Origin of the sequence: Sphingobacterium sp. JB170, from assembly GCF_900163865.1 — a bacterium.
In the GTDB taxonomy this organism is placed as follows: domain Bacteria; phylum Bacteroidota; class Bacteroidia; order Sphingobacteriales; family Sphingobacteriaceae; genus Sphingobacterium.
Genome location: NZ_FUKU01000013.1, coordinates 115,344 through 346,029 on the forward strand (window position 1 = coordinate 115,344; position 230,686 = coordinate 346,029).

At 44.6% G+C, this 230,686-nt stretch carries 199 protein-coding genes, 1 tRNA gene and 3 pseudogenes (2 of these 203 only partly in view); 85 read left to right on the forward strand and 118 right to left on the reverse strand.

The window, feature by feature from the left end; genetic code table 11:
* From FM107_RS01865 to FM107_RS01910, 10 genes are all read right to left on the reverse strand, one after another.
* A protein-coding gene (locus tag FM107_RS01865) for a PepSY domain-containing protein (RefSeq protein WP_086947186.1) crosses the window boundary here: on the reverse strand, nucleotides 1–1,623 show its 5' portion. Its footprint begins 66 nt before the window's first position; the window shows 1,623 of its 1,689 coding nt (coding positions 1–1,623); its start codon is at nucleotides 1,621–1,623; its stop codon lies beyond the left edge, outside the window.
* An 11-nt stretch (nucleotides 1,624–1,634) separates the two neighbouring features.
* Complete coding sequence (locus tag FM107_RS01870) at nucleotides 1,635–1,910, reverse strand: hypothetical protein (RefSeq protein WP_086946817.1); 276 nt, start codon at nucleotides 1,908–1,910, stop codon at nucleotides 1,635–1,637.
* Nucleotides 1,911–1,918: 8 nt separating this feature from the next.
* Nucleotides 1,919–2,260, reverse strand: coding sequence for a hypothetical protein (locus FM107_RS01875; RefSeq protein WP_086946818.1), 342 nt, complete (start codon nucleotides 2,258–2,260; stop codon nucleotides 1,919–1,921).
* Between the two features lie 88 nt (nucleotides 2,261–2,348).
* Nucleotides 2,349–3,581 (reverse strand): DUF4374 domain-containing protein, encoded by a 1,233-nt coding sequence (locus FM107_RS01880; protein ID WP_086947187.1) that lies wholly within the window; start codon nucleotides 3,579–3,581, stop codon nucleotides 2,349–2,351.
* A 13-nt stretch (nucleotides 3,582–3,594) separates the two neighbouring features.
* On the reverse strand, nucleotides 3,595–5,928 hold the full coding sequence (locus FM107_RS01885) for a TonB-dependent receptor plug domain-containing protein (protein WP_086946819.1): 2,334 nt from the start codon (nucleotides 5,926–5,928) through the stop codon (nucleotides 3,595–3,597).
* Nucleotides 5,929–5,957: 29 nt separating this feature from the next.
* On the reverse strand, nucleotides 5,958–6,662 hold the full coding sequence (locus tag FM107_RS01890) for a hypothetical protein (RefSeq protein ID WP_086946820.1): 705 nt from the start codon (nucleotides 6,660–6,662) through the stop codon (nucleotides 5,958–5,960).
* Nucleotides 6,663–7,441: 779 nt separating this feature from the next.
* On the reverse strand, nucleotides 7,442–8,077 hold the full coding sequence (locus FM107_RS01895) for a hypothetical protein (protein ID WP_086946821.1): 636 nt from the start codon (nucleotides 8,075–8,077) through the stop codon (nucleotides 7,442–7,444).
* Nucleotides 8,078–8,093: 16 nt separating this feature from the next.
* Complete coding sequence (locus tag FM107_RS01900; RefSeq protein WP_086946822.1) at nucleotides 8,094–8,417, reverse strand: hypothetical protein; 324 nt, start codon at nucleotides 8,415–8,417, stop codon at nucleotides 8,094–8,096.
* A 612-nt stretch (nucleotides 8,418–9,029) separates the two neighbouring features.
* A complete protein-coding gene (locus FM107_RS01905; RefSeq protein WP_086946823.1) occupies nucleotides 9,030–10,136 on the reverse strand; it encodes a hypothetical protein in 1,107 nt (368 codons plus the stop codon).
* A gap of 36 nt (nucleotides 10,137–10,172) precedes the next feature.
* Nucleotides 10,173–10,541 (reverse strand): hypothetical protein, encoded by a 369-nt coding sequence (locus tag FM107_RS01910; RefSeq protein ID WP_086946824.1) that lies wholly within the window; start codon nucleotides 10,539–10,541, stop codon nucleotides 10,173–10,175.
* 530 nt (nucleotides 10,542–11,071) lie between these two features.
* On the opposite strand from FM107_RS01910, the gene FM107_RS01915 reads away from it, so the two are divergent.
* Both FM107_RS01915 and lipB read left to right on the forward strand, forming a co-directional pair.
* A complete protein-coding gene (locus FM107_RS01915; RefSeq protein WP_086946825.1) occupies nucleotides 11,072–12,199 on the forward strand; it encodes a metallophosphoesterase in 1,128 nt (375 codons plus the stop codon).
* Nucleotides 12,200–12,312: 113 nt separating this feature from the next.
* Nucleotides 12,313–13,011 (forward strand): lipoyl(octanoyl) transferase LipB, encoded by a 699-nt coding sequence (gene lipB, locus FM107_RS01920; protein WP_086946826.1) that lies wholly within the window; start codon nucleotides 12,313–12,315, stop codon nucleotides 13,009–13,011.
* 114 nt (nucleotides 13,012–13,125) lie between these two features.
* Here lipB and FM107_RS01925 read toward each other — a convergent pair whose 3' ends face one another.
* The 3 genes from FM107_RS01925 to FM107_RS01935 all read right to left on the reverse strand — a co-directional run bounded on the left by FM107_RS01925 (nucleotide 13,126) and on the right by FM107_RS01935 (nucleotide 18,909).
* The gene (locus tag FM107_RS01925; protein ID WP_179204377.1) at nucleotides 13,126–14,622 is read right to left on the reverse strand and encodes a RagB/SusD family nutrient uptake outer membrane protein; all 1,497 of its coding nucleotides are present in this window, start codon (nucleotides 14,620–14,622) and stop codon (nucleotides 13,126–13,128) included.
* A gap of 10 nt (nucleotides 14,623–14,632) precedes the next feature.
* Nucleotides 14,633–17,773 (reverse strand): TonB-dependent receptor, encoded by a 3,141-nt coding sequence (locus FM107_RS01930; RefSeq protein ID WP_086946828.1) that lies wholly within the window; start codon nucleotides 17,771–17,773, stop codon nucleotides 14,633–14,635.
* A 65-nt stretch (nucleotides 17,774–17,838) separates the two neighbouring features.
* Entirely contained in the window at nucleotides 17,839–18,909 is a 1,071-nt protein-coding gene (locus tag FM107_RS01935) for a FecR family protein (protein ID WP_086946829.1), read from the reverse strand.
* A 190-nt stretch (nucleotides 18,910–19,099) separates the two neighbouring features.
* Between FM107_RS01935 and FM107_RS01940 the strand changes: the two genes are divergently transcribed.
* A complete protein-coding gene (locus FM107_RS01940; protein WP_086946830.1) occupies nucleotides 19,100–19,702 on the forward strand; it encodes a sigma-70 family RNA polymerase sigma factor in 603 nt (200 codons plus the stop codon).
* Between the two features lie 98 nt (nucleotides 19,703–19,800).
* Here the strand turns inward: FM107_RS01940 and FM107_RS01945 are convergent, their stop codons facing one another.
* Both FM107_RS01945 and FM107_RS01950 read right to left on the reverse strand, forming a co-directional pair.
* Nucleotides 19,801–20,805 carry a nucleoside hydrolase gene (locus FM107_RS01945; protein WP_086947188.1) on the reverse strand — a complete coding sequence of 335 codons (1,005 nt, stop codon included), beginning with the start codon at nucleotides 20,803–20,805 and terminating at the stop codon, nucleotides 19,801–19,803.
* Nucleotides 20,806–21,325: 520 nt separating this feature from the next.
* On the reverse strand, nucleotides 21,326–22,867 hold the full coding sequence (locus FM107_RS01950) for a hypothetical protein (RefSeq protein WP_086946831.1): 1,542 nt from the start codon (nucleotides 22,865–22,867) through the stop codon (nucleotides 21,326–21,328).
* A 654-nt stretch (nucleotides 22,868–23,521) separates the two neighbouring features.
* Here FM107_RS01950 and FM107_RS01955 point away from each other — a divergent pair.
* Nucleotides 23,522–23,830 carry a helix-turn-helix domain-containing protein gene (locus tag FM107_RS01955; RefSeq protein ID WP_179204378.1) on the forward strand — a complete coding sequence of 103 codons (309 nt, stop codon included), beginning with the start codon at nucleotides 23,522–23,524 and terminating at the stop codon, nucleotides 23,828–23,830.
* Nucleotides 23,827–25,056 carry a type II toxin-antitoxin system HipA family toxin gene (locus FM107_RS01960; RefSeq protein WP_086946832.1) on the forward strand — a complete coding sequence of 410 codons (1,230 nt, stop codon included), beginning with the start codon at nucleotides 23,827–23,829 and terminating at the stop codon, nucleotides 25,054–25,056. Before FM107_RS01955 ends, FM107_RS01960 begins: the two co-directional genes overlap by 4 nt.
* 424 nt (nucleotides 25,057–25,480) lie before the next feature.
* On the opposite strand, the gene FM107_RS01965 is transcribed toward FM107_RS01960, so the two are convergent.
* Nucleotides 25,481–26,095: a hypothetical protein gene (locus FM107_RS01965; protein WP_086946833.1), complete on the reverse strand. Its 615-nt coding sequence runs from the start codon at nucleotides 26,093–26,095 to the stop codon at nucleotides 25,481–25,483.
* Between the two features lie 165 nt (nucleotides 26,096–26,260).
* Between FM107_RS01965 and FM107_RS01970 the strand changes: the two genes are divergently transcribed.
* The 3 genes from FM107_RS01970 to FM107_RS01980 all read left to right on the forward strand — a co-directional run bounded on the left by FM107_RS01970 (nucleotide 26,261) and on the right by FM107_RS01980 (nucleotide 30,247).
* On the forward strand, nucleotides 26,261–28,390 hold the full coding sequence (locus tag FM107_RS01970) for a catalase (RefSeq protein ID WP_086946834.1): 2,130 nt from the start codon (nucleotides 26,261–26,263) through the stop codon (nucleotides 28,388–28,390).
* 442 nt (nucleotides 28,391–28,832) lie between these two features.
* Complete coding sequence (locus FM107_RS01975) at nucleotides 28,833–29,351, forward strand: ferritin-like domain-containing protein (RefSeq protein ID WP_086946835.1); 519 nt, start codon at nucleotides 28,833–28,835, stop codon at nucleotides 29,349–29,351.
* 203 nt (nucleotides 29,352–29,554) lie between these two features.
* Nucleotides 29,555–30,247 (forward strand): DUF421 domain-containing protein, encoded by a 693-nt coding sequence (locus tag FM107_RS01980; protein ID WP_086946836.1) that lies wholly within the window; start codon nucleotides 29,555–29,557, stop codon nucleotides 30,245–30,247.
* 195 nt (nucleotides 30,248–30,442) lie between these two features.
* Here FM107_RS01980 and FM107_RS01985 read toward each other — a convergent pair whose 3' ends face one another.
* From FM107_RS01985 to FM107_RS02000, 4 genes are all read right to left on the reverse strand, one after another.
* On the reverse strand, nucleotides 30,443–31,297 hold the full coding sequence (locus FM107_RS01985) for an MBL fold metallo-hydrolase (RefSeq protein ID WP_086946837.1): 855 nt from the start codon (nucleotides 31,295–31,297) through the stop codon (nucleotides 30,443–30,445).
* 1 nt (nucleotide 31,298) lies between these two features.
* Nucleotides 31,299–32,726: an L-serine ammonia-lyase gene (locus FM107_RS01990; protein WP_086946838.1), complete on the reverse strand. Its 1,428-nt coding sequence runs from the start codon at nucleotides 32,724–32,726 to the stop codon at nucleotides 31,299–31,301.
* Between the two features lie 189 nt (nucleotides 32,727–32,915).
* Nucleotides 32,916–34,619 (reverse strand): glycoside hydrolase family 3 protein, encoded by a 1,704-nt coding sequence (locus FM107_RS01995; RefSeq protein WP_086946839.1) that lies wholly within the window; start codon nucleotides 34,617–34,619, stop codon nucleotides 32,916–32,918.
* Between the two features lie 93 nt (nucleotides 34,620–34,712).
* Entirely contained in the window at nucleotides 34,713–35,255 is a 543-nt protein-coding gene (locus tag FM107_RS02000; protein ID WP_086946840.1) for a TetR/AcrR family transcriptional regulator, read from the reverse strand.
* Between the two features lie 124 nt (nucleotides 35,256–35,379).
* Between FM107_RS02000 and FM107_RS02005 the strand changes: the two genes are divergently transcribed.
* A complete protein-coding gene (locus FM107_RS02005) occupies nucleotides 35,380–38,163 on the forward strand; it encodes an outer membrane beta-barrel protein (RefSeq protein ID WP_086946841.1) in 2,784 nt (927 codons plus the stop codon).
* A gap of 48 nt (nucleotides 38,164–38,211) precedes the next feature.
* Here FM107_RS02005 and pncA read toward each other — a convergent pair whose 3' ends face one another.
* The 4 genes from pncA to FM107_RS02025 all read right to left on the reverse strand — a co-directional run bounded on the left by pncA (nucleotide 38,212) and on the right by FM107_RS02025 (nucleotide 41,465).
* Entirely contained in the window at nucleotides 38,212–38,805 is a 594-nt protein-coding gene (pncA, locus tag FM107_RS02010; RefSeq protein ID WP_086946842.1) for a bifunctional nicotinamidase/pyrazinamidase, read from the reverse strand.
* 126 nt (nucleotides 38,806–38,931) lie between these two features.
* Nucleotides 38,932–39,339, reverse strand: coding sequence for a putative quinol monooxygenase (locus FM107_RS02015; RefSeq protein WP_218778899.1), 408 nt, complete (start codon nucleotides 39,337–39,339; stop codon nucleotides 38,932–38,934).
* 24 nt (nucleotides 39,340–39,363) lie between these two features.
* Nucleotides 39,364–40,044: a response regulator transcription factor gene (locus FM107_RS02020; protein WP_086946843.1), complete on the reverse strand. Its 681-nt coding sequence runs from the start codon at nucleotides 40,042–40,044 to the stop codon at nucleotides 39,364–39,366.
* On the reverse strand, nucleotides 40,041–41,465 hold the full coding sequence (locus FM107_RS02025) for a cell wall metabolism sensor histidine kinase WalK (RefSeq protein ID WP_086946844.1): 1,425 nt from the start codon (nucleotides 41,463–41,465) through the stop codon (nucleotides 40,041–40,043). The genes FM107_RS02020 and FM107_RS02025 overlap by 4 nt, the downstream gene beginning before the upstream one ends.
* 117 nt (nucleotides 41,466–41,582) lie before the next feature.
* Here FM107_RS02025 and FM107_RS02030 point away from each other — a divergent pair, with 117 nt between their 5' ends.
* Both FM107_RS02030 and FM107_RS02035 read left to right on the forward strand, forming a co-directional pair.
* Complete coding sequence (locus FM107_RS02030; protein WP_086946845.1) at nucleotides 41,583–42,953, forward strand: DUF4270 family protein; 1,371 nt, start codon at nucleotides 41,583–41,585, stop codon at nucleotides 42,951–42,953.
* 4 nt (nucleotides 42,954–42,957) lie between these two features.
* On the forward strand, nucleotides 42,958–43,950 hold the full coding sequence (locus FM107_RS02035; protein WP_086946846.1) for a hypothetical protein: 993 nt from the start codon (nucleotides 42,958–42,960) through the stop codon (nucleotides 43,948–43,950).
* A 257-nt stretch (nucleotides 43,951–44,207) separates the two neighbouring features.
* On the opposite strand, the gene FM107_RS02045 is transcribed toward FM107_RS02035, so the two are convergent.
* A complete protein-coding gene (locus FM107_RS02045) occupies nucleotides 44,208–45,197 on the reverse strand; it encodes an aspartate-semialdehyde dehydrogenase (RefSeq protein ID WP_086946848.1) in 990 nt (329 codons plus the stop codon).
* Nucleotides 45,198–46,064: 867 nt separating this feature from the next.
* On the opposite strand from FM107_RS02045, the gene FM107_RS02050 reads away from it, so the two are divergent.
* From FM107_RS02050 to FM107_RS02080, 6 genes are all read left to right on the forward strand, one after another.
* Nucleotides 46,065–47,003, forward strand: coding sequence for an NAD-dependent epimerase/dehydratase family protein (locus FM107_RS02050; protein ID WP_086946849.1), 939 nt, complete (start codon nucleotides 46,065–46,067; stop codon nucleotides 47,001–47,003).
* An 11-nt stretch (nucleotides 47,004–47,014) separates the two neighbouring features.
* Nucleotides 47,015–47,740 (forward strand): YebC/PmpR family DNA-binding transcriptional regulator, encoded by a 726-nt coding sequence (locus tag FM107_RS02055; protein ID WP_086946850.1) that lies wholly within the window; start codon nucleotides 47,015–47,017, stop codon nucleotides 47,738–47,740.
* A gap of 230 nt (nucleotides 47,741–47,970) precedes the next feature.
* The gene (locus FM107_RS02060; RefSeq protein WP_086946851.1) at nucleotides 47,971–48,888 is read left to right on the forward strand and encodes a hypothetical protein; all 918 of its coding nucleotides are present in this window, start codon (nucleotides 47,971–47,973) and stop codon (nucleotides 48,886–48,888) included.
* A gap of 32 nt (nucleotides 48,889–48,920) precedes the next feature.
* Nucleotides 48,921–49,664, forward strand: a complete 744-nt coding sequence (locus tag FM107_RS02065) for a DeoR/GlpR family DNA-binding transcription regulator (protein WP_086946852.1) — start codon at nucleotides 48,921–48,923, stop codon at nucleotides 49,662–49,664.
* A gap of 627 nt (nucleotides 49,665–50,291) precedes the next feature.
* A complete protein-coding gene (locus FM107_RS02075; protein ID WP_086946854.1) occupies nucleotides 50,292–51,137 on the forward strand; it encodes a hypothetical protein in 846 nt (281 codons plus the stop codon).
* A gap of 16 nt (nucleotides 51,138–51,153) precedes the next feature.
* On the forward strand, nucleotides 51,154–51,870 hold the full coding sequence (locus FM107_RS02080; protein WP_143559401.1) for a hypothetical protein: 717 nt from the start codon (nucleotides 51,154–51,156) through the stop codon (nucleotides 51,868–51,870).
* Between the two features lie 117 nt (nucleotides 51,871–51,987).
* On the opposite strand, the gene FM107_RS19855 is transcribed toward FM107_RS02080, so the two are convergent.
* Nucleotides 51,988–52,188, reverse strand: coding sequence for a hypothetical protein (locus FM107_RS19855; protein ID WP_256959289.1), 201 nt, complete (start codon nucleotides 52,186–52,188; stop codon nucleotides 51,988–51,990).
* Between FM107_RS19855 and FM107_RS20140 the strand changes: the two genes are divergently transcribed.
* Nucleotides 52,154–52,255: a hypothetical protein gene (locus FM107_RS20140; RefSeq protein WP_373407985.1), complete on the forward strand. Its 102-nt coding sequence runs from the start codon at nucleotides 52,154–52,156 to the stop codon at nucleotides 52,253–52,255. The genes FM107_RS19855 and FM107_RS20140 overlap by 35 nt on opposite strands.
* A gap of 44 nt (nucleotides 52,256–52,299) precedes the next feature.
* Here the strand turns inward: FM107_RS20140 and FM107_RS02090 are convergent, their stop codons facing one another.
* From FM107_RS02090 to FM107_RS02125, 8 genes and pseudogenes are all read right to left on the reverse strand, one after another.
* Nucleotides 52,300–52,656 carry a helix-turn-helix domain-containing protein gene (locus FM107_RS02090; RefSeq protein WP_086946857.1) on the reverse strand — a complete coding sequence of 119 codons (357 nt, stop codon included), beginning with the start codon at nucleotides 52,654–52,656 and terminating at the stop codon, nucleotides 52,300–52,302.
* 230 nt (nucleotides 52,657–52,886) lie between these two features.
* Nucleotides 52,887–54,296: a S9 family peptidase gene (locus FM107_RS02095; RefSeq protein WP_086946858.1), complete on the reverse strand. Its 1,410-nt coding sequence runs from the start codon at nucleotides 54,294–54,296 to the stop codon at nucleotides 52,887–52,889.
* Nucleotides 54,297–55,533: 1,237 nt separating this feature from the next.
* The gene (locus FM107_RS02100) at nucleotides 55,534–55,848 is read right to left on the reverse strand and encodes an antibiotic biosynthesis monooxygenase (protein WP_179204379.1); all 315 of its coding nucleotides are present in this window, start codon (nucleotides 55,846–55,848) and stop codon (nucleotides 55,534–55,536) included.
* 247 nt (nucleotides 55,849–56,095) lie between these two features.
* A pseudogene (locus FM107_RS20145) lies at nucleotides 56,096–56,236 on the reverse strand (transposase); the annotation flags it as partial.
* 199 nt (nucleotides 56,237–56,435) lie between these two features.
* Nucleotides 56,436–56,629 (reverse strand): annotated as a pseudogene (locus tag FM107_RS02110) (IS66 family transposase); the annotation flags it as partial.
* A 28-nt stretch (nucleotides 56,630–56,657) separates the two neighbouring features.
* The gene (locus tag FM107_RS02115; RefSeq protein ID WP_086946860.1) at nucleotides 56,658–57,761 is read right to left on the reverse strand and encodes a CapA family protein; all 1,104 of its coding nucleotides are present in this window, start codon (nucleotides 57,759–57,761) and stop codon (nucleotides 56,658–56,660) included.
* Nucleotides 57,751–59,112 carry an asparagine synthase-related protein gene (locus FM107_RS02120; RefSeq protein ID WP_086946861.1) on the reverse strand — a complete coding sequence of 454 codons (1,362 nt, stop codon included), beginning with the start codon at nucleotides 59,110–59,112 and terminating at the stop codon, nucleotides 57,751–57,753. The genes FM107_RS02115 and FM107_RS02120 overlap by 11 nt, the downstream gene beginning before the upstream one ends.
* A 2-nt stretch (nucleotides 59,113–59,114) precedes the next feature.
* The gene (locus FM107_RS02125; RefSeq protein ID WP_179204380.1) at nucleotides 59,115–60,566 is read right to left on the reverse strand and encodes a lipopolysaccharide biosynthesis protein; all 1,452 of its coding nucleotides are present in this window, start codon (nucleotides 60,564–60,566) and stop codon (nucleotides 59,115–59,117) included.
* 177 nt (nucleotides 60,567–60,743) lie between these two features.
* On the opposite strand from FM107_RS02125, the gene FM107_RS02130 reads away from it, so the two are divergent.
* From FM107_RS02130 to FM107_RS02145, 4 genes are all read left to right on the forward strand, one after another.
* Nucleotides 60,744–61,589 carry a sugar transferase gene (locus FM107_RS02130; protein WP_373407984.1) on the forward strand — a complete coding sequence of 282 codons (846 nt, stop codon included), beginning with the start codon at nucleotides 60,744–60,746 and terminating at the stop codon, nucleotides 61,587–61,589.
* A gap of 107 nt (nucleotides 61,590–61,696) precedes the next feature.
* Nucleotides 61,697–62,455 carry a glycosyltransferase family 2 protein gene (locus FM107_RS02135; protein WP_086946864.1) on the forward strand — a complete coding sequence of 253 codons (759 nt, stop codon included), beginning with the start codon at nucleotides 61,697–61,699 and terminating at the stop codon, nucleotides 62,453–62,455.
* Nucleotides 62,436–62,672, forward strand: coding sequence for a DUF3820 family protein (locus FM107_RS02140; protein ID WP_086946865.1), 237 nt, complete (start codon nucleotides 62,436–62,438; stop codon nucleotides 62,670–62,672). Before FM107_RS02135 ends, FM107_RS02140 begins: the two co-directional genes overlap by 20 nt.
* A 95-nt stretch (nucleotides 62,673–62,767) precedes the next feature.
* Nucleotides 62,768–63,754 (forward strand): rhodanese-related sulfurtransferase, encoded by a 987-nt coding sequence (locus FM107_RS02145; protein WP_086947192.1) that lies wholly within the window; start codon nucleotides 62,768–62,770, stop codon nucleotides 63,752–63,754.
* A gap of 80 nt (nucleotides 63,755–63,834) precedes the next feature.
* Here the strand turns inward: FM107_RS02145 and FM107_RS02150 are convergent, their stop codons facing one another.
* The 8 genes from FM107_RS02150 to FM107_RS02185 form a co-directional block, all read right to left on the reverse strand.
* A complete protein-coding gene (locus tag FM107_RS02150) occupies nucleotides 63,835–64,863 on the reverse strand; it encodes a ThuA domain-containing protein (RefSeq protein ID WP_218778901.1) in 1,029 nt (342 codons plus the stop codon).
* 41 nt (nucleotides 64,864–64,904) lie between these two features.
* A complete protein-coding gene (locus FM107_RS02155; RefSeq protein ID WP_086946867.1) occupies nucleotides 64,905–66,152 on the reverse strand; it encodes a sugar MFS transporter in 1,248 nt (415 codons plus the stop codon).
* Between the two features lie 30 nt (nucleotides 66,153–66,182).
* Nucleotides 66,183–67,028 carry a sugar phosphate isomerase/epimerase gene (locus FM107_RS02160; protein WP_086946868.1) on the reverse strand — a complete coding sequence of 282 codons (846 nt, stop codon included), beginning with the start codon at nucleotides 67,026–67,028 and terminating at the stop codon, nucleotides 66,183–66,185.
* A 27-nt stretch (nucleotides 67,029–67,055) separates the two neighbouring features.
* Complete coding sequence (locus tag FM107_RS02165) at nucleotides 67,056–68,573, reverse strand: RagB/SusD family nutrient uptake outer membrane protein (protein ID WP_086946869.1); 1,518 nt, start codon at nucleotides 68,571–68,573, stop codon at nucleotides 67,056–67,058.
* Nucleotides 68,574–68,589: 16 nt separating this feature from the next.
* Nucleotides 68,590–71,667: a TonB-dependent receptor gene (locus FM107_RS02170; protein ID WP_086946870.1), complete on the reverse strand. Its 3,078-nt coding sequence runs from the start codon at nucleotides 71,665–71,667 to the stop codon at nucleotides 68,590–68,592.
* 341 nt (nucleotides 71,668–72,008) lie between these two features.
* Nucleotides 72,009–75,164, reverse strand: coding sequence for a PVC-type heme-binding CxxCH protein (locus FM107_RS02175; protein WP_086946871.1), 3,156 nt, complete (start codon nucleotides 75,162–75,164; stop codon nucleotides 72,009–72,011).
* Nucleotides 75,165–75,558: 394 nt separating this feature from the next.
* A complete protein-coding gene (locus FM107_RS02180; RefSeq protein WP_086946872.1) occupies nucleotides 75,559–78,426 on the reverse strand; it encodes an alpha-L-rhamnosidase in 2,868 nt (955 codons plus the stop codon).
* Between the two features lie 31 nt (nucleotides 78,427–78,457).
* Nucleotides 78,458–80,191 carry an alpha-L-rhamnosidase C-terminal domain-containing protein gene (locus FM107_RS02185; protein WP_086946873.1) on the reverse strand — a complete coding sequence of 578 codons (1,734 nt, stop codon included), beginning with the start codon at nucleotides 80,189–80,191 and terminating at the stop codon, nucleotides 78,458–78,460.
* Between the two features lie 732 nt (nucleotides 80,192–80,923).
* Between FM107_RS02185 and FM107_RS02190 the strand changes: the two genes are divergently transcribed.
* The 15 genes from FM107_RS02190 (at nucleotide 80,924) to FM107_RS02260 (ending at nucleotide 101,562) form a co-directional block, all read left to right on the forward strand.
* Nucleotides 80,924–84,136 (forward strand): TonB-dependent receptor, encoded by a 3,213-nt coding sequence (locus tag FM107_RS02190; protein WP_218778902.1) that lies wholly within the window; start codon nucleotides 80,924–80,926, stop codon nucleotides 84,134–84,136.
* Nucleotides 84,137–84,147: 11 nt separating this feature from the next.
* Complete coding sequence (locus FM107_RS02195) at nucleotides 84,148–85,629, forward strand: RagB/SusD family nutrient uptake outer membrane protein (RefSeq protein ID WP_086946875.1); 1,482 nt, start codon at nucleotides 84,148–84,150, stop codon at nucleotides 85,627–85,629.
* A gap of 46 nt (nucleotides 85,630–85,675) precedes the next feature.
* Entirely contained in the window at nucleotides 85,676–88,372 is a 2,697-nt protein-coding gene (locus FM107_RS02200) for a c-type cytochrome (protein ID WP_086946876.1), read from the forward strand.
* Nucleotides 88,338–89,447 carry an aldose 1-epimerase family protein gene (locus FM107_RS02205; protein WP_086946877.1) on the forward strand — a complete coding sequence of 370 codons (1,110 nt, stop codon included), beginning with the start codon at nucleotides 88,338–88,340 and terminating at the stop codon, nucleotides 89,445–89,447. Before FM107_RS02200 ends, FM107_RS02205 begins: the two co-directional genes overlap by 35 nt.
* Before the next feature lie 11 nt (nucleotides 89,448–89,458).
* Nucleotides 89,459–90,670 (forward strand): hypothetical protein, encoded by a 1,212-nt coding sequence (locus tag FM107_RS02210; protein ID WP_086946878.1) that lies wholly within the window; start codon nucleotides 89,459–89,461, stop codon nucleotides 90,668–90,670.
* 26 nt (nucleotides 90,671–90,696) lie between these two features.
* The gene (locus FM107_RS02215; protein WP_086946879.1) at nucleotides 90,697–91,734 is read left to right on the forward strand and encodes a sugar phosphate isomerase/epimerase; all 1,038 of its coding nucleotides are present in this window, start codon (nucleotides 90,697–90,699) and stop codon (nucleotides 91,732–91,734) included.
* A gap of 20 nt (nucleotides 91,735–91,754) precedes the next feature.
* Nucleotides 91,755–92,912, forward strand: coding sequence for a Gfo/Idh/MocA family protein (locus FM107_RS02220; RefSeq protein ID WP_218778903.1), 1,158 nt, complete (start codon nucleotides 91,755–91,757; stop codon nucleotides 92,910–92,912).
* A gap of 21 nt (nucleotides 92,913–92,933) precedes the next feature.
* On the forward strand, nucleotides 92,934–93,737 hold the full coding sequence (locus tag FM107_RS02225) for a DUF1080 domain-containing protein (RefSeq protein ID WP_086946881.1): 804 nt from the start codon (nucleotides 92,934–92,936) through the stop codon (nucleotides 93,735–93,737).
* 29 nt (nucleotides 93,738–93,766) lie between these two features.
* Entirely contained in the window at nucleotides 93,767–94,594 is an 828-nt protein-coding gene (locus tag FM107_RS02230) for an EboA domain-containing protein (protein WP_086946882.1), read from the forward strand.
* 3 nt (nucleotides 94,595–94,597) lie between these two features.
* Complete coding sequence (locus FM107_RS02235) at nucleotides 94,598–95,578, forward strand: TatD family hydrolase (protein WP_086946883.1); 981 nt, start codon at nucleotides 94,598–94,600, stop codon at nucleotides 95,576–95,578.
* Between the two features lie 12 nt (nucleotides 95,579–95,590).
* Nucleotides 95,591–96,463: a UbiA-like protein EboC gene (gene eboC, locus FM107_RS02240; protein ID WP_086946884.1), complete on the forward strand. Its 873-nt coding sequence runs from the start codon at nucleotides 95,591–95,593 to the stop codon at nucleotides 96,461–96,463.
* A gap of 11 nt (nucleotides 96,464–96,474) precedes the next feature.
* Nucleotides 96,475–97,656 (forward strand): 3-dehydroquinate synthase, encoded by a 1,182-nt coding sequence (locus FM107_RS02245; protein WP_086946885.1) that lies wholly within the window; start codon nucleotides 96,475–96,477, stop codon nucleotides 97,654–97,656.
* The gene (gene eboE / locus FM107_RS02250; RefSeq protein WP_086946886.1) at nucleotides 97,643–98,863 is read left to right on the forward strand and encodes a metabolite traffic protein EboE; all 1,221 of its coding nucleotides are present in this window, start codon (nucleotides 97,643–97,645) and stop codon (nucleotides 98,861–98,863) included. The genes FM107_RS02245 and eboE overlap by 14 nt, the downstream gene beginning before the upstream one ends.
* Entirely contained in the window at nucleotides 98,860–100,242 is a 1,383-nt protein-coding gene (locus FM107_RS02255; protein ID WP_086946887.1) for an alkaline phosphatase family protein, read from the forward strand. Before eboE ends, FM107_RS02255 begins: the two co-directional genes overlap by 4 nt.
* A 267-nt stretch (nucleotides 100,243–100,509) precedes the next feature.
* Nucleotides 100,510–101,562 (forward strand): L-dopachrome tautomerase-related protein, encoded by a 1,053-nt coding sequence (locus tag FM107_RS02260; protein WP_218778904.1) that lies wholly within the window; start codon nucleotides 100,510–100,512, stop codon nucleotides 101,560–101,562.
* A 194-nt stretch (nucleotides 101,563–101,756) separates the two neighbouring features.
* Here the strand turns inward: FM107_RS02260 and FM107_RS02265 are convergent, their stop codons facing one another.
* Nucleotides 101,757–102,770: an AraC family transcriptional regulator gene (locus FM107_RS02265; RefSeq protein WP_086946889.1), complete on the reverse strand. Its 1,014-nt coding sequence runs from the start codon at nucleotides 102,768–102,770 to the stop codon at nucleotides 101,757–101,759.
* A gap of 147 nt (nucleotides 102,771–102,917) precedes the next feature.
* On the opposite strand from FM107_RS02265, the gene FM107_RS02270 reads away from it, so the two are divergent.
* Together FM107_RS02270 and FM107_RS02275 are read left to right on the forward strand one after the other, a co-directional pair.
* Nucleotides 102,918–103,265 (forward strand): hypothetical protein, encoded by a 348-nt coding sequence (locus FM107_RS02270; RefSeq protein ID WP_143559403.1) that lies wholly within the window; start codon nucleotides 102,918–102,920, stop codon nucleotides 103,263–103,265.
* Nucleotides 103,266–103,273: 8 nt separating this feature from the next.
* Complete coding sequence (locus tag FM107_RS02275; RefSeq protein WP_179204381.1) at nucleotides 103,274–103,666, forward strand: nuclear transport factor 2 family protein; 393 nt, start codon at nucleotides 103,274–103,276, stop codon at nucleotides 103,664–103,666.
* 235 nt (nucleotides 103,667–103,901) lie between these two features.
* Here FM107_RS02275 and fabD read toward each other — a convergent pair whose 3' ends face one another.
* From fabD to FM107_RS02295, 4 genes are all read right to left on the reverse strand, one after another.
* Entirely contained in the window at nucleotides 103,902–104,792 is an 891-nt protein-coding gene (gene fabD, locus FM107_RS02280; RefSeq protein WP_086946892.1) for an ACP S-malonyltransferase, read from the reverse strand.
* A gap of 75 nt (nucleotides 104,793–104,867) precedes the next feature.
* Nucleotides 104,868–106,103, reverse strand: coding sequence for a pitrilysin family protein (locus FM107_RS02285; protein ID WP_086946893.1), 1,236 nt, complete (start codon nucleotides 106,101–106,103; stop codon nucleotides 104,868–104,870).
* Between the two features lie 237 nt (nucleotides 106,104–106,340).
* The gene (locus FM107_RS02290; RefSeq protein ID WP_086946894.1) at nucleotides 106,341–109,151 is read right to left on the reverse strand and encodes a TonB-dependent receptor; all 2,811 of its coding nucleotides are present in this window, start codon (nucleotides 109,149–109,151) and stop codon (nucleotides 106,341–106,343) included.
* A gap of 20 nt (nucleotides 109,152–109,171) precedes the next feature.
* A complete protein-coding gene (locus tag FM107_RS02295; protein WP_086946895.1) occupies nucleotides 109,172–109,966 on the reverse strand; it encodes a hypothetical protein in 795 nt (264 codons plus the stop codon).
* Between the two features lie 123 nt (nucleotides 109,967–110,089).
* On the opposite strand from FM107_RS02295, the gene FM107_RS02300 reads away from it, so the two are divergent.
* Complete coding sequence (locus tag FM107_RS02300; RefSeq protein ID WP_086946896.1) at nucleotides 110,090–110,686, forward strand: ribonuclease HII; 597 nt, start codon at nucleotides 110,090–110,092, stop codon at nucleotides 110,684–110,686.
* A gap of 172 nt (nucleotides 110,687–110,858) precedes the next feature.
* Entirely contained in the window at nucleotides 110,859–113,342 is a 2,484-nt protein-coding gene (locus FM107_RS02305) for a YfhO family protein (protein WP_086946897.1), read from the forward strand.
* 93 nt (nucleotides 113,343–113,435) lie between these two features.
* Here the strand turns inward: FM107_RS02305 and FM107_RS02310 are convergent, their stop codons facing one another.
* From FM107_RS02310 to FM107_RS02355, 12 genes are all read right to left on the reverse strand, one after another.
* Nucleotides 113,436–114,122 carry a TrkA family potassium uptake protein gene (locus FM107_RS02310; protein ID WP_086946898.1) on the reverse strand — a complete coding sequence of 229 codons (687 nt, stop codon included), beginning with the start codon at nucleotides 114,120–114,122 and terminating at the stop codon, nucleotides 113,436–113,438.
* Nucleotides 114,123–114,124: 2 nt separating this feature from the next.
* Nucleotides 114,125–115,903 carry a TrkH family potassium uptake protein gene (locus FM107_RS02315; protein WP_256959291.1) on the reverse strand — a complete coding sequence of 593 codons (1,779 nt, stop codon included), beginning with the start codon at nucleotides 115,901–115,903 and terminating at the stop codon, nucleotides 114,125–114,127.
* A gap of 57 nt (nucleotides 115,904–115,960) precedes the next feature.
* The gene (locus FM107_RS02320) at nucleotides 115,961–117,742 is read right to left on the reverse strand and encodes a hypothetical protein (RefSeq protein WP_086946899.1); all 1,782 of its coding nucleotides are present in this window, start codon (nucleotides 117,740–117,742) and stop codon (nucleotides 115,961–115,963) included.
* A 231-nt stretch (nucleotides 117,743–117,973) separates the two neighbouring features.
* Nucleotides 117,974–118,558 carry an acyl-CoA thioesterase gene (locus FM107_RS02325; protein WP_086946900.1) on the reverse strand — a complete coding sequence of 195 codons (585 nt, stop codon included), beginning with the start codon at nucleotides 118,556–118,558 and terminating at the stop codon, nucleotides 117,974–117,976.
* Between the two features lie 13 nt (nucleotides 118,559–118,571).
* On the reverse strand, nucleotides 118,572–119,102 hold the full coding sequence (locus FM107_RS02330) for a YceI family protein (RefSeq protein ID WP_086946901.1): 531 nt from the start codon (nucleotides 119,100–119,102) through the stop codon (nucleotides 118,572–118,574).
* Nucleotides 119,103–119,488: 386 nt separating this feature from the next.
* A complete protein-coding gene (locus tag FM107_RS19860; protein WP_256959292.1) occupies nucleotides 119,489–119,623 on the reverse strand; it encodes a hypothetical protein in 135 nt (44 codons plus the stop codon).
* A 190-nt stretch (nucleotides 119,624–119,813) separates the two neighbouring features.
* Entirely contained in the window at nucleotides 119,814–119,948 is a 135-nt protein-coding gene (locus FM107_RS19865; RefSeq protein ID WP_256959293.1) for a hypothetical protein, read from the reverse strand.
* Between the two features lie 45 nt (nucleotides 119,949–119,993).
* Nucleotides 119,994–120,959 (reverse strand): SRPBCC domain-containing protein, encoded by a 966-nt coding sequence (locus FM107_RS20085; protein ID WP_086946902.1) that lies wholly within the window; start codon nucleotides 120,957–120,959, stop codon nucleotides 119,994–119,996.
* Complete coding sequence (locus tag FM107_RS02340; RefSeq protein WP_086947194.1) at nucleotides 120,956–121,276, reverse strand: helix-turn-helix transcriptional regulator; 321 nt, start codon at nucleotides 121,274–121,276, stop codon at nucleotides 120,956–120,958. The genes FM107_RS20085 and FM107_RS02340 overlap by 4 nt, the downstream gene beginning before the upstream one ends.
* A gap of 740 nt (nucleotides 121,277–122,016) precedes the next feature.
* Nucleotides 122,017–122,529: a MepB family protein gene (locus tag FM107_RS02345; RefSeq protein ID WP_086946903.1), complete on the reverse strand. Its 513-nt coding sequence runs from the start codon at nucleotides 122,527–122,529 to the stop codon at nucleotides 122,017–122,019.
* Nucleotides 122,526–123,335, reverse strand: coding sequence for an alpha/beta fold hydrolase (locus FM107_RS02350; RefSeq protein ID WP_086946904.1), 810 nt, complete (start codon nucleotides 123,333–123,335; stop codon nucleotides 122,526–122,528). Before FM107_RS02350 ends, FM107_RS02345 begins: the two co-directional genes overlap by 4 nt.
* Nucleotides 123,336–123,695: 360 nt before the next feature.
* Nucleotides 123,696–124,121, reverse strand: a complete 426-nt coding sequence (locus tag FM107_RS02355) for an SRPBCC domain-containing protein (protein WP_086946905.1) — start codon at nucleotides 124,119–124,121, stop codon at nucleotides 123,696–123,698.
* 95 nt (nucleotides 124,122–124,216) lie between these two features.
* Between FM107_RS02355 and FM107_RS02360 the strand changes: the two genes are divergently transcribed.
* Nucleotides 124,217–125,497, forward strand: coding sequence for a GDSL-type esterase/lipase family protein (locus tag FM107_RS02360; protein WP_086946906.1), 1,281 nt, complete (start codon nucleotides 124,217–124,219; stop codon nucleotides 125,495–125,497).
* 87 nt (nucleotides 125,498–125,584) lie between these two features.
* On the opposite strand, the gene proB is transcribed toward FM107_RS02360, so the two are convergent.
* The 5 genes from proB to FM107_RS02385 all read right to left on the reverse strand — a co-directional run bounded on the left by proB (nucleotide 125,585) and on the right by FM107_RS02385 (nucleotide 129,304).
* Entirely contained in the window at nucleotides 125,585–126,382 is a 798-nt protein-coding gene (gene proB / locus FM107_RS02365) for a glutamate 5-kinase (protein ID WP_218778905.1), read from the reverse strand.
* On the reverse strand, nucleotides 126,375–127,205 hold the full coding sequence (gene proC, locus FM107_RS02370) for a pyrroline-5-carboxylate reductase (RefSeq protein ID WP_086946908.1): 831 nt from the start codon (nucleotides 127,203–127,205) through the stop codon (nucleotides 126,375–126,377). The genes proB and proC overlap by 8 nt, the downstream gene beginning before the upstream one ends.
* 575 nt (nucleotides 127,206–127,780) lie before the next feature.
* A complete protein-coding gene (locus FM107_RS02375; protein WP_086946909.1) occupies nucleotides 127,781–128,302 on the reverse strand; it encodes a GNAT family N-acetyltransferase in 522 nt (173 codons plus the stop codon).
* A 12-nt stretch (nucleotides 128,303–128,314) separates the two neighbouring features.
* Entirely contained in the window at nucleotides 128,315–128,644 is a 330-nt protein-coding gene (locus FM107_RS02380; protein ID WP_086946910.1) for a multidrug efflux SMR transporter, read from the reverse strand.
* Nucleotides 128,645–128,719: 75 nt separating this feature from the next.
* Nucleotides 128,720–129,304, reverse strand: coding sequence for a Crp/Fnr family transcriptional regulator (locus FM107_RS02385; protein WP_256959295.1), 585 nt, complete (start codon nucleotides 129,302–129,304; stop codon nucleotides 128,720–128,722).
* A gap of 576 nt (nucleotides 129,305–129,880) precedes the next feature.
* Here FM107_RS02385 and FM107_RS02390 point away from each other — a divergent pair.
* From FM107_RS02390 to FM107_RS20155, 4 genes and pseudogenes are all read left to right on the forward strand, one after another.
* Complete coding sequence (locus tag FM107_RS02390; RefSeq protein ID WP_179204382.1) at nucleotides 129,881–130,309, forward strand: universal stress protein; 429 nt, start codon at nucleotides 129,881–129,883, stop codon at nucleotides 130,307–130,309.
* A gap of 3 nt (nucleotides 130,310–130,312) precedes the next feature.
* Nucleotides 130,313–131,275 (forward strand): NAD(P)-dependent alcohol dehydrogenase, encoded by a 963-nt coding sequence (locus FM107_RS02395; RefSeq protein ID WP_086946912.1) that lies wholly within the window; start codon nucleotides 130,313–130,315, stop codon nucleotides 131,273–131,275.
* A 685-nt stretch (nucleotides 131,276–131,960) separates the two neighbouring features.
* Entirely contained in the window at nucleotides 131,961–132,221 is a 261-nt protein-coding gene (locus FM107_RS20150) for an IS3 family transposase (protein WP_086946914.1), read from the forward strand.
* Nucleotides 132,215–132,328 (forward strand): annotated as a pseudogene (locus FM107_RS20155) (hypothetical protein); the annotation flags it as partial. The gene FM107_RS20150 and the pseudogene FM107_RS20155, both read left to right, overlap by 7 nt.
* A 708-nt stretch (nucleotides 132,329–133,036) precedes the next feature.
* Here the strand turns inward: FM107_RS20155 and FM107_RS02425 are convergent.
* The 7 genes from FM107_RS02425 to purD form a co-directional block, all read right to left on the reverse strand.
* Nucleotides 133,037–134,242, reverse strand: coding sequence for an ATP-binding protein (locus FM107_RS02425; protein ID WP_086946917.1), 1,206 nt, complete (start codon nucleotides 134,240–134,242; stop codon nucleotides 133,037–133,039).
* A 270-nt stretch (nucleotides 134,243–134,512) separates the two neighbouring features.
* Nucleotides 134,513–134,731 (reverse strand): hypothetical protein, encoded by a 219-nt coding sequence (locus tag FM107_RS02430; protein WP_086946918.1) that lies wholly within the window; start codon nucleotides 134,729–134,731, stop codon nucleotides 134,513–134,515.
* Nucleotides 134,732–134,835: 104 nt separating this feature from the next.
* Complete coding sequence (locus tag FM107_RS02435; protein ID WP_086946919.1) at nucleotides 134,836–135,189, reverse strand: hypothetical protein; 354 nt, start codon at nucleotides 135,187–135,189, stop codon at nucleotides 134,836–134,838.
* Nucleotides 135,190–135,316: 127 nt separating this feature from the next.
* The gene (rhuM, locus tag FM107_RS02440) at nucleotides 135,317–136,303 is read right to left on the reverse strand and encodes a virulence protein RhuM/Fic/DOC family protein (RefSeq protein WP_086946920.1); all 987 of its coding nucleotides are present in this window, start codon (nucleotides 136,301–136,303) and stop codon (nucleotides 135,317–135,319) included.
* A 75-nt stretch (nucleotides 136,304–136,378) separates the two neighbouring features.
* A complete protein-coding gene (locus FM107_RS02445; protein ID WP_086946921.1) occupies nucleotides 136,379–137,596 on the reverse strand; it encodes a site-specific integrase in 1,218 nt (405 codons plus the stop codon).
* A gap of 251 nt (nucleotides 137,597–137,847) precedes the next feature.
* A tRNA-Glu gene (locus tag FM107_RS02450) sits at nucleotides 137,848–137,919 on the reverse strand.
* A gap of 98 nt (nucleotides 137,920–138,017) precedes the next feature.
* Nucleotides 138,018–139,292: a phosphoribosylamine--glycine ligase gene (gene purD, locus FM107_RS02455; protein WP_086946922.1), complete on the reverse strand. Its 1,275-nt coding sequence runs from the start codon at nucleotides 139,290–139,292 to the stop codon at nucleotides 138,018–138,020.
* Nucleotides 139,293–139,444: 152 nt separating this feature from the next.
* On the opposite strand from purD, the gene FM107_RS02460 reads away from it, so the two are divergent.
* From FM107_RS02460 to FM107_RS02490, 7 genes are all read left to right on the forward strand, one after another.
* A complete protein-coding gene (locus tag FM107_RS02460; RefSeq protein WP_086946923.1) occupies nucleotides 139,445–142,099 on the forward strand; it encodes a TonB-dependent receptor plug domain-containing protein in 2,655 nt (884 codons plus the stop codon).
* A gap of 165 nt (nucleotides 142,100–142,264) precedes the next feature.
* Complete coding sequence (locus tag FM107_RS02465; RefSeq protein ID WP_086946924.1) at nucleotides 142,265–143,035, forward strand: enoyl-CoA hydratase/isomerase family protein; 771 nt, start codon at nucleotides 142,265–142,267, stop codon at nucleotides 143,033–143,035.
* Between the two features lie 3 nt (nucleotides 143,036–143,038).
* Nucleotides 143,039–143,911 (forward strand): SDR family oxidoreductase, encoded by an 873-nt coding sequence (locus FM107_RS02470; RefSeq protein WP_086946925.1) that lies wholly within the window; start codon nucleotides 143,039–143,041, stop codon nucleotides 143,909–143,911.
* Nucleotides 143,908–144,540: a hypothetical protein gene (locus FM107_RS02475; protein WP_086946926.1), complete on the forward strand. Its 633-nt coding sequence runs from the start codon at nucleotides 143,908–143,910 to the stop codon at nucleotides 144,538–144,540. The genes FM107_RS02470 and FM107_RS02475 overlap by 4 nt, the downstream gene beginning before the upstream one ends.
* A 94-nt stretch (nucleotides 144,541–144,634) precedes the next feature.
* Nucleotides 144,635–146,371, forward strand: coding sequence for a phospho-sugar mutase (locus FM107_RS02480; protein ID WP_086946927.1), 1,737 nt, complete (start codon nucleotides 144,635–144,637; stop codon nucleotides 146,369–146,371).
* 5 nt (nucleotides 146,372–146,376) lie between these two features.
* On the forward strand, nucleotides 146,377–146,919 hold the full coding sequence (locus FM107_RS02485; protein WP_086946928.1) for an NUDIX hydrolase: 543 nt from the start codon (nucleotides 146,377–146,379) through the stop codon (nucleotides 146,917–146,919).
* A 70-nt stretch (nucleotides 146,920–146,989) separates the two neighbouring features.
* A complete protein-coding gene (locus FM107_RS02490; RefSeq protein WP_086946929.1) occupies nucleotides 146,990–148,303 on the forward strand; it encodes a nicotinamide mononucleotide adenylyltransferase in 1,314 nt (437 codons plus the stop codon).
* Between the two features lie 95 nt (nucleotides 148,304–148,398).
* Here the strand turns inward: FM107_RS02490 and FM107_RS02495 are convergent, their stop codons facing one another.
* The 3 genes from FM107_RS02495 to gcvP all read right to left on the reverse strand — a co-directional run bounded on the left by FM107_RS02495 (nucleotide 148,399) and on the right by gcvP (nucleotide 153,000).
* Nucleotides 148,399–149,226, reverse strand: a complete 828-nt coding sequence (locus tag FM107_RS02495) for an N-acetylmuramoyl-L-alanine amidase (RefSeq protein WP_086946930.1) — start codon at nucleotides 149,224–149,226, stop codon at nucleotides 148,399–148,401.
* A 74-nt stretch (nucleotides 149,227–149,300) separates the two neighbouring features.
* On the reverse strand, nucleotides 149,301–150,050 hold the full coding sequence (locus tag FM107_RS02500) for a DUF1080 domain-containing protein (protein ID WP_256959296.1): 750 nt from the start codon (nucleotides 150,048–150,050) through the stop codon (nucleotides 149,301–149,303).
* 76 nt (nucleotides 150,051–150,126) lie between these two features.
* Nucleotides 150,127–153,000, reverse strand: coding sequence for an aminomethyl-transferring glycine dehydrogenase (gene gcvP / locus FM107_RS02505; RefSeq protein ID WP_086946932.1), 2,874 nt, complete (start codon nucleotides 152,998–153,000; stop codon nucleotides 150,127–150,129).
* Between the two features lie 315 nt (nucleotides 153,001–153,315).
* Here gcvP and FM107_RS02510 point away from each other — a divergent pair, with 315 nt between their 5' ends.
* The gene (locus tag FM107_RS02510; RefSeq protein ID WP_086946933.1) at nucleotides 153,316–154,230 is read left to right on the forward strand and encodes a dimethylarginine dimethylaminohydrolase family protein; all 915 of its coding nucleotides are present in this window, start codon (nucleotides 153,316–153,318) and stop codon (nucleotides 154,228–154,230) included.
* 3 nt (nucleotides 154,231–154,233) lie between these two features.
* Complete coding sequence (gene ctlX / locus FM107_RS02515; RefSeq protein WP_086946934.1) at nucleotides 154,234–155,160, forward strand: citrulline utilization hydrolase CtlX; 927 nt, start codon at nucleotides 154,234–154,236, stop codon at nucleotides 155,158–155,160.
* Between the two features lies 1 nt (nucleotide 155,161).
* Here the strand turns inward: ctlX and FM107_RS02520 are convergent, their stop codons facing one another.
* The 7 genes from FM107_RS02520 to rpmB form a co-directional block, all read right to left on the reverse strand.
* Nucleotides 155,162–155,785 (reverse strand): Crp/Fnr family transcriptional regulator, encoded by a 624-nt coding sequence (locus FM107_RS02520; protein WP_179204385.1) that lies wholly within the window; start codon nucleotides 155,783–155,785, stop codon nucleotides 155,162–155,164.
* Nucleotides 155,785–157,374, reverse strand: coding sequence for a bacillithiol biosynthesis cysteine-adding enzyme BshC (bshC, locus tag FM107_RS02525; protein ID WP_086946936.1), 1,590 nt, complete (start codon nucleotides 157,372–157,374; stop codon nucleotides 155,785–155,787). Before bshC ends, FM107_RS02520 begins: the two co-directional genes overlap by 1 nt.
* 255 nt (nucleotides 157,375–157,629) lie before the next feature.
* The gene (gene rimO / locus FM107_RS02530; RefSeq protein ID WP_086946937.1) at nucleotides 157,630–158,973 is read right to left on the reverse strand and encodes a 30S ribosomal protein S12 methylthiotransferase RimO; all 1,344 of its coding nucleotides are present in this window, start codon (nucleotides 158,971–158,973) and stop codon (nucleotides 157,630–157,632) included.
* A gap of 133 nt (nucleotides 158,974–159,106) precedes the next feature.
* Complete coding sequence (gene ftsY / locus FM107_RS02535) at nucleotides 159,107–160,069, reverse strand: signal recognition particle-docking protein FtsY (protein WP_086946938.1); 963 nt, start codon at nucleotides 160,067–160,069, stop codon at nucleotides 159,107–159,109.
* 148 nt (nucleotides 160,070–160,217) lie between these two features.
* Nucleotides 160,218–160,379 carry a DUF4295 domain-containing protein gene (locus FM107_RS02540; protein ID WP_086946939.1) on the reverse strand — a complete coding sequence of 54 codons (162 nt, stop codon included), beginning with the start codon at nucleotides 160,377–160,379 and terminating at the stop codon, nucleotides 160,218–160,220.
* A 41-nt stretch (nucleotides 160,380–160,420) separates the two neighbouring features.
* Nucleotides 160,421–160,603 carry a 50S ribosomal protein L33 gene (gene rpmG, locus FM107_RS02545; RefSeq protein WP_002998409.1) on the reverse strand — a complete coding sequence of 61 codons (183 nt, stop codon included), beginning with the start codon at nucleotides 160,601–160,603 and terminating at the stop codon, nucleotides 160,421–160,423.
* Between the two features lie 65 nt (nucleotides 160,604–160,668).
* Nucleotides 160,669–160,902, reverse strand: a complete 234-nt coding sequence (gene rpmB / locus FM107_RS02550) for a 50S ribosomal protein L28 (protein ID WP_086946940.1) — start codon at nucleotides 160,900–160,902, stop codon at nucleotides 160,669–160,671.
* A gap of 262 nt (nucleotides 160,903–161,164) precedes the next feature.
* Between rpmB and recO the strand changes: the two genes are divergently transcribed.
* Together recO and FM107_RS02560 are read left to right on the forward strand one after the other, a co-directional pair.
* On the forward strand, nucleotides 161,165–161,890 hold the full coding sequence (gene recO / locus FM107_RS02555; RefSeq protein ID WP_086946941.1) for a DNA repair protein RecO: 726 nt from the start codon (nucleotides 161,165–161,167) through the stop codon (nucleotides 161,888–161,890).
* 77 nt (nucleotides 161,891–161,967) lie between these two features.
* Nucleotides 161,968–162,399, forward strand: coding sequence for a DUF805 domain-containing protein (locus FM107_RS02560; protein ID WP_086946942.1), 432 nt, complete (start codon nucleotides 161,968–161,970; stop codon nucleotides 162,397–162,399).
* 70 nt (nucleotides 162,400–162,469) lie between these two features.
* On the opposite strand, the gene FM107_RS02565 is transcribed toward FM107_RS02560, so the two are convergent.
* The gene (locus FM107_RS02565; protein ID WP_086947196.1) at nucleotides 162,470–162,661 is read right to left on the reverse strand and encodes a cold-shock protein; all 192 of its coding nucleotides are present in this window, start codon (nucleotides 162,659–162,661) and stop codon (nucleotides 162,470–162,472) included.
* Nucleotides 162,662–162,809: 148 nt separating this feature from the next.
* Here FM107_RS02565 and FM107_RS02570 point away from each other — a divergent pair, with 148 nt between their 5' ends.
* The 5 genes from FM107_RS02570 (at nucleotide 162,810) to gcvT (ending at nucleotide 166,356) form a co-directional block, all read left to right on the forward strand.
* Nucleotides 162,810–163,529, forward strand: coding sequence for an SIMPL domain-containing protein (locus FM107_RS02570; RefSeq protein ID WP_086946943.1), 720 nt, complete (start codon nucleotides 162,810–162,812; stop codon nucleotides 163,527–163,529).
* Nucleotides 163,529–164,020 (forward strand): DUF4112 domain-containing protein, encoded by a 492-nt coding sequence (locus FM107_RS02575; RefSeq protein ID WP_086946944.1) that lies wholly within the window; start codon nucleotides 163,529–163,531, stop codon nucleotides 164,018–164,020. Before FM107_RS02570 ends, FM107_RS02575 begins: the two co-directional genes overlap by 1 nt.
* A 27-nt stretch (nucleotides 164,021–164,047) precedes the next feature.
* Nucleotides 164,048–164,416 carry a DUF4359 domain-containing protein gene (locus FM107_RS02580; protein ID WP_086946945.1) on the forward strand — a complete coding sequence of 123 codons (369 nt, stop codon included), beginning with the start codon at nucleotides 164,048–164,050 and terminating at the stop codon, nucleotides 164,414–164,416.
* 4 nt (nucleotides 164,417–164,420) lie between these two features.
* On the forward strand, nucleotides 164,421–165,146 hold the full coding sequence (locus FM107_RS02585) for a pseudouridine synthase (RefSeq protein WP_086946946.1): 726 nt from the start codon (nucleotides 164,421–164,423) through the stop codon (nucleotides 165,144–165,146).
* 130 nt (nucleotides 165,147–165,276) lie between these two features.
* Nucleotides 165,277–166,356, forward strand: coding sequence for a glycine cleavage system aminomethyltransferase GcvT (gene gcvT, locus FM107_RS02590; protein ID WP_179204394.1), 1,080 nt, complete (start codon nucleotides 165,277–165,279; stop codon nucleotides 166,354–166,356).
* Nucleotides 166,357–166,448: 92 nt separating this feature from the next.
* Here the strand turns inward: gcvT and FM107_RS02595 are convergent, their stop codons facing one another.
* The 4 genes from FM107_RS02595 to FM107_RS02610 form a co-directional block, all read right to left on the reverse strand.
* Nucleotides 166,449–166,676, reverse strand: a complete 228-nt coding sequence (locus FM107_RS02595) for a DUF6358 family protein (protein WP_086946948.1) — start codon at nucleotides 166,674–166,676, stop codon at nucleotides 166,449–166,451.
* Between the two features lie 2 nt (nucleotides 166,677–166,678).
* A complete protein-coding gene (locus FM107_RS02600) occupies nucleotides 166,679–166,978 on the reverse strand; it encodes a hypothetical protein (protein ID WP_086946949.1) in 300 nt (99 codons plus the stop codon).
* A gap of 72 nt (nucleotides 166,979–167,050) precedes the next feature.
* Nucleotides 167,051–168,475 carry a Glu/Leu/Phe/Val dehydrogenase gene (locus tag FM107_RS02605; protein ID WP_086946950.1) on the reverse strand — a complete coding sequence of 475 codons (1,425 nt, stop codon included), beginning with the start codon at nucleotides 168,473–168,475 and terminating at the stop codon, nucleotides 167,051–167,053.
* A 483-nt stretch (nucleotides 168,476–168,958) separates the two neighbouring features.
* Entirely contained in the window at nucleotides 168,959–169,273 is a 315-nt protein-coding gene (locus FM107_RS02610) for a rhodanese-like domain-containing protein (RefSeq protein WP_086946951.1), read from the reverse strand.
* 102 nt (nucleotides 169,274–169,375) lie between these two features.
* On the opposite strand from FM107_RS02610, the gene FM107_RS02615 reads away from it, so the two are divergent.
* The gene (locus FM107_RS02615) at nucleotides 169,376–170,686 is read left to right on the forward strand and encodes a M20/M25/M40 family metallo-hydrolase (protein WP_086946952.1); all 1,311 of its coding nucleotides are present in this window, start codon (nucleotides 169,376–169,378) and stop codon (nucleotides 170,684–170,686) included.
* A gap of 46 nt (nucleotides 170,687–170,732) precedes the next feature.
* Here the strand turns inward: FM107_RS02615 and FM107_RS02620 are convergent, their stop codons facing one another.
* From FM107_RS02620 to FM107_RS02660, 9 genes are all read right to left on the reverse strand, one after another.
* A complete protein-coding gene (locus FM107_RS02620) occupies nucleotides 170,733–171,221 on the reverse strand; it encodes a GNAT family N-acetyltransferase (RefSeq protein ID WP_086946953.1) in 489 nt (162 codons plus the stop codon).
* A complete protein-coding gene (locus FM107_RS02625; RefSeq protein ID WP_086946954.1) occupies nucleotides 171,218–171,784 on the reverse strand; it encodes a hypothetical protein in 567 nt (188 codons plus the stop codon). The genes FM107_RS02620 and FM107_RS02625 overlap by 4 nt, the downstream gene beginning before the upstream one ends.
* 62 nt (nucleotides 171,785–171,846) lie before the next feature.
* Entirely contained in the window at nucleotides 171,847–173,034 is a 1,188-nt protein-coding gene (locus FM107_RS02630) for a M20 family metallopeptidase (RefSeq protein ID WP_086946955.1), read from the reverse strand.
* 9 nt (nucleotides 173,035–173,043) lie between these two features.
* Complete coding sequence (locus tag FM107_RS02635; protein ID WP_086946956.1) at nucleotides 173,044–173,496, reverse strand: SPOR domain-containing protein; 453 nt, start codon at nucleotides 173,494–173,496, stop codon at nucleotides 173,044–173,046.
* Nucleotides 173,497–173,511: 15 nt separating this feature from the next.
* Nucleotides 173,512–176,814: a preprotein translocase subunit SecA gene (gene secA / locus FM107_RS02640; protein WP_086946957.1), complete on the reverse strand. Its 3,303-nt coding sequence runs from the start codon at nucleotides 176,812–176,814 to the stop codon at nucleotides 173,512–173,514.
* 203 nt (nucleotides 176,815–177,017) lie between these two features.
* Nucleotides 177,018–177,917: a 1,4-dihydroxy-6-naphthoate synthase gene (locus FM107_RS02645; protein WP_086946958.1), complete on the reverse strand. Its 900-nt coding sequence runs from the start codon at nucleotides 177,915–177,917 to the stop codon at nucleotides 177,018–177,020.
* Between the two features lie 53 nt (nucleotides 177,918–177,970).
* Nucleotides 177,971–178,237 (reverse strand): hypothetical protein, encoded by a 267-nt coding sequence (locus FM107_RS02650; protein ID WP_086946959.1) that lies wholly within the window; start codon nucleotides 178,235–178,237, stop codon nucleotides 177,971–177,973.
* Nucleotides 178,227–179,012 (reverse strand): 5'/3'-nucleotidase SurE, encoded by a 786-nt coding sequence (gene surE / locus FM107_RS02655; RefSeq protein ID WP_086946960.1) that lies wholly within the window; start codon nucleotides 179,010–179,012, stop codon nucleotides 178,227–178,229. The genes FM107_RS02650 and surE overlap by 11 nt, the downstream gene beginning before the upstream one ends.
* A gap of 145 nt (nucleotides 179,013–179,157) precedes the next feature.
* Nucleotides 179,158–179,346: a CsbD family protein gene (locus FM107_RS02660; RefSeq protein ID WP_086946961.1), complete on the reverse strand. Its 189-nt coding sequence runs from the start codon at nucleotides 179,344–179,346 to the stop codon at nucleotides 179,158–179,160.
* Between the two features lie 182 nt (nucleotides 179,347–179,528).
* On the opposite strand from FM107_RS02660, the gene kduI reads away from it, so the two are divergent.
* Both kduI and FM107_RS02670 read left to right on the forward strand, forming a co-directional pair.
* On the forward strand, nucleotides 179,529–180,377 hold the full coding sequence (kduI, locus tag FM107_RS02665; protein WP_086946962.1) for a 5-dehydro-4-deoxy-D-glucuronate isomerase: 849 nt from the start codon (nucleotides 179,529–179,531) through the stop codon (nucleotides 180,375–180,377).
* A 68-nt stretch (nucleotides 180,378–180,445) separates the two neighbouring features.
* On the forward strand, nucleotides 180,446–181,216 hold the full coding sequence (locus FM107_RS02670) for an SDR family oxidoreductase (protein ID WP_086946963.1): 771 nt from the start codon (nucleotides 180,446–180,448) through the stop codon (nucleotides 181,214–181,216).
* 77 nt (nucleotides 181,217–181,293) lie between these two features.
* Here FM107_RS02670 and FM107_RS02675 read toward each other — a convergent pair whose 3' ends face one another.
* The 7 genes from FM107_RS02675 to dnaN all read right to left on the reverse strand — a co-directional run bounded on the left by FM107_RS02675 (nucleotide 181,294) and on the right by dnaN (nucleotide 188,921).
* Nucleotides 181,294–183,768, reverse strand: a complete 2,475-nt coding sequence (locus FM107_RS02675) for a phosphocholine-specific phospholipase C (RefSeq protein ID WP_086946964.1) — start codon at nucleotides 183,766–183,768, stop codon at nucleotides 181,294–181,296.
* 140 nt (nucleotides 183,769–183,908) lie between these two features.
* Nucleotides 183,909–184,487: a nicotinate (nicotinamide) nucleotide adenylyltransferase gene (nadD, locus tag FM107_RS02680; RefSeq protein ID WP_086946965.1), complete on the reverse strand. Its 579-nt coding sequence runs from the start codon at nucleotides 184,485–184,487 to the stop codon at nucleotides 183,909–183,911.
* 5 nt (nucleotides 184,488–184,492) lie between these two features.
* Nucleotides 184,493–185,062 (reverse strand): guanylate kinase, encoded by a 570-nt coding sequence (gmk, locus tag FM107_RS02685; RefSeq protein WP_086946966.1) that lies wholly within the window; start codon nucleotides 185,060–185,062, stop codon nucleotides 184,493–184,495.
* 2 nt (nucleotides 185,063–185,064) lie between these two features.
* Nucleotides 185,065–185,940: a YicC/YloC family endoribonuclease gene (locus tag FM107_RS02690; RefSeq protein ID WP_086946967.1), complete on the reverse strand. Its 876-nt coding sequence runs from the start codon at nucleotides 185,938–185,940 to the stop codon at nucleotides 185,065–185,067.
* 485 nt (nucleotides 185,941–186,425) lie between these two features.
* Nucleotides 186,426–187,010, reverse strand: coding sequence for a CAP domain-containing protein (locus tag FM107_RS02695; RefSeq protein ID WP_086947197.1), 585 nt, complete (start codon nucleotides 187,008–187,010; stop codon nucleotides 186,426–186,428).
* A 128-nt stretch (nucleotides 187,011–187,138) separates the two neighbouring features.
* Nucleotides 187,139–187,789 carry a DedA family protein gene (locus FM107_RS02700; RefSeq protein WP_086946968.1) on the reverse strand — a complete coding sequence of 217 codons (651 nt, stop codon included), beginning with the start codon at nucleotides 187,787–187,789 and terminating at the stop codon, nucleotides 187,139–187,141.
* A 10-nt stretch (nucleotides 187,790–187,799) separates the two neighbouring features.
* Nucleotides 187,800–188,921 carry a DNA polymerase III subunit beta gene (gene dnaN / locus FM107_RS02705; protein ID WP_086946969.1) on the reverse strand — a complete coding sequence of 374 codons (1,122 nt, stop codon included), beginning with the start codon at nucleotides 188,919–188,921 and terminating at the stop codon, nucleotides 187,800–187,802.
* A 115-nt stretch (nucleotides 188,922–189,036) separates the two neighbouring features.
* Here dnaN and FM107_RS02710 point away from each other — a divergent pair, with 115 nt between their 5' ends.
* The 5 genes from FM107_RS02710 (at nucleotide 189,037) to FM107_RS02730 (ending at nucleotide 193,873) form a co-directional block, all read left to right on the forward strand.
* Nucleotides 189,037–190,182, forward strand: coding sequence for a DNA polymerase III subunit delta' (locus FM107_RS02710; protein ID WP_086946970.1), 1,146 nt, complete (start codon nucleotides 189,037–189,039; stop codon nucleotides 190,180–190,182).
* A gap of 6 nt (nucleotides 190,183–190,188) precedes the next feature.
* Nucleotides 190,189–191,595, forward strand: a complete 1,407-nt coding sequence (locus FM107_RS02715) for a regulatory iron-sulfur-containing complex subunit RicT (RefSeq protein WP_179204386.1) — start codon at nucleotides 190,189–190,191, stop codon at nucleotides 191,593–191,595.
* Nucleotides 191,596–191,667: 72 nt separating this feature from the next.
* Entirely contained in the window at nucleotides 191,668–192,126 is a 459-nt protein-coding gene (locus FM107_RS02720) for a gliding motility lipoprotein GldH (RefSeq protein ID WP_086946972.1), read from the forward strand.
* On the forward strand, nucleotides 192,126–193,163 hold the full coding sequence (gene lpxK / locus FM107_RS02725; protein WP_086946973.1) for a tetraacyldisaccharide 4'-kinase: 1,038 nt from the start codon (nucleotides 192,126–192,128) through the stop codon (nucleotides 193,161–193,163). Before FM107_RS02720 ends, lpxK begins: the two co-directional genes overlap by 1 nt.
* Before the next feature lie 266 nt (nucleotides 193,164–193,429).
* A complete protein-coding gene (locus tag FM107_RS02730) occupies nucleotides 193,430–193,873 on the forward strand; it encodes a hypothetical protein (RefSeq protein ID WP_086946974.1) in 444 nt (147 codons plus the stop codon).
* 339 nt (nucleotides 193,874–194,212) lie between these two features.
* Here FM107_RS02730 and dnaA read toward each other — a convergent pair whose 3' ends face one another.
* Nucleotides 194,213–195,640, reverse strand: a complete 1,428-nt coding sequence (dnaA, locus tag FM107_RS02735; RefSeq protein ID WP_086946975.1) for a chromosomal replication initiator protein DnaA — start codon at nucleotides 195,638–195,640, stop codon at nucleotides 194,213–194,215.
* A 370-nt stretch (nucleotides 195,641–196,010) separates the two neighbouring features.
* A complete protein-coding gene (dxs, locus tag FM107_RS02740) occupies nucleotides 196,011–197,939 on the reverse strand; it encodes a 1-deoxy-D-xylulose-5-phosphate synthase (RefSeq protein WP_086947198.1) in 1,929 nt (642 codons plus the stop codon).
* A gap of 148 nt (nucleotides 197,940–198,087) precedes the next feature.
* Between dxs and FM107_RS02745 the strand changes: the two genes are divergently transcribed.
* Complete coding sequence (locus FM107_RS02745) at nucleotides 198,088–198,840, forward strand: ScpA family protein (protein ID WP_086946976.1); 753 nt, start codon at nucleotides 198,088–198,090, stop codon at nucleotides 198,838–198,840.
* On the opposite strand, the gene FM107_RS02750 is transcribed toward FM107_RS02745, so the two are convergent.
* From FM107_RS02750 to FM107_RS02760, 3 genes are read right to left on the reverse strand one after another with little or no spacing between them, the layout of a single operon-like run.
* Nucleotides 198,833–199,558 (reverse strand): enoyl-CoA hydratase/isomerase family protein, encoded by a 726-nt coding sequence (locus tag FM107_RS02750; RefSeq protein WP_086946977.1) that lies wholly within the window; start codon nucleotides 199,556–199,558, stop codon nucleotides 198,833–198,835. The two genes, FM107_RS02745 and FM107_RS02750, sit on opposite strands and share 8 nt — an antisense overlap.
* Nucleotides 199,548–200,405, reverse strand: a complete 858-nt coding sequence (locus FM107_RS02755; protein ID WP_086946978.1) for a hypothetical protein — start codon at nucleotides 200,403–200,405, stop codon at nucleotides 199,548–199,550. Before FM107_RS02755 ends, FM107_RS02750 begins: the two co-directional genes overlap by 11 nt.
* Complete coding sequence (locus tag FM107_RS02760) at nucleotides 200,395–201,546, reverse strand: acyl-CoA dehydrogenase family protein (RefSeq protein WP_086946979.1); 1,152 nt, start codon at nucleotides 201,544–201,546, stop codon at nucleotides 200,395–200,397. The genes FM107_RS02755 and FM107_RS02760 overlap by 11 nt, the downstream gene beginning before the upstream one ends.
* Before the next feature lie 123 nt (nucleotides 201,547–201,669).
* On the opposite strand from FM107_RS02760, the gene FM107_RS02765 reads away from it, so the two are divergent.
* Nucleotides 201,670–203,277 carry an acyl-CoA carboxylase subunit beta gene (locus FM107_RS02765; RefSeq protein ID WP_086946980.1) on the forward strand — a complete coding sequence of 536 codons (1,608 nt, stop codon included), beginning with the start codon at nucleotides 201,670–201,672 and terminating at the stop codon, nucleotides 203,275–203,277.
* On the opposite strand, the gene FM107_RS02770 is transcribed toward FM107_RS02765, so the two are convergent.
* The 3 genes from FM107_RS02770 to nadA form a co-directional block, all read right to left on the reverse strand.
* The gene (locus FM107_RS02770) at nucleotides 203,274–205,193 is read right to left on the reverse strand and encodes an acetoacetate--CoA ligase (RefSeq protein WP_086946981.1); all 1,920 of its coding nucleotides are present in this window, start codon (nucleotides 205,191–205,193) and stop codon (nucleotides 203,274–203,276) included. The genes FM107_RS02765 and FM107_RS02770 overlap by 4 nt on opposite strands.
* 238 nt (nucleotides 205,194–205,431) lie before the next feature.
* Nucleotides 205,432–206,478: a thiamine-phosphate kinase gene (gene thiL, locus FM107_RS02775; protein ID WP_086946982.1), complete on the reverse strand. Its 1,047-nt coding sequence runs from the start codon at nucleotides 206,476–206,478 to the stop codon at nucleotides 205,432–205,434.
* A 12-nt stretch (nucleotides 206,479–206,490) separates the two neighbouring features.
* Nucleotides 206,491–207,489 carry a quinolinate synthase NadA gene (nadA, locus tag FM107_RS02780; protein WP_086946983.1) on the reverse strand — a complete coding sequence of 333 codons (999 nt, stop codon included), beginning with the start codon at nucleotides 207,487–207,489 and terminating at the stop codon, nucleotides 206,491–206,493.
* Nucleotides 207,490–208,355: 866 nt separating this feature from the next.
* Between nadA and nadB the strand changes: the two genes are divergently transcribed.
* Entirely contained in the window at nucleotides 208,356–209,948 is a 1,593-nt protein-coding gene (gene nadB, locus FM107_RS02785) for an L-aspartate oxidase (protein WP_086946984.1), read from the forward strand.
* Nucleotide 209,949: 1 nt separating this feature from the next.
* Nucleotides 209,950–210,471 carry a gamma carbonic anhydrase family protein gene (locus tag FM107_RS02790; protein WP_086946985.1) on the forward strand — a complete coding sequence of 174 codons (522 nt, stop codon included), beginning with the start codon at nucleotides 209,950–209,952 and terminating at the stop codon, nucleotides 210,469–210,471.
* Nucleotides 210,472–210,480: 9 nt separating this feature from the next.
* On the opposite strand, the gene FM107_RS02795 is transcribed toward FM107_RS02790, so the two are convergent.
* The 4 genes from FM107_RS02795 to apaG form a co-directional block, all read right to left on the reverse strand.
* The gene (locus FM107_RS02795; protein WP_086946986.1) at nucleotides 210,481–212,172 is read right to left on the reverse strand and encodes an Ig-like domain-containing protein; all 1,692 of its coding nucleotides are present in this window, start codon (nucleotides 212,170–212,172) and stop codon (nucleotides 210,481–210,483) included.
* Between the two features lie 77 nt (nucleotides 212,173–212,249).
* Entirely contained in the window at nucleotides 212,250–214,109 is a 1,860-nt protein-coding gene (gene mnmG, locus FM107_RS02800; RefSeq protein ID WP_086946987.1) for a tRNA uridine-5-carboxymethylaminomethyl(34) synthesis enzyme MnmG, read from the reverse strand.
* Between the two features lie 58 nt (nucleotides 214,110–214,167).
* Nucleotides 214,168–216,036, reverse strand: coding sequence for an ABC-F family ATP-binding cassette domain-containing protein (locus FM107_RS02805; RefSeq protein ID WP_086946988.1), 1,869 nt, complete (start codon nucleotides 216,034–216,036; stop codon nucleotides 214,168–214,170).
* Nucleotides 216,037–216,267: 231 nt separating this feature from the next.
* The gene (gene apaG, locus FM107_RS02810) at nucleotides 216,268–216,654 is read right to left on the reverse strand and encodes a Co2+/Mg2+ efflux protein ApaG (protein WP_086946989.1); all 387 of its coding nucleotides are present in this window, start codon (nucleotides 216,652–216,654) and stop codon (nucleotides 216,268–216,270) included.
* Nucleotides 216,655–216,773: 119 nt separating this feature from the next.
* Here apaG and FM107_RS02815 point away from each other — a divergent pair, with 119 nt between their 5' ends.
* The 9 genes from FM107_RS02815 (at nucleotide 216,774) to FM107_RS02855 (ending at nucleotide 225,893) form a co-directional block, all read left to right on the forward strand.
* Nucleotides 216,774–217,493 carry an SAM-dependent methyltransferase gene (locus FM107_RS02815; protein ID WP_086946990.1) on the forward strand — a complete coding sequence of 240 codons (720 nt, stop codon included), beginning with the start codon at nucleotides 216,774–216,776 and terminating at the stop codon, nucleotides 217,491–217,493.
* A 10-nt stretch (nucleotides 217,494–217,503) separates the two neighbouring features.
* Nucleotides 217,504–217,992: a hypothetical protein gene (locus FM107_RS02820; RefSeq protein WP_086946991.1), complete on the forward strand. Its 489-nt coding sequence runs from the start codon at nucleotides 217,504–217,506 to the stop codon at nucleotides 217,990–217,992.
* Complete coding sequence (locus FM107_RS02825; RefSeq protein ID WP_086946992.1) at nucleotides 217,982–219,079, forward strand: Nif3-like dinuclear metal center hexameric protein; 1,098 nt, start codon at nucleotides 217,982–217,984, stop codon at nucleotides 219,077–219,079. Before FM107_RS02820 ends, FM107_RS02825 begins: the two co-directional genes overlap by 11 nt.
* Entirely contained in the window at nucleotides 219,079–219,816 is a 738-nt protein-coding gene (locus tag FM107_RS02830; protein WP_086946993.1) for a zinc ribbon domain-containing protein, read from the forward strand. Before FM107_RS02825 ends, FM107_RS02830 begins: the two co-directional genes overlap by 1 nt.
* 126 nt (nucleotides 219,817–219,942) lie before the next feature.
* Nucleotides 219,943–223,239: a S41 family peptidase gene (locus FM107_RS02835; protein WP_086946994.1), complete on the forward strand. Its 3,297-nt coding sequence runs from the start codon at nucleotides 219,943–219,945 to the stop codon at nucleotides 223,237–223,239.
* A gap of 70 nt (nucleotides 223,240–223,309) precedes the next feature.
* Nucleotides 223,310–224,227, forward strand: a complete 918-nt coding sequence (locus FM107_RS02840) for a CPBP family intramembrane glutamic endopeptidase (RefSeq protein ID WP_086946995.1) — start codon at nucleotides 223,310–223,312, stop codon at nucleotides 224,225–224,227.
* Nucleotides 224,220–224,441, forward strand: a complete 222-nt coding sequence (locus FM107_RS02845; protein WP_086946996.1) for a DUF2007 domain-containing protein — start codon at nucleotides 224,220–224,222, stop codon at nucleotides 224,439–224,441. The genes FM107_RS02840 and FM107_RS02845 overlap by 8 nt, the downstream gene beginning before the upstream one ends.
* Nucleotides 224,431–225,231, forward strand: a complete 801-nt coding sequence (locus FM107_RS02850) for a phosphatidate cytidylyltransferase (protein ID WP_086946997.1) — start codon at nucleotides 224,431–224,433, stop codon at nucleotides 225,229–225,231. Before FM107_RS02845 ends, FM107_RS02850 begins: the two co-directional genes overlap by 11 nt.
* Nucleotides 225,231–225,893, forward strand: coding sequence for a DUF2461 domain-containing protein (locus FM107_RS02855; RefSeq protein ID WP_086946998.1), 663 nt, complete (start codon nucleotides 225,231–225,233; stop codon nucleotides 225,891–225,893). Before FM107_RS02850 ends, FM107_RS02855 begins: the two co-directional genes overlap by 1 nt.
* On the opposite strand, the gene FM107_RS02860 is transcribed toward FM107_RS02855, so the two are convergent.
* Complete coding sequence (locus FM107_RS02860; RefSeq protein WP_256959299.1) at nucleotides 225,887–227,038, reverse strand: anhydro-N-acetylmuramic acid kinase; 1,152 nt, start codon at nucleotides 227,036–227,038, stop codon at nucleotides 225,887–225,889. The genes FM107_RS02855 and FM107_RS02860 overlap by 7 nt on opposite strands.
* 161 nt (nucleotides 227,039–227,199) lie before the next feature.
* Here FM107_RS02860 and gcvH point away from each other — a divergent pair, with 161 nt between their 5' ends.
* Nucleotides 227,200–227,580 (forward strand): glycine cleavage system protein GcvH, encoded by a 381-nt coding sequence (gene gcvH / locus FM107_RS02865; RefSeq protein WP_086947000.1) that lies wholly within the window; start codon nucleotides 227,200–227,202, stop codon nucleotides 227,578–227,580.
* A 125-nt stretch (nucleotides 227,581–227,705) separates the two neighbouring features.
* Here the strand turns inward: gcvH and FM107_RS02870 are convergent, their stop codons facing one another.
* The 3 genes from FM107_RS02870 to mqnB all read right to left on the reverse strand — a co-directional run bounded on the left by FM107_RS02870 (nucleotide 227,706) and on the right by mqnB (nucleotide 230,369).
* The gene (locus tag FM107_RS02870; protein WP_086947001.1) at nucleotides 227,706–228,461 is read right to left on the reverse strand and encodes a hypothetical protein; all 756 of its coding nucleotides are present in this window, start codon (nucleotides 228,459–228,461) and stop codon (nucleotides 227,706–227,708) included.
* A 171-nt stretch (nucleotides 228,462–228,632) separates the two neighbouring features.
* Nucleotides 228,633–229,619 (reverse strand): pyruvate dehydrogenase complex E1 component subunit beta, encoded by a 987-nt coding sequence (locus FM107_RS02875; RefSeq protein ID WP_086947002.1) that lies wholly within the window; start codon nucleotides 229,617–229,619, stop codon nucleotides 228,633–228,635.
* Nucleotides 229,620–229,754: 135 nt separating this feature from the next.
* Nucleotides 229,755–230,369, reverse strand: a complete 615-nt coding sequence (gene mqnB / locus FM107_RS02880; protein ID WP_086947003.1) for a futalosine hydrolase — start codon at nucleotides 230,367–230,369, stop codon at nucleotides 229,755–229,757.
* Nucleotides 230,370–230,435: 66 nt separating this feature from the next.
* Between mqnB and FM107_RS02885 the strand changes: the two genes are divergently transcribed.
* Nucleotides 230,436–230,686, forward strand: the 5' portion of a protein-coding gene (locus FM107_RS02885) for a 6-carboxytetrahydropterin synthase (RefSeq protein WP_086947004.1). It continues 163 nt past the right edge of the window; only the first 251 of its 414 coding nucleotides appear in the window; the start codon lies at nucleotides 230,436–230,438; the stop codon falls past the right edge of the window.

Below are 230,686 nucleotides of genomic sequence, written 5' to 3' on the forward strand. Positions count from 1 at the left end.
TTCCTTCAGGCGGCCGAGTACCAGAAAGCTAATGACACCCAAAACCAGCCAGACAAAATCTACCACAAATAGATCCCAGCTCCCGTCCATAGCAGTCACCCATAGCCAATTTCCCGTTACCAGCCCGTTTGCTATGGGCACCAGTAGCGAGAAGATACCTCCCAGCAGTAAGGTCTCCCTATTTGTGCGGTTCAAATTCCGGCGAATGATGTAATAGAGTGAAAGAATCCACCACAGGTGAAAGAACACGCGGTAAATAAATTGCTGATTGACATCGGGATTTACCTTTATCGCTATAAAGGTGATTGCCGTCACGGGGAGCATCGTCAAACAGATCGCTAGAAACACATTTGCCACCCAAAAATTAAATTTCCGTTTTCTGGGGATAACATTATTTTTATCGCGTGCAACCAGCCATATCAAAATACCCGAAATGATCACTAGACACCCCATCACTCCAAGCACAAAATAAATAGTTTTCACAGGGTAACCCCCAAAATCTCCAAAATGAAGCCTGTAGATCAAGCTTCTGACCTGGTCGACATAGCTCACATCGGTGAATGGCGATTTCTCGCCGAGGATCCTGCCGTCTTTTACCGCGACAGCTAAAATTCCCTTTCCAGCAAAACTTTTATCATAGCCTGCCTCGGACTGGATAACCACATACATATTCTGATCGCCATAATTCATTATATTCACGCGTTTAAGAGCGCTTCCTGGCCACCTTTGCGCCGCCATATCCAAATAATTACCGAGCTCAAAACCACCTTGTAGAGGCTGGTAGCTATATGCTAGCTGGTAGTCCGGGGTCTGCTCAAGTTCCTCGTACACTTTATTCTTGTCCCCATCGTATAACATCGTTCCAAACGGAACAACAAGCACGGTATTAATAATCAAGATAATCCCCGTTACCGCAAAGATAAACTGGTAGGGAAAACCAATCACCCCCAGAGCCGTGTGCATATCCGTCCACACCGTTTTCCACTTGCTAAATGGCCGAAAGACAAAGAAATTAGAAACGATTTTATCCCAGTGCAGTAACAGTCCGGTAATAAGGGCAAATAGAAACAAAAAAGACGTAATACCAGCAACCATATACCCGAACGGCGCGAAGCCTAAACGGATAGGCACCTCGTTGAGTTGGGCAAGAAAATGTAAGCGGTATAAAAACTCACCCATATCGTAATTCGATGCATAATCGCCCGACTCCATTCGCACAAAGTCGTGACTGAAATATTTTGTATCACCGCCGCCACGGCGTCCCCGCCCTCGACGGCTGCCATCCGCCGCAGACTCCATCGCAGCCATGTTCGCTTTATGGACAATCGTATCTTGAGAAGCGCTAAAATTAACATAGCCCTTAAGCCCGCCCTGCTGCAAATAGAATATAATATCGCGCCCCTGTAAGTTATAGCCGCCGCGGGAAATCGAATCGAGTAGATAAGTATAATTCGCCGTGTTCACCTCCTGCTGGTGATAGCTCGTATTGTTTTGCCATGCGGTGATTTCTTTTTTGAAAAAGGAAAAGGAGCCGGCAAAAAATATCACGTACAACAATGCGCAAATAATGATGCCGCTAATCGTGTGGGTATTAAAGTATATATTGTAATTTCTGAGATTCATAATTAGACGGCTTAACGAATTAGGAATGGCAAGTAACATACAAAAGCTAGCAGCAGATATACGCCCCAGACCTTCCACCCGTTTTTAGCGAGGAAGGCGAGTAATAGTAGTACCGCCCAAAGGATATAACCGGTAAATCCGGCGGTCACAATAACATTTCTGTTTTCAAAAAAAAGCGTCATCAGCAGATGAAAAGTAATCATCACCAGATAACCACCAATGAATCCGGCCGTAATCTTCAAAAAACGCTGGAAAGGAGTGCTTAAATATTTTTTGTTCGCTGGCATATCAAACGTTATTTATAGAAGGTGTACAACAGTTCAAGAAGTCCGCTTATCACAAAAATTACCGCGATATGCTTCGCTTTAAGAAAATTATATGGACCGATCAAAACCAATAGGCAGAGCATGCCCATCACGTAAACGATCCATCCGAAAATTCCTGCGCCGACACCGTGCATAACGCAGCAGGCAACCAGCGTAATAAAAAGAAGCCCTAACCCAGCGCTGCGCAGCTTCTTCGGCCTTTCTTTGAAGCGCTCCAGCCATACAGGACGGCTTTTAAACTTCACCCGGGTACTAGACTGGTAGAATAAATAAGAAGCAATCAAAATAGTCCCTAATAACAGTGTATACATATCTTTGAGAAGTAAACAGCGCTTCTAGGCGCTTAGGGGTAGAATTCCCAAGCAGCCTAAATGCCTGTCTATAATAAACGATAGATAATTAATCAAGATGCTCAATAGCCGTAAGGGTACCTCCTTCGATTTTCAGACCCCTAGTCGCGGTTGCAGCATTCGCATCAATTTTATACACATAGTTAACACCTGTGGTTAGGTTCACGCCGATGTAACCTGTGTTTCCGTCGGCTGGAGTGTAATTATTTTGTGTAATCGCCTTAATATCTTTTAACTCGGGCATACCGCTCACCTTCGTATAACTTTGTGTTGTCACATCCAGAATTCCTACGATATTTCCTGTAGAAAAAAGGTTTTTCTCTGCTTCGGTGTTCGAGAATACGACAAATTTATTGTTTCCAAGATATAACCAGTCGGTGATATTAAGGCCGCCTGAAAGTTCCTCGAAATTAATAAGGAACGACTGATCAAACTCGGTCGTGCCAGCATTAATACGGGTCACCGAGGAGGGTTTAGTGGTGTTAAAATCTTGCGCACCGTCCGAGGTCGCGATCGCCGAAGAATAAGCATAAACATCTCCATTTTCCGTAACGCTAAGCCCATCTGTAAAGTAACGACCAATGAAACTAGTACGGTCATCGTGGATAACTTTTTCTAGGGTCATATCCGGATAATTGTACACCGCGACCCACGCCTGATCCGGATAGTCGGTTCCAAAGCCAGCCTCACAGCATGCTTTTATCGAGAAAAATGGCGCATAAACTTTATTACCCACCTGCGTCAGCCAGCTATAGAATGCCAGTTCACCATTATCAGCAAGTTCCGCGGTATTGACATTTCCTTGTCCAGCGATCGTAAGTGAATTGGTGTTAAAACGGTACCAGGTGGAGGTTGGATCGGTGATATTACGAGAGATCTTCATCATTAAGATATCATCGTTCACCGGTGCAAATGCCTGCACAGTTTCTGTTACTGTATTGGCAAGTTTGTTTAACGAGCCGTCCTGAATGTCATACACCGTTACAGCGCCGGGGTTCCCTTGACCGTACAACATGCTAAAAAACTTATTGTTGTGCGTAACGTAATAACGGTATGTGCCATCCTGCTCTACGCCGTTTCCCTGCGTGGTTATCGAGCCTTCCTCAAGACTGCCGGTCGTAAGCAGGTAATCGGCCACATCTGTCGCAGCAGTAGGTGTCACCGTAAGGATGAAGTTTCCTTTGTTTACTGGATTTGTGCCCGCGTCCCCGTCGGAATTTTTGTCGCACGCAGTCAAAGAAACGACAACAGCAGCGGAAAGTAATAATTTTCTAATATTCATGATATTTTTTGTTTTATTTTTTGTTGAGATAATAACGTAGGTTGAGATAAAACGCACGGCCTGGTCGTTCCATACTAAAATTATCGTATAACCGTTGATTTGTAATGTTTCGAGCTTCTAAACCAATATTGTAGCGGCCATCAGCCACAGAAAAAAGAGCATTAATGTCATGACTCAACTGTCCTGGAATATTCTTTTTATCAATTAGCCCCTGACTTGGCCAGTATAAGTAAAACTCATGTACATACTGCAAATTATAACCGACGCTCAAGGCGTTCCCTTTCCCGGAAAAATCATCAAATCGAACCTGTACGTCGGAATTTCCAAAGAAATACGGAATATTCGGCATCTGATCTTTGTATACAGGACTAACATTCGTAAAGCCTTCGTCAAACTCTTGCATGTTTTGAAGGTATTGATAGGTCCAACTTGTTCCCGCACTCAACCAACGCCCGTAGTGGTAACGCAGTTCGATATCACCACCGAATGTTCGCACACCGTCTCGATTGTCAGCAACATAGCGCCCTTGATTTGCCTCTAAACGCTGGTAGATAAAATCTTTGGCATATCGGTAAATTGCCCCCGCGGTCAGATCGAACTCATGCCCTTGCCCGGCAGAAAAGTTGTAATTAATCCCTACGTTAAAGTTGTTGCTAGTTTCCGGCCTTAGACCTGGATTAGCTGACTGATTTTCAACATCTCCGAACATCTCGTAAGGGGTTGCCATGCGATTTGTTAATTCGTAGGACCCTTTCAGTTGCAACGCATCGGAAACAAAATAGGTTCCAGCAGTTCCCCAGCCCAATTTTTTGGCACTGCTGCTTGCGTCATCCCCATTTAAATTATTCTGTACAATATATTTACCAAACACGGAAATGCTCCACAAGTCGGAAACCTGATATTGATACCCTAAGCCCAGCACATTCTTACGAGTTGTTTTGGCCAATTCGTACTCATTATTAAGTGGGTTCAAGGGATCCTCACCCTTACGATCAAAATTATTAAACACATTATTAACCGTGATGGTCTGCTTTTCACCAATTGAATAGTTAAAATTTGCGGTTACTAACGCTTCATTATTACGGTATTTATACATCGACTGGGCCCCGCGTTCTCCAGAAGTTTCCGGTAACCTTGCCCCCGTGTCGCCGAACCAGTCATACCTGCGGTTGACGGTGTCAATGTTTCGCTCACTACCGAGGTTCAAATTCGCATTAAGCACGACATCAAGCCCCTTAATAAGGTCGTTCTTACTGTACTTCAGTGAAGGCATCACTAGATTACCTCGGCGGTGCCAGGCTCCAAAGACCGATTCCATACGAGCCCCCGTCTGGATTTCCTTATAACTCTTGCCAAGGTTTATCCCTAATAACAATCGATCGGCATAGGGTTTATCGACAACCCCGAGGCTCGCAATGACCGTCTCGTTATGGTACGTATCGTGAAACCGTTCTACCTCAGCCGGTTTACTATAACCTTCGGGTCTATTGTTATGGGCTTCAAGATGCACCTTGTAATTATTATCTGAATAGTTTTGATAAGCACTCAATTGGAAGGTTAATCCTTTTTTCGTGGTTGTAGCAGCGTTAATAACCGTGCGGTGCGTGTTGAATGACCCGTACGAATAAGATACGTCAACGTAATTACGGGCTTTATTCCCCGTCACGATATTTATCGCTCCTCCCAAGGCATCCGAGCCTAGCCAAATGGGTACAACTCCTTTGTACACCTCGATACGCTCGGCAAGGTTTACCGGCATGTTATTGATTTGGAACGTGCTCCCCATGTTATCCATCGGGATACCATCGATAAAAAAACGAACGTGATTCCCCGAGAACCCATTAAGCGAAAGATTCATGCTCGAACCGAGACCTCCCGTCTCACGAACCCGCACACCGGAGACCCGATCTAATGCATCGGAAAGACTAAGCGTCGTGTTGTGTAGCTTTGTTGCGTCTATTGCACTCACCGTAAAAGCCTGCCTATTGATTTCTTGCACTTTAGTAAGTCCGGTCACCTCCACCTGTTCGATGTTCTTTTGCCGCTGCACTAAGCGAATATCAAGCGTGTTCTCTCCCGGATGCAGGGTCACCTCGCGGCTGTACGGATCGTATCCGATTTGCTCCACACGCACCTGAACCGTCGATTTTTCAATTTTATCTCGCCGGAATAGCCCCTGCTCACTGGCAAAGATCGGCTGCCCGTCGATCTGAACGGCTGCAGATTCCACCGGTTTATTATCCGCACCACGGACCGTTCCTTTTAGTACATACTGCTGCGCGTACCCGCTTAGGCTGGTGGCAAGCAGAAGCATTAAGGGTAGAATACGTTTTAAAATATTAAACATGGTAAGATTATATGTTATTGCTTCTCAGATTAGTTTACGTAGATGACCGTTGTTACTCCGCGCCACACATTTTCGATATTCTTTCCAAACGTGTCATCATCATGTTTATCGGTCTTTGCAACTTCGATCACATATTTTCCTTCTGCCGGAGCAGTAAAAGCAATCTTACCTTGTGCGTCTGTTTTAAGGCTCTTTGTCCAGCCTGCGGGAGCCGCAACTTCTACAGCCGCGTCCCGGAGTGGAATCCCGCCCTGAGAAATAACTGCCTGCACCTTGCCTTGCGTCTTGTAGCTCCCCCGCGCATCCGTTTGGATCATGATGGGAACCTCCAGCACCTGATCACTTGGTTTTCCTACGATCACTTGCGCAATCGACGAGAATTCAAACGCCGTGGTTTCATAGGGTTCTTTTGCAGGGTGGACGACAAGCAATGCGTACGTGCCATCGCCCTGGGGGATAAATTCACTCGAAAAATGGTCGTTATGTGCGGTTTTGGTTAACTCCGTGGTCGCACCACTTGGAGAGACCAGAATCAATTTAAAGTCCTTGACGTCGGAATACCACTTGTCAACAGGATCAATAAGCCCTTGCGCGTATTCGCCATAGTAGACCCGTACTTGTTGGCTTTGGCCCTTTTTCCCGGTAGTCGGCGCTTCTATCCAAAGGGCGTGAGAGAATCCAAATTTAACGCATACAAGCGCCGTCAATAACAAAATAGTTCTGATAGTTTTCATTAAAAAAATAGATTAAATAATTTCTTGTAATAGAAGAATATCAGTTGAAACCGACCTGGCACCAGATGAGGAGCTCTCCAAACGGATACGGATATTAACGCGCAGCCATCAGGATAATTACAGTTGATTCGCTTCATTCTTCTTCTAATTCTTTTGACCGTTCAAACAAGTTGAACAGCGAACGGAAGGACTAGAAGAAGTAAAAAAGGACAAATGGAGTATGCCCTATTTTTGCTAACTTGCGTGTCCTTCCGTACTTGCAGTGCCGAAGGATCCTGGCGAATTTTTCGCCAAGATGATCTGAAAGCAGTTACCGCTGATTTCAGATTTGCGTCGTGCGAAGTTTCCCGCTTCTGCACGGCGCTCTTTTTTTATGGGTTTTTGAGGCCCGATTAGTTTATTGTTTTATTTAGACTAATTACAAACTAAGGCAAATGTAAGGATAATCCGATAACGTCAAAATTTTTTTTGACATTTTTTTCCTTTCTCGCAGCATTGCCCGAACCCATAGCCGAAACTCGCCGCAGACATCTCAAAAAAAAGAAGGACCGATACAACTATGCACCGGCCCGTTCTATTAAAAACTTAAAGACTAAATTAATAGCCGATTAAATCAATCTCCCCCAGATGGGTCGAGGCTTGACCTTTAAAATTATCTTTCATCACCACGCGTATCTTTTTTAAGTATTGCGGCTCGATACCAAAGACTTGCATTACAAAAAAACCCGGCGTTAATACCAGGCTCCCTATTTCAAATAATATTTAGAAATTTCACATGTTTAGTTCTCCCCAACATGAGTCCAAATATTACGCGAAGTATTTTTAAATTTCCCGCCTTTGAAACTATAAATATCGGGACCTTCGGTGCGTGTCCCTTGCCCGCGGTCGTAAGCGAAAAGTTCATAATCTACGGACACGCTATCGCCATAATCTCGAATAGTTAGATAAGCAAATTCAGTGAACGAGGAGGCTCCGCTCGGGCGCAGGTAGCAATTTTGAGCAAGCACCGTCTCGGCCACTTTATCTGCGGGAAAATAATCCCGAATGAGCGCTTGTTGGTCGGAAGACCCTTGTTTTCCCAGCTCCAGTGCGGAAGTAAGTCCACAATACTCGCCATCACAATCACTCCCGCCCATCGCGGCATAAAATGCAGCCAGCGCCTTGATATGTGCCGGTAGATGAGTTGCCAGGGAGTCATCAATTGTTCCTGGAATTTGCGTGGCGGGCAAGATTAATGGGTAGCTCGTAATAGCAGGGCTTTCGGGCACCGTATCGGACGCCGCCACATCGACAGGCACCTGCACGCTATCGGCCGTATTCGAAGATTTACTTTCACCATTATTACAGGCGCTAATACTAACGAGAGCGACTAATCCCAGGATACTCCCTAATATATTATTCGTTTTTACATTCATAATCCGTTGGGTGAAATTAAATAATTTGAATTTTAATGTTTTTAATGTTTCTCTCCGATAGAAACTTGCTCATATCCTGGATCAAAGTAACGGCAGATATTTTGGACAGCATTCTTGTTTTGAACCCGCAAAATGCTTTGGCATAATTCCCGTTGATCATGAACCGTTCAATCAGGTTTGGAATATCGACATTGCTTACCTGCCTGAACAGGCCATTCTCGCCATCTATCGACATAAATTCAGCCCTCAGGCTGCGTATTAAGACCTCTATACTAGCCTTTTTAGACTTTCTTCCAATGCTGATTGGAGAAAAAGAATCGATATTTAATGCGTTGATCACTTCTAAAACTTTTAAATAGCTATTGCGTCAATTTGACATTGATATTGAGCTGTTTGGTGACATCAAGGTACTGAAATTCGGAATCTTAACCAATTTCATTCTTGTTTTATTTTAACATTATTTATCAGATTTATTTGATTTGCTAAGATTTGGTTTAGTATATATAGTCTTAAGGTTCATAATCCTATATAACCTGCGCATACGTTTTTCACTAATAGCGTATCCGAGATCTTTCCGCAAATATGCCGCCAGACTGCTCTTTCCTGGAATTCGCTACCTAGATGATGGCCAAAGCTGCCCTTGGGACAACATAAAACAAAAAAGCAGGCCCCCACCTGCTCTAATCCCTTAATCCCATCTTACCAGAACCCCATAATCCGAAAATCCAACCGGTTTCGTTCGACAGCGATTTCATTGTTTTTCCTTCGGATGCAACGAAAACTTCGCTATTACCAGCAGTATTTAGCCTTTGTTGAGTTAATCGGTCAATTTTTGTTAATCTAATAATCTTGACTTCAGAAAATTAAAAAATTGATTTTTCCTGTCAAGAATTAAGTTCTAACGCTAAGTAACTTCCCCGAAATAACGTTGATGCCGGCTGCCACATGCAAATTAGCTCACTACATTCTGAGCAATTAATTTCACATTGATCGTATACTCCACATCATCAAATCCCGAAGAATAATTGTCGGTGCTGTTGTAGGTTTTGGTATTATCTAGCGTGAGTTCGGAAAGGTTAATGCTAAAAGTACCTACCACGTCATTGCCACTTGTGCCATCATCGTCGTAAACGGTGACTTGGACATTAGAATTAAACCAAACAGAGCGGCCACATTCCCAGACATCCTTTTCTTTCATGGAAAAATAACTGTATGGTGGGTTGCGGTATAAGACCACACCTTCTCCGCCACCATCCGCCTGAAAAGTAAAATAGATTTCATTTTCATCTCCTGCTCCGTCACTTGACGGGTGCACGCAGGTTAAACTTTCAATAATTAAAAAGTTATTTTTTCTTGGCTGGTAAACAGGTTCTAAATAAGGGTTCTCTCCTTGGGTACCTAGAATAAACGTAAAGCTTTCAACTTCAGCAAAACCTTCATCGAGCCCGGCTCCAATTGTCATAGTCACCCCTAACAATTTTTCGGATTTCGAATAAAGAACGCACCCGCTAGCCTCTACCTCAAAACCGAGCGCTACTTCGGTACCCCATGCATATCCGCCAAGATCAGCAGGAGCGCTATCCCATAACCCAAATTGCACACCAACAAGTGCTCCTAACTCAATCCCTTCCATAATCCACACAGATAAGAACTCTGAAGAAGAGACTCCTTTATCACCTCCGATTCCGATGGCAAAGCCCAACGTACCTGCAATGCCTAATATAAACTCCGCTTCGAAACTTATTCCTATTGAAAAGCTACTTGCACGAAGGTCCAACGAATTAAGCAAGCTTTTCAATTTATCAAATTCCGGATTATCGAGTATTTTGGCTACGCCTGACTGCGCAGTCGGTAAATCCATATGCTGCAATTCCGTCAAGAATTTTTTTCCAGCGACGGAATTGCTATAATTTATCCAAGCTTTCTCTGCTTCGGCAAAAATCTTTCTTTCATTATCAGATATAGCCGGTTTTGAAACTGGTTTTGCCGGCACTGGAAAATCCATTGCCTTGCAGGCTCCCACGTAATTCGCGAATTGTATTTCAAATTTATTGTCCATAACTATTATATTTTATTATTGGTAGAACACAGGGTATCAGTCTATGTAAGTGAAATTAATTGTATATTCTGCCCCGTCCAAATTTTTCAACGGCTTGGTAGATCCTGAACCACTCCCGGCCACAAAATCATGACTTTGCAGGTAGTTTGCTGTATTCGGGTCAAATGGTAGGTCGTGATCCCAAAGTGTAACCAGCACCTCATAATCAAAGCCAAGCACCAGATCCAGTTCCCATGTTTTACCTTTCTGCATGGAATACGACTTATTAAAACCCGCGGGAACCCGGACAGGAATTCCAGCATCTGATTGGCATACTAAGTAAAGTTCATCACTACTCGTCCCTTTATCTCCAGATGTACCTCCGCAATAAATAGACTTGATTCGAATTGAATGTTGTTTGCTCATAATTGTTTAAATTTATTTATATAGATCGTTTGAATTGGAAATTTCAGTTGAAAAGAAATATTTTATTCTCATTACACATTCTTACCCCCTAGTAATCAATGGGTTTGAATACTTAAAATTAAACTATTAATAATAAAAATTATTCAACATGGATACACATACACGTAAAATGACATAAATATGATAGAAAACAACAGGCGAACGGCCGCCTTATCAGTTCGTTGAAAATCGCCAACCAACCCCTTGATGAATTGAACAAAGCCGTAGCGAATAAACCTCTATATATCCCATATGCCTATAATATAAGGGCATAAACACACAGGTATTTAGCAATCTATCATCCTAGTGATTGGAGAGAAGGAGTTATTCTATGTCGAGCAAATCGAATTTAGCACCTTTAGCAAAAGTAACACCGCTGTTCGGGTTTGATTAGACGAACTAAATCATTTAGAAAGTAGCCTGCGACCTTTAAGCACATTCTGATCGTACATCTTAACCTCAATTTAATCTTTGTTTGGTAGGTTTGTAGTATGAACGATGCAAAATACAGATTTCCGGTTATCTTAAGACAAGTAACGGATGACTCCGCTAATTTCAAACCCCTTCCTAAACCTACTGGTGCTTACCCTTACCGGCTCAACATCGACAATGTCCCAGGGCTGAACGCTGAGGATTTTCGCGACCGGATGGCATTTCACATGGTAGGCGATACGGGAAGCGCACGTCAGTCTTTTTTTCAGGAACCGATTGCCTCGGCTTTATCACGCCAGTTAGACGACACCGAGCGGGCGACACCGGCGTTTCTGTACCATCTAGGAGATATCGTATACAACCATGGCGAAGCCAAGGAATATCCTGCGCAGTTTCTAGGGCCCTACCGGAACTACCATGCGCCTATTTTTGCAATTCCCGGAAATCACGACGGCGATATTAACCCCGAATCCGCGGACCCCTACGAAAGTCTCGACGCTTTCCTTGAAGTGTTCTGTGACAGCCAAAGTAGGCCAATCAGCTTTGCCGTTGAAAACCCCAGAATGAGCATGACCCAACCAAACGTGTATTGGACACTCCTCACACCACTAGCGCGGTTTATCGGGCTTTATGCAAATGTTACCAAATTTGGCACGATCACCGATGAGCAGCGGACATGGTTTATTGAAGAGCTCATCGAAGCGGGCCGCCATGCGCAAGCTATCATCGTTTGTGTACATCATGCGCCATACTCAGCCGATACGAACCATGGATCAAGTCAGCAAACGATCGACCTTCTTGATGCAGCATTTGAAATTACAGGTGTGTATCCCGATCTTGTCTGTAGCGGACATGTGCATAATTATCAACGGTTTTCAAAACAATACAGCAATGATATCCAGGTGCCTTATATCGTTGCGGGCGCCGGCGGATACGCGGATCTGCACAGCGTTGCCCTTGAAAATGCTCCGGACGTTAGCCCATTAACGGGTGATGATTCAGTCGCCTTAGCGGCTTACTGCGACGACCGATTTGGCTTTCTTAAGATGAATATACAAAAGATCGGCGCGGAAATACAGATCGCCGGCGAGTACTATACGCTTCAAGATGAAGACAATTTCCAGCCCGTACTATATGATAGATTTGAGATTCCATGCCGCCGATCGGCGCAGCTTAACCTTGATTAACGACTGAATTGGTAGCGAATCATCGTGGGGAACCCAAATTTTTACGCCCCGCTCATAAACAGGTTCTAACATTTCTATTTAATTGCATAAATTTGCATAGAAGAGAATTATACATGCAAAACAAAAAAGTAACTTTCGCAGATTGGGGACTACTTGATTATCAAAGGGCATGGGATAAACAAGAAGAAGTGTTTGCCAAAACAATTGAAGTGAAACACGACAACCGGGTTAATGGCACCCAAAATCCAACACCCAATCATCTTATATTCACCGAACACCCCCACGTATATACGCTAGGGAAAAGTGGGCACCAAGAGTACCTTTTGCTCGACGAGGAAGGTTTAGCGGAAAAAGAAGCTTCCTTCTATAAAATAAATCGGGGCGGAGATATTACCTACCATGGGCCTGGACAAATTGTAGGGTATCCGATTTTAGATCTGGATAACTTTTTTACGGACATCCACCTTTACCTGCGTACGCTTGAAGAAGCCGTCATCCGCACTTGCGCCGAATATGGCATTCTTGCGGGCCGTTACGACGGGTATACCGGTGTCTGGATTGATGCAGACAATGATAAAGCCCGTAAAATATGTGCCCTGGGTGTACGGGCCTCCCGCTGGGTCACGATGCACGGTTTTGCTTTTAACGTAAACTCTGACCTTAGTTATTTTGGAAACATCGTCCCCTGTGGAATCGACGATAAGGATGTAACGTCCTTGGAAAGAGAGCTTGGGCGAAAGCTCGATATGCCAGACGTTAAACAAAAACTAAAGAAAAATATTGCCGATCTGTTCGAAATGGAACTCCGCTAGCCCAGCAGGCCCCCGGAACCATACCGCAAACAAATTAAAAAAGGCATTAAGCCTTTGCACCTAATATCCGTACAAAGGCTTAATGCCTTCCAGCATCCTGCATCTGCCCAAACGCTAGTTATAGCCTTCGTTCTGACTCAGATTTCTGTTTTTAACAATTTCATCGTATGGAATAGGGAACAACACGTGATGAGGCTTCACATTTTTTATGCCCGCAGCGTTATCACCTTGCACATTACGCATCGCATCGGTGAGCTTATTCCAGCGGCTCAAATCCCATTTACGCTGAAACTCCCCCACAAACTCCCGTGCACGCTCTTCCATGATCTCCTCGCGCAATTGTGGCTGGCTTAAGCTCGCGCTCGCTAGATCTGCTTTCACTCGTTGGCGAATCATGTTTAGATAGGTAACCGCCTCGCCCGTATTCCCCAATTCATTAGCGGCTTCGGCCAAAATCATGATCACGTCCGCATAGCGCAGAAAATAAAAATTCTTCTCGCTAGCCGTCCGGTTAGCAGTAAGATCCCAGAACTTAGGGCCAAACCACGGGCGTGAATTCTCCTTTGATCCACGGTTAAAGTTTTGTCCATTATATCCCCAGGATAGCGAAACCTCACGGCGCTCATCCTGTAACGCATATAAGGATATAAGATGATTAGACGGGTAATACTGCGGATAGGATTGCAAAAGAATGGTACCGAAATCGACACCTGCGTACGTGCCTCCCGAAGCGTCGCCCGTAGGAAAAAACCAGGAATAAAATGAGTTTACTATAAAATTTTGGTTGGTCTCTGCATTTCGCGCATATTGAATCTCGAAAATAGACTCCTGATTATTCTTGCTTTTGTTACTCGGATCAAACAATTCTGCATAGCTCGGTAACAATATATATTCACCGTCTTTTACTTGCAGCGCGGTGTCGTATGCCTGCTGCCAGTTTTTATCGAACAAATAGATTTTCGCTAATAATGTAAGGGCGGCACCTTTGGTTACACGTCCCGTGTTGCTGCTGTCATAATTCGCTGGCAAACTAGCGATAGCCTCCTGCAAATCAAGAATCATCTGTCCGCGGACCTCGGCGATAGGGCTGCGAGGCAGCTGCGCGACCTCATCCATGTTTAGCTCTTCAGTCCATACGGGCACATCACCAAACGTATTGGTAAGGATATAATAGTACATCGCGCGAAGAAATTTACTCTCTCCGAGCAGCTCGTTTTTCACCTCCTCATCAATTTCTGAAGCCGATATTCTGCTGATCACGAAATTTGCGTCCTTAATCGCCGCATAACAAACGCGCCACACGGCATGGCTATTTTCCTCGGTCGCTGAGGAGAAATTATAATCTTGGATAGCTCGGATCGTTGTGGTCCCCCCCTGATTCATGAAAAGATCGGTACCCGCCATCGTAACGGCCCAAAATCCCTTTTGGTTAAAAAGACCCGGCAGGTGGCTATAGACCCCATTTGTTGCTTGCCGGCATTGATCTACCGTTTTGAAAAAAGCATCTGGAGCAATGATACTCTGCGGATCTTCGTTAAGTGTCTTTTCACAGCTCACCAGTGAAAACATGACACAGAATAGAGGTATAATGATTTTTTTGCTAATTGACATAACACTAGTATTAAAAATTAAAGTTTGCACCAATGGAGAACGTCCGGCTATTCGGATATGCCCCATTATCTTTTGAACGGATCGTGGAACTGGATCCTGCCGAATTTACTTCCGGATCGTATCCGTTGTAATCGGTTAACAAAAACAAGTTTGTTCCGGAAAAAAATACGTTCAGCTTGTAGTCGGACTGTTTGAATATAGCCGAGCTCAAGTCATAGTTCAAGGTCAGTGACTTCAAACGTAGAAACGATGAGTTCTGTAAGAAATACGTGCTGGGTATATTATCCCTTGAGTTCACTGCTGGAATATCCGAAGTCGGATTGTCTTCGGTCCACCGGTCTTTCATGTAACTCATCTGATTGGTTAAATAAAGACCTACACCTGTAAAATATTCCATGGAATTCCACATGGTGCTGCCGTGCTGAAACTGCAGGAACATGTCTAAGGAAAGATTTTTGTACCGGAAATTGTTGCCCCAGCCACCAAAAATTGGTGGGTTTGGTGTTCCTAAATAATGGTAATCGTCGATATTTAATTCACCATCACGTTTGTGATCGTAGTATTTCTGCTTACCGGGCTCATAGAAATTTGAGATAGAAACATACGTTCTGTCTTCCAGTGGTTTTGCAAGCTCTGCGTCGATTTCCTCTTGACTATGCCAAACACCGGCATAATCTAATCCAAAGTTTGCTCCCACCGGTACGCCTTCTTTAAGATAATTTGTAGTCGCTCCATAACCCGTGTTATCCAAAGCGACCATCACTAGTGGACCAAGGTCGGTAACCTCTTGATCGTTGGTACTAAAACTCAGCGAGGTTGACCAGCCAAAGTTCTTTTTGTCAATCACCGTACTGCTAATACCCAGTTCAAAACCCGAAGATACCGTCTTACCAACGTTGATCAAACGACTGCTATATCCCGTTTGCGTAGGTGTCTGAACGGTTAGCAACAGGTTTTTAGTGTGCATATTATAATAATTTGTGGTAACGTCTACCCGTCCGTTGAATAACTGAAAGTCTACCCCGGCATTTAACTGGCTCGAAGTTTCCCACGACAAATCATCATTAGTAATATTACCCTGTTTGTATCCCAATGTTGGGGTGCCACCGAATACGTAACCATTGACGTCCGCCGACAAAGTAGGCAAAGACTGGTAATTGCTAATACCTTGGTTGCCCGAAAGTCCGTAGCTCAAACGCACTGATAAGTCGTTCAGGATGGATTCGGAGATCGACATATTCTTGAAAAAATCTTCTTCGGCAATCCGCCATTTGATCGCTGAGGAAGGGAAATAGCCCCACTTTTTATTCAACGCGAAATTAGAGGCCCCATCGTAGCGATTGGTAACGGTCAAATAGTATTTATTAGCGTAGTTATACTGCACGCGTCCGATAAAAGAAACTTGCTTATTGAGGCTATTCGCAGAACTGATATTACGCTGATCTTGCGGAATGCTTCCAAAACTATTCCACCGAACGATATCGTTCGTTAACCCTCCGCCACCAACATCAACAGCGTTGCTTTCGGTAGTTTGGTAGGTAAAGCCCCCTAGGAGGTTTAAGTTATGGTCTCCGAAACTTTTGTCATACGTTAAAGTATTCTCGTTCAAAAGATAATCTTTGAACCGAATATCCGTGCTGGCGACCCCAAATTCAGCACCACTCGCTACATAAGAAGGCATATACGATGGTACGTAGTCATGATAAACACTGTTTGCTAAGTTCACCCCTAATGAAGTTTTGAAACGTAACCCATCTAATAGCTCATATTGCGCATAAACACTTCCCAGTAGATCATTATACGTCGTGTGCGCGGTAATCATCTCTGCCGAAGCAAGCGATGTATTTACCGTACCGCCGCCGAAATAAGCAATCGGATTAAAGCTCGATGGCGACCCGTCAGGATTCCGGGCAGCCATCGTTGGAGGCAGTGTTAACATGGAGCTCTTCCACCCCGCCGTTGTACCTAAATTTACGCTCGAGCTCGGCTCACGCTTATACCTAGCGATATTCATATTCAGGCCCATCGTAAAACGTTCACCGACTTTTTTTGTTAAATTTAAATTTGCCTGGTAACGTTTGTAAGAGGAATTTAATATCACCCCCTTTTGGTCGACAAGGTTTCCCGACACTCTGTAGGTGAAACTTTCACTTCCACCGGACATAGCCATGTTAAAATCCGAGTAAGCCCCCGTTTGAAAAATCTCTTCCTGCCAATTCGTTCCCACATCACCGGTAATAGCTAAAATAGAATCTACATTAGGATACAGAGGCGCTTGACCTTCGTCCACATACGCCTCATTGACGAACGAAACGAAATCTTTGGCTTCCATCATATCCACTAGTTTGGGAACATTGGATATACCGTGCGTCGCAGAGAACGAAAATCTATCTTTTCCAACCTTACCTTGCTTTGTGGTTATAATAATAACCCCGTTAGAGGCCCGCGAACCGTAAATGGCCGCCGAAGAAGCATCCTTAAGAACATCAATACTTTGGATATCTGCCGGATTGATCGTATTCAAGTCGCCCGCACCAACAATTCCATCGATAACATAGAGCGGCTCGTTGGAAGCACTCACCGAGCGACTTCCGCGAATCCGGATCGTGGTTCCCGCTCCCGGAGCGCCCGTAGTCGAGGTCACCTGCACGCCCGGGGCACGCCCTTGGAGCATCTGATCAACGCGCGGAACAGGAATATTTTTTAAATCATCGCCGTTGACAGAAGAAACTGCCCCGGTTAGATCTTTCTTTTTCACCTGACCGTAACCAACAACAACTACTGCATCCAGATCCTCCGATGCAGGTGCTAAACGAATAAGTATCGAGTTGGCACCCGTTGGCTTGATGGTAACAGTATGGGGCGAAGAGCGTCTAAACCCAAGCATCGTTGCCTCGACCCTGTAGGTTACCCCACGCTTAAGGTTCTCAAAAGAAAAGGCGCCTTTCTCGTCAGACGAACGACTCGACACACGCGTACTACTATCGGTATACAACTCGACCGTAGCGCCACTAATTTCACCACCTAATTCACTAATAACCACTCCTTTTAGCTGTCCGTTATTTTGCGCATGCGCTGGCAAGACAAATAACAGAGGAAGCACGAGCACCGCGATTGTTCGCCAATGCTTAAACAACATTTTTGTATTCATTTCAATTTTAAAAGATCAGTTTTAATCAACTTATTAATTTAGTTTCATTACTTATTCGTCCATTTTTACTGCCCTCGCGCACGACGGATTTTCACCGAATCATCGCTCCGTATTTCATACTGCACACCATTGGTCACACTGATAATATCCAGAATGGTTTTTAGGTCATCTTGTGCAGAAAACTCCCCCGTGAAATAAAGGTCCCTGACCTTGACGCCCGCTACGTCAAACTTTGTCCCTCTTTTCGCCGAAATTCGTCGGAGTACTTCGTCCAACGATGCCTCCTCGAAATGCAGACTTCCTTCCTCTTCGCTGGCCGTTGCTTTGGCCACCGATCCCTTAACCTTCGGTGTTTTGTTCTCAAAAGTGCTTTTCTTTAATTCCGATTGGTGTAGTTGTATGGCCAGCTCGTCTCCAGGAAATAAGTTTTGATCCGCGATGGCATACCGCGCTTGGGGCGTAGATTTCACGACTACCTTACCGGTCAATAGACGAACCGTTATCCTTTCGGCGCCCCGCGCGTTAACGATAAATGAGGTTCCGAGCGCTGTTGTCGTATAACCGTGCGCTTTCACCACGAATGGCTGCAGCGAATCATGCGCCACACTGAACGCAGCCTCACCACTTAGCGCGAGATGACGTCCCTGCTTCCCGTAACGCTCATCATAAGCGATATAACTTCCTGCACGCAATGTCACGACCGAACCATCCATCAGTTTAAACTCTTTTTTCTCTTGGCCTTCGTTACGCAGATATAGGGTATCGTACAAAACTCCAGGATCGGGCGTACTAGAAACAACCCGTTTCTCGCCCGCCTTCTCCGGCATGAGCAGGTAGGTAAGCCCCGCCACAAAGACCAAACATACCGCGACGGCACATTTTTGCCACCAGGGCGTAATATGCCGAACTACAACTTCCGTTTGTCCTGTTTGCTCAAGAATACTACGCCAGTAACGCTCGTAATCCTCGTCACGATGGAGCTCTTCATCGTTCTGAATTTCACCAAAGCCCTGCTGCATTTCTTCGCGTAGTTTGCTCCTATTCGCGTTTAGCTCCGAGAGCAGGTCCCTGCGCGCTTTCTTGGAGAGCTTCCCTTGCCAAAATAACCGGATCAATCTACTTAAGGTCTCATTCATCGTAATTAAATACGCGGAGCCTGCCGATATCGCCCTAGTTTTTATATTAACAAATTGTAAATAAATTATAACCAGACAAAGCGGGTTTGATCATAATTTGTTAATGTTAATTTACCCCTAACCACCACTTTAATTCAATAATTTTGTTGCGTTTTATTCGTCTCAAACACGAACGTACCACAGGTGCATTATGGAGAACTTTGAAAAAGAAATAGTAGCTATAAAGGGGTTAAAAGATGGAGACACCCGTGCCTTCAACCGTCTATATCAGCATTATCACAAGATGGTCCATGCTAACATTTTAAAAATAGTGAAGGCACCCGAACCGTCCGCAGAGATCCTTCAGGATGTATTCACTTCGCTATGGCAAAATAGGAATAAGATGAGTATTGAAAAACCTTTGGGTGGATGGCTCTTTGTCGTTAGTTACCATATGTCGTTGAATTTTATCCGTAAAAAGCTAAAGGAATCGCTTATTTTGGTGGAAGAATACCCTTTCGATCTATGCAGCAATAATGAGGACAATTCCGAAGAGACCATCTTCGATCTGCAGATGCAGCTCCTCGATCAAGCTGTTTCCGAACTTCCCAGACGTAAACGAGAAGTATTCCGAATGTGCCGCTTCGAGGGACACAGCAAAAAAGATGTAGCCGAAAATTTGGGACTGAGCCTTCGCACGGTAGAAAACTATCTGAAAGATGCGAACAGAACAGTTAAAGAATATGTTGTGCAAAAGTACCCTAACCAGATGGGAATAATCACGATTTCTCTGTTGATACCGTACCTTCAGTAGCACCGTTCAAACCCCAAATAATCGCTCTATAGAACCAAGGGGGGGTGTTTGAAAAAAATATCACGAATCGAAGGCTTGCCCGATAAAGTAAAACCTACCTATTTTTTCACCGGCTGATGCATCATATATTTTTCAATTAACAAGGCTATTTGCTCGTCCGGCATTTTTTTAACAAGATAGGCGTGTCTACCCTGGTCATTTTGTATCCAACTGTTGGCGCCCGTTGTTTGATCGACTATCAGTGTACCCCGCAAGGCAGTATAATACGGCTCGTACCCTTTGATGGCAACGAGCACAGCCGTCTGATCCCAGCTGTTGCGGCCGTAAGGGTTATCTTGGGCAAGACTTAACTTATACGTTTCTTTAATTGGGCTATTACTTACAGGCATCTCCGAAGTAGGCTTCCCAGTTAAAATATCTTTTCCGATCTCAAAACCGCTCAGCAGAATTTCTGTCGGCCAGTGTTCAGCAACGTAGGAAGCCGAGACCGCATCCTGTTTTATATTGAATTCTCCTTTTTTACTCTGCGGAAATTCGCCTGCCATACTTACAAGAAGATTTACTTTTTTGGCAACCAACTCCTGCCCACTAAGATTGCTGTACTGGTCTGCGCCCGATTCAAGTAGGTTCCGCAAGTTTGTCATAAAACCAATAGAGCAAATGGTTAGGCTATTATCAGCCGCTAGGCTGAGGATCTTCCGATACACCGCTACCGCATCCGGCGCATCCGAGGTTTTATCCGTGGCGTATTTGTATTTTTCTGTTAACACGACCGGCCATTTTTGTTCCTTATGCCACGTAGTAAGCGATACGCCGCTGCCTTTGGTGGCGCCGACTGGGATATCAGGCCTATTAAAATAATTATTGATTACCTCGATACACGGAACGGCATGCTCATCCATATTGGATGAGATCGTTGCAATAATATTTGCTTCTCCACTATCGGCCAAAGCATGCATCACGGCCATCGCCCCCACATCATCATAATCGGGCCCAATATCGGTATCCAAAATAAGGTTAACCCTAGCCACCTCATTGTTTTGATTGGTGGCCTGGCAGCTTATAAACAAGACCGATATCAGTAGCAGTAGTATTCCTTTCATCGTTGCGTTTCTCATAGACAAACAATTCGTTCAACAAGTTAAGAAAAAAAATACACAACACTCTTGACCAACCAAACATTTCAACGGCCATCGATTTTCATTCAAGTTAAGATATTCTTCAGAAGTATGCACAGTGGTAAGGCTGGCTGGAAGCTTTTGATACACCATAAAGCTTCGCCGGCACTTAGTGCTTGGGAAAGGCTATCACACCCCAAGGATTTAATAAAGACAGTAACCGCGCAATCTTGAATTCCCTGAAAGGAAAAGGCGCCTTTCACATCCGTAGCCGTGGATAGTTTTAGACTAGCAGATCGTAGACCGATCAATGCACCGGGAGTAGGGGCGCCCCCGTTGAATGGGCTACTATTCCTTTCAATTGCCCGCCTGTGTAACGAGGCTAAAGGACGCCTATAATTATGAAATATTTAAAATGATTTTCTCATACCTTGGGATTGGTTTAAAATGTCCCCAGAGAGTTCAACACTCTTTGGGGACACTGCAGCGCAATTGCCTTCGTGCACTAACTGATGGTGTCGAGGTTATTACCTAAGTTACGGTAATCGATTTTCTCTTTTGGATTTGTTCCGTTCAGGTATTCCTCCACATTGGTATAGCCATCGCCATCGGCGTCCTTGGCGCCATCTGTAGGGTCATTCGGGTTCAATCCGTGTTTCACTTCCCATTCGTCCGGCATACCGTCGCCGTCAGTATCGACAGGTACCTTCGCTTCCTCGTAAGTCAACTCTGGATAACCGCCCACTTCCTCAATGGACTTGATAATACCAGTTTCGGTTGTAGGCTTTCCTGTGCGCACCATCTCCACCACACGAGTATCTACCGCATCTCTTTTTGGTAAAGTTGCTCCGGCATTCGCCAATACCGCTTCGAAGGCTTCTTCCGCAGTATGGTGCGGCGCTACCGGCCAACCTACGAAGGGTGTATTTACGCCCGCGATGGTTTTGGCTTGTTCTGCGGTAGAGCCGTCGTCCTTGATACGCATACCTGCCCAATTATTCTGGGTTAACTCCGCATTATCGTGCATGATGTTCCCTGCTACATACCATTTACCGGGACGGTTCTCCTCTTTCTGATACCAATCTCCTTCTTTCCATGCATTACCAGGAGAGTACATACTACGCTGCTCAATACGGGCGAACACGTTGCGTATATTGTCATTCGTCGCCGGTCCTGGCTTATAATAGTTATTAATAACGTTGATTTGAGATGTCTCATCGCCCCCATCCATAGAACGGTGCCCCCAGTTGAAGATCACGTTATTTCGAAAATCGAATGGTCCTGACATCCCTATAGAAGGATTCCGGGCCGTGTTGCTGGCAAAAAGATTGTGGTGGAACGTAGAAGGATTCCCTCCCCAAGTACCGCCAAACGCGTGCCCCCTCGCATTCAACGCTTCACTAGAGATGGTCCATTGAATAGTGATGTTCTCCGCTGGATCTTTAATTTGCGTGCTTCCGTCTAGCGATGGTCTCATGTGGCGGTAAAGGGAGATATTCTCGTCCATTCCCCAGCTGGTAGAACAATGGTCGATAATAATGTCGCGGTCTGGGTTACCACCGATATTGTCATCGCCTTGCCCTCCGACAGGTACACCTCGACGCACGCGCAGGTGGCGGATTATAACATTATTGGTATTTATGTTCAGTGTACTGGCAATGCAGATTCCATCACCGGGAGCAGATTGCCCTGCAATGGTGATGTCTGGATTATCAATATTAAGATCACCCTTCACTTTTATCGTGCCCGCGACGCGAAACACAACAATACGCGGACCCTTTGCGCCAAGAGCGGCACGTAAGCTACCCTCACCGCTATCGTTGAGATTCGTCACGGGGATTACTCTTCCTCCGCGGCCACCTGTCGTAAACATCCCCCCGCCCCAAGCTCCGGGAAATGCCGGAATAACCTCTTCGGGCATCCTTGGCGGATGTGGAGGGATTTGTCCGCGTTCGGGTTGCTGGGCACTTATGTCTACTCCAGCTGATAAAAGCCCTACTAAAAGTAAACTTTTTAGCGAATTCTCACGGAATGTTTTCTTTTTCATTTTTTTAGTTTTAAATATTATTGTTCATACAATAGAAGCGTCCGGAATAAACATCGTATCTTTTTTCTTGTTGGTCGTGCTTTCATATTGTAAATAACAAACATAATCAAAACAACATCAGTACGTTTATAGCTTTTTTTCCAGCTCCTGTATTATGTTGCCTGTTACTTCGCGCCGCGGACTCTAACTGGCTCTTCAGATTTTGTCCGTATTGCCGCGGATTTGCAGGTAACATTCATAAAAGACGACAGAACCCGGGGAGAGGGATATGTTGCTCTTGCATAATAATTATTTTGTAGTGAAATAATAAACTTTAAAAGGTAGCGGAAAATACACAGAGGAAACAAAGAGTGCATTTTACTTGGATCTGTGAACTATACGAGACGCGGGGACTACCATACATAGGTTTAATACCAAAACGATTTTTCACTAAATATCATTTAAAAATAACTAATACTATGATAGTAGTTATCACAATTTTTATTATTAAATACCACTATAGTGTTACTATAACATATATCGCACCTGCCTAAAACACCATTTGTGGAATGTCCGCTCTATATCCAACTTTTCGACGCGATAATTCAGTTAAAATCTTTACTTTTATACCACCATAGTATTAGTTAAATGCAAAATTAACACTTAAAGAACAATATGATATCACTTATAACTCCATTAAAAGCTCAAAAAAAAATAGCCCAATACGTGCGTGAGCGGAGACTTATACGCGATTTAACTCAACAAGGATTATCGCAACGCTCCGGCGTCCCCCTTGCCACATTACGGAAATTCGAACAAAAGGGGGCTATTTCGTTAGCGTCGCTTTTAAAGCTATTAGCGGTCGTCGGTGGATTAGAGGAGATAGCAGATGCCTTAAAACCAAGCGCACCTAAATTCCGATCTATTGATGAGGTTTTGAATGAAAATACCGCTCAAATAAAGAAACGAGGAAACAAAACATGATTCAACACGTAAAAGAAGTAATCGTTAGCCTTGACTTTGGCAACCAAGTCCAGCAAGTAGGAAGACTTGCCATACGCGAAAATACAATTTACTTCCAGTACGATGAAGCATTCGTAGAATCTGGAATCGATATATCGCCTCTTAGGCTACCTCTTCAGGCTGGATTAATCGTGCTACCTAAACGTCCGTTCGAAGGGTTGGCGGGTGTCTTCAACGATAGCCTCCCTGACGGTTGGGGTCGGCTATTATTTGACCGGCTATTAACCGCACACGCCGTGCAACCCAAAAGCATATCCCCCCTTGACAGGTTAACCCACGTCGGCCGTGAGGGTATGGGCGCACTAATTTACGAACCAGACCGAAGCACGCCTACCACAGCTACCGGCCAAATCAGCCTTGACCAATTAGCACAAGATGCCATGGAAATTATAAGTGGCGGCAGTGAAGAGGTTCTAAAAGAACTATTTATGCTAAATGGTTCTTCTGCCGGAGCACGCCCCAAGGTACTCATCGCTGTAAATAAAGAAAAAAAGGATCTTATATATGGAACAAATGAGTTCAACGAAGATTTCGAGCCCTGGCTTATAAAATTTCCAAATACGCAAGATGGGTCCGATGCAGGGGCCCTCGAATATGTTTATGCGCTCATGGCAAAACTGGCCGGGGTAGAAATGCCCGAAGTACACCTTTTTGCCTCTGGAAATGGGCCCGGATTTTTCGGAGTAAAAAGATTCGATCGCGATGGCAATAAAAGGAAGCATATGCATACTGCTAGCGGCATCTTGCATAGTGATTTTAGAAGCCCTACTTTAGACTATTTAGATCTAACAGAACTAACAATGGCACTTACTAAGGATGTTCAGGAAGTCGAAAAAATATACCGCTTAGCAGTATTTAACGTGCTCGCGCACAACAGAGACGACCATGCAAAGAACTTTAGTTTTCTGATGGACAGCTCTGGCCAATGGACGCTCTCACCGGCCTACGATCTAACATTCTCGAGCGGACCAGGCGGAGAACAAAGTACCATGGTCGCCGGTGAAGGTAAAAGTCCGCAGACAAAAGATTTAATCAAGCTAGGAGAAAACAGCGGAATAAGGCGCTCAGAGGTACGCCACATAATCGTTCAAACTAAAAGTGCACTCGAGCGCTGGCAAGAGCTAGCCACGACATATGGCGTCTCAAAAGCACAGATCAGCGCCGTGAAGGCAAAAATCTGTAAATAGGCGAGTTAACGAAAGGAGAAATATTTTCGCTTTCCCCAGCAATTCCGATTTTAACAAGTGTGGATGCAATAAGTATATTACCGGTAAAAATTATCTTCGCGCTAATCACATTTGAGTCAAAGCAGTCTGATTGTTAAAAAAGAATCTCGCTTTTTTACACCCCTGAAAATGCACCATGCACGAATGACAATCTAAACGTTCCTTTCCCAGCTGGCGACCTCTCTTTTCTGTATACGATCCTCCCCATCGGGACGAAGCCATGCTGCACGCGAGATCGGCCCGAGTTTAACAAGCAGGAAACAAATTAGACATACCGGAGACAGAGATGATACGATTGGCTTTTGTTTCAATTTAATGCAGAATGAGATTGGCTTATTTTCTACGAGCATGAAAAACATACTGTTAGCGCGGATCGCGCAAGATGCTAATCGAACTGGTTTTCAGACTTTTCTAATAATCCAGATAAAAAAGCCTTCCACTGCGGGTAGGAGAAGCCTATTTTAGCGCCCATGCCCACTAGTCCGTTACGCACGTTATCAATGGCGTTGTCACTCGCAAGGTTGACTTCTTCATTACGCCCATAATAATATACATGAACGTCTGGCCCATCCTTCTTCACGACAAAGCTAGAGCTCGCAAAATCCTTAAAGAAATGAGATGCCTGATATCGATCCTCACTCATCGGTGCGGAACAGGGGTGAACAGTAAGCTGAAAGAATCCTTCATGCGGCTGGTCATCGATCTCGGTAATACGTACCCAGTCAAAGCCCTCACCACTAATGGTTCCAGGCCCAGGAATATCGATCTTTATGAAATCCCCCTCCCTGGGGGTCTGTTCGATCGCCTCCCCCATATAGTTTGTGTGAATGAACTGTGCAGAGGCTACGCCGGCGACTTCATCCCAACGGTTAATATCCATCAGCATCATTCTGATGCGTAAAAATGCTTTTTCCGCTTCCTGTTGGGAAACAAAACCTCTTGCCTCTTGAATATCCAACTGCTTGCCGCGATATTGTTCTGGTATATTTCCTTCTTCCATAACGCTTTTTATTAATAGAATACCCCAGCTTAGCAAATAGTTTTTCTATTAACACAAAAATCACATAAAGCCGCTCACAAAAAAGTATAGAAATCGGGCACCAAAAAAACTTTAAGCGTGCTGCCTTGTTCTTACCACACCTATAAACACACAACTAAACATAAAATGATGGAAAAGAAACCAATATCTAAAAAAATTCAGGACTTGGCTGTCAATCACGCCAAAAGTGATGGCCGCGCCGCCACGACAGATCAAGGTTTAAAAATAAGTCATGATTCAAATTCTTTGCGAGCAGGCTCACGGGGCCCCTCCCTATTAGAAGATTTTATTCTTCGTGAAAAAATAACGCATTTCGACCACGAGCGTATTCCTGAACGCATCGTACACGCCAGAGGAAGCGCAGCTCACGGCTATTTCGAACTATACGAAGACATGAGTAAGTACACCAAGGCGGGAATATTGACAGATACCGCTCGCACCACCCCCGTTTTCGTCCGCTTCTCCACGGTAGCTGGCAGCAGGGGCTCTGGTGACCTGGCGCGGGATATACGCGGATTCGCCGTCAAATTTTACACTGAAGAAGGTATTTTCGATTTAGTGGGTAATAATACGCCTGTATTTTTCATACAAGATGCCATGAGTTTTCCGGACCTCGTACATTCGGTAAAACCAGAACCCAACAATGAAATCCCACAAGCAGCGTCTGCCCACGACACATTTTACGATTTCATTTCCCTAGCCACCGAATGTCTCCACAACCATATGTGGGCAATGAGTGATCGCGGGATTCCACGAAGCTTACGCATGATGGAAGGTTTCGGAATTCATACATTCCGCTTAATTAATTCCAAAGGGAAAGTACATTTTGCACGCTTTCATTGGAAACCCCAACTAGGTGTTCATTCGGTAACTTGGGACGAAGCTGTTAAAATAAATGGAGCGGATCCTGACTTCCACCGTCGAGATTTGTGGGATTCGATTGAGAAAGGACAGTATCCCTCTTGGGAACTTGGCCTTCAACTTATTCCTGAAGCGGACGAACATAAATTTGATTTTGACCTTCTAGATGCGACAAAACTCATCCCCGAAGAACTTGTCCCAGTCAAACGCATAGGAAAAATGACCCTTAACAGAAACCCTGAGAACTTCTTTGCCGAAACCGAACAAGTTGCCTTCCACCCTGGGCATCTAGTTCCAGGTATCGATTTCACAAACGATCCTTTACTGCAAGGCAGGCTATTTTCTTATACCGACACGCAGCTATCACGCCTAGGAACACCAAATTTTCATGAGCTGCCGATTAATAGACCGCTAAGCCCTGTTGAAAACAACCAACGTGACGCCCAGATGCGGATGACCATCAACAAAGGGCGCTCGAGTTATTTTCCGAACACTTTGGGTGGCGGATGCCCCTACTTATCCAAAATTGCTGAAGGAGGCTTCGATAGTCACGCAGAGCGCCTTGAGGGCACTAAAATAAGGGAACGGTCCGAAAGCTTCAGCGATCATTTTTCCCAACCAGCAATGTTCTTTCGCAGCTTGAAACCATGGGAGCAGCAGCACATGATCGACGCATATACATTTGAGCTCGGGAAATGCATCACAGAAGCGATAAAACTTCGGATGCTGTGGCTGATGAATCAGATGAGTGGTGAGCTGGCACAACAAGTTGCAGAAGGACTTGGACTGGCCATACCGACGGACATTGACGAACCAATAAACCGTAACGTGGGAGCGGACGCAGATCCGAAGAGCCAACAGCCTGGTCCGGCCAAAAACTATCTCGATAAATCGTTCGCGCTTAGTCAAACATTTCTTAAGAGCGAAACTATTGCCACCCGCCAAATCGCTGTTTTGCTCGCCGATGGCTTCAGCCAAAAAGATTTAATGAAAAAGAAAGAAGCATGGGAAGCGGAGCATGCTTTCGTAAAATTAATTGCGCCACATGGTGGCTCGGTCCGCTCGTATACCGGTCAGGAGCACCCCGTTACCGCTTCTATAGTGACGACCGAAAGTGTGCTGTTTGACGCTCTTTATATTCCTGGGGGTGAACAGAGCATTGCCGCCCTAAAGGATCAAGGAAAAGTGTTTAAGTTCATTAACGAAATGATTAAGCACTGCAAGACAATCGCTTTTGATGGGGACGCCACGATGTTGCACGAAATGTCTGCCGCCAAGCAGTTTCCTGCAGACAAAGCCATATTTATTAACGCGTCTGCGGCGGACATTGCTCGGTCCATTGCGCACCATAGAAACTGGAAACGAGAACCGCTAACATCGCAGATCGCTGTCTAACCAATGAGATAGTGCGCGTGCGCGTCATAACGGACGCTCGATACGAAAACACATCCTCCATAAACGCCGCTGGGCGGACCACGTTCATGGAGGATGTTCCTATATCTGCTTAACCCAATCCACCATCCGCTAACTCTTGGTTGAGCACTTTACAACCAGTGTACGACTGGGCAAATAGAGTTACTACAAATAAGACAATAAAGACCACCGAACGGCTGTTTCGATAGATCCACGAGTATTTATTTCTTCCTCATTCATAACGTTGGTATAGCTAATGAGCTTATCGAACAACATGTCCTTAGCTACGATCGTCGATCATACTCATTCCTAAAATCAACCAACTCTTGAGCAGAACTAACTTTCTCCCTGCCGTTAAAAAATAACTTTTTATAAAACCTTTCTTTCTGTACATCGTTCATTAAGTATACAAGAAAGACAAGTTATGGCTACTAATAAACAAACACAACAAGACATGCCGAACGCGCATTTACATGAATTATTCATTGACGAATTACGAGATGTCTTAGGCGCCGAGAGACAGTTACTTAAAGGTTTAAAAAAACTATCTTCTAGCGCCAAAAGTGAGAAGTTGAAAAATGCTTTTCAAGCACATTATGGTCAGACCGAGAGTCACATTGACCGCCTAAAACAAGCTTTCGAGTCGTTGGGGCTTGCAGCGCGAGGTAAGAAATGTAAGGCGATGGAAGGACTGCTAAAAGAAGCGGAGGAAATCATAGAAAGTTTCGAGAGTGATCCGGCAGCAGATGCCGCGTTAATTGCTGCAGCTCAAAAGGTCGAACACTACGAAATTGCGAGCTATGGCTGTTTAGTGACCTATGCGAAACTAATGGAGCATACCCAAGCAGAGGAGCTACTTTCTGCAACCTTAGCGGAAGAAAAAGAAACCGATGTTCTGTTGACACAAATAGCGATGAAAGAATCAAATGTTAACGGGGCATAACGTAAATATTTATTTCTTGCTGCCTTTGTAAAGGACAAGGGTTTGAAGCACACCGATATGACAGTATACCGGTAGCACATAAAACGAAACGTCCACATGTTAGCACGCAAGATTTTAAATCTTCAGCTCGCAATACAGAACCATAAAGGGACTTACGCGAGCTGAAGTATTTTCTAGCTTTCTTTACCCCTAAACCTTCATCAATGGAAATCGAGTGGCATAGAATATTTTTTAACGATCATCCCTACAGCTTCTTCCTCGAGATACTCATCAGGACACCGCTGATGTTTTTAGCAGTCGTATTAGTATTGCGCTTATCAGGAAAACGGGGAGTGCAGCAGTTATCGATCTTTGAAATGGTCATGATTATCACCCTGGGATCGTCTGCAGGAGACGCCATGTTTTACGAGGACGTGGGTGTGGCGCATGCTTTGGCTGTGTTAACTATTGTCGTTATACTCTATCGCGTAATCGTTATCGCAGTCGCGCGAAGTGAAAAGGTGGAAGATGCCCTAGAAGGTGAGCCTATATATTTGTTGCGGGAGGGAAAAATGTGTTTAAATGAAATAGGAGGTGATTATTTGGGTGCAGATGAGTTTTTCGGCGTACTTCGAACGCAACACATTGAACATTTAGGTCAACTCCGTTACGTTATTCTAGAAGATACTGGCGAATTGAGTGTCTATTTTTATTCCGAGTCCGAAGTTAAACCGGGGCTTCCGATATTACCCGATGATTTTAATAAAAAAAAGAAGGAGATTGAAATTGCTGGTCTTTACGCGTGCGCGCATTGTGGCAATGTCGAACATTTATATGCAGGAATTAGCGAAATAGCATGCCGCGCATGCAAGAAAACCGAGTGGGTATTAACGATCGATCGGGTGCGAATTACCTGAGCAAGGCAAAACAAGTAGATAATAGAAGACGCTAGGCTAGCATCAGCACCACAACAGAAATTCGAAAAACATAACGAAATTTATAGAACATTGTGGGCCATGATGAGCTCGAACCATCACCATAAGATTTACGAGCCGTCTATTTTGCCTCAGAGCAGAAAGCACCCACGGCATCTTTTTAGTGTGCTGATACGCTCACTCGCGAACCTCCGGAAATAGAATCTCAGCCTGTGTGCCGGAATTCATGGAAACCGATTCCGAACTGCGTGTTATCCCTGATGTATAAACAACTTCCTCGGTATGGAAAAGCGCGGTCTCCTTATACCGCGTCGCTACAGATAACCGGAATCCATCACAATGGGCGGCGAAAGTGCGTTCTACAATTTCCACTGTATTATTTTCCCCTGATAGATGCGTTAAGATAAGATGTCTAAGTTTTACCGAACGACACTCAAGAAATACCTTTAAAGCTGCTTTGTTGGATATATGCCCAAGGCCCCCGGAAATGCGACTTTTCAAATAGTAAGAATAACGTCCATTCATCAGCAGGTCTTCATCATAATTGGACTCTAACATCAATATGTCCGCATCGGCAATAGCCTGTTTTACATTTTCACAGACACAGCCTAGGTCCGTTAATACCGCAATGTTTATCCCGCCGGAACTGACCATAAAGCTACACGGTTCGTGCGCATCGTGCGTCTTAGGAATTCCTTGAATACGAAGGCTCCCCACTTCTACAAGCTGATCGGGCGTAATGATATTCACCAAATGTTCCGGTAAATGAAGCCGCGTTCCGCGATAGGATCCTGCGGTTATATAAATCGGTATTTGGAAACGTTTACAAAACACGGAGAGTCCCCTAATATGATCCGTATGCTCATGGGTGATAAATATTGCTTTTATGGAACACGGATCGATACCCAAATTACCCATACGGAGCAACACATGTTTCGTATTGATTCCTATATCGACTAGAACAGCGTCATCCCCATTACTGATATAATAACAATTACCGTTACTCCCCGAAGCGATCGCTGCGTATTTCATATTAACATTCAGGTAAACTTAGCGGCACCTTGATCGCTAGCCCGCCGTCCGCCGTTTCTTTATATTTTACATTCATATCTTGCGCCGTCTCCCACATCGTGCTCACCACGGCGTCTAAACTCACTCGCGCTTTGTCTGGGTTGGATCCCAACGCCAGTTGTGCCGCTGTGATAGCCTTTACAGCGCCCATCGTGTTACGCTCGATACAGGGCACTTGCACGAGGCCACCAATTGGGTCGCAAGTCAGTCCTAAGTGATGCTCCATCGCTATTTCTGCCGCCATCAATGCTTGCCGCTGCGAGCCTCCCAAGCATTCCGTTAACGCCGCCGCGGCCATCGCCGAGGACACGCCTATTTCAGCCTGACAGCCGCCCATGGCCGCCGATATAGTGGCTCCTTTTTTGAAGATCGACCCGATCTCCGAGGCGGCCGTGATAAACTGAATGATTTTTTCCTCCTGGTAGGCATTATGAAAAGTAATATAGTACTGCAAAACAGCGGGAATAACTCCCGAAGCACCGTTCGTTGGCGCAGTCACCACCCGGCCAAAGGAAGCATTTTCCTCGTTCACCGAGAGCGCAAAGCAACTCACCCAGTCCAATATATAATTAAAATCGTTCCCGCCTGCGCGGATAGCCTCCAGCCAAGAGTCGAAATCATGGTAGCTGCGTCCCTTTAAAAGGCGATTGTTGATCTTGCTTGCGCGGCGCTCCACATTCAATCCCCCCGGAAGCACTCCTGGCGTATGGCAACCTTTATAAATACACTCGCACAGGACCTTAAAAATCTCCATAATGCCAGCCTTGGTCTGCTCCTCTTTACGCCACACGAGCTCATTTTCCAAGACCAATTCCGAAATTTTCAATCCCGTGCGCATGCACCAAACCATAAGCTCTTGGGCAGTATCCACCGGAAATGGCAAATCGACCTCGCTGAGCACACTTTCAGTATCATTCTCCTGGACCACAAACCCACCGCCAATCGAGAAATAGGTTTCCGACACCGCCGTCCCATCAGCTAAGAAAGCTTGTAGGCTCATCCCATTTGGATGAAAAGGCAGGCTCTGCTGATATAAAAACATGAGATCTTGGCTATACGAAAAATCAATCTTGTAGTTGCCGCTAAGCATCAACTGCCCGCTATCTTTAATATGCTGCACCCGAGGTGTTACTTGATCCACATCAAAGGTAACCGGATCGCATCCGCTCAATCCAAGCAGCACCGCTATATCTGTCCCATGTCCCACGCCCGTCTTGGCAAGCGATCCGTACAACAGAATATTTACGCCCGTTACTTTATCGAGTACGTTTCTCGTGCGGAGTGACTCAACAAACCGCTGGGCAGCACGCCAGGGCCCCAAGGTATGCGAACTTGAAGGTCCGATACCTATCTTAAACATGTCAAAAACAGAGATTTGTTCCTTTACCATATTGCATTACTGTACACTACAAAAGTATCGTTTAAACTGCAATATGTAGAATCTTCATCAAAATAATTATAGGTGCCAGCGTTCTACGGACGCACAAAAAAAATAGACCACTATACTTTTCCGAAAACTTCCGAATGCATAGTGGTCTACTCTCCCAGCAGTACTTAGGGAACGCTAAAACTTGCCTTTTTAAAAACCGTCGCCGTTTTCGAAACGCTTGTTAATATTCACCGGCAGTTTACCTTGGGCGTGAATTTGGCCCAAAACAACCTTAATGGCAGCTTTCTGCATAAAACTATCGTTTTGATAGGCCATAACAATGGCGCTACTGCGATCAACCGACAGGTCGTCCAATGCGTAGGCATTGGTAAACAATACTGAAATTGTTCTACGTCCAGCAAGCTTGCTGACGAACGCGCGGGTATCCTCGCCCAAATCAGAAGTACTACGTGGACGGGCACGGTTGTCGTGCACGGCCATAACGATCTGACGATGATCGCGGATTTCCTTCAGCAGATCTTTCAACTCATCCTCGGATTCTTTTCCGGTAATCACGAACACTTTGTATTCGCTAAGCTGCTTGGAAAGCCCTTTTTCAAAGTCTTGTGCTGCAGGAACGCCTACCGCGACAACGGCCGTTTGCTCGCGCTTGTCAAAGGACTTTATTTTTTTATCTGATTTAAGCACCGTGACGGCAGCGTCGGCCAAGCGCTGCACAAGCGATTGCGATGATGGACTGTTTAAATCTTTGATTAGCCCCGCCGTGTTTACCGGTCTATAGTTATTTAACCCCAACCAATATTTCGCGGCAAGCACCTTTTTAACGCGCTTGTCGATATCCGATTGTTTAATTCGTCCGGAAACGACTGCCTTTTCAATTAGCGCAATAGCACGCCCACTGTTCTCTGATACTTCCAGCAAGTCCACACCGGCCTCGATAGCCATCACATCGGCCTCGCCATTAGGAAAGAATTTCTTCACCCCTTTCATATCCATCGCATCGGTCACCGTAAGGCCACTAAAGCCAAGCTCCTTTTGAAGTAGGTTGGTGACCACCTTTTTTGAAATTGAGGAAGGAATATTAGGCGTATTATCTAAGGCAGGAATATGCATATGAGCAACCATCACTGCTGGAGCGCCCTCTTTGATAAGCTCGCGAAAAGGATACATCTCTAGGGTATCTAACCGCTCGCGGGTAAAGTTTAGCTGCGGAAGGTCGTAATGGGAATCCACGTCGGTGTCCCCATGACCGGGAAAATGTTTCAACGAAGCGATAATACCCCCGGAAACCATACCGTCCATATAAGCTTTCGCTTTCAGGGTTACGTTATACTTGTCGTCACCAAAAGAACGGAAATTGATAACGGGATTTTTCGGGTTGTTATTAATATCGACAACTGGTGCAAAGTTGAAGTGCATACCCATGCGCAAAAAATCCTTTGCAACCTGGCGGCCCATGTCATAAATAAGCTGACCGCTTTGAACCGCGCCTAGGGTCATCTGATATGGGAAAGAAACGGTAGAATCTGGAAGGCGCATACCCAATCCCCACTCTCCATCGAAGGTGATTAGCAGCGGTACTTTTGCTTTTTTTTGGTAGTTGTTAAACATATCCGCATGCCGTACCGGCCCGCCTTGAAAGACTACCAGTCCTCCAAGCTGCTCCTTTTCGATAACCTTCCCTACCGAGTCGATATAGGCTTGTCCTAAGTTAGTATGCGCACGAACCAGAAACAATTGCGCAATGCGCTCTTTAGGGGTCAATGCTTTATAAACAGAGTCCACCCAAGCGTGTTGATTGTTAATAAAAGACACGAAATCTAGCTTTCTTTGCGCTGTAACCGTAGATATAGTCACAAATAATAACGCGACGGACAAGAGTTTTTTAATCATATTTCAGTTGTATTCTAATATTCGAAGTACGGAAAAAAAAGACAAACATCAAAATTATTGCATGTTTGATACAAAACACGCAAGATGTCGCACCTAAGCCAAGTCGTACTTCCGCTCGAGCAACAGCGCTAAATCCAATCCATTAACAACGTCACCATTGGCTTCGCGTTTCCACAACATATCAATGATAAGTAATAGGAACTGTGTTTCCAGCGCCGGGCTCTCATAACCGAGCTCCGAAAATGCATTCACCAAGATCGGTTGCACCGGTTTCATAAATTGTTCGTGCTGCTGCTTGGAGAAGCTATTATGCCAAAGGCGTTCCTGCAATTTCCAAAATAGGGGTTCTTCAGCTACCAATTTACTTGGTAAAAAGATCATGTTGCGCAAAAAATCTTTGGGCTCTTTATACACCATCATCCCGCGATGATGAGAGAGCACGCGCCGGTAACCGGACTTTATAATATGGGCTAAAAGCGAATCTTTATTACCAAAATGCTTAAATATAAGCGCCTCGGAAACACCCGCTTCAATCGATATTTCTTTTGTCGACGTATCTACATAGCCCTTATTAGCAAATAATGAAAGCGCAACCTTCATTATCTTTTCTTTACGGCTTATCGTCGTTTCCTTCATCTATAAAAAACTTATTTGCACAAAGATACATTTTTCCGCAAAATAACGGCTTTGCAAAATTTCTGTCACAAAGGTGGAAATACCCCACAGCGGCTTATCTTTGAATTGAATTAGGGCCTAAGCAATGTTTAAACAGTTACCAGCAAAAAATAGTAGATACCTTATTGTCGTCTTTTTATGTATGCTCACCACACTTGCATATAGCCAGAAGTCGATTGAAGGGAAGGTGCAAGATAAGGTAACTTCGAGTCTTCTTGCTGGTGCTACCGTACAGCTGCTTGCCGCCAAAGACTCCGTCATCCGGGCGGGTACGGCTAATCGGGCCGGTGAATTCATATTTGCAAATATCCCTTCGGGAACCTATAAAGTTCGCGCGACCTTACTGGGGTACCATTCCCGCATACAGGTAGTACAGCTATCCGAAGCGGACCTGAAGACCACACTATCCTTAGAACCCTCAGAAATAGCCCTCGAAGAGATCGAGATAACCGCGACGCCAGCCGTAGCAATCCGGGGCGACACGACGGAATATGACGCCACCAAATTCTCCACGCGTGAGCTCGCTGACGCTGATGAGCTCGTAGCCCAAATTCCTGGCGTAGAGATCGATGAGGAGGGGAACATTAAAGCACACGGCGAGAATGTCACGAAAATTATTGTTGATGGCAAAGAGTTCTTCAGCTCTGATCCCCGTATTGCACTAAAAACCCTGCCCGCCGAGATAATAGCAAAGATCCAGCTCATCGACGATAAATCCGAACAAGCGAAATTCTCCGGCTTTGACGATGGCCAGCGGAGCAAGGTCATTAACATTGTCACTAAGCCCGATAAACGAAAAGGCACCTTCGGTAAAGGATATGCCGGCTATGATGCGGACGACAAATACGCTATTAACGGCTCTATAAACCGCTTTGAGGGGGATAACAAAATTGCCATAAACGTACTGGCAAACAATGTGAATGAAACGAACTTCGCAGAACAAGGGCGCGGTGGTCGCCGGCGCGGCAATAGCAACACCGAACGCGGGCTATCGGACACCTATGCCGGAGCCATCAACTACAACAATACCGTTCTCGATGACAACATGGACATCAGTGCGGATTATAATTTCCGCTCGAGCGGCACCGATGTGCATACCGACTCCCGCACCGAGTATATCTTAGGGAATCGCCAAAATCAGTTACAAGAGCGTATTTCAAGCAGCACCAACGAACAAACGGAACATAAAGCGAATGCTCGCGTAAGGTGGAAAATAGACACCACACAGCGCTTAGACTTCCGCCCGCGATTCTCATACAGCAAGTCCAGCAACCGAAGTAGCTCCTCCAGTACCACATTTATCAATTCAAGCGATCTTTTAAACTCCTCGGTTCGCCTTAATGACAACGAGAATAAAAATATCAATTTTGGTGGCGAGCTGACCTACATGTATCGTTTCAAGAAACCCGGCCGTACCGCATCGCTCGCCCTTTCAGGGAATAAAAGTTCCAACGACGCGCTCGGGGAGAACCTAGCACTCACCGAGTATTACGAAGATGCGCTTCTATCGCGCATCGACACCAACAACAATCGCAGCGTGGCCGACGGCTACGGCACAGGCTACAACGGTAGGTTATCATTAACCGAAAGCCTCTCGCGCTTAAGCCGCCTGCAAGCAAACTATAGCCTGCGCACCACGCAAAACTATTCGGATCGCAAAACCTTCGAATGGCTCGCAGAAAGTGGACAGCTCGGCGAGCTACGTGACCGACTATCCAACGAATTTCGAAATGACTATATCTACCACCAAGCCGGACTTTCCTATTCATTCAACAAACGCGATTCCCTGCGAATACAGGTCGGTTTAAACTACCAGCACGGCGTGCGGAACAACGACCGTATGTTCCCGATCGACCTAACAACCAAAGCGGACTTCGGCAGCTTCCAGCCGGAACTGACAATGACCTACAACTTTAACAAAGAACGGCGACTGGAGCTAAACTACAACACGGCAACACGGACACCAAGTATCGACCAGCTGCAGGACTATATAAACAACCAGAATGAGCTGCGCATTACCAACGGAAATCCGAACCTGAACCAAGAGTACAACCACAGCGTGCGCCTGCAATATCGGGACGTCAAGCGCACAACGGGGCAAAACTTCAATTCGAGCTTCAACCTGGATTATACCAATGACAAAATAATAAACTCGGTGCTATTAACCGACACAGCAGTGACCTTGTTTGATGACGTTGTGCTCGGGGCTGGGGGCCAGTACATCGTACCTATCAACGTCGACGGTGCGTGGTCCGTGCGCTGGAATAATAGTGTCGGTCTGCCCATCAAAAAATGGAAACTGAACCTAAACCTAAGCAATAACCTATTTTACCGCTCAAATTTCGGGATGTTAAACCAAGAGTTTCTTAATGGGTACAACTATGGATTCAATCAACGTGTGTCTGTATACACGAACATCAATAGGAATTTCGTGTCGGGAATTAATTATAGGATCAATATGACCTTCACCAAAAACCCGATTGCCGAGACCTCAACCTATAATATTTATTCGCAGACACTGGGGCACACACTTGCTTACGAATTTTTAGGACGCATGGTTTTTAACTCCGACCTGCTGTACATTTATAATAGTGGGGTACTCGATGGCCCTTCGACCACGACAACGTTGTGGAACGCTTCAATTGGCGTCAAGATCTTAAAACGAAAAAATGCGCGCATCGAAATTAAAGGGTTTGATATCTTCAATCAGGCGCAGAATATTAACCGCCAAGTAACCGATATTGCTATCACTGATGTGACATCAAATACGCTTACGCGTTACTTCATGCTGTCCTTCCGCTATGACTTGCGCAGCTTCGGGGGTGGCCGTTCACGAGACGGTGCGCGGGGCCGGCGCACAGGCAGATAAACCGCAGGATTAACGAGCGCCGTCGTAAAACGGTACTTCATTCGCGTCTTAGCTTAAAGCGCCACCAGCGCTCAGGAACTGCTTTTGCTTTTGGACAAAATCCTGATCATCGATTGCCCGTGTTCCCTCGAGCAGAATCCGCGTTTTAAAGCCCTGTTCAAGCGCATCCATCGCTGTAAAGAAAACACAGTAATCAGCCGCCAGTCCGCATACGTCGACTTGGGTGGCACCCTTTTCCGTCAGATACCCGCCAAGGCCAGTGGAGGCTTGGCGCCTGTTATCAAAGAAACCCGAATAGCTGTCAATCTCTTTGTTCACTCCTTTACGAAAAATTGCATGAATAGCCTCCTGCGCTAAACTGCCCGGTAGCTGCGCTCCCAGGCTCCCCTGCACGCAGTGATCAGGCCACAGTATCTGCGTTTGACCACCCTCAAGATTCAGCACGTCAAAAACTTCGCGTCCAGGATGTCCAGAGATAAAGCTAAAATGATCACTCGGGTGCCAGTCCTGGGTGGCCACCACGAGATCATAATCTCCCTGAATGCCGTTAATATATGGAATTACCTGATCGCCCCCAGGAACAGCTAATGCGCCGCCCGGCAAGAAATCATTTTGAATATCAACAATTATTAAAACCTTCATAAAAAACTTATTGAATAACTAATTTCAACGCGGCATAAGCCGCAGCATACTCATACTAACGTTATGCTCCCTGTAGATGTTTTGCCGAGCGAATACATTTTTGCGTTTATCTAGATAGAATGGGGCTTATTTGCCTATTTTTTGAAAAATCCGAGACATCGATTCGGAATCTATTGCCTGCATATCCAACAACTTAAGGTTTTTGACCATCTTCAGCGTCCCTTTTTTATACTTTAAAAAATGAGCTGTTTTTAAATGTAACTGGTAGGCCTCCTGGTTGGCGTATATCTCCACAATTCGCAGCAGAGCAGGATTATCCTGCAGACGCATTGGAAAAATAGCGAACACCCCCCGCTCCAGACGAACAGACGCCTCGGCCTCTTCTCGCAGTAATGCGTTATATTCCTCAATATACCCGGGGAAGACTTCAATTTCTGCAATCCGAATCATCATCTCTTTTTGCTGAGCCAACAGAAATGAGAACGGGAACGACAGCAGTGCGATCAACAAAGTGGTTTTAAACAATCTATTCATTATACGTTATTTTTGTTCGAATATTTAATGTGAGTCGACCGTGAGCATATAACCGATCCCTCGAATATTAGTTACTTTAATGCGCTCATCACCCGACAAATACTTGCGAATCCGGCTGATAAATACATCTAAACTCCTACCCGTGAAATAGGTCTCGTCACTCCAATACGCCCTGATAATATCTTCCCGTGGAACCACTTCATCGATATGCTTAATAAGCGTCAAGAGCAGTTGCGATTCCCGAAAAGATAATTTTTCTTGACTTCCTTCAAAGGATAGCGTCGATTTTAAGGTATCCAGCTGATAGCGCCCAACCTCCATAAATCGAGGTTGCTGGGATGCAGGGGTCTTCTTGGTAAGCGCATCGATGCGCACAATTAATTCCTCAATCTTAAAAGGTTTTCGCACATAGTCATTTCCCCCCAAATGAAACCCTTTGACAACATCCTCACTTTGGGTCATCGCTGTCAAAAACAGAATCGGTATCCGTGTGTCGTACCGACGGATCTCCGCCGCCAGGGTAAACCCATCCATCAGGGGCATCATCACATCGAGCACCACAATATCAGGCTTCTGCCGCTTGAAGGCAGCTAAAGCGTCTTGCCCATTTTCTTTATGCCGTACTTTAAAGCCATGTGTCTCTAAACTGTCGGCTACGATTAGTGCCAAGCTCAGCTCGTCTTCTACATATAATACGTCTATCATCCGTTGGCCATTTTAGGGATACTCACCACAAAAATACTCCCTTTACCCAGCTCACTGCTCACGCTTACCTTGCCGCCGTGCTGAAGGGTGACCTGACGCACATAAGCTAGACCTAATCCAAAACCTTTCACCTCATGCAGATTACCTTCAGGGACCCGGAAAAACATATCAAAAATCAGACTTATATGGGCTTTGGCAATGCCTTTACCAAAATCTTGGACCTTGATTTCTACCTCATCACCATTGTCATAAATGCCCACCTTGATCTCCACCGGATCCGCCGAATATTTAATCGCGTTATCCAGCAAATTGTTGACAACATTTTTAAGGTGCCCTTGATCTGCATGCACGATCAGCGAATCCATCCCGTGCTCTAGCGTTACATCGACCGTCTTTTTAGTCCCTACTTTTATCGTATCAACACAATTACGTACGAGTGTCAACAGATCAAATGGTTGACGCAGCAGTTGAATACCTTTATTTTCATCCACGTCAAGCTGCAACACACGTTCAATCATATTATGAAGATGTTCCAGTTCTCCTTTGGAGAGGTCCAAATACTTATTCATGCGCGCTTTATCGTCGCTATTGACGAATCGCTGTATTGCCTCAACCGCGGCCATAACCGTCGAAACGGGAGTCTTAAGCTCGTGGGTCATATTATTAACGAAGGCTTTACGCTGCTCGGCGAGCTGATTCTGCTTGCGGATCGTTTTAAAAAGATACACGAAAGTACCGACCAAAGCGCTCAGCAGTATCAGCGAAATAAGCGCCTGTCCCCACAATCGTCGAACAACCTGCCCCCAGGGCTTGTCGAAACGAGCGTATAAAAATTGATCCTTATCGGGATTAACTAAGATTGGCCGGGTGAGGATGGCGCCGTCCTTACGATTCGCCCGAAAGTATGCCTGCCATTCTTCACCTTTCATCTGCTGAGAAAAAAGCTCAAACTTAATAGTAATTCCGGCCGTAACGAGCGTGGCCTCGAGCTGCTCTTCGAGTTGAGTGAGTACCGTGTCATTAAAATCGATTTTCTCCAGCAAATACAGTGGTAGCACCTCATTGGCGATCTTTCCTTGCCCCCTGCGGTTACGAATTCTATTCTTTTTCCGATTCTCCAAATGTATACTATCGAGCGTCCTTCGCATAGGCTCCAGGTCCAAAGAAGGATAGACACCCGACACAAAAGAAAGTAGCCATCCTTTTCGATGATCTGTATCCGACGTATCGGCTTTCGCCTGTTCCTCGGACTGCTTCTGGTGGTAGTTCTGCAGCACATTGAACAGCGAACGTTCGGCCGTACCTACCAATTGCTCTCGTTCCGATCGATAGCTCCCGTAGAGCCATACGGCCAGAATAAGTGCTATGCCAGTGGCGGTTAGTGCTACAATTAGTAGCAGGATTTTATACTTTTTTAACATTATTAATACAAATTTAAATTAGTAGATTTGCATCGCATAAGTAACGAGCCAGTTTTAACAAAATATAACACTGATTAACAGTTCGATTTAACTACTTTTGCCTGTCAAATATTGAATATGAATCAACTTTTTAAGAGAAATATTACCTTTTTTGCCGTACCACTTTTAATCCTTTTTCTTGCCAGTGCATGCGATAAAGATATGAGCGTAGTATTGGACAACTCCACCACAGGTGATGTTAACGTAGCGCTCCTAGACTCTTTTTCGGTGAGCACGGCTACCGTACAAATGGGCGATCTACCTTCATCAGGCTCAGGTACGCTGCTAATCGGTAAAGCGACTCAAGATACATTAGGAACGGTAAAATCATCCGCATATTTTCGTTTAGGTCTGATTTCCTTCGCCCAGGATATACCAGAAGCTGCCGTATTCGATTCTATAAATATACGCTTACCTGCGTCAAAACCCGTATATACTTACGGCGATACCACAAAAGCACAAACAATTCGCGTTTATAAATTAACGGAAGACATCGAACTTAAAACGTTGTCCGGTGGAATTCAGAACGACGCGTTACCTTTCTTTGTTACCGGCCCGTCACTTTTCTCCGATCAAAAGTTTGCTCACGAGCCTGCAGAAATAGGCGCGGCGACATTTCAGCCATACATGAATCTCCTTGACACCTTGAAGATCCCAATAAACAAGAATGTGGGTCAGGAGATTTTTGACCTTTTAAAAGCGGGCGATCAAAAAGTTGTCTCCAATGAAAACTTTTACGACTACTTCAAAGGGTTAGCGCTCATTCCTGACGAGAACAATACGGCCGTACTGCGTTTCAGCGATACCGTAAACGTAGAACTAAGCTACTCTTATATAGCAACCGACGGGACGAGCAAAACAGGCGCAAAAACGCTGTCTATTGTCGATAAATCTTTTGCATCAAACAACGTCGAGTACGACCGCTCGCAAACAGACTTCAAGGGCCTTACGCCAGAAAACAGCATTGCTACTTCGGCCACCGGCGGGTTAACTTATATCCAAGCCGGAACGGGGGTTGTAGCGAAATTGTCTTTCCCTTCGTTAAAAGAGTTCCTGCGGGATGAGAATATTTCGATTAATAAAGCGGAGCTTGTGGTTGAAACGGCGCCTCGTTCATTGAATCAAATATTTCCCAACAGCGTTTCGGCCTCGCTGCTTGTAGCCGATTTCACGGGTGTGCCTGTTTCTTATTTAACAGACCCTTATATTGGCAGTATACAACAAGTGCCGCACATCCCTGGAACGCAAACCGGGAGCAACGGTAAGTTTATCTTCAACCTGATTCAGTACTTGAAGAATGTAAAATCAAACAGTGCCTATGATGAAAGTTCGCTATATCTAACAACCAATATGACGGAGCTTTCGAATAGCTTTAATACCACTTTCCTGGCAACAGTAAATGGTAAACCACAAATTAAATTGAATATATTGTACACTAAATTTAAGTAATCTTATGAATAAGAAGAATTGGCTATTGTTAATCCTAGTCAGCGCAATTGCTTTTACCTCGTTCAGTTCATGTAGTAAAGACGACGATGACGAAGAAACGCAAGTAGGCACAGAATGGACTCGTTCGATTGTATACAAGAATGATCCTAGAAATGGGGCTGCTGGCTTCACACTCGATGATAAAGGCTACGTCATCGGCGGATATGTAAAGAATGTAGGTGTAGTAAACGATGGTGCTGCATTTGATGGAGAAACATGGGCTGACATTCCAGACTTTCCAGGCGCGGCACGCCAAATGGCTGTCGGCTTTGCGATCGACGGAAATGGATTCGTGGGAACAGGCTCAACTGGAACAGAGGATCTTCAAGATTTTTACAAATATAACGCTTCATCAAAACAGTGGACAAAGATTGCTGACTTCCCAGGTAATGCACGCTACGGCGCGGTAGCATTTGCTGTAGGCGGTTACGGATATGTAGGTCTTGGTTCCACAAAAACAGACGCTAAGTTTAGTGACTTTTACCGTTACGACCCAAGCTCTGACACATGGACAGAAATTAATGTACCTTTTAAATACAAAAAAGCATTCGCTTTTTCATTCATAATCGACGGTAAAGCTTATGTCGGTGGTGGTTACTCGAACAGCTCATCACTTCCAGAGGATTTCTACTCTTTTGATGGAACAGAATGGAGAACATTAGCCGATCTAGATCGCGACGACGACAGCTATACGTATGACGCTAGAAAATACAACGCAGCAACATTCGTATTAGGAAACAAAGGTTATGTCGTGAGCGGAAGATCAGGATCAGCAATTTCAAGCTCTGTATTCGAATACGATCCAGCATCGGACACATGGAATGACGAACGCGATCCGCTTTCAACAGACGCACGTGAAAAAGGTGTTGGTTTTGCGCTTAACGGAGTAGGTTACATCACGACTGGTGTGAACTCTTCAATGATCTTCGATAGCACGTTTGCTTTCCGTCCTGAATAGTAAGCAGACAAAAATATAGGTTTCCAAAGGGGCGATCCAAAATCAGGGATCGCCCCTTTGTTTTGATGGCATTGTCGCTCGAACGCGCCTTGCCCCAGGTCGGAAATAACCGGCTGGCTTCCAATTTCGAGCGTTTCCGCTCATACGCAAGTGAGCAAAACCTTAAAAAGAAAAGCAGAACTCTCAAAGAATCCTGCTCTCTATATACACAAAATACAAGGACGGACGCCCCTAATTCTGATGGTAGTTAGTCAAACTTATAAAAGCCCCTTTTTATTTAAAAGCTCCGCAATTTGGACAGCGTTGGTTGCAGCGCCCTTACGAAGGTTGTCTGCTACTACCCATAGATTTAATGTTTTATCTTGTGATTCATCGCGGCGAATCCGTCCTACCAGCACCTCGTCCTTCCCGTGCGCATCTTTAGGCATCGGGTATTTTAGATTTGCCGGATCGTCAACAACGATGACACCTTCCTGCTCCGCTAATATAGCGCGCACCTCATTTAAATCGAAATCATTCTCAAACTCGATATTCACAGCTTCCGAATGTCCGCCCATCACGGGAATACGCACGGTAGTTGCAGTCACGCGAATAGAATCATCACCCAAAATCTTGTTGGTCTCTAGAATCATCTTCATTTCCTCTTTCGTGTATCCATTATCCTGGAATACGTCAATATGCGGAATGACATTAAGATCGATTTCATAAGGGTATGCTTTCTCTCCCTGCTTACCGGCACGCTCATCCATAAGCTGCGTTACCGCCTTCACGCCTGTTCCGGTTACAGACTGATAGGTAGAAACAACCACACGCTTAATTTTATATTTATCATGCAGCGGCTTTAAAACAACAACCATCTGAATAGTCGAACAGTTCGGGTTGGCAATGATCTTATCCTCGGACGAGAGTTCCAGACCGTTCACTTCTGGAACAATGAGCTTCTTAGACGGGTCCATGCGCCACGCCGAAGAGTTGTCTACAACAGTAATTCCGGCCTGGGCAAATAACGGAGCAAACTCCGTAGAGGTTTCACCGCCAGCAGAAAATAGGGCGACTTGCGGTTTAAGTGCAATAGCTTCATTTGGCGTTACAACCTTATACTTTTTACCCTTGAACTCGATTTCCTTACCCTTACTTCTTTCGGAAGCAACGGGAATTAATTCTGTTACGGGGAAATTACGTTCCGCTAATACGGTCAAGATTTCTGACCCTACAAGGCCTGTTGCGCCTACTACTGCAACTTTCATAGCTAATTTGTTAATATGTTATATAAAATGATTTTAAAACTTAACGACTTAAATCCTAAAGAGCCAAACATACAAAATAAACCGAACATTATATGACACGGGAGCAAAAAACAATCCACCAACTAAGTAGATAATATAAAAATTAATCTAAAAACTACGTATATTAATAACAAATAATCAATAATCGGCAATATTCATTCACACATTCATAATACGAGCGACACTCAGGCCTTCAGGGCTATCCGACGCCGCGGCAGATATTAACCTGAATTCGCCAAAAGACTCCCGCGAGAAAATATAATACGGACACAACAACATTCAGCCGCTCATTTGGGCAGTCAATAACGATAATTGTCGAACGTTACATATGCCCGAGCGCATAAATTATATGCCCCAACGCAACAAAAATAAACGCCTAGTGCGGCAAAATTCACTAATATAAACAGCAAAAATGGGAGGAAAACATTAATTTTCCACTATAATTTGTTCCAAAAAGCCTTCTGCGAAAAAAAAAATACATTTTTTTTCTGACCAAATTTTCTTCGTCATAACCGCATTTTTATCACGCAAATTAGCACCTCAATTTCTACTATCTTCACTATAATTTCGCCCACAAGAAGCGTGGCTTTCTTCGGTGCTTACCAATAGTCAACCGATTGAATAAAGCTATAAAGGCCTTCCTCGATAAAAAACAGCACCACCACGTTGTTATTTCCCGCAGAAAAACGATGAGAAAAAAGGACATTTCCGGCATCGATTGCGCGCGTCAAAAACAGGCGCTATTGCATGAAAAACAGCCCCTTTACTCATACCTTCTCACCCACCAAGACTTGACAAAAAGGTAAAAAATGAGCTATATTTGAGGCGATGAAAGAGTGTATAATTATGATTGGCGCAAACGGTCAGATCGGTACCGAACTAGCTGTTGCCCTTCGCCAGAAATTTGGCAGTGAAAACGTTATTACCTCCGACCTTCGCGAACCAAGGAGCCCGAAGGAAGGTGAGATTTTCGAAATTATCAATGTTTTAGATAAGCCGGCCTTAAAAGCGCTATTTGAAAAATATAAACCTACACAGGTATACCTATTAGCAGCGATGCTTTCTGCAACTGGTGAGCAGTATCCGATGAAAGCGTGGGACCTCAATATGAACGGTCTGCTAAATGTCTTAGATCTTGCTTTGGAGCTCGGCATCAAAAAGATATTCTGGCCCAGTTCTATTGCGGTGTTCGGCCCGCACTCGCCAAAACAGAACACCCCACAATACTGTATCATGGACCCCAATAGTATTTACGGTATATCCAAACTTGCCGGCGAGCGCCTTTGCGAATACTACCATAAAAAATATGGCCTAGATATCCGTAGCCTTCGTTATCCAGGTATCATATCTTGGAAAACAGCCCCAGGAGGTGGAACAACAGACTACGCTGTGGATATTTTCTTTGAGGCTTTAAAATCTGGAAAATACAGCTGCTTCCTTTCTGCGGACACAGCTCTACCCATGCTCTATATGGAAGACGCCGTCGCTGGAACTATAGCTTTAATGGATGCCGCGCAAGAGCAGCTAACAGTACGTTCGAGCTACAACCTAGGCGGAATCTCCTTCACACCGGCGGAGATTGCAGAAGAAATTACAAAAATTCTTCCTAATTTTGAGATGTCTTACGTTGAAAATGATCCTCGTCAAGCGATAGCAGACTCCTGGCCGGCAAGCATCGAAGATACCGTCGCGCAAGAAGACTGGAACTGGAAACCGACGTTTGATTTACAGGCCATGACGAAAGACATGATTGAGAATCTAAAATAAAACAAACGAAAATGGGTAGAGCCTTTGAATTTAGGAAAGAAAGAAAATTTAAACGCTGGGCTAAAATGGCCGTGCAGTTTACACGTTTAGGAAAAGAAATCGCCATAGCGGTTAAAGAAAACGGACCTCACCCAGAAAACAACTCTCGCCTACGCACGGCGATGCAAAACGCAAAGGCGGTAAACATGCCTAAGGACCGCGTAGAGGCGGCGATCAAACGCGCTTCAGAGAAAGATGCTAAAGGATACGAGGAATATGTTTACGAAGGCTACGGACCTCATGGCGTACCGGTTTTAATAGAAACAGCAACAGATAACACCAACCGCACCGTCGCAAACATTCGTAGTTACTTCACCAAGGCGGGTGGATCGTTAGGTAAAACCGGATCATTAGACTTTATTTTCCAGCGTAAATCAATATTTCGCTTTTTAGCCGACGATGACACGGATATCGAAGAGTTAGAACTCGAATTAATCGACGGAGGTCTGGAAGAACTATACGTAGAGGCTGACGAAGAGGGTAACGACGTAGTTGTGTTACAAACATCCTTCGAAGATTTTGGAAATATGCAAAGCCTTATGGAAGAAAAAGGCATCGAAGTGAAAGAAGCAAAACTAGAACGCATCGCCTTGTCGCATAGTTCGCTACCTGAGGACCAAGTAGCCGACGTGCTCAAGATGATCGATAAGCTCGAAGAAGATGACGATATTCAAGCGGTCTACCATAACATGGATTAAAATATACTACGGGGCGGGCGAAATAGCATTCGCCTGCTCTTTTTTGCATTGATACGAATCCCACTAAACCATTGGCTCACTCTTAGCCGCGCATCAAAACCAAACCCCATACTTCCTAGTCCCACAAAGCAAATACACACAGGCCAAATTCCTTAAAAAAAAATGCGCGCGATTCTTTGGCAATAAAGTCATGCGGTTATTAGTTATATTTCCTAAATTTATAGCCTATAATGCAAACGTTCGAAGAATTTTTTAATAAAAAGAAAATAGACCTTTCTTTGCTCCAAAAAGCCGACCGACCTCTTTACGAAGAGTTTAGGAATCACTATGCCCAAATGGGAGAAAAAAGTTTTGACCATACCAAGAAGTTTTGGTTCAATTCACTTCGAAAAAAATACCACCTGAACATTGCACCAGCAGTAAAAACAGCGGTAAAAACCGAAGCACCAACCGTACAGAGCCCAGATGCAAAAGAAACGAGTCCTGCACCAGCGCGTTTCAAGTCCCGCTCTAAAGCTACAGCTGCGGCCGGTCCGACAGAACAGTCCCTAGCAGCTGAAGCAGCCGAAAGCAAACCCGCTGGATTTAAGCCACGCTTCAAGCCGGGAACAACTAAACCTGCATTGGAACAGCCGGGCAAAGAGACAAAGGAGGTGCCCGAAGTTCCGGAACAAGCTGCTGAGTTACCAACTTCCAGCAGGCCTACCGGGTTCAAGCCACGTTTTAAAGCAGGATTAACAAAGCCAGCAGCGGAGCCAGATAAGGAAACAAAAGAAGTGTCGGAGGTTCCTGAAGAACCGACAGAACAACCCCCAGTTAGTAAACCAGCCGGGTTCAAACCACGCTTTAAAGCGGGCGTAACAAAGCCAGCAGCGGAGCCAGACAAGGAAACAAAAGAAGTGTCGGAGGTTCCTGAAGAACCGACAGGACAACCCCCAGCTAGTAAACCAGCCGGGTTCAAACCACGTTTTAAAGCACGCGTAACAAAGCCAGCAACGGAGCCAGACATGGAAACAAAAGAAGTGTCGGAGATTCCTGAAGAACCGACAGAAACACCAATAGCTAGTAAGCCAGCGGGATTCAAACCGCGTTTTAAAGCACGAGTAACAAAGCAAGAGCTAAAAGGGGACGAAGAAGACTCCAATTAAATAAGAATTATAATCTACTAATCACTAGACTTATGTTAAAGGAAGAAAGACAAGCCTATATCATTCACCAGATAAACTTACACAACAAAGTGTTGTCTTCGGACCTTAGCGTACAGCTAAATGTTTCCGAAGATACGATACGCCGCGATCTAAATGAACTTGCAGAAAATGGTCAAGTATTAAAGGTGTACGGTGGAGCGCTTTCCAAATCATTCCAATTTCCTTTTCAAGAAGGAAACGTATACGCCAAAGAATCCAAAAAAGAAATTGCCAAAAAGGCGATGTCGTTGATTCAAACAGGCATGACCGTACTCGTCGGTGGCGGAACGACCATGATTGAACTTGCCCGACTGGTACCGAGCGATATTCAGTGCACCTTTTTCACCATTAGCCCCCTCGTGGCTCTCGAGCTAGCAGAAAAAGAAAATATAGACGTTATCCTTATTGGCGGCAAGCTATCACGCAACACGAATATTGTGACCGGATCTCAGGTTATAAATGAACTCTCCGACTTACGCGTTGACCTGTGCCTACTTGGAACAAACAGCCTCTCGTTAGATGAAGGGATCACAGACTCCGATTGGGAAGTTGTTCAAATTAAGCGCGCAATGATTAAAAGCTCGAAAACTCTCGCGATCTTATCAATCACCGAGAAGCTAAACTCCAACCAAAAAATGCGTGTCGCCCCTCTTCGTGACGTCACCTACCTGGTAACGGATTTAGATGCGGCTCATCCTAAACTGAAAGAATTTGCGAACTTCGTAAAGATTATCTAGTCGCGAACCACATTAAAGTTAGGCAACTGTACGTTCAATTTCTGGAAACGATCGTGGATCATTTCCAGAAATTGAACGTAACCAAAAAGGCCTTCCCGTTTTGATGAAAAGATAAAGTAATCTGTTGATACAGTGCTACAAGTTCAGGCAATGTTTTGGTTTGAACTTTTAACTCCCTACCGACTGCGAATCTCCTCTTAAAGAGATTATTACCATTACTATCTACCACTTCCTTGGTTGCAAACGCAACCTCCTCCGTGTATGACATTGATACGCTTTGTATAAAAAACCCAATCCTTCACAAACTAACGATCCACAAATGGTTGGTCGGTAATGCCAAGCATCCGTAACAACAAAACGTATTACGAACGAAATGCCTTGACAGGGAAAAGGTATATATGATTTTTCACCGTCCACTTCTTCCATGCGCCATTGCAATCAAGACCTCCTCCCGTAATGATCAAATGGGGGGTTCTTCAAGAATCCATTTACCCATAATACTAGTACCAATCTAAAAGCCGAAAGCCTATGTTAATTAATCGGAGCCTAACAAAAAAAGTTACTTAAACATAATAATAAAACAACTGGAGTTTAACATGCCTTATGTATTTTTAAAAAAAAATAACTATGAAAATAACCATGAAGACCAAAATCTATTTAATAGTGTTATTTGCTCTTTTTTCTGCTTGTAAAAAAGATGAAAACACGGCTTATCCAGAGTCAAAAAATAAACTCGTCTCAGCCACAGGAACTTCAACAAGATACAATTACAATGCTATCGTTGAATTAAGAAACGCTTTATCCGAGGAAACTGATGTAAATTATAAATATCTTCTTCAAAAAAGAATTAACGATATAGGGTCATTACTAGACAGCCCAAAAGCCGTTAACTCACATCAAAATATTAATATCATAGGTACTAACAAAAAATCTATAAAAAAACTATCTGATATAACTTATTTATCTCCACAAGATAAAAAGGAACTTGAAGATTACTATATAGATTTATATGGAGAACGTCAAGCCGCTGATCTATTTAATTCAACTATAGGTGGTAGTTTTCCACACCTTTCTCTGTCCGGAGTACCTAATAGTTCTTTCCGATCAAATTTTAAAATAGTAGAAAATGTGCTTGGTTTATGGCGTGTTGAAGGAATTTTTACGGTTCGAAAATCTGATCAGATAATTATAACTGTTACCGATCAAACAACAAACATTTATGCTGAAATAGAAAGTATTGACGCTATATCTTCAAGATTGACAGGAATAAACTCCTTATTGGGGCAAACTATTTCATGGGAGCATACATCTGGATCCTCAGAAAACCATGGACGATATGCTGATCTATACATAGATGGTGTACTTTCAAACTCTAATCCTGCTCTTGGTTTTTCAAATCCATATTATACTAGTACTTCCGTTTATGTTAATTATATGACCGAGGCTGAAAAAGAACAACATGGTTACCAATAAAATTTTGATAAATAATATGATACACACAACAATATTTATATCATTTCTATTATGCTGTTCATTTTTTAAAAAAAACGAACAGCATAATAGAAATGAATGGTCTTACGTACATTACTCTACATTAAATGATTTATTAAAAGAATCTCCAGACACTACATATCAAATGAATAATTTTTTATTGAAAATTATAAAAAGGAGAAACCATTTTCTTCAAATTGACAGCTCTGGAAATCGAACAGAGCATAAATTTGAAAGCGTTTATTCTCATGAATTGATAAACACGGAGACAGACTCTATATACACATTCAAGATCAACAATAAAGATACTGTTCTATCTAACAGAAAACTTTATTTATCAGAAGAAAGCCATTTGGGTTTTGACGTTTTACAGTTTAGAAATATTCATAATAAAATTTATTCAAATGGTTTTATCATGGAATCAAAAAAAGATAAAGTACAAAATCTATACACCATTAAACTATCAAATGACACACACAAAATGACTTTACAAATTGATTGTAAAATAAAATCTCCCTTCAATGTTTCAATAAAAAATGAAAATAATGATCAAATATCAGGCGCATTAATAGAGTTGCAAAACAATAGCAGTGGCAATGGAACATTTAAACAAAATTTCAAGTATATACCCCATGTTCCAAAAGAAAAAAAACACCTTTTCAAAAGATTAATCGATATCTCCCTCGCTAGTAATAACTCTCTGCGAGAAAATTGAGACAAACACGCACATTAACGAAATAGAGTGTCCTGGACAATGAACAGGACTCAAGCACGTGAGGATCTATTGAAATGACATCTGTATCTAGCACAAAAGTGATCAGATAGAGATTATCTACCCCTGGGGCATTTGACTGAAAGTATCTAAGGATCTTTCTCTGATATCGCAGCGTATCCGCTTGTAGCTCGGTATTTTCACTGCGCCACTCACATTGGTTCTATCCTTACGATGGCCACTGCGTAAAAGTTTTGACGGGCTTTGTGGTATGGTGGTTTCGGTGATGCAGCGTCTGCCTACCAGTGTTGAAATGTTCATGTTCCTGAACCGTAGCCATACCCATATCAAATTTCTGCACTGGGAACCTGGCGGCTTAAAAAAATAAAATTATTACTAGTCTCATTTATTAGATGGATAGGACATTGGCCATTAGCTCCGCTTGCCCGTAATCACCTTGCGGTGCTCTAAGCCCCACTCTGTAAGGCTATTTATGATTTTTTTAAGTGACAAGCCATACGTTGTTAATTCATATTGGACCGTAACAGGGTGAGTATTCAATACAGTTCTGGTAACGAGTTTGTTAATTTCCAATTCTTTCAGTTCCTTGCTTAACATTTTGTTCGATATCCCATTAACATCGTTTAAGATGTCGGAAAATCTTCTTTTGTTATAATAGCAGATAGAAGATAAGATAGATATTTTCCATTTACCATTTAACACGTCCATCGAATCATGGACTGCCATAATCTCTTTTTTGTGTCCGTCCATGCAATTGTTTTCAATCATAAGTTATTAAATTACCAAGCGCTACTGTTACCTCTTGTTACAAAGTTACCAAAATAAATTGAGTGATAATAAATTTGCACCAATAGTAATATGCAAGGTTATCACGAATTTTTAATACTAAAAACATCGTTAATCGTGACGAGAACCTAGATGTATTATTTTAAAATGCTGGAATTGGAGCATTCGAACCCTTCGCTCAGGTTGCTTTAACTTCGTTTTGATATGCTTGCCTATAAATCCTTTATCCAGTTTTCCATGATACTTAAAACCTCAGGAGAAATAGTCTCTTCAATGGTGGCATATTCACTCATATCCCCGGTTTCTGCATGCTGAAAAAAGTGATTTAAATTAGGTAAAGCCATTGTTTTGAAATTCTTATTTCCCGCTTTCGTAAGTAATTTATTGAAACCGGCAAGATTCTCTTTAGCGGACACTTGAGTGTCTTTTTCTCCATTTAGGGCCAATACAGGTATCTTAATTTTCCCTAGCGTAGTAGACGGATCATATTTCAAAAAGAAACGCATCCATGGCATGAAAAAACGGCCCGCCATTTGATCTATATTTTTATCTGCATTAGGACCTTTATAACCAAGCTTAACCAGAAGCGGTTCTGGTTGATTATCTAACCATTCCTGCATGCTTTTTGCAAATGCGGCCTGTAATTGCTTTTTATCAGTGTACCGGTCAGAAAGATCAATGATCATGCGGACTAATGTATCTACCTTATTGATCTCCTCAGCATTCAGTCCGAGCTGCACATTTCCTTGATGAATTTGCTTCTGCATCAATTCCATCCCTTTAACTCCTACGCCTGCCAAACTTATTATAAAAGCAATGTCTTCAGACTTCATGGCAGCCAAAGGAGCAATCACCCCCCCTTCACTATGACCTATTAAACCTATCTTCTTAATATTAATTCCTTTGTGTGCTTTTAGATATTCTATGCCTACCAAAACATCATCTGCAAAATCCATTGACGTAGCGCTCATTACCTCGCCCGTCGTTTCGCCGACTCCCCGATCATCTACCCGCAACACCGCGATACCATTTCTGCTTAGATAATCGGCAATTACCCAGAAAGGCTTATGTCCAAACAAAGTCTCATCTCTATCTTGTTGACCAGATCCGCTAATTAAAATAACAGCTGCCGTGCTCTGGTTTGTATCAGGAAACGTTAATGTAGCACCGTATTGAATAGACTTGTCGTGGTTGTGGTAAATTACTTTCTCTTCTTGATAAGGAAATGGTGCCTTTGGCGTTTGTGGTCTTTTAACTTCAATCTCCTTTTCGACCCTTTTAAGTACTAATGGCATTGTTCCTCCTTGCTTCCACTCCCCTACGAGCTCTGTTCTATCGGCATTAAAAGCACCGAAGAAACCACCACCTATTTGAGCTGATAACGCAATCACACTATCCTTTGTAATCGTTAGATCGGAAACTTGCAAACCCATTGCTCCTTGATCAGGACTATCGAACACAGCTGTATTTTGATTCGTTATGCTATCATTAGATATTTTTAGGACCAGTCGAATATTGTTTAGCTTCCCCTGCCAAATGGTTTCCTTCGAAAAATCTTGTGCTGACAATTGAGAGAAGGAAGCAATCAAAAGCGACGTCGAAATGAATAATTTAATGTTCATAAAATAAGTTAATAGTTATTTTGCTAATATAATTATTTCATATGGTTTATACTAAATTTGGTACTGCCTTAACTAAAACGAGCAAATATATGCGAACTTTAGATAGCAGGAGAAATTTACTTTAAAAGTAAGCGTACAGTGAATATCCTCAAAAAGGGAGTTAGATATTGTTTCCCGCGATCTGACATCAAATCGCTATAGGAACCTTCAAAATCGGGGTCATTAATTTTATAATGATATCAGCGTTATGCCATTTACAGGTTTCAAATTGAAAAAATCATTATCGCATTCTGAGTTGTTTGGTGGGTATCAGTGAAGCGGCTGTTCCTGTGAGAGAGTCTAATTGGTTTTTTTGCATTTTCGACTAGATTATCCAAAAGTTTGGACAATGCCATTGAAAGGTTAGGGAGAAGTGTAAAATATGAGGCTATATATCTGCGAAGATACCGTAATGGACTAGAGTTATTTCACGGGCTTAAAATATATTTCAAATTTTACAATACCGAACGTTTTCATGAATGATTAAATTAGGAAACACCTGATCAAAACTATAAAAAGCCAATAGCCGCATAACTGTAATATTAGCTTCTTTCATCATTCGGATGTCCAGAACTAATCTTTCTGAGGGCATATATTCATAGCAATAGGCAACTCCATACAAAACATTATCGAGCTTGGTAGGCCGAGCTGAAAGCTAGTTAATAAAGAGCATGACGAGGATAAAGAAAGTCCTAGTAGAGTAACGTATCGTATCGGTTTTTGTAAATTCGGTTGTTAAGACGTTGGAACTAAAAATGTGAATGAATCTCCGTTGGAAGTCACTGAATTTTATACAAAAAAAAGTTAAAGAAATTTATTCACTTAACAATGTCACGAGAAGAAAAAGAGTAGACTGTGAGCCCCACGTAAAATCAGACCACTCAAAAGTAGAAATTTGGCTAACTAACATATAATGAATACAAACATCTAATTATTAACGATTCATATTCACTTCAACCGAAGTATGTTAACTCCTGTCGGAATGGAGAATCCTCCCGTTGTCAATCTCTCGAAATTGTTGAGGCTGATGGAGCATCAGTGATATTTACATCCCCTCGACAGTCGCAACAGCTACTAATGCAGGGACGAGTATATAAACTATCTGCTTAAAAATCAGGTTAGACAAAAAAGCAAATAACCACCAAGAGCTATTTGCTTTTACTATTCCGCCTTACGTAGGCTATGGATTATTAGTCAATTATTCTGCTGTTCCAAATCTCCCTATAGGAGTATAAACTATAGGTTCACGCTTTATATCCATTTCCACGAGTAATTTTTCCCATTCTAGTACGAACGGTTTCTTCATGTGGACGTTTAAAAAATGATCAATATTATCGTTCCAAATCTCATACACCATATACTCTTCTTCTTTCTGTATATTCTGGTGTAAAATCGAACTAACAAAATTTGCTTCACCTTTGATAATACTGAATAATTTTAAAAGTTCTTCTTTAAATTGTTCATGATTTTCCTTAGTGGCTGTAAACTTAATCATTAATGTGAATTGTTCCATTGTTTCTTTGTTTTGGGTCCTAAACATTCATATACAGTACATGTTGAACGGACATTCTTACTTTTCTAATTAAGACAAAGCTACGTATACAAAGTTTATTATATAAACATTGTATACAAAAGTAACAGTAACTTTTGGTAAACTAAGTTACTTTCGAAAAATGTGGCGAACAATCTGATAAGTGAATAGACAAAGCAGGGATGTTCTCCTGTGCCAGCTCTTTTTCCATTTCCCCGAGCAGCTTGAGTCAGGAAATCTCCATGCCGGAGTAAGTGCTCTTCCATGAATAGAATGTCCCCTGGCAGATACCATAATCGCGACAGATATCGGAAACCGATTGTCCCGCCTCCTGCTGTAATAAAATCTTGATGACCTGTGATTCGCTAAACTTGGTTTTTTTTCATTGTCCCTAAATTATAAGACTACATGAATATTCGTAGTTGTTTTAAGGGAAGATTACAGTCGTAATTTTGTGCTCAAATCACTTCCTTTTATATTTCAAATTTGATTTGCCAGTTCTGATATCATTTAACACCAACGAAACGTATGCGTCCTACGAACTACATAATTGATTTGTCGCGAATTTGTTAATCGTTCTGGGGATAGAGGTCTTGGAATTTTTTGTGATTTATGGAGGATATGTTGAGCAAAGTATGCTTTAGCCATTTGGAAGGGGTGGCCTCATGCTTTTTGCAGATCTCGAAGAACGAATATATGATTGCCGACCGCTGTGCGCTTCATGACTGCCGGCGAACAAATAGTTTTTGCGTCCGAGTGCTACTGATGGCACGCCGGAAAAACCGTCCGCTTTAACGATCGCGGTATATTTTTCTAATCGCACGCTGAACAATCCAAAAATTACTCTCGATCAGCATATTGTGCCACAACATATTGTAATCTACCCCTCGATTAAATACCAATCGCTTAAAATGCTTGGCAATTGCCTTGAGCTTATACCTGACAAGTCCGTTAACGCCCTTTTGGTAATAATTTACGTGATGGGCGTGCCACTGCTGCTGCGCGATGTCATCGACATACCTTAGATAGGCGGCCTGATCGCCCAATTTCGAATTCAAGACCTCAAAGAGCCGCTCAGCCTGCTCTTGCGGCATCAACGATACCAGCGTACCCTCCTTTTCAATGATATGCATCGTAAAACTAACAAGCTTTCCAGCATCCACCTGCAGCTCCAGCGCGCCGCCCACCATCCAGTCCTTACGCTGTGAGAAACCATCAAAGTAGAAATTACCTAAGCTGTAGAAAATAGGTTTTCCTTGGTGGAATTCCATCCCTTGTAATACGTGCGGATGATGTGCCAAAACCACGTCAGCGCCCTGATCTACTAGCGCCCGGTATCGCTCGCGCCACTCGGGAATAGGTACATCGACCATCTCCACCCCCGCGTGCACTTGCACGATAAGTAGGTCCACCTGCTTTTTATAAGTTTTAATATCTTGATCTACCCGTTTACTATTTACCCAGGCATAACCCACAGCCTTATCATCACTCAGTGCTCCATAACCATTCTCGGCGTAGGCGAGAAAACCATATTTTACACCTTCAATTTCTCTAATGCGCATCCCATAAGCATCCTCCGCCGTACCTGCGCCTACCGTGTTCTTTGCACCGAGAGCTTGGCGGGTCGACATAAGTGCCTCAGGGCCGTAGTCCATAATATGATTGTTCGCTAAAGCAAACAAATCAAACCCCAATTCTTTTAAAATTGTCGGGGCCTGCGCCGATTGGTTGACCAATGGTCCCGTCTTTTCCAATGCCGCGCCTAGTCCCTGCAGGGGGGCCTCGAAATTACAGCACCGCAGCTGCTGAATCTCAAACAACTCCCGCAGGGCAGGAGAAAATTCAGGCTTGGACGCCAGAACAACATCACCGGTAAAAAGTAACTTATGAGGCATTTCGTTTCTCTAATAGTATCTCAATGGGTTTAATCGTAATATACGCAAAATATGCTGATATCAGTTTATTCTTAAACCCGGCAAGCTTCAGTACCTCTTTTACCTTTGGGGTATGCATTAAACGCTGGAAGACGCGCTCACCCATGCCCATATCGCTAAGCTCCCGATTTATCCAGTGTATATATTCCTCGTGGAACACTTCACGCAAAAGCGAAACATTTAGCGGAGGCAACACCTCGTGACGAAGCGCATCGTAATTCAGTGAGTTCTGGTACGTGTAGTCGTGTTTCTGTTCCTCAAAGAGCAGTCCTCGATTGGAAAAAAAATCGCGTTGCCACTTTCTGCCCTGCCGCTGCTCGGCCGGTAAGTTGAGCGTGGCGAGTGAAATATCTTCGTCAAGGAATGGCGAGAAGCCCGCGAACCCTTCGCCCTCAGGCACCGTGATAAGATACTGTAGCAACATCATCTTGGTACGCATGGCGGTAATAATACGAAACTCAGGAATAGCAAGGTGTTCTCTGTTCCGCTCATAGGCCTGCTCAGCGAGGGTATTGTAGTTTGTATTGATCGCCCGGGAAGCATCAGCGCTCATGCCATGCGTATAGCCCAAGCGTACATACTCCGCTGGACTCTGCACCGGCGGAACGTCTACCGCACCAGCCCAGGCGTCACCAATTATACCACTGAGTAGCCCCAGCTTGCGTCCCTGTTCATTCTGCTTGATTTTCTTATAAAACTCCATATGATAGGTTCCCGATGCCGCAACGGCCGGACCAAACTGATCATACCACGTTGGAAGATATTGGTTAAAGCGGCCTAGGTCAATACGCTTCCAGTACGTACCCAGCTTCTTTGATAGCTGCTGAGCGTATACCGCTTCGCGCGATTTATTTTGATGGTAGGAAGTTCCATATGTGTATGAACGGATACGCTGCTTATCGTGGATGAGCACATTCAAGAGCCTGGAGTCGAAACCGCCGCTGGTAGGAATCAATATGTCTTCACTAAAAGAGCCTGCCCATTTGTTTACACTACGCTCAAGCATGCCCAGTACTTCATCCACGTTAGCGGGCATTCCGAGCTTACCGACCGTGGCATCGGGATGCTGCGCGAGCACAAGATTCCCCTGCTGCAGCAAGAGCGATTCTCCAGGCAACAAGTAGTGTACATCTTTCACAGCCGTGCGTCCAAACACCGCATAGCCAAAGTCCAAATAGGCAGCAAGTCCCTCCCGGTCAATTTCTAAATTGCGGTAATCGATAACCTCACCGATATTATTGGAATACGTCCCCGACTTCAAATTATAAAACACCGTTTGGTATCCTACCCAATTTCCACGCGCAATTTCCATATCTATTTTTTACCTATCTTCGTTTTCGCCAGCGCCAAAAGCTCTAGCCATATCTCATTTTTAAACAAATGGCTTCCTCCAATATATACGACTACAAAAAGCAATCCCTGCATCAATACAGTAGGCAAATTCCCCATGTCAGGAAATAGACGTACTACAGCCGCGGCCACCAGAAAAGCCGCAGCGCTAAGCAGAAAAGCAGGAAAGATATCTCGCAACTGCAGTCCGGTCGTCAAACCATACACGCGCCCACTCAAAAAGCCGCTGAGGAAGAAAAATACCAGCCGAATACCCAGCTGCCCATATACAATATAAATGACCCCCTGTTTGTAAGTCAACCACAGTACCAAGGCGGCCAGCGCAATCTTGAATACCTCCAGCCACAAGGTAAGTTTCGAGCGCCCCTTAATGTTCAGAAAGTTCACGTTCATATCCGCTAGGGAGATAAAAATTCCCGCAAAGCATAATATCTGAAAGTAGATTACCGAGCTATGCCACTTCTGTCCAAGGAAAAAAACAAAAGCCGGTTCGGCCACCGCAACTGCGCAGATACTCACCGGAAACAGCACAAATGCTAATGATCGGATCGACTTTCGACAAGCGTTCAAAAAACGAGGAAAATCGTGCTGAATAGGTGCAAGGGTGGAAAGTGTCGTCCCCTGTACAATGCTCGATAGCAGCAAGTTGGGTGTCTCCCCCCATTTGTTCGCCTGATAGTAAAGGCCTGTTAAATCAGTTGTAAAATGCTTACCGATAAATGAATAATACATCGGTGAGAAAACCTTGCTGAGCATACTGCCCACCATGAAGGATAGCGAGAAAGAAAGGTGCCTGTCGAACGATCTTTTAGAAAATCGCAGATCCAGATGCCAGTTTCCCCACACCCACAGTAGCACCGTACGCGATAGCGAATACAAGACGGGTTGTAGTAGGAGCGCCCATACACCAAAGCCTGTCACAGCCAAGCTAACCACAACGATACCCGAAAAGATGATGGCAAACACGTTGATACGCGCAGTTGCTTTAAACGAGAAGCTCTTTAATAATTTCACGTATTGAACAATACCAAAAGCGTGCACGATGAGCTGCAGAAACATCACCCTGGCGTACAGCGCAAGCCCTGGAATCTCGTTGAAACGCTCGATCGCGGGAGCCGCTAGAAACAAAATGCCGTACAGCACGCACGAAACCACCAGATTGAACACAAACATGGTCGAGTAGTCTCTTTCTTGTACCTGCGGCGCCCGCACCAGTGACGTAGCGAGGCCACTGTCAACAAACGCTGTCGAAATGGTCGAAAAAATCAAAAGTACCCCCACCACACCAAAATCACTCGGATCAAGGACCCTTGCGGTGATGATGCCAACGATAGTGGTAACAAGCTGATTCCCAAAACGGTCTACAGCGTTCCAAAACAAACCTTTAAGGGTATGTTGTTTGGCGTTTTCGCTCATTAATATTGATTCAAATCTAAGGGAACAAAGATAATGATACCCGCACGAGAAAACCAAAGGAAAACAGGTCATTAGCAGAATTAATCCTATATTTGCTTCTACGAGGAAACATATATGGAGTTAGCACCGATCGTCTTATTTGTATATAATCGCCCCAAGCACACGCGCAAGGTTCTCATGGCACTAGAAAAAAATCTGTTGGCTTCCAAATCCTTACTCTACATCGTGTCCGATGGCCCCAAAAATGCGGATGCTGTAGAGCCGGTAAACGCCGTACGTTCAACCATCCGTGAGCCATGGGCTTTCAAGCATATTACCATCATCGAGCGCAAACACAATCTAGGGCTGGCCGAAAATGTTATCGATGGTGTGAGCAAGGTTGTGGCTAAACATGGTCGTGTCATCGTTTTAGAGGACGACTTGGAAACCTCTCGATGGGCTCTTACTTATTTCAACGATGCCCTAGAGCGCTACGAGCACAACGAGCAAGTGATGGAAGTAAGTGGTTACATGTATCCCATACAACACCCCAAACGCCTGCCAAAATCCTTTTTCTTTCGCGTGGCAAACTCCTGGGGATGGGCAACATGGCAATCCGCCTGGGAGAAGTTCAACCCCGATATTCACGAGCTCACCAAAGATTTTAAGCGTAAAGACAAAAAACGCTTTAGTATCGATGGAACGGAAAACTTCTGGAAGCAGGTAAAACAATACAAGGCCGGCAAAATAAACTCTTGGGCGATTCGCTGGTACCTCTCGGTCTTTAATAACGATGGACTCGTGCTCTACCCTCGGTACTCGATGGTCCAAAATTTAGGCACCGACGGCAGCGGGACACATTCTGACCTGGATGACGCCTACCGCGTGGAGCTTGCACAAGCACGTGTGAAATACTTCCCCGTGGAGATCGAAGAAAATCAAAAAGCATACAACGCCATCAAGCATTTTTTTGCAACTCGAAAAGGACCTTTTATCGAACGTTTGGTGCGCTACGTGATAAAGAAATGGCGTAAAAAACGGTAACCTCTGTCCAAATACCCCCTTCGATTCAAAGCGCGCCCAAATTATCGTAAAAACGATGGCCACGGTGCGCAATTCTCGCCTTGTTATTCGTACTTTTGTGCAGCGTCATGCAAAAAGAATTTCCTAAAATATCCATCATCACCATCGTGTTCAATAACGTGCACGAAATAGGTTATACGATCGCTTCTGTCGCCTGTCAGCGCTATAGAAACATCGAGTATATTGTAATCGACGGTTTATCCACCGACGGCACGATCGCTGTTATTAATGACAGCGCACAGCATATCGATATCCTTGTTAGCGAAAAGGACAATGGCATATACGACGCTATGAATAAGGGCCTGGCGCGCGCCACGGGTGATTACGTGCTTTTTCTAAACTCCGGGGATGAACTTTTTGACGCCAGCACGCTGGAAGATATATTCAACGCAGAAGCTAACGCAGATATCTACTATGGCAAGACCAAACTCATCGACAGCAAGCGCGCGATTATCGGTGATCGGCGGCATAAAGCGCCGGCGAGCTTCAACTGGAAATCGTTTCGCTACGGCATGAACATCTGCCATCAGGCAATATATGTCAAACGCGCGATCGCTGAACCCTACGACACACAGTATCAGCTTAGCGCCGATATCGACTGGGTAATACGCGCGGCGAAAAAAGCATCCAAAATCGTGTACGTCGATAAATATGTGGCTAAGTACCTTGTCGGCGGAATGTCGCAACAGCGCCATCGTCAAAGCCTTCAGGAGCGGTACAACATATTTAAAAAATACTACGGCACGTTACCCAACCTATTCAATCACGGCGTAATCGCGCTGCGTCTGGCACTATATAGACTCAAACATGGAAAAACAAGAGACTAACGACGTCCAAAACCAGATGCTCGTGGAGCTGGCGAATGCAAAAATGCCGTTTGGCAAATACCAAGGGTGGCTTCTGGTAAGCCTACCCGAGCCCTACCTGGTATGGTACCACCGCAAAGGTTTTCCAGCAGGTAAATTGGGCATGCAGCTCGCAACACTCTATGAGATAAAGCTTAATGGACTAGAATACTTGCTACGTCCGCTTACCAAAAAGTAATTTCCAGCAATTACAGAGTTCATTTTTTTATGTAACTTTGCACCATTATTTTAATTTTAATGCATTAAACGCCGTTTGCAGCGGTATCAATGAATATGAATACATACCAAACATTGCTGTATTATTGCTACAGCCCAATCCATAATGCCGAACAGTTTGCGCAGCAGCACCTTGATTTTTGTAAATCCCTGAACCTCGTAGGCCGAATCATCGTAGCCGAAGAAGGCCTTAATGGAACGGTTTCAGGAACAAAAGAGGCCTGCGCACAATATATGGCCGCCGTGCATGCTGATCCGCGATTTGCGAAAACAGATTTCAAAATTGATGAGGTGCCCGAACCCTCTTTCATCAAGATGCACTGCCGATACAAATCGGAAATCGTACACTCGGGTCTTCGTGACCCCCAAATAATTGATCCCAATAAACAAACAGGAAAACATCTTGAACCTACCGAATTCATGCAGATGAAGGACAGTGAGGATGTCGTTATCCTAGACGTGCGCTCCAACTATGAACACAACGTCGGGCACTTCAAGAATGCACTGACCTTAGATATAGAGAACTTCCGGGAGTTTCCAGAAAAGTTAAAAGAACTCGAGCAGTACAAGGGTAAAAAAATATTAACCTACTGCACCGGTGGTATCAAGTGCGAAAAAGCATCGGCACTGCTCCTAAAAGAAGGCTTTCAGGATGTGTACCAGCTACATGGCGGGATTATCAAATACGGAAAAGAGGCCGGCGGTAAAGACTTTGAAGGCGAATGTTACGTATTCGACAACAGGGTAAGTGTCCCCGTGAACTCGGTTAACCCCTCCATCGTATCGACCTGCCGCAACTGTGGAACGGTTACCGCTAAGATGATAAACTGTGCAAACCCAGTATGTAACGAGCACTTTACCCAATGTGATGCCTGTGGCGAGAAGCTTGAAGGCTGCTGCTCGACAACATGCATGGAGCACCCACGTAAACGCCATTATGATGGTACGGGCTATTACGTTAAAATACCCCAGCCTGTTAATACAGAAAAGATAAGTAAACGTAAGCACAAGAATTTTCCATCCAAACTGGAAGAAACGCATTAAATATTAAAATCCCCGGCAGAGACGCCGGGGATTTTAATATTATTCAAAAAGCAGCCACAGTACCCTGAATCGGTCGCGAGCTATTGATAATCTTTCGGGTACATTCCCTTTTTATGCTTTCCGAACCCAAACATGCTCGGGTTAAACTCCCCAACAAAACTAACGTTTAACGCTGGGGTAATCTGGTCTTGAAAGCCTAATGCCTGATACACCTCATTAACAAGTAAGCGTCGCAGGTCCGTACTTGCCAGATCCACCGACGCGCCCATGGTTGTGGTATAGGCGCGTCCCTTTTTCCCACCCAAGAGCTGATAATCCTTGATCCACGCAACGGGCATCAACGACTTATCGGTATTCGAACGGGAGCTCGCCTGCATGCCGCGCGTGGGCTGACCAAAGAGCAGGATCGTGCTTCCTTTCATTGGACCAGAAATACCGTATACATCGGAGGGAACCCAAATGTCCCCTACGCCCTGCAGTACTGGATTCTTGGCCTGCATACCGTTTATCAGCGCGCGCGTGCCTTCTTTTGCGTGATCGCCATGATGATTTATCCAGGTTTCCCCCAGAACGACGCGCCCAAAACCACCTTCCCAACCTTTACTTTGCGCATTGTAAGCGTAGTGCTTGTAGGCACTGCTAGACTCCTTGGGAAAGTTGAAACCATGTGTCGCCGTACGTAGACCTATTACAGGCTTACCCTGTTTGAGGTAGTCATCGATATACTTCATCTGCTCCTCGGGAAGCTCCCGAAAGCGTGTCGCGATAATCACTAGATCTGCATCTTGGAGCTGCCCCAGCCCCGGTATATTCTGGGTGTACTCAGGATCTATCTGGCCACTTTTGGGATCAATAGCAAAAAGCACAACCGCCTCAAAACCATGGTGAGTACTGAGAATCTTAGCGAGCATAGGCAGACTTTCCTCCGAGCGGTACTCCTCGTCACCAGAAATAAGCACAATTTTTTTACCCTTCTTATTTGCCCCTTGTGGTTTATATTCAAGCCACTGCAACGGCTCTTGGGCGCAGCTATTGAGCACCAGAACCAGCATACAACAAACCACGCAAAACGAACGAAGCAAATTGCGCTTATCACCTGTATATTTCATTATCACTTGTTTATGTTTATAATTTTATTTCTTATCCTATATTACGAGACCGCCGGAGCGTTCACGTCTTCTGGCTTCATCTTTCCTTTCGAGCGGTTTTGCAAAAGTAAAAAAATGGCAAACACGACTATTAGAATCCCCGGAAGAATAGCAAGCTTGGCTAGCGTCGCCTGCCCCACAGCAAGATCAACATTAGCTACCTCAACCCCACTTTGCGAGACCGCCTCTTTCGATTGATCGATCCAACGCCCGATGATCGGCTGGAAGATCGAGGTCGAGAACATACCGACCCCACCAATTACCGACATCCCTAAAGCGCCACTAAGCGGCACTCGGCGTGCTGTTGTCCCGATCATCGTCGGCCAGAAGAAACACACGCCAACAGCAAATACAAGCGCCGCTACGTAAGCCATCGGTCCAGTAACGACGCTGAACATATAAACGCCGATGGTCGCAAAGATTGCCGAGAAGAGCAGCACACCAGTTTGACCTAAAGCCGATATTATCGGGCCACCAAAATACCGACCGACTGCCATCACGCCTGTTACCAAAGCAAGAATTAGCATCGGACTAGCACCACTCTCGGCCATAATAATACCCACCCACTGCTGCGGACCGAATTCGGAGATCGCAGTTAAAGCCATACAGAGAAACAAAAAGATGAATGTAGGCGTAAACATCGCTTTAATGTTTATAGCAAGCGAAGTGATCTCGTCTTGTTTTGGACGAGGAAAGGCCTTGCCAAAGAAAAGGATCGCATAAATTACCGTCGGGATCATGATAACCCACATCTGCGACTGCCAGCTCCACCCCCAATCGGTCATGAACTTGGAAGCTAAACTTCCAATAACGATACCTCCGGGAAACCACATGTGGAACCTGTTGAGCATCTTATCCATCCTCTTACCTGAATAAAGATCAGCAATAAGCGGGTTACAAGCGGCCTCGGTACAACCGTTTCCAAATCCGATGAACAGCGTTGATACCAACAACAGACCGTAGCCTTGGGAGAATATGGTAAGAAGAATTCCCAAAACGTGCGATACAAAAGCGATCCGCATAATATTTGCTGGACCAACCTTATAATAAAATAAGCCCCCTAAAACCATCGAGATCGGAAAACCTAAAAACCACATGGAATTTATGAATCCCAACTGCTCGGCAGACAAATTAAAGTTCTCTCCTAACTGCGGGAGTATGCCCGCACGTATCGAAAACGTCAGGCCCGTCGTGATCAGCGCCAGACAGCTCCCTAAAAATAAAGCACTACTGTTTACATTCTTACTCATAATATTGGTGTTAAGTTTATAATTTATCGTTTACCTGGTTATATGCGAATTTATAAAAGCATAGCCTTTCTCGGCAATTTCCCACGGGTCCGAAAACTCGCGCCATACGTTAATTGCGTTCGCAAAATCTGGATCATCGCGAGAGAACGCCTCAATGGTATACCATCCGCGGTAATTCATCTGCTCAAGCGCTGAAAAAACCTCATCCCAGTGCACAAGACCAATCCCCGGCGTACCGCGATCGTTTTCACTAATATGTACGTGCGCTAGATAAGGACTGATGTGTTCGATCGGCTGCTTTATCTGCTTTTCTTCAATATGCGCATGGTGCGTATCGTACATCGCCCGCACGTTTGAATGGTCAGAAAGCTTAATAAGCTCGGAAAGCTTCTCCATGGTATTGCATAAATAAGTTTCAAACCTGTTCACCGCCTCCAAGGCCAGTACAACTCCGGCACCTTTCGCATATTCACCCGCCTGATGGAGCACTTCTGCTGCCCATTTAAACTCCTCTTTTGAAGGAGCATGCGCAGCAAACACCCCGTGGGCAGAATGAAACGGTCCACACATCACCGTAGCGCCCATATCGTGCGCACGATCGATCGCCCACTTTATTCGCGCCAGCGCGGCCGCTCGAATGGAAGCATCCGCAGAAATTGGATTCTCCTGCTCGCCTACAACCAGCACGGTATTCACGTCCAAGGACAACTGGCTAGCTTGCCGGCCTAAATCGCTGTACTCGTTCACATTTGGCGAGCCAATCAAAACTTCAACACCATCATAGCCGATTGTTTTCAAGCGCTCCATCAAAGGATATACCGCAGGAGAAACTCCCGCCGACCAAGCCAATAGGTTAAATCCAATCTTATTTTCCATACTAATATATTTATTTTTTGTCGGCTATCAATAGCCTATATTTTGTTTTAAATTTTCATTGTTGCGGACTTCGGAAGTGGGAATAGGGAACAACAACTCACGTTCAGTCAGTACAGGCCCATAAGAAAACTTATGCCCTACAAAATCCTCGAATTTATTCGTCTTAACGTTAAATGCCTTGCGCAGCCTAACCATATCGAACCATGTTATATTTTCGAAACATAATTCATGCCACCGCTCCTTCCAAATTAACTCGCGCAGCTGATCTTTGCTAAGCCCGCCTGCCGGAGCGAGTTTCGCGCGCGCGCGAATCGTATTAAGGGCTGAATACACGTCCGTAGACGGGCCAGTAACCTCATTTGCCGCCTCAGCATACATCAACAAAACATCCGCATAGCGCAATAATGGCCAGTTTAAATCGCTATTGGCGGAATTCACCTGTGCATCCGTGTCAAAGTGCTTATAAAGAAAATACCCCCCTAGATCAACGGTTTTAGATCGATCAGACTCATGCGTAAACTGTGTGAAGAAAAACTGCTTTTCTTCCGCACGAAGGTCACCAGCTTCATAAGAATCGACGAAATCCTTTGTAGCATAGATTCCTCCCGTTTCATCAGAATACTTGGAGATATTCTTATTATAAGGTATGATCGCAACTTGCCAGTTGGACGGAAGAACCTGTGTCTTAAACTGAATGCTAAAAATATTCTCCTGCCCATTCTTTTTTCTAGGGTCATGCAAGTCACCATAGCTGGTAAACAACGAGTATGCCCCGCTACTAATAACTTCTTGCGCCTTGTCGGCAGCGAGCTGAAAATAAGACGTACCTAACTGCAGTGGATACCCCGCCATCGTCAAATATACTTTAGCCAACAAGGACTTCACCGCACCCAAGGTCACCTTCCCACTTTGATCGGCCAAAGGTAAACCCGCTTCTTCAGCGGTTTTCAAATCCGAAATAATGAGCTCATATACCGCCTGCGCATCAGACGGTATGGGCTTAAGTTGCTCGGATTGTAAATTTATAGGCTCCGTAACCAAAGGAATATTCCCAAACATCCGAACGAGATGAAAATAGTAAAATGCCCGCATAAAATAGGCTTCTCCCAGGAGAAGCTTTTTCTCCTGTTCGTCCATAACAATTCCGGGAATTTTCTGAATCGATAAATTTGCGTTGCCTATCCCTCGATAATAATCGCCCCAATACGCTAACCCATAGCTGTTATCCGAGGTATTTCGAAGGTCCTTCACATAGTAACTATCAACCGCTTGACCTAAGTCTGTTCCAGCCAGGCCTGTTGCAAATTCCGTCATCATCCAACTTCCACCGTTAAAACCACTATTCATTGTTGGGCTGAGTGACGCGTAAATAGCATTTACCGAACTTCGTGCATGCTCAGGTTTGGTGAAATAATTTTCTACCGTGAAGTTGCTTGGGTCCGATTCATCCAAAAAATCCGAACAAGCGCCAAGGAGGCCCAAAACGAGACTTGCTCCAAACAACAAAGAGCATTTATATATGTTTTTATTTTTTAAATATTTCATGATCACTGTCTATTAATTATAAACCTACATTAACTCCTAAAGTGAAAACCCGTGGTCTGGGATAATCGTAAAGCCCTAATCCTTGGTCAAACGGAGACCCTGAATTAGAAACCTCCGGATCATAGCCGTCATATTTTGTCAAGACAAAGAAGTTTTGCACCGATGCTGAAAGCTTTAATCGCGACAACCTTAGCTTAGCAATCACCTCGGCAGGTAATTCATAGGACAAAATCAGGTTTCTCCCGCGGATGAACGAGGCATCTGTTACTTTATGGCTATCATTATTGGTGGTATAATAGGCGTTGATCGGACGAACTTGTGCGATCGGAGTCTGTTGATTCTCTGGCGTCCACGCATTCAGTACCGTACGATAACTATTCGCGATTCCCTGCCTATCTTCGCCCGAGTGAATGCTCCTGTCGAGTACGTCGTTGCCGTACATGTATTGCAAGTCCACTAACAGTGACCACGATTTGTATTTGAAGGTATTCGAGAAGGTCCCATAGCCAGTGGGTATGCCCCGTCCAATGATCTTTCGATCATTATCATTTATCACCCCATCCTCGTTCAGGTCCAGGTACTTCACATCTCCTGGTAACAAATTATACGAGGCGGCACTTTCCTGTTCATCCGACGACCATGTTCCCAAATGTCCAAAGCCGAAAAATGAACCGACGGGTTCACCTTCGCGAATAACCGTATTTCCAGAATAAATGTCGCTTCCCCCGGTTAGGCGTAAAACTTCGTTTTTATTTACTGATATATTAAACATACTCGACCACGAAAACACATCGTTGCCCACATCATTCAACTGCACACCAAACTCAATCCCTTGATTGACCATACTACCAATGTTGCTGAAGATGCTTGCGTACCCCGTACTCAGCGGTAAAGGGGCATCCAGGAGCATATCATTGACTTGCCGACGGTAAAGGTCTAGCTCAAAGTTCAGTTTATTACTGAATAAGCCCAGCTCGAGCCCAAAATCGACTTGGTGAGTTTTCTCCCAATGCAGCGCCGTATTTGCCATTCGCCCCAGCCCCATGCCTATCTGGCGTTCATTACCAAGAATAACATCGTAGTTACTCATTCCCGCCAGCGCGCGGTATGCTGGAATTTCCGAGTTTCCCGTCGCCCCGTAACTCATGCGCAATTTTAAGTTCGATATGGTACCATTGTCTTTCAGAAAATCCTCCTCGCTTACGCGCCAGGCGAGTGCCGCCGACGGAAAAAATGCATATTTGTTTTCGTCGCCAAATTTAGAAGAACCATCGATGCGCCCGGTGAAGGTGAATAAATATTTATTAAGTAACGTATAATTAATCCTGGAAAAATAGGAATTAAGCCCATAGGCTAACGCACTCGAGCTCGGTGTAAGTGCCGTCGCCCCCGCACCGAGGTTATTGAACATGAAGTAAGGATCTGAAAAATTCTCTGCACGTGCATTACTACCATTTTGGTCCATATGCTGCCAGGAGAACCCAGCCATCGCATTAATAGAATGTATTTTCGCAAAGTCCTTCACGTAGGTAAAATAGTTTTCGAATTGCCAGGAGTTGAATCTATTATTCTCAACATTCGCGCTACCTAAGCTAGAGATATATTGTAATCCTGCGGCCGCGGAATAATCACGACGTTGATTAATAATATTGGTACCTATTGAGGTACGGAACTCAAGCCCATCGATCAACTTAATGTTCGCATACATATTTCCGATAAAAGGCTGCGTGGAAACATAAGACACGCGCTCATCGGCCACGCGGATCGGGTTATCCCCGCCTTCCATGCCCGGATAATCGCGATTACTAGCCCAGCTACCATCATCATAACGCACGGGGATGATAGGCAAAGCTTCCAATATTTGACGCATCATAGTAATTCCGCCGCCGCCGAGTTCATCGACTTGCTTCTCCTTCTGATCCGTGTAACTCATCACCCCACCAACTTTCAACCAATCTTTGATCTGGGTATCAAAGACAAAACGTCCCGCAAAACGGCGCTGCCATGAACCGTAGGCGATACCCTGCTCATTCCTGTAGTTCGCAAAAGCACCAAAACTGCCCTTCTCATTTCCGTTGGTAAAACTTAGCTGATGATTCTGTGTTGCAGCCGCCCGGAGCGCTTCCTTTTGCCAATCTGTATCGTACAATGGATTCCCTTGGGCATCGAATAAAAGCGGGTTGTCTCTTTTGGTTGTCGGGTCCGTATACTTTGTTCCGCTCGCCCATCCCGCAGGATCATATTTTCGGGCATTAGCATATATCAATTCTTCTAGTTCGAGAAATTCGCGCGCATTCAATACGGGCAATAGTTTCGGCGCATAGCCAATACCGATATCCGCGTCGTAATTAGCCCGCCCGGTACCGCTAGTGGCTCCTCGCTTGGTGGAAACAAGAATTACGCCGTTCGCACCCCGTGCGCCATAGATTGCGGTGGAGGAAGCGTCCTTGAGAACTTCAACAGAAGCAATATCATTTGGATTAATATAATCGATTGGCGAGCTCCCGTTTTGTAGCCCCACCGGACTTAAAATCACCCCATCCACGACATACAACGGATTATTAGACACCGATATCGAACTTGAACCACGAATACGAATATTAGTCCTTCCTCCTGGTCGGCCCGAGCTTGTCGACACATTAACTCCGGTAACTTTTCCTCCTAAAGCTTGGTTTAGATTTGACACCGGGCGTTCTTGTAGGGCTTCCCCGCGCACGCTACCAACGGCGCCAGTGAGGTCACTTTTTCGCTGCACACCGTAACCCACGGCTACCACAACCTCTTCTATGCTTTCCGAAGTTGCTTGCATGATTAAATCAATAACATTCTTAGATTCGACCGGCACCTGTTCAGACCGGTAGCCAACATAAGTGAAGTTTAAATGCGCCTGAGCACTGACTTTTAACTCGTATTGTCCCTGTTCATTGGTGCGGGTACTTATTCCCCCGGGGTCTGCAGTGACCGAAACGCCCACAAGGGGTTCTTGGGTCGCCGTTGTTACCTTCCCGGTAACTGTAAGCTCCTGACCAAAACTCAGTTTGGTAAAAAATAAACACAAGAGCAACGGAATACAACGAATGTGTTCTCTAATCATAGTCTTAAGGATATATGGTTACGTATTATATTGATTACACGCGCCGGCCCACAAGTGGGCAAAAAGCACTGTCTCTAAATAATTTAAGCCTATTTTCTTCCCTCTACAAAACATCGAAAGCTCATGCATCTAGCGTTAGCTAAAAAACAAGAGGTTACCTGCCCCTAACCGAAGGGGCGAAATTCATCCCAATGTCCGTCTTCTATTTCAACGAAAACAAGCCTGATATTGCCGTTATTTATGTCTATAACACGCCGCCGTATATTGCAGCGTGTAGGTTTATTCAATAGTGATATAGCGGAGTATTTTCACTCCAAGTTACTTCGTTTGCTAAAAGTATTTTACTCCTCGAGGGGGTGTTCGTTTATCAATTCTTCTGGATTATAAAATCCTTTTTTATCTTTAATCGAGGCGCGTATTTCTTTGACCTTTTCTGGCGCGATCACCGAACCTTTATTACCAAAGGAATTACGAACGAATGTCAGCACGTCGGCGATCTCTTGATCATTAAGCATCCCTCCAAAAGGAGTCATCGGCACTTGTCCCGGATATTTTTTACCAGCGACTTCAATCGGCCCTAACAGCCCATTTAGCGTGAGTTTAATTAATCGGTCTTCATTGCCATGCACCCACACACTTTTTTCTAACGGCGGGAATCCGGATATATCAAGTCCTTTACCGTCGGCCTGGTGGCAGGTGACACAAAAACCATCGCGCTGGAACAATACTGCACCTCGCTTAAACTGGCCGATCTCCGGCCCCTTCAAATGCGCGGGAACGACAAGCGCCTCTTTAGTTTCATGAACCGACTTTCCATTTAAATGCGCATAGGCCGTTTGAAATGCCGGTTTATTCCACCTGTCCAAAGCTGCCGTATCAATCTCTCCTAGAATAGCAAGCCCTGCACTCGGCTCCAGCCACGAACTTGCTGTGATCACCTCTAGAAGGACCCTTCCGTGGGTATCATGTGCCGCTTTTTTGAAAAGCGCTTGGTAGGAGGAAACCTTATCGGTACTATAGCGCAAAGCATGAACCGCAGCAGCACGCGCCCTGAAATCTTTAGCTTGCAACAGCTGCTCTAATAGACGGTTATCGATCTTGTTAACGCCCCAAGATACCCATAACGCTTCGGTTAAATTATGTTCATATTGGGGATCATTTTTATCGAGCTTTTTCACCCACGCTTTGGTCTTCTGTGCAACCTCACTGGCATCGCGCGCGCGTAGCTCCGAGCGGGTTCGATAACGCGTCCTGTATTCAGGCAGTTTTAGATTTTCTAAAAGCTCCTCGATGGACGCACCATCGATCTTCGCTGGCGTGACCAGCGCACGCGAGGGATAGGTTATGCGGTAAATTCTACCGTGACCATGGTCACGAAGTGGGTCACGAGCGTTATGTTGCATGTGACCAATCAACATATTATGCCAATCGACAATATAAAGTGATCCGTCTGGTGCAAACTTTGAATCCACCGGCCTGAAGTTCTTGTCTTCCGACCAAAACAGATCCTGGCGATGCTTGCTTGTAAACCCTGTTCCATCATCTGTGAACGTATGTTGCTTAGTACCTAAAAAACCAATAGTGTTATTAATCAAGTAGTCCCCCTGAACCTCATCCGGAAAATGCCTGCTAGAAACAAACTCTAAGCCTGAGGTTGGACGTACACGGTGATTGGAATCCACCAAGGTGAACGATTTATCGTTTGCCTCACCGTAGCGGGGGCTGATCGAACCGGGAAGCATCCACCGTACGTCCGGACCGGAAGTTTCCGAAAAAATAGTTTGACCCCAATCGTCAATCGCTATACCCCAAGGGTTGGGAATAGACAGCTGCGCCACTCTTTCTAGACGCTTGTTCTGGGGCGCGTACCGATAAAAACCGCCGTTAGTAGCCCGCACGGGGCCATAGGATGTTTCGACATTCGTATGCAAAAACACACCTTCTGCCATATAGAAAGCGCCCGAGGGATCCATCGTATACACGCTATGCGCGTGGTGGGTATCGTGATCATCGAACCCACTCAAAATAAGCTCACGCTTGTCCGCCTTATCGTCGCCATCGGTGTCCTTTAAAAGGATCATATTCTTACTTTGCGATACATAAACGCCCTGGGGCGCAAATTCAAAACTAATTGGCAAATGCAAACTATCGGCAAATATGGTCTGTTTGTCCGCCTTACCGTCATTATCTGTATCTTCTAAAATAATAATCCGATCGTTGGGTCTCCCGTTGCCTGGGCTCCAGTGAGGGTAGCTAGGCATCGTGGCCACCCACAGACGCCCTTTGCTGTCAAACTGTATCTTCATCGGATTAGCAAGCTCAGGAAACTCCTTCTCGGAAGCAAAAAGCTCGATCTTATAGCCCGGTGCTGTGTGGAATTTGGATAACGCTTCCTCGCCATAAAGATATCGATCTGGAGCATCCGGATCGCCAACATAATTGGTTTTCACCTCGGGAAGCGTAATCGTATTTGCGTCCATCGCCGCTAAATCGACCTTCCGGCCTACCGCGGACTCCCATATTGCCGTATCCCGATTGGCTGTCATCTGATGTAATTTCTTAATTTCAAACGGGTAGTTATCCGGACCAAAAGGATTAAATCGGCGACCGTAGGCATGCACGCCGTTAGGAATCTTAAAATCTTTATACCATACCCAATTTTTCTCAAGCACCGAGGCTCTAATCGATTCTTCAAACGATTCTGCGGCGCGTTTTGTCTGGCCAAACACCTGATTGACTAGGTATGTTGCAAACTGCCGATAAGCCTTTTCAGTTAACTGAAAACCATCAATTGTAAAGGGCTCATCGGATTTACGATACCACTTCTTACTCGTGCTATAGACATCAATGAACGGCACACCTTTCTCTTGAGCGACCTGTTTCATCGCATCCGAATACAGCTCAATGTTTTTATTTATTTCCTTACCGTCAGGCAAATCATACCGATCAGAAAGATCTTCATAAGCGATAGGCGATATTAAAACCAATTGGCTTCCTTTACCCTGATTATAATCCTGGCCATTACTGTGATCGATAAAAGCGTTTAATTCTCCTTTAAAATCCGCAAGCCCTGCCTCGCCCCTAAAGGATTCATTGTAACCAAAGAAGCCGAGAATAATGTCAGCTTTCAGGCTCGTTATCCACTCATCTTCCGTTGGGAAATGACCCTCGCTGCCTGTATCGATATCATAATCGGAGTTAAATGCAGCAGCACCCGGAAATGCCCACGGCGAATTTCGCGAGGGGTGTGGCCGAAAACCAGGGGTATTGCCCGGCGCGCATATATTTCGGATGGTAAGCATACTATCGGGAAATCGCACCTGCAACTCCGTCTCAAAATCGCCATACTCCATCATCCGCGCACCAAGGTTGTTGCCAATCAGCACCAGATGGGCTCCTTTATGCAAAGGGATTGGTTCGATCTGCCGCTCGCCGGTACAGCTAGCCAATAGAAATAAAGCGATTATTAAATAATAAAACGGCCTAAATGCACTCATAACAATTTATCAGGTTTAGAAAAGTTGCAATAATAGTTAGCTTGCGAAAACGCAACAATCAAATGTAATAATTCAAGATAAAGCTTGCGTCCTGTGCTGTCCTGCCCTGCTTATAAACTACTATATCACTGACGAACAACAAGTTACATGTACTGTAATCGCGAATTCACCTGTAAGATTGAAGATTACTTGAGCAATGAGCAGCAGCCCGAGGCTATAAATATTTTTCCAATCAAAGATAAAAGGAACTTTCCAAGTAGCGCGTATAACGCGCACAAAATAGCACGAAATACTCCCCTATCATCAAACGGTCGCTTGATCCAAGCCGCGTTAACCAACGTTCACCACTGCGGCGCTCATGCAGAAAAAACTTTGACCGTATATCGCGCACATACTAGTTCCCTTTCACTTTGAAAGCATAGTTTCCTGAGCCCAGCTGAACAACGATGAAATCGTCCTGTTTGTTAATTTCTCGTACATATTTACTCGTTTCAAGCGGCTCATCATTGAGCGTGATCACTTCAATAGAGGGTGCCTTAATATAGCAGAAAGCTTTCACATTAATCGGAATAGAAATATTTTGAATCAGCCCCTGTTCACTTTGCTGCCAGGCGCTTTTAATCTCGCCCGCGATAGAATGGTAGCTACCTGAAACTTCTTTTATTCCGTAAGGTCCTATCTCAGGCTTAATATATACCTCTTGAAACCCATTTTCCTTGGCTTTGATTCCGATCATATTTTCAAAGATCCACTCATTAACCGATCCGAAAGCATAATGGCTAAAGGAGTTCATCGCTGCATTATGCACAAATCCTTGGTCTTTGGTGTAACTGTCCCAGCGTTCCCAGATCGAGGTCGCGCCATTAGCAACTTCGTAGCCCAGCGAAGGGTACTCCTCACTCTGCAACAGGTGATACGCTTTATCCGTAGAGCCAGAGGCCGAAAGCGCGGGAAGCAGCGGCTTAAAACCAAGAAAACCGGTCGTAAGTTTATCGCCATTTTTTTCCACAAGCTCCCGCAAATATTTGCCGGCAAGCACAGCGTCATCTTGGTCTAAAATACCGGAATACAGTGCATTCGCATAACCCGTCTGTGTATGTCCAGCAAAACCATGCTCCCCTTCGACATAACCCGTCCCGTCGCCATACACCGCGCCATCGGTTTTGAGCTTACCGCCGGCATCCATATAATGCTTTTTAAATCCTCGCTTGACTTTTGCCATCTCCGCTTGGAACATTTTAGCTTGATCAGTTTGCGCGAGTGCCTCAGCCATCTGCGCCATCAGCATATTACAGTAGTAATAATATGTTGTCGCAAGCAAGTCCGGACTAGTCTTCTCGCCCACCGATAGCCAGTCCCCAAAGCCTCCTTTGGGGGTTACATCTTCAAAAGAGCCCTCCACAAGCACACCTTGCTGCGTACGCTTTTTTAGGAAATCCATAAATTTCAGCATGTAAGGCATTGATTTTCTCACTATGCGCACGTCATTATACGCCTTAAAAATTTCGTAAGTACAAATGATACCGGCCTCGGACCATCCCGGGGAAAAGGCGTCATCGGCGCGGATTGCAGCAACACCATCGCTACCCACAGGCATCGGCGCATAGATTGGAAAAGCGCCATTACCCCATTGCGAATCGTTTAAATCTTGTATCCACTTGGTGTGAAAAGCAGCCACGTCGGCATTGAAAATCGCAGATCGCATATACACCTGCGCATCACCCGTCCAACCTAATCGTTCATCGCGCTGCGGACAGTCCGTCGGGATATCGATATAATTAGCTCGCTGCGTCCATACGATGTTTTCATAAAGCTGATTGAGCATCGCATTATCTGAACTGAAAGCTCCAACCGGCGCGGTGGTGGAGCTTAAAGCCAACCCTGTTATAAAATCCTTCGAAGGCGCTTCCCGCAGTCCAGAGATTTCAACAAATTGAAAACCGTGGAACGTAAAACTGGGACTCCATCCTTCGGGTTTCCCGGTACCCTTAAACACGTAAGTGTCCTTCGCGCGCGCTTTACGCAGATTGTCAGTCATCAGTCTGCCGTCAGGAAACAGCATCTCCCCATACCGGAAGACCAGGCTATCTCCCGTTTCTCCTTTTAGTTTTAGGCGTATCACCCCGGCAAAATTCTGTCCAAAGTCGACGATATATTTACCATCGCCCATGTTCTTAATGCTTTTAGCGGCGAGCTCCTTAACAACGCGCACCGGGTTACCTGGGTGCATTTGCAGCTCGCGGCCTGGCATGTCGGCAACCTCCTGCACACTCTTCCAGCTCGAGTCATCGAAACCTGCCTTTTTCCAGCCTTCCGGCTCAAGGCGTGCATCGTGGGTTTCCCCTTGTAAAAAGTCGGACTCTTGCACGGCACCGGTGTTCGCCTTCCAGCTACCGTCCGTACTAACACGCTGTTTACTGCCGTCGGTATACTCAATATCTATCTGCGCTTTTAAAAGTGGAAAGTCGCCATAAAATTTATTTACTTGCGGCGAACCCACCAGCACGGCGTAGCCTAAGTAACCCGAATACCAGCCGCCTGAAAGAATAGACCCAAAGGTATTATTCCCTTGGGCAAGCAGCTCCGATACGTCGTAGACGTTATAATAAACGCGCTTATTGTAATCCGTCCAGCCCGAGGCGAAATAATCCTGTCCTACTTTGGTGCCATTGATATAAAAATTCTGTAACCCCAATGAGGATATATATAGCCGTGCGGACTTCACCTTGCCGGGTAGGGAAACTTCTTTACGAAGGTAAGGTGATGGTGGTAGCGCATACTCGCTCCCTTTAGTCTCCGCATTCAAGTTTAGACCTATCCAGCCGGCGCTCCAGTTCTTCGCACCAGCCTTACCTCGCTCCCAGTAATTCACCGAGCTCCAGTCACCCCGAAGATCTTTTCCATCCCAGCTGCATACCTTCCAGTAAACGCGCTGAGAGCGCTCGATGGTTTTACCTTGATAAGCAATCTGATTCGTCTGCCCGCTCGAAGTTTTACCCGAATCCCACAGATCCCCCTGGTTCTTGCTAAGCAGTTCCTCGCTAGAGGCCACCAGTATCTGATACGCCGACTGCCACTGGTTAAATCCCGAGCCGGTAAGCTCCCAGCTTAGCCGCGGCGAGACCTCGTCCACATAAGGGTTCACCTTATATTCTACACGCAAATAGGACGGTGTAATTTTCGCTAAAAGCAACCAAGGGCTTAGCACAATCGCAGCGATCAGTAACCCGCAGCACGCTTTAATATTTTTGATTAATTCCATAAATCTAATATAACGACCCAAAAAACACCATTTAACGGATGATACGCACTTGCTCGGGCGCATCGATCTGCGAGACAACTTTACCGTCAGCACCCCTAGTATGTTTCACTTTAATCAAACCATAAGGCGTTGGAAAGGTTCCCTCAGCGAAACTAAGTTCGCCCAGGTTTGGCCGCACGGTGTACGCTTTTCCGCCGGGCTCGGCAACCTTAATACCCAAGACATGTTCGGACAGCCAGGCCGTTGGGCCCGAGGCCCACCCATGGGCAAAGCTGTGCCGATGTCCTACATAACAGTAGGCTCCGAAATCGCCATGAATATCTACCTTCCCTGACGGGACAAGCTCATCGATACGGCTTGCATTATCAATCCATTCCATGTTAAAATCCTCCCAAAATGTGGTAGCCCCTAGATCAAGCATCGCTCCCCAGTAGGTATCGATGATGTCCATCGCCTGGCTATATTTGCCGGCTTTAGCCATCGCCTCCAGCATATAATAACCGTAAAAGGTAGAAAAACGTTCCGCACCCCCAACTTTTAGCACATCATCGTAAGCCCGCTGACTGTCCATCAGCCCAGTCAATGACATGAGCGCAGCCGCCTGTTTAGAGCTATTATGATCTGGAACAACCTTACGCATCTTCACGAGCGCCTGTTCGCAAAGCGCTTTGGTCGGTTCATCCTTCAAATAAGTGCTTATTTTTGCCGCATTCTCTAGGGCTAAGATCGTCATGGACTGCAATCCCGCGTGCACCGCCAGACTATCCTCACTCGAAGGCCAGTCTAAAAAACGGGTGCCATCCATGTGTTCTTTCCCGTCCACAACTTTACTTAATATCTGTTTTACCAGCCCCTGTAAGTAGGGTTTCTGCTGCTCCAAATACGCCAAATCCCCATGGGCCATATACCAGTCGTGATGCAGTACAATCCACCACATCGAATACGTACTAATCCCGCACATCCATCCTGGAAGCGGTGTCGACTCCCGTGCTAGATCAAGGCTGTTGGGCACTACTTCGTTGTAGCCAAATACCGTATTCACCGTAGCCACCTCTGGGTGCAAATCACCGACCCAGACCAAGCGGTCGCGTTTAATAGCGTCCCAAAGATAGTCCTGCATATTCAGGTGCACCGTATAAGCGCCCACCTCCCAGATCTTATTGAGCCGCTCATCACTACTGTGAAACGAACCTAAATAAGGGACGTCACGGTAGGTGAAGATCGCTCGCACCTCGCGAAGGTGCAACTCCGCCTCAGCATCCAAGAAATCGATGCGTGCAAACCGAAAGCCCGACTCTCCGGTTTGATTTTTACCGAGCCAAGGCAGCTGCAAATGCATATCGCGCATCGCATGGTCGTTGGTAGCTCCTTTCTGGCCGATCTCCGACATGGCCTCGGAAACGGACTCGCCGAAGCGAATGCGCACATTGCGCGGTACATTCCCTCCGCCCCACATGCCTGTGATCACCTCCAGCGAAGCATTAATCTCTTTGCCAAAGTCGAGCAGAATCGAGCTGCTGTCACGGCCGGCATTTTTTAAAATCGTTATATTATCATTGGTCAGATTCGCTTGTCCGTCGCCTTCAACGAGCAAGTTGTTCAAGCCGTCAATTTGCCCGCGATGCCAAACGATACGTGTAGGATAGACATATTCCCTGGTCATTGGACTTATATGCGAGGATTGGTCACTAAGTTTCCTTTGAGCTGAACCCGCTAGCCCTGAAAAACAAATACATAAAAGTATAAGTGTCGTTTTTACTCTCATTGTTTACGCGGTTAGTGTTTAGATTTTGTTAAAAATAGCAAAGCCTGCCCACAAGACTATCCTGTACCTACATGATATCCACCTCAAAATCCAGCGGGCAAAAGGCTTTCAGCATATCCAGCAAGAAGTACCTCAACATTCTTCAGATACTCGCAATTAAGTACAAACATTTATACACAAATAATGTATAGGAGTCTAGCTGAACAAACAAAATACATGTAACAATTTATGCTTGAATTACGACAGGGTTGCACACAAAAAAACGAAAAATAAATCACCAAAAGTTATCTGTCAAGATGTTGTAAATCAATTGTTTGTATTATAAATGTGATTTGTACATTTTATTCGATTGAACATCGAAAATATACAGGACAGTACAGGATGCCTTTGCTAAAACGCTTTTCTATATTTGGTTTTACGCTGCTTGAGGTAAGCCTTTAAGCGCGCTGAGATGAGATAATAAAGAGGTAACTATTCAACCGAAGCTACCAGCTAAATAAACCACAAAAACAAAAAATAGTATATGTACAAATTAGAGACGGGCTGAAATCTGTAAAGCACCCTATTAAAAGAAAAAACCGATGGTGTTCCCGCACCATCGGCTAAGTATCAAAGGAATTAAAAAGAACCAAGAGCATCGACACTCTTCATTTAAAACCCATTTAATCGTACAAAGGTATGCAATATGACCAATTAAACAAAACCAGTAAAAGACGATTAGTTGCGCCTACGGTGAGATTTAAAAAAGTATTTGCACCTACTTTAGGGAATGATCCTAAACGTAGATTTTTGCAGCTTTCACTCATCTTTCCAGCGCTACTTTTAGCACAGCTAGGTACGGCCGGGGCCGATACCATGCGTAACCCCAATAATAGCGATATGATATCCGTTAAGGTTCAGCCCGAGGAAAGCACCCTATTCCAGCAGCAAACAGTAAAAGTTACCGGAACGGTCACCGACGCGGCAGGCTTGCCTATCGCTGGGGCAACCGTAACGGTAAAGGGGACAACGACAGCCACTTCGACCGACCAGAGCGGTAAGTATGAGATTGAGCTCGAAAAGGGCCAAACCTTAACCTTCGCCGGAGTAGGTCTAAATAGCCAGGAGCTCCTTATTAATGCCACTGGAACGCAGAACATCACTTTAGACAGTTCCTCCGAAGCGCTCTCCGAAGTGGTCGTCGTGGGTTACGGCACCCAGAAGCAAAAGGATGTGACCGGATCCGTAGGCATGGTGTCTATGAAAAACATCAAAGGTCAGGCAATTTCCAGCCCCGACCAAGCGCTGACCGGCCAGATATCGGGCGTCCATGTTAGTACCTCCAACGGAACGCCCGGCGGTGGCCCTAAAATACAAGTAAGAGGAATCGGTGCAATCGGCGCCGGTAGCCAGCCTCTTTATGTTATTGACGGATTCCCCGTACCAGCTTCCTCGAGTGAACGCGGCAACCCGCTTGCTACACTCAATCCCAATGACATCGAGTCGATGACCGTGCTCAAGGATGCTTCGGCAACAGCTATCTACGGATCCCGCGGATCCAACGGGGTAATCTTGATCAATACCAAACGTGGTTCAGACGGCGCCATGCGTATCAACGTCTCGGCCAGCACCGGCCTGCAGGAAGTACCACAAAAAGGTCGTCCCAACTTAATGAACGCCTCCGAGTTTGCACAGTTTCGCAAGGAGGCGATCGAAGATAAAATTCGCTACGAGCAGAACCGGGAGCCAACCCTTGAGGATATACCCGAAGAATACCGCGACCCTGCCTCACTTGGTGAAGGTATCGACTGGTATGATGAGGTGACTCAAGTGGCACCGATGACCGATATCAATGTTAATTTCTCGGGCGGAAATGAACATGTACGCTCTTTTGTCTCCGCGGGCTACTTAAACCAGAAAGGCGTGATGCTCAATTCAGGCTTCGAACGTTTCTCGGTACGCGCAAACGTCGACGGAGATCTATCAAACAAGTTAAAGATAGGCATGAACATCTCTCCGACACTCACCTATTTAAAAGGCGGAATAAACGGGCAGGGACGTGATGAATTCTACGAAATTGCAACACCCGTAGCCCAAATGTATAACGGGGACGGTTCACTAAACCCATACATCGTATCCCCGGGCGCATTCGGAAATCCAAACCCCGTACTCCACCTGCAGGAACGTACCAACAAGAATGAAAAGCTGAAATTGCTGATGAGCACTTTCGCTGAATATAGCATCCTGGAAAACTTGAAGTTCAAGACAACCTTCAACGTGGACTACCAGGACGAGAGTCACGAAGATTTCAGACCCTCGATTATCCCGAACCAAAATGCACCCGGACTCTCAATCCCTTCGGGAGGCTACGACAGAGCGCAGTACATAAACTGGGCCAATGAAAATACGTTGAACTACGAGCTGAACACCGACAACGGACACTCCCTAAGTGTATTAGCAGGATACTCCATTCAGATGCAGAAACTAAAGGACGCCAATTTCGACGGCACCAATTTTCCTGACGATGACATCCAGACGCTAAACGCGGCAGCGCGTATCACCGGAGGCACGGGCATCGAAGACTGGGGCCTGATATCATACCTTGGTCGGGTGAACTACTCCTACCTCGATCGCTACTTAGTGACTGCTTCTTACCGCGCGGATGGATCATCCCGCTTTGGAAAGGACAACCGCTGGGGATCCTTCCCTTCGGTGGCCCTAGGCTGGCGCATCTCGCAGGAGAACTTTCTGAAGGACCAGGACTGGATCAACGAACTTAAGCTTCGTGCTTCCTACGGCCGTAGTGGCAACTTCAATATTAACAACTACGCCGCGCTAGCCAACATCGGGACCGCAAACTATATATTTGGTGGCTCATTAGCGCCCGGTCGTACCATGAGCACGCTAGGAAATAGCCTATTAGGCTGGGAGCGGATGAAAGAGCTAAACCTCGGAATAGATTTTACCACATGGAACAACCGCCTAACATTTACGGCAAACTACTACAAGCGTAACACCTTGGACCTGCTACTAAACACACCTATTCCCCAATCTTCGGGATTCGGCACAGTGACCGAGAACAGAGGAGACGTAGAGAATACCGGTCTGGAGTTCTCCCTATCGTCCCAAAATTTCGTTCGTGAAAATTTCACCTGGAGTACCGACTTTAACATCTCTTTCAACAGGAATAAAGTGATTGCCCTAGGTCGTAGTACCGATCCTATTTATTCTGGGAATAGCTCCGAAGGAAATTTCACTAACATCACCCGTATCGGCGAGCCAGTAGGGATGATTATCGGTTACGTAGTAGACGGCATCTATCAAAATGAGCAAGACCTAGAAGATTACGCTTCCTTCCCGGGGGCCATTCCAGGGAACCTGCGTATGCGCGATGTGAATGGCGATGGTGAGATCACGCCCAACGACGACTTTGACGTAATTGGGAACCCGTACCCGGACTTCACCTTCGGCATGACCAACACCCTGAGCTACAAAGCATTCGACTTTCGCATGATGATGGTCGGATCGGTCGGGCAAGAAATGCTGCACGCCACACGATTTTACACCGACAATATCGACGGCGTATTCAATGTCCGTAAAGAAATCGCCGACCGCTGGCGCTCGGAAGAAAACCCAGGGAGTGGCTTGGTGCCAACAACAAATGGTAGCGGCCGAGGACGCGTGATGTACCGCGATACCCACTCGCTATTTGTGGAAAAAACCGACTACCTGTGGATTCGTAACATCACGATAGGTTATACCCTTCCCAAAAGCATTGGCGGGGTGATCAATAATCTACGGATATATGGTAATCTTCAGAATCCATTCCTGTTCACCGGCTATGAGGGCAACCCCGAGGGTACCAATATGAACCGCGAAGATACGGGAGCATTGGTCCCGGGTATCGATTACGGATCATACCCAGTTCCTAGGATTTATACTTTAGGCTTGAACTTCAACTTTTAAGAACGACGACTATGAAATTGAAATATATAGTATTGGGCTTTGCACTTATGAGCCTGAGTTCATGTAACCACTTGCTAGACGTAAAACCGCACGATTTTTCAAGTGGCGAGAACTACTACGAAAACGAAGGACAAATCCTTCGTGCAGTAAACGGCGTATACAGCCAGCTGCAAGGTTTATATACCAGCGACTTTTTCGCTTTAACAGAGATGCGCGCGGATAATACAAATTATCAATTCGACGCCACCGATCGTGGCGCGCAGCAGCGCGAGGAGATTGATGAATTCTTGATCACCCCCTCAAACACCTATATGAACACCTCTTGGACATTGCTTTTCGGCATCGTTCAGCAGGCCAACGTTATACTCTCGCGCATCGAGGAGGTGCCCTTTTCCGATGAAGCGCTCAAAGAGCAGTACACAGGTGAAGCAAAATTTTTGCGTGCATTTGCACACTTCCATTTAGTGCGTTTGTTCGGAGAAATACCTTTGCATACAGAAGAAGTAGCTAACCCTTCGGACGCCTTCACAGAGGGCAAAGCTTCCGTAGAGGAAGTATACACGCTCATCATCCAAGATGTGAGCGAAGCCCTTGCCAGCCTGCCCGAGGCATACGATGAAAATAACACGGGGAGGGTGACTAAAGGTGCTGCCTATACCCTTCTGGGGGATGTGTATCTCACGCGTAAAGACTACGCCAAGGCTGTCGAAAACTTTACGCAGGTGACGCAACTGGGCTACGCGCTGGTCTCGGACTACGCCGATTGTTTTAATCCAAACGACAAAAATAATGAAGAATCGATCTTTGAAGTTCAGTATGATGCGTCAATCGAAGCAGAAAATAGTAACTTTATATTCGCCTTTGGCCCGCGTAATGCTAAGCTCAAGCTTGTAGGCTTTACCGGTAACCTAGGGGGAAGCAACATCCCTACGCCGAGCATCTATGATGCCTACGAGGAAGGTGATCTGCGCCGAGATAAATCTATACAACTATTTGATGACCCTTCAAACGCGGCTTATGCCGAGGCCGAAGCTTTTGGTGGTAAAATGCCGTTCATAAAAAAATTCTACCACGCCCCGTATATCGAGGATGGTCGCGCCAATGAAAATTGGCCTGTATATCGCTATGGCCACGTGTTACTGATGCTTGCCGAAGCGCTAAATGAGACCGGGTCCGGTGACCCATATGTATACCTAAACCAGGTGCGCAAGCGTGCTGGGCTCAAGGCCGTATCGGGGCTCTCCAAAGAGGCCCTGCGTCAAAAAATCGCCGACGAGCAGCGCGTAGAGGTAGCCTTCGAGAGCCACCGCTGGTATCAGCTGCTGCGTACCGGGCAGGCCGAGCAAGTAATGAATGCACACGGCGCCCAGGAGAAAGAACGCCTATCGCGCCTAAGCGGCGCTTCGTATAAGATAGAGCCTTATAAACTCCTATTTCCGATCCCGCAGCGCGAGATACAGGTGAACGGTATCGAGCAGAATACCGGCTGGTAGAAGCAGGCGCTACAGGTAATCAACCCATGACTAAACACCCATAATAATGCTACAAAAGAATAAAATCGTAAACATCCTCAAGATCAGCATCGCCATGCTGATCTTGAGTGCATGCGCTGGCCCCGACGAACAGGAGTCTGTAGACACCAACCCCAAAACCCAGAAGATCGCGGTTCCCGAAGGCTTTGCCATAGATCATATCTACTCCCCCTCGGATAACGAGAAGGGCTCCTGGGTAGCGATGACCTTCGATGATAAAGGGCGGATGATCACCTCGGATCAATATGGCGGACTATTCCGCATCGAGCTGCCCCCAATTGGGTCCGACAGCACCGTGCAGCCGAAGATAGAACCCTTAGATTTCCCGAGTGAAAAAAGCGATCCAGCAGATACGACCAAGAAGGTAGGCATCGGCTACGCGCAAGGTCTTCTATGGGCAAACGGCAGCCTGTATGTGATGATCAATCACTTTCCAAATGACGAGTTCGAAAAGGGAAGCGGCCTGTACCGGCTGGACGATACAGATAACGACGACAAGCTCGATAAATTAACGCTGCTGCGGGCCATTCATGGTGAAGGCGAGCATGGTCCGCACAGCATCGTGCTGGGGCCCGACTCCACCTCGCTTTACATCGTGGCGGGAAACCACACCGACCTGACCAAGATGGACAGCTACCGACTACCGCCAACATGGCAACGCGACAACTTATTTCCGCACATCCTGGATCCCCAGGGCCACGCCACAGATCGTAAGGAACCTGGCGGATGGATAGCAAAGACAGATTTCAATGGTAAAAATTGGGAGCTCATCAGCGCCGGCTACCGGAACTCATTTGACATCGCTTTCAACGATCAGGGAGAACTATTCGCTTACGATTCAGATATGGAATGGGACTTCGGAATGCCCTGGTATCGCCCTACGCGCCTTTTACATGTTACTTCAGGCAGCGAATTTGGATGGCGCACAGGGAATGCCAAATGGGATGAAAACTACCTGGACAACCTACCAGCGCTGCTTAACGTCGGTCAGGGATCGCCCACCAACCTCCTATTTGCTAGCAAGGCACGTTTCCCAGATAAATACCGAAACAGCCTACTGGCCTTCGATTGGAGCTTTGGAATCATCTACTCCGTGCAGCTAACGCCTAAAGGCGCCACTTATGCGGCTAAAGCCGAGGAGTTTGTCGCGGGGTCTCCCTTACCACTCACCGACGGCGAAATTGGCCCAGACGGCGCATTGTACTTCCTAACAGGAGGGCGTAAGCTCGAATCGGATATCTACCGCGTATATTACAAGGAACAAGATGAAATAGACCCTGCCAAAAAGCTCGAGCAGCCCAATTTTAGCCCCGAATTTGCCCTGCGCAAAGAAATTGAGCAGTACCACAAGCCTTCACCAGCCGGAACGGCAAAAAAAATGTGGGAGCATTTGGGAAATCCAGATCGCCATGTCCGTTATGCCGCGCGCATAGCTATCGAACACCAACCCCTACAAGAATGGGAGTCGCTGGTATTTTCGGAACGAAGCATCACCAAGCTTACCGAAGGCGTACTCGCCCTAGCGCGCACAGCAGCGCCCCAACCGGCTCTGCGCGATCGCCTGCTAGCACGGATGGCCCTTATTCCGCTCGACCGGATAACCCAAGAGAAACTGCTCAATGTGCTGCGCGTCTATGAAACACTTCTCTACCGTATGGGCAAGCCAGAAGGTCAAACAAGAGATGCGCTAGCGGCCCGTTTATCACCGCTATACCCTTCAAAAGTGAACGCAGTAAATCGCAGTTTGGGTAAGGTGCTTGTGGCGATCGACGATCAATCAGTCGTCGAGAAAACGGTACCACTGATCTACTCGGCAAAAGATGACAGCACCAGTAGCTCCAACTTCATGAGCTCCTCGAACCTCATCTTACGTAACCCCGAGTACGGTTTAGCGATCGCCGACATGCTAGCCAACATACCACCAGCACAACAAATATACCTCGCAACAATGCTTAGCGAGGCTAAGCAAGGCTGGACAGAAGACCTGCAGACAGAATATTTCAAATGGTATTACAAAGCCTTTGGCTATAAAGGTGGTAACAGCTACATCGGATTTATCGATAAAGCGCGTAAAATAGCGCTTGCGAACTTACCAAAAGAGCAAAAAGAACACTACGCAGAGTTATCGGGCGACTCACTCGTCAACCAAGCGGGAAACCGTCTAGCCTCCTCGGTACCGCCGCCAGAAGGGCCCGGTAGAAATTGGAAAATCGACACGGCACTCAAGTACTTAGATTCAGCAGACATACAACCCGACTTCAAGCGCGGTGAAGAGCTATTTCTAGCGATCAACTGCGGATCCTGTCACACCGTGAAAGGTAGCGGTGGGTCCGTCGGACCAGATCTCACGCAGCTGGGAACACGCTTCTCGCAAAAAGACATGCTGGAATCCATCATCGAGCCAAGCAAAGTGATCTCCGATCAGTACGAGTCGAAGCTATTCCATCTTAAGGATGGCACCAAGCAACTCGGACGCCTGATGGGCGAGAATGAGAAAGCCTATATAATTTCTCAAAACCCTTATGCCCCCCAGGTGACCATTGAACTTCCAAAGAAAGATGTCTCGGAAATTAAAGTGTCTGAGGTATCGATCATGCCTCCTGGAACGCTGAATAGCTTAAATCCGCAGGAGCTCAACGATATTATCGCTTACTTAATGGCTGGCGGGAATGAAAAAGCAGACGTATACACGAAGAAAAAGTAACGTGAAAGATACAAAAAAAGAATGGTTAGAGTTGGTCTCCCACCATGCGCAGGTCGGCGGCATCGAAACCTCCGTTTTAGATAACGGAAGAGCAAATGGTACCCGTATTGCGTGGGTGAATACGGGCGCCGGCCTTCGTTTTAAGGTCGTCATAGACCGCGGCATGGACATCAGCGATGCCAGCTTCAACCAGCACAATTTAGTATGGCTATCTAGACTCGGAGTGACGGCCCCACAACCGTTCTCGGACTCGGGTATTAACTGGCTGCGGACCTTCGGAGGAGGGTTGCTCACCACTTGCGGAGTCACCCATGCCGGCGGTCCCGAGCAAGACGCTTACGGAAGCCGCGGCTTACACGATCAGTATAGCAATACTCCCGCCGAACTGCTCAGCATAAAACAGCCCAATCTAACCGCGGGTGATAAGCAAATGAGCATCATAGGAAAGATATTTCAAGGGCATCCACTGGGGTATAACATCGAAATTAAACGCACCATTCGCTGTGTCCTCGGTGAGCCCACGATCTATCTAGAGGATGAAATAACGAATATCGGTAACATCCAGGTTCCGCACATGTTGCTCTACCACATGAACTTCGGCTACCCGCTGGTGGCGCCGGGTGCGCAAATTCTCTGGAAAGGAGAATGGACCTCCCGTGAGGGAGAACAGCGGGCGAAGATTTTCAAAAAAGGGGAAAACTTCCGCAGCTGCCCCGAGCCAATGCAGAGCCATAGCGGCACCGGCGAGGAGGCTGCGCTGATAGACGTCGAAGCGGACCAAGAAGGAATAGCATCCTGCGGTATTAATAATCCACAGCTGGATTTTGCTTTACGCATTAGGTTTCACAAAAAACAATTACCTTGGCTTACCAACTGGCAGCACTGGGGAACAGGCGAGTATGTGGCGGGGCTCGAACCCGGAACGCACCCTCCCCTGGGACAGAGCCATGCGCGCCAGAATGGAGACCTCATCCGTTTAGCTCCCGGAGAGTCGCGAAAATATAGCCTTCAAGTGGATATCATTCAAGACCCACAAAAACGAACAGAATTTGTAAATTCATATATAAATCTATAAAACTCTAAGGAATGGAAATAATCGAAAAAGCATTTGAACAAGGAAACGGAGTATTACGCCTAGCGCCAAACTGGGTACCTCGATCTTTCTGTGTACCAGGGAGAAGGATAAAACTTCATCCCGATGATTATTATGTGCTCGGTGGCGAGCGTGGTGGTATCGATGAACGTTGGTTCTCTTCCACAACGCCCGCAAAAAATGGCCCGCTGACGGGTGAATTTGAGGGCCTCAGCTTCGTTGTATATGAAAATGAAGGTAAAACAGAGCAGGTACTACTATCCGACTGCGTAAACCACCTCCAAGGAAAGCTTATCGGCGACCGCTTGTGGGATCAATACCAATCCTGGCCGATGTATTCCAAGTTCTTTGACAACATGGGTCCGCTCCCCCACCATATACATCACAACGACGAGAAAGCCGCCGATATTGGGCAGGACGGGAAGCCCGAAGCTTACTACTTCCCGCCGCAGCTAAATAATCACGGAGGAGATTTCCCTTATACATTCATCGGTATCGCTCCGGGTACACCCAAAGCGCAGATCAAAGAATGTCTTGAGAACTTTTCCAAAGGAGACAACAAGATTACCAATTACTCCCAAGCATACCGACTTGAGCCTGGAACAGGCTGGGACGTTCCTCCAGGACTGCTGCACGCGCCAGGGAGTCTATGTACCTACGAGCCGCAGAAAGCTTCCGATGTATTTGCTATGTATCAGTCCCTTGTAAACGAAGCCATCATTCCTGAAGAGCTGTTATGGAAAGGTCTTCCCGAAGAGAAAAAAGGCGACTACGACGCGCTGATGGACATTATCGACTGGGACCTTAACGTGGACCCTGATATGATGAAAAACAGGTTTATGGCACCTCTACCCGTAGAGGACCAAACGAAGATGGAAGCTGCGGGATATTCCGAGAAATGGATCGTTTACAAATCAACCGCGTTCAGCGCGAAAGAGCTTACCGTATTTCCTGGGCAGACAGTGACCATCACCGATGCTGCTGCATACGGGTTAATCATGATGCAAGGACACGGAAAGTTGAACGACTGGACAATTGAAACACCAGCGCTCATCCGCTATGGACAACTGACAAGCGATGAGTTTTTTGTATCTGAAGTGGCTGCAAAACGTGGCGTCACGATACACAATCATTCCCAAACCGATCCAATCGTTATGTTGAAACACTTCGGCCCTGAAAACCCTGATTTAACAATAGAAGGATAATTTTTTTACCCATAAAACGTTTTGTTATGCCAATAAACAACAGACCAAAACTACACAATGCCACTTGGCCGGGCATCGTAGGAAAAGGAGACCAAGAACCCATTATTGCCCTGGATGAACTGCTCGAAAAAACAGCGGCCGCCAGGGTCGACGGTATAAAATTTGACGGCGTCGATCTGGGCTTATTCGAGCCCCACGTGAAACTCGACCCTTCAGACGATAATGTAAAATTTATTGCCGATAAAATCGGCGGTTATGGCCTCGAGATAGGCACCCTTGTTGCGCCCATATGGCCGCCCGATGGCGGTTCGGCCATGGGCACTGCCCAAGAGCGCGATAAATTTGTGGAGATCATCGAAAAGTCCGCCAAGATGGGTGCCAAATTGCGCGATCAGGGGATACGCACGGCGAACGTCATCCGCATTGATTCAGCAACAGGTGTCGAACAATGGGCGCAAAACCCGGCAGAGAACACGAAGCTGATTGCCGACACATTCCGCCGGGCATGTGACGTGGCAGCAACCTACGGGGAACGCCTAGCGGCCGAAGGCGAGATTTGCTGGGGCGGCATGCACAGCTGGCGCACCATGATCGACACACTCGAGCAGGTGGACCGCGAAAATATTGGCTTTCAAGCCGACATGTCGCACACCTTCCTATACCTTTTGGGTTATAACGCGCCCCAGGACCGTATCCTCAAAGCCGACTTCAACTGGGACGACCGCCAGGAACTTGAGCGTGGACTGAAATTCCTAACCGACAAGCTGCGCCCATGGACCATAGACTTCCACGTGGCCCAAAACGACGGTACAGTTTTTGGTTCTGGTTCACACGACAAAACAGGAAGACACTGCTTACCGACAGACCCCAACGGACGTCTAGATATCGCAAAGGACGCCGGATTCTGGCTCCAGGACGAGAAGGGAAACCCGAGCAAAGTCTTTAACCATATCTGCTGGGACGGTTGTATGTTCCCCAACAGCGTCATGCACGAGCAGCAGACATGGAACGACATCCTTAAAGCGCTAATCGACGTACGTAAGGCAAACGGCTGGTCCGAGTAACAACAAAAAGCATTATTATTATGAGTAAGAAAGAAATAAGAATTGGTTTAATTGGATGTGGATTTATGGGAAGAACACACTCCAATGGATATAAACGAATAAGTAACTTTTTCCCTGACCTAGCCTACACGCCTGTTCTAAAGGCTGTCTGCTCGCGCAGTGAAGATAAAGTAAAAGCCTTCGCAGAGCAGTGGGGATACGAATCCTACGAGACGGACTGGAAAGCACTCATCGCGCGCGATGATATCGATGCAGTAGACATCTGTACGCCCAACAATATGCATAGCGAGATTGCTATCGCTGTGGCAGAAGCGGGAAAGATGGTCCTCTGCGAGAAGCCTCTATCTCGAAACCTCGCCGAAGGAGAAAAGATGGTCCAAGCGGTCGAAAGCAAAAACGTCAAAAACACCATTTGGTACAACTACCGGAGGCTACCGGCGGTGACCCTCGCCAAGCAGATCGTCGAGAGCGGCAAACTGGGTAAAATATTTCATTACCGCACCAACTTTCTGCAAGACTGGACAATAAACGAAGATCTACCCCAAGGTGGAAGGGCGTTCTGGCGGATGGATGCGGAGGCTGCCGGCTCGGGAGTAACGGGCGATTTATTAGCGCACTGTATTGATCTTGCTATGTGGCTCAACGGCGGCATAAAGGACGTCTCGGCGGTAACGGAAATTTTCGTTAAGCAGCGCAAGCACGAGGATACAGGCAAGATCGAAGACGTGAAAATTGACGACGCCTCGATCTTCCACTGCCACTTTGAAAATGGCTCACTAGGCCTATTCGAATCCACCCGCTATGCCCGCGGACATAAAGCAATGTTCACCTTTGAAATCAACGGCGAGAAAGGATCCGTAAAATGGGATCTCCACGATCTCAATCGGCTCGAATATTTCAATAATGCGGATGAATCGATTCTTAAAGGATGGCGCTCGATACACGTAACGGACGGCGATCAGCCATACATGGACAAATGGTGGGTACCCGGCCTTTCGGTTGGCTATGAGCACTCCTTTGTGCACCAAGTGGCCGACTTTCTAGCATCTCTAGAATCCGGAGAGCCGTGTCATCCGACGTTTCGCGATGCCCTAGAGACACAAAAGGTATGCGAAGCGGTCATCAATTCGGCAAACAACAAGCGCTGGGAAGATACTCGCGTTGACTGGAAAGACTAAATAATAAACACCCACAAAAAAATGAAAAATAGATTAAAAAACAGCTGCCTCTGCCTCGGCCTATCTGCACTACTTGTAGCATGTGGCGGAAGCAGCGCTAACCAAGAGGCGACAGACACTGACAGCATAACGACAGCTTCCACCACCGAACAGGACGGCTTCGTCGATATGTTTGCCGCAGGTAGCCTACAAGGTTGGGAAGGAGACACCACCTACTGGCATATGAATGGTGAGATTCTTACCGGGGAAATTCGCGCCGACCAAGAGCCCCTGAAAAACAATACATTCCTAATATGGCAGGGCGGCCAGGTAGGCGATTTTGAGCTCAAAGCGCAGTTCAAAATTTCTGAAAAAGGAAACAGCGGAATTAATTACCGCAGCGACCTTGTCTCCGATGTTCCCAATGCCCTCAAAGGCTACCAGGCCGACATCGACGGACAGCAGCGCTACACGGGACAAAACTACGAAGAGCGTAAACGTACGACCCTAGCTTACCGCGGGCAGTCTACCGAAATTCTCGATCCAACCGCTGAACACAAAGGTGAATCACAAGGTAATGCCTGGACGAACCTAAAAGTTGTGGATTCCGTAGCGACTCAGGAACAGATGCTCACATTCCTTAAACCAAACGACTGGAACGAGATCGAAATTCGCGCTCACGGCAACAAACTCACTCATCTGCTCAACGGCCAAGTAATTGCCGAAGTAACTGACAACGACACCCAGAATCGTAAAGACAAAGGGCTAATCGGTGTTCAGGTACATGTAGGCCCACCGATGAAGATCGAGTACAAAGACATGAAAATAAAAGTAATTGAACCGTAAAACAGTTGTAGGATTTAAGAATAACAAGAATGGAATGGAAAGTGCAACTACGGGATGCCCTGTTATCACGGGTCAGTTCCGAGGAGAGCAGCTATTTACAAGACGCTGAAGAACTGATTTTATCCGATTACAAAACATATTTCAACAAAGTTTACTTGCCGCTTTCGCGCCAGCTATCGCCGCAGACAAAAGAACTTGTAGTAAGCATAGTAACCTCGGAAGACAGTCCACTGATCATTCATCAGTGGACCCTTCTTAGACTCGCGCGTGTCTGGATGCTCAGCCTAATAGACGATCAAAAGGTGCCCTACAAAGCGTTCATCGAAAAGCTTTTCGACTATGCCGACATGCAGGAGCTCACCGCACTCTACTCGGCGTTGAACATCTATAAATACTCCCAAGAATGGGTAGAACGCTGTCAGATAGGCATCCGTAGCAATATCGGCCCTGTTCAACAGGCCATCATCGAGCAAAACAAGTATCCTGCCCAGCATCTTAACCAAGACGCCTGGAACCAGCTGGTGCTAAAAGCATTTTTTACCGAAAAAGATATTCCTTATATTTATGGTCTACTGGGCCGGGCAAACGATCAGTTGCAAGCCTCGATTGTGGACTACATCTATGAAAGAGACTCCGCGCAGCGCGAGATACATCCTCTTTTGTGGCTATTAGTCAGGGACAGTCTACCCCCACGGGCAGTAGAAATATTAATGCAACGGCTTGACTCGCCCCAGAGTGCTAGGGAACGCTACATCACAGAGCAGGTTTCCCTACACTACGCTTCGGCACCCACGGGTTCTGCGCAGCAGGCGAGAAAAAGTAGTGAAGCGCTATTAGAGAACTATTTAACACTTTAAGGAATGTGTACAGATTTAAACAGAGATCCAGCAGCCATGGGAAAACCCATGCCGCTCGATCTTAATATCATAAAAGACTTGAAGTTCGTCGATCCCCATATTCATATGGTCTCCCGCACGACAGACGACTACCAAGCTCTATTCGATGCCGGCGTACTGCTGGTCATTGAGCCCGCTTTCTGGGTAGGACAGCCTCGAACAGGTATCGACTCATTTAAAGATTATTACAATAGCCTTATCGGCTGGGAGCGCTTTCGCGCCTCGCAGTTTGGTATACGCCACTTTTGCACAATCGGCCTTAACTCCCGTGAGGCCAACAACGAGCCCCTAGCCGAGCAGGTGATGGACATGCTACCGCACTTCATTCACAAAGAAGGTGTACTGGGGATCGGTGAGATCGGTTTTGACGACCAAACGGCCGCCGAAGAGAAATATTACCGCGCGCAGCTCGAGCTGGCAAAACAGGCGGGCATCCCCGTACAGGTACATACACCGCATCGTGATAAAACCAAAGGAACCGTGCGCAGTATGGATATTGCCATCGAGCATGGTTTAGACCCTGCTTCGGTAATCATCGACCACAATTCTGAGGAAACCGTGGAGCAAGTGCTCGATCGCGGCTTTTATGCGGCATTCACCATATACCCCTTCACAAAGATGGGCAACGAGCGCATGGTCGAGATCGTCAAACGCTACGGTCCCGAGCGCATCTTAGTAAACTCTGCGGCAGACTGGGGAATAAGTGACCCGCTGGCTGTACCCAAAACTGCAGCGCTGATGCTGCAAAGTGGCATCGCACAGGCCGACGTAGAGAAGGTAACATACCACAACGCGCTAAAGGCATTCCGCCTGCATGAGCACCTTGATCTCTCCAAGCTCGAGGAGACTTTCTTTGCCGACCCAAGTGAAAAATACGAAGGCAATACAATTTTACGAGGCGGACAACAGCCACGGATTAATAAAGATTCTATTATTATATCCTAACCGCGCGTCTTGATGTTGAAACCCTGGATCCAACTTATCCGGCCGTCCAACGTGCTCACGGCAATATCCGATGTGCTCGCTGGAGTCGCCCTTGCTTGTCTTTTTCTTGAGGGCGCGCTGCCCGGACCGAGCACACTGCTGCTCATCATCCTGTCAAGCATGCTACTTTATACTGGAGGTATCGTGCTGAACGATGTGTTCGACGCCAAACTTGACGCAGAGGAGCGCCCCGAGCGGCCTATCCCCTCAGGGCAGGTGAAACGCGCTGGGGCAGCTTGGCTGGTTGGCATCGCTTTCCTACTAGGTTGCGCACTAGCTCTAGTAGTGAACATCAGTGCCTTTACCCTTTCCCTGGCAATCGTCCTGATGTGCGTGTTATATAACGGCATCGCCAAGCACCACTTTCTCGCCGGCCCCATCGCTATGGGAGCATGCCGCGGGTTAAATCTGCTGCTGGGCCTGGCTGTGATACCCGCTGCCCTAGAGCACTGGTACATCGCGATAATACCCATTATCTATATCGCCGCAGTGACAAATATCAGCCGCGGAGAGGTATATGGAAACAACCGAACAGCGATGCTCGTATCGGCTACTCTTTACGCGGTTGTGCTATGTACCCTGGTATATTTCACCTTTATTTCTAAGCATTTCCTAGCCCTAGCGTTCATCTTTCTTTTTACCGTGATGATTTTTCGTCCGCTGCTCAAAGCGCTCCGATCCCTCGAGCCGCTGGACGTACGCGCAGCCGTAAAATCAGGTGTATTAGCGCTCATATTGATGAATGCCAGCTGGATTGCACTTTCGGGCTTCTGGCTGCTTGCCCTAATCGTTTGCGCCATATTACCGATTTCTATTTATTTAGCTAAAAAATTCGCCGTAACCTAAACCCTTAAACGATGGAGCGTACATTAGAACAAAACTTCCGTATTGACTATCAATACAATATATACTTCACCGACGGACTATTCACTTTAGGAAACGATACCTTTCGAGAATTCTTATCCGCGCACAGCACCCCCATGTTCAAGCAAAAGATACTTTTTGTACTTGACGATGGGATGCTGAACAAACACCCCAAGCTGTTTGATCAGATACGTAACTACTTCAAAGATATTGAAAATGTCACGCTGACCAGTGAGCCGCTTGTGTTACCGGGCGGGGAACGCTGTAAGAATGATCCTAAAAGCCTCGAGCAGATCATTGGCGCCGTCGATCAATATGGTGTCGATCGCCACTCCTATATCGTTGCAATAGGCGGAGGAGCACTGCTGGACCTAACGGGGTTCGCTGCGGCGGTTGCCCACCGTGGGATAAAACACATCCGCATTCCTACAACCGTACTCTCGCAGAACGACTCCGGAGTAGGCGTAAAAAACGGGGTAAACTACACCGGAAAAAAGAATTTCCTAGGCACCTTCGCCCCGCCAGTAGCCGTGTTCAACGACGCTGCATTCCTGCAGACGCTCGACGATCGTTCATGGCTCGCCGGGATTTCCGAGGCCGTGAAAGTGGCCTTAATAAAAGATCTCCCATTTTTTCATTGGATACAAGCGCATGCGGAAGACCTACGGACGAAGTCCTCGCAAAAAATGGGGGAGCTGATATACCGCTGCGCAGAGCTCCATCTCGCACACATCCGTAATGGAGACCCTTTCGAGCTAGGCTCCTCGCGTCCGCTAGATTTTGGGCACTGGAGCGCCCATAAACTCGAACAGATGACAAACTTTGAGCTTTTGCACGGCGAGGCAGTTTCCATCGGTCTAGCGATCGACGTGCTATACTCGTTGTACATAGGGAACATCGCTGAGCATGAAGCCCGCACGGTTATCGACCTATTCATGCAACTGGGCCTTCCGATATACCACCCGGTGCTCGATAACGAAGATACGCGCGACATCTTACTGGCCGGACTACTTGATTTCCAAGAACACCTCGGCGGGAAGTTAACCGTCGTGTTGCTGAGCGCACTGGGAACGGGTAAAGACTATCACCAGATGGATCACGCCTTAATACGTCAAGCAATCGATTTTTTAAAAACATATTCAAAAAAGGAAGGAGTAAGCCATGCAGCTCGCTAATTCCCATATATCGTACTGCAGCAACATTCATCCCGGAGAAGGGTGGCATGAACACTTCCGTGAACTCAAAACCAACGTCCCGCTTGTCAAAGCGAGCGTCTCGCCTGTGCAGCCCTTTGGACTCGGCCTGCGGCTGTCCGCAAAAGCAGCCCAGGAACTCTCGCTAGCACCAGCGTTGCAGGAGTTTAAGCAGTGGCTAACCGAGAACGATCTATACGTGTTTACCATGAATGGATTTCCCTATGGTGACTTCCATCTCAAACGTGTTAAAGACAAGGTACACGCCCCAGACTGGACTACAAAAGAACGCCTGCAGTACACCAAGAAGCTCTTTGATATACTCGCACAACTGCTGCCCCAGGGCCAGGAGGGTGGCGTATCCACCTCACCACTTTCCTACCGCTTTTGGGACAACCAAGCGGGTGAGCAATACCTCGAAAAAAGAACCCAATGTACCGAGCACATCTTACAGATTGCCGACCATCTGTATCAAAAACAACGGGACGACTCGGTATATATGCATCTGGACATCGAGCCAGAGCCAGATGGAATGATTGAAGATTCCGCTGAATTTATCAGCTGGTACCGCGATGAACTGCTACCATTAGGTTTGCGCTACTTCCAGGAGCGCTACGCCATGACCACCACGCAGATTACCGAGCTCATCCAGCGGCATATATGCATATGCTACGACATCTGTCACTTCGCCCTGGAATACGAAGATCACGCTCTTTGCATGGACCAGCTTGCATCCGCAGGCATCAAAATCGGTAAATTTCAGGTCAGCTCCGCGCTTAAAGTCCGACTAGCAAGCGACCCGCAACTGCGCAAAGAACAAAAGGATAAATTGCACGAGTTTGATGAACCCATCTACCTGCACCAGGTAATTGCTAAAGATGCCACAGGCACCCTAGTAAAATATAGAGATCTTCCCGAAGCGCTAGCCGATAATGACTCGGAATCACACCAAGAGTGGCGTAGCCACTTTCATGTGCCCATCTTTCTAGAAAGCTACGGCGCACTTAGCTCCACCCAAGAGGACATCATCGAAGTGATGAAGCTAGACCAGCAGCGCTCTCGAACAAAACATTTCGAGGTAGAAACCTATACCTGGGGCGTACTACCCCAAAGCCTTCAAATCCCGATTCATGAGTCCATCGCAAGGGAGCTCAACTGGCTAGTGGGCATCTTAAATTCCAAAGTATGAAAAGAACAGCAGTAATTGACATCGTGGGGCTATCCTCATCAGTCATCGGTACCCACACGCCCAACATACAAAAGTTTATCGATAAGCATAAACTGTACAAGATAAAGCCCGTACTTCCGGCGCTGACCACAAGCACGCAGACCACCTACCTCACCGGGCTATACCCCAAAGATCATGGTATCGTGGGTAACGGCTGGTATGATCATGTCGATGCGGAGATAAAATTCTGGAAACAATCTAACAACCTGGTGCAAGGCGAGAGCATCTGGCAAACGGCAAAAAGGATGAACTCCGATTTCACCTGCGCGCAGATGTTTTGGTGGTATAATATGTATAATCAAGCCGACTATTCCGCAACACCGCGACCAAATTACCTCGCCGATGGCCGTAAAATCCCGGACTGCTATGCTCACCCCGCATCACTGCGCGATGAGCTCACCCAAGCGTTCGGGCCCTTCCCGCTGTTTAATTTCTGGGGACCAACGGCGAACATCAAATCTTCCAGATGGATTGCCGATGCAGCAATGTTTGTAGAAAAGAAACACCACCCCACGCTGAACCTTATCTACCTACCGCACCTAGACTACTGCCTACAAAAGTATGGCCCCAATAGCAAGCACACGCACACTGAGCTTCGGGTGATCGACGATTTGGTAGGTGAGCTCATCAATTTCTTTTCCACAAGGAACGTAGAGGTCGTACTTCTTTCCGAATACGGAATTGCCCCAGTGAATAAACCCATTCATATCAACAGGATACTACGAAAACAAGGACTCCTAGAGCTACGCATCGAAAGGGGCAGAGAGCTTCTTGATGCAGCAGCGTGCCAAGCGTTTGCCGTAGCGGATCATCAAATAGCCCATGTGCATGTAAAAGACGAACAGGTAAAATTGCAAGTTAAGCAGCTCCTAGCTGAAACGCCAGGCATCGCCAAAGTACTCGATAAGGACGAGATGGCGGCCTATCACATCAACCATGAGCGCGCCGGCGACCTCGTTCTTCTTGCCGAGCGGGAAGCGTGGTTTACCTATTACTTCTGGGAGAACGACGCTGTAGCGCCCGATTACGCGCGCATGGTCGATATCCACAAGAAACCTGGGTACGACCCCGTTGAGATGTTCATGAGTTCCAAATCAAGAGCGATGTACAAGCTTTTTCTAAAGAAAATTGGTATCCGTGCAAACCTAGATATTACCCCCCTTGATGCACATCTAGTGAAGGGATCTCACGGTATAACCGATGTAGCCCCGGAATATTTTCCCATATTTATTGGCGACATCCAGCAGCAGGACGAGCTCATCAATCCGATCGACATTAAGCAACTGCTACTCGACAAGATCTTCCTGTCCAGCCAGGCGACCGAACAGGCTCGAGCATGACCGATGAGCGCTAGCCGGCTCATTACTCTGTATCAGAAGCTAGCTAGCGCTTATTTAATTCTTTTACCGTTCACGCCCCCTGGTCGCTGCCACAGATTTACCCCTCTTTTTTATCTTTAAGAAAACATCTTCAAAATTTTAAGCTTTATTAATCAGAAGGGCGCCCGGAAACCGCCCCCTTAAATTCGAGAATACAGAAATCCTTGCATGATGCACGACGTAAAAAAGAACAAATTGATACTAACCCTACTGCTAACCGCAATAAGTATGAGCACATTTGCCCAACAATACCACAGCGAAAAATTAATCGTTGCTGCATCAGTAGGGGAATACCGCCCAATAGGTGTCAGCGTAAATTCCGCGAACAGACTATTTGTCTCCTTCCCCAGACAAGGCGAAAACTACGAGTTTGGGTTAACAGAAATAGTAGATGGCAAGCGCGTACCCTACCCCAATGCCGAGTGGAATAAGCAAGGAGATCCAAAAGATCACTTTGTGAATGTTCAGGACCTATTTGTTGATGCGCAAGATTATCTATGGGTTCTCGATGCAAAGCCATCCTCCTCGGGATCGATTTTTGGCTCCTCAGCCAAAACATCGAACGGGCAATTCAAATTACTTAAGATAAATACAAAAACAAATTCGCTAGAGCGGATTTACACCTTTGATGATGTTAATAAGTCCCTCGCCGGATTAAACGATATCCGCGTGGATCTACAAAAAAACCTTGCTTACCTCTCCGACCCTGGACTGGCAGCGATTATTGTGCTCGATCTGAAAACGGGAAATACGCGTCGAGTTTTGGAGAAAACCTCCTCCACGCTTGCCGACCCTTCGGTGGAGCTCAGCTACAAAGGAAGACCCATGCGCGATAAGAGCGGTAATCCATTTGTTTCAAACGTGAATGGTATCGCCCTGACGCACGACTTCAAATACCTCTATTTTAAACCGATCAACAATACTAATTTGTTCCGCATTCAGACGCAGTACCTTGCCGACACCACCTTAAGTGCACAAGAATTGCAAGAAAAAGTTGAAAACATAGCGTCGGTCGGAGTAACGCATGGATTAATCGCCGATAAACAAGGAAAGATATACCTCACAACCTCATTAGATTACGCTATAAAATACCTCACACCCGATGGGAAGTTGCATACGCTAGTTCAAGATTCGCGCCTGCTATGGCCAGATTCTTTCGGAATCGGTACCGACGGCTACCTTTACTTTTCATGCGCGCAGCTCGCTCAAGACCCACAGTGGAACAACGGTATCAATCGCACCGAACTACCTTACAACGTATTTAAAGTAAAACTCCCCTAGCTTGCATCCGACAAATAAGATAAAGAAAACATTACGTGCTATCTTAAAATCAAAACATTTCGCTTTCCAATTCGAATAGCATAGACAACATACATATAACTCTTAAACGGGAGTTGAACATTTGATGAAATGAAAAATCTAACTGGGACTAAACCGAGTACTTCCTAAAATCAGATTCGGTCTTAATTGAATAATTAAACAGCTTCAATACTATTTTTGTATTTATTAGGCGTTGTACCCGTCCATTTTTTGAAAGCTCGAACAAATCCGCTAGGTTCCGCGTAACCCAAAATATTAGAAATTTCTTTAATAGAAGATGAGCTGTTTGTGATGTAATGAATTGCCAATGATTTTCGAACTTCTTCAACGATTTGAATATAAGAGACACCCTCTTGTTTAAGTTGTCGTTGGAGTGTCCTTACACTGACGTTAAAATTCCCCGATACAGATTCTATCGAAAGCGAATATAGATAAGAGTTCGCAATTAAAAAGTTAAAAACCCTTGTAGAAAGGCTGCCATGCATAGATGTGGGGTTTTGCAATTTGTAGACCTTCTCAATTAACAACCTTTGAATTTCATAATTCGCGGTTATGATTTTGGTTTTCAAATGGTTCTTGTTGAACTCTAAAATGTAATTGTCACTTTTTTTTGTTGGGCAATTCAAAATAGTCTCGTACTCTTTCCTATGCTGCATTTTAAATGTTGGAAAACTGGCCCGTATAGGTTTAAGGTTTTCAAGTAGCAATCCTTTCAATTCGTAAAGTGTAAAAGCAATTAGAAAATCGCCCATTTGATGTTGTGCAGTAGGACTATGGCTAAATCCACTAATTTTTTCAAAAGTGATAGTAAACGTGCTCTCCTTTTCATCAACACGAATACCATAAAAATCGGTGAGCAAATGAACCATATTGCAAGCTAATTCTAGAGCTTCTTTTACATTATTACTCATCTGGATAACCTGCCCTACAACGCCCAGTGCCGCTAACTGCATCGTTGTTCCGAAATGAAACCCTGCTAAGTCATTTTTGGAAAGATGTACAATATTTTTCCAGATACTCTCAAACTGATGGTTGGAAATTTTAAAGGTGGAAGATGTACACAGTTCGTGATATGAAATGCCCGAAAGAGACGCCAACTTCGCTGAATCTAAGCCTCTTTCTTTACAAAATAGAAATAATGCTTGTAAAAATACTTGTCTATAATTCATAATATATATGTGCAAGCGTGCCTATCAAATTAGCATCCGCTGGCGTGAAATACCCATACAATGTCATGTAAAGATAACGATAAGCAGGCAGTTGGAAAATAACTTTGTTTAAACAAATAAAAGCTTATGTTACTAAAAAATGTTTTAATGATTAACGCGGTTAGCTCAGGAATTACTGGTGTTTTACTTGCACTCAAATCAGATATTGTCGCAACTCTATTTAAGACAAACAACGCAGTTCCCTTTGTTTGGGTAGGTGATTTTCTGATCCTTTTTTCCCTTTTTGTCTTTCTAACTGCAATTAAAAACCCGATTCATAAAGGTTGGGTAAAACTTATTATCGGTGTGGATATCTCTTGGGTATTGTCAAGTATTTTTATATCTGCATGGTTGTTTCCATCTATTAGCATGGTTGGCTCAATCACAATTCTCGCCGTTGCTGGTTGGGTCGGCTTGATGGCTTATTTACAAACTAAAACGCAACATCAAATCTAAAAATGAATATGATAAAAACAATAGTTAATGACTTTCTCAACTATATGCATAAAAGGGATTTGAAGAATCTTATAAATCTTTTTGCAGAAGAAGTCAATTGGGAAATACCAGGAAATACTCGAGACCTAAAATGGCTCGGTATAAGAAAGAACAAATCTGAAGTGGAATCATTTTTCGAGTTACTTTGGAAAGAAACCGAGCCGATCTCGGCTGAGATTCATAAGGTTTTGTTCGACAAAGATGAAGTAATCTTAAAGGGCGTATTCACGACTAAGATGTTGAGAACTGACAAAATTGTAACTTCTATCTTTTTTATCCATTTTAAAGTTTACAACGGTAAGATAATAGAATACATACTATTGGAGGACACTTATGCTGTTTCTAAGTCAATGGAGCTATAGGTAGTAATCCAACAGCGAGGAATATTTTTGCGTAATTTCCACCTAAATTTTCGGTGACATATCATGGTATTTGGTTATTTTTAACCAAATCCTCCATAGGTTCTTTCGATATTAACACCGGGGAGTTCCAGGGAAAGCCTCACTCGTTTAAACTTTCACTCCTGTAAATCAACTAGAAGCAATAGATCGAGTTCCCTATGGGAACTCGATCTATTGCTAACCGTTTACGTTTATTTTATTCGCCGATTTTTGCTGCCGATGTCGACACCTTGCGGTCAACTTTCTTGACTAATCCTTGCAGCACGTTACCCGGACCAACTTCCACAAAGGCCTCCGCACCGTCGGCAAGCATATTTTGCACGGTTTGCGTCCAGCGTACAGCGCCCGTTAGCTGCGCGATCAAGTTCGCCTTGATAGCAGCAGGGTCCGTATAAGCCTTAGCGTCTACGTTTTGATAGATAGGACATATCGGCGCCTTAATTTCTGTGGACTCGATAGCCGTTTGCAGCTCCACTTTCGCGGGCTCCATCAGCGGGGAGTGGAATGCCCCCCCCACGTTTAATTTCAAGGCTCTTTTGGCGCCTGCCTCAGTCAATAGAACACACGCTTTATCAACCCCTTCGATAGATCCGGAGATCACCAACTGTCCCGGACAATTGTAATTTGCCGGTACGACAACCTCTTCGACCTGCGCACAAATTTTCTCAACAGTTTCATCATCTAGCCCCAATATAGCCGCCATCGTGGAAGGCTGCGCCTGGCATGCTTTCTGCATCGCGTTAGCCCGTTGGGAAACGAGTTTCAGCCCGTCCTCAAAGGAAAGAGCTCCGGCAGAAACAAGCGCAGAAAACTCGCCTAAAGAGTGGCCCGCAACCATCGAGGGTTTAAAGTCCTCGCCCAAAGCACCGGCTAAAATGACCGAATGCAGGAAAATAGCTGGCTGGGTGACATTCGTTTGCTTCAAATCTTCCTCGGTGCCCGAGAACATGATATCAGTAATACGGAAGCCCAGAATATCATTTGCTTTTTCAAACAATGCTTTTGTCTGTTCATTCAAGTTATAAAGGTCTTGCCCCATTCCTACGAACTGAGCCCCTTGACCTGGAAATACATATGCTGTCTTCATAAAATATTTATTATCGGCCAAAAATATAATTTTTTTTGCCGGATTTATACATTCGGTAACGAATCGTCATAAAAACTACTCCTGATCCTCGGGAAGAAAACTCATGGAGCTCAGTTTGCCCTCATCAAAAACTTCGCGTGCCACATCGAGCAGATCACCGGTGCTTACCTGATCAATTTTGTTGAATACCTCGGCTAAAGAAATCACTCTGTCGTAGTCCATCACATTTTTAGCCGCCGCGATAATCATACTCATCCTACTCTCTTCGGCAAGCGCTATCTGTCCCTTAAACTTATGTTTTGCTTTCTTGAGTTGGCCTTCGCTAACGCCTTTCACCTTGAGCCTGTCAAGCTCTTTAAATACAAGCTTCTTAGCCCGTTCCACCTTTTCCGGATCAGTACCCAAATATACAGTAAACAGCCCCGTGTCGCCAAACAGGGAGTAGTTAGACTCGATCGTATATGCAATACCGTATTTCTCACGGATGGATAGGTTTAAAATTGAGCTCATCCCGAAGCCACCAAGCATATTGTTTAAGAGCAACAAGCCGGTTTTACGCTCATCGTGTATACCATAAGCGGGCCCGCCGAGCATGTAATGCACCTGGTTAATGGGTTTGTCAACCTGCACGTGTTGCGGGATGACGGGTAATGTTGCTCCGCGTGAGCGCACAGGTGTGTTGCTTACCACGGGTCCAAAATATCGCCTTAACATTCTTTCCACCGCCCCAAGTTCGTAGTCTCCGGTTATACCGATGACAATTTCCCCCGTATTATAATTATCGCGCATAAACTCACGCAGATCGCTCTCTTGGAAGCCTTTCAAGTCTTCTTCGAGTCCCAAGATGTTGTGTCCTAAGCCCGATCCTTTATAGATCAAGTCTTCGTAATCATCAATAATAGATTCCTCCGGACTATCTAAGTAAGAAGCCATCTCATCGGCAATAACCCCTTTTTCTTTCTCCATTTCTTCTTGCGGAAAAGTAGAATGGAAAATGATATCCTCGAACAGATCCACCGCTCGCGAGAGGTGTGGCTTTAGAATCGAGGCGTGAATACAGGTATACTCTTTGGTCGTATAGGCATTCAAATCTCCCCCTACAGACTCCAGATAGTTAAGGATCTGCTGCATCGAGCGGCGCTCGGTTTGCTTAAAAAGAAGATGCTCAATAAAATGAGCAACGCCATATTTTCCCTCTTTTTCATCGCGCGAACCTGCATTGACAACAAGACAGGTATGCGTTATGGGTGAGGACTGTCGGTGAAATACCGCGCGGATACCGTTATCCAAGCGAATAATTTCATATTCCATATATATTCGTTCTCAAAAATTACTCTTAAATATACCACGCGGCAAGTAAATAAAGCCGCCGGTAACTAACTGATACTATCTCAATTCGGGAATTTTTTCACCCCGTCTACAGCGGTGAAAAATCCAAAAGACAAAGTTACGCAATTAAAAAGGAACAGCTGCAGTTCTTTTGGTCGAACTACAACTGCACACTATCAACTGCAACTATAAACTAAATCGTGAAAGTCCTTATCGATATTACCTTCGCGGTCTGCGCATTCCGCCTGGAAACCGGCCTTCGTTTGAGGGGGCCGCGCCCGAGAACTTCTGCAACTTAAAGGTGAACGTCAACATGAAGTATCGAGCCAATCTATTCGTCTGCGTATCCGTGATGTAGTAGTCGGATACCGTGCGCGAGATATTGGTTTGCTCATTAAGCAAATCATACCCTTGAAGACGAAGCGTGCCGCGCTGGTCTTTTAAGAACCGCTGCTCAATATAACTGTTAATAATAAATGGGTTAGCATTCAAACTTCCGTACCCGCTATTGAATGTTTTTGCCACGTCAACACCAACGATAGTTGACGGCGTGATATTCACTGAAGCGATAATATTCGGTGCCCAAGACTGTACCGAGCGGTCGGAATTTCCAGAGAATGTATTGGTTGTATGATTATACGAATAACGCACTCCCGGATTGATCTCCAAGTTCTCGGAAGGGTTATAGCGAAACATCAATCCCTGCATAAATACCCAGTTGTTGGCAATATTCTTATCACCAGTAACGGCATCCTTGTCGTTGGAAACGTACGAGAGGTTCTTATTGTAAGTGATGCCCCCCATAAAGTTAATGCTGTAAGTTTTATTTTTAATCGATTTCCCGAAATGATAGAATCCATTCGCTCCGTAAGTGCTCTCATCGGCATTTAAATAACGAATTTCTTGAAAAGATCCAACCGTAGGGTCTGCATACATTTTATTGAATCCTACAATCCTATCGGTCGTCAAGTTCGCATTAGCCATTGCAAAGAATACATTCCCCTTTTGAAAATCTCCAGAGCGGTATCGAATTCGTAAGCGGTGTTCAAAAGCTGGGGCAAGATCCGGGTTACCAATCGTCGTATTAGTGCGGTTGGTACTAACCTCGAAAGGTAAGATCTGCGTAACCGTAGGCTCAGTGGCCTCGCCCGAATAATTGATACTAATGTTCTTTTGGCGCGAAAACTTATACTCAAATCGCGCAATAGGGACAAAATTAAACGACTTACGATCAATCTCCCCCGATTCAGAGGCGCTCAGCGCATTACCGCTTAGCACCGAAGGTTGCACCGCACCCCCAATAGCATACGTGATCTTATCGTTACTAAACCGGTAGCTCGCGCCAATACGGTGGGTCGTAAAACTATAGTCGTAGTTATAATCAAAATTAAGCATCGGATCATCAATAACAGACCCCAGCCGGTCGAAACCTTGTTGTTTATTCTTGTTGTCGTAATCGTTGACATTTAGGTCATAGTTAAACTCTAAACGACCAAATTCACTAAGAGGTTCAGTGTAATTCACACTACCTCCAGCATTCCAACTCTTGTTGTTCACCTGCTGCATGGTAAGCTCATAAATGGAATCTAATGAGGCATTAGGGTCCGTTTGATCGGCCACAATATTATCAAGGGTCCGGTCAAACTCATTTTCTGTCACTGCGTTATCGTAGTTAAAATTGAAAAATATGTTACGACCTTCATCGTTAAGCTTTCTATTATAAAGCCCGCTGATACTGTAGCGCGGAGCGTCGGTAATTGTATTGGTCTGTTGGTATTGGGTATTGTTTAACGCACCATCAAATTCGATCCTTTTGTCGAGCGCGGTTTGCCCTGTATTGTTATCAAACCCGAACTGCGGGGTTAACTTCAAATAATCCTTGTCAGTGATATTCCACTCTAAATTACCCTCAAAACGGTGACTGGCCTGTATCGCATTGGCATTGGTTTCAGCCGTCTCGGTCTGCGATAGGCCAAGGTTTTCCGTCATGGTGCTAGAAAGGGTCGTATTATCATCGCGCCCGTAAGAATAACTACCATAGACCTTAAGCTTGTCGCTGAAGTCATGACGGAAATTAACGCCAATAGACCCCGTCTCGGTAAGTCCCTCCTCGCCACCAAATCCACCGCCACCACGGCGACCGCCGCCGCCGCCGCGCCGCCGAGAACCACCGCCTACAGCGCTGAAGTCAAATAACCGGGCGTTCATATTGTTCAAGTTTCCAAGCACCGATATCTGCGTCTTATCGGTCATACCCATCCACATACCGGTCAGCTGATAGCGATCTTCGGTACCATAGCCTGCCCGTAGCGTAGCCATATACCCCTTGTTATATTCTGGGTCAATCTGGATATTCAGTACTTTTTCCGAATCGCCCGTTTTATTTCCCGTCACATTGGCCATATCGCCATAATCGTCGACCACCTGAATTTTTTCAATAATATTTGCAGGAAGGTTTTGTGTTGCCGTTTTCACGTCGCCCCCAAAGAAATCCTTTCCATTGATCCGCACGCGTGTAACGGTTTCCCCGTGAGCAGTCACGTTCCCATCCTTATCCACTTCAACGCCTTGCAACTTTTTCAAAGCATCTTCCGCTACAGCGCCAGTTCTTAGCTTTAAATCCTTAGCTGAATACTCCACGGTGTCACCCTTCACCTGCACCGTAACAACGCCATCGACCACAACTTCCTCCAACATGTTCTCGATACCTTTAAGTTCAAAAGATGGAATGACCATTTTAGATTGCCCCTGCTCAAAAGTAAAGGACCGCTCGAAAGGCTCAAAGCCCAAGCTGCTTATCTTGATGGTGAAGGCTTCCGCCCTTACGCCCGTGAAGTTAAAGATCCCCGCCTGCGAGGCACTGGTGCCCAACGAATCTTGGTTACTAATTAGCGTAACCGAAGCGCCGGCGATCACTCTAGATTCCGAGTCGCGCAACATCCCCTGCACCGATTTGCCCGACTGCGCCCAGGCGCCCGAAAAAGCCATCAATAATGCAGCACCATACATCCATGTAAAAATATGTTTCATCTTTCTATTTGTATTCTTTTTTATAACTCGACAGCCAGCAGCACCTTACTTACCGGCTCGCGCTTGGCCTTGCCTGCTTTAACTCTTGTCCGCAAGACATTAACCGTGCTAGAAGCCTTCGCGCCGCGCCGCTTGGAAAGGGCCGATCGGTCTGCATGAATTTCCACTTTCATCCGCAGTGACTGCTTGTTGAAATCCCAGCGCTCTTTTGCCAACACAACTTCAAAGGCGATAGCCAGGCTATCTACAATCATTCCTTTAGCTATAAGGCCGTAGCTATTCTTCGCCGCCAGCAACCCTTCGGGCACGCCCGAAAAGCCAAAGACCTGGTATCCACGCGAGCGCTCCATAAGCGCTCGCTTGAGCGCCAAGGGATCATCACGGTCGCGCTCTTCGTTCATCAAAGCCCGCCGCACCTCATCATCGGCATACGGAAACCAAAAAAGGGCGTCCTTCTTTCTTTTTTCGTTAGCATCCAGCTCAATCGAAATACCTTCAAGCATCGCTCTACTTTGCAATAAGTTATCTTGGATTAATAGCGCTAGGTATATATTGTTCTCATCCTGAGCAATACCGTAGGAAAAATCATCGTCGTCTGAAACAGGCTGCAGTTCGCCACTCCACTCCGAGAGGTCACCATCGATCACCAGTTCGTCCATAGCTTGGGCATGCACGAACACTCTTTTTTGAGCCCAGCCCGAGAACGCTAGAAAAACAAACAACACAGCGAGGAGCACTCGAAGCCTCGCGCCAGCTTTCTTGTCGCTATAACCGGCCTGAAATGGTATTTCTGTAATCACAAAACAAAACAACATAGAAGAAATGTAAATTAGTGTAAACGGCCATTCGTAACAAATAAGTTACGTTCTGTGCCTGTGCTCTTCATTTGCCTTGACGCACAGAGCAAGAAGGTTCAATAATTTTTGTACTTTCGTTCCATGCTACTTTCGTATTACCAACAAGAATGTATCGAAGCTGGCTGCGATGAGGCGGGCAGAGGCTGCCTGGCAGGCCCCGTATTTGCCGCTGCAGTGATCTTCCCGCCCGAGTACAGTAACCCACTACTCAACGACTCCAAGCAGCTTTCCTTGAAAAAGCGACTATCCCTGCGGAGTGTGATCGAGCAGGAAGCGCTAGCCTACGCCGTAGCAAGCGTTTCGGCGCAAGAGATCGACAATATAAATATCCTTAATGCTTCTTACCTAGCCATGCACCGCGCCTTAGACGCTTTACATACCCCGGCTGAATTTATTTTGGTGGACGGAAATCGTTTTAAAGCATACCGCGAAGTTCCCCACGAATGTATCGTAAAAGGAGATGGCAAATACCTGTCTATTGCCGCCGCATCCATATTGGCCAAAACATACCGCGATGAATATATGGATAATCTAGCGCCCAATTACCCCCATTATGAATGGACCTCCAACAAAGGATACCCGACAATAAAGCACCGCAGCGCCGTTTTAACGCATGGTTTAAGCCCCCATCACCGCAAAACATTCCGCGTGAGCGATCCGCAGCTGAAGCTATTTTAAGCCCCGGTGGTTAATAGGTCATTAATAGTGAAAAAATCAAATCATTTGTATATTTTTGGCTCTGCAAGGCTTGAAATCATCGTTTGATTTTTGGAAATCACCAAGAAGACTGCTCCAGGGCATCCACACGGTGTGCTCCGCACAGCCCATAACAGCAAAATATTATCGTAATATGAAACAGTGGTTTAAGGACAACTCGACGCATTTAACTATTATCGCCATCTTCATTGTGCTGGTGTTTTTCTATTTCACACCCATTTTCGGTGGAAAGATGCTCGCCCAGCATGATGTCGTGCAGGCCGAAGGTAGTCAAAAAGAACTCTTCGACTACAAAGCGATCGACGGACACGCGCCCTTATGGACCAACTCCATGTTTGGAGGGATGCCGACCTATCAAATCTGGTATGAGCACGCCTACAACATTGCCTCCTACCTAGGAAGGACGATCCGCCTCGTATTTCCTGTACCTACAGACGTTGTCCTGATGTACCTCCTGGGCGGTTATTTCCTGTTTTCTGTGTTACGCATCCGGCCCTGGCTTGCCGCACTTGGCGCCATCGCCGTGGCCTTCACATCCTATAACTTTATTTATATCGAAGCGGGGCATCTGAACAAAGCCTATGCGATCGCCTATATGGCGCCGATTGTCGGCTCGATTATCATGTCTTACCGCGGTAACAAGCTCTGGGGACACGCATTACTTGCCCTTTTTCTTGCCTTAGAAATACGGACCAACCACATACAGATAACCTACTACCTATTTATCGCTCTTTTAGTCTATTTAGGTGTTGAGCTCTACCACGCTATTCGCGAGAAAAAGCTCAAAGGTTTCTTACAAACGTCGGCCCTGCTCGCCGGATCGGCACTCCTGGCGGTGCTGGTGAATGCATCGGTACTCTTCCCTACCTATGAGTTCAGCAAGCTCACCACGCGCGGAAAAGCAAACATCCAAAAAGTAGAAGACCCCAATCAGACCACGGGCCTGGACAAGGAGTACGCCTACCAGTGGAGCCAGGGTGTTAGCGAGAACATCACGTTTCTTATCCCTAATGCCTATGGAGGCAGTTCAAGAGGCAGTTTCGATGAAAATTCTCAGGTCGTCAAATTTTTAGTCAAAGTAGGCGCGCAAGAAGGGCAAGCCATACAAATCGCCCAGCAGGCGCTACCTTCCTATTGGGGAGAAAAATCATTCACAGCCGGCCCTTGGTATTTCGGCGCGGGAATCGTCTTCCTTTTCGTACTAGGCCTGTTTATCGTGCGCGGATCGATAAAATGGTGGATATTTGGCGCCACGCTACTCACTATATTTTTAGCCTTTGGCCGCCACTTCCCACTCATATCTGATTTATTTTTTGACTACTTTCCGATGTACAACAAGTTCCGGGCAGTGGAATCTATACTCGTCATACCGGCCTTGCTGATTCCTTTGCTGGCGATATTAGCCCTTAATGAGCTTATTACCCGGGCCAGCGAAATCAAAAATATCGATAAAACAGTGTTGTATACGTTCGCCGCTGTTGGTGGCTTCTGCTTACTCGTAGGCCTAATGCCTAGCCTTTTCCTTGATTTCAAAAACTCGACACACGAGCAGTTCGTGCAGACCATCGGCCAGCAGTTCGGTGACCGCCAAGTCGGCAATGAAGTGGCCAGTGCGCTCATCAAAGACCGTGCGGATATGGCCAGCAACGATGCATACCGCTCGTTTTTCATCGTGCTGCTTACATTTGGCATGGTATGGCTCCTCGTTAAAAAGAAAATCACCACCTCTGTTTGTCTCGGTATACTCGCGGTGATCATCATCGGCGACCTCTGGTCGGTCGATAAACGCTATTTAAATGACGACTCCTTCCTGGACGAGCGCGCGGCAAAAAGTCACGTCGCCGAACGGGAAGTCGACCAGCTCATACGCCTGGATAAAGACCCCAGCTACCGTGTTCTCGACTTAACGACAAATCCTTTTTCGGACGCACGCGCTTCATACTTCCACAAAAGCCTTGGCGGCTACCACGCTGCCAAACTGATGCGCTTTCAAGAAGTACTAGAGCACCAATTTAACGGCGCAATCAATGAAGATGTGCTCGATATGTTCAACGTACGCTACTTGATTACTGCGAACCAAAAAAATGGCGCGGAGCAAATTCAACGTCGAAGTACGGCAGCAGGTAACGCTTGGTTTGTGGAACGCGTTACATTTGTGAAAGACAACGCGCAGGAAATGCAAGCGATAAGCAGCTTCAACCCTACCAAGGAAGCCTTCGTACATGAAGAGTTTAGAAATAAATTAAACCCCGCCCGATTAGGGACACCAGGGAACGCCGATATTAAGCTGATATCCTATCATCCAGACTCGCTAAAATACGAGTCGACTTCCCCGAACGATGCGTTCGCCGTATTCTCCGAGGTCTTCTACGATAAGGGATGGAAAGCGTACATCGATGGCAGCGAGGTGCCAATCATCCGCGCCGATTATTTGCTTCGCGCATTACAAGTACCTGGTGGGAACCACACGATCGAATTTATATTCGCTCCAGCATCCGTACGCATATCCAATATCGTCTCGCTAGTTGCATCGATCGTATTGATTCTCGGTCTATTCGCCGTGCTATGGATTCACAGGCGAAACAAAAAGAAAGGTAAGGCTGCAGCGCACAAATAACCCGCCGCCGTCCCACGAATAATCAAAAAATCCGCTTTAAATGTTATTAAAGCGGATTTTTTTATTCGTCCTGTCTGGACTGATCCTGTGACGCTAATCACTTTTTTCGAGCATACGCTTAATATCCGACATCTCACCAAATAGTACCAACATATCCTCTTCCTTTAAGAGCGTCCCGCGCTTAGCGATGCCGGAGGCTTCTTTAGACTCGACATTTTTACCTTTAACCACCGTGGTGATATTCTGCACGGTAGTGAGCACAATAACTTTGAATTGATTCGTCAAATCCGCTTCCTCAAGCGTCATACCCACATAACGGGTAGGAACCTTAGTTTCAATAATGCTATAGCGGTCGGAAATCTTAAAAGAATCGATAATATCAATATTATCTAGTCGCAGGGCCAAACGCTCGGCCGTCTCCTCCTCAGGCATTATATACTCATCGATCTGCATGGCTTGCAGCACCGCTTTCTGCAGATCAGAGACAACGCGGCCAATAATACGCTTCACCTGAAGCTCTTTAATCAGCGCTGTACTCAACAGTGAAGCCCCTTCATCCTCTCCGATAGCGACAATCACCGCATCACTATCTTTGAGCGGCAGCGAGGTCATAGCCTCCCGATCGGTAGAATCCATGCATACCGTATGGGTAATCTTATCTTTAAGTTGTTCAACGAGGCTTAAATTCTTATCGACCGCAATAACTTCATGCCCAAGCTCTGTTAAATGAATAGCCAGCGAGCGTCCGAAATGGCCTAATCCTAATACTATATACTTCATATCTAAAACAAAATCTTCTCCGAGGGATAAATATAACTCTTGTTCTTGGTGTTCTTGATGAATGCAACCAGTAATGTCAGTGTGCCTACACGGCCGACAAACATTGTAAAGACAACGATAATCTTTCCTGCAGCAGAAAGCGACGGAGTCACTCCCAGGCTTAATCCGCACGTTGTATAGGCAGATATCGACTCAAAAAGAAGGATCTTCATCTGTTGATCGGGCTGCGCAAAGGTCAGCAGCACGAAACTCAACGCGATCACCAAAACCGATAGCAATATGATCGCAAAGGATTTATTGACCGATTCCGGAGCAATACGGCGACGGTATACCTCGATGGAATCCTTCCCACGTGCTAAAGCGACAATATTCATGAGCGCGACAGCAACCGTGGTCACCTTCACCCCGCCCCCAGTAGATCCGGGTGAGGAACCTACCCACATCAAAGTGACCAACATGATGAGTGTCGGCCCGCTAACAAACCCGACCGGCACACTGTTGAATCCCGCCGAGCGTGATGAGTTCGCCATAAAAAACGACGTCGCCCACTCCCCGGAAGCACTCGCATGCTCGGTCAAGGTATGCCCCTGTTCTAAAAAATAATACGATAGGGTCGCGCCAATCACCACGATCGCGTTACACGTGAGCACAAAGCGCGTGTTAAACGTTATTGCTCGCGGCTTATGAATAAACGGCTTACGCAGAATCCATTCTTGTATTACCTGTCGCGTTCTATTTTTTAAGAACGAATAAAAGTTAAACACCGTGCCGAAGCCTAAGCCTCCGAGTATAAAGATGCTCGCTAGGCAGATTTGAAAAGCATAATTGTGCTGATAGCCCTCGTGCGTAATACCACCATGCAGAATTGAAAAGCCCGAATTACAGAACGAGGAAATTGCATGGAAGGCCGAGAAGAAGACCCTTTCTGCATTGGAATCAAAAAGCTTTGCATCCAGCGAAAAGTAAATAAAGATACCGCCCAGAAGTTCGAAAAATAGAGTGATAAATATAATTGTCAGCAGCGTAGAGACGACCGAATTAAGTTTGTTCTCGCCCAAGATCTCCCCAAACATCAACTGGTTCTTATAGGAAAAGCCGCCCGAGAAGAAGTAGCCAAAAAAGCCGGTGAAGGTCATAATACCCAGCCCACCAATTTGTATCAATAGCATGATCACCGACTGACCGAATACCGAGAAATTTGTGGAAATATCGGTCACCGATAAGCCGGTAATGCATACCGCGCTGGTCGCCATAAATAGAGCATCGACAAAGCTCAGTGGTGCCTCCAGTGTCGTGCGCGGCAGCATCAGTAGCACCGTACCCAATAGAATCAAGGCGAGGAAACTGATGACAAATAAGATCGTTGGATTGAAATATAAATTATCAAAAAACAAACTGCTGCGCGAGAGCTCCGAGAGGAAAACTACCGCAATACCCAAATAAACCCACTCATTCTTCGCGAAATATTCCACCTGGTTGATATGGCAGAAGACAATGAGCAGGAAATACGCCGTAAGCAGCAGCCCCGAAATATGGGAACTATTGAGCTTGCGCCTGGCCAGGACCGCAGCAGTAGTACGTATCCCAACAAGCACGAATAGAAGGTAGAACGACCCCAACACCAACGACTCCGTGGTCTTGGCAACACCGCTGTCGGTAATATATCCAATATGTGTGATGGTCAGCAACGCACAGATCATGCTCATATAAAACATCACATGATCAACAAGCCTGTTCCTATATTTTAATAGGTATTTAAAAAAACGAACAATTCTTTCCATTCACAAACAAAACTAGGTTTTTTTTCCTTAACCGCGGAAATAGAAAGGATTAATCATTTAATCCGAGGGCTGTTTATCCTTCTTGAAAAGGCGATTAAAAAAACCTTTTGTTTTTTTAACCTTCCCCTTGGTTTGCTCGAGGGTCGATTGCACCTCCTCAGCAGAGCCCGTTAGACGAGCCTCACGCTCTTTGCTAATCCCTGCAGTCTGCTTGATTCCTTCGAGCAGGCTTTGCCACATATCTTTAAAAAAGGTGTGTGTGGGATCGCGTCGATGCTCGACCTTACCTACGTGGTAGACCGCATTGGCGTCGGGATTACTATCGTTAATTAGGATCTGGTTAATCAAGAATGAAATAACCCGCTTGGTAGTTTTTTCTTTACGATCCAGTATTTTTATCTTCAAGTCGTCGTAATCAAACCGAAAATCCCCGTTGCTGCGGTGGTCCGTAGCATACATATTGTAATTGATACTGCGTATATTCCCAGAGCCAATTTCTATATTTAGAAGCGGCGTCAGTACCCGGTTGAAGTGTGTCGCGCTCATCGAACCAACACTACCCGAATAGCGATAGCTTCCCGCTTTGCTCAGCATATCGAGCTCAAACTTAGCATGCATATTCCCGTGGTTCATAATCCGCGTGTTCATGTTAACATGCATTATTTTGTCTTTTTCCAGCCTTGTGGAATCGTTGGTAACATTGGCTAAATAACCCGAGGTACCCGCAAAGGATACCTCCCCAATTTTATGAAACTTACCACTCATCTCGGCGTATACCACGTCGAAATTTTCCACAAACACCGAGTCGAGTGCCAGCAGGCTTTTTAAGCGCATAAGCTTTTGATGCGGAGCCTGTCCGATCTGGTTCTTGGGGTTTTTCTTATAGCGTTTATCTCCAAAGATCTTTAGCCCTCCATTTTTTAGTTGCACTCTACTGGCTATCACCTGCTTAAAATCAAGAAGCTTTCGAAAGTCGAGCGTCTCCATCCGTAGGGTATCGGCAGAAAAATTAATCATCGCCCTGTTTTCACCCCTTTTCTTGAAGTATGCCTCACGCCCCATTTGCGGCTCGAAGGAAACCGCCGTAAGGAGCACATTTTGCTCCTGGGTGTTTACTTTCATCTCCTGAAAACTGGCTTGGTAGAAGCCGTCGGAAAATTTATAGGTGAAGCCCGGCACGATTACCTCGACCAGCTTGGTGTACAGAAACCTGGAAGTGTCCGACAGAGAGGTTTCATCGATAAGCACATCGTGCACTCGAATTTGTACATTGGCGAGTTCCAGATCACTTGAACGTTTTTTATCCAGGTTCATGTACTTGACCTTAAGATCTTCAAGCTGCAGGTCATCAACGTTCACCTTCTCAAACACACTGCGCACGTTTTCATAGAGGGAAGGTTGCTGTTTATCACGAATCGTATCGTTATAAGCGTGATATTTGCTTCGAAGCACTAGCTCCGGCTGTTCAAAAGTGATTGACTTGATGTTCAACACTTTGTTTTTAACCATATCGATGATTCCAAGGCGCTTAATCTTTAGCTCCTTAAACGTGATATCGTACACATTATCCGGCGCGGCACCCTGATCCTCCAACTGGGCGTAAACAATGGAATCCGATCGGAAAGTTACATTTTTGAGCGTTACATTGCCAAGGGCGACGTTAAAATCCAAATCTTCATAGGTCAACCGGTACAAGCTATCGGTGGATTTTTTCACCAACTCCTGCAACTTCTCCTCCACTACTGGCTTCCAGTTCCTGGAAAAATAGGCTGACAGGGCAAAACAAGCCACAATAAGCACTAATAAAAAGCCAATAATCCACTTCCACATTGGTTTCATAAAAAATCTTAAAAATGATTGTTAATAATTGTCTTCCCCGAACTATTTCGCAGGCCTCCCTAAGTTACAGAAAAAGATCATCCTGACAATAAACGATCATTAATAAAAATTGAAAATGTAGTCATAGTTTGACTCCGAGTAGAGTGCTATTAGCGACCAAGAAAAGTTGCCCCAACAAACCTCAAATTCCTATCGTACAACGAAGCATGGCCCCCCAGCGATAGATATCGATCAAATTATTGCACCGCGAATAGGCGTGTCCGGTGCAATCTCTATTTTACATCGCTCCTTTTCGAGCAGCTTCATGTATTCGTCTTTTTCATACTCTTGCTTCATATGCTCACTTTCCTTTTTGTAATAGGCGTTCAGTTCTTTGCGGTGCATCGCGGTGATAAACTTGAGCCCCTCGTCAGCCTCTTGCAAAATAAGTCCCGGCACTACTTGCGGTTTTCCTGTTTCCTCGTCCACGGCGACCATCGTAAAAAAACTTGCATTCGTCTGATTCACCGTTTTCTTTCGAATGTTTTCAGCACTTACTTTTATACCGATGACCATCGAACTTTTTCCAACATAATGTACTGTAGCTTCAAAACTAACAATTTCGCCAACTTCAACAGGCACCAAAAAGTCGACCTTATCAATGGATGCCGTTACGCAGTATGCTCCCGAGTGCTTGGCGGCGCAGGCGTAGGCGACTTTATCCATAATCGAAAGGATGGTACCTCCGTGAATTTTTCCGCCGAAATTAGAGTATGCGGGGATCATAAGTTCCGTCATAATCGTTCGTGAGGCAGACACTGTTTTATATTCTTCCATAATAACGCGTTAATTACACTTGTTTATTAATTAAAGTTACGTGCACACTTAATGATACCTCATTGCCGAGCACCATTCCCCCGCTTTCGATCAATGGTGTGTACGTTAAATTGAAGTCGTCTCTATTGATCACAAAATTGCTCTCAAAGGCAGCGCGCTCAATATTATTTACTTTATTTTTTCCTAAGAAAGTGACTGGAATCTCAATGGTCTTGGTGATATCCTTAATAGTAAGCTCGCCCTTTAGATGGAACTCTTTGGCTGTGCGCTTAAAGTCTTCGGATATAAACCGAATCTCTTGATAACGTTCGACATCAAAAAGCTCTGGTGAGACGAGATGGTTATCCCGGTATTTATCATTTGTGGTAACATCTTTTGGGTAAATTATACACTCTATTGACCCTTTCTTAACATCTGAGTCTTCGATAGTCGCATTTACCTGGAAACGCGGAAAGTGCCCCATCACCGTGGAGATAACCATATGTTTCACTTTAAAAACTATGCTCGAATGTTCCTCATCCAATAACCAATATTCTTTTTTCATCAATGTCTTCCTATTAAGTTCACTGCAAACTATACATTTAATATATAAGTTATTAATATTTCTGGGTAGGAATCGAAAAAATTACATTATCATGGTTCGAGCGCCGAACATGCTCGGCGCTCGAATTCCTAAGGGAGCGTACTCCTAGTAGCCGCAGGAAATTAGCGGTAAGCTGATCGCAACAATACTCTCCCCTTGTCATGGATATTTGGTCTTTGTCCGGATGCAAATAGTTAATTTATGTTAATACGGTTAACTAGATGTAACAACTCGGGCTTCCCTGCCGTTATAGTTGTAATTCATAATTTAGGTTAATAATTGGTTAGTTAGTAAAAATTCCGGAGCTCCCCGCTTCGGAATTTTTTTTTGCAGCTATGCGTTGAGCGTTACTTTTTCAACGTTAACGGCAATCGGTTCAGGTCTACGCTCATTTTTTCCTTAAAGTCCATTTCTACCTCCCTTTCCTGCTCACCCAGTGTACCCTTGCACCACAGCATATCTAACCAAACTTTATCGCCCATTTCTCGACAAATGTTCAACCGAAACTACCGCACATAGTTAATTTATGTTAATACGGTTGACCAGATGTAACAATTCGGGTTTCCCTGCCGTTATAGTTGTAATTCATAATTTAGGTTAATAATTGGTTAGTTAGTAAAAATTCCGGAGCTCCCCGCTTCGGAATTTTTTTTTGCAGTTATGCGTTGGCCGTTACTTTTTCAACGTTAACGGCAATCGGTTCAGGTCTACGCTCCTTTTTTCCTTAAAGTCCATTTCTACCTCCCTTTCCTGCTCACCCAATGTACCATTGTACCGCAGCATTTCTATCCGAACTTTATTGCCCATTTCTCGACAAATGTTCGTCCAGAAATCACTGCGTATAATGGAGTTTTAGTTTTGTTGAAAATTAATCATCCAATTAATTCCATGTTTATCTGAGAATTCGCCGAAATAGGCACCAAAAAACATGTCTGCCATTGGCATCGTCACCTTTCCGCCCGCAGAAAGTTCATTGAACAACCGATCTGCCTCTTCTCTGGTTTCGGGTTCAATGCAGATATGCATATTGTTTCCCTTACGCAGGGTAAACCCCATCTCTTTAGGTGCATCGGTACCCATTAAAATATGACCGCCGGTAATCGGCAACTGAACATGCAAGATCATCTTCTCTACCAATGGGGCAACAGCAGCACGTCCATCTTCAACAGGAATATCGCCGAAACGCTGCATACCTTTTCCTAGAAATTCTGTTTTGAAGACGGATCGGTAGAACAAAAAAGCCTCTTCGGTCTTTCCGTCAAAATTCAGGTAGCTGCAAACTCTCGCCGCGTTGCCGGTTTTATTCTGTTTGCGTAATTTAAATTGTGCTTCCAAATATTGGTCAAGATTCTCGAGCGCCATGGTGATCCCTTCTTTGAAGCCCATTTCAATCATTGTTTCAATATCTTCAAGTTTATCGTGCGTTAAGGTAATATTGACGGTAGTGACGCCCTTATTTTCAGAAAAATTATTTGTCCAAAAAGAACGCGGCTTCACGGAATTTTCTATTCCATCTTCGTCGCAAAAGGCATCTAACCACGAAAGCATTTTGTTTTTATCGATAGCCTTGTAATCTGCTTTGCACCATGTTTTCTCCCCCTGCGGGCTGACCATTGCATAGAGCCATTTTCCACCTACTTTCAAGTCTAATATTCTCGTTTCAATATGATAAGGCTTGGGTGCCCACCACTTATCAAGTAGCTCTGGTGTTGTCCATGCTTGCCAAACAAGCTCGAGTTCAGCATCAAATTCACGTGTGATGTGAATTGTTTTTTTCGCTTTGTTGACCCGGAAGTCAAATAATAAATTACTGCTCATTGTTTCTCTTTTTTAACGTTTGCCAATAAATCATCTAATTGATTGAAGCGTATTTCCCAGATTTCGCGGAACTGCTGTAACCAATTGTCAATTTCTTTCATTTTATCAATTTCGAGCTGATAATAGATCTCTCTCCCTTTATGCTGCTGCTTGACAAGCTCACATTCGACTAGGATGCGTAGGTGTTTGGAAACCGCCTGCCGTGTACTATCGAAATGCTGCGCGATGCCGTTAGGCGTCATTGCTTGCATGGCAATTAACGCAATGATTGCCCGTCTTGTTGGGTCGGCTACAGCCTGAAAAACATCTCTTCTCATTCGTTTGTAGTTTTTATTTACGAAACCATTTAGTTGCAAATATACCTGCAACCTTTTGGTTTCGCAAATTTTAGAAAGCATTTTTGCTTTTTACTTTGCCAGTTGCTTGTCGCCCAAACAGCACCGATGATTTATAGAAGGTAATTTCTTCTGCAAAATGATCCGTCGTTTCCTGATAAAAGGCCATCTTTCCACTAGATTCGCTCCCCGAATGTTTCCCGTATATTAAGCCTTCGTTAAATGAATTATTTGGTCACCTAAGAGAAAAGAATGAATACTATATTTGCAGTGGCTATAAGGAATTAGTCGCGCAGAGCGTTTTTGGGAAACACCTCGAAGGTTCGAATCCTTCCTCTGCAACTATCATAATTTAAGTTTATAATTGGTTAGCTAGACATTGCCCCTCCTCCCCGTTGGGGCTTGTCTTATTTTCCCCTCTTCCGAACCCCGAGTTCTCCGGAAAAATTTTACTATGGTTCAATCGCCAGGGCTTGATGGATGAGGAGAAAACACAAGTGCACTTTATGTTTTTAAACCCACTACAGGTTAATTTAATTACGTTTACCGAACAGCGGTCGAACCCGCTTATTAAACCAGGCCCTTCGTAAACGCATTGAATGGTATACCTCGCTTACTTATTTTATCGGCTCGTTGCGCTCGCTCGCCGATTTGATGACGGTAATTCGAAACTACAAAAGGTAGATGGACAGTGACACGAGCGGCACGTAAAGGTGCCACTATCACATTTTATTGATACCGTTCTCAAGAAGTCTGTTAAACTTTTCAATGTTTTTATTCGGGTCCGCGATCAAATCAATGAAACATTCCATTTGTCTCTTTTTTGTTTGTTCAGCTTGTTTGTTGAGCGGGATTTCCCAGGCGGGGTAAACCCGAAAACCTCGTTTGCCTTCTTGTTGAGGTGAAGCTATTACGCCGAGCTCCGCCAATGTCAGTCTGGAAAAAAAGAAAAAACCAGATTTCTCTTCTTTCTGCGTCGCAACGATATAAAAATCAAACGCATCGTGAAGGTCAAAAGGTTCCGTATGACCAAAAGTATTTCGTTTCCATAGGGTAACAAACTGGCCTACTTTCTTAGGCGTGACTTTCGCATTGCGAAACTTTATTCTAATGTTTCCAGCATTAAAATTATAGCCACTATATGCCGCACACTCAGGATCTACTCGAAGGTTTTGAATGGTTAAGCCACTTTTGGTAGACAACCACTTTGCTGTAGGTTTTAATGCTTCATTCATGGCTCTTTAATCGTATTGTATAAATTGATAATTTCATCAACCACTAAGTGAGGCTGATCATAGAAAACATAATGATCAGCATCCTCCACGAGGATATACTTGCGATTCTTCCTATCCATTGCAAAGCGTTTAAGCGCTTTCAAAAATAGCTTCCTATCTTCTCCTTCAAACGGAGTCTTGCCAGAAGCAATAACGGTAAGGGGAATTTCGATTGAATTGGCAACATTCCGCAGAACCCTGCTTGTGCATTCGTAGTTCAGGGCCAAATGGTAGAAACCTATACTTTCTTTCTTTATTTCTTCAAGATCTGAAGCCCAAAGTTTTTTGGTATTAGCCGCTCGAACTTCGGTCATAAAGTAGGGGCTAACCACGTCAATAAACACAGCGCCTTTTACATAACTGGGGCGATCTGAGATAAATTTCATCGCATAGTTACCTCCTAAGGAGTGCGCAACAAAAAAATACGCGGACCCACTAACTAACTTTTTTAATCCCGTTTGTAAATCTTTGACCTCGTTTATAATATTCACATGCATTGTATCAATTTCACTTTCTCCAAACCCTGCACGGTCGTATGCAATTAGTGGAGCGTCGGTTTGCTCTCGAAGTAAACGCATTACGTTACCCCAAACGGAACCGTCATTTCCTCCGCCAGATTCAAAAACGATGGGCAACCCTTTCCCTGGCATAACTCTAAAGTGCAATTTATGTGTGCCTACATCAACCAGCGTGTCGAGTGTCTGACTAAAGACGGTTGGAGCGACGAAAATGACACTAGCCGTTAATAGGATATACAAAATTTTCATCTTCTAGTCGTTATATATAATAGCGCCATTTCATAACCTCCACGCGTATATTACAATCAAAAATATGAATAAGTTCTTTTCCGAAGAACATTCCTTCAATGAATTCTATATTTATCCTGCCAAGGAAGCGAGAAACTCCTAATAGCATAATATCTCCTTTGGTCAATATATCCCGCCGAGCAGTATTTAAACAATGGCCGATTTCCTCGGGGTTTAAAACGAAATAACCTGGACTATAACGAACCTTAATTCCCCGCTTTTAAGACAAAGACAGTCACCAAAGCAATAAAGGGGCTAAATTGCCCCTCTATATGTTCAAATGCTGTCTTTCCTATTCTTGAATACGATTACAATGGCGGGTTAACTTTCGGCCAATTTTTTTACGGTCTGCAGAGCCTCATGCATAGCGGCCCCCATAGCGCTGAAATATTCTTCGGGCATATCTGACTTCACAGACAATGTGGTTACGCCATTCTGCTCGTCAAGCAGGTACCGCTCGCTCATGCTTCCCAAACTCTGCCCCTTTTTCCCAGCGTGCAATTCATGGAGGTGGTGGAAGGTAATTTCACGGTTTTCGATAAGCGAGGCCACCGCGCTTTGCATACCACTACCTTGAGGATCGAGGAATTGGATCTGGCCGCCCTGGATCAGCTCGCCTGTGTAGTGTGAGCCGGACGTGAATGAGGCAGCCCATTTTTTATAGTAATCTTTGTCCCACAATACCTGCCATACCTTTCGGGCCGGAGCATTGATCGTGATCGTTTTGTCGATTGTTTGTATTTTCATCTCGTTTTATGCAAGAAACTACCCTTGTTAATATGCAGTTCAAAGTCTACCAATTTAACAGAATCAACGCTATGTAATTTTATTATATTTGGAATATGATGCATAGCCTACTCCTCCGATCACTAATTCTTATTACAACACTTTTTCTTTCCGCTAATGCTTATAGTCAAAAGTATTCTGAGAAAAGCAGCACCAAAAAAATAGTTTATTTTGGATCTTCGGTCCCGAAAGGAGAAGGAGCAACCAACAAATTTGGCTATACGAGCATATTCTCTGAGATTCTTCAAAAACGCATATCACCCAATAAAACACAGTGGGAGACGACGAATATTAGCATCGGTGGAGACAACACACTAAAGGTGCTGAAACGTTATGAAAAGGACCTCTTACCTCAAAACGGCCAGTACGTTGTTTTTGCGCTAGCGCTAGGCAATGAAGGTATTCATGAACAGGGGAAGGTGATTTTCGATCAGTTTGAAAAGAACATGAAAATACTCATTGAAAAAGCGCGCGCTGACGGCTATATTCCCGTTGTCACGAATAGTTATACCCGGAACGATTATAACAATCGTGACTACGACTTCATCAAGCGAATCAATCTATTGATCCATACCTGGGATGTACCGAGCATTAATTTGCTAGGTGCAATCGATGACCTTTCTGGTCATTGGATGGACGGCTATTGGGCAGATGGAGCCCATCCGAATGATGCCGGACATTTAGAAATGGCATACACCATCGTTCCTTCTCTATTCGATGCGCTAGAGAAGAATAAACCCTTGCCAGAAAGGGTGAAAGGATCGCACCTCGTCTTCAAAAACAAGAATAAGAAAACAAAATCGTTACGATTTACGCCTGAACATATTGTTCATCCTTTCACCACAGCAATCACTTTTAAAACGGGTGGCATTGGCCAGGTCTTACAGTTTGCCGCAACCGACAAAAAAAACAACGAAGGAAAAGGAATAATTGCCATTCATAACGAAGGACAGCTGGTTTACACTTCTCCAAAGTCGGACACGGTCGTGGGAATAAAAGTAAACGACAACCAATGGCATACACTAGTCTTAACTCATTATTATGCGAAGGGCATCACTATGGTGTATATAGACGGCATCTTGCAAGGCACCATCAATGAAAAACTTACAGCTCGTGATTTACAGATTGGCGGCTCAAATATCCCCAAGAAAATCGCCTATAAAGATTGGCTGTTCTATCGATCAGCGATGAACAAGGACGAGATCAATCATATCGCCGAAGGCCCGCTTCTCAAATCAAGTTTGGAGCTGTACGCCCCGCTTGGCGGAAAGCACCGAAGTAAAGCGAGCCCCTTTGTCAACCTTGCGCAAAGCCTGAACACAATAAGCGAGCTCTAAGGCTATTTAAATGACCATTATAGCATCATTAGTTATGTCACGCTCTCGTATTTGAAATGTAGTAAGAGATTCCAACGTCTGGAGTGATTAGCGAGTAATCTTTGTACCCCTTTCTTTGCCATAGACAATATCGGTAATAATATGGTCTGTTTTACCATTAGCAATGACCGTCGGGATATTCCGTCGAGCAGATTGCTTTGCCACGCGTAGCTTGGACGCCATACCACCGCGTCCCTCAGCCTCCCCTTTGTTGGTTTGTCTGATGTACTGTTCCACCGGATCCTCAACACGGAGGTGAGGAATCAACTCACTCTCTGGATCCTCAGGGTGCCCGTTGAACAGGCCGTCGATATCGGTGAGTAGGATCAGCATATCGGCATGGATCAATTCGGCGACCAGGCCGGCCAATTCGTCGTTATCGGTAAAGGTTGACATCGAAAGAGACACTGCGTCATCCTCGTTTGCAATCGGAATAACTCCTTCGGCCAACAGACCTTCATAGCAGTTGACCATATTGTCACGATGCTTCCCCAAATCGAAATCGCGCTTGGTTGCCAACACTTGAGCGCAGCGCATGCCATGATGATGAAACAGATTATAGTAGTGTCGCATCATGCGCGGTTGTCCGACAGCTGAGAACACTTGCCGACGAGTAATCTTATCCGTTGTTTTCAATTGGTGCCCCATAACTTCCTTGCCAGCAATCACTGAACCGGAGGAAACCAGTACGACGAGTGTATCGTGTTCATAGAGGTAAACAATCTGCTCCACAAGTTTTGCCAAAATTTTCCCAACGATGCGACGATCTTTATTGGTGATGACATGAGTACCTATCTTGATAACGACCCGCTGTATAGGTGCGCCTGTAGAAACCCCATTATCCATCGTTGACCTCCTTTCCATCAGTTTGCTTTCCCAATTCTTCCGCACGGTGAAAAGCAGCATAAGCAGCTTCTTGTATGAATGCATTGACGTTATTGTCATCCATAGAGTCCAGCGCAGCGCGAGTGGTACCGCCCTTGGAAGCAACCTTTGTCATCCAATCTTCAGGGCTGAGGGTTGATAAATTAAATAGCTCGACAGCCCCAGAAAATGTTTGTCCTACTAAGAGCCGCGCATCACTTTGATCAAAGCCCATTTTCAACGCTGCATCCATTAAAGCCTGCATAAAATAAAATATATATGCTGGACCACTTCCTGAAATTCCAGTAGAAGCATCGATTTCTGATTCGGAGCTTAGATTAATTGAACGACCTGTGGTATCAAGCAACTGTTCGATAGCCGCTAGCTCCAGTCGAGACACTTCTTCAGAACCGATGAAGGATGTCATCCCTAAGCCGACCAATGCCGGTAGGTTTGGCATAGCACGTACCACTTTGACGGCGCTAAGACCTTGTTTTATCGTATCAATAGTTACGCCCGCCATGATGGACACAAACAATTGCTCGCTCGAAATCAGCGGTTTCATTTCTTCCATCAATGCAGCTGCGTGTACTGGTTTGACAGCAATCAATACCACGTCCGCTTTTGACAAACAGGAGTCTAATTGCTCATGCACATCGAAAAGGCCACAAGCTCGTAGTTCCTCGCGCTTTTCTTTGCTTTTATCTATAATCATTAAAGTTCCGGCAGTTAAAAAACTGGACTTAGCGATTGCTTCCGCATACGCCACTCCCATATTACCACCACCTATTACAAGTACGTTCATTTTCTTCTTTTTTTATTTCGATATTATTTCTATTAGTTGCCTATAAGGCACAATCATCATGCAGGCGTCTGAATTTTGTCATATTGTTAGTTGTACCGCTGCCCACCCCGTCTGAAAGCACGACAAACTAAACCGTCTAAACATGCCTATCTCCGTTCATCGGCAGTTTAACAAAAATAGCCCGCAAATTTGGCAGCAGATAATTTGTATCTCATTAATACTGCAATATTGTCACATATCAGGCTCCCCGGCTTTAAACTCTTACTACATATTAGATCGCGCTTACAATACCTTTAAGATACGGTATAAAACCATCAAAAGGAAACGCAGATTGCTGGGGACCGTGCCTTGAGATCAAACGATCGAATTGACCGGATTTTATCCAAAACAGTACTATCTCGAGCCTCTTCGCTTAGTCAGGTACTGGGATGAGCAGTAACAACGTGAATTTACCTAATTGACCATTAATTTGAAAATGCTTTCTATAAAAAGCAAAAACCTCCACTAATTGCTTTTTGTATTTAACAAAATGTCATGGACTATGATTTTAATTCCTTAAAAAGCAATCAAAAGGTTTATCCCAATTTTAATTTCATCATTATATCGGTTTGCTCATCATCACCCAATCTGAAAGTATGCTTGTCAAATTCTACAAAGCCATTCTTTTTGTAAAAGCTGATTGCTCTTGGATTTTCTTCCCAAACACCTAACCAAACATAGTCTGATTTTTTTTGTTTGGCTATTTCAATCGCTTCTTCATATAAGATTTGGCCAACTTTTTTACCGTGAAACTCTTTGAGAACATAAATACGTTCAATTTCAAGTGCTGTATCGTCCTGCAATTCTGTTTGCGATTTCCCGAAATTGATTTTCAAATAACCGATTACTTTCGTTTCAGATAAGGCAAAATAAAACTCGGAATTTTTATCGTTCAATTCTTCTGTTAGCTTTTCAAAAGAAAATCCCTCCGCTAGATATTTTTTCATGTTTTCTTCCGTATTGCCTGAAGAAAACGTTTCTGAAAATGTTTGTCTGCCTATTTGCTGCAGTTGTTCAATATTGTCTAATGTTGCCTTTTGTACTATTATATTTTCCATTATAAATATTACTTAATGTGCTGACACAGCTTTAAGCCCGACAATCGAGCCGATTAAAGTAGTAAGAAAAAGTAATCGCAGAAAAGTTGCCGGTTCTTTAAATACAAGAATACCAACTAAAACCGTTCCGACTGCACCAATCCCTGTCCAAACCGCGTAAGCTGTCCCGATTGGTAAAGTTTGGGTTGCTTTGATCAAAAGGCCCATACTGATAACGAGAGTAACAAGAAAGCCTACGTACCACAAATACATTTCATTTCCGATAGTTTCTTTTGCTTTACCTAAACAGAATGCAAAAGCCACTTCAAAGAATCCTGCAACAACTAAAATAATCCAATTCATTCTCTTGATTTCTTATCTACAAAGATCGGAAATGAGATTCAGGGAAAATTTTACAAATGATAAAAAATGAGCCGTTTACTTTATTTCTGCTCTAATTCTACTCAAACTTACTTGGGTTATCCCCAAATAAGATGCAATGTGCCCTAATTGAACTCGCTTTATTAAATCAGGGCTATCATCTAGAAGTGCTTTGTAGCGTTCGGTAGCTGTTCGGACTTGTCGGGAAATAAGCCGCTCCTCTGTTTTTATAAGCTCTTTTTCAGCAAACCGTCGTCCCCAATTAGCAATATGTATATCGTTCTCAAAAAGCCTTTGCAGGTCTGTTGTGTTCAGTTCATATAATTCACAATCTTCCAACAGTTCAACATCTTCATATCCTTTCTGATTAGCTATATAGCTTTTCATTGAGATAATAGTTTCGTCCTCTTTTCCAATCCAAAAAGTTATTTCAGTATTACCTTTATTTGAATATGCTCTTGCTACACCTTTCTTTATAAAGTAGATGTTATTCTCAATTTTATCAGCTCTTAAAAGAATATGCCCTTTTCTATATTTAACGGCTGTAATAGATTTTTTGAGCAATTCTTTTGATGTATCTGGAAGGGGATATATATTGTCGAGTATAAGGTCTATGTTCATTAATTTGTTGTAACCTTTCATAAGCTTGCCGATCTGGTGGTGCTTCAAAGTTACGAATGTGTCTGTGTTTTTTCTTTATGGCAATTAAAATGCAAGCGATTGTTCTTTTTTTCCTGATCAATCGTTCCGTGGATTGATCAGGTTGACCACAACTTTCACCATCATATCCTTTTCATTGGGCTTACTTTCTGCAGTCATCAGTTTCAATGCGACCAAGGCATTATCAGCTATACGTTTTGAGCCGTCTCCCAGATACGGTTGTCGGGATTGAACCTCCGATAGTTCTTCGAATATAACCTCAGGTCATATTGCTTCAATGATATCATGTAATTCATAGGAATTACAGCTTCCCTCGGATTGATGGATGGTAAATACTAAATTGATATTATACATAAAATTCGTTACAAGCAATTCTGTCATTAAATGTTTAAAAACACAAAAGAAGACTGATCCAAACGAGCCGTGACCAGAAAGTTTGTGGGATTCATAAAGTGCTGTTGATCTGATTCCTTTCGACTGTTAAGGTAATATTAAATTATGCACTTGGTGTGCATTGTGAACATGCCAATGTCTATCTTTATTGGAAAAGCTGCCACCATGAAAGCGATCATCATTACAACGGATTTCTCGGAATCCTCCCTGAATGCTGCAAAATATGCTGCTGCCGCCGAGCAGATAACCCGCAGTACGCCCGTGAGTGAAATCAGGTTTTGGCTGGAACGCCTAACAACCAAGCTGCTTGTGCTGAATGTTGCCGGGGAGGGAAAGCGTTTTGATCGGGATATCACCCCGAAACAATACAAAATGCAAGACTTGTTGGACGGATTCTACCTGGAAAACCGTTATACGGAGAATCACAACATCGCCGATGAGATCGAGGATGTTGCGGAGGACCACCACGCCGGATTGATCATCACCATTCCGAAATCATATCGATTCTTTGAGGAATTGTTCCACCGTGGAGTCAGCAAGCGATTGATCAGGAAGTTGGATATTCCTTCATTATTGTTAGGGGAAAGGAAATAAAAGATGAGAGCAGCTGTTTACAAAAAATATGGAAGCCCGGACGTCGTCAGCATACAGAAGGTAGTAAACCCAAAACCAAGTGCAGGAGAAGTGCTTATCAAGGTACATGCGAGCACGGTGAACCGCACGGATACGGGTTTCAGGAGTGCCAAGTACTTTCTCTCGCGGCTGTTCAGTGGACTGTTGCGACCAAAGATTCCGGTCTTGGGCTGTGAGTTTGCCGGGGAAGTTGTCGCAGCAGGTCAAGGTGTTCGGTACCACAAGGTAGGTGACAGGGTTTTTGGGTATGATGATAGTGGATTTGGTGGGCATGCTGAGTATAAGGTGATTCGGGACGACGGCGCACTAGCTTCTATCCCTGATGGGATGGATTATCTAGAAGCAGCAGCGCTGACAGAGGGAAGCCATTATGCGCTGAACAATATCCGGGCGGCAAAGGTAAAAAAAAGTGATGTCGTATTGGTTTACGGTGCTACTGGCGCTATCGGTTCGGCTGCAGTGCAGTTACTAAAGCATTTCGGGACCTACGTCGTGGCCGTGGTAAATACAAAAAACGTTGATCTCATCCGATCTTTGGGTATTGACGAAGTGATAGACTACCAGACGCAGGATTTTACGAAAACAACGCATCGTTTTGATTTTGTCTTTGACGCCGTAGGAAAGAGTTCTTTTGCTGAGTGCAAACCGTTGATGAAACCGAAGGGTATCTATACCTCGACCGAACTCGGCAAACGTGGGATAAACATCTGGCTTGCCCTGACCACGCCTTTCGGGAACGGCAAGAAAGTGCTGTTCCACATCCCGACCATAGACAAGGATGATGTACTCTTCCTTCGGAACCTTGCACACCAGGGTTCGTTCAGACCAATAATTGATAGGCAGTACGCTTTAGATGATACTGTTGACGCCCATCGTTATGTCGAATCAGGTCACAAAACTGGGAATGTTATCATTTCTATCGTTTGACTGCTTTTTTACATTTGCTGTATTGAGAATTATCTTATGAATTTTTGTTGAAACCAAGTTAATATATCGCTGATTTTTAATCGTTGCGTATATTTTTTTTGATTATAAATTGAACAATGGCCGAATTAAAAATTATCATTATTGTAGTAATATACACAGGTATAATCCTGGTGTTATACCGGCCTATATGGCTTTTTATAGGAATCTATCCGTTACGATACCTAAATAGAATGATTCTCAAGATATTTAGATCTAAGGATAATAAGCCAGAAATACTAGATTCGGCAACTAAATACATATGGTGTACGACAATACTTAATTGGATGGTGTATTTAGTCTCTCCGTTTCTAATCCGTACCTTGTCGGGTGATGAATTCACTATTTTGTCTAACTATTTTGAATATTCAATTTTACTGTACGCCTTAATCTCCATTTCTAGAACTTTTACACCGGAGATTATTGAATCTAATAAGCAATTGTCGTCCGTACTAAAATTTACGAACTGGTCCTCAGCCTTGATTATCAGTTTATTAATATAGAAATATGTTCTCGATATTATAATTACCGGATAGATGCCATTCGTATCCAGTACGGCCGTAAATCTTACACTATGAATCAGCAAACATATACATAAAGCCCTTGAACATGGGGTGTAAGTGATATCCGCCTATATTCCGTCGAGTAGATGCGCACAGTATTGAATGTTAGTAGTGATTGTTTTTATCGGTGGTTGGTCCGCCCGGAAAGTGCGCGGTCACACCGATCGAGGGTGCTCCTTGAGAAAATCCGGGAGGTTCATAAATCCAGTGGCTATATCTATGGTAGCCCCCGGATCACAGTGGAGCTCCATAAAACAGGGGAATCCATTTCAAGATCCTCTGTGGCTAGATTGATGCTATGTACCACGAAAACCGATAATCTGGATAGAAGTTTGCAAAATACATAGGCGTGCGCCCCAGCTATCAGCAGTCGGGAACATCAATTAAAACTAAAGGAATCAGTACTCGACATGGCGACCCAGAACTTCGCTCGCTACCTTATATTGCCTCATGATATTGCCTCATGGTCAGCGATCCGATTTAACACCCCTTGCAAAGAATTATATGAACGTTAAAAAAGTAAAGGCAAGCCAAGCAAGGTGGCTGTTAATGGCCGTCATAAATAAACTATTAAGACAGGTGGATATACCGGAGCATGTTGACCCCTCTAATCTGGCAATAAATAAAAGGTAGAATGGCGTTTATAGCGATTAATCGCCTGCCATTCCGGCGGGTACTGCTACGCAATCAATCTAACCCTCGACGACATATAACCAAAAACCAAGGTTTTCTTAATGATTTTGGGTGCTTTTGCTCCGGATTATGCACTTCAGCGGAATCTTTCAATGCCAAGATAAATGGATTGAGGGCACTGTTCAGGGGGGTAAGGAACGTGGAGTTCTTTGTGTTCAGGCTCTCTAAAATCTACGCGTAAATTTATTGCCCCCCAACTTTTTTGTTTGATCCTCACTGTTTTTATGCGAATAATTGAATGAATCAGGATGCTGTAAAAAACAAAAAGCCTGCAAACGTTTAATTTGCAGGATTTTGTATGTTTTTATTTCAAGATATGAAGCCCTAAGAGGAAGGAAGTTGAATCTCTTTATTAAAGTTTTGGAACAGCTTGCGGGATGATTTCATTTATAATGACTTGCTCAGAAAGTATTATTAATTACTCAAACCAGAGTAAATAAACAACACGAGTGTAATAGTAAACGCACTATTAAACATCCATCATTAAAAAATCAATCAGGTTTTTCTGCAATATTCCCCCGTGATTTTCACCTAGTATAGCATCATTGAAAGTAACCACATATTTAGGATAGTTATCTTCAATCTGTTTAAGATTGCCAAATTCACGTTCTATCGTCTCCTCATGATAAAGCGTCAAGCAAACCTGTACATAAATCTTAACTCCATTTTTATCTCCAGTAAAATCAATCTCCCTATTGCCTAATTTTCCTACAAATACAGTATAACCTTGATGGAGGAGATGAACATATACCACATTTTCCAATAGCTTATGAAGATCTGCCCGCTGATTAAAACCAACAATAGAATTCCGTAAACCTGTATCTTCAAAATAATACTTTTCTCCTATTTCAAAGATCTTCAAGCCACCTATTTCCGAGCGAACTACTTTATGTACAAAATAGGCATTCGCTAACGCTCTAAGATAATTAATGGTTAATTGAGGAGTGATATCTACCTTTTGGGATTTCAAATACTTACTAATATTACTTGCAGAAAAAAGTGAACCTATATTATCCGCCAGATAGGCTACTAAATTCTCTAAAAAAGATATGTTTCGTATATTCTCACGAGCCACAACATCCTTTAAAAGAATGGTTGAATATACGTTACGCAAATACTCAAAAGGCGTATCATCTTCCAAGCCTAAGTTGGCTAAAAATGGCATTCCCCCATATTTCAAATATTTCAACATGCTTTCGAATGAATTTTCGAGGCCATGAAACTGAAGAAATTCTTGATAATTTAAGCTATGAATATGAAAAGTCACATACCTACCTGAAAGATGCGTTGCTAACTCACCCGATAACATATTGGCATTACTTCCTGTACAATAAATATCACAAGTGTTCTTTGCCAACAAACTACGTAACGAACGTTCAAAAGAAGCAATTTCTTGCACCTCATCAATGAACAGGTAATTAGGTTTACCTTCAATCCATTTATCCTTTAGATACTCATTTAGCTCAATATTACTAATGATTGGAATAAAATCTTCCATCTCCATGTTGATGTATATGATGTTAGCATCAGCAACCGTAGTTCTAATGTGGTTCATCAATTGCATCATTACATAACTTTTCCCTACACGTCTTTGCCCAGTAAGTACTTTAATCACCTGCTTATCAATAAATGGTATAATACGGTTTGTATAAATAGGACGTTCTATCAGCTTCATCTCAATATAGTTTCATGTATATCGTATATACTGCATAAATATACACAAAGTTTCATGTATACCGTATAAAAAATAAAAAACATAAAGGAGTTTCATGTGTATCGTATAATCAACAATAACATGAAACCGTCAGAAGTTTGCTCCCCTGGTGTTTCTTAATGTATAAAAACATCCTTCTTCTGTTAAAAGATCTCAATTTTTTCAATCCTACTCATTTGAAGATGCGGCCAAGAACGTGAAGAATCCACTAAACAAGGCAGGGTAAGGCATTTATGAAGGATTGATGACCTCTCCTTGGAAACGACAAAAGTCCTCCTTTAACAAGTAAAGAGGACTTTTCTTCGCTAATATTCGAAAGTACTGAGCTTTCTTATAGCGCCTAGGGGAATAACGCCTGTCGGTCATCGGCTTCTTTTTCAGATCCTTACAGTTCATTTTTTCAAACTCATCGAATATCTCACTGGTTTCATGTACATCAAGCTTTTTCAATGTCCAAATGATATTCTCCTCAGGCTATAGATCAAAAGTGCAAAAGACAGGCAATTTCTCAAGATATCGCCAGGAACCCTTCAAAATTTACGTATCAGGGGCACTTACTTTATCGCAAAATCGAAGGAAGCCTCGAATTTGATCTCCTGCATTTGCAGGCAGAGGTCGAGAAAGGTCAGTAATTGGTCTTTGGTGATGTTGATGTAATCCTCGGTTTCCAGTCTCCGGGCTGCTTTAAGTTCCACTTTTAGAGCATCCAGTACTGCTTTCAGGTTCCTGATCTCCTCCTCTTTGGCGGCGATGATCTCATCCTTGGTCTTTGCCGTATGCCTCTTGTCGATGGTGTCCAGGTAGGCGATGAATGTGCCCGGAGGTGGATCTTCTCTCGGTTGTTCCGTCCATGCCTGCTCTTGGAGAGGTGCTTGCCCTCCCTGACCAATACGGCTTCCTTTTCCCAAAACGGGGACGGGGTTTGAAATATTCGTTCATAAGATTGCCGATCTGGTGGTTATACAAAGTTACGAATGTGTCTGTGTTTTTTCTTTAAGGCTATTAAAAAGCAAGTGTTTGTTCTTTTTTTCCTAATCAATCGTTCCGTGGATTGATCAGGTTGACCACAACTTTCACCATCATATCCTTTTCATTGGGCTTACTTTCTGCAATCATCAGTGTCAATGCGACCAAGGCATTATCAGCTATTCGTTTTGAGCCATCTTCCCGGTACAATATCTTGTTTTTTTCCAAAAACCAGACAAACAGGTAAGCAGCTATTCGTTTGTTGCCATCGGAAAAGGAATGGTTCTTGACCACAAAATATAGAAGGTTGGCCGCTTTTTCCTCAATGGTCGGATAAAATTCAACGCCGCTAAAGGATTGGTAAATTGTACCTATTGATCCTTTGAAAGAACTGTCTTTTTCATTTCCGAACAACGGACTGCCGCCAAATTTATCTTTCAGATCCTTAATGGCCTGCATAGCTTCTTCATAGGTGGCTGTAAATAACTGCTGATCCGAAGTGCCTTCAAGAGTCAATTGCTGATGGTCGTATCTGTCCAGAATATCCAACGCATAACTGTAATCTGTAACCACCTTTAATAGGCCGGTGGCTTCGTCAGAGGTCAACTCCTTGTTCTTTAAAACATTCCCCAATAAGTTTACGGTGTGTTTTAAGGAATTGAACTGTTCGGTCTGCTCCCTTAACTTTTGTTCATTAACAGCATAACCTTTCACCAGGTATTCTTTGAGGACCTGATTAGCCCAGATGCGGAATTGCGTGCCACGCTTTGAATTTACACGATAGCCAACAGAAATCACCGCATCAAGGTTATAGTATTCTACCTCGTAAGTTTTCCCATCACTGGCAGTTGTTGCATTTTTTGCAACAACTGAATTCCGATCTAATTCTTCTTCCTTAAAAATATTCTTCAAGTGCCTTGATATGACAGACTTATCTCTTCCGAATAATGTAGTCAATTGGTTGAGTGAAAGCCAGATAGTATCATATTCTAGCTTTACGTCAATAGATGTTTGACCGTCCGCTGTTTGATATATAATAATTTGATCGTTTGTCATAAAATCTAAAATTAAGGTTTTTATTCTTTAATGATAGTATTTGTGGTCACGCTTTGCAACCACAAATACGGATATTTATGCAATTACATACTTTTGTTTAAGCATTGCCATATCTTGGCTGACCTTTACGTCCAGTATTTTTGCATAGTGCTGGGTAGTCTTGATATTGGTATGCCCCAGCATCTTGGACACGCTTTCAATCGGCACGCCATTGGATAAAGTCACCGTTGTGGCAAAGGTATGTCGGGCAATATGGAAGGTCAGCGGTTTGGCAATTCCGCAGATATCGGCTATTTCTTTCAGGTAGCTGTTCATCTTTTGATTGCTGAGTACCGGCAGGAGCAGGTCTTTGTTCACGCAAACCGGATGGTCGGCGTAGCGTTCCAGTATGGCAACTGCGGCAGGCAACAGCGGTATCCGGCTGGCCGTACCGGTCTTTTTCCTATCTGTGAATATCCAAAGGTCTCCGTCCATGCCCTTGGCAACTTCGTGCTTTTGCAGTTTTTGTACATCGGCATAGGAAAGTCCGGTGTAACAGCAGAAAACGAAAACATCCCTTACCTGTGCAATCCTGTCAATATCTATTTTCTTGGCAGTCATCTTTTCCAGTTCGTCCTGCGTAAGGAACACGCGCTCTTTCGCCCTTGCGGTTGATTTATAGCTGATGAACGGGTTTGCATCCAGCCATCTGTGGGCAAGGCAATGGTTAGTGACCTTTTTGAGGTGTTTGATGTACTTTGCGGCGGATACGCCACTGCATTTGCATTGGGTTTTCAGGTAGAACTCAAATCCGGTGACAAAGGCGTGGTCAAGCTGGCTAATCTCGATGTCGGATTTTTCGTACTCGGATTTCAGGAAGCCTTTGAGATGTCTCTCGGAAGTTTTATAACCTTTGAGCGTATTGGATTCGAAGCCGTTGCCGATGAGTGCTTCCACCTTTTTGTTGTGCTCGGCGAACAGTTCCATCAAGTAGCGGCTTTTCTTTGTCTTTCCCAAAAATTGGTTCTGCAGGCTCTCGGCAGTAATTGGCCCGTCTGCATTCATCAGTGCCTGATGGGCAGCACTTACTTTGTTCTGTAGGCTGTCAAGATAGGCGTTCAGCGTCCTTGCATCTTCTTTGGTGCCGATGGCACGCCCGGCACGGCTGTTCCAACGGTCGGTGTCGATGGTGCGCCCGGTGGACATCTCGGCACGTTTTCCGCTGACGGTAATGCGCATGTAGATGGCGATCGGGCCACCTTTGTAGACTTTTTGCTTTCGTAGGTAAAAAAGCAGGTTGTAATTACCTCTCATGATAACAAGTATTAAAAAGTTAAACAAAAGTAAGGATGTAAAGACCTGCTGTCAAGATGTTCGTTTATCGAACGTGTTATTTTTCAAATTGTTAGGCTCAATTCGGTGCGTATTGTTTCCGCTTTGGGTACGCACCGAATTACGCTCATTTTTATTGCGAATTGGTGCATAATTTGGAATTTTGACGGCAACAAAAAACCCTGCAAATGTATGATTTGCAGGGTTTTAGCATCTTTTGATATAATAAAAAGTAGCCCGTAGGGGAATCGAACCCCTGTTTCTAGAATGAAAATCTAACGTCCTAACCCCTAGACGAACGGGCCATTTGCTTTTGGTGATGCAAATATAGCAGCAATATTTGTATCACCAAAACATTTCAACAGCCAAAACTATAATAGATTGACATTGAAAAGATTATTTTTTAAATTAGATCGAAACCGATGTCTTTACGGAAATATTTGCGCTCAAAAAAGATTCTTCCCGCATCAGCTGTTCCTTGTTGAAGTGCTTCGAACAAGGAATCTTGCAACGTAGTAACCGCCAAAACACGCCCACCAGCAGTAACAATTTTACCATCGACCTCTTTGGTCCCTGCATGAAAAACGATGGAGTCTTCGACATTCTCCATATTGGTAATTTCCATGCCCGCTTGATAAGCACCTGGATACCCTCCAGAGACTAAAACTATGGTGACCGCAGTCTTCGGACTTACCGTATAGGAACGCTTATCCAAATCACCATTGGCAACACCTTCGAGAAGGTCTACTAAGTCTGACTCAATACGTGGCAGCACCGATTCCGTCTCGGGATCCCCCATGCGTACGTTATATTCAATTACAAATGGCTCACCACCGACATTCATCAACCCAATAAAGATAAATCCTTTATAGGGGATGCCGTCTTGTTTTAGTCCGTCGATTGTCGGCTTAATAATACGCGACTCGACCTTTTCTAAAAACGTCTCATCCGCAAAAGGAACAGGAGAGATGGATCCCATGCCTCCCGTATTTAAACCCGTGTCTCCCTCGCCTATTCGCTTGTAATCCTTGGCCGAAGGAAGAACTTTATAATTTTCGCCATCGGTAAGCACAAACACTGAAAGCTCAATCCCTTTGAGGAATTCTTCAATAACAACCACCGAGCTAGCCTTGCCGAACTTCGCCTCGCCGATCATCGCTTGAAGTTCCTTTTTCGCATCTTCAAGCGTTTCACAGATCAACACGCCCTTACCCCCGGCTAAACCATCTGCTTTAAGCACAATAGGAAGACTTTGCGTTTCTAAATATTGGAGTCCCTCTGTTAAGTTAGATTTATCAAACGACCGATATGCCGCCGTTGGTACTCCGTGCCTAAACATGAACTCTTTAGAAAAATCTTTCGAGCCCTCAAGCTGCGCGCCCTCGCTTTGTGGACCAATTACAGGAATATGCTTTATATCTTCACGCCCCAAGAAATAGTCATGAATACCTTTAACCAGTGGCTCCTCCGGCCCCACGAGCACCATATTAATATCGTTGGACAGCACAAAAGAGGCGATTCCCTGGAAATCCGTTACCTGTAAGTCCACGTTTTGGCCATATTGGCTTGTCCCGGCATTCCCGGGTGCAATAAACAGCTTATTTAACTTTGGACTAGATGATAATTTATATGCAAAGGCCGATTCTCTTCCTCCCGAACCAATAATCAAGATGTTCATACTCTATTCTATATTTCGTTTTGTAAAGGTTTCCCCGGATTATGCGCGCATGATCCGATCGGACAAAGATACCGATGTAAATCAATAATCTATAGAAATTAATCCTACCTTGCGTGTTTTTTTCGTATTTTGGTTGCACAATTCAAACCGTTATGACCCTAAAAAGATGGATTTTATTGGCCTGCGCACTATGCAACCAATACTGCTTACAAGCACAAGATATCCAAAGTTTCTTGTCAAAAATCAATGATTACAACGCTAGTCGTCCAGTAGAGAAGGTTTTTATCCATCTGGATAAAACCAACTACACGGCCGGGGAAACCATATGGTTGAAGGCCTATGTCACGCTGGGCGTTGAAAACCTCCTTTCCAACCTAAGCAAAATTGCATACGTAGATCTAATAAGCCCAAACAACCAGGTTGTAGCAGCGATAAAAATTCCTTTAATTAGTGGGCTAAGCTTCGGCGATATTGCGTTGCAAGACACGCTCGTAGAGGGCACCTACCGCCTGCGTGGCTACACCAACTGGATGCGCAACGACAGTGCCGCCTATTTTTATAACCAAAATATTCACGTGTCAAACGGAAGGGTGGACAACATTCTAACTTCGTCCGAACTACAGGGCGAAAATTACACGATCCAGCTCGAAGAAATCGACCAAGGGCCGCTAGAAAGCACGTACGTCCAATATGAAATAACGGAACCGGAGGGCAAGATATTAAAAAAAGGAAGAAAGAAAACCGATAGCCAGGGAAAGATAGATATCCCTTTTAACGAAAAATACACCGAAGCATCGCTCACCCTGTCATTTAAAAATGCCGCGGAGCTGCACATAAAGAAAGTATTCGGTCTGCCCGCATCCGCGGATCCCCAAAATAGCATTCAATTTTTCCCCGAAGGGGGCACCCTTCTCGCCGGAGCACTAAATAAGATCGCCGCCAAAGCCTTGCGCCCTTCGGGCATGGGGATTAAAGCAACATCATACGTGCTCAATTCAAGCGGCGATACCGTCGCCAGACTTGCCACAAATGAGTTGGGCATGGGCTCCGCCGCGATATTTATCCAGGCCGAGGAAACCTACCACACCTCGACCGACTTTCAAGATGGCACATCCGTGCAAGCACCGCTACCGCCCATTGTATCCTCGGGATACAATCTTCAAATAAATAACAGCAATGCAAATAAACTATTCGCACAGGTTAATCTGTCGCCAGACAGACAAGACGGCTCGAATATTTACTTCATGGTACACTACCGAGGGCAGACCTTCCATACCTCCCTACAAAAAGCATCACAGGCCCAGCTGGGATTCTCGATAAGCAAAAAAGAGCTCCCTTCGGGCATTTTAACGTTAACGATTCTCAACGGGCAGTTCGAGCCGATTATGGAGCGTCCTGTTTTTATTCATTCGGGTGCCGGCGAGCTTCCCCTAGAGGTCGAGCTCAATGCACCGTCCTTCGGTAAGCGGGAAAAAGTTTCCCTCAGTATTCAGACTGGTACGCCCCAGGACAGCGTGCGGAACGCGGTACTGTCTGCGTCGGTCATTAAAAGCCCCAAAGACACTGCCGAACGGGGCAGTGGCGCCGGAATTCAAAGCGTATTATACCTCAGTAGCGAGCTGCGTGGATATATTGAAAATCCATCCTTTTATTTTAGTGACCAGCAGCCCAAAACCACCGATATTGACAACTTACTACTTACCCAAGGCTGGCGAAAGATAGACCTATTGCAAGTAGACAGCATCGCCGCCCCTAAATTCCCAGTAGAAAAAAGTATCAGTATTCGCGGCCGGGCAAACAAACTAGGGCGCAAAGCCGGCGTGCCTAGCGCCAAGATGACCTTAATACCGACCACGAGCTACATGGACTTTATCGACACGATAGCTAACCAGGAGGGTGAGTTTTCATTCGACAACCTCTTGTTCGCAGACAGTGTGAAATTTATTTTGACCGCCAAAGACCAAAACGACAAAAACAGAATAGACATTAATCATTTCGAGCAAATCCTGCCCCAAACGACTTTCAATAAAGACAAACCCGGCGCACTAAACAATATAAATAGCCGCTATATCCAAGAGCTTAAAGCCGGCAAACGCTATTTTGCTGCCCTGGAGGCGCAGGGCATGATGGAACGTTCGATAGCCCTTGAAGAGGTCGTCGTAAATGCCAACGCCCGCACCAACAAAGCGGCACAGAACACCTCGAACTTTAACGGTCGTGGCAATGCCGATCAGGTCCTGGGCGCGGACGACCTTTCGAACTGTTCGACACTCGAGCAATGTCTTAACGGACGGCTGATGGGTGTTTATTTTCAAAATGGGGAGCCTTACAACACGCGCTCCAACGCCCCGATGCAACTGGTATTAGACGGCATGTATGTGGATGCCGATCAAATACAGATGATCGACCCTTCGCAGGTGCAAAGTATAGAAGTGCTGCGCAACGCAAACTATACAACGATTTACGGTCAGTACGGATCAAACGGGCTAATTATCATCACTTCAAAAACAGGCGCAGATGCAATGCAAAGGTTCACCCCCAAAGGGATCATAACCATACAGCCCAAAGGATTACACATCAATAAGACGTTCTACAAGCCCGAATACGGCACTCTGGAAAAAAACACGTTGGATCAAGACCTTCGTAATACCCTGCACTGGGAGCCCAACATCATCACCGATGAGCATGGTATGGCTACATTTTATTTCTATACATCGGACGAAACAGGAAACTATAAAATAGATATACAAGGCCTAGACTTTTCCGGCAGACTGGTCAGTAAGACGCTCCGCTTCCAGGTAGAGTAATAGAACATGGCCGCTAGACGATGGCTACCGCCCTCCCTTCTGCGCGAAAGGGAGGGCTGTTACAAGTGGGCGACATGCTCGCTTTTCTAGCGGACGTAATACGCGCGTCTAGATTTTTTTTTGTAATTTTCGAAGAACGGACAGAAACGAATTTAAAAGCCTAATATGGGGGAATTCATAAAAACGCAAAACACAGATCATCTATTATATTTAGGTTTAGACCGCGGTAGGTCCAATGCCCTTCACCTGGAAATGGTTCTCGAACTAACCCAGGAGCTGGAAAAAGCAGAAAAAGACCCTGCCATCGAGGCGATCATACTTCACGGTAAAGAAGGCTTTTTTTCCTCCGGGCTCGATCTAATTACGCTCTACGAGTATGATAAAGACCAAATTGAAGCCTTTTGGAACGCCTTTATCGATCTAGTCTATAAGCTCGTCGCCTTTCCAAAGCCTGCCGTGGCATCCATCACCGGACATAGCCCAGCAGGCGGCTGTGTGCTGGCGCTATGTTGCGACTATCGCGTGATGGCCCAAGGTGAATTTATCATCGGTCTGAATGAAGTGCCGGTAGGCATAGTCGTGCCCTCGAGCATCTTCGCGCTATACAGCTTCTGGATCGGACAGGCCCAAGCTTACCGAAACTTGTTAGAAGGAAAACTTCTTAACCCCGCCGACGCCTTGGCGTGCGGCCTGGTAGACGAAACTATCCCGGCCGATCGAATACTAACCGCCGCGGGCAGAAAGGCCAAAGTTGTAGCCCAATTTGACAAGACTGCATGGGCGAGCACAAAACTGAATCTTCGTCACGAGCTACTCAACAATATCGCCAACAGCAAAGCGATTGCAATCGATCAAGTGCTCGAGCAATGGTGGAAGCCCTCCACGCGCCAAATTTTAAAGACAATAATCACGAATCTAACAACCAAAAAAGCATAACTTATGGTAGAAGGTGCACTTAAAGAGAATGCCTTACTGGGCAAAACAATCGTCGTCACCGGCGGCGGTACAGGCCTAGGCAAAGCCATGGCAACCTATTTCTCCCAGCTGGGTGCCAACCTCGTATTAACCAGCAGGAAGCTCGATGTATTAGAGAAAACAGCGCAAGAGATCACCGCCAATACCGGCAATGCCGTACTAGCAGTTTCCTGCGATATACGTGAGATCGCGCAAGTCGAATCCTTGCTCAAGCAGTCGATAGACCGCTTTTCGCGTGTAGACATGCTAGTGAACAACGCGGCAGGTAATTTTATCTCGCCGAGCGAACGCCTTTCTGCAAACGCTTTCTCTACGGTAATCGACATCGTTCTTAAAGGAACGGTAAACTGTACGCTAACTTTCGGCAAAGACTGGATCGCCAAAAAGCAACAAGCATCCGTACTTAATATTGTAACAACATACGCCTCCACGGGCTCGGGCTTTGTGGTGCCCTCGGCCATTGCTAAATCGGGCGTACTCACACTCACACGCTCGCTAGCAGTAGAATGGGGAAAATATGGCATTCGACAAAATGCGATTGCCCCGGGGCCCTTCCCGACCAAAGGCGCATGGGACAGACTCCTTCCAGGTGAACTTTTGGAGAAATTCGATTTTAAAAACCGCGTGCCCCTGAAACGTGTGGGCGACCACCAAGAGTTATCCAACCTAGCGGCATTCCTTTTATCAGACTATGCGACCTTTATCAATGGCGAGGTGGTGACCATCGACGGCGGCGAATGGCTCCAAGGTGCCGGACAGTTCAACAGCCTTGAAGCAATACCCCAAGAGATGTGGGACAGCATCGAGAGCAACATTCGAAAAACAAATAAATCATGAGAAATACACTGCTAGCCCTGTTCGGAGCACTACTATTACTAGTGTCTTGTAACTCTTCGAGCAAAAATAACGCCGATGCACAAGGTACGGTGGATAGCGTTGTCAACGTTGATTCGGCACACGACGCTCGGCAGTTGAACGAGGTAATAACACGCTTTGCACGTGCATACATCAGCCAAGATAGCCAAAAGGCAAATAAGCTAGTCCATCCGGACTTAGGCCTATACATCATCTATCGCCCCGGAGCGATGGACACCTACTACCACGCCGACAGCCTCGACTTTGAAAACCCTGTTCCGCGACATTATCCCTACCCAACAATAACAAACGATTATCCCCTTAGCTTCCAAGAGCTTCCTGTGTTTGACTGTGCAACGGATCAGTGGGACAAACAAGGATTCATAGCCGACACCACAAAAAATGCAGATCAACTGACCTATATAGCTGAATTCCGGCATGAATTTGAAGAGGTAACCGACGGAGAGCTCGCCCAAATAAAATCGTTCGAGAGAGGCTCTTACCGCATTGTACTGACGAGCGGCGAGAATCTTATATTCCATGTTAAAAAGCACGAAGGCTCGTGGTATGTGATTGTCATAGACCGGGCGTACGGCACCTGTGATGCCTAACGTCCTGTTCCAGCAAACAAATAAAGCAAAGTTAATCTGCGTGCCCGATGAGTTCAAAAGAAAAAGCTATATTTAACGCGTAAAAATGCATAAAATGAGCAATATCGATCAACCGACACAAAACCGTATTAATCAGTGGCTAAGCCCACAATACGATAGCGACACGGTAGCTAGCGTACAAAAACTCATCGATAACAATCTGGAAACAGACCTAATTGATTCTTTCTACAAAGAGTTAGAATTCGGTACCGGTGGGCTGCGCGGGCTTATGGGAGTAGGGTCCAACCGTATAAATAAGTATACCATAGGCAAGGCAACGCAAGGGCTTGCCAATTATTTGATTCGACAGTTCCCCGGTGAAAAATTGCGGGTAGCGGTATCGTACGATAGCCGCAACAACTCGCAAGATTTTGGCAAACTCGTTGCTGACGTCTTTTCGGCAAACGGCATCCAGGTGTTTCTCTTTAAGGAGCTACGCCCAACTCCGGTGCTATCGTTCGCGGTGCGTCATTTCGGCTGCCAGGGAGGCGTTATGCTTACCGCATCACATAATCCCAAAGAATACAACGGCTATAAGGCCTACTGGAATGACGGCGGACAGCTAGTCGCTCCCGACGATACAAACGTCATCGAGCACGTGAACGCCATATCCTCGGTATCCGAAATTCGCTTTCAAGCCGAACCGAGAAACATTACGCTCATAGATGAGGACTTCGACGATATCTATATTCAGGCAAACAAAAAGCTAAGCATCAACCCCGATGCGGTAGCTGCCCAGAGAAATCTGAAGATCGTGTTTTCGTCCATCCACGGCACAGGCATCACCATGGTGCCTAAGATCCTTGAGGCTTGGGGATTTCAAAACATCCATTTGGTGAACGAACAAGCAACACCCGACGGTAACTTTCCAACGGTCATATACCCCAACCCCGAAGAGGAAGAAGCCATGTCCATGGCAAAGCAAAAGGGGCAACAAATTGATGCCGACGTGGTACTGGCAACAGATCCAGACGCCGACCGTGTCGGTCTAGCGGTTAAAAATGAAAAAGGAGAGATGCAGCTACTGAACGGCAACCAGATAGGAAGCCTGCTTATATACTACGTTTTATCCGCTAAAAAGGAAAAACAGCAGCTCAAAGACAACGACTATATCGTAAAAACAATTGTCACCTCAAACCTAATGTCCGCCATAGGTGATGCCTTCGGCGTAAAACACATCGAGACGCTGACTGGATTTAAATTCATCGGGCAGGTCATGACCGCCCAGCAAAATACGGGGAACTACCTGGTCGGCGGTGAAGAGAGCTATGGCTTTCTCGTCGGTGATTTAGTGCGCGATAAAGATGCGGTCAACGCCTGCGCATTTATTGCAGAAATGGCTGCATACTTCAAATCGCGCGGCAAGTCGCTCTTCGAGGTGCTACTGGAACTATATCAACAATTTGGCTTTTATCAAGAGAAGCTTATATCGCTTACAAAACAAGGTAAAACCGGGGCCGAAGAGATCAAACAGATGATGGTTGATCTGCGGGCGAAAGCACCAAAATCGCTCGGGGGGATTGATGTGCGCGAGATTCGCGATTACCAGACAGGAATGGCCACTATCCTGCAGACAGGAGCACAATCAAAAATCGATTTGCCGGCATCAAATGTCTTACAGTTCATCACCGTCCAAGGCGACGTTATCTCCGCACGCCCCTCGGGAACAGAGCCCAAGATCAAGTTCTATTGCTCGGTAAAAGAACCTCTCGATAGCTCTGGCGATTATGAATCGGTGTCCAAAAAACTGCAGGACAAAGTAGAACGTATTATGGCCGATATAGTCCGATAAAAGATATGGAAAAGTGGAAACTACTAGATTCTAAATACATTATTAAGAGGCCCTGGGCAACCTTGCGTATGGATAAGCTGCAAATGCCTAACGGAAACATCAAAGACGAATATTATGTACTCGAGTATCCTACATGGGTGAATATGGTTGGCTTTACGACCGATCAGAAGGTCTTATTTGTCAAACAGTACCGACATGGCGCAGGCGAGATACTCGTCGAGCTGCCCGCAGGGGTGGTGGAGCCGGGTGAAGAGCCCGCACAAGGAGCGCGCCGCGAAATGCTGGAAGAAACGGGATATGCCTTCCAGAGCATCGAGAAAATATGTGCGCTTTATGCCAACCCCGCTACCAGCGGAAACATTACCCATACCTACTTATTAAAAGGCGGCAGCAAAGTTCAAGAGCAGGATCTTGACGATTCCGAGGACATAGAAGTGATTGTCATGAGTATCGAGCAAGCCCGCGAATACCTCCTGGCGAACAAAATCGGACAAGCACTACACAGCGCAGCTCTGTTTTATACATTTCAAAAATTAGGCCTGCTGTAAGCAAGCCTAATTTTATTTTCCTCAGCTTGGTCTTGTCCAAATAATCCTATGATTTCGTACCTTTGCCAGCATGGCAAGAGAAATTTTTGAGACAAAAAGAAAAGCATTAAAAATCAACCTAAACCCAGACGTATACGGAACCTTTGCAGAAATTGGAGCCGGTCAAGAGGTCGCCCGCAACTTCTTCGAGGCAGGAGCCGCATCGGGAACAATTGCCAAAACGATATCGGCCTACGATATGACTTTCAGTGATGCGATATACGGCGTCGAGGAATCGGGCCGATACGTTAGCCGCACCAGGGTAATAAAAATGTTAAACCATGAATTCAACCTGCTCACCGAGCGCCTTTGTGGACAGAAATACCAAACGAAAAGGTTTTTCGCTTTTGCCAACACCGTAACCACATTAAACTTCGCTAAAAACAATGAGCCGCACGGGTGGATCGGTATTCGCTTTCAAAGTGTCGTCGACGGCCCGTTTAATGATATCGTGGTTCACGTCCGTCTACTCGATAGCGACTCGAGGCTACAGTCCAAAGTGCTCGGTATCCTGGGAGTAAACCTGATCTTCGCGGCATATTACTATAGCGAGAACCCGCAAACGATGATCGAATCGCTCGTGGATAATCTTTCCATCGGCTCCGTTGAAATTGACTTAGTGAAAGTCACGGGCCCCATCTTTGAATCGGCGAACGAACGCCTATTAAACCTGTACTTGATTGCCAAAGGCTTTGCACGCGCCGCGATCTTTCGCCCCGATGCAAAAGCAGCACAAATAAAAGATTACCTATACAAGAAGAACATCATCATCCTACGCACCAAATACCGGCAAAAATCGAATCCCAACTTCGACCTTTTCAATAGCGCCCTAGAACAATTTTATAAAAACACAGGTGCCACGCCGCAGAATACCGTGGTGTTAATTGAAATATTAATGGGGAATGTTCTTGACGAAGAGCAGCTGATCACCGATCAGGATTTAGCCTACTTTGCAGAGCGCGCCGAATACCTGTGCGCTACAGGGAACAACATTATGGTATCCAACTTCCGCAGGAACAATCACCTGGCGGAATTTATCGGTTCATTCAAGCCGCAGCACGTTGGAATCGTGACCAACGTATCCAACTTGAAGAATATCTTCAACACCCAAAACTACAGCAAAGAGACCTATACAAACGAGCTGCTGTCTTATATCTCGGGCATGTTCAGTAAAGATGTCAAACTCTACGCATATCCTTATCTTGATAAAAAATCACAGACGATCATCACAACTCAAAATGTCCCCGTGGCCCAAGAAGCGCAATCGCTGTTCGATTTTTTAATAAAAAACAAGTATATAGTTGATATCGAAAACTACGAAGCGAAATACGTGAAAACCGTTTAACGCGTTCTACTGGTAGGCTAGCAGCCGCTATACATAAATATCTCCCTACCAAAGGAAGATCCACGGGTAGGGAGATATAAAAACTGGACAAGTTCTTACATATATTTCAAGAAAATCGAATACAGTATCTTAAGATCATTTCCATTAAGCGAAGCCGAGCTCGTCCGATCCTGTATATAATGGATCTTGAAAGCCTTGATTGCGGCATCTAAATTGGAGACGTCGTAACCAATAATCCGCAACGCAATCCTTGGATCAAAGCCGTCTGGAACCTCTGGCAGAACATTGTCATACCAATAGCCGAACCCTTTATCAGCAAGCACCTTCCACGGCAAAGCCCTCGGATCATTCTTACGAGTAGGCGCGTAATCCATATGCCCGATAAAATTCGATTGCGGAATTTTATAGGTTTGTTTTAAATACTGCAACAGGTCCACTAGAGCATCGATCTGCTCCGGAGGCCAAGGATCGGTTAGACCATTATTATCCAACTCAATGCCGATCGACGAAGAGTTAAGATCGGTATCATTACCCCATTTACCAAGTCCCGCGTGATGACCGCGATATAGATCATTTACCATCTGAACGATTTTCCCATCACGGCCAATGACGTAGTGAGAACTCACACCCGCACGAGCGCTGTGGAATGTTTTCACCGTCTGGGCTAACGAATCCTGCGCCGTATGATGGATCATCACGTAGTTGGGCTTACGCACGCCAAAATTTATCGATCCTATCCATTCTTTATCGTGGCTGGTAATCAGCTTTTCCAGCTGACTCTCCACCGGGGCTTCACGATACCCCACGGCGAAGTCTTTCGCCTTTTTCTTATACACCTTCTCGGTGGCAGCGTATTTACCTCCGCCACAGGATGCAAAAACGAGCATAGCGGCCAATGGGCCTAGAAACCAAATCCTTTTCATCTTAATTTTTGTTTGCCTAAAAGTACAATTCCCATTCCAAATACAATAGCCTTCTCGCAAATTGTTACGGACGCCTATATTTCCTCGACAATCTGCTCGGCGAGTATGCTCCCGGAATCCAATTCGATGACCTGCAAATTACGAAATTCAATCTGGGCACCCTCGGACTCTAAGCACAAATACCCTCTCCGCTTGCTGGCTTGCTGGATCCCGTTGACAAACTTCCCATTCACCGAAAGCTTTATGGTGCCATCAACACAAACGACCGTGTAGGAGTTCCACTGCCCCTGCCCCAGGCAGCGGTTCTCGATAGACTTGCTGCGGATGCCGCGTGGATTATCAGGAACAGTCGTGTGTTTACCCGCTCCAAACAACTCCCCGTGCACGTAGGCTATCGGCGGCTTCTCGCCTTCTTGGGAAACATGCTGATTCACCCAGTCGAGTTCCAGCATCTGCACCTCCACGCCACTAGGTAGCCGGTTATGCTTCTCGGGATCGGCGTCCGACCACACAAAAATCCCAGAATTACCACCCGCCTCAAGATGCCGCCATTGCACATGCATAATGAAGTTCTGGTACATTCTTTCCGAGCGCACCACACCAATGGGCTGTCCCTGACACCGTAGTACGCTGTCTTCGACTTTCCACGTGCTGTCGGTCGTATTTACCTGGATCCAGTTCATACGGTCCTCACCAGCCTTCCCCCCTAAAATAGAATCAAACTTACGTACACTCCCAAACTGAAAAAGGGTTTCTTGCCCATAGCTGGCAAGGGATGCCACACAAAAAAACAGAACAAATAAAATACTGGTCATCTTCATCATAACGAATCGTTTTCCCTAAAATAGAAAACTCCTGCTACATTTCTATAACAGGAGTTTAAATACTGGCGTCTAAAGTCTAAGCTTCAGCGTACGCTTCGATCGGCGGACATGAACAGATCAATGTTCGGTCCCCTTGCGAGTCGTTCACACGCCCTACGGAAGGCCAAAATTTATTGGCTTTAACGTAAGCAAGCGGGTAGATCGCTGTATGACGACTATATGGTTTATCCCACTCGTCTGCAGTCACCATATCTGCCGTATGTGGCGCATTTTTCAATAAGTTGTTCGTCTGGTCTACTTCGCCCAGCTCGACGGCTGCAATTTCCGCGCGAATCGCAACTAGCGCGTCACAAAAGCGATCCAGCTCGGCTTTCGATTCAGATTCTGTAGGCTCAACCATAAGCGTACCTGCAACAGGGAACGACACCGTTGGTGCATGGAAACCATAGTCCATCAGACGCTTGGCGATATCAGCAACCTCAATTCCAACCTTCTTAAAGCTTCTACAATCTAAGATCATCTCATGCCCGCAGCGGCCTTTTGCACCAGCATAAAGCACCGGATAGTGCTGCTCTAAGCGCGCCTTGATGTAGTTTGCATTTAATATAGCGAGTTTGGTAGCGTCGGTAAGTCCTTCACCGCCCATCATCGCAATGTACGCGTAGGAAATCGTAAGGATCGAAGCCGATCCGAACGGCGCTGCCGAAACAGCCGAAATACCTTCTGGACCCGAAGTTTCTACCACCTCATGGCTAGGAAGGAAAGGCACAAGATGCGCTGCCACACCAATTGGCCCCATACCTGGCCCACCACCACCATGCGGAATACAGAACGTTTTATGTAAATTCAAGTGACAAACGTCCGCGCCAATGAATCCGGGGCTTGTTAAGCCTACTTGCGCATTCATATTCGCACCATCCATATATACTTGTCCGCCATTAGCGTGTATAATTTCGCAGATCTCCACGATAGACTCTTCAAACACACCGTGCGTAGAAGGATAAGTCACCATAAATGAATTCAGGTGTTCGGCGTGTTGCTGCGCTTTAGCACGTAGATCTTCAACGTCGATATTTCCTGCATCATCACATTTAACAACCACGACCTTCATACCGGCCATTGAAGCGGAAGCGGGGTTTGTACCATGTGCAGAAGCCGGAATCAAACAGATGTTACGATGCCCCTGCCCGCGGCTTTGGTGATACGCTCGGATAACCATCAACCCTGCATATTCGCCCTGCGCACCGGAGTTCGGCTGGAAAGACATTTTTGCAAATCCCGTGATTTTTGAAAGCCACTCATTAAGCTCATTAATAAGATACATATATCCCGAAGTTTGATCCGCCGGTGCAAAAGGATGCAAGCCGCCGAACTCACTCCACGTTAAAGGCACCATTTCTGAGGTAGCATTAAGCTTCATCGTACACGAGCCTAACGGAATCATCGAGTGACACAAAGAAAGGTCTTTCGCCTCAAGAGACTTGATGTAACGAAGCATATCGCTCTCGGAGTGGTAATCGTTAAACAATGGGTGTGTTAAGTATGCTGTTTGGCGTTTTAGCTCTTCCGGAATTGAATCACCAAGATGATCAACCATATCTTCAAAATCGATATCCGCAATTGATTTTCCTTTGATCTTCGCGAAAATGCGGACAATCAATTCGACATCTTCAATGCTTGTCGCCTCATCAATTGAGATACCCACCACTCCATCACTATAATAGAAGTTTACCTCATTGTTCAGTGCTTCACTCTTTAACCCGCTCAGCTGCTCGCCGACCTCAAAACGTAAAGTATCAAAATAGCTTTCATTTAGCTGCTTATAGCCAAGTGCTTGAACGGCTTTGTCGACTAATTTGGCCAAATCATTAATACGAAGGGCTATATTTTTGATCCCTTGAGGTCCATGATATACCGCGTAGAATGACGCCATAATTGCCAGTAACGCCTGAGCTGTACAAATATTTGAAGAGGCCTTATCGCGGCGGATATGCTGCTCACGCGTTTGTAGGGCCATACGCAATGCGTAATTTCCACTAGCGTCGGAGGTAACTCCAATAATACGGCCCGGAATATTCCTTTTGTAGGATGCTTTGGTCGCAAAGTAAGCCGCATGTGGTCCGCCAAATCCCATTGGTACACCAAAACGTTGCGTATTACCTACAACCACATCTGCACCCCATTCACCCGGAGGCGTTAACAGCGCTAAGGACATTAGATCTGCCGCGACACATGTTGTTATGTCGCGCTCTTGAGCCGCCGCGGTAAACGCTGCGTAATCGTTCACTGTACCGTCCGCTGAAGGGTATTGAATAAATGCCGCGAAAACGTCATCAGAAAGGTTATCTACGCGAATATCGGCTACACGGACTTCTACGCCGAAAGGCACTGCTCTTGTTTGAAGAACGTCGAGCGTTTGTGGGAATATATTTGCGGTAACTAAAAATACATTCGCACTCTTATTCTTACGTGCATTATAAAGCATAAACATGGCCTCCGCTGCCGCAGTCGCCTCATCTAATAACGATGCGTTCGCTATCTCTAGGCCCGTTAAGTCAGAAACAACGGTTTGGAAGTTCAACAATGCTTGCAGACGCCCTTGCGAAATCTCCGCTTGATAAGGCGTATATTGCGTATACCAACCTGGGTTCTCAAGGACATTACGCTGAATCACACCTGGCACAACAACGTCGTTATAACCCTGTCCAATATAAGATTTGAAAACCTTATTTTTATCAGCGATCTGCTTTACCTTGGCCAAATAGGCCTTTTCGCTCAAAGCCACGGGGACGCCCATGGGTTGCTTCAATCGAATTTGACTTGGAACCGTTTGCTCGATAAGTTCATCTACCGTCCCTACGCCTAGATAGGCTAACATTTCTTGGGTCTCACGGGCTCTTGGTCCATTGTGTCGATCCTGAAATTTTTCTTGATAAAATACGTTGCTCATTTTTGCGCTTAACTTTTTCCTTCAATTCTTTCTAAAGCAGTTTCATATACCTTAAAAAGCATGTGTTTTTTCAAAATACCTCTTGAAACTGCAAAAATACGATTTTATACCCGAAATAACACCGGATCAGATATATCTTGAATGTCAAAATTGAATCAACCGATTGCACCCGAAGAAAAACAGAATAAATTTCCCAGCAAAAGGGTTTCATGCGAGCGCCGCTAGAAAACATACCGGTCAAAAATTATGCGCCGCCGTGCTCGTTGGGGTCAACGAAATTGTATAACTTTGGGCTCCGATATTAAACTGAATGTTATGATTAAATTGCATATAGAAAATGAGACCGCCAGACTTCGTTCGGTGATATTGGGGACCGCCAATGACAGCGGACCGGCGCCCACAGCAGACCAAGCATATGACCCCAAATCCTTAGAACATATAATTGCCGAAACCTACCCGGCGGAATCGGATATGGTTTTCGAAATGACCGCCTTTCAAGGGATACTGGAGCGCTATGGCATAAAGGTATACCGCCCCCGGATTATCCAAAATCTCAACCAGATCTTTTCACGTGACATTGGTTTTGTGATCGATGAGAAATTTGTAAAAGCAAACATCCTTCCCGATCGAGCCCAAGAATGGCAGGCAATAAACATGATCACCGACTTGGTAGAGCCGGCCAACATGCTTATTGCGCCACAGAACTGCCATATTGAAGGCGGCGACGTCATACTGTGGAACGAGTACATCTTCGTCGGCACCTATAAAGGAGACGACTACGCCGATATTAATACAGCAAGAACAAATATGAATGGCGTAGCTTTCTTAAAGGAATCCTTCCCTCATAGGACCATCAAGGAGTTCGATTTAATAAAGTCGATGACCGACGCGCGGCGAAATGCCCTGCACCTTGACTGCTGCTTTCAGCCGTTGGGTAAAGATAAAGCTATCATCTATCCCGGCGGATTTAAAGAACAAGAGGACTATCATTATCTCCGCGAGCTGTTTGGTCCGGCGAATCTCTTTGAAATAACGGACTACGAGATGTATCAAATGTATAGCAATGTCTTCTCTATCGCCGAGGACATCGTTGTTAGCGAACAGCGATTTAACCGCTTAAATATTTGGCTACGGGAGAACGGTTTCGTGGTTGAAGAGGTTCCTTACCATGAGATTGGAAAACAAGAAGGTCTGCTCCGCTGTTCCACACTACCACTTTTTCGGGATTAATATATGACCCCAAACAATACGCAAACAACAGACACCCTGCTTTTGGTCAGGCCAAGCCGATTCCGCAAAAATGAAGAAACGGCTATTAACAACTATTTTCAAGAAGATATCGTTGGAAAGGATATCGCCGCAGCAGCAACGCGCGAATTCGACAATTTCGTACAGGTACTTACCGACTTTGGGTTAAACACCCTTGTGTTACAAGATGACGGTCACCTTAATACGCCCGACAGCATCTTTCCAAACAACACCATTTCATTTCATAAGCGAACGGCCGTCATCTATCCTATGTTCGCCGAAAATAGACGCCGCGAGCGTCAGCTGCAGCCGATCCAGGCGCTCGCAAATTGGGGTATAAATTACGAGGATATCGTTGACTACAGTGATCACGAAAAGCAAGATATCTTCTTAGAAGGCACGGGTTGCTTGATACTCGACCGCATAAACCGGATCGCCTACTGCTCGCTATCAGCGCGCGCGCACCCAACACTCATTCACCAGTTTTGCCTCGATCTAGGGTACGCCCCTTTTATCTTTCAAGCAAACCAGTCGGTCGGTCGACTGCGCAAACCCATTTACCACACCAATGTGATGATGGCTGTGGGCACACACTTCGCTCAAATTTGCCTTCAAAGCATTGACAACATGATGGAGCGCGAGGCGATAAAGCAACGATTAGCAGATTCAGGAAAGACAATTATCGAAATTAGTGAGCAGCAGATGAACAACTTCGCGGGCAATATCCTGGAGGTACGCTCAACAAGTGGCACCACAGGAATCGTGATGAGCAGCCAAGCATATAGAAGTTTGAGCGCGCTGCAAGTTAATCAACTGGAATCTTTAGGAACGATTGTTCATGCACCGCTGGACACCATTGAGACTGCCGGAGGCGGTAGCGCCCGTTGCATGATTGCAGAGGTTTTCTATTAACCTATTTTTTACGCGCATTACGGTCATCATTTAAAAGCTCCCTGCGCACACGGCTTAAGCTTTCCGGAGTGATTCCCAAGTAGGAAGCAATCATCCACTGGGGCACCCTAAGCATAAGCCCGGGGTAAGTTTCCATAAATGAAAGATAACGCTCCCTGGCGGTCATCGCCAGCAGCGAACTTATGCGTTTTTGCTGTACATAAATATTTCGCTGCAACGAGTTCTCTAAAAAACAGGAGAAATCGGAGTTCGCCTGAGAAGCTTTCATGAGAAAATCGGGCTGAATAAAAACGATCAGCGAGTGTTCGATAGCTTTAATATAATATTCCGAAGGTTTATCGAAATATAGGCTGGCACGATCGGAAACGATCCAATTCTCGGGAGCAAACTGCAGAATATGCTCGCCTCCCTTCTCGTCCAATGAAAAGGACTCTAAGAGGCCGCTCTCCACAAAAAAAGAATGGCTACATACCTCGTCGGCACGCAGCAAATACGTGTTGTGCGGAACTTCCTTAAAAGAAAAATAGGCGCTAAATTTGGTAAAATCCTCCTTCGATAGCCCTCCTTTTTCTGTATAATACCGATAAAAGTTCGTTTCTTCTAATATGACGTCTGTTGCTTCCACTAATACAGAATTGTAAATTTAAAATCTAACGGGTTAAAATGGCACTCAAGCTCGGTGAGCAGCTCCTCGCCATATTTTACATATAAAGATGCAAAATTTTCCGTTCTTTCCTGCAATCCGCCGCCGGGGAACAGATGATCCTTCAACCGCTCGATCTGAATCAACGCTTCGGCGTAATTCCGCTTATCTGCCCTAAGGAGTTTTTTTTCCAAATTGTTTATAGCCTTCTTCAAACGAGCCTTGACCGCCTCGGTACTTGGGCCCAGCGTGGGATCGATCTTGTGCGCGCGCAAATTAAGCTTAGCAAAGATGGAATTGAACTCCATCATCTCATCGCGCAAGTTAAGTCTATGGCTTGTCTGCCGGCGTACATAATCGTCCTTGAGCGTATCCAGCGGACGGAAAATCGTCTTGAGCGTCAGGTCCAAACGGAATATTTTACCAACCACCTTATCATCAGTAATAATAGCGGAGTTACGTGGCACAAGAATTGGAAACGGTACGCCATACTGGTCAAAATTTGCCTTCAGTTGAAGCCAGTAAACAATCTCCGCACCGCCGCCAATATATGCTAAATTCGGTAGAATAACCTCTTGGTACACCGGCCGCATAACAACGTTCGGGCTAAACCTTTCCGGATGTTGATCGATAAGCGCCTCGAGCTCATCGCGTGTGAAGTAAATATCTTGGTGAAGCACCTCATAGCGGCCGTCATCCAAAGAGACAATACGCTCGCGAAAGGTGTCGGTGAGGTAGAAGAAATTAATATCGCGCGCATGAACCTGGGTTTTAAAGCCCAATTTGGTCAGTGTATCTGACGTATCTTGAATGACCTGAACGCTTTTCTGCTCCAGCACATCGGCTTTTACAATAGGGATAAACGGTTTCTTAAGCGCCTCGCGGTCCGCATCGATAATAACGAGCCCTTGGGATTTAAAAAGGGTGTTTACCAAGCTCCGGGTGGCCTCAGCAAGGTTTTTCCCCGAACAATATGCTCGCTCGACGATCGCCTCTAGCTTCTGCGCATTGGGCCCTAGACCAAAGGTGCCGCAATACTGCTTGACTGCATCGGTGATATCGTCCGTCGACATTCGACCCGTGCCGGACACCGCTGGGGTATCCCAGACAATTCTCTTTCCGAATACGCGTGTATGGTTGATTTCTGCAAAGTCATGATCTTCACTCGCCATCCAGTAAACCGGCACAAAATCTTTCTCGGGATAGGCCTCCTTGAGATCTTTAGCCAGCCGCACAGCCGTGATGATCTTAAAGATAAAATACAGCGGACCGGTGAAAATATTCAGCTGGTGGCCGGTGGTAACTGTAAAGGTACTTTCATTAGCAAGGAGCTCGATGTTTTTTGCAACCACAGGAGAAGCCTTCAACATGTCACCGTACTGCTCGGTGAGCTGATCCCGCAACAGGACACGATGCACAAAGTCTTTTTTATCTTCCATCTGGGCAGCGAAACTCGCCAGCTCGGCAGGACGATTATAAAACGATTTAAGACTCTCATCATTCGCCAAATAGGCTAACAAGGTTTTTGAAAAGCTTCCTGTGTCGCTATAATCAATATATGTTGCTTTCATCTAAAATAAAATTCGGTCACCCATTCGTTGGTACAATTTTCGTATTTACCGGTTAAACTAGACATTGCTTTACCGGAAGAAAATATCCGCTCAAATTACGGAAATTTCAATGAACAGCCGGCAGCCTTTTGAATTTTAATAATATAATGACACTACATCGATCTTTCGCAATTCAAATGGGTCCAGGATAAAAAAGCTCCGAATCCACTGCAAAGCGGAAACGGAGCTATTAAATATCTTTTTGTCCGCGGGAGTTTAACCTTTGGCCGTTACGATGCTTCCGTAAAGATCAAAATCTTCCGCCCGATCAACTTTCACCTGAACGAAGTCACCAATACGTGCATAATCCTTCTTCGCGTCCAAGACAACTTCATTATCCACCTCGGGTGAATCATATTCGGTACGACCGATGAAATAATCACCGTCCACCCGGTCGACAAGCACTTTATAGGTGTTGCCAATCTTCGTCTGATTAATCTCGTAAGAGATCCCTTGCTGCACTTCCATGATTTGTTCCACGCGCGATTCCTTTACCTCTTCTGGAACGTCATCTTGCAAGCTATGGGCATGTGTTTTCTCTTCATGTGAATACGTGAAACAACCCAAACGATCAAAACGGGTATCTTCCACCCATTCGAGCATTTCATTAAAATCTTGTTCAGTTTCCCCTGGGTAGCCACAGATTAAAGTAGTCCGCAACGCAATATTAGGCACTTTATCACGGATCTCACTTACTAGATCCAACTGCTTTTGCTTGGTCGTACCGCGGCGCATCGATTTGAGCATAGGATCACTAATATGCTGTAAAGGCATGTCTAGGTAATTGCAAATATTCGAACGCTCATTCATGGCATCCAGAATATCCATTGGGAAGCCCGATGGGTATGCATACTGCAGGCGGATCCACTCAATGCCGTCCACGTCGGATAAGTGACGCATCAGGTCCGAAAGGTTTCTTTTACCGTAAATATCAAGCCCGTAATAGGTTAAGTCCTGCGCGATAAGAATAAGTTCTTTCGTGCCACCCGCCGCTAAAAATTTAGCTTCCTTCACCAAGTCCTCGATCGATTTGGATACATGTTTTCCACGCATAATAGGAATAGCGCAAAACGAGCATGGACGATTACAACCTTCGGCAATTTTGAAGTAAGAAAAGTGCGATGGTGTGCTTAGCAACCTTTCGCCCAGTAGCTCATGGCGATAGTCCGCGCCAATTGAGGAAAGAAGATCCGGAAGATCGTTCGTTCCAAAAAACGCATCGACAGCTGGTATCTCCTGGGTAAGCTCAGGCTTATAACGCTCCGAAAGGCAGCCCGTAACAATAAGCTTATTGATCTTGCCCTGTTCTTTAAGTGCCGAATATTGTAAAATTGTATCAATTGACTCTTGCTTAGCATTATCGATAAAACCACAGGTATTAATTACAATAATATCATCCGCGGTAATATTTGACGCTTCATGCACAACATCCATTTGGTTCCCTTTGAGTTGCCCCATCAGTACTTCCGAATCGTGTATATTCTTTGAACAGCCCAGCGTAACGACGTTTACCCGGGGTTTGCTTACCGGACTGGCGGCCTTTGCGTATTTTGTTTTCATTATTATTTTTTCTTTAATAATTCCCAAGACAACTACTCGGCGGCAATACCGGCTAAGCAGCATGGAACTATTATTTTTAATCTCCTAGCGGTGGTCCGAGCTCTTTCTATCACACACACCCTAACAGAGCACACTAATTAAACAGACTATCTACGAACTCTTTTTTGTTAAAAAGCTGTAGATCTTCAATTTTTTCACCCACCCCAATATATTTAACAGGAATTTTAAACTGATCGGAAATACCAATCACCACTCCACCTTTTGCTGTACCGTCAAGCTTGGTCAGCGCCAAAGCATTCACATCTGTCGCTTGGGTAAACTGCGTCGCCTGCTCGATTGCATTTTGGCCGGTTGAAGCATCCAAAACAAGTAAGATCTCGTGCGGCGCATCGGGAATAACCTTCTGCATGACGTTCTTTATCTTGGTCAGCTCATTCATTAAACCCACCTTATTGTGGAGCCTTCCGGCCGTATCGATGATCGCGACATCGTCGCCATTGGCGACCGCTGATTTTACCGTATCGTAGGCTACTGAAGCCGGATCCGAACCCATTGCTTGAGAGACGACTCTTACCCCGACGCGCTCACCCCAAAGTTGTAGCTGTTCAACCGCTGCGGCACGAAATGTGTCGGCAGCACCCAAGACAACCTTATTACCGGCTTGTTTGAGTTGGTGAGCGAGCTTTCCTATAGTCGTCGTCTTTCCGACGCCGTTCACGCCAACCACCATGATGACATAAGGCTTATGATTGCCATATTCAAAATTCTCGAAATCCGAACTGTTATTCTCAGCGAGCAGCTCCTGGATTTCTTCCTTCAACAGCCGATTTAAATCATCCGTCCCTAAGTACTTGTCACGGGCAGCACGCTCCTGAATACGTTCAACAATTTTCAATGTTGTGGTGACCCCCACATCAGACATTACCAAAACTTCCTCGAGATTATCGAGCACCTCGTCATCGATAGTCGATTTTCCGACAACAGCTTTTGTAATTTTCGAAAGAAAACCTTCTTTGGTTTTTTCTAAACCCTTCTCGAGTGCCTCTTGAGCCTCAGGTGTTTCTTGCTTTTTCTTAAAAAAATCGAATAATCCCATAGTGTATTCTGCGTGTGGAAATGTTTTGATTTACAACCGGGCAAATATACTCAAAATCAGCTATACTAAAAAAGCCCTTTCGGCGAGTACCAAAACGGCTTTAAACTTTTTAAAGGAAAACTCTAAAAAGGGAAATTTCTTACCCCGCTTATTTACCCATTTCCGCAACAACTTCTTTAACTTTGTCGTTGTGTACCATGATTTCTTTGAAAGTATAAGCTCCTGTTTTCGCTGACTTTGCAGTAAGAACAACTTTTGTAAATTCTTTACCACCACCTTTTTGTAAGGACGCAACTGATTTCTTTGCCATTATCTTGTATTTTAATTCGAGTTAAACACCCGAGTGGTTAATTACTTAATTTCTTTATGAACAGTAACTTTTCTAAGAACCGGGTTAAATTTCTTTAACTCTAAACGCTCTGTAGTGTTCTTTTTGTTCTTTGTTGTGATATAACGAGACATGCCCGGAAGACCACTTTCCTTGTGCTCAGTACATTCTAGGATTACTTGTACTCTATTTCCTTTTTTAGCCATTGTTTTACTTTATTATAATCTCGAGAGATTAGATTTCATGAATATTTTGATAACAGGCGATATTACTAAATAGATCCGTTTTGGATAAATTTATTGATTACAGCTGTAATACCGTTCTTGTTAATAGTCTTGATTGCGGATGTTGATACTTTTAAAGTAATCCAACGATCTTCTTCTGGAATGTAAAAACGTTTCGTCTGTAAATTCGGGTAAAATTTACGCTTAGTTTTAACGTTTGAGTGCGAAACGTTATTTCCTGTTAATGCCGCCTTGCCTGTTAAATCACAAATTCTTGACATGATATTTGAATTTTAATGTTATCTGTTCGTTTTGTCTCTTTTCACAAAGAGTTTGCAAATATCCATATTTCTTTTGTGATATGCAAGAAGGCAGAAGAATAATTTTTCTTTTTTAGGAACAACGAGGCTTAGTCCAGCAAAAATACACTTTTTCAGCCCCCGCACGCCCCCGGATCCATGAAATAGTTTTCAACAATTCACATTCATGTCTTTTAGGCGAAAGCCTTGCGCTTTTGTATCTTTGGTCGTAATTAAAGTCCAAATGCTGCATAAAACAAATGGAATTGCCTTAAAAACAACGAACTACTCGGAGAGCAGCATCGTCGCCCACGTATATACCGAGGCCTTCGGCATGCAGGCCTACCTGATAAATGGCGCAAAAAAAAGCAGAGCTAAAATATCAGCAAACCTTTTCCAGCCCCTACACCCCTTGGATATGGTGGTCTACCACAAGGCATCCGGCGGCCTAAACCGCGTCAAGGAAGTTCATCAAACGCCCGTTTTGCGCGACATTCCAATAAATATTCAAAAAAGCTCGCTCGCCATATTCATCAACGAAATCCTCTACAAAGTACTACGCGAGCAATCGGGCGATCCCCACCTGTTTAATTTCGTGCAGCAAGCTATATTGTGGCTGGACGCATCGGAAACGATCCTGGCAAACTTTCACATCGTCTTTCTAGTCAAGCTATCGCGCTTTCTCGGTTTCTTACCGCTGCAGCCCAGCCACCAACACCACCCCTATTTCGACTTAATGGATGGCGTATTCGGCAATAGTCTTCCTGCGCATAGCCACGTTCTTCAAGAACCGCACACCTCACTTTTCTATGCGTTCCTCACGTCCAGCTTTGCCGAACCCAGCAGCGTGAAGATTAGTAAAACCGACCGTAAATACCTACTAGAAAAGATTCTCGATTTTTACAAACTACACACCGAAAACTTCGGCACCGTGAATTCCATGTACGTTTTGGAAGAAATTTTCCATTAACCCCTCACTTTTAGTGATTTATTGCTATCTTTAGTTGTAAAAATCAATAGCTAACTAACGACTTAATAATCTTACTTATGGACTGGTTTATCAACAATGTTAAAGAAAATTACGCAAATTTTGAGGGGCGTGCCCGCAGAAAAGAATACTGGACATTTGTTTTATGCGTGTGGTTGTTATCCATCGCTCTAGCACTCGTGGGCTGGATACTAGGAATTATCAGCAGCAGTTTGGGGGGATTAATCACCGCTCTTTCAGGACTGGTCTCGCTAGCCTTGCTAATACCCGTACTGGCCGTCGGCGTGCGCCGCCTGCACGACACAGGAAAACCAACTTGGTATATTGTATTTCTGTTCATACCATTTGTGAACCTGTATTTTCTTTACCTCATGCTTATCGACGGTGACCGTGGACCGAATGAATACGGTCCGGATCCAAAGGGCAGGGGTGGCAACGACGAGAATACTCTCACCAACTTCCCACCTACCCCAACGAACGGCCCCGATTAAGGATTCGCGCTATGCAAAAAAGCCAGGCGTCGGCCTGGCTTTTTCACAATAAATATATCTGAATCTACTATTAGATAAGCTTTACATTTACCGCATTTAGGCCTTTACGGCCCTGTTCTACTTCGTAAGATACGTGATCGTTCTCACGAACTTTGTCAATTAACCCTGAAACGTGAACGAAAATTTCGCTCTCGCCTGAATTTGGAACGATGAAACCGAATCCTTTGGTTTCATTAAAGAATTTTACTACGCCTTCTTGCATTTTAATAATTATTTGTACTAACATTAAAGGTATAAATTATTTTTCAATGTTTTTTTATATTTCAGGAAAAAATTAAACGATTTTAGCCTCGCACTGTCAAACAATCCAGTAATAACTTTGTAATACTAAACATTAACGCATTAACACTATGAAAAAACTAATTGGTCTCATGCTAACTGTCTGTATGGTAACACTTGCCAGTGCACAATCAAACAACTTCGAAAATAGCCGAAGAGTCTCTACCAGAGGTACCGCCGAGCGCGAGGTTACCCCGGACATCTTGTATTTATCGATCTCTTTACGAGAATATCTTCCCGACGGAAACAGCAAAAAAAAGGTTTCCATAGAGACCTTGGAAAAACAGCTTTATACGGCCGCAATCGCTAACGGCGTAAAAGAAGAAGATTTCACGATCCAGAACGTATATAGCTATAACAGCAACCCCAAGAAAAAGAAAGATAACCCGGAGCTCCTGCAAGCGAAACAGTACCGCCTAAAGGTAACAAACCTAAACGGGCTGAACCAGATGCTTGACAAAGTGGATGCCAAAGGGATTCAAAGCACTTCGGTAAATGGTTATGACCATAGCCAGAAGAAAGCGATTGAAAAAGAGCTGAAAATTGCCGCTATTCAAGATGCTCATGCAAATGCAGAAATCATCGCTTCGGCTACGGGCGACAGCGTAGGAAAAGTACTTGCTATAAATGACAACACAAACTTTAGCTGGAATGACATGGCTCCACAGCCGCGCGCATACATGGCTAAAGCATCCGTATCCATGCAGGATTCGGTCGAAGAGAGTTTAGACATCAGCGTGCGCCCAATTAAACTTACGTGTAACATCGACGCGATATACGAATTGAAATAATGGACAGTCACCGCCCTCCAAAAATACCCGGTCAAACGGATCTACAGCGCGATCGCGACTTTCGGTGGGTAGAACGATTTGCAACATTATTAGACAATCAATTTAGCATAGGGTCCTTCCGCTTCGGACTCGACCCCTTGCTAAATTTCATCCCCCTGGCCGGGCAGGCCATATCACTCGGTAGCGCCCTATTGCTGGTGCTGGTGATGTACCGTAATGGCGTAAGTCCAAATGCCGCGAGTAAGATGCTCATTAACGTGCTCTGGGATGCCTTTTTAGGGAGCATTCCTTTTCTAGGAAATGTCTTCGACTTTTTCAAAAAAGCCAACGCCAAAAATATCAAAATCCTCAAAGAGTACTATTACCAGGGAAAGCATCAGGGAGGTGCCAAGCGCCTTTTTGTAGGCCTATTCATTCTCATCTTGCTGACGACCTTCCTACTGATATACCTGCTTTGGTTGCTCGGAGCATGGATCGTTACCCTCTTCTAATTGTAAATTCGTATTTTTGCCCCCAATATGAGTAAAACAAGAATTTTCGCCATCTGTGTAATCGCCTTCATCTTGATCGCGGTATTTACCAACCCCTCATCCCAGGAGCATCACGACGCGGTAAAAGCAAAGGTAACTGAACTTCTTAAACAGCAAACCGGAGATGCAGACAAGGACTTGGTCGATTTCGGCATGCACCTTTTTGGCAACACGCTGGTCCAGCAATTCATAGAGCAGCACGTGAAGGTAGAAAACTATTATTTGTTTTCGGTTACAAAAATCAGCTGGCAACGCAAAGAAACCGTGATCGGTGGTGGCGCCTTCAAAACGATATTTCTAAGCCCAAAGATCGATGAGAAAGCAGCCGAGATTGTGCAGATGATTAAAGAGGGCTAAACGAATGTTAGAGATCCTTTACCAAGATGATTACATCGTCGCAATAAACAAGCCGCATGGCCTGTTAGTACACCGCTCTGCCATCGCCGCGGACACCTCAGAGTGTGCCCTGCAGCTATTACGAGACCAACTGCAGCAAACCGTACACCCCGCGCACCGCATCGACCGCAAGACGGGCGGCTTGCTACTGTTCTCGCGCAACAAAGAAATGGACAGCAGCTTGCAGCAGCTTTTTGCAAATAAACAGATCGATAAAACCTACTGGGCCATCGTTCGTGGGTATACCCAGGACACCGGAACAATCGACTACCCCTTGCGCAAAGAGAACGGCACCATGCAAGATGCGCTCACTCATTACCGCACACTCGCCCGCTCGGAAATAGACCTTCCTTTTGGTCAGCATGCTACATCCCGGTATTCGCTCGTCGAGCTCAAACCTATAACTGGAAGAATGCACCAGCTTCGCCGGCATATGGCGCATATACTTCATCCGATACTAGCCGATAGACCCCATGGCTGCAACAAACAAAATAAGCTCTGGAAAGAGCGCTTCCACATGGACACCATGCTTCTGCACGCTAAGACTATCGCCTTTAAGCACCCCCTAACCGAGGCGGCTATACACATTCATGCGCCCTTACAACAAGAATTTAACCGCGTATTGGGTATCTTGGGCTTAAGCGATGCCAGCGGTGATGCACACGCTATCACAGAAAACAAAACTTGTTAATAGGTGCGCTCCACCCTAGAAAAACAACGAGTAAACCGATTGCGCAAATTGAAAATATCACAATCAGAAGGTCGCTAATCGTTTGAATTTTGCGTATTTTTGAAAAAATTGATCTTATCACATTGCTATGATTAAAAACACTGCGCTCTCTGAGCATCATGCGACTCTCGGCGCGAAAATGGTACCCTTTGCCGGATTCAACATGCCCGTACAATATTCAGGAATTAACGATGAACACGAAACTGTTCGCACAGCCGTTGGTGTCTTTGATGTTAGCCATATGGGTGAGTTTATTCTTAAAGGCGAAAAAGCGCTAGAACTTCTCCAAAAAGTTTCCTCGAACGATGCATCTAAGCTATACGACGGGAAAGTACAATATGCATACATCCCCAATGAAACGGGCGGCGTTATCGATGACTTTCTTATTTACCGAATAGACAAGACAACATATTTCTTGGTTGTCAACGCCTCCAATATTGAAAAAGACTGGAACTGGATAAGCAAGTACAACGAGTATGGCGTGGAAATGAAAAACATCTCCGATGAAACGTCATTATTCGCCGTTCAAGGACCGAAAGCTGCTGAAGCTTTGCAGTCTTTAACAGACATAGAGCTCGCTCCGATGGAATACTATACTTTCAAAAAGGGAACTTTCGCAGGCGTGGATAATGTCTTGATCTCGGCCACCGGGTACACTGGAGCCGGCGGCTTTGAAATTTACGTCGCAAACAATGACGCTAAAAAAGTATGGGACGCTATCTTCCAAGCGGGCGCTAGTTATGGCATCAAGCCAATCGGGCTGGGTGCACGCGATACACTCCGTCTAGAAATGGGCTTCTGCCTATATGGAAACGACATAGACGATAACACCTCCCCGCTAGAGGCGGGACTAGGATGGGTCACCAAATTCACCAAAGACTTTGTGAATTCCGAAAATCTAAAAGCGGAAAAAGAGCAGGGCGTGACGCAAAAATTAGTTGGCTTCCAGATGATAGACCGCGGTATTCCACGTCACGACTATCCGATCGTTGACGCGCAAGGAAACACTATTGGCCGCGTAACATCCGGAACACAGTCCCCATCGTTAAAAAAATCTATTGGTCTAGGTTACCTAGAAAGTGCTTTCTCGAAAGAAGGAACCGAAATATTTATCTCCATCCGCAACCAACCGGTGAAAGCAGTAGTGAAAAAGCCGCCTTTTTTAAAATAAACGGTAGAATATTTCCGAATAGAAACTAAATACGCAAAACAGGCCTGTATCGTAAAAAATACAGGCCTGTTTTGCTGGGCACATTGAAAGTATTACCTTTTTCCTTTCTTCACCGGTTTATTGCTTTCGGGCTTATTGTTGCTCGCATTCTTCTTTACTATTTTTAGCATCACGACTTTCAGGTATACCAATACCACCAAAAGTGCAATAGCAATAAATAATACAGTTTGGTTTCCCAGTTGATAGGAAACAACACCGCTATATACAACAAAAGCTAGTGCAAAGTTTAAAACAATGTTTAGAATAAAATATTTTGTCATTATTACTGTTTAATTGAGGTCCCTAAAACATAACGTCGTAGAAAGGAGAAATAAACAATCCCCGCCAGGATGTTCCCCAAGATGATAAAAATTAATAAAGCAAGACGCTGCACATTGCTTATACGCGTAGAAATCATAACCTCTCGCAATACAAGCACAACCCAAAGGAGCGACAATAGCAGCGCAATACTGACTACTACATCAGCAAAGGAAACTTGCAAAAACTTAAGTACAAACGACAAAATATAAAACCCCAAACTGAAATAAAATGCTTGCGTAGTTTCATTTTGTAAGTTTCTCATAGCACAAAAGTACGGATTATCTTTTATCCTAGGAGTGAGCAATTAGCAATGTGATTACCTGTTGAGCCTCCCCTAAGGAAAAATACCAAGCTCTTGATAGGCAACCCCAATTTTATTGATCGCACAAATGAATGCCGCCGTACGTAGGTCCTCTACGCCTGGTTCAGCCATATAGATATCACGTATCTCCCGATAGGCGCCAATCATTGTATCTTCGAGTCCCGAATGGACCAAATCGATCTCGTCGGGGCCCCGTAAGATCATCTTACGCTCGAGCTTGGACACCTGTTTTTCTGTCGTCGACTCAATGATATCGATAAGTTCTTTATACATGTTTTCACTAAAACGCTTCTCCAATCGGCCGTAACGCACGTGACTAAGGCTCTTGAGCCACTCAAAATAAGAAACCGTAACGCCGCCCGCATTCAGATAGATATCCGGAATCACCATTACACCCTTGCTCTGCAGAATCTCATCGGCCTCCGAGGTGAGCGGGCCGTTCGCCGCCTCCCCAATAATTCTCGCCTGGATACGCTCCGCATTGTTTTTGTCGATGACGCTCTCAAGTGCCGCAGGGATCAAAATATCGCAAGGCTTCTCCAGCCCTTGGGCGGGGTCGGACATACTCACCGCGCCGGCATAGTTTAATATACTTCCTGTTGCTTTGCGGTGGGCTTGTACCGCATCTACATCCAATCCATTCTCATCGTATATTGCACCATCAAACTCTATCAGCCCGACAAGCGTCGCTCCGGCATCCTGGAAATATTTCGCCGTATGGTAACCGACATTCCCCAACCCTTGAACAATGATGCGCTTGCCGCTAATGCCTGCAGTAAGACCAATCTTCTCCATATCCTCCTTAAAAGAGCACGCCTCACGTACCCCAAAGAAGACACCAAGCCCTGTTGCTTCGGTGCGTCCGCGAACGCCCCCTTGGGAAATAGGTTTTCCCGTCACACACGCCTGCGCGTTAATATCGTTGGGAAAAAGAGAAGAGTAGGTATCAACAATCCAGCTCATCTCCCGGGCGCTGGTACCGTAGTCGGGGGCAGGTACATCGATACCCGGGCCGATAAAATTCTTCTTACAAAGCTCACTGGTGTAGCGGCGCGTAATTTTCTCGAGCTCAAATACCGTATATTTCTTGGTGTCAATTTTAATACCTCCTTTACCGCCACCAAAAGGGACATTGACGATAGCACACTTGTAGGTCATTAACGCGGCAAGAGCCATCACCTCCTCTTGATCGACCTCCATACTAAAACGGATACCTCCTTTACAAGGCAGTTTATGGTGGGAATGTTGCACACGATAAGCCTCGATTACTTCGACATCCTCTCCGATTTTAACAGGAAATTTAATCCGCAAAATAGAATTACAAGCCTTAATTTGATCTAAAATTCCTCTATCAAAAATTGTGTGGCGGGCTGCTTTTTCAAAGTTTCGTTGAACACTTAAAAAAAAACTGTTGTTTTCTGCATTTTCTGTAGCCATAGGGACTTGGTTTACACGTTTAAAATTGGTTTTAATTCTGATCAAAATTAAACATTATTCGGACGTTTATATAGCGAAAATGCGCTGTCAAAAACATTTAAGAGAATAACGTTTATGGCCCTTAATTGTTTAAAACTGCTCAACGAATTCAACCTTTTGCTAACAATTTGAAGCTAAATGATATAGATTTTTAAACCGGATCGTTTACGCACTATAAGCAAACTGCATACGAAACCACCCCACAACGGCGCCAAGTGGTCATAAAATGATTTGGTTTTGCGAGGCTGAGACACAGCGCATACGGAAGGTGGAAAGGAAAAACTAATAGATTTATTCTATTCTCCCTGGCAATATCAAAATGAATTAAACGCTTGTTTTGAGAGACTCCCCAGCTAAAACAAGACGGAGTCTCTCAATATCAGCTACAGTAACGTTTCAGACACGTCCCTAAAATAGCTTGCTATAGCAAATGTAGCGTTTAAATTAATAAACATCCATCTCCGGATCGATATCTTCTTTCCAAGCAAGGATACCGCCTTGCAGATTTGAAAGGTTGTCGAACCCTTGCTGCTCGAGTAGCATAATAGCTTGCGCGCTACGCTTACCACTTCTACATTGAACCACGACGGGAACATCCTTTTTGACCTTGTCTTGTTCAATAACGATACCCGCTAATGGTATGTTCAAACCATTCAGGTTCGATACTTCGTATTCGAACGGTTCGCGAACGTCGATTAACTGAAACTCTTCGCTGCGATCCATCATGTTTTTCAGATCTTGAACTGTAACTTCCTTCATTTTTCTTTACTTTTATCAAATATAATGATTTTACCAATACAACCCCGCGGGGAATACTGGTAGGAATGTCAAATACTATACCCTTTTTTTAAGATTGCACAAATGGAATACAACCGAATATACTACAACTTTCTACTTGCTTTAGGGTTGCTCGTGGTGAGCCGACCTGCTGGTGCTCAGGTTGTCGACAGTAACGAAGTAGCACGTATTATCAACGTATTAGCATCCGACCAAATGCGGGGCCGTGCGGCACTCAGCACCGATATCGCTAAAGCCGCAGATTTCATCGCTCAAGAATTTTCAGACGCGGATCTACAACCCTACAATAAAAACGATTATCGTCAATCGTTTCAGGTAACGAAAGTATCTCAGGCCTTCCAAACGGTTCATATCGGCGACCGTGAGCTCGCTCCCGAGGATTTTTTGATCGTGGGCTATGCCTCAGAAATCGCTTGGGATAATAGTTCCACAATAAAAGAAGTTGCGATAAAACAGGGCGAAAATTTCTCCGAGCGTTTCCGTCAGATTGTGCGCAATAGTCCCGAAGACAATATCGTCTGGGTTGACCCTTCCTTTGCACCCATGCTCGCTCGCTTTAAAAAGATGTTTCCAAAAGACAACGTGCTGCCCCAAACCGACAGCAATCAGCCCACGCCAACCAAGGTATTTGTAATAAAGCCCGCATCTACCGATGACTTTAAGATTGAAGCTAAGAATATGGTCACCAATTTCCCGCTATTTAACGTTGCTTGTGTCATACCCGGCAAATCCAAGGCCAATGAATATGTGGTGTTCTCTGCCCATTACGACCATATAGGTATCCTCGATTCGCAGGGTCAAGATTCCATCGCAAACGGCGCTGATGATGATGCCTCGGGGACGACGGCAATGATCAGCCTCGCAAAATATTTTAAGCAGCAGGACATCAACGAGCGTACGCTTATCTTCGTGGCTTTCACGGGCGAAGAAATCGGGATGTTCGGCTCTAAATACTTTTCAACCAACATCGACGCGGATAAAGTTGTAGCGATGATAAATATTGAGATGATCGGTAAAGATTCCAAATTCGGGCCCAACTCCCTCTACGTTACCGGGTATCAAGCATCAAACCTCGCCAGTTTAATGCAAGAAAATCTCGCTGGAACCCCCTTTAAATTTCATCCCGATCCCTATCCACAGCAAAACTTGTTTTACCGAAGTGATAATGCCGTGCTTGCCGCACTAGGGGTACCCGCGCACACCTTTTCCACCTCGCAAATAGATAAGGATGAATATTACCATACCGTCAAAGACGAAATCAGTACGCTCGACATCAAGAATATAACCTCAAGCATTAAGGCGATCGCTAAAGGTGTTACCGGAATTATCTCCGGCGCGCAAACGCCAACAAGAGTAGAAAAATTAAAAGAATAATCGGCGGCGTGCACCGCGTTAAAGAAAAGTTCCGTGCGAAAAGATATTAATGCAAATCTTTTCGCATCACATAATCATCGAGCACAAAGCCGTGGTAGGGAATATCCACTTCGTAAAGAACCCGGAAACCTTGTTTTAAGTAAAAACTGTACGCTTTGTTCCTTCGGTTAACATTAAGCTCTAAGGCTGCAAGTCCGTAATTCTGGCAGACCGATTCGGCGTAGTCAATCAGTCGCTTACCCAGTCCCTGCCCCTGCACTTGCGGCAAAAGATATAGCTTCTCGATCCGTAACACTCCCTGCACGGTTATTAAAGCCATAAAGCCTACCGCAAGCCCATCACTGAATAAAATATAAAATACCTGTCCCTGATTCATTGCTCGGGCGAGCGCCGCGGAAGAATAGATATCCTCGAGCATAAAAACGATTTGCTTTTCACTCAAAATATCTCCATAGCTCACTGGCCAGCTCCGTCTAGCTAGATCTTCAATTAGCGCTATATCGCCGGTCCCCCCTTTTTTTATCAAGATTTTCATATCTCCTCGCCAATTTTAACGCATACCCCTGGGGCAGGAGTGATCGAATAAAAACCTTCCTGTGTCGTCTCCAGCACGTCTTGCCGAATAACACGAAGTCCTTGAATAGAGGCGACCGAGCCCATATCGACATAAATCTTAACACCCTTCACCGCCCACTTTTCATAGCGATCAAACGCCTGGATGTACCTGCGCTGATTTGTGAAAAACACCATATTTATCCTTTGGCAATATGCCTCCAGATGATCAGGCAACATTGGTGTAATGATATTTACGGCGCCATAGTTATGGCTACACAAATAGTCTAAAGAATCTTTAATCACGCCTAATTTTTGCGGGATGACCTTCATGTCCTGCTGGGCATGCTGCAGCGAGCTACCGGTTTGAACTAAAAAGTCCGCCTTAATATCCCTAAGCAGGAAATAACTGAGAGTCGTTTCGCTTACAAAAACAGTCGGGCACCACTCCAACAACTGCCCAATATACTCATCCGAGAGATCCTCGACCGAATCCACAATAAGTGCTGGTTCTTGATTTTCACGTACGATATGATGAGAAGACATAAGTTATTGAAGTTATTGTTTGGGAATGCAAGTGATCGTAATTCCAGCGCACCCACAGGGAGCTACTGTACGCCAAGCTGGCGCAGGGTGATAAAGGCCATCAGGCCAATACTCGTGAGCAGCGCATCCTCGTCGATATCAAAAGTAGGCGTGTGGACCGCCGAATTAATGCCGAGCGCTTTGTTCCCCGTTCCTAAGCGGTAAAAACAAGCATTAGTTGCTTGGGAATAATAAGAAAAGTCTTCTGCGGCTGGCCAAACGTCAAGTTCCTCTACATTTTCTTCTCCCAGGTATTCTACGGCAAACTCGCGCGATGCTTCTGTAATCTTCGCTTCATTCACTAAAAAAGGATAACCTTTACGTACTTCAAAGTCGCAGGCTGCACCCATAGCTCTCGCGATACCCTCTGCCATATCTACCATAAGCGTATGCGCACGTGCGCGCCACGACTCATCAAAGGTGCGGAAGGTCCCTTCCAAGTTTACTTGATCTGGAATAACATTTGTCGCGCCATTGCCGATTATCTTTCCCCAAGAAAGCACCGTGGGGGTGCGCGGGTCTGCATTGCGACTCACAATCTGCTGCAGGGCCGTAATAATTTGTGCAGTAATAGCAATAGGGTCGATATTTTGGTGGGGGTGTGCGCCGTGGCCGCCTTTGCCCCTAATAGTCATAAATAGCTCATCGCATGATGCCATATATTTCCCAGCACGAAAACCTACTTTACCCGATTCAATAAAAGGCATTACATGCTGGCCGATGATCCCCTCTGGTGCCGGGTTTTCTAACACCCCTTCTTTGATCATCAACGAAGCTCCTCCCGGAAGCCGCTCTTCGCCCGGCTGAAAGATAAGCTTTATCGTCCCTCCAAAATCCATGCGTAATGCTTGTAGAATCCGTGCAGCACCGAGCAGCGAGGAAGTATGCACGTCGTGGCCGCAGGCGTGCATCACACCTGCATTGCGCGAACCATAGCTTCTTCCATCGATCTCCTGAATAGGTAGGGCATCCATATCGGCTCTTAAAGCCAACACCTTCTCGCCAGGTAGTTGTCCTTGAATAAGCGCAACAATACCGGTGCCAGCCATCGCTTGATAGGGTATTCCAAGATCATCTAATTTCTCCTTTACGTAAGCCGCCGTCTGAAATTCTTCAAATGATAATTCCGGATGCTGATGCAGGTGTCGACGTATCTCCACGGTATCATTAAAGTAGGCTTTAGCCAGCTGCTGGATTTTATCTTTTAGCATGAGTATTGGTTATTCGTAAACCCAAATGTCCTCCACGAAAACGAAAACGTTACTATACTGTGAACGTAATACTTTCATCAGACTATTGGCGTCATTGCGACTACGGAAGTCGCCGACCTTCACCCGATAATTGGGTTCATTGTAACTAACATAGCTGCTAATATCTTTATAGGAGCTTTGAAACTTTGATTGCGTTGCATAAGCGTCGTTCCTATCACTTCCTGAAAAGATCTGCACACGAAAGCCTCTTTTTTTCACTCGCGTAGCATTCTTCTTGTCAATTACTTTGGAGCCCAGGCTCATCAAGCGTGCACTCGTCGGGTTGATACCACTTTCCGCCCTGAATTCCTGCAGAAGATTAATCAATGAATCCTTGCGAATATCAATCAATCCTGTTTGTGCGTAGCTTAACTGCCCTATTACAAGCAGAAAAGCGCCAAGTATCAGTCCTTTTTTTAACATCGTACCTAGTTTTTACTAACTATTTTTTCCGTGACAGTTTTTGTATTTCAAGCCCGATCCACAAGGACAATCGTCGTTGCGACCTACTGTCTGCTCTTTGCGAATGGGTTGGGTTACTTGCTGCTCACGTGTATCTTTATCTTCCTCGGTCACTCCTGTCGGAGATGCGATTTCCGCTTTGCTAGCCTTCACCTGGGCCGGTTGTATCGGTGCCGGACGTGCTGCCTGCACTTGTTGCGGTTGCTGCTGGCCTGGAATATCCCCTTTAAACAAGAAGCTGACCACGTCCTTATTCATAGAAGCTAACATATTTTTAAATAAGTCGTAAGCTTCCATTTTATAAATAATAATCGGGTCCTTTTGTTCATAAACAGCATTCTGTACGGATTGTTTCAAATCATCCATTTCACGAAGATGCTCTTTCCAGGCATCGTCGATAAGCGCAAGTACAATGCCCTTCTCAAACGAACGAAACACCTCTTTACCATTGGTTTCAACCGCTTTTTGAAGATTTGTCGCAACTTGTATGCCACGAATTCCGTCCGAGAAAGGTACCACTACATTTTCGATCGTCTCTCCACGTTCGGCTAATACGTTCGTTAATACAGGTAGCGTCTGACTTGCAATATGCTCGGCTTTAGCATGATATGCTTTAATGACTTGATCGAATAATTTGTCCGTTAAGTTGATCGCGGAAGTACTCGTAAACTCTTCTTTAGTGATCTCTGGGTTTAGCGTAAAAATTCGGATGATTTCAATTTGAAACTCCTCATAGCTTCCCGAATCTTTTGACTCTAATACAATGTCCTCAACCACATCATAGATGCTGTTGTTCAAGTCTACATCTAAACGCTCGCCGAACAAAGCGTTCTTACGTTTTGAATAAATTACCGTACGCTGGGAGTTCATCACGTCATCGTATTCCAATAAACGCTTACGAATACCGAAGTTGTTTTCCTCTACTTTACGTTGTGCGCGCTCGATAGACTTAGTAAGCATGCTGTGCTGCATCACTTCGCCCTCTTCCACACCCATCTTCACCATGATGTTTGAGATACGCTCGGAAGCGAACAAACGCATTAAGTTGTCTTCTAGAGACACGAAGAATTGCGACGATCCTGGATCTCCCTGACGCCCCGCACGACCGCGCAGCTGTCTATCTACCCGGCGAGATTCGTGACGCTCCGTGCCAATAATTGCAAGACCGCCTGACGCAATAACCTCTGGTGAGAGCTTAATATCCGTACCACGACCAGCCATGTTCGTTGCAATAGTTACCTGTCCTGGGCGGCCGGCCTCAGCAACGATGTCCGCTTCTTTCTGGTGAAGCTTAGCATTTAATACATTATGTTTTATACCGCGAAGCTTCAACATCCGACTCAGAAGTTCGGAAATCTCTACCGAAGTTGTACCCACAAGCACCGGTCTTCCCGCTTCGGTAAGTGTCGCTATCTCCCCAGCAACGGCGTTGTATTTCTCTCTAGCCGTACGATAGATGAAATCCTGGCGGTCATCACGCTGTATCGGTCTGTTCGTCGGGATATCAACAACGTCTAGCTTATAAATTTCCCAAAGCTCTCCCGCCTCGGTGGACGCAGTACCCGTCATCCCGGACAGTTTATGATACATCCGGAAATAATTCTGCAAAGTGATCGTCGCATAAGTTTGCGTCGCATCTTCAACTTTCACATTTTCTTTCGCCTCAATCGCTTGGTGCAAACCGTCCGAGTAACGGCGGCCATCCATAATACGGCCTGTCTGCTCATCGACAATCTTTACCTTACCCTCGTCAACAATATATTGGTCGTCATTTTCAAACAACGTATATGCTTTCAACAGCTGATTGATCGAGTGGATACGTTCGGATTTAATCGCATAATCGCGGAGTAAATCTTCCTTCTTCTGCGCTTTATCTTCAATCGGGTCATCGGAATTTTCGATGTCGGCAATTTCAGAACCTACGTCAGGCATAATGAAGAAGCTAGCATCTTCACCCGAAGCGGTGATAAGCTCAATCCCCTTGTCGGTAAGCTCTACCTGATTGTTTTTTTCATCAATAACAAAGAACAGCTCGGCATCCACCTTAGGCATATTACGATTTTGCTCTGCCATATAGTAGTTTTCTACCTTCTGGAGCAGCTGTCTGTGGTTGCCCTCAGACAAGAACTTAATAAGTGCCTTGTTTTTAGGAAGACCACGGTAAGCACGTAATAACGCCTTAAGGCCTTTCTCTACGTCATTATCACCCGCATTTATTGCTTTCTTAGCTTCATTAAATACGGTGTTTATATATGCTTTTTGGGCGTTGACTAATCGTTCTATACGTGGTTTTAATTGATAGAATTCGTGTTGATCACCACGTGGAATTGGCCCGGAGATAATTAGCGGAGTACGTGCATCATCAATCAGTACCGAGTCAACCTCATCAATCATTGCGTAATGCAGCTTGCGTTGAACCATGGCCTCAGGCGTCTGGGTCATGTTATCGCGAAGGTAATCAAAACCAAATTCGTTGTTCGTTCCGTAGACGACATCCGCTAGGTAAGCCGTTCGGCGCTGTGCGGAGTTCGGCTGGTGTTTGTCGATACAATCAACACTCAATCCATGAAACTCAAAAAGAGGACCGTTCCACTCCGAGTCACGACGTGCCAAGTAGTCGTTCACCGTTACAATATGAACGCCCTGCCCGGTTAGCGCATTAAGGTAAGTTGGTAAGGTTCCAACGAGTGTTTTTCCTTCCCCAGTCGACATCTCGGCAATCTTACCTTGATGCAGTACAATACCTCCGACAAGCTGTACATCGTAGTGTACCATGTTCCAGGTTACTTCGGTTCCAGCGGCCAGCCACGTGTTGCTCCAAAGCGCTTTATCGCCATTAATGGTAACGTTCGCTTTACGCGAGGCAATCTCCCGGTCGAAGTCCGTAGCAGTTACCTCGAGCTCCTTATTTTCTGAAAGTCTTCGCGCTGTATCTTTTACTACCGCGAATGCTTCTGGTAAAAGCTCGGCAAGGATTTCTTCTATTTTTTTATCACGATCTTTAGTAAGTTTATCCACGCGCTCATAGAGCTCCGTCTTTGTTGACATTTCCACACCCGCACCATCGGCCTGCTCTTTAAGGTCGGTTATCTCGGTATCGATCTCTGAAAGGTATTCTTTAATTCGTTCTTTAAAACTGATGGTTTTACCCCGAAGTTCATCATTCGATAAAGATGAAAGCTTCTCATATTCTTCTTTTATCTTCTCTACTAACGGTTGAATTGTTTTGATATCCCTTTCCGACTTACTGCCAAAAAGCTTACTTAAAAATTTTAACATAATATATTTTTATCTCCGTGTTACCGGTTGTGCAATAATGACTCCAATTCAGAAATACCGACAAATTGGCACTAACCGGGCAAATTTAATTATTTGATGTGATAACGAGCAGTCTTGTGAGTTATTTTTTCAAAAACTTTACGTGGCGATTTCGCGCCCGATAGCACGCGGTTTTTCAGCCTCCTTTCACCAAAAAAGAACCATTATTGATCCTGAACCGCATCCTTACCAACCGTCAGAAATAGATCCTTGCGTATGCTTGGGATAATCTTTAGAGAAACCGCTTTATCAAACATCGTTTGGATGGCTGCCCTTCCCTGCTCGCCAAGCTCGATCGAGTACTTATTGACATAAAGTGAAATATGCTTATACATCACCTCTTCGTCCATTTCTTGCGCGTGTGAACGGATATACTCAAGGCCCGATTTTGGGTTTTCAAATCCGTATTCAACACTCTGCCGTATAAGGCTATTGATCTGGTTTTTTAATGGTTCGGGGAGGCTTCGCTTCACCACAATACCTCCCAAGGGAATCGGGCTGTTGGTTGTTTTTTCCCAGAAGTCCCCCAGGTCTATAACCTGATGCAGCCCCTTGTCTTGATAGGTAAAGCGGTTCTCGTGAATGATAAGCCCTAGGTCGATATGCTCCTCAATCAGCGCGTTTTCGATTTCCGAAAATAGGACCTCTTGCTTCTGTCCTAGCTCTGGAGCCGCTAGTCCCAAGAGGAAATTTGCGGTGGTATACTTCCCTGGGATACCGATTTTTAACGCTTTATCGCCTTGCAGAGGTAGCTCTCCCCGCTCGATAACACCCCTTAAGCGCTCGGCGAGCTGTGGGTCTTTGGTAATCAGCAGCGGTCCTACGCCAAAACCAAGTGCACTACCCGCATCGAGAAGTTCATAGTCCTCAGCGGCATAGGCGAAAGCGTGGTAGCTCAATTTTGTGATATCCAGTTCCCCTTGGAATGCCTTATGGTTCAAGCGCTCCACATCTTCATATTCTACCTGGAAATCAAGACCTTGCGTATCAATTTTATGATGAATCAACGCATCAAATATAAAGGTATCATTGGGGCATGGAGAAAATCCTATTTTTAATTTCATTTGTATCTTTTTTATTCAACTAACCCCGGCAAAGCGGATCACCCGGGGCCGAATTACATATCCATTTTATACATGTAGAGAAAAACGAGCATTGCAATAAATGTGATCACCAGAATACCTTTGGCGATTTTATCTCGCGAATACTGCTTGGCATAAAAAACACGAACCAAAAGCAAGTTCGCCCCGGCCGCCAGCGCATAAAGAAACAACGGCTGCCTCGGGAAAAGGTTCCCTCCAACCAAGCTATATTCCGTCAGACCCAAAGCAATAAGAGGCGCACATAAGCCTAACAGCAATCCAAGGAAAAAATTATTTCTCATCGACATTGAAATTCCAGCTGTTTAACTCGGTAATGGTGTGATGCGCAGTCATATCAAACTGCGTGGGGACAATAGATACATACCCATTCTCAATAGCGAACGTGTCGGTATCTTCTCCTTTATCCAAGAGTTTGAATTTCCCGGTCATCCAAAAATAAGGACGTTTATACGGATCCTCCCGCTCTTCAAATTCTTCAAACCACTTTGCTGTGGCCTGTCGGCACACTTTTATTCCTTTAATTTCCTTGGATCGGTTGGGGAAATTAACGTTTAACAGGGTCGCCTTTTGTAACCCATTAGCGAGCACCTGCTCTGCGACCGCACGAACATAGGGACGGCAGTGCGTAAAATCCGCTTCATGACTGAAGTCATCAAGCGAAAACCCGATCGACGGAATTCCCTCAATTGCACCTTCCACGGCCGCCGACATTGTGCCTGAATAAAGAACGTTTATCGAATAATTAAGCCCATGATTTATCCCCGAAACACATAGGTCCGGCTTCTGTCCCTTGAAAATCTTATGCACCGCGAGCTTCACGCAATCGACCGGTGTGCCAGAGCATTGGTACATCTGTACGCCCTGGTACAGATCGACCTTATCTAAGCGTAGCGGTTTACCAATCGTTATGGCATGCCCCATTCCCGACTGCGGACTGTCAGGCGCAACAACGACCACTTCACCGATTTTCTGCATTTCTTCTAAAAGCACCTTTATTCCCGGCGCAGTTATACCATCGTCATTCACAACGAGGATGGTCGGTCTTTTATTTGCCATATTGCGAATTTAGCAAAAAAGTAGATGAAAAGTGCACGTCCAACAAGCCCCGACGTGATGAGAAATCGCTTTTCCGCCTGACACATAGATCAAAAAAGGCGCTAGATTACTTCCAGCGCCTTTCCTTTCTAACAAAAAAGAGTCTTTAGCCTAAGCCATTCAACCAAGTAACAACTTCTTCCCTGGTCTTTCCTAATTTTTGCTGTAATCTACCTAATAACTCATCATCCTTACCTTCTTCATATTTCAATTCGTCATCGGTAAAGCCTGCATACTCTTGCTTCACTTTACCTTTGAGCTCATTCCATTTTCCTTTTAAATCTAATTTATCCATTTTAATCTTTTTTAGTTTCTACTTATACAACAAACCTGTCTGAATTTTGTTTGATAAACCGCTAAAAACTGAGTTTAAAGGCCCGTTAACCTTCCGGTAACGATTTCGACGATTACGCTACCGTATGCCAATAATAAGCCCTAACTTAGACTTATTATCAATCTTTGTTATTTTTTAATATTATGAGCCATACAATTTTCGAAAGCCGTTATGCAATCGGCCCTAGGGAAACAAAATCGCTAGATACAAAAGGACTTCGTGAAAACTTCTTGATTGAAACAGTTTTTGAGCAAGATAAAATTCATCTTACCTATACACATTACGACCGCTATATTGCCGGCGGCGCTATGCCTGTCGCTGGCCGTCTTCAACTTGAAACGATCGATGAGCTACTAAAAGAACCTTATTTCCTCTCGCGCCGGGAAATCGGCATTATTAACGTTGGCGGTGATGGAACGGTCGAAGTAGATGGAACAAAGTACGAGATCGCCCACAAAGAAGCCCTTTACATCGGAAAAGGCGCCAAAGAAGTGTATTTTAGCAGTAACGATTCCGCAAATCCGGCTAAATATTACCTGAACTCTACGCCGGCGCACCAGAGTTTCCCGACCAAACGCGTCACTAAAAATGAAGCGAATAAGATTGAGCTAGGAAGCCTGGAGACGGCGAACCACCGCACGATAAATCAAATGTTACTCAACACCGTCATCCAAACCTGCCAGCTACAAATGGGGATGACAGAACTCATGCCGGGCTCCGTGTGGAACACCATGCCCGCACACACGCACGACAGGCGCATGGAAGTGTACTTCTATTTCGATGTTCCTCAAGAGCAGTCGGTATCCCATTTTATGGGTCCTATCGATGAAACACGTCACATATGGATGCAGAATGAACAGGCCGTAATTTCTCCGCCTTGGTCTATTCACGCAGGCGCTGGAACAAGTAACTATACCTTCATTTGGGGTATGGCGGGCGAGAACCTAGACTATAACGACATGGATAAATGTCCGATTACCGAACTTAAATAAGTTCTAAAAAGGAGTACCGTCTTACCTCTCCGAAGGTGATAATTAATATAATAGCATTAAAATACAATATGTCTGTACTAAATACATTCGACCTTTCCGGTAAAATAGCCCTAGTTACCGGCTGCAAACGCGGGATCGGAAAAGCATTAGCCGAAGCACTAGCCGAAGCGGGCGCCGATATTATAGGTGTGTCTGCAAGTCTTGAGCTCGAAAACTCTAAGGTGTCCCAGTCCATCGAGGCTATCGGACGTAAGTTTTACGCCTACCAGTGTGACTTTTCAAACCGAGAATCATTATACGCCTTTATTAAACAGGTAAAAAGTGACCATCCGGTTATCGATATCCTATTTAATAACGCAGGTAACATTCTTCGTAAACCAGCAGCGGAACATTCGGATGAATATTGGGATACCATCATTGAAATTAATCAAAACGCACAGTTTATCTTAACACGCGAGATTGGAAAAGAAATGCTTTCACGTGGAACAGGTAAGGTGATCTTCACCGCATCCCTACTCACGTTCCAAGGAGGAATAAACGTTCCTGGATATGCCGCTTCTAAAGGTGCAATTGGCTCTTTAACAAAAGCCTTCGCAAATGAATGGGCGAGTAAAGGAGTTAATGTCAATGCGATCGCACCGGGATATATTGCAACGGACAACACCGAAGCTTTACGCGAAGACTCGGACCGGTCTGCTTCCATCCTATCGCGTATTCCGGCAGCACGCTGGGGCGAACCGGAAGACTTTAAGGGGCCTGCAGTCTTTCTAGCCTCCAAAGCATCAGACTACGTTCATGGCACAATTCTCACCGTTGACGGAGGATGGATGGGGCGCTAATTAAAAGCATCCGAAACATAAATGAAAAACGCCAAGGAATCAACTTTGGCGTTTTTCATTAGCGCGATAGCGGGCTTCTAGAGCACCCCACCCATTAATGGATCGCTTTGACTAGCAGCACCGTTTTCGATATGTCCGGCATGCCTTTGATAAAAAGTAGGATCCTGATCACTAAAAATCTCGATATCATACCAACCAAAAGAATCATTAAATGACACACGCTGCTTATCCAGGCTGCCTTGCAACTCATAGCTTTCTTTAGCCGTTTTGTAAAAAAGTGGCCGCACTTTGAAAGAGCCCTTTACCTCTCTCCCGGCAGTAATTAGCAGCTCCCTTTTGCCTAGATCGCCAACTTGCGCCACCTCGACCCCGCCGAGTGCCACCGCCGCGCGGCTCCCTTTAAACGAGCGGAAAAAGCCGTTAGGCCCGTAGACCTCCAAATGAAAATCGCCAGAGGTAAACGCCTCGGTTGGCCACAAGTACTCCAGCGGCTCGTCTTGGCGGACTGCAAAATTCCAAGACCGACCAACCTCTCGCTCTGGACCATATGGCGAGCGGCTGATAACTATAAACGGAACGCCAATGGCTTTGGTTCCCTGTCCCTTGGCGTTAAGTTTAAAAACCAGCGCAACATTATCTCCCTGCATACTTAGGTTAACCTCCAGCCCGTAGGGCACCGCGCAGGCGGGCTTGGTCCCCTTTTCTTGCAGGCCAAGACCATACTGCTTGCTGTCAGAAGATTTAATTTTTTCAAGCTCCTCGGCCCCGATTAAAAGGTGGTTACCGGGGATGTCTTTGTTTCTACTGGAATTTATCCGCTTAACATAGCTGTTTCGGTCTACAGCCTCCAGCGCTGGTGCCCGCTGTTCACTCGCAGGACGAAATACGGATGTTAAATTGCCACAAACCAACCGCCGCCAGTCACTCAGGTTATCTTCGATAATTTTCTTACCGGTTTTGTGCTCCAGAAAATGTTCTAAAAACTGTAGCGGCGAGGTTAAATCGAACACCTCGGAATTGACCCACCCGCCCTTGCTCCATGGGGAAGCTATAACGAGTGGCACACGGTAACCTAGACCAATTGGGCTGTCGAGAGCGGCTTGCTTATCCCCGGTGCGTAACTTCTCCTGCTCGGCAGTAACATATTCATCCTGGGTATCAATGCCGCTTGCCACCTTACCGCTTTCTGGTCGGCTTGTGAGCGGTGGAACAAACGGGGAAATATGGTCATAATACCCATCGTTTTCATCGTAATTAATAATAAAGATTGTCTTCTTCCACACATCGGGATTCTTCGTTAGGATATCCAAAGCCTCCGACACATACCATGCGCCATACCACGGGTAACCGGGGTGATCGGAAAAAGAACCCGGAGCGACCAACCAAGAGACCGTCGGTAAATTTCCCTCGTTTACATCTGCGCGGAACTGATGAAAGATATCTCCCTTAGGAACCCGCGTGGGCCGATCGCTCCCGGGCTCGTCCGTTAATATAGTCTCTAAATCATGGTAGCCCACATCTCCAGTATTCGTTAGCAGCCCGCGTCGATGTACCTCCTGCCGCTGCTCGGAGAGCTTATCGAAATTCTCTTGAGAAAACTGCGCATGCTCAGTCTTTAGGTCATCCAGCTCCCGGGTCAACTCTTCACGCTCACCTCGGCTTAAATCGTTCCCGGCGAGCAGTACCGACAGTTCCGCAATACGTTTCTCGCGGTAGCTTCTGCGGGCGGGGTGAAAACGGACACCGTAAACAGCGTGAAATTCAAGGTTATTATTTGTGAAGTTTCCCAGCCAATCGTCGTGCTCGCCATCATACCCTACGGGAATACTTAGCTCATTTTGATATACCTTCCAAGGGATGCCGGCCTCTTGTAGCCGCTCGGGGTAGGTCTTCCAACCTACATTTTTGTAAACGAGCTGCCCATTATCCACGTGCGCAGATGAATTGCCGTCGCGCGGCCGCTCACGGACGGTACCCGACCAGAAATAAGATCTATTTGGGCTCGTCCCGGTTAGCGAAGAACAAAAGTGTTGGTCACACACGGTAAAAGCATCGCCCAAAGCGTAGTAAAAAGGAATATCTTCACGCGCATAATAACCCATCGTTAGCGGCAAATGTGCGTAATCCTTATTTCCAGGTCTTTTCGCATCCAACCAACGGTCCATTTTCCCATTATTACGCGCTTCCACCATATCTTTCCAGCTATGTGGTAGCGAGCCCATCCAGGTGGCCCTCGAATTCTCTATATCCAGCCGATACGGACCATAACTATTTCCCGCCGCATCCTTTTGAAACCATACCGGAAGACCGCTAGTAAGTTGCATCGCTCGCGGATCGTTGTACCCACGTACACCTTTCATCGTCCCAAAGCAGTGGTCAAAAGAACGGTTCTCCTGCATCAAAAATACGACATGCTCGGCGTCCAAGTAAGTGCTTCCCGCAGGTGCATTAATGGCCATAGCACGTTGTAAGGATTCAGGTAAAAAGTTTATCAGGGCTGTAGCCCCCCCTAGAAGGGAAGCTTTCTTAATGAAGTCTCTGCGTGTTTCCATGGTTTCTTCGCTCAATAGGTTGATCCGGCAGAAGCAAACTGCCAATATCCGATTAAATTACGCAGAAAATTACAAGCAAAGAAAAAATCTTTTTTGTGGTTACCTCGCAACCTGAAGCCGCATGGGTTCGCACTTATTAATTAGTCGCGATATAGCCCTTTTTTATCGATGAATTCAAGCACCTTATCAGGGGTATAAAAACGAAGCGCCTTTCCTGCTTTAATCGCTTTACGTAAAAAAGTCGAAGACAGCTCCATCATCGGTGTCTGAGTGAGGGTGACAGAAGGGTGACTGGCAAGCTCCGGGCTCTGGTATCCCGGCCGAGGGTAGACAATAATTTGGTAATCACGAAGGATAATATCCGCATTTTTCCATTTTTTCAATCCTTGCAAATTATCTTCCCCCATGATAAGCGTAAATTCCTTGGACGGGTATTTTTCTTGCAAGTGCTGCAGTGTATCGATCGTATAGGAGGGCTGTGGCAGTCCAAACTCGATATCCGACGCCCGAAGTCTTTCTTCGCCCTCAATAGCTAGATTAACCATCTCTAAACGATCATACATGTTTCCAAGCGTCTTTTTTTCTTTGAACGGATTTTGAGGCGAAACGACAAACCACACTTCATCCAACTCGGTATAGTTAACTATGTAGTTAGCAATGATTAAATGTCCGAGGTGAATCGGATTAAAAGACCCGAAGAAAAGACCAATTCTAGCCATAGCTGTTATTTATTCAAAAAATCCAATACGAGCGTCTCTGCCTCGGCACACGCAGTCTCTAATTCATAGTTGTTTAGAACAACATCGAATTTACCAGCGTAGCTCAGTTCATGTTCTGCCTTCGCAAAACGTTCAAGTAGCTTTTCGTGTGAATCGGTACCACGACCACGTAATCTTTCTTTTAGCACCTCGAGCGAGGGCGGGTTAACGAAGATCGCCAGTGCCTGTTCCGGAAACTTAGACTTTAGCCGCAAACCACCAATCACATCTATATCAAAGATAACAGATTTGCCTTCGGCCCATAAACGTTCGACCTCTTGACGCAGCGTACCGTAATAGGTGCCCGCATAAACCTCCTCAAATTCGATAAACTCTTGCTTGGCAACCCGGTGCAGAAAGTCTGCCGAGCTTATAAAATAATAATCTTTACCGTGTTGCTCCTCCCCGCGTGGTTGGCGGGTGCTGGCAGAAATAGAAAAAGCTATTTTGTCGCCGTGTTTAGCAAGTAAATTTTTAACGATAGTTGTCTTACCTGCCCCCGATGGCGCAGAAAATATAATTAATTTACCACTCATTCTTATAAAACGTTAAGCAATTGCTCCTTTACTTTTTCCAGCTCCTCTTTCATGCGCACGACGATCTGTTGGATATTCGCGTCGTTCGCTTTAGAGCCCAGCGTATTGATCTCTCGACCCATCTCTTGGGATATGAATCCTAATTTTTTTCCGCTGGAATCCTTTCCGTTGAGCGCTGTTATAAAATAGTTACAGTGGGACCGAAGACGAACCTTCTCTTCGGTTATATCGAGTTTATCAATGTAAAATATAATCTCCTGTTCGAAACGGTTCATATCCACTTTTTCCTTACCCACTGTTTCCTCTAGGTAATGTCCAATGCGTTCACGAATTAATGGGATACGGTTGCCTTCGACAGCCTCCACTTCTGTTAAATACGATAAAATCAAATTAACACGCGTCTCCAAATCTCCCTTGAGCGTATTGCCCTCATCTAGGCGAAACTGCGTGAAATGATCTACAGCACGGTAGAAGGCTTCCATCAACACTTTCCCTTCGGCCTCATCAATGGCTTCTTCCTTCGAGGATACCACTTCCGGCATATTTAAGGCCATTTCGAAAAAGTTTCCACCTTGCTCGCCAAGCTCCTGGGATATATCTTTAAGTTGTTTATAGTATTGGCCCAAAAGTTTCGCATTGATTGTCGATGCTTTCGCCGTTTGATCAACATATTCAACCGATACAGTCATGTTTACCTTGCCGCGCTCAATCAATTTAGAGCTTTCTGTGCGTAGCGTAAACTCTTTTTCAGAAACTGCTTTTGGTAAACGAAGGTTAAGTTCTAGAAATTTCGAATTTAGGGACTTCAATTCTACTGTATATTTAACAGCGCCATTATCCTGCGTGCCAATACCATACCCTGTCATTGATTTTATCATACGCAAAGGTATGAAATAGATAAATATTAAATATATAAAAGTATTCGTTTAAATTTAAACCACTATTTGCATCATGAAACTTAGTCAATACGCAAAAGAAATTGAGGCAATATATAGACCCGCATGTAACATGTTTCATAGGTGCGATATACAAAACGCATACACGCTTCCGCGGTGCACGATAATAGTTCCCGGTTCTATTTCTGGTGTAAAAACTGAAAATGTTGTCTATTGCCCTAGTGTGTCCTGGTAGAAGAAGTAAGCAAAGATTAAAGGTTGCTAGCATATAGTCATTACCTTGAATAACTTGTGGCCGCTTTGGTTAGATGACGAAAAGCTTAAAATTAGTAGATAGAAACTGGGCTTGCCAAGGGAGAGGAGAGGTTCATCAAAGAGATTTAAATGCAGCAAAAAAATGGAGAGCGTACGAGTTAATTCTTCCTATAATCAATTGCAGCGCGACTGTAAAGCTAATTTGTTAGCAGCTATTTCCAGTCGTGCTTGGCGATAAGCACGCATAGATAAGTTTTATAACGAGAACCGGAAGACACGCGGACAAATCCTATACCAATATCGTTGAGCGAACCGTTCCAGCTATCCATACCCAGCACATGCTTACGGTGCATATATCCGGGCGATCCTGCCCCACGAATAAAGGCCTTGATCCCATCAACGGCAGACTGCTGGTTAGCGGCGATAGACTCAAAGTTATTCGCAGAACGCTTTTTCAACCAATCTGGATTCAGCGTGTAACCCGCCTGCTGAATAAAATGGTTCGGGCCGATCCCCTCAGGTGTGGTATGCTCGAAATAATCGCGCCGTGCCATATCTTTGGCCCTGTTTTCGGCAGCACGCGCCAACTTTTTGTTCCATCGGAGAGGACGCTTAGAAACCGCATTAACATCAAACCGAACGCCCAAATCACGCATTACCTTGACGGGGTTAGCACGCGCGGAGTTAAGGTAAGCGAAAGCCCGTTGCGCTTCGCGCTTTTGAATTGATATTTTTTTCTCTGGAGCAAAACTGCTAGTAACAATTAGCACGCACAGGCAGGTGATGAGTATACGCATAAGATCATTCATTTCTCTAGCAATAGACTCTGTGCGGCAGGCAGCGTTTAATCGCCCGGTAAACTTTCGGATACCAAAAAGCCCCCAGCAGGATTCTGCTGAGGGCGTAAATTTCTTTTTCGATCGTATTATGCCGTTTTCTTGCTGAATTTCTCCCGGAGCACCTCAATAATTGGCGGTAATAACGACAAGCCTATAATCACAAAAACGACAATCGTAAAATTATCCTTAATGACCGGCAGACCGCCAAAGAAATATCCAATGAACAAAAATCCGGTCACCCACGCTACCGCTCCGATCACATTGTAAGAAGCAAATTTACGATATGACATCGATCCCACGCCCGCTACAAAGGGAGCAAACGTGCGCACGATAGGAACAAAACGTGCATAAATAATCGTCTTGCCGCCGTACTTGTCATAAAAGCGTTCGGTCTTTTCTAGGTACTCTCTTTTTAGCAGCTTATACTTACCGCTAAAAGCTTTTGGACCGATATATTGACCAACATGATAGTTAACCCAGTCGCCTACAAAAGCGGCCACGAGAAGAAGCCCCCATAGTACAAAAATATTAAGTTCGGTTTCGGGCTTAGCCAGGATTGCTCCAGCAGCAAACAATAGTGAATCTCCCGGTAAAAATGGCGTCACCACAAGACCCGTTTCAGCAAATATGATGAGAAACAGAATAAGGTAAGTCCATGTTTGGTAATCGTTAACAATATCGACAAGGTGCTTGTCGATATGCATAATGAAGTCTACGAGTGAATAGATTAATTCCAAAGTCTTAAGCTTAAACGTTATTTAACATCACCGGCATAACCAGCATAAGGATGTCTTCATTATCTTCTTTCACCGCCGGTAGAAGCAGTCCGGCACGATTAGCAGTACTCATTTCAATTACCACTTCACTAGAGGAGAGGTTCGACAACATCTCCACAAGAAACTTTGCATTAAAGCCAATCTCCATATCATCGCCCTCAAGCTGGCAGCTTAAGCGCTCGTGTGCTTCGTTGGAAAAATCCAAATCTTCAGCAGAAATATTCAGTTCACTGCCCGAAATCTTCAACCGCACTTGGTGCGTAGTTTTATTCGCGAAGATAACCACTCGGCGCAGGGTATTTAAAAATAGCAATCTATCGACCGTTAACTTGTTCGGATTCACCTGCGGAATAACCGCCTCATAATCTGGGTACCTCTCGTCAATCAAACGACAAATCAACAGAATATTTGCGAACTCGAAGAACGCGTTTGTGTTGTTATAGTTTACCGAAACGACCGTGCCGTCCGAAGGAAGGGACGATTTTAATAATGAAAGTGCTTTTTTAGGGAGAATGATGCTAAGCGGCTTTTCCGTACCCACGTCCGTGCGGCGGTAGCGCACAAGCTTGTGTGCATCAGTAGCAACAAACGTAATGGACTGTTCTGAAAGCTCCACGAGCACACCCGACATCGCTGGACGAAGCTCATCATTACTAACAGCAAAAATCGTTTTATTGATCGCTTCCGCTAACACGCCGGATTCAAGCTTCACCGTCGAAACGTTTTCAATGTTCGGAATCTTCGGGAAGTCGTCCGCATTCTCTCCACTTAACCTATATTTACCATCACCGGCGCTAATTTCAATCGCTAGTGTCGTCGTATCCACCGAAAACGCTACGGGCTGATCCGGAAGTGTCTTTAGTGTCTCAATTAAGATTTTCGAAGGCATCGCAACTCGGCCTTCCTCTTTGGCTTCAATCTGTAGCGAAGTAACCATGCTCGTTTGAAGATCCGTTGCCGAGATCGTCAACAAATTATCTTTAATTTCGAACAGGAAATTTTCCAAAATTGGTAATACAGTACTGCTGCTTGAAGCGCCGTTTATCGCTTGTAATTGCTTTAATAAAATTGAAGTGGATACAATAAATCTCATTTCCTAAATTTTATAGATTTTATACGCAATGTTACGGATAAAAATCAACATTTTTAAACTCTTGAAGCCTTAATTCTTATCGCAATTTAATTAATTACTACATTTGTATACGATTATGCAGTTTAAGAATATTATTGGTCACCAGCAAGTAAAAACGCATTTGATAAACACGGTGAAAGAAAACCGGGTTAGTCATGCCCAGCTGTTTCTAGGTCCGCAAGGATCGGGAAACTTAGCGCTGGCAGTGGCCTACGCGCAATATATAAATTGTGAAAATAAGTTAGAAAATGATAGCTGTGGGCAGTGTAGCTCCTGCAACAAATACCAGAAGCTCATTCACCCCGATTTACATTTTTCGTATCCCTTTTTTGCAAGCAAGGAGACCCCCGTTGCAAGCTCCTATTTGGAGCAGTGGCGAAAATGTTTTATTGCGAATCCTTATCTAAGTTTAGATCATTGGCGTGAACATCTCGATGGGGGAAATAAACAAGCCAATATCAATATAGCCGAGGCGCACGATATCATAAAGAAATTGAGCCTTAAAGCTTTCGAGGCCGACTACAAAGTACTTATATTATGGCTTCCCGAATATCTAGATATACAAGGGAATGCCCTGCTTAAACTGATTGAAGAACCGCCGGAGAAAACATTGTTTCTACTAGTCTCGGAGAATCAGGACCGCATACTCAACACGATTATCTCTCGTACGCAGCTTGTAAAGATCGGAAAACTCCCACACAACGAGGTGCTTACGTTCCTCACCGAACAAAAAGGGATTCCCGCCCCCCGGGCGACAGAAATAGCCTTTATCGCGGACGGAAATGTACAAGCAGCATTAAATTTAATAGAGCACGATGAAAACCCCTTTTTCAATCTGTTAATCGGGTGGTTACGTTTCATTGTTACGGACTCCGGTCTCAACATCATCCAATTTTGTGATGCAGACTTTCCTAAACTAGGAAGAGAAAACCAGAAAAATTTCTTACTTTATGCCATCAACATGTTTCGTCAGATTATTTTGATGCAGCAGGGTCTAGAGCAATTAGTACTTTTACAGGGAGAGGAACAGGAATTCGTACGTAAATTCAGCGAAAACTACACCTTAGCGCAACTTAGGGAAGCTACCAATTTACTCGAACAGACCCATTATAAAGTAGAACGCAATGCGAACCCTAAAATATTATTTTTAGACGTATCTTTGCAATTAGTTTTAATATTTAAATATCAAACGTTCCCACAAGGGACTCAATATATAAAGTAAAGTAATATGGGATGTGGCAGTTGCTCATCCGGAGGTGGGTGCAGTAGTGGTTCAACAACTACTGAAGGAAAAGCCCCTGCAGGTTGCCAAGATAACGGCTCTTGCATGACTAGCGGATGTAATAAATTAGATGTATACGATTGGCTTTCCGATATGGATTTGCCATCTAACTATAAACCTTTTAACGTTGTAGAGGTCCGTTTCAAAGGATCACGCAAAGATTTCTTTATAAACACAGATAACCTTTATCTGGAGATGGGAGAAATGGTTGCGGTCGAGCCATCAACAGGCGGCTACGATATCGGGCATGTTTCCCTAACGGGGGAACTTGTGCGGTTGCAGCTTAAGAAAAACAATGTGAAAGCTGATGCGGTAGAAAAGAAGATCTACCGTAAAGCGAACGAGTCGGATATTGCCAAATACAACGCGGCGAAAGACCTCGAGTGGGAAACGATGCACCGCGCACGTAACCTTGCGCTGGAGCTCAACCTTTCGATGAAGATCTCGGACGTGGACTATCAAGGCGATAAAACCAAAGCAACGTTTTATTACACGGCCGATGGACGCGTTGATTTTAGAGAGCTCATCAAGCGGATGGCCGAATCATTTCGTATTCGTATCGAAATGCGCCAGATTGGTATGCGCCAAGAAGCAAGCCGTCTGGGGGGTCTAGGTTCCTGTGGCCGTGAGCTCTGCTGTTCGACGTGGTTGACAGACTTTAAGACGGTATCTACTTCTGCAGCACGCTACCAGAATCTATCCTTGAACACCCTCAAGCTGGCTGGTCAATGTGGTAAACTCAAGTGCTGCTTAAACTACGAGCTAGACAGCTACATGGATGCTCTTCGAGATATTCCAAATAACGTAGACCGTTTAGATACCGAGGTCGGCACAGCATACCTTCAAAAAACAGATATTTTCAAAAAGATCCTCTGGTACTCCTATACGGGTGCCGAAAGCTGGATTCCGATTCCTGTTGAAAAGGTAAAAGAATATGCCGCGTTAAACAAAGAGGGTAAAAAAGTTGGTGACCTTATCGCTAGCTTCCAGCCCGAAGAAGTGGAAAAACCAGTATCGTTTGACTACGAAAATGTGGTCGGCCAAGACTCGCTGACGCGTCTGGATGAACAAAACAAGCGCAAAAAACGCAGCAAAAAACCAAGAAGCAAAAAGGATGCTCAAGGCTCCACCGAGAATAAATCCTCGGAAAACAAACCCGCAGCAGCAAATAAAGATCAAAACAGGAATAGGCCTGCACGCCAGAACCGTGCTCGAGGTGCTAAACCAAGCGATAATAAAGAAGCAGCAAAGCCCGCAACCGAAGGTGGTGCTCCTAATAAACGACGCAACAATCGTAACCGAAACCGTAATCGCGGTAACGAAGGAAACAGCAAGGGCCAGCCGAACGCTTAAGACACGTACAATCCACCCTTGATTTTATAACGAGGGTGGATTGTGCGCTTAAATTATATTCAAAAGAACAACATGAGAGGACTTTTTTGGTGTCTTTTATCCGTATTTCTTTTCGCGTGTTGCACAAGCGACATCTTTTACCTGGTTAACAAACCGATCGACAAGCGTGCATGGACATACGCACAAATTCCCACTTTCGATATTCCTATAAAAGATAAAAACAGACCTTTCGATATCTGGGTGAATATACGTCATACTGGCGAATACAATTATTCCAACCTATCGATCTTAGTCCATCAAAAAGGTCCAAATAATTTGGATACAACATACAAACACGAGTTGTCTCTTGCCCATCGTGATGGCCGCTGGAACGGAAGGAGCGCAGGGAACTTGTATGAAAATCAAATATTACTAAAAGAAAACTACATCTTCCCCGACACAGGAATATATTCAATCGGTATCGAGCAAAATATGCGCGAAAACCCACTCCGAGATATCACCGACGTAGGCATACAACTTATTCAGAAGTAATGATACGCCTGCTACGTATAATCCTATTCCCAATAAGCATTATCTATGCGCTGATCATGTGGTTGCGTAATCGGTTATACGATTGGCGACTACTCAAAAGCACCGCCTTCAAATTTCCTGTTGTAGTGATTGGAAACTTAGCCGTGGGCGGCACCGGTAAAAGCCCGATGGCTGAATATATATTACGCCTCATTAATCCCCACAAAGATATTATGCTGCTTAGCCGCGGATACGGTCGTAAGACAAAAGGGTTTCGCGAGGTGTCCATCCACGATAGCGCAGCGCTGGTCGGAGACGAGCCCCTACAAATTAAACGTAAATTTGGAAGCACGCAAGTATACGTTTGCGAAGACCGAGTATTTGCTCTAAATAAAATTGGATCCAGCGGCTCTGGCGTACTGCTTGACGATGCCTATCAGCATCGCGCGCTGAAACCCAGCTTTTCAATTCTACTCTTTGATTATAAGTCGCTGCTAAAGCCTATGCTTCCGCTTCCAACGGGAAATTTTCGTGATACCCTGCTCGAGAGTAAACGAGCGTCCCTTATCGTGGTTACAAAATGTCCCCACCGAACCGATCAGAAGATACGGCGCTTGATTGAGCAGAAGCTACAACAGTACACTACGGCGCCCATCTTTTTTTCCGCCATTAGCTACCAGCAGCTCCAAAATAGCCAAGGACAAGCCCTGCCACTTGCCGCGATTAGTACTTATCAAGCGCTGCTAATTACCGGTATCGCAAAGCCAGCGCCTTTACGCGATCATTTAAGCTCCCATCTTCAGCAACTAACGCATATCAATTTCAAGGACCATCACACCTTTAGCGCAGCCGATCTAGATGCAATAAAAACAGACTTTGCAGCCCTTAAATGCGACGATAAAATCATCATCACGACCGAAAAGGACTATCAGAGGCTTCCCGAATCATTCATTAATACATTTCCAGTATATACCGTTCCTATCGAGCAGCGCATACTATTTGGAGGGCAGGCGCTATTTGATTCCCTATTATTACGAGCCTTTAACATACAAAGTTAGCGCCCCTTCTCTCGCTACCCAGTTAGCATACCCCTTATCGCTGCCACAAAATTGTTTAGTCCCATTTTGACTAAAAACACGCAAAAAACCCTTTTAAGCCTATTCAGTCCATTTTTTCATGTATTTACTCCTCCATACGATTGTTAATGTTTGTTAAATTGTAACATATATGATACAATTGAGACAACAAATCACCCTCAACCGGAGTTATATAGATACAAAAACGAAATAAAACGTTTGAATTTAAAAACTAAAAATAAAAAGTCATGAAAAAATTATTTTTAACAGGTGTAAGTTTACTATGTGCACTAACACTAACATTCGCGCAGTCGAATCCTGAAGAAGCAGCAAAACAAGAAACAGCGACGCTTACGACGGCGTTGACACTTACTGAAGATCAGTCAGCTGAAATATTACCAATATTGGTGGATGGAAATAAAGCAAAAGAAGCAATCAAATCCGATGCTACATTATCACCAGAATTGCTTTCAGAAGCCCTAAACAAGCAGCAGTCGACCACTGATGCACAAGTTGCCGAAGCGTTAACGGAAGAGCAAAAACCGTTATTTGAAAGCTACATATCGCAGCGTCCAAAAGAACAAATGCCGACGCCAACCGTTGAACCAGGTACGCAACCCGTTGAACCAGCACAGCCGATGCAACAGCCAATGGAGCCAACACAGCAACCTGCTCAGCCTATGCAACCGTAACGATCGGGCATTGTAAGGAAAGTTTCACAAATTTAGTTACAATATAATACGCGTCGAGGTCTTTAATTAGGCCTCGACTTTTTTGTACCATACCTTGACCTTGTCTCCGGCTAAGCATGACATTCCATTCTTTGCTTAGGGACCTTACCGCAATAGTGCGGCAGGATGCGCGGCCATATTAGTATCCTTCTACGCTCCTTCTTATTAGTGCCCGTTTAGTACGCAGAACTGGAAAACATTCGTCCAGACCGGTAGCGTTAAATAAACGATGGCGCATAAAAAAAGTGCAAAACACATTATATCGGTTTCGCACTTTTTCCATTCAAAAATAAATCTTTATCAGGACGTCTTGAGTTTCTTCTGGATATCTTGCACGTAGGTCTTGAACTTCTTATCCGTCTCGATTAAATCTTCAACCGTTTGACAGGCATAAATTACTGTCGAATGATCTCGACCACCAAAGAAGCTCCCGATCGACTTTAACGATGATTTCGTGTGATTTTTTGCGAGATACATCGATATTTGACGAGCCTGCACGATTTCCCGCTTGCGAACTTTAGATTTAACCATCTCCACGGGTACTTCAAAATATTCACATACTAACTTTTGAATATACTCCATCGAAATCTCTTTGTGGGTATTCTTCACAAAGTTTTTTAGCATCGATTTCGCAAGATTGATATCAATCTCTTTTCTATTCAGCGTCGACTGGGCTAGTAAAGAAACCATTGCCCCTTCCAACTCTCGCACACTGTTGTCGATCTGCGTAGCGACATACTCTACCACATTATCCGGCAACTCGATGCCGTCGGAATACATTTTCTTTTTCAAGATAGCCATCCTGGTTTCCAAATCCGGAATTTGGATATCTGCAGACAAACCCCACTTAAAACGGCTCAATAGACGCTCTTCCAAACCTGACAAATCCTTAGGTGGTTTGTCTGAAGTCAAAATAATCTGCTTCCCTGACTGATGCAAGTGATTGAAAATATGGAAGAAAATGTCTTGGGTCTTTTCTTTCCCCGAAAAATTATGCACGTCGTCCATAATAATCACATCCATCGCTTGATAGAAGTTCACAAAATCATTAATCGTATTGTTCTTTAATGAATCTACGAATTGCTGACAGAACTTTTCACAAGAAACATAAATGACAAGTTTATCGGGTAAGTTCCTTTTGATCTCATTACCGATTGCTTGGGCGAGGTGTGTTTTCCCTAATCCCACATCACCATACAGCATCAATGGGTTGAAGGAGGTACCTCCCGGCTTATTTGCTACGGCAAATCCCGCTGAACGCGCTAATCTATTACACTCTCCTTCGATAAAATTATCAAAGGTATAGTGGTGATTGAGTTGAGGGTCTACCTGTAGCTTCTTCAATCCAGGAATAACAAATGGATTCTTAATATTCTTGTTCAAAGCAACAGGTACAGGAATAGATTGTTTTTTACCTTCAGCACCATTTCCATTCGAAGGAATGTTGGTCGTGTAAGGTGTATTTGCAGAAGATTTATCTACGATGATGTTATACTCTAGACGCCCTCCTTCTCCTAAAAATTTCTTAATAGTCTTCCGAAGTATGCCTACGTAATGTTCTTCGAGCCACTCGTAGAAAAACACTGATGGTACTTGAATCGTTAAAACGTTTCCGTTCAGACCAACCGCTTTTACAGGCTCAAACCAGGTCTTAAAACTTTGCGCAGGAATGTTGTCTTTTATAATCTGCAAACAGCTATTCCAAACACTTGTACACGTTTTTTCCATTCTAAAATTGTTAATAACTTGAAAACCAATATTTGACAAAAAATTGTTTAAAACTTTCTCTCTAGACGAAGATCACAAAAAATATTGAGCTAAAAAACTTAAATTTAAAATAAATACAAGACGCTTAATTATCAGGTATTTATATAAAAAAACAGCTAATTATAGGCTGGAAAAATCAACCAATAAATACTTTTCAACAACAGCATTTTATAGTACTTCTCATGAGGCATTTTGATCGAAAAACAGTTTTTCGGTTAGTGGGTGTGGAAAACTATTGCTCGTTTTACGTTGTTAAATATACATGTTTTAAAAGCTAAAAAAAAGGGAAGAACTGTTAAATTCTTCCCTTTAAATTTTCGACCTCAGTTTGTTACGATACGAGCGAATCAGTTTTGATTCCTCGGGTTAGTTTTTTACATGCCTCCACAATAGATCCGGCATCATAACCACAAAGTTTCCAAAGCTCGCCCTGTTCGCCATGTTCAATTATTTCATCAGGAATACCCAGACGCAAGACTTGCGCCGAATATTTATGGTCAACCATAAATTCCAGAACAGCCGAACCAACCCCACCCATCAAACAGCCATCTTCCAGGGTAATTACTTTATCGTATGTTTTAAAGACCTCGTGTAACAATGACTCGTCAAGGGGCTTTGCGAAACGTAAATCGTAGTGCGCTGGATGGATGCCTTCTTGATTTAAAAGCTGAATAGCTTTGGTCGCTTCATTGCCAATTGCTCCAAAACTTAATATCGCCAGATCCTCGCCATCTTGGATTTTACGTCCCTTACCAACTTCAATAGCTGCTAGAGGGCGCTTCCAGTCCACCATAATACCTTTACCACGTGGATATCGTATAACAAATGGTCCCTGGTCGGGCAGCTGTGCGGTATACATTAAATTACGTAACTCTTCCTCATTCATCGGCGCGGAGACCACAACATTCGGTATGCATCGCATATAGGCGATATCATATGCCCCATGGTGCGTTGGCCCATCAGCCCCCACAATTCCAGCCCGGTCCAAACAAAAGACCACATTCAGACGTTGCAAAGCCACGTCGTGGATCACTTGATCATAAGAGCGCTGCATAAAGGTGGAGTAGATATTACAAAATGGTACCAGACCTTGGGTTGCTAAACCCGCGCTAAAAGTCACCGCATGCTGCTCGGCAATACCTACATCAAAGGCCCTGTCTGGCATGGACTTCATCATGATGTTCATCGAAGAGCCGGACGGCATAGCTGGGGTGATCCCCATTATCTTGTCATTATTCTGCGCAAGCTCGACCAACGTATGCCCGAAAACATCTTGATATTTTGGCGGCTGGGGCTTTTGCGAGTTATTTTTTTTGATCTCTCCGGTTATCTTGTCAAATAGTCCCGGCGCATGCCATTTGGTTTGATCTTTCTCGGCTAACGCGTAGCCCTTGCCCTTTACCGTGACCACGTGTAGCAGCTTTGGCCCCGAAATATTTTTAAGGTCCTCAATCGTCTTGGTAAGCTTCACCACGTCGTGTCCGTCGACAGGGCCGAAATAGCGAAAGTTAAGTGACTCAAAAAGATTCGCACTTTTAAGCAGTGTCCCCTTAATACTTTGTTCTAGTTTTTTTGCCCAGCCGTATGCATCAGGACCGTTCTTGGAGATCTTAGCAAGCACACCTATTAAGTCGTCCCTAAATCTATTGTAAGATTTTGAAGTCGTAATACTGGTCAAATACTCTTTCATCGCCCCCACATTCGGGTCAATCGACATGCAGTTATCATTTAAAATAACGAGCAAATTGGATTTTTCTATCCCCGCATGGTTTAACGCTTCAAATGCCATACCTCCGGTCAAAGCGCCGTCACCAATAACGGCAACGTGTTGTCGATCCCGCTCACCCTTATATACCGAAGCAACCGCCATACCGAGCGCTGCTGAAATAGACGTGGAAGAGTGTCCTACCCCAAAAGTATCGTACTCACTCTCGCTACGCTTGGGAAAGCCCGAAAGACCACCCATCACCCGGTTGGTATGAAAAAAATCACGCCGGCCGGTTAAAATCTTGTGTCCGTATGCTTGATGCCCGACATCAAATATAATTTGATCATACGGTGTATTGAGCGCATAATGAAGCGCTACCGTTAACTCAACAACACCCAAACTTGCCGCGAAATGTCCTCCATTTACCGACACAATGTCGATGATAAACTGGCGTAATTCTTGACAAAATTCGTCCAGCTGAGCAGGGCTCAACTGGCGTAGCTCCGCCGGATAGTGTATATTCTTTAACAATGGACCTGCCTCTACTTGCATATCTTTTCCCATATAAATAAGTTACAAATTAACGACTTATTCAGTAAAATACAGAACATCCTATTTAAATAAAAGTTTAGACTTTATAAAAAAATCTCAAAATAAAACCTTTTTTAGTCCTTGACAAATAACTATTTTTGAACTGAATATGCAGAATGAAGCCTACGAGATTAAACTAGAACAGTTCGAGGGACCGTTTGATCTACTTTTATTTTTTATCGAGCGTGACGAATTGAATATTCACGATATCCCTATTTCTAAAATCACAGACGATTTTCTCGAATTCCTTCAACGTATGCAGTCGCTAAACATTGAACTAGCTAGTGAATTTATCTTCGTAGCTTCAACGCTAATGCGCATTAAAGCTAAAATGTTACTCCCTCGCCCGGAAACGGACGAGGCAGAAAATGAAATTGACCTCAAACGAGAGCTAACACAAAAACTTTTGCTTTACAAGCAATTTAAGGAAATTTGTGAAGATCTCCGACATTACGAGGAAGCTCGTACGAAAATACACGCCCGCGCCAATCTGCAATATGACAATTCCATTGCCCGTAAAAAAAACAATGCAGAAGAACATCTCGATACGTTTGACCTCTACAAGCTACTTATGGTGTACGAAAAATTAATTTTCAATTTTACCCATCGTATAAAAGAAGTTACCCATACGGTTGTCAAATACCCCTATACCATCGAACAGCAAAAGAAAGCACTTTTCGATCTCATTGCCTTAAACAGCAAGATTGATTTCCATCAAATTAAAATGAATTCGGAAAATAAAGTGCAGTTCGTCTACAACTTCCTGGCCGTACTGGAAATGCTTCAACAAAAACTCTTAGAAATTGAAATAGGTACGGGGTACAACAACTTCTGGATTGAAAAGAAAACCGTTCTCAACTAAGTTTATTATTATCAGTTTTGATTTTAAGCGCGTTTAGCCGCTGTTTAAGGAACTCATATTGCTCACTAGGGCTTATAGCGGTTAGTTCGTTCAATGCACTAATACCGGCCATCACCACCGCCACATCAACCTCTTGAAAATATTTAATCTTTTGATTGACGACCTGTTGCTCATATATCCCGTCAACGATTCCGAGCTGCATCGCCCTATGCACATCAAAATAATTGGTGTCTAAACAAAGTTGCAAAACTTTTTTCTGGGGCATCACCCGCGCGAGGCTTGCCATCACTTGAAAAGGAAAAATTCCCAAATTAAGTTCAGGCAGTCGAAAGCGAACATGTTCTGCAGCCAGTACGTAGGTACAGCCTAAAATAAACAGAAACCCGCCCGCAATCACATCACCCTGCAAGACCGCTATCGATGGCTTCAGAAGCCCCTGCATCACGTCTCCTAACGAGCGGTCATCATGTTTTATCCCCGCGTTCAACACGTCTAGTTCGGGGTCCTCAAACGTCTTCAAGTCCATACCCGCACAAAAGACAGGTCCCTCAGCATTCAATAGAACAACGTTCACGTGCGGATCTTGGTTTATCCGGTTTATTGCATGGGCAATCTCATCAATCATAGAAGGTGTGAAAGCGTTACGTTTGTCTGCTCGAGCTAAGGTCAGGGTGGCTAGCTTTTGCTCAATTGTTAACCGTATATACTTATACTGCATCGTAAATCATATCATTAAAATTTGTAATTATAGACTGTACCTTATACTGCTGACTACTTTTAAATTTATGTATTAAAAGCTCCGAAGGGATATTACCGACTAATTCATCTTGTGCAAAAGGACAACCACCATACCCCAACACCGCGCCTTCGAAGATACGGCATCCACCTTGAAATGCAGCTTCAATCTTTTGCGCTGCTCCTCGAGCGTCACTATGCAGATGAATACTCAACTCCAAATCCGAAAACTGCGCATAGATACGGTTAAAAAGAATACCTATTTGCTCGGCCGTGGCCGCTGAGGTGGTGTCGGCAATAGAGAACTTACGAACACCAAGCCCTTTAAGGCGCTCCATCCAGCCCAACACAATATCCTCATGCCAGGGATCCTGATAAGGATTACCGAATGCCATCGAAATATAGACCATCAATTCTGGACCGACCGACTTGTCAAGAATGTCTTTAATAGCACGAACCGAAGTAAACGATTCCTCGATACTACGATTGGTATTGCGCCGCTGAAAAGTGTCCGACACAGAGAAAGGATAGCCCAGATAGTCAATTTTCTTAAAACCAGCCCCCATGGAGGCGCCCCGCTCGTTGGCAATGATCGCTATTAACTTAGTAGACGCTGATTTTTCAATACTTTCAATCACTTGCTCGGTATCGCGTAGCTGCGGAACAGCTTTCGCAGACACGAAGCTTCCAAAGTCTATAAAATCAAAAAGCGCCGACCCGATTAGCGCATTCAAGTAAGTTATCTTTTTGGCCGTGGGGATGAACTTGTCCATTCCTTGAATAGCATCCCTGGGACAATCTGTAAGGAATACCGGTTGATTATTTGACATCTTTTCCTATTTCTCGCGAAATCACCATCCGTTGAATAGCACTGGTTCCCTCGCCTATGGTACATAATTTAGCATCTCGAAAATATTTTTCTGCAGGAAAATCTTTGGTAAACCCATATCCTCCATGTATCTGCACACTTTCATTAGACACCTCCACAGCTGTCTCCGATGCGAAGAGTTTAGCCATTGCACTTTGCTTGGTCATCGTTATACCATCATCCTTCAGCTGACCAGCCTGGCGAACCAAGAGCTCGGAAGCCTCTATCTTCGTAGCCATATCCGCCAAAGTAAAAGCGATCGACTGAAAATCAAATATCTTCCGGTTGAACTGCTTCCGTTGGTGAGCGTAAGAAAGAGCGCATTCATACGCGCCGCGGGCAATACCCAGCGATAATGCGGCGATAGATATCCGCCCTCCATCAAGAAGCTTTAACGCCTGCACGAAGCCCTCGCCGGGATTGCCGATAACTTGATCTTTATGTAGTTTACAGTTATCAAAAAATAAGCTCGCTGTCTCCGAAGCGCGCATACCCAACTTATCAATCTTCTGACCTGCCGAAAATCCGGGCATGCCCTTTTCAACAATAAACGCTGTAACCCCTTTTTTATCGCCTTTTTCTCCCGTGCGAACCATAACGACAGCCACATCACTGCTAATGGCATGGGTGATAAAAGTTTTCGAGCCGTTTACGATATAATAATCGCCTTCCAATACGCCAGTTGTTGACAAGCCGCCAGCGTCAGATCCAGATTCTGTTTCTGTTAACCCCCAAGCGCCCAGCCATTCTGCGGTAGCTAGCTTAGGAAGATACTTTTGTTTTTGCTCCTGGCTAGCAAACGATAAAATATGATTTGTACATAGCGAGTTATGCGCTGCAACCGATAAACCTATAGAACCACAAACCTTAGAAATTTCATCTAAAACAGTAATATATTCTTGGTACCCCAACCCCGAACCGCCGAACTCCTCAGGTACTAGTATTCCCATAAAACCATATTCACCCAATTGTTTGAATAACTCCACAGGAAAGTGCTGACGCTCATCCCAATCCATTATATGTGGCTTAATGTAGGTCTTAGCGAACTCTTTGACGCTCTGACGAACCAAAGCTAATTGCTCATTTTCGTAAATTTGTAACATAATATTTTGTATGTTTATAACTGATTTACGAAAATTATAAAAAACAATTCACATTTTAAAATAATTGTATTTTTTACTACAATTATCGTTTATAAATTATCAAGTTTATAAAAAAACTAGATCATGCAAGAACTATTAACCGAATTAAAACAGAAAACCGAAAAACTCCATTTAGGAGGCGGAATTGATAAACTAAATAAGCATAAACAAAAAGGTAAACTATCGGCCTGGGAACGTGTATTCACCTTACTCGATACCGATAGACCCTACGTTGAAGTTGGTAAATTTGCTGGCGATAATATGTATGAAGAACATGGCGGCTGCCCTAACGGTGGCGTAGTGGTGGTCTTAGGTTATGTGTCAGATCGCTTGTGCGTGGTCATTTCAAACGACGCGACCGTAAAAGCAGGCGCCTGGTTTCCCATTGCGGCAAAAAAAAACCTTCGCGCACAGGAAATAGCGATGGAAAATCATATTCCTATCATCTATTTGGTAGATTCGGCAGGCGTTTATTTACCCATGCAAGATGAAATTTTTCCAGATAAGGAACATTTTGGTCGTGTTTTCAGAAACAATGCTAAAATATCGGCAATGGGAATTCCGCAGATATCCGCTATCATGGGGCCCTGCGTGGCCGGTGGAGCATACCTGCCGATCATGTCCGATTACGCACTCATCGTAGAAGGAACCGGTTCGGTATTTCTTGCAGGGTCCTATCTCGTGAAATCCTCGATTGGTGAGGACATCGATAATGAAACATTAGGCGGCGCGGTAACGCATTGCGAAATTTCCGGCGTTACTGACAACAAGTTTCCTGATGATCAAAGCTGTCTACACGCTATTCGAAATATTGTCGACAAATTCGGATCGAGCTCGCACGCTAATTTTTCAAGAGTAAAAGCACTACCCCCAGAATATGACAACGACTTTATCTACTCCTATTTACCACAAGACCGCCTAAAGCCCTACAACATGCGGGAGCTTCTAAAAGCGATCGTAGATAAAGGGTCGATCGAAGAATATAAAACAGACTACGGTAAAACTATTATATGCACGCTGGCACGGATCGATGGCTGGGCTGTAGGCATCGTAGCCAATCAGCGTGAAATCGTTAAAGCTAAAAAGCCAGGCAACGTGAATGAACTCCAGATGGGAGGAGTAATTTATTCGGATTCGGCAGACAAAGCCGCTCGATTTATTATGAATTGTAATCAACAAAAAATTCCGCTTGTATTCTTTCAGGATGTAACGGGATTTATGGTCGGCTCACGCTCCGAGCAGGGTGGGATTATTAAAGATGGCGCCAAAATGGTAAACGCAATGGCCAACTCTATTGTGCCTAAGTTCACCTTTATTGTAGGAAATAGTTATGGAGCAGGTAATTATGCTATGTGTGGTAAAGCCTACGACCCACGTTTGATTTATGCATGGCCGACGGCAAAAATGGCTGTCATGAGTGGTGCCTCGGCAGGAAAAACCCTTTTGCAAATACAAGAATCTACCCTTAAAGCACAAAATATTACCCTGAGTGAGCAAGAGAAAACGACTCTGCTAAAGAAAATTGGAAATCAATATGAAAAGCAACTTAGCCCTTATTATGCTGCTGCCCGGCTCTGGGTAGATGGCGTAATAGATCCACTAGAGACAAGAAAAATAATCTCCATGGGCATAGAAGCAGCGAACCATCAACCCCTAAGTGAGTCTTATAAAGTTGGCGTGATACAAACTTAGCCAAGCGCGCGGTAAATACCAATATATTCTTCGAGCGAAGCCGGGTTGCGCATGATATCCGCGCTAACAACCCTCTGAGGATCGATACCAGAAAATATTTTCTTTATCGGAATCTCAAGCTTTTTCCCGCTAAGGGTATACGGAATATCCTGCACCTGGTAGAAAAGATCCGGTACATGTCTTGGGCTATACTGCGTGCGCAAAGCCTGTTTTGCCCTTTCAATTACATCGTCAAAACTGCTTGTATTTTCCGGCTCAATCCGAATAAACAGTATCATCCGAGCAATATCCAGCGAATCATCGGTTACGATAACTAAACTATCGGTAATGCCGGCTACAGAAAGTAAACCGTTATAAATTTCCGCTGTTCCGATGCGTACCCCCCCTCTATTTAATGTAGAATCGGACCTTCCATGCATCACAATACCTCCACGGCTGTTTATCTCAATCCAATCGCCGTGATTCCATACCCCCTTGTAGGTCGAAAAATAGCTTTTTTTGTATTTTTTATTTCCCTTATCGCCCCAAAAACATAACGGCATGGCCGGCATCGGCTGTTTAATGATCAATTCGCCCACTTCCTCGAGGACTTCACGCTGCTTTTCATCATATGCTACAATATCCGAACCCAGTGTACGACATTGTATTTCCCCGCGATATACGGGTAGTAAAGGGCACCCGGAAAGAAATGCACTACAAACATCCGTCCCGCCACTAAGGCTAATAATATGGGCTTGTGGAAACTTGCCATGTAGATTATCAAAAGTTTTCTCCGCTAGAGGCGACCCTGTCGATCCGATAACTTTTGGTTGGTAGTCCCGGATGATCAGCTCATGTATCGAAGAAAAATAAGTAGCTCCAGCACCAAGATGATCGACTTGCCCACGTTTTAAAAAATTCCAAAAAGTGCGATGATTATCATGATTTATCGCCCCATTGTAAAGGCATAAAGTTGCCCCACACAATAACGAAGACAACGCATAATTCCACATCATCCATCCAGTTGTCGTATACCACAAGAAATTTTCACCCGTCTGTACATTCTGATGTAAGCTAAGTGCCTTTAGATGTTCAATTAAATTTCCGCCCGTGCGGTGTGTTATAGCTTTAGGTATACCCGTAGTACCCGAAGAATAAAGTATCCATATCGGGTGATCAAAAGCGACTCGTTCAAACAATAGTTCTCCGTTGGGGTAATGAACGAAGATTTCGCTCCATTCCTTACTATTAATGTCGACAGATTTTTCAATCGAATCAATTTCGTTCAAAATATGCGTTAAGGTGGAAGATTTATTAAACGCTTTGCCTCCATATTGATACGACGTTTCGATAAATAGCATCTTAGGCTGAATCAAACCGAAACGTTCAACGACACTTTTATCGCCAAAATCCGGCGAGCAGCAGGACCAGATAGCACCGATAGAATTGGCCGCTAAGAATATGGCGAGCGTTTCAACCGTATTATTAAGTAAACCAACCACACGATCTCCCTTGGATACACCATTATCTCTCATGTAGTTTTGTAAACAGTAAACCATATTTGAAATCTCAGCCCAGGTATAAGCACGATAGGTACATTCTTCATCCGCATACTTCACTGCAATGGCAGTAGGGTCCTTACCTGCAAATATATGCTCACTATAGCTTAGCGATAGGCCAGAAAACCAATCTATATCGGTGAAATCGCTACCATTGTCGCGATGGGAAAACACATTTGTATATCTACCGGAATATTTTACATCAAAAAAATCAAGTATGCTTTCCCAAAAACGCGCTAGGTTATCGGTAGACCATCGATGCATTTGGTCATAACTCGAAAATGATGAATTATACTTTTCCGCAATATACTGCCCATACTCATATAAAGCGGACTGCTCGCTATACGCCGGCTTGGGTACCCATAATGGTTCTTTCATCTGCCTAAAATTGGTTGTTTCCTTGTAAAATTAGAAAGAACCATTCAGATTATCAATCGGTTTGAGATAAGAGTTCCCCTGGCAGAGCTAGAATATATCCCACCTACTCATCGAATCGAGCTATGAATACTACGTTAATTATCTCCTAAAAAAAAAAGCTACCCTGAATAAGTACCTTCTTGCCACATCTGTAATGCGCTTTACGGTCAGAGACCAGAATTTATCGTGCTAAACGACACTATTCATTTTCTTTAAAGGCGTTCCAACCTTGGGCTTTAATAGGATGTATATTTCCTGATTTTGATATCATATCTCTTCCCGCATTTTTTTCGGTGATATATCCAATAATTGTTATATCGAGCTGATTTTTAACCTTGTCGTATTGCTCTTGTGGGATTGTAAAAAGCAACTCGTAGTCTTCGCCACCATTTAATGCGCAAATAGTTGGGTCCAAACCAAACTCTCGTGCCGTATCATAAGTCATCGGATCAATTGGAATTTTCTCTTCATACAATTTACATCCAACGTTCGATGCTTCACAGATATGAATTATTTCCGAAGCAAGACCGTCCGATACATCAATCATTGCATTTGGCTGTATTCCAAATTCCTCAAATAACGCGATAACATCTTTACGAGCTTCTGGTTTTAACTGCCTTTCTACAATGTAATCTTTACCTTCCAGATCGGGCTGAATTTTTGGATTCTCTAAGTATACCTGTTTCTCTCGTTCTAAAAGTTGTAAGCCCACGTAAGCGCCTCCAAGATCGCCACTGACACATAATAGATCCCCCTGCTTTGCACCTGAGCGGTAAGCTATTTTATCGGTTTTTGCGTAGCCGATACTTGTTACAGAGATAACAAGCCCTTGAACCGAGGCTGAAGTATCGCCACCGATTAGGTCCACATTATACTTTTTACATGCTATCAGTGCACCTTCATAGATTTCTTCTACGGCTTCTAGTGGAAATTTTGAAGACAATCCGATAGAGAATGTTACTTGTGATGCCGTACCATTCATTGCGTATATATCACTTAAGTTTACTTGTATAGCTTTGTACCCAAGGTGTTTTAAAGGCACGTAACGTAAATCAAAATGAATACCTTCTAACAAAAGATCTGTTGAGATTAACGTCTTACTATCGGAAAAATCCAGCACCGCGGCATCATCACCTATCCCCTTCACTGTCGAGGGTTCAGTAATCTCCACAGCTTTATTAAGGTAAGAGATTAGTCCAAATTCACCCAATTCATTAATATTGGTTCTTTCTTTGTTATCAAACATTTACTTTTCTTTTTATAAACCAAATCGTTCTGAAATCTCAAGCATGCGTTCTATTGGCTTTCTAGCGCTTTGAATAACGTCTGCCGCAAGATCAACTTCTGGTTGTTCATAATACAAGCAATTATAAAGCTTCTCTAACGTATTGAGCTTCATATGCGGACAATCATTACAAGCACAAACGTTATTGGGCGGTGCTGGAATAAACATTTTATTCGGGCTCGATTTCTGCATCTGGTGCAAAATTCCCGATTCGGTCGCCACGATAAATTGCTGAGCAGGGTCTTCAATCGTATATTTTAACATTCCCGAAGTGGAGCCAACATAATCGGCTTGCGCTAAAATATGGTCTTCACACTCAGGGTGTGCAATAAATTTAGCATTTGGAAACTGATTACGCAAATCAAGAATCCGATCCTGTGAGAAAATTTCATGTACCATACAAGCCCCATTCCATAATACAAGATCACGTCCGGTTTTCTTTTTTACATATTCACCTAGATTCTTATCCGGGCCGAATATGATCTTTTGATCCTCCGGTAAGCTTTGTACAATTTGAACAGCATTGGATGATGTACATACGATATCAGATAACGCTTTCAACTCCGCCGTGCAGTTCACGTAAGTAATCACTAGATGATCGGGATACTGCTCTTTAAATTTTGCAAACAAATGGGGCGGGCAGCTATCCGATAATGAACACCCCGCTTTCAAATCCGGTAACAATACCTTTTTCGAAGGTGACAATATTTTTGCCGTTTCGGCCATAAAATGCACGCCAGCAAAAACAATCATCTCTGCATCTGTTTTTGCTGCTTGTTGGGATAAACCCAAACTGTCGCCAATATAATCGGCAATATCTTGTATTTCCGATTCTTGGTAGTAGTGTGCAAGGATTACCGCATTTTTCTCTTTCTTAAGTCGGTTAATCTCTGCAACAATATCTAGCGTCGGGTCAATTGGTTCATCAATATACCCCTTCGCTTGAAGGTCTTTTTCAAAAGTTATATTCATCTCTACTCGTATTCTAAACCTAATTGATATTTTTGACTTAGCTCTATTACAAAAGTAAACAAAGAAATCCAAAGGTCTTCTAAATGACTTTGTTCCAGGTGAAACTTCGAACTGTTTTTACGGCGAAATATTACGTTTATCGCCCAATATATCATCCGTTAAATCAATCAATATGAGCGCCATAAAGGTCTCGATTTAATGCCCTTCGACTGGCCCAGGAATCGGTCAGAATCTTACAATTCGGGGATAAAGTGAACCCTGTTTTTAATAAATTGCAACTCAACCATTTACCGTTTAATTTGTTCGAATTTTCCAATAATTTATTTATAGTGTACTGATTATCAGTATAAAAATAAAATCCTACTTGTTATTTCATAATCGTCTATTCTTAAATTTCTTGTTTCACGTGACTAACTCATAGCACAAATGTAGACAAAGAAAATTAGACGATTTCCACATTCTCTTTTTTCAATAAATAATAATCTTTTTTTATATAAAGAATCTTATTGTTTATTAGTGTGTGGAAAATGGGGATAAGTTACTTACTTTCTCATTGCAGTTCTCATTTATGACCGGTTATCAACAATTTATTAACATTAAATTAGTCTGTTTGGGCTGATATTCAGATAAATGATTTTATACCTTTTTTTCTTTCCATAAATTTTTGTGAATTCTTTTAAGTTTACAATTTGTTAATATTAGGTTTACTTTACCATCATTTATGAACACGAGTTTAGCTTTCCATCGCATAATTGTGGAAACTAATAAAGTTTTACATTTTAGTCCACCGTTTATATACATGTTTTCCACATATTTTGTTAATTTGTTAACGAGAGTTTAGCAGCAATGCTATTTACGATTAGAATATGGCACACAGAGAGGTAGATTTTTTAATTATTGGGTCCGGTATAGCCGGTTTAAGTTTTGCATTAAAGGCGGCGAAATTAGGTAAAGTGTTGATTATTACGAAGTCTAACGAAGATGAGTCTAATACGAAATATGCGCAAGGTGGAGTTGCCGCAGTTGTGGATAAGTCAGATAGCTTCGATAAGCATATATTTGATACTGAGGTAGCTGGTGATGGATTATGCCACCGCGAAATTGTGGAAAACGTTGTTAAGGAAGCGCCGGATCGCATAAAAGAGCTAATATCGTATGGCACTAATTTCGATAAGGTAGATGAGGACCATTATGACTTGGCTCGAGAGGGAGGACATTCCAAACATCGAATCTTACATTATAAGGATATTACCGGGTATGAGATTGAGCGGGCGCTCCTCGAACAGGTACATGCGCACCCAAATGTAGAGATACTTACACATTATTTTGCCGTTGATTTCATAACACAGCATCATCAAGGTGTGCACGTTGATAAAAGTACGACTGATATCAAATGTTTCGGACTTTATGCGCTAAACTGCAAATCTGGTCATATAGAAAAGTTTTTAAGTAAAGTTACGCTGATGGCCTCTGGTGGGGCTGGACATGTATATGCCAGTACTACCAATCCTACAATCGCCACCGGTGATGGTATTGCGATGGTGTATAGAGCTAAGGGCAAAGTACGGAATATGGAGTTTATCCAATTTCATCCCACTTCCCTTTATAATCCCAAAGAGTCGCCGTCATTCTTAATTTCCGAAGCCGTTCGCGGTTTTGGTGGGATTTTGCGGCGTGTGAATGGGGAGTCATTTATGGAAGAGTATGATGAACGAGGTTCGCTTGCCCCGCGTGATATTGTTGCTCGAGCAATAGATAATGAGATGAAACGCTCAGGTATTGATTATGTGTTTTTAGATATTACTCACCGTAAGATGGCTGACATTATCGCGCATTTTCCGAACATATATGAAAAATGCTTGTCGATAGGGTTGGATATGACCAAGGACTTTATTCCAGTCACGCCAGCTGCACATTATCTATGCGGGGGGATTATGGTAGATTCAGATGGACGTACCTCTATTTCGAATCTCTATGCCTGTGGAGAGTGTTCTTCGACCGGTCTGCATGGCGCTAATAGATTAGCGTCGAACTCCTTATTAGAGGCGGTTGTATACGCGCATCGGATTTTTGAAGATGCTCGTGGCGCTATTGACTCTTTGTCTTTTGCGAGGGATATTCCGGAGTGGGATGAATCCAAGGTACAGTTATTAAATGAAGAGATTTTAGTTACCCATAACTTACGAGAAACGCAGAAATTGATGAGCGATTATGTTGGTATTGTCCGATCTGATTTTCGACTCGATCGCGCGATGCGTCGTTTGGGTTTTCTTTACGAAGAGACCGAATCGTTTTATAAAAACACAAAGCTTTCTGTGAAGCTTTGTGAATTGCGAAATGTTATTCAGGTGGCTTATTTGATTGTTAAATCGGCAACCGGACGCAAAGAAAGTAGGGGATTACATTATACGACGGATTTTCCGGAAAAGGCCGACGAGTTAGTAGATACAGTTTTATAATATGGCGTTGATTTTGCCCGTGAAGGGAGTTGCTCCTGAAATTAGTTCAGATGTGTTTGTTGCCGATAATGCTACCATAGTCGGGGATGTTAGTATTGGACATAAGTGTTCGGTGTGGTTTAATGCTATTATTCGTGGAGATGTGAATTATATTCGTATTGGTGAATTTACAAATATTCAAGATGGTGTCGTGATTCATTGCACCTTTAAAAGAAACGGTACGGATATAGGTAATTACGTAAATATTGGGCATAATGCGATTATACACGGATGTGTCGTTCATGATTATGTATTAATTGGGATGGGAGCCATCGTGATGGATCGTACTATTGTCGAATCGAACGTTATTGTTGCAGCGGGTGCCGTTGTTTTAGAAGATATGGTGCTGGAGTCGGGCTATTTATACGCAGGCGTTCCGGCGAAAAAAATCAAACCTTTGACGCAGAATCAGTTGGCGATGCTTCAAGAGCTACCGCACAATTATGTAGAGTATAGTTCGTGGTTTACCGACCCGATGGATTAATAAGGTAGACTATTTTTCTTCAACTGGGGGGATGGCTAGCGTGTCATTTTGGTCCCAGTTTGCCCTGATTGTAAAAGTCTTGTTTAGGTACCAAATATTTTCGGCCTGTTGTTTAGCGTACACGTCTGCCGGATCCCACTTTCCGTTACCATTTTCATCATACACTACGCGTATAGAGTATTTTCCTCCAGGGTAGTTTTGATAGGCTACTGAAGCATTTTCAGCAGTAATAAAGCGCCTGTCGAAGACTTTCTCTTTACCTTCATCAATGAGCTCAACAATATAGTTCATCGTGCTGTCTAGCCCCGTTAACGTGAAATTGATGTTGCCATAATTATCGGATTCATCTAGCGTAAAACTATTCTTAAACTCATTATTCGTATCACCAAAAGGTCCATTTATTGCATTTTCTTGGATAACAAGTTCATAGTTTTTTGCCGGTCTCCAGTTGTAGCGTATATGGTAGAGTTCCTGATTTACTGAATCCTGTTCCAGTTGGAAATTACGTCGTGAAACGGAATCTTCTGTGATGATTATTTTTGATTTGTCGACCGAAGAAATAGGTGTTGTCGAAGTAAGTGTAATATGCCGCGTACGATCCACTTTGTTTGTAATGTTCAATTGGGGTTTTATGTCACGTTCCCACTTTATATTCTTTGTTACTCGGATTAGGCTTGTATCTACTATTCCTTGTTTTGACGCAACTTCTATCTTTATGGAATCTAGTTCCTGATCTGCGATGTATATTCTTAGCGAGTCGCTGGTAGGATTAAGTCTTTCTATTTTGGATTCGTTAAGTCCCTCTGGAAACAAGATGTTTGTCACTGGTTCTTCAACGGGTTTATTAAACGTGAGTAGGATGCTACCTTGAGGTTCTATTTTCTTTTCTAATAGTCGCAAGTCTTTTGGAAATGCCTTTGTTATTTCTAGATGGATGGCCGAGATATCATCTTTTAGGTCCAAGCTGTCATTTAAAAAACCGATCCACTCTTCTCGGCCGTTAAAAATTCGGTCGTTATTTTGTTCTTTGAGCGCATAAATACGGTATTGATCTTCGCGTAAATTTTGAAATTTGAAGTTACCCGATGTATCGACATTTGTAAATATACTCGCTTTCTTTTTTCCGAAGATCGAGTCTTGGGAGATAGGTATTAGAATTACTTTAATGTTTTCGTCCTTCTTGGGATCAAATGATTTGGTCTGACCATTGGTGACTTTTCCACTTATGGTTAGGGAGTCGAGCTCCGGACCTGTTGCAAATACGTAGTTGTAGTTGAGTATAGGATTTCCCTCGTTATAATCGCCCAGTCCTTTTCCAAAATTTATCGTATATGTCGTGTTTTCCGCTAGCGTATCTGGAAGGGTGATGACGAGTCGTTTTTTACGGACGCGGTAGTCAACGATTTCTTCTAAATCCGGACTGATGCTAAATTCTTTAAATTGGTTGTTGAGCTTAATATATTCATCGAACTCCAAGGTGATCTCCCGTTCTGTGAAGTTCGTTTTGAAGTTTGTAGGGGATTCGTTTAACAAAGTTGGCGGTAAGGAATCTTTGGGACCACCTGTCGGTGCCTGGATATTCGCGCAACGTATTAGCGTCACAGAAATAAGGAGAATAAAGCAGAATAATACGACCTTCTGCATTTTTCTTATTTCTATGCGATTTAAGGAGCTTTTATTATTTTCGGATACTTTATTCATGTTCTTGAAGATAGTTCGTTAGACGGCCTTATTTTAGCTTTTGTTTTATTTGTTTTAACAAGTTGTAAATCAGTTAATTAACGTATATGAACCATTAAAACACTGATATCAGATGGTGAAACGCCGGAAATACGCGACGCTTGTCCTAGGGTCCGGGGCTTCACCTTAAGTAGTTTTTCTCTTGCTTCGATTGATAACGATATGATTGTATTATAGTCAAAATCTGGATTGATCTCTTTGTCTTCCATCTTTTTCATTTTCGTCACGATCTCCATTTCCTTTTCGAAATAACTGTCGTATTTCACTTTTATTTCTGCTTGCTCAATGGTCTGCAAATCGAACGGCTCGATGAATTGTTTGAGCGTTGGATCTACTTTTACTAAATCTTCCATAGTAACTTGCGGTCGTGTGAGGATATTGTAGAGTTTTAATTTTTGATTGATCGGAGATGAACCGAGTTCGACAAGCGCCGGGTTGATTGTTTCTGGACTGATGCTCTGTTTTTTTAAATAGGCAACAATGCTGTCTGAGTTCGCGACTTTCTTATTTACTTTTTCTAACCGATCCTCCCCTACTAGACCCAGTTTATAGGCGATAGGTGTAAGTCTTATATCGGCATTGTCTTGTCGTAAAAGTAGTCGATGTTCGGCACGTGAGGTAAACATGCGGTACGGTTCATCGGTCCCTTTTGTTACAAGATCGTCTATCAGTACACCGATGTATGATTCGGATCTTTTCAGAATTAATTCTTTTTGATCGTTGATTCGCTGGTGTGCATTTATTCCAGCAAGAAAGCCTTGTGCCGCGGCTTCTTCGTATCCGGTGGTCCCATTGATTTGCCCAGCGAAAAATAGGCTTTTTATACGGAGAGTTTCAAGGGTCAAATCAAGTTGCATCGGAGGGAAATAGTCGTATTCGATCGCGTATCCCGGTCGGTACATTTTTGCATTTTCGAATCCCGGTATTAACCTTAGCGCTTTTTGTTGGACGTCTTCAGGAAGGGATGTAGAGAATCCGTTTACATATATTTCGACGGTTTGGAAACCTTCTGGTTCGACGAATATTTGATGACGATCGCGTTCGGCGAAACGGTTTATTTTATCTTCGATTGAGGGACAGTATCGTGGACCAAGTCCTTTGATTCTTCCGGTAAACATCGGTGATTTATCAAACCCAGTTTTTAATACTTCGTGGACTTTGTCGTTCGTGTAGGTTATCCAACAACAGCGCTGTTGTTTTGGAATTTCCACATCGGTGAATGAAAATCGCCCGGCTTGTTCATCACCCCACTGTTCTTCCATTACGGAATAATTAAGCGATCGGCCGTCAACCCGGGGAGGTGTTCCGGTTTTCATTCGTCCAGATTCGAAACCTAACGACACGAGTTGTTCCGTTAGACCTGTAGCGGATTTTTCTCCGGTACGCCCTCCGCCAAATTTCTTTTCGCCTATATGTATTAATCCGTTTAAAAATGTGCCGTTCGTGAGAATCACGGCATCTGATTCTATTCGGATTCCGAGTGAGGTGATCACGCCTCTAGCCTGTTCATTTTCGACAATTATTTCTTTAACGGTGTCTTGCCACATGTCGAGGTTCGGTAGTGACTCTAATGTTAATCGCCACTCTTCCGCAAAACGCATTCGGTCATTTTGCGATCTAGGACTCCACATTGCGGGACCTTTTGATTTGTTGAGCATGCGGAATTGGAGCGTGGATTTATCGGCGTTGATTCCGGTATATCCACCCATTGCGTCAAGCTCTCTAACTATTTGTCCTTTGGCGACTCCGCCTATTGCAGGGTTGCAACTCATCTGTGCAATCACACCCATATTCATGGTGATCAATAACACAGAAGATCCTAGATTTGCCGCGGCTGCTGCTGCTTCGCATCCGGCGTGCCCGGCACCAACCACGATTACATTATATTTTTTAAACATTGTTGTTAAAATGGGTTTCACGTGAAACTATGTTTTTTATTGAGTTTCACGTGAAACGTTAAACAAATTCAGCCAACTCAATCCAGCGTTCGGATTTTTGGTCGTATGATTTTTTAAGCTTTTGAATTTCTTCTGCGAGCTCATTTATTTTTTCGTAGTCCGATTGTTCGCCGATCTCAGCTTCAATCTTTTCTATTTTTTCTTCAAGCGCTTCAACTTCCTTTTCCAAGCTCTCATATTCTAAAACCTCTTTGTAGGAAAGTTTCCTTTTTTCGGTTGACTTTGGCTCTTGCGGAGCAGGCGCTTTCTCTTTATTTTTAGTCGCTGCCTTCCCCTCCTTCTGTGCTGTCTCGAGTTCAAGTTTGTAGTCCGCATAGTTTCCGTTATATATGCGGATTTTTCCTTCCCCTTCGAAAATAAATAGTTGTTCGGTGAGTTTATCAATTAGGTACCTATCGTGAGATACCAATATTAATATACCCGGATAGTTTTCTAAAAATTCTTCTAGTACATTTAGAGTGTCGATATCTAAATCATTGGACGGTTCATCGAGAATTAGAAAATTAGGCGTTTTCATCAGTACCCGCATTAACTGGAGTCTCTTTTTTTCGCCCCCACTTAATTTGCTTACCATGTTAAATTGCTTTTCTGGTGGAAACAAAAATAACGTCAGTAATTGCGAGGCCGTAAGATTGTCGCCGTTGGCCATCTCTATATATTCCGCTATATTTTTAACGACATCGAGCACGCGATCCGTGTCTTGGAATTCGAGTCCCCCCTGTTTATAGTATCCAAATGTGGTGGTTTCCCCAACCGTAATTTGACCGCTATCTGGCTTAATTTGCTCAGTGATTAAATTAAGAAAGGTAGATTTTCCAGTTCCGTTTTTTCCTGCTAAGCCAAGCCTATCGAATTTTTTGAATGTGTAGCTGAAATTTTCAATTAAGTTCTGCTGGTTATAGCTTTTACTTATATGATCGAGTTCCAAAATTTTAGAACCCTGTCGTGCTACTTTCACCGACAGTTTTACACTCTCATTTTTACTTGGCCCTTTTGCTTTATCTTCTAGATCGTAGTATGCTTCAATGCGAGATTTTGATTTGGTTCCTCGTGCTTTCGGCTGACGGCGCATCCATTCAAGTTCGCGACGAAGTAAGTTTCTAGCTTTATCTGCCATCGCAACATCTATGGTTTCGCGTTCTGCCTTTTTCTCTAAAAAATAGGTATAATTACCTTTGTATGTATAAACTTCGCCACGGTCGAGCTCCCTTATTTCGTTACAGACATTATCTAAAAAGTAACGATCGTGGGTAACAAGTAACACCGTCTTATTTCCTGTTTTTAACAGTTTTTCGAGCCACTCGATTGTTTCAATGTCCAAGTGGTTAGTCGGCTCGTCAAGAATATAAATGTCCGGTTCGTCGATAAGTAGTTTGGCTAAGGAAAGTCTTTTTCTTTGTCCCCCCGATAGGCTGTGAATGTCTTGTTCGAAATTGGAAATTTGTAAGCGATTTAAAATTGTTTTAATATTATGCTCATATTCCCATGCTTCCATCGCCGTTAATTTCTCGGTTAGTTGACCCAATTTATCTTGATCAATCTCTTCCATGGAGAGCAACTCTTCGTATTCTTTGATCAGTTGCTGCTGCTCGTTGTCGGTAGAGTATATAAAATCATTAACAGTTTTTAGTCCTGTGAAATTTGGCTCTTGATTTAAAAAACCAATACGGATACCCTTCTCACTTACCACCTTTCCTTCTGTAGGAATGACTAATCCTGCAAGAATTTTTAAAAGAGTGCTTTTGCCTGTTCCGTTGATTCCGACAAGAGCTACGCGGTCTCCTTTTTGAAGTCCAAAATGCAGCTGTTTGAAGAGCCAACGATCATTAAAGGAATGACTAACCTGTTCCGTTGATAATATACTCACTATATAACTTTAATTAATTGTAAATCAATTATTTATGATAAAAAATGCTGTTTTTATATCCGAGGAGCTCTTTTTTTAGCGTGAAAGTATTTTTTTGCCAAAAGCCCTTTCTCGGTTCCAAATTTCAGTATGGAACGGATATAACTATGCAAGGACAAAAATAAGTAAATATTTGTGGTAATCGCGATTTGAGTAGCTATTCGCGAATTAATTTACCTAGGGATTAAAAAACTAATTAAGCTTGAAGGTTGCGATGAGTTCAAATCTTGGAATTTCAACTTCAAAAATGCTACCGTCGACCTGTTTGACCATCTCATAACTTCCTTTCATATACCCAATTTCGCTGCTCAAATTGCACCCCGAAACATATTGGTGTTCCTCCCCCGGGGCCAGCACAGGCTGGAGTCCTACTACACCTTCGCCGTCGATCGTACGTAGTTCGCCGGATGTATCGTATATGTCCCAATGTCTGTTAACAAGCTGAATGGTGAATTCACTCATGTTTTCAATGGTAATCTGGTATGAAAACATATAGTGTTGCTTTTCGGGATTTGAATACTCGGGCTGGTAGACTACCTCTACCGATATTTTGACACCCGCTGTAGTTTGTGTAGTCATTTGATAATAACCTTATTAATCAGGGCCAAATTATCAAATAATCTTGAGAACTCAAATTTCTTTTTTAGTCAAAACCTAGGACTGACTGATAATACAGGCAATATTTAGTATTTTTGGCTATGCCGTTAGGAACTTTATATCTATTTCCCGTACCGTTAGCCCAAGAAGCTGAACATAAATCTTATACCTCATTTTCCCGAACGGTGCTTTTGAATCTCCGCGAGTTTGTGGTTGAAAATGAGAAAACGGCACGTAAATTTATCAAACAGACCGGCTTAGATATTCCGCAACAAGATCTTATCATGCACGATTATGGTAAGCATGCGCGTGAAAAAGTAGACTATAAGCAGATTCTGCGGGCGGCCCTATTGGGCGAAGACATGGGCTTGATGTCCGATGCCGGATGCCCGGGGGTTGCAGACCCAGGTGCATTAGTGGTCGCTGCAGCACACAGGCTTGGCATTAACGTGGTTCCGCTGGTAGGTCCCAGCTCGATATTACTGGCTCTAATGGCATCGGGCTTCAGCGGGCAAAAATTTGCTTTTCATGGTTACTTGCCCATCGACAAACAGGCGCGAGCGGCAAAAATAAAAGAGCTTGAATCACAAGCAAAGCGTGAGGACCAAACACAACTATTTATAGAAACACCTTTTCGTAATAATGCGTTGCTCGATGAGCTACTAAAAAGTTGTAAGGCGGAAACTAAACTCTGTATTGCCTGTAATGTAACGGGCAAGGATGAATATATTCGTACCTATACGATAAAGAATTGGAAAGATAAGAAGCCGGATCTACATAAGAAACCGACGATATTTTTATTATATGTAAACGCTAATTAAATCATACTGAATGTTTGAAATGCTATCCGAAGAAGTGACGCAAGAAATGCTGCAATATGCAATTGTTGGCGGCATAATTATGATTATTATAGGGATCTTTTTTGGCTATACCATTTATAGTACGTTAAAACTTATAAAAAAAGAAAATCAGAATATTTTACCGAACCAGGCCTGGTTTGTTGCCGTTCCCTTTTTTAACATCTATTGGAATTTCGAGGTGGTACGACGCTTGACCGATTCGTTAAATAATGAATTCTATGACCGAAAGGTAGAGGTTGAAGAGCGGCCCACTCAAAAATGGGGAATGCTTTTTGCATGGACCTTCTTAATAAGGAACATCCCTTTACCTCCTTTTATATTGATGTTAGCCTTTATATTAAATATTGCTTATTTTGTGACCTACTGGATAAAAATTGGTGAATATCGTAGTTTACTTAAGATGCATATAAAGGCCTACGGAAAAGATTATATTGATCAAAGTCGTAAAAATGAAGATTAAAGAATTAACGGAATATTTAGAACAAGTGGCGCCCCTAGCCTATCAGGAATCGTACGATAACTCAGGACTGCTCGTGGGCTCTCCCGAGGACGAAATCCAAAAGGCACTCATATCGTTAGACTGTACCGAACAGGTCGTGCAGGAAGCAATAGATAAGGGGTGCGATATTATTATTTCCCACCACCCGATAGTCTTTTCTGGGTTAAAGAAGTTTACCGGAAAAAATTATGTTGAACGCGTACTTATAAAAGCGATACGTCACAATATAGCGCTATATGCAATACATACGAACTTGGACAACATTTACGGCGGCGTAAGCAGTAAAATAGCCCAAAAGCTAAATCTGCAATCCCATGCCGTATTAGCGCCAAAGCAAGGTTTATTAAAAAAGCTCGCCGTATATGTTCCGCGCACGCATGTCGAGGTCGTTCGAGAGGCTTTGTTTTCCGCTGGTGCAGGAGGCATTGGCAATTACGATCAGTGTAGTTATAATACGGCCGGTTATGGGACGTTTCGCGCGCAACAGGGCGCAAGCCCAACAATAGGTGCTATAGGTAAGCAGGAACGTGTGGAAGAGACGAAGATCGAAGTGCTTTATCCGGCAGATCGTGAAAGAAAAATTATCCTTGCAATGTACGCCGCACATCCTTATGAAGAAGTAGCCTACGATATCATTAAAATGGAAAACGCGCTGCATCAAGTAGGCGCTGGAGCGATAGGCAACCTCGCCGAAGAAATGAACGAGCAAGCATTTTTAGCGTATATCAAAGAACGCCTTAACTTAAAGGTGATCCGCCATACTAAGCCCCTGGGTAAAATGATCAGCCGCGTCGCAGTATGTGGTGGGGCGGGAGGTTTCCTGCTGGAGGCGGCTAAACGATCCGGTGCAGACATATTTATTACCGCGGATTATAAGTACCACGAGTTCTTTGATGCCCAGGATGAAATAATCATTGCCGATATCGGACATTTTGAAAGTGAACAATTTACACAAGATTTATTAATGGATATAATCCGGAAAAAATTTGTTAACTTTGCTGTCCTATTGACAGAAATAGACACAAATCCTATAAATTACTACAGTTAATGGAACAAACCGTAGAACAAAAATTAAAAGCACTTTGGGCATTGCAGTCCATACATACGAAGATTGATAAGATTCGTCAAGTGCGAGGCGAGTTGCCTATTGAGGTTGCAGATCTTGAGGACGAAATCGCGGGTCTTGATACACGTATCGAAAAAATTAGAACAGATCTTGATGACCTGGAAGATTCTATCGTAAAGCGTAAAAACTTGATCAAAGATTCGCAAGTAGCGATCAAGAAATACGAAGGTCAGCTTAACGAAGTGAAAAACAACCGCGAGTACGATGCAATTTCGAAAGAAATTGAGATCCAAGGGTTGGAAATTCAGGTTTGTGAAAAGCGTATTCGCGAGACAGAGTTTGAAATCAAAAACAAAACTGAGCTCTACGAATCGACAAACACTTCACTTGGTTACAGCAAAGACGAGCTCGATGTGAAGAAGAAAGAATTGGAAACAATTACTTCTGAAACGCAGAAAGAAGAAGATTCTTTATCAGGCAAAGTCGATTCAGCGGTCAAGAAAATTGATGAGCGTTTGTTAAAAGTGTACAACAAATTACGCGGTTCATTTCGTAATGGACTAGCTGTTGTATCGATCGAGCGTGATAGCTGTTCGGGTTGTTTTAACAAGATTCCGGCGCAGTTGCAATCCGAGATACGTCAACGGAAAAAAATTATCATCTGCGAGCATTGCGGTCGCGTGCTGGTAGACGAAGGAATCGTTTCCGGAGATCAGTAATCTGCAGTAATTTCCGAAAAAGTATAAGAGGCGCTATATAGAGATGTATAGCGCCTATTTTGTTACCTTTTTTTCGGAACCCTAAACCTAAAAAAACCTATTTTTAGATTTAATTTTAACTATTTTATGAATAAGTATTTTTCTTTTTTATGCGGCTTGTTTTCTTTCGTAGGTTTACTGCTTACGAGTAATACGTACGCACAGCAGGAGACGTTATTATTAAGAAACCCCAGTGTAAGCGCGGATCACATCGCTTTTGTATATGCCGGGGATATTTGGATAGCGGATAAAGACGGTCAACACCCGCGCCGGCTAACAGCAAATCCCGGAGTGGAACAAAACCCAATGTTTTCCCCCGATGGAAAGCAAATCGCTTTCACGGGAAATTACGACGGAAATACGGACGTTTATATCGTGCCCATCTACGGTGGAAGTCCCGTTCGTGTGACTTATCACCCGGCGAGTGACATTTTAAGAGGCTGGCTAAATAACGCCGAGGTATACTTTACCACCACTCGAGAGTTTACCTATTCACTCGGAAGCAGGCTTTACAAATCGGCAATCAACGCCAAGCAATCAACACCGTTAATGATGCCCGAGGCGACGCAAGGGAGTCCTTCTGGAGATGGAAGATACTGGGCGTATATCAAAAACACGGATCCAACCGAACGCGACCGGGTGGCCTTTAAACGCTATCGCGGAGGAGGTATGCCATCGATTTGGATATTCGATACCGATACCAAGGAGGTTCAGGCTGTTCCTGGGGAGAATAGCAACGACGTGAAACCGGTTTGGCTAGGAGATAAAGTATATTTCTTATCCGATAGGGAAAAAACGGTTAACATTTATAGTTACGATGTTCGAAGTAAAGCCTTGGAAAAGCTGACCGATTACAACGATTTCGACGTGCGTACTCTTAATGGAAACGGCCAGGAGCTTTGTTTTGAATACAAGGGGAAACTACACCTTTTAAACACCGAAACAAAAAAGGTGAACACCCTGTCTATTACTGTGCACAACGATGCGCTCTATAAGCGGCCCCATTATATCGAGATGGGTAAAGATATCAATGCATTTGCAATATCGCCAACGGGGCAGCGCGCTCTTTTTGAAAATCGGGGAGAGATATTTACCGTCCCTAAAGAGAAGGGTGATGCGCGTAATATTTCGCTTTCTCCAGGTTCGCATGAGCGCTACCCGCAATGGTCGCCCGACGGCAAGTGGATTTCCTATATATCGGATAAAAACGGCACCTACCAGCTCGTGCTCCGTGATCAGTTTGCCAAGAAAGATCCGGTCTATATTTCGCTTGGCAAGACGGCTTTCTACAACAGCCCCACCTGGTCGCCAGACAGCAAGAAACTCGTTTATAATGATGTGCATTTAAACTTATACTATGTGGACATACAGAGCCAGAAAGTTACCTTGGTGGATGATGATAAGCTGAGCACAACGACCGGGCGCACGTCTAATCATTTTAGCCCAAGCTGGTCATTCGACTCCAACTGGATCGCGTATATAAAAAGTGGAAACAACGGCGTACGCACCTTGTTTATGTATGATCTTTCCTCGGGAAACAAAACGCAGATTACCGACGGCATGAGTACCGTTAGTGGAACGTCATTCTCCAAGGACAACAAATACTTGTTTTTTAATGCAAGTACCAACCAAGGGTTAACAAACTCGGGTCTTCACATGACAGCGTACGAAAAGAATGTAAACTATAACGTATATGCTTTCATTCTTTCAAGCGAAAGCCCCTCGCTATTAAAAAGCGAAAGTGATGAAGAAAAATTAGACGAAAAAAACGACAAAGAGGAGAAAAACACGGATAAAAAAGATAAAGCAAAAAAGACCAAAGAGAACGAAAAGACGGAAAAAGGAGACAAAAAAGATAAAAAAGAGCCGACAAAAGTAGATTTTAGAAATATCGCAAATCGTATCCTCGCACTTCCTCTACGTCCGGGTTACTACACCCTGGAGGGTTCGGTGAAAGGTAAGCTTATTTTTAAGCGCGGAAGAGAAATTGGGGTGTACGACTTAGAGAAGCTCGAAGAGAAAACATTGGTCGATAATGCTTCTGGTTTTGCGCTAAGCGCCGACGGCAAGAAAATGATATACGGCACGGGAAAGGACTATTTTATCGTGGATGCCGGACAAAAGCCTGCGCCAGGAGCCGGGAAGGTCGAGATTAAAAACGTGAAGCAACTTGTCGATCCGCAAGCCGAGTGGACACAAGTGTTTAACGAAGTCTGGAATATGCAGCGTGAATTCTTTTACGTAGAAAACATGCACGGCGTGGATTGGCCGGCGATGAAAGCCAAATATTCAAAATTCTTACCCTACGTAGGGCACCGCTCAGACCTAGGTTATCTACTTAACGAGATGATGGGTGAAATGGTTGTTGGGCACAACTATATATACCCGGGTGATGAACCCTCTACCCCATCAGTGAACACCGGCGTGTTAGGGGCCGACCTGCAGGCCGTAGCAAACGGCTACAAGATCGATAAGATTTATACACGCTTAGATTGGAATCCATCTTTTAAAGCGCCTTTGGCGGAACCCGGAATGAAGGTTACTGCAGGCGATTATATCGTGGCTGTTAACGGTATTTCTCTGGATGAAGGAGTGAATATATACGCTCTTTTAGAGAACACCGTGGATAAACAGGTGGTTCTATCGGTTAACGATACGCCTACTTTGAAGGGTGCTCGAGAACTCCTGGTGAGGCCGATCTCGTTCGGTGATGAAATTAGTATTCGCAAGATGGACTGGGTAGAGTGTAACCGCAAGAAGGTCGACGCACTCAGCGACGGGCAAATAGCATACGTGTATATGCCCAATACAGGTCGAGAAGGTTACACCTATTTTAATCGCTATTATTTCTCCCAAATGGATAAAAAGGCGCTTCTTTTGGATGAACGGAACAATGGAGGAGGATCAGTGGCCGATTATGTGATTGATTTGCTCTCCCGCGAGCTCATTGCCGGCTGGAAGATTCGTGATGGCAAAAGTTTTACGACACCCGGAAATGGAATATATGGGCCAAAGGCAATGATTATTAACGAAAATGCCGGATCGGGTGGTGATATGATGCCTTATATGTTTCGTTTCAAAGGGCTCGGTAAACTCATAGGACGAACAACGATGGGTATTCTTGTTGGTATATCGGGTTATCCACCGCTCCTTGACGGTGGTCGGGTTACATCACCAAACTTCGGAGTTTTTGATTTGAAAGGTAACTACATTATCGAAAACCAAGGCGTTGCACCAGATATCTTCGTGGAACAGATGCCTAAAGATCTGCTCGAAGGGCGTGATCCGCAGCTCGAACGCACCGTGGAGCATCTTCTGCAGGAGATAAAAACATATCCGCACTTAAATCTCGTCGATCCGCAGGATCCTATTCGCGTTCGATAATACGGGCCGCAGCGAGCTTTTTTGTCCGCTGCGGCGTATATCTTTGCAGAAAACATTAAATTAGTAGTCTATGGAAACATCTCAAACAGCACGGCATAGCCCATGGCACGACTTTTTTTATTTAATGCTCTACTGCTTTGTGGCTACATTTGTGTTTCAATTATTAGTAATCCTGTTTGGGGCACTGTTAAACGGCGATTTGTCCGGTTTGTTTTCAGGGATCAACCCGCTTATGGAAACAAGTGCTGCTTTTCGATATAGCCTATTTGCGAGCAGCTCTATTGGGACATTTCTGCTCCCTGTTCTATGGCTGCAAAGGACCAATAGACAGGTTCAATTGTATCCCGCTCGAGGCGTTTGGGACTGGGGATACTATGTCGTGGCGGCAGCGATCTTGGTTGCTTTTGCTCCACTGATGAATTTAATCGGCGAGTGGAACATGGAGATGTCATTTCCAGGGGCGCTCAAGCCGCTCGAAGAGTGGATGCGCAGCCAAGAGGATATAGCATCAGCGCTCACAGCGCGCATTGTTATGGTGGATACAGTGGACAAATTGCTGCTTAATCTGTTGGTTATTGCTGTACTCCCTGGGATTGCCGAGGAATTCTTTTTTCGGGGCGCTATGCAGCATATATTCTCCCGAGTCTTTGGGAACGTGCATGTGGCGATATGGGTCGTAGGGATTATCTTTAGCGCGATACACCTGCAGTTTTATGGCTTCTTCCCACGTATGATACTTGGCGTATTTCTGGGTTATTTATTATTCTGGACAGGCAACATATGGGTGCCCATTTTTGTTCATTTTTTAAATAATGCCAGTGTAGTCGTTGCGGCTTTTATCTACGCACGTAAGGGTAAGAGTTACGCTGAGTTTGTTAGCGATGGGATTTCTTATTCAATAATTGCGTATCTTGGGAGCTTAATTTTGAGCGTTCTGTTAGGGATCGCTTTGTATCGGTACTCACAAAAAAAGAGAAAATATGCCTGAAGGTTGGACTAAATTGAATACTCATGAAGATGAGCTCTCCGCGCTGTTAGAAAAACAAGTGTTGGAAGAAAATGGTATTGTTGGTGTCTTGATAAATAAACAGGACTCCTCGTTTAAGTTTGGTAAAGTTGAGCTTTATGTTCAACATGAACAGCTGCAAGCGGCGCGCGAGGTATTAGGTGGAGCGGATATAGATTCTGTTGATGAGGACTAGAGCAATCACCGGGTTCTTTTTTATCGTTATACTTATCGGCGTTGTATTGTGGAGCCCATATAGCTTTGTGGCATTTTTTGTGACCATGGCCGGTATGTGCGCTTTTGAATTCTACCGCATGGTAGCCTCGGAATCGGTCAGGCCTCTACAGGTTTTTGGTCCGCTGTGCTCCGTGCTGGCGGTGGGAATCACGGGCCTCGTGCTTCTTGAGTTATTCCCAACAAGCACTCTATTATTGGCTGTTTTACTCGTTCTTTTCACCTATATACTCGCGTTATTTCGCAAACAGGGACACCCAATTGCCGATGTGTCCTACACCCTATTTGGGCTATTATATACGGCAGTTCCTTTTTCTTTTTTTATTGCACTTGGTTTTATCGGTGGGGCGTATAATGCATTCATTCCTCTGGGCTTTTTAATAATGTTATGGACCAATGATACCGGCGCCTACTTGGCAGGTAGAAGCTTTGGTCGAAATAAGCTTTTCGAGCGGATATCGCCAAAGAAGACTTGGGAGGGTTTTTTTGGTGGAGTGATCCTTGCCGTTTTTGTAGGGCTTAATTTAGCGCGTTATTTTTCCGAGCTCACAAGCGCGCAGTGGGTCACCATGGCGCTGATAATTGGAATTTTTGGCACGTTAGGCGACTTGGTAGAATCGATGCTCAAAAGGAATTTAGGCGTTAAAGACTCGGGGAATATCCTCCCTGGGCATGGTGGGCTACTCGACCGGTTCGATGGCTTGCTGATGGCCGCACCTTTGGTATTCATCTTTTTAAAAATAATTGCGTAATGCGAATACAGGAACAAACGATGGGCTTTTTAAAACAACTCCAGGTCAATAATAACCGGGAGTGGTTCCAAAACGAGCGCGAGCAATATGATAATGCACTCGTGAACGTGAAAGATTACCTCACTGCCCTGATTGCCGAGCTAGCTAAATTTGACCCCCATATTAATACCGATATTCAGGCCAGTCGCTGTTTATTTCGCATTTATCGTGACACCCGTTTCGCCAAAGATAAAACACCTTATAAGACCTGGTTTGCTGCCGGAATTTCGATCGATGGTCGCAAACTTGAAGGGCCAGAGTATTATTTCCACATTGAGCCTGGAAAGAGCTTTATCGCTGCAGGGTACTGGAGACCGGGGAAGGCTCATCTTGAGGCCATACGCCAAGAGATCGACTATAATCGGCGTGATCTCGACAAAGCGCTAAAGCAAGGGGGCTGGCGTGTGGCAGACATCTCTAGTGAAGATAAACTAAAGCGTCCACCGGCTGGATATACTGCTGATGATCCCAACATCGAGCTTCTCAAACTAAAGAGCTTCATTCTTTACCAACCGATCGGTGATGCAGAGCTTTGCGCAGCGCACTCCGTTGCTCATGTCGTTTCGTTTGCAAGCCGGTTTTATCCGTTTAAAGACTATATACACCAAGCGCTCGATCAATAAGGGAAGCTCACTTTACCCATACATACTGCCGGTGAATCTTTTATTGCCGACACGTTGGCCGGTGCGCCCGCAAGCGTTTCATTGGCCAGTATTGCAAATAAGCAGGCTTCTTTTGCATCGGGGTTGACACCTAGTTCGGAAAATGTAGTTACCCTGGCTCCGTTTAGCGATGCCCGGATGTGTTCTAATAACAGCTCATTGTGCAAACCGCCTCCAGATACGAAAACCGTATACTGTTCAATGTCCTTTGCCGCTCTTTTTATACCCTGTGTGATTGCTAAGGCCGAAAACATGTTGAGGGTAGCCATGACATTCTCGCTAGGAATATCGAGTTGCCCGGTACGGCTTTGTGCTTGTTTTAAATAATCCAGGTTAAAAAGCTCCGGCCCGGTCGTCTTCGGGAAACTTTGATCGAGAAAGGGCTCGGTTAACAGTGCTGTTAGTAGCTGCTTCTCGACGGTCCCGCTCCGCGCAATATGCGCATCCCTATCCATCTCCAAGCCGTATTGCTCTAGGACATATTGATTCATCATCGTATTTCCAGGTCCCAGGTCCGTCGCATAGGCCTGCTGGTCGCTCTGGTCACTGGGAAGAAATGTGAAGTTCGAGATGCCACCGATGTTTAAAAGGAACCTGTTTTCTGCCGGGTCGGAAAACAAAAGATAGTCGCCATAGACCGCAAGCGGAGCCCCTTGTCCTCCGTGCGCGATATGTTTTTGCCTAAAATCAGCGATCGTAATGATTCCCGTTGCTGAGGCGATATGGTCGGCCTCGCCAATCTGAAGGGTGCTGTCGGGAAAGCGCATATCGTTTGTCAGGTGTCTAGGTGCGTGATACACGGTCTGGCCGTGGCTGGCAATACAATCGACATCCTGCGCGGGCACGTCCCAGCCAGACAAAGCCTGGTTTACCATCTGGCCATGTAAAACACCAATTTGCCCATGAAGACCGCAAAGCACCTGTTGATCGATTTCTCGTTTGGCAAATACTTGTCTCACCCGATCCCTAAAATCTGCCGGATAATCCAGTGTAGTGAATTTCTCTAAGTGGAGCTTACTTTCTTTGCCACTGCCGTAAATTGTACACAGCGCAATATCAAGCCCATCCAAAGAAGTGCCCGACATCAACCCAATAATTCGGCGCATAGGTTTTTTGGACAGTGTGTAGAGTTTTTCAATTTGCAGATTCATGCGCTAAAAATACACAATAAGTCCCATAAGCTTACTTTAAACACTCGTTTGACTGAAAATCTTTAATTTTTGTTTATATCAAAGGATAGTTATATTTTTGAAGAAACTAAAGACATATGAATTTTCCAGCAGAATTAAAATACACAAAGGATCATGAATGGGTTCGTGTAGAAGGTGACCAAGCGGTTATTGGGATCACTGATTTCGCACAACGCGAACTTGGGGATATTGTTTTCGTTGATATTAACTCCGTGGGTGACGAGGTTGCAGCAAATGAAGTATTCGGTTCGGTTGAAGCCGTTAAAACGGTATCGGACTTATTTATGCCTGTTACGGCCACGGTTTTAGAGGTTAACGATGCTATTGATGCTTCTCCGGAACTAGTCAACAACGATCCGTATGGTGAGGGCTGGATAATCCGCATACAATTAAACAATGCGGCTGATGTGGACGCGTTGTTGTCTGCCGATCAATATCAATCGGAAGTTAATGCTTAATATGAACGATTAAAAAAAACAGGGACCATTTTTTGGTCCCTGTTTTTTTATGGATTATTTATTCGCGGGACCGACTGGAAGTACCGGGTAATCATGAAACATTAAACGCGCCTATTGCGTGCTCGTTAATCTATTGCAACTTCCACCGTTACAGAGATCTTTGTGCCCTCCATTTCCATCTCAAGCGTAGATGTGCTCGATGAAGGCATAAACGTTTTGGTATCTAGAAGGAATTCCCCTTGCATGGCGCCTTTTTGTGCTCCCTGTTCGTCGAAAAGCGTGCCCACGCTAGTTATGAGGTAGCCTTCTGCCGTTTGCTCCTTAAAGGTGTTCTTAAGGAGCATTTTTGCTATTGCAGGATTGTCCTGCACGTCATTTGATGTTTCCCAAGAGTCGCCGGGTCGGATAGCATGATCTGGAAACTCCAGAAATTGACTCGTGAAATTCGAGGGACTAAGCGTATTCTCGCCCACCTCGGGCAGGACGGTGTTTACCGCTTTTCCTTGCGAGCTAACCCATGCGGTGACTGTTTGCCCAATAAGTGGTTTGAATTGCTTTTCTATTAATTGAGATGTTTCATCGGTAGCCTCTTGCTCGGAGCTATAGCTTACCGTCTCCATGCCCGATTGCATATCCATTTGTACGCTGTTGATCATTGTTTCAATGACGATATTTCCTTCATCGATCTTTGTTGGTGTGGATGTCGCATTCATATTGACATCGATGACCACCGGCTGCGGACTGTCGATGTCCGTCTTTAAGATAATTGTCGATTGTTGTGTTTTCCCGATTTCTGGGTTAAGTTTAAACGCGACAGCGTCTTGCGCATGGACCGTGAGTCCCGTGCAAAAGGCAATTACAGCTACAAAAATATTTTTCATTTAGGATTTCGTTTATCGAGGTGAAGATAGCGAAATTTTGGATTAGTAGGCAAGAGAAAATATTTATCCGCCGAGCGGCCGCTATTTATTTTTCGAAACTTGGGGATCATTTGCGAATACCACAAAAAAGCCTTAGCGAAGAAGTTAAGGCTTTTTTGTGATGTTAACAGCTTATTTTTTCAAATAAGAAACTTCTTTCACGGCTTTGACAACCTTGGCGATGCTTGGAAGCGCGGCCTCTACTAATGTGGGTGCGTATCCAAGTGGTACATCGGCCGAAGTAACACGGATAACCGGTGCATCTAAATAGTCAAATGCGTCCTTTTGTACTTTAAAAGCGATCTCTGAGGAGATCGACGCTAAAGGCCAAGCTTCTTCAACGACGACAAGTCTGTTTGTTTTCTTAACCGACTCGATAATTGCGTTGTAATCTATCGGGCGTACCGAGCGTAAATCAATGAGCTCAACACTAATTCCTTCTTTTTCTAATTCTTGCACGGCAGGGATCACTACGCGAGGAACCATTTTACCAAAAGAAACGACCGTTACATTGGTGCCCTCTTGAATGGTGTGGGCTTTGCCAATAGGTAAGTAATACTCTTCCTCAGGAACCTCTCCTTTGTCTCCGTACATCACTTCTGATTCCATGAAAATTACAGGGTCCGGATCAATGATAGACGATTTTAAAAGGCCTTTTGCATCGTATGGATTCGACGGAATGACAACTTTCAAACCAGGGGTGTTCGCATACCAGTTTTCGAAGTTTTGCGAGTGCTGTGCTCCAAGTTGGCCAGCATTCCCTGTCGGGCCGCGGAAAACAATAGGACAGGCGAATTGGCCACCGCTCATTTGGCGGATTTTTGCCGCCGCATTGATAATTTGATCAATCGCGACCAATGAGAAGTTGAATGTCATGAACTCGATAATTGGCTTTAATCCGTTCATCGCTGAACCTACGCCGATACCCGCAAAACCAAGCTCTGCAATAGGGGTGTCGATAATTCGCTTAGCACCAAACTCATCAAGCATGCCTTGACTAACTTTGTAGGCGCCATTATATTCAGCGACTTCCTCGCCCATCAAGAATATTTTATCATCTTTCCGCATTTCTTCGTTCATTGCTTCACGAAGCGCTTCTCTGAATTGTATTTCTCTCATCAGTTGTAAAATTGTGTCTGTTTTGAATATCGCAAAACTACTATTATTTCTTGAGATTTCGTAACGCTATTCGTGCAAAAATGGACGAATAATGTCATATTTTAATAAGATCGTATCTTGTTTTCTCCTAGTCTGTTAGCCAATGCCACTTAAGAATTGTTGTAAAAACCTGTTTAGGTTTGCAACAGCGGGCCCTATGGCCCACCCCTGGCGGTTTCTCGGCTCGATATAGTTGGAGATCGCGCGATATTGCAGCACAGCTGTTTGCGTCTGCTCGGCGGCAAAAAAAGCCGCTGCGCCCTCCATGGATTCCACCAAGGCAACCGGGTAGCGGCTGGCGAGCGCACGTATGCTTTGCTGGTTGCCGTGAACGGTATTTACGGTGATGCCGCGGGCAAGACGTAATGAAGGTAGCTCAAGGCCGCTAGGAATGCGCTGGCTAAAACTGCCACGGGCTAGGCCAAGAGACTCCATCGAAAGAAAGTCAATGTGGTCCTGGGCGCCAAAGTCGAATATCTCCTCGTGGGTGATTTGATAGACCTCGCCGAGCGTCGCTGCCGGGTCAAGAATTCCGCCGATACCGACCTGTATAATTAGATCGGCCCTTTTTTCTTGTAAAGCAGCCCCTAGGCTAAAAGCCGTTTGTAGCATACCAACTCCGGAAATAAGGAAGCGAGTATTATGTTCTTCTAAAAAGCCCAGCGAGGGCGCGATTTCGTCCCTACTGGCTGCCACAACTAAAATGTCCATTGTACTTTAAAAGCGTTTGAACGATCAAGATACTAAAATTTAATATTTATGACCTATCTTTGTATTATGATCTACATCACAAGGCGCGAAAGATTTAGCGCAGCACATAAGCTTTATCGTGAAGACTGGTCTCAAGAAAAAAATGAAGAGGTTTTTGGGAACTGCTCCAACCCCAATTGGCATGGACATAATTATGAATTGTTTGTGACCGTAAAGGGGCATGTGAATCCTGAAACAGGTTTTCTTATTGACCTGAAACTAATGAAGCAAATTATATTGACCCATGTCGTTAACAAATTGGATCACAGGAACATCAA

What these genes read in the sequence shown, in the direction of transcription:
- FM107_RS02275 (WP_179204381.1), top strand. Translation starts at nt 103,274, where the DNA reads ATGATAAAAACAATAGTTAATGACTTTCTCAACTATATGCATAAAAGG.
- FM107_RS01880 (WP_086947187.1), bottom strand. Translation starts at nt 3,581, where the DNA reads ATGAATATTAGAAAATTATTACTTTCCGCTGCTGTTGTCGTTTCTTTG.
- FM107_RS02490 (WP_086946929.1), top strand. Translation starts at nt 146,990, where the DNA reads ATGGCAAGAGAAATTTTTGAGACAAAAAGAAAAGCATTAAAAATCAAC.
- FM107_RS19855 (WP_256959289.1), bottom strand. Translation starts at nt 52,188, where the DNA reads ATGAACATTTCAACACTGGTAGGCAGACGCTGCATCACCGAAACCACC.
- FM107_RS01950 (WP_086946831.1), bottom strand. Translation starts at nt 22,867, where the DNA reads ATGAAAAAGAAAACATTCCGTGAGAATTCGCTAAAAAGTTTACTTTTA.
- FM107_RS02480 (WP_086946927.1), top strand. Translation starts at nt 144,635, where the DNA reads ATGAGCAATATCGATCAACCGACACAAAACCGTATTAATCAGTGGCTA.
- FM107_RS20150 (WP_086946914.1), top strand. Translation starts at nt 131,961, where the DNA reads ATGCGCACAGTATTGAATGTTAGTAGTGATTGTTTTTATCGGTGGTTG.
- FM107_RS02850 (WP_086946997.1), top strand. Translation starts at nt 224,431, where the DNA reads ATGAGGACTAGAGCAATCACCGGGTTCTTTTTTATCGTTATACTTATC.
- FM107_RS02380 (WP_086946910.1), bottom strand. Translation starts at nt 128,644, where the DNA reads ATGAATTGGATTATTTTAGTTGTTGCAGGATTCTTTGAAGTGGCTTTT.
- FM107_RS02815 (WP_086946990.1), top strand. Translation starts at nt 216,774, where the DNA reads ATGCCGTTAGGAACTTTATATCTATTTCCCGTACCGTTAGCCCAAGAA.
- FM107_RS02500 (WP_256959296.1), bottom strand. Translation starts at nt 150,050, where the DNA reads ATGATGAAGATGACCAGTATTTTATTTGTTCTGTTTTTTTGTGTGGCA.
- nadB (WP_086946984.1), top strand. Translation starts at nt 208,356, where the DNA reads ATGGCACACAGAGAGGTAGATTTTTTAATTATTGGGTCCGGTATAGCC.
- FM107_RS02650 (WP_086946959.1), bottom strand. Translation starts at nt 178,237, where the DNA reads ATGAGAAATAATTTTTTCCTTGGATTGCTGTTAGGCTTATGTGCGCCT.
- FM107_RS02340 (WP_086947194.1), bottom strand. Translation starts at nt 121,276, where the DNA reads ATGAGAAGAGATGTTTTTCAGGCTGTAGCCGACCCAACAAGACGGGCA.
- FM107_RS01975 (WP_086946835.1), top strand. Translation starts at nt 28,833, where the DNA reads ATGGCTACTAATAAACAAACACAACAAGACATGCCGAACGCGCATTTA.
- FM107_RS02180 (WP_086946872.1), bottom strand. Translation starts at nt 78,426, where the DNA reads ATGGAATTAATCAAAAATATTAAAGCGTGCTGCGGGTTACTGATCGCT.
- FM107_RS02020 (WP_086946843.1), bottom strand. Translation starts at nt 40,044, where the DNA reads ATGATAGACGTATTATATGTAGAAGACGAGCTGAGCTTGGCACTAATC.
- nadA (WP_086946983.1), bottom strand. Translation starts at nt 207,489, where the DNA reads ATGAATATAACTTTTGAAAAAGACCTTCAAGCGAAGGGGTATATTGAT.
- FM107_RS02005 (WP_086946841.1), top strand. Translation starts at nt 35,380, where the DNA reads ATGTTTAAACAGTTACCAGCAAAAAATAGTAGATACCTTATTGTCGTC.
- FM107_RS02495 (WP_086946930.1), bottom strand. Translation starts at nt 149,226, where the DNA reads ATGAAAAGGATTTGGTTTCTAGGCCCATTGGCCGCTATGCTCGTTTTT.
- FM107_RS02730 (WP_086946974.1), top strand. Translation starts at nt 193,430, where the DNA reads ATGAAAAAATTATTTTTAACAGGTGTAAGTTTACTATGTGCACTAACA.
- lipB (WP_086946826.1), top strand. Translation starts at nt 12,313, where the DNA reads ATGCAAAACAAAAAAGTAACTTTCGCAGATTGGGGACTACTTGATTAT.
- FM107_RS02045 (WP_086946848.1), bottom strand. Translation starts at nt 45,197, where the DNA reads ATGAAAGTTGCAGTAGTAGGCGCAACAGGCCTTGTAGGGTCAGAAATC.
- FM107_RS02200 (WP_086946876.1), top strand. Translation starts at nt 85,676, where the DNA reads ATGCTACAAAAGAATAAAATCGTAAACATCCTCAAGATCAGCATCGCC.
- proC (WP_086946908.1), bottom strand. Translation starts at nt 127,205, where the DNA reads ATGAACGTACTTGTAATAGGTGGTGGTAATATGGGAGTGGCGTATGCG.
- FM107_RS02660 (WP_086946961.1), bottom strand. Translation starts at nt 179,346, where the DNA reads ATGGATAAATTAGATTTAAAAGGAAAATGGAATGAGCTCAAAGGTAAA.
- FM107_RS02390 (WP_179204382.1), top strand. Translation starts at nt 129,881, where the DNA reads ATGAAAGCGATCATCATTACAACGGATTTCTCGGAATCCTCCCTGAAT.
- FM107_RS02260 (WP_218778904.1), top strand. Translation starts at nt 100,510, where the DNA reads ATGAGCACATTTGCCCAACAATACCACAGCGAAAAATTAATCGTTGCT.
- FM107_RS01890 (WP_086946820.1), bottom strand. Translation starts at nt 6,662, where the DNA reads ATGAAAACTATCAGAACTATTTTGTTATTGACGGCGCTTGTATGCGTT.
- FM107_RS02755 (WP_086946978.1), bottom strand. Translation starts at nt 200,405, where the DNA reads ATGTCAAATAATCAACCGGTATTCCTTACAGATTGTCCCAGGGATGCT.
- FM107_RS02150 (WP_218778901.1), bottom strand. Translation starts at nt 64,863, where the DNA reads ATGAAATATACAGGTGATAAGCGCAATTTGCTTCGTTCGTTTTGCGTG.
- ftsY (WP_086946938.1), bottom strand. Translation starts at nt 160,069, where the DNA reads ATGGGATTATTCGATTTTTTTAAGAAAAAGCAAGAAACACCTGAGGCT.
- FM107_RS02620 (WP_086946953.1), bottom strand. Translation starts at nt 171,221, where the DNA reads ATGAAAATCTTGATAAAAAAAGGGGGGACCGGCGATATAGCGCTAATT.
- FM107_RS02795 (WP_086946986.1), bottom strand. Translation starts at nt 212,172, where the DNA reads ATGAATAAAGTATCCGAAAATAATAAAAGCTCCTTAAATCGCATAGAA.
- FM107_RS02330 (WP_086946901.1), bottom strand. Translation starts at nt 119,102, where the DNA reads ATGAAAAAAGAATATTGGTTATTGGATGAGGAACATTCGAGCATAGTT.
- FM107_RS02715 (WP_179204386.1), top strand. Translation starts at nt 190,189, where the DNA reads ATGGGATGTGGCAGTTGCTCATCCGGAGGTGGGTGCAGTAGTGGTTCA.
- surE (WP_086946960.1), bottom strand. Translation starts at nt 179,012, where the DNA reads ATGGCAAATAAAAGACCGACCATCCTCGTTGTGAATGACGATGGTATA.
- FM107_RS02610 (WP_086946951.1), bottom strand. Translation starts at nt 169,273, where the DNA reads ATGAAGGAAGTTACAGTTCAAGATCTGAAAAACATGATGGATCGCAGC.
- FM107_RS02100 (WP_179204379.1), bottom strand. Translation starts at nt 55,848, where the DNA reads ATGGAACAATTCACATTAATGATTAAGTTTACAGCCACTAAGGAAAAT.
- FM107_RS02575 (WP_086946944.1), top strand. Translation starts at nt 163,529, where the DNA reads ATGGACAGTCACCGCCCTCCAAAAATACCCGGTCAAACGGATCTACAG.
- FM107_RS01970 (WP_086946834.1), top strand. Translation starts at nt 26,261, where the DNA reads ATGATGGAAAAGAAACCAATATCTAAAAAAATTCAGGACTTGGCTGTC.
- FM107_RS02630 (WP_086946955.1), bottom strand. Translation starts at nt 173,034, where the DNA reads ATGCTAAAAGATAAAATCCAGCAGCTGGCTAAAGCCTACTTTAATGAT.
- FM107_RS02295 (WP_086946895.1), bottom strand. Translation starts at nt 109,966, where the DNA reads ATGTTGTTTTGTTTTGTGATTACAGAAATACCATTTCAGGCCGGTTAT.
- FM107_RS02130 (WP_373407984.1), top strand. Translation starts at nt 60,744, where the DNA reads ATGGCACTAGAAAAAAATCTGTTGGCTTCCAAATCCTTACTCTACATC.
- FM107_RS02385 (WP_256959295.1), bottom strand. Translation starts at nt 129,304, where the DNA reads ATGAAAGGTTACAACAAATTAATGAACATAGACCTTATACTCGACAAT.
- FM107_RS02210 (WP_086946878.1), top strand. Translation starts at nt 89,459, where the DNA reads ATGGAAATAATCGAAAAAGCATTTGAACAAGGAAACGGAGTATTACGC.
- kduI (WP_086946962.1), top strand. Translation starts at nt 179,529, where the DNA reads ATGAGCCATACAATTTTCGAAAGCCGTTATGCAATCGGCCCTAGGGAA.
- FM107_RS02585 (WP_086946946.1), top strand. Translation starts at nt 164,421, where the DNA reads ATGTTAGAGATCCTTTACCAAGATGATTACATCGTCGCAATAAACAAG.
- FM107_RS02095 (WP_086946858.1), bottom strand. Translation starts at nt 54,296, where the DNA reads ATGAACATTAAATTATTCATTTCGACGTCGCTTTTGATTGCTTCCTTC.
- FM107_RS02475 (WP_086946926.1), top strand. Translation starts at nt 143,908, where the DNA reads ATGAGAAATACACTGCTAGCCCTGTTCGGAGCACTACTATTACTAGTG.
- mqnB (WP_086947003.1), bottom strand. Translation starts at nt 230,369, where the DNA reads ATGGACATTTTAGTTGTGGCAGCCAGTAGGGACGAAATCGCGCCCTCG.
- FM107_RS02050 (WP_086946849.1), top strand. Translation starts at nt 46,065, where the DNA reads ATGAAAGAGTGTATAATTATGATTGGCGCAAACGGTCAGATCGGTACC.
- FM107_RS01935 (WP_086946829.1), bottom strand. Translation starts at nt 18,909, where the DNA reads ATGAATGAGACCTTAAGTAGATTGATCCGGTTATTTTGGCAAGGGAAG.
- FM107_RS02425 (WP_086946917.1), bottom strand. Translation starts at nt 134,242, where the DNA reads ATGAAGCTGATAGAACGTCCTATTTATACAAACCGTATTATACCATTT.
- FM107_RS02255 (WP_086946887.1), top strand. Translation starts at nt 98,860, where the DNA reads ATGAAAAGAACAGCAGTAATTGACATCGTGGGGCTATCCTCATCAGTC.
- FM107_RS01870 (WP_086946817.1), bottom strand. Translation starts at nt 1,910, where the DNA reads ATGCCAGCGAACAAAAAATATTTAAGCACTCCTTTCCAGCGTTTTTTG.
- apaG (WP_086946989.1), bottom strand. Translation starts at nt 216,654, where the DNA reads ATGACTACACAAACTACAGCGGGTGTCAAAATATCGGTAGAGGTAGTC.
- FM107_RS01895 (WP_086946821.1), bottom strand. Translation starts at nt 8,077, where the DNA reads ATGAATGTAAAAACGAATAATATATTAGGGAGTATCCTGGGATTAGTC.
- bshC (WP_086946936.1), bottom strand. Translation starts at nt 157,374, where the DNA reads ATGAAAGCAACATATATTGATTATAGCGACACAGGAAGCTTTTCAAAA.
- FM107_RS02310 (WP_086946898.1), bottom strand. Translation starts at nt 114,122, where the DNA reads ATGAAGTATATAGTATTAGGATTAGGCCATTTCGGACGCTCGCTGGCT.
- FM107_RS01910 (WP_086946824.1), bottom strand. Translation starts at nt 10,541, where the DNA reads ATGAGCAAACAACATTCAATTCGAATCAAGTCTATTTATTGCGGAGGT.
- FM107_RS02510 (WP_086946933.1), top strand. Translation starts at nt 153,316, where the DNA reads ATGATTAAATTGCATATAGAAAATGAGACCGCCAGACTTCGTTCGGTG.
- FM107_RS02120 (WP_086946861.1), bottom strand. Translation starts at nt 59,112, where the DNA reads ATGGAAATTGCGCGTGGAAATTGGGTAGGATACCAAACGGTGTTTTAT.
- FM107_RS02035 (WP_086946846.1), top strand. Translation starts at nt 42,958, where the DNA reads ATGAATAAGAAGAATTGGCTATTGTTAATCCTAGTCAGCGCAATTGCT.
- FM107_RS02570 (WP_086946943.1), top strand. Translation starts at nt 162,810, where the DNA reads ATGAAAAAACTAATTGGTCTCATGCTAACTGTCTGTATGGTAACACTT.
- FM107_RS02835 (WP_086946994.1), top strand. Translation starts at nt 219,943, where the DNA reads ATGAATAAGTATTTTTCTTTTTTATGCGGCTTGTTTTCTTTCGTAGGT.
- proB (WP_218778905.1), bottom strand. Translation starts at nt 126,382, where the DNA reads ATGGATAATGGGGTTTCTACAGGCGCACCTATACAGCGGGTCGTTATC.
- FM107_RS02625 (WP_086946954.1), bottom strand. Translation starts at nt 171,784, where the DNA reads ATGTCTTCTCATCATATCGTACGTGAAAATCAAGAACCAGCACTTATT.
- FM107_RS02870 (WP_086947001.1), bottom strand. Translation starts at nt 228,461, where the DNA reads ATGAAAAATATTTTTGTAGCTGTAATTGCCTTTTGCACGGGACTCACG.
- FM107_RS02395 (WP_086946912.1), top strand. Translation starts at nt 130,313, where the DNA reads ATGAGAGCAGCTGTTTACAAAAAATATGGAAGCCCGGACGTCGTCAGC.
- recO (WP_086946941.1), top strand. Translation starts at nt 161,165, where the DNA reads ATGCTGCATAAAACAAATGGAATTGCCTTAAAAACAACGAACTACTCG.
- FM107_RS02305 (WP_086946897.1), top strand. Translation starts at nt 110,859, where the DNA reads ATGAAACAGTGGTTTAAGGACAACTCGACGCATTTAACTATTATCGCC.
- gcvH (WP_086947000.1), top strand. Translation starts at nt 227,200, where the DNA reads ATGAATTTTCCAGCAGAATTAAAATACACAAAGGATCATGAATGGGTT.
- eboC (WP_086946884.1), top strand. Translation starts at nt 95,591, where the DNA reads ATGTTGAAACCCTGGATCCAACTTATCCGGCCGTCCAACGTGCTCACG.
- FM107_RS02125 (WP_179204380.1), bottom strand. Translation starts at nt 60,566, where the DNA reads ATGAGCGAAAACGCCAAACAACATACCCTTAAAGGTTTGTTTTGGAAC.
- FM107_RS02345 (WP_086946903.1), bottom strand. Translation starts at nt 122,529, where the DNA reads ATGAATGAAGCATTAAAACCTACAGCAAAGTGGTTGTCTACCAAAAGT.
- FM107_RS02235 (WP_086946883.1), top strand. Translation starts at nt 94,598, where the DNA reads ATGTGTACAGATTTAAACAGAGATCCAGCAGCCATGGGAAAACCCATG.
- FM107_RS19860 (WP_256959292.1), bottom strand. Translation starts at nt 119,623, where the DNA reads ATGGGCGATAAAGTTTGGTTAGATATGCTGTGGTGCAAGGGTACACTG.
- FM107_RS02175 (WP_086946871.1), bottom strand. Translation starts at nt 75,164, where the DNA reads ATGAGTGCATTTAGGCCGTTTTATTATTTAATAATCGCTTTATTTCTA.
- FM107_RS02595 (WP_086946948.1), bottom strand. Translation starts at nt 166,676, where the DNA reads ATGACAAAATATTTTATTCTAAACATTGTTTTAAACTTTGCACTAGCT.
- FM107_RS02460 (WP_086946923.1), top strand. Translation starts at nt 139,445, where the DNA reads ATGACCCTAAAAAGATGGATTTTATTGGCCTGCGCACTATGCAACCAA.
- FM107_RS02845 (WP_086946996.1), top strand. Translation starts at nt 224,220, where the DNA reads ATGCCTGAAGGTTGGACTAAATTGAATACTCATGAAGATGAGCTCTCC.
- FM107_RS02360 (WP_086946906.1), top strand. Translation starts at nt 124,217, where the DNA reads ATGATGCATAGCCTACTCCTCCGATCACTAATTCTTATTACAACACTT.
- FM107_RS02635 (WP_086946956.1), bottom strand. Translation starts at nt 173,496, where the DNA reads ATGTTAAAAAAAGGACTGATACTTGGCGCTTTTCTGCTTGTAATAGGG.
- FM107_RS01925 (WP_179204377.1), bottom strand. Translation starts at nt 14,622, where the DNA reads ATGTCAATTAGCAAAAAAATCATTATACCTCTATTCTGTGTCATGTTT.
- FM107_RS02615 (WP_086946952.1), top strand. Translation starts at nt 169,376, where the DNA reads ATGGAATACAACCGAATATACTACAACTTTCTACTTGCTTTAGGGTTG.
- FM107_RS01980 (WP_086946836.1), top strand. Translation starts at nt 29,555, where the DNA reads ATGGAAATCGAGTGGCATAGAATATTTTTTAACGATCATCCCTACAGC.
- rpmB (WP_086946940.1), bottom strand. Translation starts at nt 160,902, where the DNA reads ATGTCAAGAATTTGTGATTTAACAGGCAAGGCGGCATTAACAGGAAAT.
- FM107_RS02765 (WP_086946980.1), top strand. Translation starts at nt 201,670, where the DNA reads ATGCAAGAACTATTAACCGAATTAAAACAGAAAACCGAAAAACTCCAT.
- FM107_RS02155 (WP_086946867.1), bottom strand. Translation starts at nt 66,152, where the DNA reads ATGAGTAAGAATGTAAACAGTAGTGCTTTATTTTTAGGGAGCTGTCTG.
- FM107_RS02075 (WP_086946854.1), top strand. Translation starts at nt 50,292, where the DNA reads ATGAAAATAACCATGAAGACCAAAATCTATTTAATAGTGTTATTTGCT.
- FM107_RS02875 (WP_086947002.1), bottom strand. Translation starts at nt 229,619, where the DNA reads ATGAGAGAAATACAATTCAGAGAAGCGCTTCGTGAAGCAATGAACGAA.
- FM107_RS01965 (WP_086946833.1), bottom strand. Translation starts at nt 26,095, where the DNA reads ATGGAAGAAGGAAATATACCAGAACAATATCGCGGCAAGCAGTTGGAT.
- FM107_RS02695 (WP_086947197.1), bottom strand. Translation starts at nt 187,010, where the DNA reads ATGCGTATACTCATCACCTGCCTGTGCGTGCTAATTGTTACTAGCAGT.
- FM107_RS02470 (WP_086946925.1), top strand. Translation starts at nt 143,039, where the DNA reads ATGGTAGAAGGTGCACTTAAAGAGAATGCCTTACTGGGCAAAACAATC.
- FM107_RS02055 (WP_086946850.1), top strand. Translation starts at nt 47,015, where the DNA reads ATGGGTAGAGCCTTTGAATTTAGGAAAGAAAGAAAATTTAAACGCTGG.
- FM107_RS02770 (WP_086946981.1), bottom strand. Translation starts at nt 205,193, where the DNA reads ATGAAAGAACCATTATGGGTACCCAAGCCGGCGTATAGCGAGCAGTCC.
- FM107_RS02750 (WP_086946977.1), bottom strand. Translation starts at nt 199,558, where the DNA reads ATGCAGTATAAGTATATACGGTTAACAATTGAGCAAAAGCTAGCCACC.
- thiL (WP_086946982.1), bottom strand. Translation starts at nt 206,478, where the DNA reads ATGTTTGATAACAAAGAAAGAACCAATATTAATGAATTGGGTGAATTT.
- FM107_RS01955 (WP_179204378.1), top strand. Translation starts at nt 23,522, where the DNA reads ATGATATCACTTATAACTCCATTAAAAGCTCAAAAAAAAATAGCCCAA.
- FM107_RS02580 (WP_086946945.1), top strand. Translation starts at nt 164,048, where the DNA reads ATGAGTAAAACAAGAATTTTCGCCATCTGTGTAATCGCCTTCATCTTG.
- ctlX (WP_086946934.1), top strand. Translation starts at nt 154,234, where the DNA reads ATGACCCCAAACAATACGCAAACAACAGACACCCTGCTTTTGGTCAGG.
- FM107_RS02265 (WP_086946889.1), bottom strand. Translation starts at nt 102,770, where the DNA reads ATGAATTATAGACAAGTATTTTTACAAGCATTATTTCTATTTTGTAAA.
- FM107_RS02540 (WP_086946939.1), bottom strand. Translation starts at nt 160,379, where the DNA reads ATGGCAAAGAAATCAGTTGCGTCCTTACAAAAAGGTGGTGGTAAAGAA.
- FM107_RS02285 (WP_086946893.1), bottom strand. Translation starts at nt 106,103, where the DNA reads ATGGAATATGAAATTATTCGCTTGGATAACGGTATCCGCGCGGTATTT.
- FM107_RS02820 (WP_086946991.1), top strand. Translation starts at nt 217,504, where the DNA reads ATGTTTGAAATGCTATCCGAAGAAGTGACGCAAGAAATGCTGCAATAT.
- FM107_RS02790 (WP_086946985.1), top strand. Translation starts at nt 209,950, where the DNA reads ATGGCGTTGATTTTGCCCGTGAAGGGAGTTGCTCCTGAAATTAGTTCA.
- FM107_RS02025 (WP_086946844.1), bottom strand. Translation starts at nt 41,465, where the DNA reads ATGTTAAAAAAGTATAAAATCCTGCTACTAATTGTAGCACTAACCGCC.
- FM107_RS02000 (WP_086946840.1), bottom strand. Translation starts at nt 35,255, where the DNA reads ATGAAGGAAACGACGATAAGCCGTAAAGAAAAGATAATGAAGGTTGCG.
- FM107_RS02300 (WP_086946896.1), top strand. Translation starts at nt 110,090, where the DNA reads ATGCTACTTTCGTATTACCAACAAGAATGTATCGAAGCTGGCTGCGAT.
- dxs (WP_086947198.1), bottom strand. Translation starts at nt 197,939, where the DNA reads ATGCAAGTAGAGGCAGGTCCATTGTTAAAGAATATACACTATCCGGCG.
- FM107_RS02165 (WP_086946869.1), bottom strand. Translation starts at nt 68,573, where the DNA reads ATGAAATATTTAAAAAATAAAAACATATATAAATGCTCTTTGTTGTTT.
- FM107_RS20085 (WP_086946902.1), bottom strand. Translation starts at nt 120,959, where the DNA reads ATGAGCAGTAATTTATTATTTGACTTCCGGGTCAACAAAGCGAAAAAA.
- FM107_RS02860 (WP_256959299.1), bottom strand. Translation starts at nt 227,038, where the DNA reads ATGCGCCGAATTATTGGGTTGATGTCGGGCACTTCTTTGGATGGGCTT.
- FM107_RS02350 (WP_086946904.1), bottom strand. Translation starts at nt 123,335, where the DNA reads ATGAAAATTTTGTATATCCTATTAACGGCTAGTGTCATTTTCGTCGCT.
- FM107_RS02160 (WP_086946868.1), bottom strand. Translation starts at nt 67,028, where the DNA reads ATGGAAAATAAGATTGGATTTAACCTATTGGCTTGGTCGGCGGGAGTT.
- FM107_RS01915 (WP_086946825.1), top strand. Translation starts at nt 11,072, where the DNA reads ATGAACGATGCAAAATACAGATTTCCGGTTATCTTAAGACAAGTAACG.
- FM107_RS02675 (WP_086946964.1), bottom strand. Translation starts at nt 183,768, where the DNA reads ATGGAAACACGCAGAGACTTCATTAAGAAAGCTTCCCTTCTAGGGGGG.
- gcvP (WP_086946932.1), bottom strand. Translation starts at nt 153,000, where the DNA reads ATGAGCAACGTATTTTATCAAGAAAAATTTCAGGATCGACACAATGGA.
- FM107_RS01945 (WP_086947188.1), bottom strand. Translation starts at nt 20,805, where the DNA reads ATGAAAGGAATACTACTGCTACTGATATCGGTCTTGTTTATAAGCTGC.
- FM107_RS02720 (WP_086946972.1), top strand. Translation starts at nt 191,668, where the DNA reads ATGAGAGGACTTTTTTGGTGTCTTTTATCCGTATTTCTTTTCGCGTGT.
- nadD (WP_086946965.1), bottom strand. Translation starts at nt 184,487, where the DNA reads ATGGCTAGAATTGGTCTTTTCTTCGGGTCTTTTAATCCGATTCACCTC.
- FM107_RS02560 (WP_086946942.1), top strand. Translation starts at nt 161,968, where the DNA reads ATGGACTGGTTTATCAACAATGTTAAAGAAAATTACGCAAATTTTGAG.
- FM107_RS01990 (WP_086946838.1), bottom strand. Translation starts at nt 32,726, where the DNA reads ATGGTAAAGGAACAAATCTCTGTTTTTGACATGTTTAAGATAGGTATC.
- FM107_RS02220 (WP_218778903.1), top strand. Translation starts at nt 91,755, where the DNA reads ATGAGTAAGAAAGAAATAAGAATTGGTTTAATTGGATGTGGATTTATG.
- FM107_RS02170 (WP_086946870.1), bottom strand. Translation starts at nt 71,667, where the DNA reads ATGATTAGAGAACACATTCGTTGTATTCCGTTGCTCTTGTGTTTATTT.
- FM107_RS01995 (WP_086946839.1), bottom strand. Translation starts at nt 34,619, where the DNA reads ATGATTAAAAAACTCTTGTCCGTCGCGTTATTATTTGTGACTATATCT.
- FM107_RS02030 (WP_086946845.1), top strand. Translation starts at nt 41,583, where the DNA reads ATGAATCAACTTTTTAAGAGAAATATTACCTTTTTTGCCGTACCACTT.
- FM107_RS02600 (WP_086946949.1), bottom strand. Translation starts at nt 166,978, where the DNA reads ATGAGAAACTTACAAAATGAAACTACGCAAGCATTTTATTTCAGTTTG.
- FM107_RS02465 (WP_086946924.1), top strand. Translation starts at nt 142,265, where the DNA reads ATGGGGGAATTCATAAAAACGCAAAACACAGATCATCTATTATATTTA.
- FM107_RS02060 (WP_086946851.1), top strand. Translation starts at nt 47,971, where the DNA reads ATGCAAACGTTCGAAGAATTTTTTAATAAAAAGAAAATAGACCTTTCT.
- dnaN (WP_086946969.1), bottom strand. Translation starts at nt 188,921, where the DNA reads ATGAGATTTATTGTATCCACTTCAATTTTATTAAAGCAATTACAAGCG.
- gmk (WP_086946966.1), bottom strand. Translation starts at nt 185,062, where the DNA reads ATGAGTGGTAAATTAATTATATTTTCTGCGCCATCGGGGGCAGGTAAG.
- FM107_RS02315 (WP_256959291.1), bottom strand. Translation starts at nt 115,903, where the DNA reads ATGGAAAGAATTGTTCGTTTTTTTAAATACCTATTAAAATATAGGAAC.
- rhuM (WP_086946920.1), bottom strand. Translation starts at nt 136,303, where the DNA reads ATGACAAACGATCAAATTATTATATATCAAACAGCGGACGGTCAAACA.
- FM107_RS02445 (WP_086946921.1), bottom strand. Translation starts at nt 137,596, where the DNA reads ATGAGAGGTAATTACAACCTGCTTTTTTACCTACGAAAGCAAAAAGTC.
- FM107_RS02245 (WP_086946885.1), top strand. Translation starts at nt 96,475, where the DNA reads ATGGAGCGTACATTAGAACAAAACTTCCGTATTGACTATCAATACAAT.
- FM107_RS01930 (WP_086946828.1), bottom strand. Translation starts at nt 17,773, where the DNA reads ATGAATACAAAAATGTTGTTTAAGCATTGGCGAACAATCGCGGTGCTC.
- FM107_RS02230 (WP_086946882.1), top strand. Translation starts at nt 93,767, where the DNA reads ATGGAATGGAAAGTGCAACTACGGGATGCCCTGTTATCACGGGTCAGT.
- FM107_RS02355 (WP_086946905.1), bottom strand. Translation starts at nt 124,121, where the DNA reads ATGAAAATACAAACAATCGACAAAACGATCACGATCAATGCTCCGGCC.
- fabD (WP_086946892.1), bottom strand. Translation starts at nt 104,792, where the DNA reads ATGAAGACAGCATATGTATTTCCAGGTCAAGGGGCTCAGTTCGTAGGA.
- FM107_RS01960 (WP_086946832.1), top strand. Translation starts at nt 23,827, where the DNA reads ATGATTCAACACGTAAAAGAAGTAATCGTTAGCCTTGACTTTGGCAAC.
- FM107_RS02855 (WP_086946998.1), top strand. Translation starts at nt 225,231, where the DNA reads ATGCGAATACAGGAACAAACGATGGGCTTTTTAAAACAACTCCAGGTC.
- FM107_RS02115 (WP_086946860.1), bottom strand. Translation starts at nt 57,761, where the DNA reads ATGCCTCATAAGTTACTTTTTACCGGTGATGTTGTTCTGGCGTCCAAG.
- FM107_RS02090 (WP_086946857.1), bottom strand. Translation starts at nt 52,656, where the DNA reads ATGATTGAAAACAATTGCATGGACGGACACAAAAAAGAGATTATGGCA.
- FM107_RS01875 (WP_086946818.1), bottom strand. Translation starts at nt 2,260, where the DNA reads ATGTATACACTGTTATTAGGGACTATTTTGATTGCTTCTTATTTATTC.
- FM107_RS01885 (WP_086946819.1), bottom strand. Translation starts at nt 5,928, where the DNA reads ATGTTTAATATTTTAAAACGTATTCTACCCTTAATGCTTCTGCTTGCC.
- FM107_RS02645 (WP_086946958.1), bottom strand. Translation starts at nt 177,917, where the DNA reads ATGAAATTAAAAATAGGATTTTCTCCATGCCCCAATGATACCTTTATA.
- FM107_RS01905 (WP_086946823.1), bottom strand. Translation starts at nt 10,136, where the DNA reads ATGGACAATAAATTTGAAATACAATTCGCGAATTACGTGGGAGCCTGC.
- mnmG (WP_086946987.1), bottom strand. Translation starts at nt 214,109, where the DNA reads ATGTTTAAAAAATATAATGTAATCGTGGTTGGTGCCGGGCACGCCGGA.
- FM107_RS02690 (WP_086946967.1), bottom strand. Translation starts at nt 185,940, where the DNA reads ATGATAAAATCAATGACAGGGTATGGTATTGGCACGCAGGATAATGGC.
- FM107_RS02745 (WP_086946976.1), top strand. Translation starts at nt 198,088, where the DNA reads ATGCAGAATGAAGCCTACGAGATTAAACTAGAACAGTTCGAGGGACCG.
- FM107_RS02325 (WP_086946900.1), bottom strand. Translation starts at nt 118,558, where the DNA reads ATGGAAGAATATAAAACAGTGTCTGCCTCACGAACGATTATGACGGAA.
- FM107_RS02565 (WP_086947196.1), bottom strand. Translation starts at nt 162,661, where the DNA reads ATGCAAGAAGGCGTAGTAAAATTCTTTAATGAAACCAAAGGATTCGGT.
- FM107_RS02320 (WP_086946899.1), bottom strand. Translation starts at nt 117,742, where the DNA reads ATGAAACCAATGTGGAAGTGGATTATTGGCTTTTTATTAGTGCTTATT.
- FM107_RS02185 (WP_086946873.1), bottom strand. Translation starts at nt 80,191, where the DNA reads ATGAGAGTAAAAACGACACTTATACTTTTATGTATTTGTTTTTCAGGG.
- FM107_RS02670 (WP_086946963.1), top strand. Translation starts at nt 180,446, where the DNA reads ATGTCTGTACTAAATACATTCGACCTTTCCGGTAAAATAGCCCTAGTT.
- FM107_RS20140 (WP_373407985.1), top strand. Translation starts at nt 52,154, where the DNA reads ATGCAGCGTCTGCCTACCAGTGTTGAAATGTTCATGTTCCTGAACCGT.
- FM107_RS02840 (WP_086946995.1), top strand. Translation starts at nt 223,310, where the DNA reads ATGGAAACATCTCAAACAGCACGGCATAGCCCATGGCACGACTTTTTT.
- FM107_RS02135 (WP_086946864.1), top strand. Translation starts at nt 61,697, where the DNA reads ATGCAAAAAGAATTTCCTAAAATATCCATCATCACCATCGTGTTCAAT.
- purD (WP_086946922.1), bottom strand. Translation starts at nt 139,292, where the DNA reads ATGAACATCTTGATTATTGGTTCGGGAGGAAGAGAATCGGCCTTTGCA.
- eboE (WP_086946886.1), top strand. Translation starts at nt 97,643, where the DNA reads ATGCAGCTCGCTAATTCCCATATATCGTACTGCAGCAACATTCATCCC.
- FM107_RS02015 (WP_218778899.1), bottom strand. Translation starts at nt 39,339, where the DNA reads ATGAATAGATTGTTTAAAACCACTTTGTTGATCGCACTGCTGTCGTTC.
- rpmG (WP_002998409.1), bottom strand. Translation starts at nt 160,603, where the DNA reads ATGGCTAAAAAAGGAAATAGAGTACAAGTAATCCTAGAATGTACTGAG.
- FM107_RS01985 (WP_086946837.1), bottom strand. Translation starts at nt 31,297, where the DNA reads ATGAAATACGCAGCGATCGCTTCGGGGAGTAACGGTAATTGTTATTAT.
- FM107_RS02825 (WP_086946992.1), top strand. Translation starts at nt 217,982, where the DNA reads ATGAAGATTAAAGAATTAACGGAATATTTAGAACAAGTGGCGCCCCTA.
- rimO (WP_086946937.1), bottom strand. Translation starts at nt 158,973, where the DNA reads ATGAAAACAAAATACGCAAAGGCCGCCAGTCCGGTAAGCAAACCCCGG.
- FM107_RS02195 (WP_086946875.1), top strand. Translation starts at nt 84,148, where the DNA reads ATGAAATTGAAATATATAGTATTGGGCTTTGCACTTATGAGCCTGAGT.
- FM107_RS02710 (WP_086946970.1), top strand. Translation starts at nt 189,037, where the DNA reads ATGCAGTTTAAGAATATTATTGGTCACCAGCAAGTAAAAACGCATTTG.
- FM107_RS02080 (WP_143559401.1), top strand. Translation starts at nt 51,154, where the DNA reads ATGATACACACAACAATATTTATATCATTTCTATTATGCTGTTCATTT.
- FM107_RS02485 (WP_086946928.1), top strand. Translation starts at nt 146,377, where the DNA reads ATGGAAAAGTGGAAACTACTAGATTCTAAATACATTATTAAGAGGCCC.
- FM107_RS02270 (WP_143559403.1), top strand. Translation starts at nt 102,918, where the DNA reads ATGATTAACGCGGTTAGCTCAGGAATTACTGGTGTTTTACTTGCACTC.
- FM107_RS02065 (WP_086946852.1), top strand. Translation starts at nt 48,921, where the DNA reads ATGTTAAAGGAAGAAAGACAAGCCTATATCATTCACCAGATAAACTTA.
- FM107_RS02830 (WP_086946993.1), top strand. Translation starts at nt 219,079, where the DNA reads ATGGAACAAACCGTAGAACAAAAATTAAAAGCACTTTGGGCATTGCAG.
- FM107_RS02205 (WP_086946877.1), top strand. Translation starts at nt 88,338, where the DNA reads ATGAAAAAGCAGACGTATACACGAAGAAAAAGTAACGTGAAAGATACA.
- FM107_RS01940 (WP_086946830.1), top strand. Translation starts at nt 19,100, where the DNA reads ATGGAGAACTTTGAAAAAGAAATAGTAGCTATAAAGGGGTTAAAAGAT.
- FM107_RS02605 (WP_086946950.1), bottom strand. Translation starts at nt 168,475, where the DNA reads ATGGCTACAGAAAATGCAGAAAACAACAGTTTTTTTTTAAGTGTTCAA.
- FM107_RS02760 (WP_086946979.1), bottom strand. Translation starts at nt 201,546, where the DNA reads ATGTTACAAATTTACGAAAATGAGCAATTAGCTTTGGTTCGTCAGAGC.
- lpxK (WP_086946973.1), top strand. Translation starts at nt 192,126, where the DNA reads ATGATACGCCTGCTACGTATAATCCTATTCCCAATAAGCATTATCTAT.
- FM107_RS02375 (WP_086946909.1), bottom strand. Translation starts at nt 128,302, where the DNA reads ATGGAAAATATAATAGTACAAAAGGCAACATTAGACAATATTGAACAA.
- secA (WP_086946957.1), bottom strand. Translation starts at nt 176,814, where the DNA reads ATGTTAAAATTTTTAAGTAAGCTTTTTGGCAGTAAGTCGGAAAGGGAT.
- FM107_RS02215 (WP_086946879.1), top strand. Translation starts at nt 90,697, where the DNA reads ATGCCAATAAACAACAGACCAAAACTACACAATGCCACTTGGCCGGGC.
- dnaA (WP_086946975.1), bottom strand. Translation starts at nt 195,640, where the DNA reads ATGGAAAAAACGTGTACAAGTGTTTGGAATAGCTGTTTGCAGATTATA.
- FM107_RS02290 (WP_086946894.1), bottom strand. Translation starts at nt 109,151, where the DNA reads ATGAAACATATTTTTACATGGATGTATGGTGCTGCATTATTGATGGCT.
- pncA (WP_086946842.1), bottom strand. Translation starts at nt 38,805, where the DNA reads ATGAAGGTTTTAATAATTGTTGATATTCAAAATGATTTCTTGCCGGGC.
- FM107_RS02225 (WP_086946881.1), top strand. Translation starts at nt 92,934, where the DNA reads ATGAAAAATAGATTAAAAAACAGCTGCCTCTGCCTCGGCCTATCTGCA.
- FM107_RS02140 (WP_086946865.1), top strand. Translation starts at nt 62,436, where the DNA reads ATGGAAAAACAAGAGACTAACGACGTCCAAAACCAGATGCTCGTGGAG.
- FM107_RS19865 (WP_256959293.1), bottom strand. Translation starts at nt 119,948, where the DNA reads ATGGGCAATAAAGTTCGGATAGAAATGCTGCGGTACAATGGTACATTG.
- FM107_RS02145 (WP_086947192.1), top strand. Translation starts at nt 62,768, where the DNA reads ATGAATACATACCAAACATTGCTGTATTATTGCTACAGCCCAATCCAT.